Below are 230,686 nucleotides of genomic sequence, written 5' to 3'. Positions count from 1 at the left end.
TGCGACACTGACTCGCCGCGGCTTTTATGGAATAGGTACTTGGCTGCCACTCGGCCTAGCGCATAGGTGGTGCTAAAACTAATGGCCGCTGCCGATGCCGCGCCGATAGTTTGGCCATAGGCTGGGATGAGCTTAGTTAATTGGCGCAAACCAAGGTGAGCGGAATACTGAATGCCAAAGCCAGCGCCTAGTGCGCCAATAAGTTCACCGTATTCACGTTTACCCCACTCAACTCCAAATTGCTGGCCGAGGCTGTGTAACATTTTGGCCTGTATAGAGGGCACCGACACCAGGCCAACCACGGGGAAGATGTCACTGCCACCGGCAACGCCTGCATACCAAAGTACCTCGTTGCGAAGTGTGTGAAAGCTTTGCGACTCTTTATCTTGCAACTGGCTTGAATGCAGGCCAAGGCTAATAAAAGGGAGCTGCTGCGCGAGTAGAGTGAGTAGGGGGTCAATGTTATCGCCATTGAGATTCACCGCCACGTTTTCACAAGTACCGACAACGGCCTCCACTTGCTGTTGATTATGCCGTTGGCAAGCGTGGATCTCCTCTTCAGGTAATAAATCTAGACCGCTGTGCACAACAATAACTGGAAGTTTTCGGCCAGATTGTTGCACCTGCTTTAGGGCCGCCAGCACGCTGCTTTGCTCGGGGTCATCTAGCTTCATCACCACAACAATGGCCGAACTGTCGCTTTGGCAGGCATCAATGTCGGCTTGTGCCTGATAGTCAACCTCGCCAAGGCCTCGGGTATCTAAAAAGCGCATCAGTGGCTTGTTTTGCGGAAACTGGTAGCTCATAGCACTTTGGGTACAGGGCTTAAAGCCTAAGCCAATCTCAGCGGCAGTGTTGCCCGTGACCGCCTGCACCAAGCTAGATTTGCCCGCACCAGTTTTGCCAAGTAGCCAAAGCGTAGGCAGCATGCGTGCATCCACTTGCGCATCATTCGCCTGTAGTAACTCGTTTGCCGGTGGATTGATGATCCGCTTAGCCAGCTGCTTGATCCGATCGCGCGTTTTCACCTACCGTTCCCTACTAATAAACTGTATAGCGCCATAGTAGAGTGCTGCTGGGTAGCGGGCAACCGGCGATCTGCCATGCCAATGCAACGCGTAGGCTATGGTTAAGGAAAAGGAGGTGTTATGAGCAGAATTGAACGTGATAGTTTAGGCGAGGTTGAAGTGCCGCAAGAGGCGCTGTATGGCGCGCAAACGCAGCGGGCGATTAACAACTTTGCGATTGCCAACCGCAGTATGCCAAAAGCATTCATTGAAGCACTCATTCACATCAAAATGGCAGCGGCGGCGGCGAATAAATCGCTGGCAACGCTTGAGGATACAATCGCCGACGCCATCATTGATGCTTGTCAGCATCTACTTGCGGATGACTACATGCAGCATTTTCCCGTTGATGTGTTCCAAACAGGCTCGGGTACGAGCACCAATATGAATGCCAACGAGGTCATTGCAAGGCTTGCATCACAACGCAGTGGTGAAGTGGTCAATGCCAACGACCATGTGAACTATGGGCAAAGTAGCAATGATGTGATCCCGACAGCCATTCATGTTGCGGCAGTGATGCAAACAGAGCAGGCGCTATTGCCAGCCCTAGAGCATGCAAGCACTGTGATATCAGATAAAGCACGCGATCTTGCTGGCGTGGTAAAAACTGGCCGCACGCATTTGATGGACGCCATGCCCGTGCAATTTAGCCAAAGTCTGACAACCTGGCAGCATCAGTTGGATGACAATCGCCAGCAATTGACTCAACAGCTAGCTCGCATACGGCAACTGCCCATGGGCGGCACGGCGGTTGGTACGGGTGTTAATACGCACAAAGAGTTTGCCAAAACGTTTAACCAAAAGCTGAATCAGCAGTTAGGCACTGAGTTTTCACCTAGCCCACACCTTTTTACTTATATTGCCAGTCAGGATGCGGCGGTGGCGTTGTCTGGCAGCTTAAAAACCATCGCGGTAAGTCAGATGAAAATCGCCAATGATTTGCGCTGGATGAATTCTGGCCCCTTGGCCGGATTGGGAGAAATTGAGCTGCAGGCCTTGCAGCCTGGTTCGTCAATAATGCCGGGCAAGGTCAACCCAGTGATTCCTGAAGCGGCAGCTATGGTGTCGGCTCAGGTTATGGGCAATGATGTCACCATCGCTATTGCTGGTCAGTCCGGTAACTTCGAGCTAAATGTCATGCTGCCAGTCATCGCCGATAACCTATTAGCAAGCATAGCGTTACTGGGTAACAGTTTAACCGCCCTCGCAGATGATGCCATCGCTGGCTTTTCGGTTCGCCATGAGATGGTGCAAGCGCCGCTAGCAAAGAATCCAATTTTAGTCACCGCGCTTAACCCTATTATTGGCTATGCCAAGGCAGCTGACATTGCCAAGCAAGCTTATAAAGAGGGGCGACCTGTTATTGACGTCGCACTTGAGCAAACGGACATGAAGAAAGATGAACTTGAGCGCCTGCTTAATCCAGCAACTCTTACTTAAAAAAAGCTGCCAAATTCGTAACATTGATTGCGACGCATCAGCCAAGGATGGTTTAGGTGCACTATTCTAGTATCAGTAAAATTGATAGGGAGATTGGTATGCTTAGATACACCCTCAAACAAATCACAGTTTACGACGCCGTTGCTGAACTGGAAAGCGTAAGCGCCGCTGCACGGCGCTTGTCGATGACGCAATCGGCAGTCAGTATGTCGCTTAGTCAACTTGAGCGCCAGCTTGACCGGCCTCTGTTTATTCGCCAAGGCAATCGGCTAGCACTGAGTCATTGGGGACGATGGCTGCGTCCGAAAGCGAAAGCGCTACTACAGAACGCTCGCCAAATTGATATGGGCTTGCATGATGAGCAGCTGGTGAGTGGCGTGATTAGTGTTAGCGCCAGCCAGACCGCCGCTGAGCACTTGTTACCCGAACTCATCAGTAAAGTTGATGCCGACTTCCCAGAGTTGCGGGTTGAGCTGATGGTTGAGAATACAGAGCATGTCATTGAGTCGGTGCTCAATTACGACATTGATGTGGGCGTTATTGAAAGCCGCAATGATGATAGCAGAATTCATCAAGAAAACTGGATGACTGACCACCTTGTCGTCGTGGCCTCACCACATCACCCGTTCGCACAGTTAGAGCGGGTTAGCCTTGCCCAATTAGAGCAAGCCAAATGGGTGCTAAGAGAGCATGGTGCGGGTACACGAGGAATTTTTGATGGGGCCGTACATGGCTTAATCGACAACCTAGATGTGTGGAAAGAGTATCAGCATGTGCCTGTACTGGTTGAGCTAGTAAAAACGGGGAGTTACTTAAGCGCTATTCCATATTTAGACGTGGAGCACGATGTGCGCAATAAAAAGCTCGTGGTTTTACCAACCCCCCAGCTGGATATGAAGCGCCACATTAGCTTTATTTGGCGAACTGACGCAGGCGAGAACCCATTGCGAGATTGCCTGCTTGCAGAAGGGCGCCGCCTGCTTAGGCGGCGCGAACGAAAGGTGCTGGAACAGACTTAGCTGGCTAATTCTGTTAATTTTGCCTGGCTTCGAAACTGCCTAATTATCTCGTTTGCGGTGATCATTCCAACAAGATTGCCTTGTTGAGTCACGGCTACAGCGCAGTGGGCTGTACAAGCTTGTTTCAGTCGTTCAGAAAAAGGCAGGTAGGCGCCTGTTAAAAAACCACCGTCATTGACGGGGTACAGAGTACTTTGGTTAACAGTAAGGGCCTCAATGGTTGTTAATAGTGGGTCGTCAACAGTGATCGATGGGCATTGTCTGGCCATATCCAAGGCTGTCCAGCTTTGTTCGTCTAGCTCACCAGACCAGTAGAACCTCAGAATATCTTCTTGACTAATGCATCCAATTAGATGTTGATGGCGATCTATTACCAGCATGGCAGGAATAGACTTGTTTACCATTCTGGCCATGCACTGGTTCAGTGGCGTATCTGCTTCGATAAATACCTGATGGGTGCGCATCATATCGCCAGCAGTTTGATGAGTAAGATAGTGTTTCTGCAACGTATCCATAGGTGCCTCCTGGCGAGTAAGTTGGATTGATTTGTTTGGTTGGCATAAGGCCAGTATCAGCGTGCCGCCAACGATATTGCCGATGAGCACAGGTATTAGGTTATGGGTGATAAACGTTGACGGTTGCACGCTGGCTGGGTCGATAACCCAAGCCAGTGGCACAATGAATAAATTGGCGATGCTATGCTCAAAGCCGCTACTGACAAAGAGCGCGACCGGAAGGATGAGCAAGGCTGCTTTGGTGCCAGCATACTTGCTTGCAAATGACATCCAGATCGCCAAACACACCATTAAGTTACATAGCACCCCTAGGGCAAATGCTTCCTGCCAGGTATGCGACAACTTGTGATGGGCAATTGCCAGCACCTGTAAGCCCCACTCACCATGGCTTAGTGCGGCAAGGTTTGCCATGCGAACAAAGGCGACCAGTAAGGCTGCACCCAGAAGATTGCCAAGCAAGGTGATTAACCAGGTTTTTAACATCACGGGTAAGCGCACCTTACCCTGTGCGTAAGCGGCCATCATTAAAATGGAGCTGGTAAAGAGCTCTGCGCCACAAAGCACCACTAAGATTAAGCCGGTGCTGAAGGCAAGTCCTCCCAATAGGTGACTAACCCCCCAAGGCATGCTGCCCGCACCAGTGGTTACCGTGACATAAAAAAGATAAGCCAAGCCAATGAACACGCCAGCGCATGCGGCAAGGCGGAAGGTGGTGATGGTAGCTTGCTCGGACTTTTTCCGACCATAGTTGATCACTTGTTGAGTGAGCGACAAGCTCGGTAATGGATGAACATTATTCAAACCTGCCTCCTTAAGATATACATATAAAGACTCCTAACAATTAAAGGTTGGGCAGCGCTGCTATTTGTTACTGTATGCGCCTATAGCAATTTTGAATAATTGATAGTTTTGTATGGCTGTATCAATTTCGTTGATGTGTTAGCTGAATCAAAAATTACTAATGCTGACTTAGATGCCATGTTTATTTTCAAATTTGCATGTATGCTGGAAGCATTCATCAAGGCATTGGCCAAAAGAAGGAAACACCATGAGCAAACTGACGGAATTAGAGTACGCCATCAATCAAAAGGCTGGGTTGGCAGCGCATGCCGAGGGCGACCTCTTAGTCGTTGAAAGTGCTGACCACGATTTTTCGCTATCGGTAACTGCTAACGATGAAGCGATCATGGTCGTTAGTCATTTATTCAACGAAAGCGAAGTAGATGATACCGCAGCACTGAATGAGCTGTTTTTGAAGCTTTCACCTGTGGTGCCGCTGTCGGCAATCGGCAAAATTGATTCGGACTATATTTTGTATGGCTCTATGGCACCAAACACCATTGTTGAGAACGCTATTTATGAGGTTCAGCAACATTTTGACAATCACGACGATGTACTAGCCAGTGCTAGCGAACTATTAGCGTAATCAAGGAGTAGACATGCGTAGCTTATTTTCAAATTTAGTATCGGCCGTAAAAGGCAAAGTCAATGAAGCCGGTGAAGCCGTGGTAGATCGCAATGCAGTCACCATTGCCGAGCAAGCCATTCGCGAAGATGAAGCCAACATTCACAAAGCGAAAGTTGAGCTTACCAAGCTGAAAGCCGAAGCCATTGCGATGGAGCGCAAGCTCAAAACCGTTGAGCAAGATGAGCAAGACTATCGCAACAAGGCCAAGCAATTATTGTCGGCAGGCAACGAAGACCTTGCCAAGAAGACAGCCCAGCGCGTGGTTGAGCTAGCCAAAGAGAAACAAGAGCTAGCCGAGCAAATTGCCCCGTTGAATCATCAGATCGACAAGATTAATCAGATGATTAGTCAGCGCACCAAGGCAATTGAAGAGAATAAACGCGAGATTCAGAAAGCAAAAACCTATGAGCGGTTACAAGAAACTCAGCATTCTTTAAAAAATTCGGTATCGAGTGCTCATAGTGGCACGCAGCGCGCGCAAGCGGCCATGGACCGAGTTAAAAAGCGCCAACAACAGCGGGAAAACCAAATTGATGCGGAAGATTGGTTAGCTGAGATGGAGCAGGGCGCCAATTTGGACAATGAAATTGACCAAGCGCTAGGCAATGGCAGTAGTGATGTTGACAACCTGCTAGCTGAATTGGCCAGCGAAGATAAGAAGTAACGCTGGTTGATCGAAACACTCAGGCGCCCACATTAGGTTGGCGCCTTTTTGGGTTAAGGACTGCATATGTTTGGCATATTCAAAAAAGGCAAAGCACCACGTGCATTAAACGCACCCAAAGATTTGCGGGTGGGCGATAAGATAACCTTGCGCTTGCGCGACTATATTCCCACCACCATGCAAGGCGAAACTTATACCGTTACTCGCGCTGGCTGCTATCGCTACACGGAAACCCTCTACTTACCAGAGTTTGAGCTAGAAGCCGCCAATGGCGACAAGTATGGCTTGCAAGTGGATGAAAATGGCGATGCAGTTTTGAGTTTGTATGTGCACCCTGAAAAGCTACTGACGTTGTTTGGCGAAGAATCGCTTGGCGATTTGTTAGATGAGACCATGCAAGCGAAATGGTCTTTAACTGGTGAGCTTACCGAGCGTATGCAAGGATGGGTGGATACTGAATACCGAGAAACACTGCTTAATGGCGAAGGTGAATACTACGCTATGCCACCTGAACAAGCCAAAACCGCTGGCGCTGGTGATTATGTACGCGGCAGTGAGATGACCAGCATTAATGATCAGAAGTTCAGTATTGCGGTAGAGGTCTGGCAAGACGGTGAAACTGACTGCTTCTTTTGTTTAAGTGTGCCGAACGAGTTTATCGAAAGCTATTGGCCTGGATCGGAGTGATAGATTTGTCTATCAACAATGAGTTGAGGTAGGTCTGTAAATCATCCGCGCAGCGGATGTTTGCAGACAAGTTTGGCCGGTATAGCTCCGCAACATTATGTCTTCAAAAACGGCTTCGCCGTTATTTAAAGACCTACGGGGTTGTAGCGGATGTTTGCAGATGAGGAAAGCCCGGACATTGCCGGGCAACCGCCTGATACACTAAAATCCCGCGCGCACGTTAAGTAAAATATTTAAGCCATCGAATGACTCTTCAACTCCAACCATGTAGCCAGTTTCCAGGCTAAATGTGGCGTATTCATCAAGCGGGGTGGGTACATCTACTTGCAAGAATAGGTTCGCACCTGTGCCACTTAGGTAAACGATATCGAGGCCGTAATGGAAAGTCTCACTGTTATTTAGTCCGGATGAGACACCAGCAGAGCCATATAATTTGCCACTGCCATAACCGCCGCGAGCACGGTATTTAAGCCCGCCGTTACTAAGTGCTTCAAACTCACCACCGAGTACCCAAATCTGTTGTGCGCCGGTAAGGATGCTTGTATTGAGCTGCCCTAGGGTGACAACGTAAATACCTTCAGCCGATACTTCTTCTACTCTGTCTCCCTCAGAGATCATTGCCTTGGCAAGCGAGAAGTGATTCGACGGGGCAACCTTACCGGTAGAAAAGTCTTCAAATACCTCTGTCACTTGGATGCGGCCGACTTCTTCACGGAAAGATTCTTCTTCATTGATGTCTTTTATGTCTTTATACACGGCAAACTGGGCGCCTTGTGATACGCCAACGTTGCTGCCTAGGTTAATAGCAATCTGCTCGTCGAGTTTAGAAATTACGACGCCATTGTATAGCGAGCGATCGATTTCTTTTAATGTTACCCAGTCGCCTTGGCGAATAGATACCCGGCCAAGTTTTATTTCGGCTATTGAGTACACCGCACTGACATCGGTTACTTCAATGATGCCAGCCTCTTCATCTAGGTAGCCAAACGAAACGCCGCCTTCGCCTTTAATTTCTTTACCTTGTCTAAATACACGATAGGTCTGGCCAACTTCAACACCGGCTGCTTCGCCTAAATCGAAGAACGCGATGTTGCTATCGAGTGAGACAATGCGACCTTGCTGTTTAAAATCTTGCTTCATTTGGTTGGGAAGATCGTATTCTAGTTGTGCCAGTAACCCACGTTCCGACTTTATTCGGTACTCTTTTTCCATTCGGTAAAATGGTGCGCCTGTGCTGACTGAATACATTTCTACAGTGACTAGCACATCTCTGCGACCTGACTCAGCTACGTTAATCGACATTAAACTGTCAGCACCGGCATTGGCTGCGGCAGTAATGGCGGCGTTTACGTCGGTGGCAATAATGGGATCTTCGGCCGCTTGGTAACCACGCAATTGATTGAGGGCTCCTTTGCCTAAAACCTGTAGCTCTGTTGCTAGGCGACCATACGTCTCATCGCCACTAGCCGTGATGCTAGTTAATCTATCTTCTGCACTGGCAGAAATGGCTATTAATGCAATGAATCCGGTAAGAACGCCCTGCAGTAGTCGTCTCACATCCTTCTCCTTAACAAAAGTTATTGTGACGTTTGCAGTATAGTGAGCGCGTGCAGATTGAATGGTGCGATTGGTGTTTGAGCGTAATAATTTGGTGTCTAGATGTTTAGCGTACTAGCGCGCATGTTTTATTCGGTGGCGGCAAAAACTAAAAGGGCGCCAAGCTCTTGGCGCCCCTCTCTATAGGGGTAGGTGTTCCGTTTACACTGGATACCAAACAGCTTTTTTACGCTGTATGGCGATGGCGTAGCCACACAGAATTAAAAATACAAGTGCTGGTACAAAGCTTGGCACCGCATAGGCAATGTGGAAGTACACGGCACCGGCCATGATTGGCGCAAGGCCTGTCGCTGCCCACGCGCTTAACCGAGGAATTAGTAAACCAATGCCACCAGCTACCTCTGCAGCGCCAATAAAATAACCAAACCAGGTTGGTAAACCCATCGCTTCGAAGCTTTGATGCACTGCCTCAACGCCAGCTAGTTTTGCTCCGCCAGCGGCAACCATAGGCAGGGCGAGCAAGACAATCGGTAGCCATTTTAATGCGATCAGTAGTTTTTGTTTCATATTAAACTCCCTCCAAACTGATTCTGAATGTGTACTGATCAGTATCTACTGCTTATTAATTAAGAGATATTGATGAATATTCAATAACTACATAAGATGTATTTATTAAATTGCGAGGCAACTTATGCCATCAATTGATCAATTACGGTGTTTAAGAGCTGTCGTAGAGCACAAGTCACTTGCTAGTGCGGCGGCCAAACTGCACAAAACTCAGCCTGCTCTGAGTCATGCTTTAAAACAGCTAGAGGCAACACTGGGTGTTGCTGTGTTTGATCGCAGCGGTTATCGCCTAGCGCTCACGGGTGAAGGAAATGCACTATATGAGTTAGCGCTTCAGGTGTTGAACAGTCATGATACGCTCGTGCAAACCGCACATCATTACGCCTTGGGCAATGAAGAGCAGATAGTGCTAGCCATTGAAGCGTCGTTCCCAATTGAAAAAATAGCCTCGGCACTGAAGGCAACCCAACAAAGGTTTCCTCACACGAATATTGTTCTTCAGCAAGAGTATTTATCTGGTGCCTTTGAGCAGTTGCAACATCAGCATGCGCACATCGCCATAACTCCTTTGCCAGATGACCTAATAAAGCCAAGCTTGTTTGAAACCGTACGTCTAAACAAAGGTCGACTAATTAATGTTTTGTCATCAGAGATGGCCGCGAAACACGCGCCATTGGTTAGTATTAAGCAATTGATTAACGAGTATCAAATTTTGGTGCGAGACTCTGGTGGTATGACCAAGGGGGTCAAACTAGACGTGCAAACGGCACAGCGCTACTGGTATGTAAACAATTTCTCTACCAAGTTATCGCTAATCAAACAAGGGATGGGGTGGGGTAAGCTGCCGGAATACTTGGTACAAAGCGACCTAAAAACTGGGACCTTGGTGCACGTAAAGTTGGATGACTTCACTAGCGTTACCGAGTTCCATTATAAGTTGGCCAAACGCAAAGGGCAGGTGCTTGGCCCGGTAGGTAATATGTTATGGCACGAAATTTCCCAAATGATAGGCAGAAGTGATGATTAAGTTATTTTATTTTCCACGCAACGCGAGTTGGGCGCCATGCCGGAATTAATGCCCTATTTTTACCCAGAAAAACATACCAATATTGCTAGTAGTGAGAAAGATATCAAACATGTACATGAAGTGCGTGTTGGCGCCATGCTGCAATTATTAGACCAGCACTTAAGCAACCATCCTTACCTCGCTGGTGAGAAAGACGCTTTTTACAGGCCCAAGTGGTCTGCATTGCTATGAGGTTACCAAAAAGAAAGGTTTAGAAAAACTGAACGCAACAGTGAAAAGTGACCATAATTCTGGTTGATATAGCCATGAAGTAAGCAAAAAGTTGCGCTGAGTCGGTTTTTGTTCAGTTTAATTGGTATGGTGTGGTGCTCCGGTTGATCTCTGTCAGTTTTATTTTTTCGCTAACCATTAGCTTAGCTGACAGTAAAATCAAAAATGATCGGAGTACGATATGAAAAACCGTTGGCTTATTGCTGCATCTGCCGTTGGGGTGCACGCATCTATCGGTTCTGTGTATGCGTTCAGCGTATTCAAGAACCCTCTGCAGGAACTACTAGAAGTTGGCAGCAACCAAGTAGCAATGACTTTCTCACTGGCTATTTTCTTTTTGGGTATGTCTGCCGCCATCATGGGTCACTTTGTTGAAAAGCATGGTCCTCGTAAGGCTGGTATGCTAGCCGCTTCATTCTTTGGCGGTGGTTTGTTAATCGCTGGTTTAGGTGCGGCGATCCAAAACCTATACGTGATCTGGTTAGGCTACGGCGTACTAGGCGGTATTGGTTTGGGCATCGGCTACATTACACCCGTATCTACTTTGGTTAAATGGTTCCCAGACCGTCGTGGGTTGGCCACAGGCCTAGCAATTATGGGCTTTGGTTTTGGTGCCATGATTGGTGGCCCAGTATTTAACTATATTATTGAAGCCTTTGGCGTGATGAATGGTGGTATTGCCAACACTTGGTTCATTATGGGTGCCATTTACTTGGTCATTATGTTTGCTTCTGCTTCATACCTAGAGCGCCCACCTGAAGGCTGGATGCCAGAAGGCATGAAAGAAGCAGTGGCATCAGGTAAACAGAAAGTTTCAGCTGATCTAACCCAGCAAACTGCCAACGAAGCGGTTAAAACTGGTCCATTCTGGGGCTTGTGGGTAATGATGTTCATCAACATCTCGTGTGGTATTGGTGTCATTTATTCTGCATCACCACTCGCGCAAGAATCGATTGGCCTAAGTGCTGGTGAAGCGGCTGCCATCGTTGGTTTGATGTCTTTGTTTAATGGGCTTGGTCGCATTGGCTGGGCATCATTCTCAGACGTTCTTGGCCGTGGTAATACCTACCTGACTTTCTTCGTAGTTCAGATTGTTGCCTTCTTACTACTACCAAACATCACGTCTGTTATCCTGTTCCAGGTCGTGCTGTACACCATCCTGACTTGCTACGGTGGTGGTTTCGCAACGTTGCCAGCCTTTATTGGTGACTTGTTCGGCACTAAACAGTTAGGTGCTATCCACGGTTATGTTCTAACTGCTTGGGCAGCAGCTGGTTTGGCGGGTCCACAGATCAACGCGTTCCTACACGATAAAACTGGTTCATATGAAACAACCATGTATATCTTTGCCGGCGCATTTGTTGTTGCACTAGCAGTGAGTATGGTGATGATTGCTTACATCAAAAAAGCACGTGCTAACCTAGAAGCACAAAGCGCATAATCCTCAGCAGCTATAAAAAAACCGGGCCTAGGCCCGGTTTTTTTATATTTTAACACTTATTGATATTCCACTCTAAATTTACTGTGTAGGCCTTCTAAGTCCGATTTTAACTCTTCAGGGTCAATGGAGTTAGGCAAGAAAGCGGTTATCTGGGCGGTATATACCCCATTGGAGACACCAACGACCGGTAAACGCTGGCTTTCAAAGTGCCCGATGTGAACGTCGTAGTCTTTTAGCTTCTCAGTGATTTCAGTCGTTAGGCCATTGCGATCTTCGCCTTCAATATGCATGTGTACTTCAATAGGGTGGTTATCTTCTTTAGGCGAGATTGGCGCTATGTCATAGGTTATGTGCTCAAAGCGTTGCAACACGGCCTCAAACTTGGCAACGGCATCTTCGGCGATCTCTAGTTTAAAAATGGCTGCCATTCGTCCTTCAAAGTGGCAAACCTTGTTGCTGATCCAACGACCGTTAAGTGCGAGCGTTTGTTCGCTGAGCTTATGCAAAAAATTGCGCTGGTCGGGGCCCATTACGGATACTAGATACTGTTTCATCATGACTTCCTCCATGGCTTCCAACAGGTTTGTTGGGGGTTGCTGTAAGCATGGCTTAAAATTGTCACTTTGTGGTGTCTACGAAAGCTTTTATTGACCCGGCTCAGTTGGGGTTGCCGAAGTTATTTTACTTCGGATTGTGCGCCTACTTAGTTTCCAATGTAGAATGCCAACATTCATTTTTTGGGAGCACATATGGCAACTCAATTCGTTAGCATTATTCAGTTTACGCGGGAATCACAAGCCGGTGATGTGGCCTACAAATCGGTAGAGTTGGCGTCGGATGACGTTGTGGAAGAACTACTGGCGCGTTACAAAACGCTGTTTGCTAGCCGTAGTCAAAAAAAGTTCGGTCGCTTTGATCCTGAGGCTGAGTCTAGTTTACCGGCAGCCTTTGAAGGGCTAAAGAGCGGCGACGTGTCACCCAGTGAGCTAGTTAGCAGGGTGTCTCAGCACATGGCACAGCAGCTTGCCAAGTTAGAACAGCCGATAGATGGCATTTGGTTGCTCACACAAGAAACTGGCGAGCAAGACACTTGTTATGGTTTCTGGCTAACAACTGAAGCAAGTATTGCGTTCAATGAGCTCACGCCAGTGAAACAACAGCAGATTAATATGTCACTGTTGCCAGTGGCGATAAAAATTAATTTGAGCGACTGGCAAGGGGAAGGCGAAGCGCGCTATTTTTCGGTGCTTGAAAACCGTGCTCATGCCGAGATTGCCTTGGCGGTGAAAACTGCCCTGGTGTTTATTGAAGGCGTCGACAAAAAGGCGCTGACCGACCAATTCTTGCAGGCTGTGGAAGCGTTCAGCCAAGAGCTGCCAAAAGAAGAAGCGTATGAGTCGAAAACCAAGCTCGTAAACTATTGCATCGAGCAGGACAAGCAAGGTGAACTGATTGAACTGGATGAAGTGGCCGAAGTCAGTTTTGAAAAAGCACCAAGTAAGTTTAAGCAGTTTATTGAGCAAAACCAGCCAGACCTGCCAAAAGCCCTGCCTGCTGACAGAGCTAAGCTACAAAAATATTTGCGTTTTTCTGGCCGTGATAAAGATCTGAGTATTGCTTTTGGGTCTCAGTCGCTGGGGGAGCGCGTGCATTATGACGAAACCACTGACACACTAAAGATCGTAGGGTTACCGAAGTCTCTAAAGCAGCAATTGCTCAAAAAGCTGCAAGATAACTAAGGGGAACCATGTTGGACTTTAGCAAACCCATTTCATTTTCTAAACCTATGCCAAATGCATTTGCTTTGGCACCCATGACCAATCAGCAAAGCCACCCTGATGGTACATTAAGTGACGATGAGCTTAATTGGCTTTCGATGCGTGCCAAAGGCGGCTTTGGCATGGTTATGACCTGCGCTGCGCATGTGTCTGAAAATGGGCAGGGCTGGCCTGGTGCGATGGGGGTGTTTGGTGATCAGCATATCTCAGGTCTCAGCAAGCTAGCCAAGGCAATTACTGATGAGGGGTCGCTGGCGATCGTACAGCTATTTCATGGTGGTATTCGCGCGCCAGAAGCACTGATTGGCCAGCAACCAGTTAGTGCCAGTGATCACGCAGAGACCAACGCGCGTGCGCTGACCACTGAGGAAGTTCAGGGCTTAGTGCAGGACTTTATAGCTGCCGCTGTACGTTGCCAAAAAGCAGGTATGAGTGGGGTTGAGCTGCACGGCGCACATGGCTATTTGATCTGCCAATTTTTAAGCCAAGAGTATAACCAACGTACTGACCAATACGGCGGCAGTTTTGACAACCGCACCCGGTTCTTGCGTGAAATCATTGATGGTATTGATGAAGCATGCAGCGACGACTTTGTTGTAGGCGTTAGGCTATCACCAGAGCGAATGGGCTTAGACTTCAATGAGATGCGAACCTTGGCAACACAGCTGATGGCAAGCGGCAAAATAGACTTTTTAGATGTGTCATTGTGGGACAGCTTAAAATACCCAGAGGATCCGGCTTACCAAAATAAAACTCTGCTTGAATGGTATGCTGAATTACCGCGCCACAATACTAAACTTTGTGTTGCAGGCAATATTCGCACTGGCGAAGATGTAAGCAAAGTAATGGCTGCTGGTGTTGACTTCGTAGCAATTGGTCGTGCAGGAATACTACACCACGACTTTGCCAAACAAGTTACCGAGAACCCAGACTTTACGCCAAGACAAACCCCAGTTTCACGCCGAGTACTAGCTGAAGAAGGCTTAGGTGAAGCATTTATCGACTATATGAGCCGTTGGCCTGGGTTTGTGGAAGGTGCGGAATAAAACTTCGGTTAGTTATCGCAAATAATTCGAAACATACCCTGCCTTCTAAACACAAAAAAGCCCGCAGCTGCGGGCTTTTGATTAATTCTTAACACGTATCACGCTAGTTTTGAGTAGCGCACTAGTACTTGGCGAGCCTCATCACCCTCACCAACGGCAGCAAGTTGCTCGTCAGAAATCTGAGCTTTTAAAGCCTTGATTTCCGCGTTTTGTGAGAGTACGCGTAGCCCCATGGCAATGAGGGCTGGGAAGATAACCATCGCTAAAACAAACTGAATCATCAACATAGTGACCGCCTCCAAATGAGCGTTTGTTGTTGTTACAAGAGGTAGTAAAAAGCAAAACCTTTTGTTTGGCGACACTGTTGTACGTTTTTTTACTATTTGACGTTCCGATGTCAAATATTTGGCTTTGGTACTATTGCGTAATTACCGTGGTACGGAATTGGACTCCGTTGCGCATACTACTAGCTCTTGTTTTTTGGGTCGTTCAACATTTCTTCTACCTTTAAGCCAGTCAGTTTTTTCAGCTGTGAGAACAAGTAAAACATGGTGATGAAGAACAAAATCATGCTCGGCACCATGATAACGGGGTAGCTTAGGGCGGTCATACGGCCAAGCTCGTCGTTGTAGGCTTCGGTACCGGGTTGGCTAACAACAATCATTTTGGCAAGAATGTAATTAAGCAGAGACGATAGGAAAAACGAGCCTGCCAAAATGTTCGAGGCAATAATTTGCACACGTGGCAGTTGCTCTGTGGTGCCGCGTTGGGCCATGGTCTGCTCAATTTTATCAACGTCTAGCACGTCACGATTAAATAGCAGTGTTTTTAGCAATGGATACTTGGTGTATTGGCTAACAATAATCGCAATACCAAGCAAGCCTGGTATGGCGGCTTCTTTTATGGCGATGTATTTCGGGTCTAGCTCCAACAGGCTTATGCCACCTGTGAGTAGTACCGACACAATGCCTAAGCCCGAAACAAAACTAAACTTGCCGGTGCGGCGCATCTCCCACAAACCAAAGCCAACAGGGAAGGCTAGAGCAATCACCACACCAAGGGTTGGGCCAAGGTGTTGCTCGCCGGAAAAGCGAGTAAGAATGATCACAGGGATGATAATGTTGAATAATAGCTGGCTGAAAAAGCCGGGTTGTTTGTTATTTGCCGTTGTCACAGGTGCCTCGGTGCTGTGTTATCGTGGCGAAGAGTGTAAATCAAACGGGCAGTCAGGTCAGTACTGAAAGCTGAACAAACGAAGAGAAAAGGGCGCTTTTGCGCCCTTGGTTCGTTAAGGCAAGGCCAGTAGTACTTTTAAACTGCTGGTTTTCAACAAAGCGATTAACGCAGAGTTACTTTGAACCGGTTCACTCCAGCGTTGGTTGTTATTGCTATGACAACCCCACAATAGAGCGCGGTCTTGCGAGGCGTAGTCGAAGCATTGGCCATTGCTAAACACAAGGCGGCTCTGTGCGTCTTGCTGCCAGCTATGTTGGTTTTGGGCATCTTTACAGTCTGCTAAACCAAGTTGGCCACCACCCAGGTTTTGCACACATTGGCTTGGGTTGCTGGCTAAGCGGATATTACCTTTTATGTCTTGCACCCAGCTGCTGCAATCATTGCTTTGGAAGCTCAAACTGCTGCCACTGGCAACCAAACACTGGTTATAGCGCTCTACTCGTAGTTCACCGCCTGTTACAGTTAGTTCATTAAGGCTCATGCCCAGTGTTGCGAGCTGGTCATTCAACTCTGAAATGCTGCCACCGGCAAGTAAGGTATCACGATTAGTCGCGATCCACGCGTCGAGTGTTTGAATACCTTGGGTGATAGCAATATAGCGGTCTGCCACATTTTTAGCGGCTGGTGAAAGGCCAGAGAGGTCATCCGACCAACTGTCTAAATATAGTTGCCCTTTGGCTGATAAAACTGGCACCTCGGCCGATTGCTGAATTAGTAACTCGGTGTCGAGTTCGGCTAGCTCTTTGGCACGAAGCTGCTGGAAGCGGTGTTCTTTACCAACAATGACTGGCAGTTGCATCGCTGGCAAATCAGTAGGGATGTCCAATTGCGCCATCACATTGCGGCTACCGTTGCTGTAGCAAACAATGCTGGCCCATGTAGGTTTCGCTGCTGCTTCAAGATTTAACTGGAACTGGTTCACCTCGCCACCGCGCAGCTGGTAGTTATGTAAGCGAACAGTTTCAGTGGCACCGCTGGCAAAATCAACTTCAATCGCACAGTCGTTGGCGTCTAAGCTGTGGTTGTAGTCGAACACGTTGCCATAGTTTGAGCGAACCATAGGAAACATCACGGCGGTGTAGTTGCTTGGGTTATAAGCGCCTAACAGAGTGATCACCTCGACGCCTTGTTTAGCTGGTTTTAACCTTGGCTGGCCATAGTGGTCAACCGTTGGTGTGGCTGTTTCAAGTTGTTGCGTGTTGGCATTCCACTTCACATAGCCAGTCGGTGAGCTTAAATCAATCATCGGCATATTGGCGATATATTGCTGAATGATGTTTGCACTGTAGCCCGTGTGATGGGTGACTTCACTTAGATTTGAGGTGTCTGAACCACCGGACATGGCGTCTTTTTGGTAGTCATAGATGTTGTCAAAGCCTTGCGTTAGGTCGACACCATTGGCGGTAACGGTATTGTAGGCCGCGTTCCAGTTTACGTTTGCCCGCATGCGGTTGCGATGGGCGATGTAGCCCCAGCCACTATCGGCATGATGAGCAGCCCAGAAATAATCGCCATTGGAAGCGCCTGGGTAGTGACCAAGAGAATATGAGTGGCCAAGCTCATGGCTCAACTCGTTACCAGTGGAACTCAAAAGCGTAATCATGCCGTTGCCACCAGAAAGCCCATGTTGCTGAATGCCATTGGCATACAACCCTTGGGCGTGGTGAATGGTATTACGCGCATAGGTGTGCGGGTTGCTCTCGCGCATGTCTGAACTTGGGAAGCCAAAGTTGGCCAAATTCACACCCATCGAGAATTGAACTTTGGCGACACTTTGGCGCATATCACCACTGTATACGCCACCTTGATCACGGCTGGCGGTTGTATAAACCGTACCGTCTTTCACCATTACCTGTTCAAGTTGGATGTCCTCGTAAACAGCGCTGACTAGTTTTGCAACTGGTAGGGTTTGGAAGTAGTCGGTGGTCACCTTAATTGGGTCAGTTAATAATCGATGGCCAGCACTTTGTGGCGGAGCGGTTAATAGTCCTAAGCGAGCGGTATGCAGCACCATTTCAGTAGGTGGCATAAATTCAATGCTGTTGGCAGCCAACTCACCGTTATGGTCGGCTTTAAACTCAAGGCTCATGCCTGGTTTTACCAGGTCCCACGGTAAAATCGTATGCCAAGCTTTACGCGAGTATATGAGATCGGGGCGGCCATCGGTGTTGCTGTAGTCACTTTTTAACAACAGGTTGGGGTGCTGCATTGCCAGTTCGGCGACCTGGTTGCCTTGATGTTTCACGATAACTGTTACGTATTGCTGGGTTTGCTGTGGGGTAAACAGCAACATGGCTTCGCGCTCGGCAATTAATGACGGCATGTTTTTGGCATCATTACCGCTTGGGTCGATGGTATGCGTTTGAGCAAATTGTACCTGCCCAGCGAGAGCACCGGTTAGGTCATTACGAATGGCCCGTTCGTTGCCATTTTTGTCTAAATCATAAAACCCTAGCGCGTTTACTTCTATGTCATTGGCTGGGTTTACTGTCGGAGTCGCTGTCGGAGTCGCTGTCGGAGTCGCTGTCGGAGTCGCTGTCGGAGTCGCTGTCGGAGTCGCTGTCGGAGTCGCTGTCGGAGTCGCTGTCGGAGTCGCTGTCGGAGTCGCTGTCGGAGTCGCTGTCGGAGTCGCTGTCGGAGTCGCTGTCGGAGTCGCTGTCGGAGTCGCTGTCGGAGTCGCTGTCGGAGTCGCTGTCGGAGTCATCGTCGGAGTCATCGTCGGAGTCATCGTCGGAGTCATCGTCAGAGTCATCGTCGGAGTCATCGTCGGAGTCATCGTCGGAGTCATCGTCGGAGTCATCGTCGGAGTCGTCGTAGGAGTCGTCGTAGGAGTTAGCCTAGTAGCCGAGTCGTCTATGATGACAAGGTTCGGCGAACAAGCGGTGAGCGTTGCCAGTGAAATTAAACTAAGGGTGAGCTTTTGCATTGTTAATAGTTCTTTTGGTTAGCAGTCTGCCTAGTGTGAGGCGCTATTGCTGATAAATCTAACAGTGGCCGGTTTGTATTAGGTACACCTTAAGTACAAAAGTGAACGGCGTCACAACACGCTCGTTCCAGGGCCTTCTTTTTACTACTCAACCCGCAACTGTTCGGTAATAAAGTCTACAAAGGCTCTGACTTTCGCAGGCTGATGTTCGCGTGACGTGTAATAAATCCGCGCCGGTGCCAGGCTTGTGAACACCTGCGGCAGTACCTGAATTAAATCGCCACGGTCGATGTATCGCTGCGCGCTCCAGGTTGCCACGGGTGCAATGCCCACGCCCAAGCTAGCCAGTTCACACAAGGCTTGCACGGTATTTACGATTACAACCGTGTTATCCGGTTTGACAAATTTTGTCTCTCCGTCTGGTACGTTGACTCGCCATGGCGCTGGGTCGCAGCGGCTATCTCTTTGGTAACCAATACAGGGCACATCCCCAAGCGCTTCTGGCTCATTGAAAGGACCGTATTGTTTAACAAAGCTTGGTGAAGCAACCAGGATGATATTGATGTCAAAGAGCTTGCGGGCAATCAGCAGGCTATCATCGCCGGCTCTATTACCAATGCCTATGTCGTAGCCTTCTTTCACTAGATCAATTGGGCGATCGTCAAAATTGAGTTCAAGCTTGATGTCTGGATAAGCCAGGTTAAACGAAGGCAGCAATGGCAATAGGTAATTGTGCCCAAGCTCAACGGGTGCAGTAACACGCAGTGTGCCTCGCGCAGTGGAGTTCATTGCTTGAATGCTTTCAAAGGTATTGGCCATTGCCTGTGCGATGGGCTTAATTTCCTGGTAAAAGCGTTCGCCTTCCTCGGTGAGTGCTAAAGAATGTGTGCTTCGATGAAATAACCGACAGTTTAGTTGCCCCTCGAGTGCTTTGACCGCTTTGCTCACGGCCGCTGGTGTGACCCCCATGGTGCGAGCGGCCTGCGAAAAACTCAGTGCTTCTGCTGTATGCAAAAAAGAGGGTAGGTACTTTGTGTGGTCGAATTGGATCACTTTTCGCTTTAAACCCTTAGTTGAAACCATTGTTAGTTTTACAATACTACCAGTATCGATTGTGATCAGTAAGCTTGACTGCACTGATATTAAACGAGGAAATTTCATGTTAAAAGCTGAGTACCAAACACGTGGTCCAATCCCGCAAGATGTCATTGATGCTGTGCCGCTCGAACTTGGCGAGCTTGGTGACGATGAAGTGCTGCTGCAGTTAGTTGGGTCGCCAATTAACCCTTCCGACGTACTAACGCTTACCGGTGACTACGGTATTTTGCCTCCATTACCTGCTGTAGGTGGCTCGGAAGGTATTGCTAAAGTGATTGAGAAGGGCGCTAATGCCAGCCTTGAGGTAGGTAGCTATGCACTGGTGCCATTTGGTAGTGGCGCCTGGGCCACACATTTTAAAGCCAAAGTAGATGAGTTAACGCCAATGCCAAATGCTGCTGACCCCCTGCAGTTGGCCATGTTAGGCGTCAACCCGCCAACGGCAAGCTTGCTATTAAGTGAGTTTGTTAATCTGCAAGTAGGTGATTGGGTAATTCAAAACACCGCTAACTCAGGTGTGGGCACCTACTTAATCCAACTAGCGAAGCAACGCGGTTTAAAAACCGTCAACATCGTGCGTCGTGAGTCGTTGATTGAGCCCTTAAAAGCCATGGGCGCCGACGTCGTCTTGGTCGACAGCGACCAGCTAGCGGATGAGGTAGCAAAAGCAACGAATGACGCTGACATCAAACTGGCGGTTGATGCAGTCGCTGGCGGCGCTACGGAGAAATTGGCACAAGTGCTTGCTCATGGTGCCACGTTGGTGACCTACGGTGCGATGAGCGGTGAGTCATCGCAGGTCAGCCCAATGAGCTTAATCTTTAAAGATATTACCGTGCGCGGTTTCTGGCTGGCTCGCTGGCTGCAAGAGGCGCCGGTAGCGCAACAGCAAGCGCTTTATCAAGAACTAGCAGGCCTCATTGCGTCTGGTAAGCTGGCAACGCCAATCGATAAAACCTTTCCAGTGAGCGACATTAAAGCGGCGATCGAATATGCCGTGCAGCCAGGGCGCGACGGTAAAGTACTGATTACAGCAGAATAAATGATGGGCTACTGAACCAAGCGTGACCCATATCTGAACAGCCTCGCAAAAGCGGGGCTTTTTTTGCCCATTGCTGCTTAAGCTAACAGTATGCTTCTGTAAAAAGGATATTGTTTATGGTCGACCCAGCACATTGGCAAATTATTGTTTCAGGGTTCTGCGCATTACTACTGGCAACACTGCTTATCGCACTTATTTGTAACCCTAGCTTTCGCAAAGACCTAGCAGCCAGCGAGGGCAAAGCCAACCTGTTTAAAGTTGTGTCCGTTGAAGGGGCGCTCGTGCTCAGTTTAAGTGCATTGCTCTTCTACGGCATGATTTACCCAGTGCATCACCCGCAATTAAGTTTTGCAAAACAGGCGCAGATGGCGTCAGTTGAGGTATCTAGTGCAAGCCAAGCATTCGCCAAATTACTCGAGCACGCCGACACAATCACCGCGCAGCAAGCGCTGATTAGTGATCAAGCTAAACGTATTGAGAGCCTGGAGTATCAAGCGACACACTTTATCGCCAAGCCAGATATCGCCGACTTCATTGCCAAACTATCGCCCGACGACCCCCTTAGCCAGGCACTATACACCTTGCCATCCAAAGGTTTAGGGCCTTGGAGTCCTTACCAGCAAAGCCAGCTGATAAGTGTGTCGGTTCCCGCTAGGCGAATGGTGGCGGGTAGGGCGGCAACCTGTCAGAGCTTGTTCCAAGGCACCTATGAGCTATTTGGTGCTTTGCAATTGAACGGCTCGCAACTCGTTGGTGAACCGGTCACCGTAACGGCCAGTGAGCTAATCTACCGAGCAGCTGATTGCAGTGAGCGCGTTAGCTACCAAATGCAAATTGCTTGTGAAGATGCGATGAAATTATTTACTAAGCAAGTGTTGCGCTGCAGCACCGAGGGCGAGGCGCTTTGGCAAACCGAGCGCCCGCAAACCCTGCAAGTGAGTATGGTGCGCATTTAGTGCTAGCCACCCCTGAATTTGGTAGGCACCATAAGAATAAGGCCAGCAGGAGTAACTTATGAAAAAAGCCGCACTATTTGTTGATGTGCAGAACATTTATTACACCTGTAGAGATCAGTTTGCTGGCCAATTTAATTACCAAGCGTTATGGCAGCAAGTGAGTGGCGACAACCAGATTGTTTATGCAACCGCCTACGCGATTGACCGAGGGGACAGCAAACAACGCGGCTTTCAAAATGCGCTAGCAAGCATAGGCTTTCACGTAAAGCTCAAACCTTTTATTCAACGCGCCGATGGCTCAGCCAAAGGCGATTGGGATGTCGGCCTTACCATCGATGTACTAGAGCAGGCGCCAAACGTTGACCATATTATTTTGCTCTCCGGCGACGGAGACTTTGCTTTATTAATGAACAAAGTGCGCGAGACGCACGGCTGCCAAACGACTGCCTATGGTGCGCCAGGTTTGACCGCCAAAGCGCTAATTGATAGCGTTGACCACTTTTGTCAGATAGATCAAACACTGCTGATGCCTAAGAAGTAGGCAATTTGAGGAAATAATGTACAGGGACATAAGAATTTGTTTTGTTGGTGACTCCATGGTTGCCGGAATTGGTGATGAGCAAGCACTTGGCTGGCCAGGACGCTTGTGCGCTGCGGCGAACTTAGCAGGGGAAGCCATTAGTTATTACAACCTAGGTGTGCGGCGCAACACTAGTGCTGACATTCTTGCCCGCTGGCAAAGCGAATGCACACCACGCCTACCAAAAGGTAGCGATAATCGTATCGTATTTTGCTGTGGCGTAAACGATGCTACCTTCGAGAACGGTGCCCTTCGAGTGGAGCCTGAGCAATCTGTTGCCAACGTAAAAGCCATGCTCACCGGAGCAGCCGACTACCCCACCTTGTTTGTCGGCCCGCCGCCTATTGCAAATGCCGAGCAAAATGAGCGTATTGCTGCACTCTCACATGCTTATGAGGGTGTTTGTAACGAGCTCGGTGTGCCGTTTATTGAGCTGTTTTCGCCATTGGTGGACGACGCTCTGATTGCCCAACAAGCCAAAGCGTTTGACGGCTCACACCCGCGCCAATACGGGTTTGAGAAAATGGCAAAGGTGATTGCTGAATCCGGCAAGTGGTGGTTTTAACATTAAGATGAAAAACGTGTTGATCACAGCATTCCAAGCTTTTGGTGACCATTCTAATAACCCAACAATGGAAATTGCCAAAATACTAGCAAGCGATTATCACTCAGAGCGTATAAAACTACATACGCAAGTCTTGCCAGTAGAACGCTATGCTTGTTTGACCCTGCTTAATCAAGCGGTCAATCGAGTGAAGCCATCTGTGGTGATCGCATTAGGCTTAGCTGCCAATCGCGACAGAATTACCATTGAGCGGGTGGCCTTAAACCTGGATGACTTTCCAATTGCGGATAATGCCGGACATCAGCCCCGCGACGAACAGATTATTGTCGACGCACCACTGGCGTTAATGAGCACACTGCCTGTTAAGGCCATTCAACAACGCCTGCAAGCTGAGTCGATTGCAAGTGAAATTTCATACTCTGCTGGCACCTATGTATGCAATCATCTGTTTTTTGGCATGCAGCACCAATTGAAAGAGCAGGGCGTGTGCAGCGGATTTATTCATACACCACCAATTACCGATGCACTGGATTTAACCACACAATGCAAGGCTATTGGGCTAGCATTTGAAACATGCTTCAGCGATAACATTGCGACTGATTTGATTGGTGGTAAGATTTCTTAGTTGGTTAAAACGGATTGAGAAACGATATGGAAAAGTATTTATTATTGTTTGCCACAGCAATGCTGCTAATTGGCTGCAACCACTCGACTGTCGAAGCACCTATTACTGATGGTGATAGCCAAAGCATACCGCTTGAACCCATCACCGATACAGGCCTACAAGCCTGCATTAACAACACACCGGGTATCCCGAAACAAGCTAGGTATCAATTCGAGTATGACCACATCACCGCGTTGAGATGTTATCAAACGCCAATCTACAATTTGTCGGGGTTGCAGAACTTTCGCCAGTTAGAAGTGTTAAGCCTAGGCTGGCAATACAAGGGTTCTCAGCTTCCACCAACGCCAATACTAAATAACCTAGTAGAGCTGCGAGTTGCAGGATCCAATATCAGTGATCTAGCGCCGCTGCGCCAAGCACATCGACTGGCTTATTTGGACATTGGCTGGACAAAAACGACACAATTGAACGAATTAGCCGGTCTGACGCACCTAAAACATCTGTTTATCGATGACATTGACCGTGATGGCATCAATCCGTTGCTTGGCCTGAGCCATCTAGAAGTTGTGTTAGGTGACTTCACTGATGCAGAAGAGCAAGCGCTCGCGCGATTGCCAAACATGTACTTACTTTTTAACGGAGACACGCAAGTGTTGCCATAATTAACGCGGCAAGTGAATGACCGTTTTGCGCGCAAGGAACTAAGCCAGTGCAACATTGGGTATCCAGCATATCCAGGCAATAATTGGATAGGCAATCAATGCCATTAACTTAAGAAATGGCATTTCAGTTGCGGTATAATATCACCAGTTTTTTTATTCAATCTTGCTACGGAAAATGGTTGACATGCAAATCCTCCAACTGCAAGAACCAATATCTAAATGACGATCGTTTTCAAGCTTGTGAAAACGTGATGAACTGGTTAGGTAGGTTTATGCAACGCCCAAGTGTGGGAAAAGCATTAACGCTAGCGCCTTAAGGGATTCAAACAATTCAGTACCAAACTGGTTCAGTCGAACTTACAGCATCGACGGAGAAGATTTTATAGGGTGTAACCGCATCCTAGCAAAACCTCTCTTTTACAGGCGATAATTATGATTATCAATGGTTTTACATTAGGATGTTTTTAAGGCAAAATAGCCCTTGTTCTTAGGTTTTATGCGGCTTTTTGCTTTTTCTCATGTTAACTATTGGTCTTCACTGTTTAGTTCACTACCAGTGATAATTATCGCCACTAGTTAAGTTTCGCCGAAGCCTAGTTTTGAGTTTACGCTTTCATCTTTCACGAGCTTGGCCTATATGTCTACTGCTTCTAAAAATGCTTCGCCAATTCCAATTTTCGACGCGCTCGATCATATGGAGAATCCGTTTTACCAACATAGGTTCGATGCAAAACCATTTTTGTTGGAACCTATCGACGGTGCTAATACAGATTTAGAATATGCTGCCAAGTTTATCTATAGCTACAACGGTTCTAAAGCCACGTTCAACTCATATCGGCGTGAAGTTGAACGCTTGCTGCATTGGTCTTGGCGCATTCGTCACTGCAGTATTCTTGAGTTAAAGCGCCAGGATATTGAAGAATTTATACTGTTTTGCCAGAAGCCTGACAAAGATTGGATTGGCACCATACAAGCAACGCGCTTCGTCGTTAATCAAGGCCAGCGTGTGCCGAATGAAAAATGGCGCCCGTTTACGGCAACCATTCCTAAAACGGAAACCCAGCGTGGCAAAAAAGCCAAGGCTTCGGACTACGAGCTGTCGCAAACGGCGCTGAAGGCCATGTTTGCTATCTTGTCGTCGTTCTATAACTTCTTAATTCAAGAGGAAGTCACTGAAGCCAACCCAGTGGCGCTGATTCGGCAAAAAAGCAAATTTATCACCAAAGAAACACGCCGTGAGATTCGCCGTATTAGCAATTTGCAATGGGAATATCTGATTGAGCAAGTGGATGAAATGGCAGCCGATGAGCCAGATTTGCATGAGCGCACCCGCTTTGTGATGCATTGCCTACTCTGCATGTATTTGCGTATTTCCGAGGTGGTTGCCGACGACCGTTCGACGCCCATGATGAGTCACTTTTACCGCGACTCTGACGGCCACTGGTGGTTTGATGTAGTAGGTAAAGGCAATAAAGCGCGCAGTATTGCAGTCAGCGATGCCATGATTGATGCACTAAAACGATTTCGATTATTTTTAGGGTTAAGCCCCCTGCCCGCACCTGGTGAAACCACGCCTTTGCTACCTAAACTGCGCGGTAAAGGGGGTATTCGCTCGACTGCTTGGGTGCGTGCAATCATTCAAAAGTTATTCGATTTAACCCATGAGCGCATGCAAGCGGATGGCCTTGGTAGCGATGCATTAGAGCTTAAAGCCGCCACTGTACACTGGTTGCGCCATACGGGTATTTCAGAGGACGTGAAGTTTCGCCCAATTGAGCATGTTCGCGACGACGCCGGTCACTCAAGTGCGATGACTACTGATAAGTACATCGATGCAGAGCGCCGCGCTCGCCATGCAAGCGCTCGCAATAAACCAGCTGTGCCAGAGTAAAAATGGTGAAAGCAGGTTATGCTTAATAAAAAGAGTGCACTTCATGACCATTGCCCAGATCATCCTATTAATCTTTATATTTCTCGAGCTGTTAAATGTAGTCACGCTATATGTCAATCCGAGTTCCAAACTGGGCAATGGTATTGGTGTCTTCCAGATCTGGTTGATTCAGAAGCAAGACAGCGATCAAAGAAATTCGGCTCTGTCGACTTACCTTGTCAACTGGGTTGCGGGTGTTAAGTTGATCTTCATTTGCTTACTGCTGATGATTGTTGTGACCGGCACGAACTTCCAGCATAAAGCGTCGTTAGCCATCTTAATCATCACCACCGCGAGTTTTTACTGGCGACTTTTTCCAAGCATTAAAGAAATGGATAAGCTGGGCTGGATTGACCCAGAGGGCTATTCAACCACGCTAGGCGTTATGATAGCGATGTTTATTGCGCTATTTCTTGTAGGTTTAATTGTGTAATGGGGAAGCTTTCTGACCGGTAACCGAACCGCAATACCTACAACTAGCAAAGCTGACCGCGTTAGTGCTAGTCTGACTAATCATTAGCTTTGCTGAGATTGCACCGGAGTGTGATAAATGCGAATTGTATTAGCTACTACGCTAGCGTTATTACTTGCGACGCCATACTCAGGTGCGGCCTTTATCGGGCCAACGGAATCTGGGGATTCAGGCACCGTTGCTGAAGTTGCCGAGACTCCTCTAGGTACCTATGTTCGCCTAGTAGGCTCTCTAGAAGCGCATCTTCGAGAGGACTACTACCGCTTTCGAGACCGCACGGGGTCGATCCGTGTTGAAATAGAGCCTGACGTTTGGCAAGGGCGGGACATCACACCGAATACCGTCATCGAAATTACCGCAGAGGTCGATCGCTCTCTGCAGGGGCGCTACCTCTGGGTAAAATCGTTTGTCGTCGTCGACTGAACCGGGTTGTCGAGCGTGCTTGGACCGGAGGAGTCAGTAGGCTCGGGCACCGCGAATCGGATAGTTGTTTTTCGGGTCACGAATCCAACGTAACCCTCGCACCAGCGTATCGATTTCCGGGCGGACAAAGGGGTTGTTCGACAGATCCACAACGTGCAACAGCCCCTGTTCATTCACCACGAACAGACCCGGCTCGGCAAACCGGTGATCGGTTTCCTGTTCAGAACGCGGGTCGGATATGTACAAACCGAGTGTTTTCATCTGCGCTTCCGTCAGCCCGTGGTACAGCGGAAAGCTGACTCTCAGTTGCGTTTCATGGTGAGCACGCTGCTCTGCCGAATCGGCCGAAACGGCAACTATATCGACACCGGCCTGAGAAAAGCCTTCTAGGTGCTCTTCCAATCGGTTCAGGTAGCGGGTACACATAGGGCAATGCGCCCCACGGTACACGAAAATCGCCTGCCAACGGTCTCCCCCAGACGAGGGGCCGAGCGTGACCGACTCACCCGACCGATTTACCACACTCAGCTCTGGAAACGCATCACCCGGATGCAGTTTGATTGTCGTCATCGTTACTTCTCCGTTTTGCTCAGCGCTGAAACACGGTGGCAAGATGCGTATCCAGCCTGACCAGGTCGTTTTCAATATCGGCGTTTTTCATCACATCGAAACAGGCAAACGTTGGCAGCGCTGTCATGTCGAAAAACTTGAAGTTCATGTGTTGCGGAAACAACAGGTCGTCAACACTTTTGCCATTGAAAAACTCATCGTTGCGATTAAAGGCTTCTTCCGGGGTATTGAAGGTGAGGCTCATCATGTAACGGGTACCGGATAGTGTTCCCCCCGTCCCATAATTGGCTTTCGGCGCAGACTCGTCCCGTCCGTCACCGTGACAGAGTGCACCCCCCATGCCCGCGGTGTACACATCGTCCATGTACTTTTTAAACACCCAGGGCACACCCATCCAGTTCACCGGCATCTGCACAATCACGGTATCGGCCCACCGGTGTAGTTCCAGCTGGCGCTCTATGTCATAGTCTTCCTGTGCCGCAACCACGGCCACTTCATCGCCGCGATTGGTAAAAAACGTGGACATTCGTTCAATCAGGGTTTGGGTCAATCGACCTTCAGCGAAAGGATAAGCCTTGTGTCCATCAATAATCAGAATTCGGTTCATGGTCTTCTCATGTTTTGTTGCGAGTTCATCCGTCCGGAGACTGATCCGGTCGGGTTTTCATGAGACACAGTGTACGGAGCTCGACTGACCGCACTTGCTCGATTCTGAGCGATACTTGCTCAATTCTCTCAGAATGCGCAGAATTACTTTCATAAATCGCACGATACTTGCTTTAATTTAGCAATCTCCACAAACGGTGCCGCACACCATGAGTCAGACACCCATTGAACGTCTCGCCCAGGCCATGGGCTTACACAACCTGAATGGGTTCCACCCCACCCATTCACCGAACATTGAACTCTTTGGTGTCTCCCGATACCAGACGAGCTGCCCGCAGCTCTACAGCGCCGGTTTGCTGTTTGTCCGCCAAGTGTCAATGCCAACTGAAAACTGACCCACTTTTCTCTAAATCTACCAATTGAAAACTGACCCACCCCTGATTAATTTTGTTACTTCTGTTCAATGCTTGCAGGCATCACACCAGTCGCTCGCTTGCCTTTTAGTCGATAGCTTTCACCGTTAATTTGTACAATATGCGCATGATGAAGTAATCGATCTAGCAGTGCTGCAGTGAGCGTTGTGTCATCAGCAAATGCACTAGACCACTGAGAGAATGGCAAATTGCTGGTCACGATCACACTGCCTTGCTCATAGCGCTTGGCGATGACATTGAAGAACAAGTTTGCTTCTTCTCGTCCGAATGGCAGATAACCTATTTCATCTATGATGAGTAGCTTCGGTGCGAGAATACTGCGCTTTAAATAAGTTTCTAGCCTGTCTTGCTTCTTGGCTGCAGAGAGTTGCAACATCAAATCCGCGGCAGTGATAAAGCGGGTTTTTAGGCGTCGTTGCACCGCTAACTGACCTAGCGCGACAGCTAGATGGCTCTTTCCGACTCCGCTCGGACCAAGCAATACGATGTTTTCTTTACGTTCAACAAACGCAAGACTAGCTAACTCTTTGATTTGTTGTTTCGGCGCGCCGCTTGCAAACTTAAAGTCATAATCTTCAATGCTTCGCGTCATTGGAAAGCTTGCGAACTTGGCAAGCATTTCTCTGCCTCGTTGGGCTCGTGCTTGCAGTTCGGCATCTAATAGCGCTTCTAAGAAGTCGGCAAATGAACCCTCTTTGCTGACGATGCTTTGCGCAATAGCTGGCCACTCACTGGCTGCAGTCGGTAGCTTTAATTTCGTGCAAGCATCTTCGATCCTGGCAAGTTGAATACTCATAGTCGAACCTCCAATAGTGCGTCATACACAGCAAGCGGATGCTGAAAACTTTCCAAAGGCACAACTTCTTTCGGCATAGGTTTGGACACGGGTTTGGCGACTTCGATAGGCAGCGACATTAAGAACTCTCGCTCTTTATCCATTAACACTTGAGGCTTTTCACCTGTTGTTCCATGGACTCGTTGATGGGCGATGTTTGCAAGCCAAGGCCCTATTCGGGCATTGGCGATCTCCACTGTAAACTCAAGGTTGTGTTGCTTGAGCTCGGCAATCAGTGGCGTGATAAAACTTCCTTTTAGATAAGCATTAAAGCGTTCAACTTTGCCCTTGGTTTTAGCTCTATAGGGGCGACAAGCCCGAGGGGTAAATCCGTATCGCTTTGCAAGTTCGAGCAAAGCGCTATTCCATTTATGGGTGCCTTTTCCATACGCATCACGTTCAATCATGATGGCTTTGGCGTTATCAAACAGGACTTCTTTCGTGACGCCACCAAAGTACTCAAAGGCTTCTTCAACACCTCGTATCCAGTCTTCTTGTTTTTCGCTATGTGAGAACTTTACAAACGCGCCACGTGAAAAACCAAGTGTTGCGACAAAGGCTTTTATCCGTTTGCCACGACAAGAAATGGTGGTGAAATCAACCTGCATTTGCACACCCGGTTCAGTTTCAAACCGGACAAGCGGGTCTGGTGTTGGCTTTGGTTTATGCAGCCTAAGAAAGTCGGTGAGTGTTGAGTAGCCACCTTCGTAACCTCGCTCTTTTATTTCCCGCAGTAATACTGTTGCAGGAATCCAACTTGGGTTAGCTGCATTGATTCGTTCAAGAAGATACGGCTTGAAGGGCTCAAGCACTGAAGGTTGCTCTTGGCGAGCGGTATAACAAGGTACTAAGTTCGGCTGTCGAAGATAGCGCCTGACCGTATTGCGAGATAACCCAGTGTCTTTGGCGATCTTGCGAATGCTTTGGCCTTGTTGATGCCGAACATGAATGTCCACTAGTTGCTCCTGATTGACCATGGCTCGCCAGAATGTTGTGAAACGGACGAGCATTTTGACTTAGGTGGGTCAATTTTGAATTGGCACTAGTGGGTCATTTTTGCATTGGCAGTGACAGTTGTTCCTTTTTAACCATGGCAAAACTAATCAGCCCTAAAGGCAATACCAGCCAAATGATATCGGCGTCGTCTGACTTGAACCATAAATAGCCGCCAATACCCAAGCCTAGTAGCAGCCCTGCACTGGCAATTTTTTTATATCGATGGTGGGCATTCGCTTGTTTGATTGCACCAGTAGCCGCGAAGATAATGGCCCAAAAAACGGCCACATACAGCTCGTACAAAGATGCAGCACCAACTAAATATACCAGTGCAATAATCAATGCTAACCCTGCAACGAGGTAGTAGATGGACGGATGGATGAAATCGTTGGGCCATCGCTTGACTGTTTCCATTGCTTTTCGCTCCTTTCTCTTGCTTAACCTCAGTTTACTGAGACGATCAGTTAAATAAAAGACTCGCGATCACTGTTACCTAGCCCTACCCTAAAGTGATACAGATAAACTGATCTAAATGACAGGGTGTCACGTATTGTTGCGGGAAACTAAATTTTGGGGATTTTTATGTTCTGGAAGATCTTATTAACACTGGTGGTACTATTCGTTGTATTTAATGTTTTGCTGTTGGTTTGGCAAAACAACCGCAAGCCTGCATTGGGTGTACAGGAAAATGGTGAGTTAGCGCCGCTATCGAATAAACCCAATTGTGTGTCTAGCTTTGCCGAGGGCGAGCGAGCTGTGGCGCCATTAAAAATGGCGGCATCGGTGGAACAAACTAAGGCAGCCATCGAAAGTGCATTGAAATCCTTGGGTAATGTCGACATTACGCAAAATGATGGCACCTACATTCGAGCAGTGGCCACCACAAAACTGATGCGCTACAAAGACGATATTGAGCTCTTGATAGATGAAGCCAGTCAGCAAGTTCATTATCGCTCAGCCAGTCGAGCTGGTTATAGCGATATGGGTGTAAACAAAACGCGCTACGAAACCTTTGCAAAGCACTATAACGAGGCTATCAAATGAAGCAGTACGATATTGTAGTAATTGGCTCGGGTGCTGCGGGTTTAACCAGTGGCTTTACTGCTGCGGGGTTTGGTAAAAAAGTTCTGATGGTGGACAAAGCACTCCCCGGCGGTGAATGTACTTGGTCTGGCTGTATTCCGAGTAAGGCGTTAATTAACCAAGCGAAGAATGTGCACGCTGCTAATAAGCTTGGTGCGGCCGTGCATGTCGACGGTGCAAAGGTTTTTGAGCAAGTGCGTGGTGTCAGTGAGCATGTTTACACCCATGAAACACCAGAAGTACTAGCCAAAGCCGGCATTGATTTTATTCAAGGTGCGGCAAAATTTATTGATTCGCATACGATAGAAATTAGTGGTGCGAATGAGCGTGTGAAAGCCAAAAAGTTCATGCTAGCAACGGGCAGTTCACCTCTGGTGCCACCTATCCCTGGGCTTGCCGATGTGCCATTTCTTACCAATGAGTCGCTATTTCAGCTTACTGAATTACCACAAAGCTTAACGATTTTAGGCGGTGGGGTGATTGCCCTAGAGATGGCGCAGGCGTTTAATCGCTTGGGCACTAAAGTGACCGTTGTCGAGATGCAAGCCGAGGTGCTGCCATTAGAAGAACCAGAAATGGCAGCTAAACTCCGTGAGCTGCTAGAAGCAGAAGGCGTTGAGTTTAAGCTATCAAGCAAGGCGATTGGTGTCGCTAATCCTCCTGAGGGCATTGAAGTAACCATCGAGCGCGGTGCAAATACCGAGGTCATTGTTAATGAAAAACTGCTGGTCGCTTTGGGGCGCTCACCGAATACTACCGGCATGGGTCTTGATGACATTGGTGTTGAGGTTGACCGTTTTGTGAAGGTGAATGCCAAGATGCAAACCAGCCTGCCTCATATTTATGCATTTGGTGATGTGGCAGGCCCATACTTGCTGAGCCATATGGCGAATTATCAAGGCAAATTGGCGACAATGAATGCGCTTCTGCCATTCAAGCGCAGCGTCAATTATGAACATGTCACCTGGGCCACATTTACTGACCCAGAGTTTGCTCGAGCTGGATTAACTGAAGCACAAGCTCGGGAAAAATATGGCGATAGTATCCGTGTCTATCGATACAACTTCGACAAGCTCGACCGGGCCCATACGAAACAGGGTGACTTTGGCGAGATTAAGTTGATTATTGGCAAGCGCAACAGAGTTTTGGGCGCCCACATTCTTGCTGAGCGTGCTGGCGAAATGATTAGCCAAGTGCAAACCATGAAAACGCTTGGCATTCCATTTAGCAAGTTGCAGAAAGTGATACACCCCTACCCGACCTATTCTGATGCGCTTCGCCAATTGTCACAAACGGTGTTTTTAGACGGGATTTTCCAGAATCCAGTGGTGAAGCTGTTTAGGAAAGGCTGAAAGTCGTTTTGCCCGAGTGGTACTAGGTATGGCACCTAGACTCCCGCCTTCGCGGGAGTGACTTAAGGCGCTTCACTATTCTACGGCGCTGAGCACGCCATCTTTCGCTACTGTGAACTCGGCGAAGTCTTTTGCCAAAAACAGCCGGCCTGCGTAGTGCTTGCGTGCTTCCTGCTCAATATCGAAAATGGATGGCTTGGCATCTGGGTGTGGCTGATAGCGTGGGCTAAAATGCGTTAAAATTAGGTTTTTTACGCCTACTTGCTCGGCAAAGCTTGCAACCAACTCTGCGTAACTATGGCCGTACTGATCGCCAACCTTCATAGCAATGTCTTTGGTGTAGGTCGACTCATGGACGAGGACGTCGACATTGCTGGCAGCTTGGCTGAGCAATGTAGGATCACCGTTATCGCCAGCAATAACAATTGTGCGTGGTGATGTGTCCGTTATCAGGTAGTCCAAGGCAATCAACGTACGCCCATGCACCTCCACATTTTCACCGCGCTTTATTTTTCCGTATAGCTCGCCTTTTGGAATACCGTCGACTGCAAGCTTGGCAAAATCAAGCTTGCTGGCAATGTTGCGCTCACTGAAACGGTAGCCATAAGACGGTACTGGATGGCTCAGCGCATGAGTGGTCACATTGAACGCATCCACGTCTATTTCAGGTAGGGTGTGCGCGTCAATAAATTTAAGCTCGAACGGCAAATAAAGCTGGGTAAACTCACGGGTTGCGTTAATCCAGCTTTCAATCTCTTTCGGCGCGATGATCGTTAATGGTTCCGTTCGCCCTGTCATAGCAGCGCTGGCCAAAAGGCCCGGCAGTCCATAACAGTGGTCGCCATGGATATGTGTGATGAAAATAGCCTTTAGGGCGACCACAGATAACTTGGTATGCAGGATTTGATGCTGAGTCGCCTCACCGCAGTCGATTAAATACCACCCTTTGCCCTTTTCTTCGCGCAGGGCAATGCCAGTAACATTGCGCTGTTTACTTGGCACACCAGAGGATGTGCCTAAAAAGAGTATTTTCACTGCTCAAACCAACCGTTTGCTACGGCTGTTTCTAGTTCACCTAACATCCACTGATGAAGCTCGGGCGCAATATCGGCAATAAAGGCATGCTTATTGCGCACCATATCTGGGGTGATTTTTTGCTCGCGCCAGGTGCGGCCTTCGGTGGCAATGTTTAAGGTAAATGGCAATAATCGGTCAAAAACGCTTACCCATTGGCTTTCGAGCGTTTGTTGATCTTCATACTCTTGCCAACAGTCCTTCGCTTGGCTGCCAAAGGAGGGAAAACGCGCCATGAAGGCGTTCATGTAGTCGAGTTCTCGCTCGTGCTTACCGGTTTGGTCGTGGTAAAGGCAAACATCACCAGCCCCTACTTCACATAAGTCATGACATAAGGCGATTTGAACACAGCGATTAATATTTACCTCGGGTGGCAGGTAATTAGCGAAGCCCATGATGGTCATCGCTAGGTGCCAGCTATGTTCTGCAGAGTTCTCGTAGCGTTCGCCGCTAGTAATGATACTCTTTCGATAAACTGACTTTAACTTGTCTAACTCTAATGCAAGTTCGATGATCGACTGTTGACTCAACGTCCGTCTCCTTCTGCGGTTAGGTCAAAGGGCTATGCTTTTTTAACAAATTTTGCCGTCACCATCATTTCGCCGCCAGTTGAAAGCTTGCAGTCAAGTTCATGATCTTTGCCCTCAATAATGCGATTAATGGTGGCTTTTGTGCCAACTTTTAACACTTGCGAACTCCCTTTCACCTTTAAATCTTTAATAAAGGTTACCTTGTCACCCGCTTCTAGCTGAGTGCCGTTGGAATCGTTTACAACAAAAACATCGTCGTCTTCTGACGTGTCGTTTGGGTTCCACTCGTAAGCGCATTCTGGGCAAATTAGCATTGCTTGATCTTGATAAACATATTCAGATTCACATTTTGGGCAGTTCGGCAAAGACATAATAACCACTTGGTAAGGTAAGTTTGCCCGAGATAGTACTTTGTTGACACTTTAGTGGCTAGTTTTTTGACCTTTCTAAAGGGGCTTACCGGCGGCCTTTGTTATATTGCGCCAACGATCGAAACTAATTGGATTAAGTGAAATGGGTATTGCGGTTGCGCTGATGGCAGCGTTTTTCTGGGCTTTATCGGCAAGATTTTATGGACATAGCGCGCAACAGTGGTCGGTGATACTCCTCAATTTAACTAAAAACCTAGTAGCGGTTGTGGCACTCGCATTGCTCATGCTGGCCATTCCAGGTTCAGCTAGCGTAGAAGGTTTAACGTTGGTGGTGCTAATCATCAGTGGGTTCATTGGTATCGGTATTGGCGATACGGCTCTATTCGCTGCACTTAAGCGAATGGGCGAGCAAAACACCTTGTTATTGGCTGAGACAATGGCGCCGATTGTAGTGATTGCCTTGGGTTGGCTGTTTTTGAGTGAGACCTTATCTCTACTGCACTATGTAGGGATTGTATTGGTGATTTTGGCGACAGACATCGCCATTGGCTGGCGCAAAAGCCAGTCACTCGATTTAACTGGCGTTGCGTTAACGTTGGTAGCAGCCGCTTGCCAGGCAACGGGCGCACTGATATCGCGATACTACTTAACATCTACCGACCTACCGGTACTAGATTCTGCAATGTGGCGACTACTGGGTGGGTTGATATTTGCTTTGCTTGCGCTGTTGGCAATGACGTTAGCTGGTCGCAAGGTTCGCTGGCAAACACTCAATGTTCAGCAAAGCAGCAAGCTGTTTACAGCCATTCTGTTAGGCACCGTGCTAGGGGTTTTTATGTTGCAGTGGAGCCTAGACCTATTACCTGCAGGCCTTGCTCAGACCTTGCTCGCAACGAGTCCATTATTTGCCATCTTAATTGCCCTAGCCCTGGGTCTAAAACCAACAAAGCGCCAGGTTGTTGCGCTGGCGCTTGGTTTAGTTGGTGTGGCAGTCATTGCTTTCGCTTAACTACTCTTTAATCCACACTTCTACACGGTTGTTGCGATCCGCAGAAATAGGATTATCATTACTAGCAACCGGGTTGAGTGAACCATAGCCTTTAACTGCATCGGCACGAATGCCATACTTTCGCAGCTCTTTTCGAATGGCCAACATGCGTACTTCTGAAAGCAGCCGGGCACGCTCTTCATCGCCTTGGTCTGCGGCGAAGCCAAACAACATGAGTTCACGGTTTTGATTCTCTGGACGCTGCATAAAAGCCACCAAACGAGACATGTCTCGCTCAGCTTTCGAGTCCAACTGGCGACTGTCACCGGTGAAGCGGAAGTTTAACGACAAACGCTCAGCACGGCCTACTAACTGCAGGTATCCAGTCGGCATATCAGCAGTGATAGCTTGTGGCAACTTTTCGATGTTTTGCGAGATGAACCCAACTCGGTCAACGGTGCTTTGCCCCTGTGTGCTGGCTACAAACTCAATAAACTCGCGTACATGTACGTTGGCACTGGTCCCAGTGTACAAGTACAAACGGCGGGTTAAAGGGTAGTCTTCTGACGCAATAAACATTTTTTCCGCTGTTAGTGGTGTGGTTGCACCATCTGTAACCGGTAATGGGCGTGTATTACCTGTATCAGCAACTGAGGTAAATCCAATCGCCATGGTATCAGTTTCAACCGCTTGCGTAATTTGGCCGTTTGAGTTGAAGCGCTGAACGCTGTCAGCTAATCGATAACCACGCTCCAACACCAAATTGTCGAAGGTTTCAAAAGTGCCCGAAGCATCGTCGCGAGCCAGAACAGTGATGCGGCCGCTAAAACCATTTAACTCTGGGTATTTGTCACTAAGTTGTGACCAGTTGCTGATTTCACCAGCGTAAATTTTGCCAATTTCGTCTATCGATAATTGGCTAACTGGGTTGTTTTGGTTGATCACCATGGCTAAGCCATCTAATCCAATAATATGCTCGAACTGAGAAGTTGTTAAGTCAGATGTGGCGTAACGAGCATTCTCATCATCTGTCACACGACGTGATGCGGCGGCAATATCAGTGGTGTCATTAATTAACGCTGAGAAACCTGTGCTTGTGCCTTTGGCTTCCACGAGAACATTAACTGAAGCGCCACTAGGTGTGGTACCACGAATCAATGACGACTGTTCTCGCCCCATGGCGATTCGGTCTATGTTCTGCACTTGTTTAGCCTGTAAATACTGCTCTACTAGGTTAGGTAAGAGCTCCTTACCTAACGTACTTGAGCCGGTAATACGCAGAATATACCCATCTGTTTGGTTGGTGATGGTTTGTTCAATTGGTTGAACCGGTGCTGCCGTGGCGGCAAAGCTTAGCAAACCGGTTGCAAAGCTTAAAAAAAGTTTCTTCATTGTTGCTCCCCTATACTTATGGGGCGGCAATATATGGAGTTTTAAAATAAATTCAATTAACTGACATAATATGTACACAAATGCATGCTAGATAGTTCGAGAATAGTGAACCTTTCGTCACTTTACTGACGTTATGTTTAGTTTTGTATCAAATCAAATGCGATAATAGATTGAATTTCACAAATTTGATTGCGTTCATTTAGCGTGTATCTGTCCGCAAAATGGTACTTTTCGCCACTTTTTGTCAGTAAAAATCCAAACTGTGCGCTATGTCCCATTTCAATAAAGCGGGATTCAACTGTTATTGACTGTAATTCCGGCGACTGCTTAATGCCTGCAAAAACCGCTTCAACGCCAATTAATTGTTGCTGCCCAATGGCATGCCAAACGATGTCATGAGCAAACATCTCCTGTAAAGCAGACAAGTCTTTGCCGGTGAAGGCCCTGTTATAGGCCTCCAGTAGTGTTTCAAACTCAGATTTAGTCACGCGGTGTTCTCATCGTTACAAACTCTTCGGCAGCACTAGGGTGAATGCCAATGGTGGCATCGAACTGTTGTTTTGTTGCACCCATTTGAATGGCAATGGCAATACCCTGCATGATCTCTGCAGCATGTTCTCCTACCATATGGGCACCAAGCACTTGCTGGGTGGCACGATCCACTACTAGCTTCATGTAGCATTGCTCAGGGTTGCCACTGAGCGTGTGCGACATCGGGCGGAACTTGGACTCATACACATCAACATGAACGTGTTGATGACGCGCTTGTGATTCTGTTGCACCACAGGTTGCTACTTCAGGCTGAGAGAATACCGCTGAGGCCACGGCATTGTAGTTAACGCGCCTTGCCGAACTGCCAAATAGCATATTGGCAACAAACATGCCTTCAGCCAGCGCTACTGGCGTTAAAGCAATACGGTCAATGACATCACCAACGGCGAAAATATGGCTGTGTTCCGCCACTTGGTAATGCTCATTGACTTCAATGGCCCCACGGCTTGTTGTTTTAATACCGAGCTTTTCTAGTTCAAGGTTGCCAGTATTTGGTAGTCGGCCGGTAGCACTGAAGATATCATCAACCGTGAGGGTTTCGCCGCTGTTGAGTCTGACCAATAAGCGGTTGTCGGCTTGTTTTTCTACCGATTCGACTGTTCGGCTCATATGCAAGTTAATGCCACGGTTCGCAACCTGATCTTGTACAAATGGGCGAACATCCTCATCAAACCCACGCAGTACGTGATCACCTCGGTGCACTAGGTGGGTTTCAACACCTAAACCATTAAATATGCCAGCAAACTCAAGCGCGATATAGCCACCGCCAATTACCAGTACGGATTTTGGCAGCGACTCAAGGGTAAACATGTCGTCACTTTGCTTGATGTGTTCACCACCTGGGATGGTTGGCATCATTGGCGTACCGCCGGTGGCGATAATGATATTTTTGGCAGTGACCTGCTTGCCTTCTACATCTAATGTATGGGCATCGACAAACTTAGCGTAACCCCAGTGGCGGTCGACGCCAGAATTTTCTAGCAGTCGTTCATAAATCCCGTTCAGTCGACTGATCTCTTTGTCCTTTGCTGCTTTTAACGTGCCCCAGTCGAAGCTGCGCTCATGTAGTTGATGGCCAAACCCACGAGCCTCGGCAAAGCGATGGGCAAAATCTGAGGCATAGACATAAAGTTTCTTCGGAACACAGCCTACATTCACACAGGTACCACCATAGAAGCGACCTTCGGCCACCCCAACTTTTGCACCTAGGTTTGCCGCGGTTCTAGCTGCTCGCACACCGCCAGAACCAGCGCCGATAACAAAGAGATCGTAGTCAAATTTACTCATAATAATTAGTAGGCTTCTGTTTTGAGTTTGATTAATTGGGCTTCAACATTGTCAAGTTGAGCAATTGACTTCACTTTAATTGGCTCAAATTGGTCGAAAAATGTTTGGTTTTGCATGTCGCTCACCAAATAGAGGTGCGACGAGGCTTCGTCTTCAATGCAAAACTGGACAATGCTGTCCATTAGTTGCACCCCTAACCCCTGATGTTGATGGCCCTTTTCTACCGCAAACAAAGTAAGGAGTCTATGCGGGTAGCTTGGTATGTACGCATCAATTTGGTCGATGTATTGTAAAAATTCTGTTGTTGCACCTATCCCAGCTGTGGTTAGCATTTTAAGGCGCCATAACCAGCTACCAGAGACTTCAGATTTAAGTGATTGTGCGGTAATGCAACCACAGGCGGTAATTTCGCCTTGCTCGTCTTGAATGCCGAAGATCGGATCTCCTTCGGCCAAATGGCGGACCAAAAGCTCGCGTATGGTTGCACGCAACCTGCGCTGGAACTCAGGTTTTTCAGCGTGTAGTAACGTTTTAAAGATTGGGTCTTCGCGATAAGCAGAAACAAGTACGGTAAGCACTTGGCTAAAGTGCTCGTCCGTTAATAACCTGACTTGTGGCATGATCACACGCTCCTAACCGAGCGATGAATAACTGCCTAGCGACTAAGGTCGACGTTGGCGTTAACCAGCCCAGGTTCACTGCCTTGATCGATCGATACCTGAGAAATATTGACGCCGGCCGTCAGAGCTAGGCCCCCTAGCATGACCATAATGGCATCCATTTGGCCGTTTTGCACACGAATGCGCACACGATTGTCGTCTAACGACTCCAAGCTCGCTAATTGAATACTAGCCGAGTTTGCCGACTGTGACACAATGGACGATAAACTCTGGTCACGCGTGTTGGCTTGACCTTGCTGATTGCCCTGTTGAATGGCCATGACCCGGCCTGCTCTATCTTGCAGCCACTGATAGTCAGCCAAAGTGTCTGTTTGATCTGAAACCGCTTCTTTGTGCCATTGTTGTATTGGGTAATAAACACCAAAATAGGCGCCCCCTAGCACTAATGCAATGGCAAGTAGGCTGACGGCACGCTGATCGCGAGATGGTAGAGCATCGAATTTACTGCGCAATGCAACAATGGTTGGATGATTACTAATCTTTTTCATCGGCCTGCTGCTCCTGTAATCGTAAAGCTGCCTACTGAACGGCCCTGGCGTTGTTCAATTGTCCGCTCTACAGATAACGACTCTGACTTTAGCGCTTGCTCAAAGGCTTCAATTTGGGCCAAGTTGCTTCCCTCTACAACAAAACTTAACTGATCTCGCGTGTCTGCATAGCGTAAGCGCGATAGGGTTAGCCCTGGCACTTGTGAGTATACTTTGCTCACTGCACGAGAAATGGGAATAAACCCCGAGGCGTCTCCTTCACCTTGTGCCGAGAGTACTTGTTCAATTTGCTGACGCCACCGTTGAGGACGGAAACGAACCTCATCACCCATGGCTTGCGTAAAGGTACTTTCGATGGCTATGTCGTAGGCCGCGGCCTGACGACTAGCCGTAACAGCTTCGATGACCAAATGCGTCGTTGATACAGCGAACAATAAGGCGGCTGCACCAACAAAAGGTTTCCACGGCAAACCTTGCAGTGGGCTCTGACTCTGGCGCGCAAACTCTCCTTGCAGAAAATTACCTACGGTTGAGGGTGCAACGGCAGTGGTTACGGCAAGCTTATGTAAGTCATCAAAACTGTCTGGCGCGCGCTCAATTGGCTGTTCGGCAGCGGCAAACTCACTTTCAACTTCCAGCGCTAGCGTTTCATCGTCGACGACAAGGTGCACGGCTTGGTCGTTGGTAGCCAAAGCTTGTTGAATGGCCAACTCGGGTAACCCTCGAAAGCTCATCTGCGCTAACCAAATGGCATCGTCTTGGGCAAGCAATAATGCTGGGATGTTTGTGTGGCGCTTGTAGGCCTCGCTTAATAGCTCAACACGGCGTAGTGTAATCTTCTGCTCATCTAACTGAGTCAATACCGCCTGCAATCGGCTCTTATCAACGACTGCTACGGGCAGGAGCCCACTGTCGGGTTTACCAGCCAATGGTACTAAATGAACTTGATCGATGTCTTGGGCCAAGTACTCTTCAATAGCAAATGGCAAAATTCGAGCTAAATTACGCTGCTGACCGGGTGGAATGGTTACCTGATGTACCGATGCTTGTTCCATTGGCCATAACACAAGTGTTGGTAGGCCGGCTTTGGGTAATTGCTCTGCAAGCTCGTCGATATGGCACTGGCCTTCGGTGACTCGGTCGCCGATTAGGTACCAACGCACATGCTGTAAATCTGCCTGTAGCTCTATTGAAAGGCGATCAGCCATGGTCTGTCCTATCGTTAAAATAATTCTGCGAACCCTGTCGTTAGGGTATCGTCTCCTATTTGCAATGGCTCATCGAGCCCATTGCGCCGGCGAAGTACCTGCACCGGTTCGTCTTCCGTCCACTTTAACAAGCTGGTACGGGTATAAATTCGTTGAACGGTTCCATCTGTTGTATCGTCGATTGTTCCACTCGGCCCAATCACTGTCACGGCTCGAATGTAGCTACTGTGACTGGTTAGCAGTTCTTGTGGGAACTTTTCGCGGATTTCGTCTTCCTGCCCTTCTAGTATGGTTTCGACTTCAACACCATCTACTGTTCGAATGGTTTCAATCAAACCGAAGTCTACCTCGGGAACCAGTGCGCGCCAAACGGTCTCGTTCACACCGTTAATATTCAGTTTGCTATCTGCAGGTAGCGCAGCAACATAGGGTACAAGCTGATTGTACCGCTCGTTATCCATGCCTTCGACCAGTTTGAGTTCCGACAAATCGGCAAATGCAACGCCTGAGTTGCGATATGGCTCATCTCGACCAGTATAATAGGTCATTGTCGGGCTGTTCTCGTCTACCCAGCCGACGATGTTACTAGCCAAGAGCGAGTCGCTGATATCGGCTTGTCGAACCAATTCTTCCAAAGCAGCACTCGCGCGTTCCCTAAAAGGATGATTGGGCAGCAACCAATTTAGGTTTAATTTGCTCGATTGGTCGAAAAAATAAAGATATAGGTCGCCATCAGGATCCAGATTTTCGTCGAATATTAGCTCAAGGGGCCCAAGAGGCTCTGCCACCAGTGCATGCTCAGCGGTAAGTTTACGGTTTTCTTCTTTCTCTAAGGTTACCACTGCAATGGCTTCGCCAGACTCTAACCATTGTTGGCGTTGCGACCAGCCGCTTTGTGCTTCCATACGACCAATTTGTACTTGTTGCTGATAAACCATGGCTGCGGCAATGGCTGCGACCACCGCGAAGATAACGAGCACCTGAATGAGCACTACCCCGCGCTGTTTCATGATGCTTGCTCCGGTAACGCTTGGAAATCTTGAAAACCTTGGCCCACATAAAATGTGCGCTTGATATTGCCCAGTACACGGTGATTGATTAACACCTCTACGCCTACAATTGGCGGAACAGGGACATCTAACTCAACCGGTGGAAATTCGTTAACACTATTTAGGTTCAGGCCATCACTGGTCAACAAAGTTACTCCCCAGGCTTGCACGTCTTCAACTAGGTATTGAACTTGAATGCCTTCTGAGATGTTTGTGCGCTCACCGTAAGCAGGAACAACAAAGCTATCTAATGCTACGTCATCGGTATCTAACTGAGTGCTAATGGTGCGTACAATACAGCCGTATTGGGGCGCATCTTCATTGACTACCTCTGGTGCAGGCTTATTCGGACAGGGGGTAACCAGTCTATAGTTAACGCGGCGCATACTGGATCTTGGGCGCTCATCATTGGGCAATTGTTGCCAGCCATTTTGTACTAGCGTGAGTTGGTTTTCAAAAAGCTTCACCGCGGGCTCGCGCCCGAACGTGCGCATGACTGGTCGTTGTTGAACGGTTTGGCTAAAGCCTTGTGACAACTGGCGAAAAGTTGCATCGAGTTGCGACACGGTGCGTGTTTGATCTTCAATCTGTTCTTCTAACCCGACTGCGCTGTCTAGCAACACAACCGCTGCAACGCCAATGCTCACAGCGATTACTAGCGCAATTAATAGTTCAATTAAGGTGATGCCTTGCTGTTTCATTTTACTACCAGCCCAACCAAAGAATGCAGGTTGAAGTCGGGGTTGTCTGGCATTTGTACATCCACTCGTACCCGTTTAAGTACATCGGCATAGGTTGCGCTAATCGCATCATAGGATGTCACAACTACCTGAAAGGTATAACCAGCAAAAGGCAGTTCACTGGTTGCAGACTCGGCGGGAATCTGACCTAAGCGAATTTTTGCCATGGTGTCCTCTGCCGCCCAGCGAGCGTAAACACGTTGCTCCAAGCCCATGGCGCTGTTTGTGGCGCCTTCAATGGCAAGTGACATGGTGCCTGCAACCATTGCAAAGACGACAAGCGCAATGAGCACTTCAAAGAGCGTGAAACCGCGCTGTTTAGCATTCATCAAACATCACCTGCGGGGCGTTATATCCATTTCCTACGATGGCAAAGTCAACACCACTGCATCTTGGTGGCGCAGACATGGTTAACTCAAATTCTGGCTGATAAAAGCCATCTGGTGTAATCAGTACCGTTGGGGAATCTAGGGCACTAGTGACTGCGCCACTAATTTGCACGTCTTCTCGCCACTCGAAATCAAATGCGTCTTCCCAAACTGGCTCTGGCAGCGTTACGCTATTGCCTTCAGTCCAGCTTTCAACCACCTTAAACTCAAACCCCGAGCTATTGATGACCAAGCCATATACACGTTGTTCAGCCGACGCGCGGTCTTGAATGATGGCAAACTCATCACTGAACCGTTGCGCTTCTTGGCTAATGGCTTTGCTAGGATTGGGGTTTGGAATCGCTACCACGGCTACCCCCGCCATGGCAGCAATAATGGCAATCACTACCAGCAGCTCAACTAAAGTAAAGCCGCTTTGCTTCATTGTGCGTCGCTAAATAGGTCAGCGTTTTCTTCTTCGCCGCCTACTTCACCGTCTACGCCATATGAAATAATTCGGAAGTTGTTGCCATTTAACTCGTAGTCGTAGGCATTGTTCCAAGGGTCAGTTGGCAGCTGATCCAGATAAGGACCACCCCAGTTGTTGATGCCAGGGTTGTTGACCAAGGCTTCTAACCCTTCATTGGTATTAGGATAACGCTTCACATCGAGGCGGAAACGCTTCAAGCTGCCTTCAATCGTACTAAAATCACTCTGTACAATTTTTTGCGCTGCTTTGTAGTCTTCGCCAGCAAAGTTGGCAACTACCACGCCTGCTAACATTGCCAAAATCACCAGCACCACTAATAGTTCAATTAGGGTAAAGCCTTTTTGCATTCGCATTGGGTTACTTCTCCAAATGTTTTCTTTTATCCAACTTGTGATGCTTGCATGATAGGCATAATGACCGCAGACACAATCAACATCACCATGCCGCCCATAATGACCATCATGGCCGGCTCAAACAAGCTTACTAATACACCAATTAAATCTTTTAGGCTGCGCTCTTGCGAATCGGCCACGCGTGCCAACATTGCATCCACCTCACCACTGCGCTCGCCAGAGGCAACCATATGAACCATCATCGGTGGCATATAACCACTTTCTTTCAAAGCAATGGATAAACTGCCACCCTCACTCACTTTACGTGCAGCTTCATGCATCGCTTTTTGAATCGGTAAATTTTCAATCACTTCTTCGGCAATCCGCATCGCATCAACGAGTGGCACACCACTGGAGGTTAGAATAGCCAGCGTTGATGCGTAGCGTGATGTATTAAATCCTTTTGCCATTTTGCCGATTAATGGCAGCTTAAGTAGCAACCGATGGGTTTTAAACCGGCGACTTTCAGCTCGATTCCAAAGCCAAAATGAGACAACAGCCGCAAAAATCCCAATAAGTAATGCCCACCACCAATTGGTCAAAAACCCCGATACCGCCAATACAAACTGGGTCGCCGCCGGTAACTCACGACCACTGGAAGACAGAGAAGTTGTAAGTTTAGGAATAATGGTGGTAAGCAAAAACACCAATACACCAATGGCGGCGGTAAGCAAAATTGCCGGATAAATCGAGGCATTTTGGATTTTACTGCGGGTTTCGTTTTGGCTTTCTACATAGTCCGCTAGCTGATCCAGCACTAAACCAAGGTTACCAGACTGTTCACCTGCAGAAACAGTTGAGCGATACAGCTTCGGAAAAGCACGAGGGAAATTAGCTAGGCTGTCAGCTAAGGTGTAACCCTCTAATAATTTCGAGCGCACTGCCATAAGCATCGAACGAATACGCGCCGATTCCGCCTGCTCTGCTGCAGCATTTAAGCACTCTTCAAGTGGTAAGCCCGACATCACCAATGTTGATAGCTGGCGAGTAATCAAGGACAACTGTGCCACTTTAAGTGTGGGCGTGAACAAGCTTAAGCCAGAGCTGCTGGACTTTTCTTTGGCTTGCTCAACATCGGTTGGCAGCAATCCCTTTTCGCGCAGCATCTGGCGAACTTGACGTGGGCTATCGGCTTCTAATACGCCCTTTTTGGCTTTGCCTTTGCTATCTACGGCTACATAGTTAAACGCTGCCATGGTTATTGACTCCGCGCTACGCGTAGAACTTCTTCTAGCGTGGTAATACCTGCAAGCACCTTGTTATAACCATCTTGTGAAATAGACGGTGTTTGACGGCGAGCCGACTCATTCATTTTAAGCTCACCGGCATTATCGTGAATAAGCTGGCGCATTTCATCGTCAACTACGACGAGTTCGTACAAGCCCATTCGGCCGCGATAACCGGTATGATTGCAATCTTCGCAACCGGTTGGGTGATAAATCGTAGGTGGGCTGTTCGGGTCAACGGCTAAATGATTACATTCAATGGCCGTTGCAGGCTTGCCTTCTTTACACGATGGGCAAAGGGTTCGCACTAAGCGCTGAGCTAACACGCCAACTAGGCTTGAAGACAGCAAGAAGGGTTCAATGCCCATATCTTGCAGGCGGGTAATCGCACCCACGGCACTGTTCGTGTGAATCGTCGATAGCACCAAGTGACCGGTAAGCGATGCCTGCACGGCAATTTCTACAGTCTCGCGGTCACGAATTTCACCAATCATTACCACGTCTGGGTCTTGGCGCAATATCGCACGCAAGCCTTTCGCAAAGGTCATTTCCACCTTGGTGTTGACCTGTGTTTGGCCAATGCCTGGAATGCTGTACTCAATAGGATCTTCGACGGTCAAAATGTTGCGTGTTTGGTCGTTCAGCTCGCCTAAGGCGCCATACAATGTGGTGGTTTTACCAGAACCCGTTGGGCCGGTAATGAGGATAATCCCGTGTGGGCGTGAAATCATGGTGCGAAGTCGTGCTAGATCGTCCTGAGCTAACCCAAGTTGCGCTAGATCGAGCTTGCTGCTTTGTTTATCCAACAAGCGCATTACCACGCGTTCACCATGGTTTGATGGCAGGGTTGATACCCGCACATCTACTTCCCTACCCGCTACACGCAATGGAATGCGACCATCTTGCGGCACGCGCTTTTCAGCAATATCCAGTTTTGCCATCACCTTAATACGAGAGATCAACAAAGGAGCCAATGCTCGCCTTGGTTGCAATACCTCGCGCAGCACGCCATCAACACGAAAGCGCACTAACAATTGGCGCTCATAGGTTTCAATATGAATATCCGAGGCTTGTTCTTTGATCGCTTCTGATAAAATGGCGTTAATTAATCGAATAATGGGCGCATCATCTTCTTGCTCAAGCAAGTCTTCTGTGTTTGACACCGCATCGGCAATTGAGCCAAGGTCTAAGTCATCGCCAATGCCTTCCACCGCTTGCATGGTTTCCGAACCACGATTGGCATAGCGCTCGTTGAGCAGCTGGTCGAACGCTTCATTCGCTAAGCGATTCACATTTGCTGTCATGCCACTTAAGCGTTGGCATTCTAAAATCGCGTGTATTGGTGTTTGGGCAGTGCAGGCTAGCTGGATTCGACCATCTGTAATACCTTCAACGACCACTTGGTTACGCCTTGCATAGGAAAACGAAAGTTCAAAATGTTGGTTCGATTGCACTGTGGTTTCGGTCATTATTACTACTCGCCGTTTTCCTAGTTTTCATTTTCTTCTAGCGCAGAAAGCAATGCTGAATGCAGCAATCGACGCGACACGGGTTTTGGCACAGTTTTTAATTGCGGGCAGCGCTCACTGAAGTGCTGCTGATGCACAAAACTACAATACGCTAGAAGTTGCCATCCTTCTTGCTCAGATTTTGTGAAGGCTTCCTCATAACGTTGCTGCAATTCCTCGGAATGTTCAGACACAGGGAAGTTTAACAAAACAAAATCGTAACCTCGATTAGGTCGAATTTGCTCGATCGTCTCCAGACAATCAACGTCTAGCTGCCAACTTTGCAACTCATTTCGCAAAGCTTTACTTCCTTTTGGCGGTAAACCCACTAATGCAACTTTGTGGCCATGCAATTGTCGCGATGGTTTGAAGCTTTTATCTTGTTGGCTGCTCAGTTCATATGGCATTACCAATACTAGCTCTAGCAAGTCTTCATCGCGGTTACGAATATCAACATCACCGCCCATCAAGGTCAACAAGCGCAAGCTAACCGTTAAGCTGAGGTTCCGCATGGCAAGCTCTTCATCACCACTATTAGCAGCAATTTGTTGGCGCGCTTGAATGATTTCTTGTTCTAATCCTTCTTCTGGGTCATGCGGTACACGCATGGTAATCCGCAAATGAGGTGAATCTGACCGTTCAAAACTAGAAACTTTTACGCTGAGCTCACCCGGGCGACAAGATTGAATCGCCATCGATAAAAAGTTGGATAAGATGGTGCTCAAGTGAGGGCCATCACCCACTAATCGCTCGGGTACATCAAAGTCGTGCAAATAACTCAGCTCCACCTCCTTATTGTGCGCCTCAGGGCCTGCCGATTCCATAACGCCCTCAATCAAACGACTTAAGTTAAAAGGTGCTCGGTGCATTTTCAGAGATTGGTTGCGCAGCGCCGAATAGGCTTCAATGTCGGATAACAAATCTATTAATGATTGGCCTGATCGACTCGCTAATGCAATCAACTGCGTTTGATCTGAACCATTTGGTGACTTTTCTATCAATGAAATAAACCCTAGCAAACCAGTCAACGGGGTGGAAATCATCCTCACTAGGCCCTTAACGAGCTGGTTAGACAAGTTTTGCCGGTGATCGCGTTGAATGGTTTCATTCTTGAGCAAACCAATTTCAGCTTTCATCTTGAACTTTTCTATCGAGTTGCGCCAAAAGCTATCGGTCATCACCTTATACTCTCGCATAAGATAACCAAACAGTAGTAAGTAAAGCCCCGCTAGCGCGATCCCCTCTTCATTCCACCAGGTTAGCAAGGTAAGTGCTGGCGGTAGCAGTAGTAAGGAAATGTAAATTCGGCCAAATTTAGGGAATGGCGAGTACAGCATGGCCGCACCACCGGCGATCGCAGCTTGGTAAACTAATATCAGTACAACAGAAAGTGTCAGCTCTGTGGTCAGCAGAGTGAGAATGACATATAGATTCCACGTGGCAGCATTAACGAGCGTCAGTAAAAAGAATCGGTCGCGCCAATAGGTCGCCCCTCGCCCATGCAGGCTTTCAAACTGCCAAGTCCAATAGACCCTTGCCGCACCTAATACGAGCAACAATGAGCCGAAGACCAGAATGAGTAAGTTCTCGCGATAACTTTGCTCGTGAAAGAAACCAGAAACCAATAAAATTAATACAAAACTAAACGCACCAGCTTGCGAGCGTGACGACATTTCACTATCGATGCGCTCAATCCACTGCCTTTCACGCATTACCTTGTCATCTTGTGCAAAAAACCAAGCCATTTGGTTGACGCTCCATCTATGATTGTCTGCATGATAGGTGGGCTAGCGCCACTTTTGCTTGAAATGTGACCGTATCATTGCATTTATATTTCTTTTTCGTGAGGCCGAAACATCTTTGTAACAAAGGCCATCTAAACTTCGCGCAAACTGATCTGAGGGGTAGTTATGCGCGCCACCATTTTACGATTTATTACGATAATTTCATTGTTATATAGCACATCCGCCATCGCTGCAATTTCGCCAATTGAGCAAACACTTGCCACGAGCCGTGATGGCACTATTTTAAAGTTGGCCGGCTCTAATACGCTAGGCGCCGACCTGCTACCAAACATGATGGTAGAATATATGAAGGCAAAAGGCATTGAAAACCTGCGCATTCAACCTTCTGGCATCGAAAATGAGGTGTTTGTAACCGGTACGACTCGCAATGGCTCTGTGGTGCGTGCCCATATTGCAGCACATGGTTCAAGCACTGGCTTCGTTGGTTTAGCCAACAACGAGATAGATATTGCTGCAGCGTCGCGACCTATCAAGTCAACGGAAGCGGCTAAGTTTCCTGAGTTTGATATGACTGGTTCGCGGTCAGAGCACGTTGTGGGCATTGATGGACTAGCGATTGTTGTACATCCAAGCTTGCCGATGGATTACATTGATGTTGATGTGCTGGGCAAGTTGTTTTCTGGCGAAATTAACAACTGGCGCGACCTACAAGACAACTTTCCAGAATATCAATTACCAAATTTACCGGTTAGCATTCATGCGCGTGATGGTAACTCTGGTACTTATGACAGCTTTGAAAGCATGGTGTTAGACCGTGGATACGAATTGTCTGAGCAGGCCCAGCGCTATGAGTCTAACGAGGTACTCAGCCAGCAAGTGGCGAGCCTGCCTGGTTCCATTGGGTTCACGGCGGTAGCCACGGTTGGGCAAGCCAAGGCATTGGCTGTAAAAGATATCGGCACAATTGCCATGAGCCCAGAGCGTATCTTGATCGCGGCAGAGGATTACCCACTTTCGCGTCGCCTCTACCTTTATACAACCGAACGTAACAATCCACACGTTTCAGAGTTCCTTGAGTTTGCCGCTTCCCAAGCCGGTCAGGATGTTGTTGAGCGCGTTGGCTTTGTTTCACAAAATATCATCAAGTTACCTCAGCCTGTATTTTCCGATATGCCAGATGGCTATCGCCGCCTAGTCGGTCGTGCTGAACGTTTATCAGTAAACTTTCGCTTTGTTGGCGAAGAGCGCCAACTCGACAACAAAGCCTTGGTAGATTTGCGCCGCGTTGCTGAATTTATGCAAAAACCCGAAAACCAAGACCGAGAGCTTATGCTGTTTGGCTTTTCTGATGCGATTGGTGATGAATCGAGAGCAATTCTGATTAGTGAGGTTCGCACACTAGCGGTGCGCAAAGCCTTGCGTGAATACGGCATTCGAGCCAAAGCAATTACCGGTTATGGTTCCCTAAACCCCGTCGCCCAAGGGCCAGCAAGTGATCGCAATAACCGAGTTGAAGTGTGGATTAAAGAGTAAAAAAAAGGGCCGCATGGCCCTTTTTTTCATTTAGCAGATTATTTTACCTTGTCTGACAGCTCGGGAACGGCTTGAAACAAATCAGCCACGAGTCCAAAGTCAGCTACTTCAAAAATCGGCGCTTCTTCATCTTTATTTATCGCAACAATTGTTTTGGAGCCCTTCATGCCAGCTAGGTGCTGGATGGCACCACTAATACCGACCGCGACATACAGGTCTGGTGCAACGACCTTACCTGTTTGTCCGACTTGCCAGTCATTCGGTACATAACCAGCGTCTACCGCTGCACGCGAGGCACCAACGGCTGCACCAAGCTTGTCAGCTAACCCTTCAATGATGGCGAAGTTCTCAGCAGACCCTACCCCGCGCCCGCCTGAAACCACGATATCGGCTTGCGTAAGCTCTGGACGTGTAGACTCAGGCGCTTGTAAACCGACAAACTGTGCTTTGCCAGTGTCCACTAGAGACAGTGTTTCAACTGATGCCGCATCGCCCGTGTCGTCATAGGCATCAAATGCAGTCGGGCGCACCGTTGCAATGACCTGTCCAGAAACTTTCACGGTAGCAATGGCGTTGCCAGCATATATTGGCCGTTTGAACCGGTCGACGGATAGTATTTCTATCACATCTGATACCATTTCTTTGTCCAACTTCGCGGCGAGTCTTGGCAATACGTTTTTACCAAAGGTGGTTGCTGGGCCGAGAATATGGCAAAAGTCATTACATTTATCTTCAAGTGTCGCAACAATGGCCTCCGCCGTCCGTGCCTCTGGCACTAACCAAATATTCGCCACATTCGCCATGGCTGCTAATGCTTTTACTGCTTCGGACTCTGCTTGTGCATTAATGGCGACTGTCACCTCTCCACCTAGTTTGTAGGCCGCCATGAGCGTTTGTTTAACCGATTTGGCTAGGGCTTCATTTGGGCTATCGGCAATGATTAATACACTCATGAGATCACCTTCGCTTCATTTTTTAACGCATCCACTAACTCATCTACGCTTGCGACCTTGCGACCGCCAGAGCGTTGTGCTGGTGGTTCGATAGACTCAACTATGACAGTATTGCTTGGCTCGATGTTGAGTTCGTCGAAACTCAGCACCGCCAATGGTTTGCGCTTGGCTTTCATAATGTCGGGCAATTTGGCGAACCTTGGTTCGTTTAATCTCAAATCTGTCGTAATAACAGCCGGCAATGTCACAGCTAACGTTTCTAGCCCGCCATCGATCTCGCGTACTACGTTCGCTTTGCCTTCATTAATGCTTACCTCAGATGCAAACGTGGCTTGCGGCCAGTCTAAGCGTGCTGCGAGCATTTGCCCTGTTTGGTTATTGTCGCCATCAATGGCTTGTTTACCCATAATGACCAGCTCAGCTGCTTCTTTTTGTGCTACCGCTGCTAAAGTTTTTGCGATGGTCAGCGGACTTTGCTCACCTTCGCTGTCGACGCGAATGGCGCTATCGGCACCTAAAGCAAGTGCGGTGCGCAACTGTTCTTCCGATTTTTTATCGCCAACGGTGACCACGACAACCTCTGACACGACGCCTTTTTCTTTGAGCCGAATGGCCTCTTCGACGGCGATTTCACAAAACGGATTCATCGACATCTTTAAGTTGTCGAGATCCATCGCGCTGCCATCTGGCTTGATGCGCGGTTTTACGTTGTAATCCAATACTCGCTTGACTGCTACCAGTGCTTTCATAGATCAACCTTCTGCCTACCTTGATTATGTACTTTTTGTTTAGTAGTTCGCGCTGATTTTTGCAAGGATGGAATAGATATGCTGAGCTAAACTCATAAGTGAGGGTAGAAGAACAGGCAAAGGTGACCGTATGGAACGAGAAGAAATGCCATTTGATGTTGTCATTGTTGGTGCCGGCCCAGCTGGTTTAGCCACAGCAATTTATTTGGCGAACAATAGCGAACTGTCGGTATGCGTCGTCGAGAAGTCTGCCGAAATTGGTGGCCATATTTTGTCTGGTGCTGTGGTGGACCTGGCACCTTTAAAGACGCTGTTAACAGCTGAAGAGTATGATGCAGCGCCCCTGGGGGTAGCAGTGACCAGCGATGATTATCTTTGGCTAAATGCGTCGGGCACTACCAAGGTACCGCATGCCTTGGTACCTAAGGCCTCTAAAAATGATGGCTACCACACGCTGAGCTTGGGCAACTTATGCCGCTATCTGGCTGAAGTGGCTGAATCAAAAGGTGTTGAGGTATTCCCCGGCTTTGCTGCTGCTAGTTTGTTTATTGAAAATGAGCAAGTGTGTGGCGTGCTAACGGGTGATATGGGGATTAACAAGAATGGTGAAGCTAAAGCTGATCACACACCTGGTTTGATTATTCGTGCCCAGCATACTGTATTAGCGGAAGGGGCACGCGGGCACTTAGGCAAAGAAGCCATGGCAACCTTTAAGCTTGGCCAAGGCACACAACATTTTGCCATTGGATTTAAAGAGCTTTGGCAGCTAGACCCTAACCAGCATTCACCAGGCAAGGTGCTGCATACACTAGGTTGGCCTCTTACCGAGCATGGTGCTTCGGGTGGTGGTTTTGCTTATCATCAAGAAAACGGGCAACTAGCCATAGGATTAATCGTTGATTTGAATTACGACAATCCAACACTCGACCCGTATATGGAGTTCCAACGCTTTAAAACTCATCCAATGTTTAAGTCACTGCTCGCTGGCGGTGAGCGCATAGCGTATGGTGCTCGGGCAATCAACAAAAGCGGCTGGCATGGGCTAACAAAAATGGATTTCCCAGGCGGCATGCTCATAGGTTGCGATGCCGGCACACTCGACCCACTGAAAATTAAGGGCACTCATGCAGCAATAACCAGCGGCATTTGTGCCGCCGAGGCGATTATTGCCAATAGTGGCGACTGCCATGCAAGATTTGTTGCATCGCCTGCAGGGCAAGCACTAGAAAAAGCGAAGAACACCGGCGCAGCGTTGCATAAATTTGGCACCCTGCTTGGTAGTGGCTATGTATTTTTTGAACAAACGCTACTGTCTGGTAAAGGCCCAGTATTAAGCGATGACCAGGCCGACTATCAGGTGCTGAAAGCGATGAATGAAGTAACACCGATTAAATACGATAAACCAGATGGCATCACTGCTTTTGATCGGCCAAGTTCAGTTTATTTATCGAATACAAACCATGAAGAAGACCAGCCAGTCCACCTACAACTGATTGATGACACTCTAACCGAAACGTTAACGCTGAAAGCTTACGATGAACCGGCGCAACGCTACTGCCCTGCTGGGGTTTACGAAGTCGTGGATGGAAAACTGAAAATCAACGCACAGAATTGCATCCATTGCAAAACGTGTGACATTAAAGAGCCGAGTCAGAATATACGCTGGGTACCGCCTGAAGGGGGTGGTGGTCCTAATTACCCTAATATGTAGCCACACCTATCAGAACATTGTGCCAGAGCAGGCGACCCCCGCCCTGCTCTGTCGCTTGTTCTACCAACCGATAAAACAGTTGTCTTGAAGCTTGCGCTTCGCAGCCACCTGGCAGTGCAACAAACAAGCTATCTTCACCAGTGGGTAAACAAAATGGAACAAGCTGCTGCGGCGCCACCTCAAATTCACGCCCATCAGCTAATTTGGCGGCCATGTGGCCTTGTTGCCAAGTCAAATCGATCAAACGTAAAGGTAGGCCCGTACTGTGAACCATGAACTTCACATTCGGGGTTTTGAGGTAATATGTTTGCAGCTCCTTAACCAGTAAGCGTGAGAATAAGCTTTTTATCCGCTCGTTTCTGATCATGTCGTTGTGTTGCCACCAATCTCCACGAACATCTATCCTCAGGCCAATGTCTTCGATTAACTCTGGCTGCCAATCAGTAACAGGATAGGCTTTCATTTTCGTATCAAGCGATTGATAAATTTGATCGAGTGTCATAGTTGAATGGGCTCAATCTGTAAGGTGACACCATAGCGCTGTAATACCACGTCTTGTACATATCTAGCGTGCGCCAAAACGAGATCTTTTGAGGCTTTTTGTGGGTTAGTAAGCACCAAGGCTTGCGATTGGTGCATGCAAACGCCGCCGTCACCTGCTTTGCCCTTTAGTCCTGCTTGATCAATTAACCAGCCAGCCGCCAACTTATAGCTACCATTTGCAAGCGGATAAGCTACTAAATCGGGAAAAGTTAGTTTTAACTGTTCATACTTGCTAGTGGTTACCACTGGGTTGTGAAAGAAGCTACCTGTATTAGGAATCGTGTTTGGATTAGGCAGTTTAGACCAGCGAAGCTCAGTGATTTGCTTGACGATCTCTGTTGGCGTTGCATTATCTTTGATGTGTGATTTGAGCGGGCCATACTCTAATTTGGCTTTCCCTTTCTTCGACAGTGCTAAGCGTACTTTTGTGATTACCCAAGGATCGGGTGTCTGCTTAAAATAACTATCGCGATAGGCAAACGCACAATCGGCTTTGGCAAACTCAGCGACTTCTAACGTTTTACTATTAACTGCTTGACAACTAACAAACACATCGGCTAACTCGACCCCATAAGCGCCTATGTTTTGAATCGGTGCAGCGCCGACAGTGCCAGGAATAGCGGCTAAGTTTTCTATGCCCCACAACCCTTGCGCTGCGCATTCTTCTACTAATGTAGGCCAGTCTTTGCCAGCTTCTACCTCTAAGATAACGGTATAATCGTCGTTAGCTGTTATGTTAACCTGATCAGCTTGATAAAAACACACCCAAGCCTGCATGGTAGGCGGTAAAATTACGTTGGACGTCACACCTAGTGGAACAAAATCTAAACCCAACGCTTTTGCATTATTTATGTCCGCTAACAGTGCTTCGAACGTTACTGGTTTAGAGACCTTGCTGACATCACTGGTTAAGCCTAAACAGCTTGAAATACTTGTCATTTAGTTATCACTTGCTCAATGAATCCATTGCAGGCGCTTTCACACAAATCTAGTACGGCTTCAAACCCTTCGCTACCACCATAATAAGGGTCTGGCACTTCTTGCACACTGCTATCGGCGTAGCTTAAAAACAATGCCACCTGAGCCCGACTATTCTTCGATTGAATGCGTTGGATGTTCTCTAAGTTCGACTTGTCCATCACAAGGATATAATCAAACTGATCAAAATCTTCAGCACTAACCTGGCGAGCACGCAAAGGCGTTAAATCATAGCCTCGTTGTTTGCCATGTTCTATTGCTCTAGCGTCTGGTTGTTTACCTATATGGTAAGCAGCAGTGCCTGCCGAATCGATCATCAACCGGTTTTCTAGCTGCTTTTGTATAATCATGCTCGCCATCACTGCTTCAGCAGTTGGCGAGCGACAGATGTTGCCTAAGCAAACAAACAATACCGACGTCATTGGTTAAGCCTTTGTTGATAATTGGCCAAGTCTTCTGGGGTATCAATCCCGGCCGCTAACTCACCGTGGAACTCTGTTGCCACAATGGTTTCACCCATTGCCATAAAACGAAGCTGCTCAAGTTTTTCAATGTTCTCCAAAGCGGCGCTGCCATTGTTGGCAAAGGCATGCAGTGCGCCAACTCGATAGGCATATAAACCTAGGTGGCGATAGCAAGCTGTTAGGCAGTCACGTTGGTCACGATTATAAGGTATTGGCGCACGGCTGAAGTATAACACTCGGTCATCGTCTAATCGCACGGCCTTAACAACGTTTGGGTTGTGTAAATCGTCTAAACTTTTTAACGGCGTTACCACCGTGGCTAATGCCGCATTAGGGTGTCTTTGTGCGCAGGTAACTAGTTGCTGTATTAAATCAGCATCTACTTCCGGCTCATCGCCTTGGATATTGACCACGAGCGTCTCATCACCCCAACCTTTTAAGCGTGCAACTTCTGCAAGTCGGTCAGTACCAGACTCATGGGCAGCGCTCGTCATGGTAACCTCAGCGCCAGCAGTTGCTGCTGCTTGGGCAATGTCTTCATGGTCTGTGGCAACGGTAACGGATATACAATCTATGGTGTTCGCTGCCTGCACAACATGGGCAATTAACGGTTTATCGTTAATCAATGCTAGCGGTTTTCCCGGAAAACGAGTCGATGCGTAACGCGCAGGGATCACTATATGGAACGACATAAAGCCTCGATATGGTCGGTAATTTTGTTATTCGACAAGCTTAATCTTGGACGACAAACAATCATTGGTTGGTCAACGAGCGATGTTAGTTTTACCGCGTCTTTTGCCGTGCAAATTAACGTTTTGTTGGTTAAGCCAACTAGGTCTTTGGCACTAAACTGGTGATGGTCTGGGAATACATGACGGCTAAATGTTAGCCCTTGTGCCGTTAAACTTGCAAAAAACGAATCTGGGTTGCCAATACCTGTGATGGCTGCAAGATTATTTTTCGGGGAAGCGTCAGGAGATAACGGTATAAATTCTAGCGCTTCAATTCGCAGTTCCGCATCTGGCGAAAAATTACGAGCAGCAGGACCTTTGGTGACAATAAAATCAGTGTTGACTAAACGCTGTGGCTTTTCGCGCAATGGACCAGCTGGTAGTAATCGTTGATTGCCTAACAGTCGCTGCCCATCGAGCATAATCACTTCTACATCGCGCCATAGCTTGTAATGCTGCAAACCATCATCACTAAGTATCACATCTACTTGCTCGGCGATTAATTCTGCCGCTAACAGGCGTTTCTTAGCCACGGCAATCACCAAATCAGGGTTATTCTGCTTTAGCATTATTGGCTCATCACCAAACTCAGATGCCTCACCTGTGGCTGGAACAATGCGTGCGTGCGACACATTAGCACCATAACCTCGGCTGACCACGCCTACTCGCAGACCTCTGTTTTGAAGGCTGCGAGCCAAGCAGTCAATCATCAAGGATTTACCCGTACCACCGACTAGGATATTACCAATCACGACAACCGGTGGTGCTACCTGCTTAACCTTGGCCATGGTTAGTCGTGCATTAGCTCGGTCAATGGCGTGGTAGAGCCAGGCTAGCGGCGTTAGTATTTTTGAAAGCCTAGTGGCAGGCGTCTGCCACCAATGTTGTTCAAGATTCATGATGCTGCATCGACAACAATTTAGCGTAATAGCCGTTTTGCGCTAATAAGCTTGCATGGTCGCCCTGCTCGACGATTTCGCCATGATCCATCACCAGAATTTGATCGGCATCTTCAATCGTCGATAAACGATGGGCAATGACAATCGTCGTGCAAGCACCAGATAGTTGCGCCATGGTTTCTTGCACATAACGCTCTGATTCGGTATCCAATGCCGAAGTGGCTTCGTCGAGGATCAATATCGGTGCCTGTTTTATGATAGCTCGAGCAATGGCTAAACGCTGGCGCTGGCCGCCAGAGAGCGTAATGCCATTGTCGCCAAGAACAGTATCTAGGCCATGTTCTAGTTTATTAGCGAATTCAATAACATGAGCTTGTTTTGCCGCGGCTTCGACCTCGGCATCACTCGCTTCAATACGACCATAACGAATGTTTTCCCGAATGGTGCCGGAAAACAAAATGGTATTTTGATCAACAAAAGACAGCTGACGACGCAATGCTGAAAGCCCAAGCTCACGCGTATCCACTCCATCTATGCAAATACTGCCTTGATAGTCTTGGTAAAACCTTGGGATTAATTGAGTTAGCGTCGATTTACCAGAACCTGAGCGACCGACTAGTGCTATAGTTTGACCAGGTTTGGCGCTAAACGAGATGCCATTGAGCACCATGGGTTCATCTGGTCCATAGCGAAACTGTAAATTGTTTACCTCAACGCTGCCTTCACTAGTAAAGTTTCTCAGGTCACCAGTTTCTTTCTCATCATCTAAATCTAATTGTTGGTAGATATCACCGGCCGCCGCAATACCATTTTGCAGCACTTGATTCACGGATGTGAGCGTTTTAATTGGCTTAGCAATGATCAACGCGGCGGTAATGTAATCAATAAAATCCGTGGCTGGTACTTGCATCGTCAGGGCAATTGCTGTGATCGCAGCAATGGCTAGCGCAATCAGCAATTGCACTAGTGGTGTGCTGATCGCTTTGGTTAGGCCAATTTTTTGCTGTTGGCGACGATTACGGTCGCTAAACTGAGCGAAACGTTCTGCTTCATATGTTTGGCGGCCAAACAATTTAGTTACCCGAATGCCTGGAACGACCTCATTGGCGACCTGCGCAACACCACCCACCGATTCTTGCAGACGTTTGCTGTAGCGGCGAAAAAAGCGTGACGCTAGGTTAACCACCCACGCAGCTACTGGAGCAATAAGGAAAAATAACAAGGTAAGTTGCCAGTTTGTTGCGAGCAAAATAACGAGTACGACGGCCACTGTTAACCCTTCACGCACAATCGCTAAAGTTGCTTCGCTTACCGCACGGGTGATTTGCTCAACATTATAAGTTAACCGCGAGATGATGCCACCGGTCGACTGTTGATCAAAATATGACACCGGGAGGTTAAGGATTTTACCAAATAGGTCGGTTCGCATCCTATGGGTAATGGTGGCTGTCACCACTTGCAGATAATAAATAGAGAAAAACGACCCTAGCCCACGCAGCCCAAATGCGATCACCATAAAAAGTGGCAACCAAACAACAACAGGCAGCCCAGCAACAGCCGCCACTTCGGTACCATTGGCGTTATCGGTAAACGTAGAAGTGATCATACCAGGCAGTTTGACCAGTACACCACTGGCAATCGCATGAAGTGCCATACCAAAAACGGCCAATGCAATGGCCGCTTTATGGTCCGGTAGCAGCTTTAATAAACGCTTATAAAGCTGCGTGCCCGTTAATTGCATAATTATTCGTCCAATACAGTTGTGTAGCCAATACGGCTTATACCCAATCGACTCAAGGCATCCACTACCAACATATGCGTCTGGTGGTTAGACAAAGCGTCTGCCGAGATCACAACAAACTGATCCTGCTGCCATTGCTGCATAATTAATGCCTGCAAGGACGCAAGATTGTTTTCGGTAATTGGTGTGCCGTTAACCAAGATGTTGTTACCAGAATCGATCGCGATTTCTAGTATATCCTGAGTTTCTTGAGGCACATCTGAACTAGACGTTGGCAGCTCAATCTGAATCTGCATGTCTTTATTAAAGGTCGTCGACACCATAAAAAAGATCAGCAGCAGAAACACCACATCAATTAGTGGTGTTAGATTAAGCTCTACTGGCTGGATAGATGAACGACGTTTCACGATGCTGATTCCTGCCCATTGACTTGTTTGTCAGAAAACATGGCATCAAGCAGCTTAGTACTGTCTTGATCAATCACCAACAGTATTTCATCAACACGACGCGCTAGCGCACGATGAAACACCAATGCCGGAATGGCTACCGACAAACCGGCTGCAGTCGTCACCAACGCTTGTGAAATACCACCCGCTAGCGCCGACGCATCGCCCGTGCCTTGCTGAACAATGACCGAAAAGACTTCAATCATACCAAGAACCGTACCGAGCAAACCTAATAACGGCGCGATCGCGGCAATGGTGCCAAGCGTTGATAGGTACTTTTCTAGCAGGTGCTGAACATGGTTGGTCGCTTCGTCCATCGAGTCTTTCATTACTTCGCGGCCGTGCTTAGCATTGGCAAGCCCTGCGGCCAGCACATAGCCCAACTGGCTATCTTGTTTTAGCGCTTTAATCGCTTTGGTGTCATGTTTGTTTGCTTTCACCATGGCCCACACTTTAGGGAGCAAGTCGCGCGGCGCAATTCTGAGCGGACGCAGTGTCCAAAAACGCTCAATAATAATGGTTAATGCAATGATTGATGCGGCTAGGATGATCCACATTAGGATACCGCCAGATAAGAATATGCTCAGCACGCTCTACTTCCTCCTTTACTGAGGCATCGACTCTAATAAATATCGCTACTTTTCTCAACGACTGACGTGTTCATTCCTTGCAGTTTAATTGATTATTTCGCCATTTGAGCACACCTTGCTCACTTGTGATGGCAAAATCGATCGACCGGTCACGCAATTTGGCGATTACTTGATCACTCGGGTGACCAAAGGGATTGCCATTACCAGCGGTAAACCAAACACACTTAGGTTCAATTGCGTCCAATAAAGCATTGGCAGTGCTGGTACTTGAACCATGATGGCCCGCAATTAATAAGTCGACACTGCGATTAGGAAATTCAGCAAGCCAAGCGTATTCGCCGATACGACTTAAATCGCCGGTGATTAGGATTTGGCTGGTTGCTAAGCTGTATTGCACAACACAACTTGCATCATTGTCTTCAATGGCTTGCGACCATTGCCAGCCATCACATTCAAGACCCAAAAGCCCTGGTACAAACTGTCCGAGTGCTATGTGTGCTTTCGGGTAAGCCCGCAGTAGTGTTACAGAACCACCTTTATGGTCTAGATCGTCGTGACTAATTAACATCTGCACTTGTTTAATGCCTCGGCGACTGGCTATTTGCTGAACGATGGCTTGCCCTGAGCTACCAGTCAGAGATGGATTGCCAGGGCCGGTATCAATGACCCACACCCTTGGTGGATCAACGATTAGCAAAGCAGTACCTTGGCCAACATCTAACGCTAGCACTTCTTGCGTCGCCAATGGCCGTGCAAAGTAGGCAAGCAACAACATGGCCATACTCAGCACGACACGCCCGGGGACATTTAGCAACCATATCCATACCGCAATTAACACCAATGCAGAAAAATGAGCCATAGGCACGGGCAACCAGAACGCCGGTGGCAACCAATCAAGCGCTGTAATGAAAGCAGACAAGGCAGGGTCTAACCAGTGCACCTTGTTAAATAGCAATAAGATATAGGCGCTTGGCAGAAGCACTGTTAACGCTGGTACCCATATCAAATTAGCGAGAGAGCCTACAGGGTTGAGCGCCAACCCCATCATCCAACTAACAGGCATGAGCATTACTAACAGTGCCAGCTGAATGCGCCATAAACCCCAGTGGCTTGGTAACTGCGATAAGACAAACACGGCAGCAAATGACAACCAGGCGCCAGAACTAAACCAAACAGTTGGATTGATCATTACCAGCACAACGCCGGCAATCAACAGTTTATCAAAGGGCTGTTGGGTACGACGCTGCACAATTAGCCAAGTGGCGACAAGTGACATCACACTGGCGCGCCATACCGAGACACCACCGCCTAATAAAAAAGGCAGCCCTGCCGCAACGGCCGCCAAAATAACCAGTCGCAAGATGTAAGGTAACGGTATAAATATGTAGTAGACAAACAGCAATATAATGGTGATATGCAGCCCAGATACCACTAATAAATGATACGCTTGGCTTTCTTGCAACGCTGCCTTTTGTGCATCCGACAAACCACTACGACTACCTAGTAACAGCGCTCGCCAATAGGGATGATGACGAGTATTCTGCAAGCGCAGGTCGAGATTGCTGCGCAGGGTAGCAAGCCAATGATTGCTGTCAACTAGCTGCTCGCCAATGCTCGCTCGCCCAATAATCCCTTGCGATTGGTAGTAGGTTATTGGATTAAAACTGCCTGGCGCCAAACGCGTAGCTGGCGGTCGTACCTCTACCTCCCCTACTAGGCACCAGCCAAGTTTTACAGGTTTATCGCTTTGCACTAACAGCCTATTGGCGCCATTATCAAAAACGGTGCTATAGCCAAATGCAGACGCTTGGCTGAAGTCCACTGAACAATAACTACCGTTCTGGTCACTAGGGGAAGAATGCCACAGCAATACAAACAGCATCAAAACAGGCAAACACCAAACTTTGCTTTGGCGAATGAGCTGCACTGACGAGAAAATAATGACGAGTATCAAGATTGGCGCTAATAACCAGGCCAAACTAAGCAACAAGCTTACGATGAGGGCGAATCGTAACTGGTAATGACACCATACATGCCGGATAATGCGCGCCTGAAACGAAGCCATTGATTATGCTATGCCACGACGCTTTTTTAAGAAACACTTGCCGACGCCTGATGCTTTAAGCGAACACAAGGTTTTACGGAAAATCGGGGTGGGCCTACACGAGCCAGCTATTTGGCATTTAAGCAGAAGAACGGTGGCGCGTGCCTTTGCAATTGGCTTATTGGTTGCCATGCTGCCAATACCCATGCAGATGGCGGTTGCTGCGCTATTTGCCATACAGTTCAGAGCCTCCCTGCCCTTAGCCGTTAGTTTGGTGTGGCTGACCAATCCAATCACCATGCCGCCGATTTTCTACTTCAATTATCGCGTTGGTTGTTGGATGTTCTCCATCACACCGGTTAAGCCTGAAGATGGTTTAAGCCTAGCATGGTTAAAAGCGCTTGCAGTGCAAAGCTGGTTGCCACTCTATGGTGGCAGCCTAATACTTGGTTTTTTGTTAGCAGTTGTTGGCTACTTTTCCATTTCTGGTTATTGGCATTGGCAAGTAAAAAGGCGCTGGCTGACACGCCGTCGCCGGTAGTCACTCGCTAGCCCCATCCTCAACTAGGCAGCCATTACGCATGCTAAGCACTCGATCAAACTTACTTGCTAGATCTTTGCTGTGAGTAACAACAACAAACGAGGCCGACTCCGACTCGTTAAGCTGCATTATCAATTGATGGATCTGGTCCGAGGTTTCTTCATCTAAATTGCCGGTTGGCTCATCCATAAACACCAGCTTAGGGTTGTGAATTAACGCTCTGGCAATGGCAACCCGCTGGCGTTCGCCGCCACTGAGTTCGCTAGGTTTATGTTCGCTGCGCTCTCCTAGCCCTACTCGCGCCAGCAACGCCTGGGCGTTCTGGTAGTCCTCTTTATTCGGTTTACGGGCAATGCGAATAGGCATTAGCACGTTGTCTATCGCTGAAAACTCGGCCAATAAATGGTGGAACTGGAAAACAAACCCTACGTTTTGGTTGCGCAAGTCTGCCAGTTGATTGTCGTTCAGCTCAACTATGTTAGTGCCTGCCAGCTCAACCTTGCCTTCATCGGCAATATCTAAGCCAGCCATAATATTTAATAGTGTTGTTTTGCCCGAGCCAGACGCACCAACAATCGCTACCATTTCCCCTTGCAAGAGCGTTAGGTTCACCCCTCTAAGCGGCGACACCACATTTGCCCCTGAACGGTAGGTTTTCACCACATCTTGGCATACTAAAATATTATTCATAACGCAGCGCCTCACTTGGCAAAATTCTCGACGCACGCCAGGCAGGGTAAATGGTTGCCAACACGCTCACTAACAAACCAAAACCAGCAATTTTCAACACATCTAACCATTGCAAGTCACTAGGGAAATAATCAATAAAATATACGCCTGGTGCCAATACTTGCAGGCCAAACAAGCTTTCAACAAACGACACAATTTGATCAATGGTCAAGGCGCCAATGATGCCAAGGGTCGTACCAATGAAGACCCCGACCACCCCAATTGCACTACCTTGCACAATAAAGATACCCATGATTTGGCGAGCTTTTGCGCCCATGGTTCTTAAAATAGCGATATCACCTTGCTTATCAGTTACCGCCATTACTAATGAGGAAAGTACATTGAACGCAGCGATCAAAATCAAACAACTCAACAGCAGGCCAATCATTCGCTTTTCCATTTGAATGGCTTGAAATAAAGTACCCTGAGTCGCCGTCCAATCCTGAATTAGCCAACTAGTGCCAAGCTGCCCAGGTGCAGCTCTCGCTACTTCGCGGGTGATTTCTCGTGCGGCAAACAAATCGTTTACCTGCATACTGATGCCATCAACCGACCCACGTGGTTTACGTAACAAAATGCCAATGTCATTGTAGTGAGTGAGTGCGAGTGTGCTATCCATCTCGGCACCCAGATTAAAAATACCGACCACAGTAAAAGCTTTGCTGCGCGGTTGAATACCAGCGATAGACATGGTGACCTCGGGTACCATCAGCATGACTTTATCCCCTACACTGGCTCCTAAGCGCGATGCCATACTATTACCTAGCACCACATTAAACTCGCCAGCCGATAAATCACTAATATCACCAGCCAGCATATTTTGCCGGATTAAATCTTCTGAGCCACGAAACTCTGGGTCGATACCGCGAATCAGGGCACCGCTGGTGCGAGAGCGAAACGCGAACATGCCATTGGCATCAATAAAGGGTTCAGCATTGATCACACGATCATTAGCGAGCGCTGTTTCTACCAAAGGCTGCCAATCTTGCACGAAGCCGTCGGAATTAATGATGGTGCCATGCGGCACAACGCCAAGCACTCTTTCGCGCATTTCACGTTGAAAGCCGTTCATTACCGACAATACTATAATAAGGACGGCAACCCCTAGAACTAAACCTATCATTGAAATTGCCGAAATAAATGAAACAAAATGGTTCTGTCGCTTGGCGCGCAAATAACGCAAACCGACTAATACAGACATACCGGACATGGTAACCTCCCTAGGTTGAGGCTAAGCCTACCTAAGCACGCAATGGATCGAAAGAGGCAAAGATGGCGATTAATGACTTTTTTAAGGTAAAAGACCAGGGTTTCGTTCAGCTAGCGGCTTTTGATACCGAGCGCCCAGATCTTGCAGAGTATTTCCCCGAGTTTCGCACAGCGCTTGCCTCGGCAGAAGTCAGTGCCCATTTAACCAAAGCACACGAGCTAATCGACACACTTAAAGAAGGTCCTACTCAAGAGGCGCTAGATCACCTCTACCAAGCAACCTGGATACTAAAACGAGCGTTATTAGGGCAAGCCCTAGAACAAGCCGACGTGCCGTCATCTGTCTTTGTTATCAGCGAAGGTGGCATGCAAATAAAGCTTAATCCTGGTTTTAAAGTTGGCGACTCGGTGGCCATTTTAATCATTCATACCCCAGAGCTTCGTTCGTCACTCATTCAAGGACAGGTCGTAAAAGCCGGCACAGACGCGCTAGAAATAGAATTTGTTCAACTAACGCCGCGCACTAGACAAAACTTAGCGGCCCGTTTGTTAAAAATTCAGGCGGCACAACGTAAACAAGACTAATGTGCTTTTCATCTAGTGATGACTGAGTAAAATTAGCCCTCTTTTGTTGCGAGTATCCTCATGTCTATCACCATGCTCCCTGAATGGCACCCCCAGGATGCCATTCAGTTATCTTGGCCGCATGCCAATAGTGACTGGCAACCATGGCTGGCCGACATTGAAGCCTTGTTTGTTCAGCTTTGCAGACAGATCAGTCAATACCAAGGCGTTGTGGTCGCGGTCGATCCAAGCATTGCGCTCTCTGATGTCGAGCGCAACCTAAAGTTGGCTGGTGCCAAACTGGCCAATATCAAACTATATTCAGTGCCAACCAACGACACCTGGGCGCGTGACCATGGGCCAATTTCGGTATTGCGAGACGGCCAACTGGCACTAATGAACTTCACTTTCAACGCCTGGGGTGGCAAGTTTAGCGCCAATTTAGACAATGAAATTAACCAAACACTTGCTAATCAGAATGCCTACAAGGTGCCATTAATTGCCAACCAGCAAGAATTAGAAGGCGGCGGCATCGAGACAGACGGGCTAGGCACTCTGCTCTGTACAAGTTATTGGCGTGATCAGCGCTTCAAAAACACGGAGCAAGCGGAGGCTTTCTTTAGCCAGGCATTGGGCATGCGCCGGTTTCTCTGGTTAACCAGCAAAAATTTGGCCGGTGACGATACCGATGCCCATATTGATACACTGGCGCGCTTTGTAAACGAGTCGACCATTGCCTATGTGCACTGCCATAATCCAGATGACCCGCATTACGCCATGCTCAGCAACATGGCCGAGCAACTTACCAGGTTCAAAACACCTACGGGCGAACCTTATCAGCTAGTACCACTGCCTATGCCCGAGGTGATTGTGAGCGACGAAGGCGACCCACTACCAGCGACTTATGCCAACTTTTTGATCACTAATGAGGAGATTATCGTGCCACTCTATGGTGATCCAAATGATGACACAGCACTTGCTAGCCTGGCGGCTGTGGCCGGTCATCGGCGTGTCACGGGTATCAATTGTCGCACCGCCATAGAGCAATATGGCAGCCTGCATTGTCTTACCATGCAACTAACAAAAGGAGCATGCTTATGAAAGCAGCCGTTATTCAACAACAAAACCGCGCAACGGTTGCCGATAACCATCAGCACAGCATTGAACAAATCCGCCAAGCAGCGAAGCAAGGTGCCAAGCTCGTAGTGCTGCAAGAGTTACATTCTGGGCCTTATTTTTGCCAAGTGGAAGCGACAGATTTTTTTGATCTAGCGGAACCCTTAGACGGCCTAACTCGCACGACGTTTGAAGCACTCGCACGTGAGTTAGACATCGTACTGGTCTGTTCAATTTTCGAAAAACGAGCAACCGGCGTTTATCACAACACAGCCCTTGTTATGGATGGTGATAATGGCTTTGCCGGTTTTTACCGCAAAATGCATATACCTGACGACCCAGGATTCTATGAAAAGTTCTACTTCACGCCTGGGGATGCCGATCGCATTGGCTTCACGCCAATAGATACCAAAGTTGGGCGCTTAGGGGTTCTGGTCTGCTGGGATCAGTGGTACCCAGAAGCAGCGCGGTTAATGGCCTTGGCTGGGGCTGAGTTGCTGATTTACCCAACGGCTATTGGCTGGGATATGAGTGATGACGACGATGAGCGATCGCGCCAGCTTGGTGCTTGGCAAATCGTACAGCGTGGCCATGCCGTGGCCAATGGTTTGCCAGTTTTAGTGCCCAACCGTGTTGGGGTAGAAGTCGCCAGTGATGGCAATGAGATCAACTTCTGGGGCAATAGTTTTATTGCTGGGCCACAGGGCGAGCTGCTTGCGCAGGCCAATGCAGATGAAGAAACCCTATTATTGGTCGATATCGACATGGCGCGCAGTGAATCTGTTCGCCGAATTTGGCCGTTCTTGCGTGATCGTAGAGTCGACGCCTACCATGAACTAACTAAGAGACTGATAGATTAATGCGATTATATAGCTTCAACATCAATGGGTTGCGGGCCCGACCTCATCAAATTGAGGCACTTGGTGCGCAGGCAGACATCATTGCGTTGCAAGAAATCAAAGTAGACAACGATCAATTTCCGCATCAAGTGATTAATGATTTAGGCTGGCAAGCGGCGAACCATGGGCAAAAAGGTCATTATGGCGTCGCTAATCTAAGCCGCCAGCCAGCGCTTGCCGTGCGTAAAGGATTTGCTTGGCGCGGCGATGATGAACAAGCGCGCCTGATTGAAACCGACCACAGCACTAGCCAGGGCACGTTGACCCTCATTAATGGCTATTTCCCACAGGGCGAAAATCGCAACCATGAAACCAAGTTCCCGCTCAAAGTACAGTTTTATGCCGACTTGCTGGAGCGCGTAAAGTCTATGCCAGACGACGCATTGTTCGCTGTTGTTGGTGATATGAACGTGGCGTTTCAAGACAGTGACATAGGCATTGGAGAGCCTAACCGTAAACGCTGGTTGAGCCAAGGCAAGTGTGCCTTCCTGCCTGAAGAGCGAGAATGGATGCAAGCGTTATTAGACGCTGGTTTAGTCGACACATTCCGCCTGCACCATCCTAGCGAAGACAACCTATTTAGCTGGTTTGATTATCGCTCGCGCGGGTTCCAGGATGACCCCAAACGTGGCCTGCGTATTGATTACGTTTTAGCCTCACCAGCGCTGGCAAAATTATGCCAAGGCGCTGGGATTGACTATCAGGTGCGCGGCATGGAAAAACCTAGTGACCACGCGCCTATTTGGGCTGATTTCGACCTAGATCTTTAAGCCATCAAAACCGTGCGGTTGTTTGTCAGCCGCACAGATCACCACATCTTGACCACTGTTTGTAAGGTATTGGCTTGCAACACGGCGCAAATCCTCGGCCGTACAAGCCAAAATTTCGCGCCTAAAGGCATCCTGCTGCTCGTAGGTGCGGCCAAATCTTGCATTAAAGTAAGCCACCTTAGCCTCGCCAGCCGGAGACAATGGCTTGTCTAATGAACTAATGACCGACAGTATCCCCTCATTGACCTTCTCTTGGCTAATGTCAGCACTAAGCACCCAATCGATGGCGCGGGTAAAATCATCAAACGTGGCTGTTAAGCGCGGGTCACGGTAGCTGTAAAAGCGAAACACGCCATTGCCATTGTCGTAACTTGCACCACCACCATAAGCGCCACCTTTTTCGCGAATGGCCGTGTGCAAGAAACCATTTTTGAGCACTTGTGCCAAAACGGTTAATGGCGCGGCATCAGCACTGGTCATATGGCTGCCCGCAAAAGCTCGGGCACAGAAATTCACCTTGGTATCGGTGAAGTAGGCAATCTTTGAACTGAGCTGTAAGGTTTTACCGTCGCGCCATGGCTGCTCGTTCTTTGCACTGACAAGGCTTGTCTTGCCCTGTTCGTCATCAATCAATAGAAGTTGCTGGGTGCCAGACTGCATATGCTTGTGTAAAGCAATCAGTTGCTCGGTTAACCCTTGTGGCGACGATTTGGACTGCTGCTCAAGTGTCCGCAGGGCAGCCAGCGCATTCACACCAGACCACTCATGAGACTGTGCGGCAACCGGGCTAAAGGCCGCACTCGCTGCAGTCATTGCCAGTACATGACCATTGTTGGTAATCGACTGTTCGCGGCGCAAGCGGGCCTGAGTTAGCATTTCGCCAATACGTTGATGCTCATCAAAGCGCACACCTAGCTGATAGTCAGTTATGAGTGCTTCTAAGCCGCTAGTGTTGCGTGCTAATGCCTTACCGCCAAAGCTAAACAACTGCTGCCATTGCTGGTTATTCTCTGGGTTAGCACGGTACTGAATGCCACCACCCAATGAACCAACGGTGCTCGCTTGTCGAGTTTGCATAGCGATGTAGTCATGCGCACCACAACCCACTTCCGCCAAAATGCCCGCATATAGAGGAACCAAAGCTCGCTGCCCCTCATCCAGATGTGGCACCGACTTAACAGCGTATCGGTAGCTGATACCATTACTGCCTACATGATAGTAGTCACTACCATTTTCCTGCCAAGTTGGCGCCAAACGGTGGGCAACCGGGGTTACATCCTCTGGCGTCATTTTCGGCAAGCAATCAACATCATCCACTTCTGTTTGACGCTCAGCCAATGCTTGTTGGGCCTGCTGAATATCTGCTTTATCTTGTTCGCTCATCTGCGCTAACTGCTGTGCTAGCTGCTGCTGACGTTGCTGATCTGTTCGCTCGCCAAGTTTAAGATCTGGCTTTAGCGTTAGGGTTACCTTGTGGAAATTATTAAGGGTAAAGTCGCGCAACTTGCTAGCAAGCCAGCCTGGTTGTTTGGCATGCTCGCGCAGGGCATTGAGCGCTGGCGCGACATCCAGCATGGCAAAAACATCGCGCCGATGAATGGCCGCCCCCATGGCCTGCATAATCAGTTGCAAGCCAAACGGCATACCATCACCAGAGATTTCGCGCTGCATCAGTTCTAATTGATGAAGTGCCGCGTCCACTTGCTCATCGCTAAAGCCTTGCTCGATGATCTCTTCCATGGCAGTAACTAGGTAATCATGCGCTGCTTGAATATCGCCGTCTTTTACCCCTTCTAAACCATAAACAAACAGTGCATCACGCATACTGTCTTCCACCCCACACATTGGCGAAGGGGCTAACCCATACGGGCTATTTTCTAGTCGCTGGCGCAGCGGCGATGCACTATGATCAAGTAATAAATCACTCAGTAGGTGAGCCAGTAGAAAATCTTCGGCACTGTTTAGTGACGGTAACAGCCAGCCATGTACCACATGCGTACCCGCCTCTTCATCTGATGTAGCGTAATAACTGGTTACATGCGAAGGCGCATTTTGGCGAATCTCGGGTTTAACTTCGATGTGTTTATCGCTGCGCTGAAAATGCTGCAAGGCTTGGCAATGAATTTTATCTTGAATGTCCACTACACTGCGGTCACCAAAGGTAAAAAACACAGCATTACTTGGGTGATAATGCGCCTGATAAAAGTCTTTCACCTGCTGATAACTTAACTGCGCGATCTGGTCGGGCTCGCCACCGCTGTTGAAGTGGTAAGTGCTGGTCGGAAACAGCGCCTGAGATAGTTTTTCCCACAATTGCGTGGCGACTGGCTGCATGGCGCCAAGCATTTCATTGTATACCACACCTTGGTGAGTTAACTGACCTGCTTCATCAAACGCCAGATGATGCCCCTCTTGATGAAAGTCTCTCTCATCAATATTGGCAAAAAAGACCGCATCAAGATAAACATCAAGCAAGTTATCAAAATCTTTTTGATGTTCGCTAGCAAATGGGTAGGCCGTCCAATCACTCGCAGTAAACGCGTTCATAAAAGAGTTTAGCGAGCGGCGCGACATTAAAAAGAAGGGATCACGCACTGGGTACCGCTGCGACCCACATAGCACAGTGTGCTCAAGTACGTGCGCAACACCGGTTGAGTCGGTTGGTACCGTTCGTAACGCAACGAGAAAAACATTTTCCGGAAAGTCCGCCGCAATGTGGTAGTGCTCGGCGCCGGTTACAATGTGCCGGTAGTGAAACACTTCGGCGTTTAACGATTCAATGTTATGTTGCGCAAGACATTCAAAACTACTGTGTGGTGACATAAAGCGGCAATACTCCCAGAATTTACCGCAATCTTATCACACTAGGCCTTTTGTATGCCTACCTCGTTGTCTTCGGCTAGTTCAACAAATCGTGCTAGTTCACGTTTCAAAGTGGCCGGGCGTATTGGCTTAGAAATAAACCCATTCATACCGACTCGCATGGCTGCATCGCGGTCAGCAAAACTACTATTGGCCGAAGCGGCTAAGATCGTTGTTTGATTATTACGTCCACCAGATTGGCGAATGATTCGTGTCGCACTGAAGCCATCGAGTACAGGCATTTGCAAATCCATAAGAATTAAATCAAAAGACTGCTCACTGGCGATATTGACTGCTCGTTCGCCATTTTCAGCGACCGTCACATCCATCTGCATCGCTTCCAATAAGGTTGCCATCAGTTTGGCATTGAGCCGGTTATCTTCCACCACTAATACACGCAAAACACTGGTGGCCGGTAATATTCTCGGCGAGTCTTTGGCATCTTCTCGCGTTTGCGCTGGCAGCGCTAAATCAACACGCAGGCCATGTGGGTGACAAGCAGAGTAGCGAATCTCGCCACTGAGCAGGCGAATAAGCCCTGTAGTAACATATAGGCCTAATCCAAAGCCCTCATGTTTGCGCAGCATCATTTCACCGTTTTTATCACGAGCGATATCAAATGCACGCTCGCGTTGCTCAGCACTCATACCCGGGCCTTGATCGGTGACTGTAAAGGTAATCTGGCCTGGTGTTACGTTCATCGAAACAACAACCTTACCTTGATCACAAAACTTAATCGCATTATCGACAACATTGACGATACAACGTTCCACCTTTTGCTGATCGAAAAATACTTGTAACGATTGCTCAGGGCGCTCAATGATAAGTTCAACGCCTTGTTTGTCTTTTAGCCTGTCGTTGGCATAATCTAAAACTTTGTCAAGCAGAGAGTCGATATCGGCCCATTCTCGCACCCCCTGAGCGTTCTCTTGGTAGGCAGATTCACGGGCAAGTTCGGATGCCGTAACGAGGTTTTCTACTTGGCTATTCAATCGGGCCAGAGCGATATGGCTGTCTTCTCGGAACTCGTCAACATTTTGATAGCGCTGTTCACACATTAGATCAATTGACGATACCAATGCATTTAGTGGCGTGCGCAACTCATGGCCAACCAAGCGGATAAAGTCTTCCTTCATTTTTGAGTTGATTTCTTCTATGTGAAGGGCATGACTCAGTTGTTCATTGGCTTTTTGCAGCTTGACTTTGGCCTGCGCTTCCACTTCTCGGTTGCGCAGTTCGATAGCACGTAAGCGCATCGCTAACGCCCAAGACAACATCAGCGCTTCCACCGAAGCACCAATTCGCATCGACTCTTGAAACCAAAAGCTGGTAGGCAAGTAACCCATCAACAAAAGCTGGTGTATGGTTGTGCCAATTGCCATGGCTGTCCAGCCAAGTTCATAAAAAATGGCGTAGCGGTTGCCTTTTTTAATCGCCCGGGCGCCCATCACTAGGGCAAACACAAAAAACACTGGGGCGGCGATTTGCATCATGTTGACGAACAAGCTTGGTATGCCCAACACCATACCGACAGCGGCAATCATCAACAGCAGAGCAATACCCAATTGCGAGTACTGCACCATGCCCCCTTCTTTATCGAGTTCAAGAAAACTGCGACTAAACGTCAACGAGAACACAACAACACCAAGCGTGGCACCAAAAACGAAAAATCGGTCCATGTAGTCGCTATCAAATAAGCCAATCCATTCACGACCAAAGCCATTAATCTGCAGGTTATAAAGGATCACGAACAGCAAATAAAAGCAGTAATGCTTGGCTGAACGTTGGCGCACCACCAAAGCTAAAACACCGTTATACAACAGCAAGCCAAGCATGACGCCAAAAAACACGTAAAGGAAGGTCAGCTTATTAATCAACCAATCTGAAACTGCTCTAGTACCGCCGAGGATAAGTGGTGCGTAGACGCTGTAATTACCCTCTATACGAAGATAAAGTTGATATTGCTCGCCTGGCTGTAAATGAAAAGTAAATCGAGGACGACCCTTGAAGCTGTTAAATTCGTTCTGCTCAGCCATCGCCCATGACCAAGTATCCATTACTTTGCCATCGCTGACTAAAAAAGCATCCATTCGCTTCAACTGGGCGTGCTCTACTAGTGCCATCCATTCAGCATCTGTGGCTGCGCTGAGGCTTGCGCGATACCAATAGGCTTTGCCATCTTGAAAGCCTACTCGATTGCGGGCACTGCCATTAGTCCACACTACACTGTTGAGCTGCGATAGTTGATCGACATTACGCACCGACTGATCCGTGGCGCTATAACTCAGCTGGCGTTCAAGCATGAGTACTTGGTCTGGATCGCTAAGCTGAATTGGGCTCGCGAAGGCAACGCTCGCCGCTAACAACAATAGCCAGCTGAAATATTTGTACATCCTTACACTTAGTCCTTAGTAGTAGACCTATTTAACTTAGGTTAATCTGCCACTTCTAGCAAACGGCGGCAAGGTCTCAACCAGCGTTCGACCATAGGTTTTTGTTGCCAAACGTGAGTCGAGTATCGTGATGCGCCCATGATCACTCTCACTGCGCATTAATCGGCCACACGCTTGTACGAGTTTTATCGCTGCATCGGGAACCGTTAACTGTACAAAGGGGTTGCCACCTTTGTTACTAATCCACTCCGACAGCGTGGCATCGATCGGATCGTCCGGTGTGCCGAAGGGCAACTTGGCGATGATAACATGCGTCAGGTAGTTACCCGGCAAATCCACCCCTTCGGCTAACGACGCTAGCCCAACTAACGTACTGCCCTGTCCCTTATCAATGGCTTGGCGATGTTCTTCAAGTAGCTGTGCGCGAGATAACTCACCTTGCACTAATAATGACCAATGCTTGTGCTGAGCTCGCCAAGCTTCAACCACTGTTTGCATTTGCCGCCTGGAAGCGAACAAGACTAAATTTGCCTCGTCTGGGTTGACTAACTCTAATGTTTTGTCGGCCAACCACTGTGTGTGAAGATCGGCTCGCCCGCCATCTGGTGCCTGCATCGGCACTTCAATTACCGCACGTTGATAGTCAAATGGGCTGCGCACGATTAACTCGGTGGCACCGTCTGGGATACCTGCTGCCGCATAAAACCGGCTAAACTTACCGGCCACAGCCAGCGTTGCCGAGGTCAATACAACCCCCGCAGCGCGTGACCATAACTGCTGGCGCAATTTGGACGCTGCCGACACTGGGCTTGCCGCCATCAGCCAATCATTATCATGTCGCTCAAGCCATTTTGCGACTGGCGGGTGCTGAGGTTCACTCACTAGGCTCCACATACGTGCCAACATAAATAAGTTGTCGAACATACCCAAGTCTCTCCCTAGCCTTAGGTACCAGTTCTCCATCGTCGCCATTGGCATTAACTCGTCTTTTTCGCCAATCAGCTTACCAATTCGATTGCGCATACCATCGAGCTGGGTGGTCACGGCTTTGAGTTGCTCGGCGAGCCCTTCAGAACTGGCAACCAACTCGTCTTCTAGCACACCCTGAGGCCAGCGGTGAACCTGTTTATCTGCCAACAGCTGGAAGTTATCTTGAAAATATTCAGTCAGCGTTCGCCCGCCTAAGCGAATGTTAGGCAGCTGAATACGAATCGACTCAATCGCACTGACCAAGCCATCATCACCCCGGCTATCGGCAAGTAACTTTTCCAAACGAAAGCCAAAACTTTCAATACCGTCAAGCAACTGAGATACCGGCGCCTGGGCAGCAAAGTGGCTCAACGCTTTATCTGGTACGTGGTGCGCTTCGTCAAATACAAAGTAGCAAGACTCGGGTTCGGGGAGCACGACACCACCACCAAGTGACTGGTCTGCCATAATCAAGTCATGGTTGGCAATAATGACGTCGGCTTTTTCAATATGGTTACGGGCACGATAATAAGGGCACATACTAAAATGCTGACAGCGTCGACCACTGCATTCGTGCTGAGTTGCTGTCAGCGCGATTTTGGTTTGATCATCTAACGGCTGCTTATATTCGTCAAAATCACCTTGCCATTTTCCTTGACTGTAGGATTCCAATAAGCGACTAACCTGTTGACTTGCCTCGGTTGACGTCGCACTAGTGAACATATCGGGGTTGATGGCCGCCCCCTGCATCTCTAGCTCGTGTTCGAGCTTAGTAATGCAAAGGTATCGGCCGCGGCCTTTTGCTAGTGCATAGGTAAACTTGAGCTCACCATACTTGGCTAGCTCTGGTATATCTTTTTTTACTAACTGTTCCTGCAAGGCGACCGTGGCAGTACTCACCACAAGCTGGCGTTTTTTTGCCTTCGCCAAAATAATGCCGGGAATTAAATAGGACAAGGTTTTACCGGTGCCAGTACCCGCCTCTACCGTTGCCACTGCCGTTTCATCTGTGGCAGCAAAGGTTTTCGCCACATGCGCAATCATTTGCTTTTGCCCTAACCGCGGCTTGTGGCCTTTCTCTTTTAAGTAGCGGCTGTATACCTGCTGAATTTCTTGCTTTAATTGATCAGTTAACATGGCAGAGATTAAATTGACTCCGTAGAATACGCGCTACCTAAATAAGGACCTGAGACTATGCAAGACAAAACCGTTGCCATTGCCGATTTAAATGTGTCGAACCAACTTCCATTCACCTTGTTTGGCGGTATGAATGTTTTAGAGTCAGAAGCACTCGCATTAGAGATTGCTGGCACCTATGTTGAAGTGACGCAAAAACTTGGCATTCCGTATGTCTTCAAAGCATCGTTTGACAAAGCTAACCGCTCATCGATGCACTCTTTCCGCGGCCCTGGTTTGGAAAAGGGTTTGCAAATCCTAGAGGCGATCAAGGCAAAATACAACATTCCTGTTATTACCGACGTCCATGAACCTTATCAAGCGGCGGAAGCAGCAAAAGTTGCCGATGTGATTCAGTTGCCAGCGTTTTTGTCGCGCCAAACAGATTTAGTTGTTGCCATGGCAGAAACTGGCGCGGCGATAAATATTAAAAAAGCTCAGTTTTTAGCCCCGCATGAAATGGCACATATTCTGCGCAAATGCGAAGAAGCAGGTAATGACCGCCTCATTCTTTGTGAGCGTGGCACCATGTTTGGCTACAACAACCTAGTGGTAGACATGCTTGGTTTTGGCCAGATGAAACAACTTGGCTACCCGGTTATCTTTGACGTCACGCATGCCTTACAAATTCCAGGCGGGCGTTCGGATAGTGCTGATGGCCGACGCTCACAGGTGACCGACCTTGCCATGGCAGGCATGAGCCAAGGCATCGCAGGCTTGTTTTTAGAATCGCATCCAGATCCCAAAGCAGCAAAATGCGACGGTCCGAGTGCCCTTCCATTAGAAAAACTCGAGCCATTCCTCGCTCGATTAAAAGCGATTGATGAATTAGTCAAAGGCTTTGAGCCAATCGTGACAGAATAAAGTTAAGGGAGCCTGGCTCCCTTTTTTTTAACTCTGTTCAATCAATTCCGCCAAAAACTCCAGATACTTAGCCAGATAATCACACTTACCCGACTCCTCGCCTAACCAAGGGTTCATTAATGTGTGGCGAAATACAAAAAGTGATTCAGTGTAGGTTGTTGGATCTATTCCTAACTGAGTGCAAAGTTTATTGGCCACTTTATCGGTTAAATTTTTGCGCTGTATCGACGTATAAGAAGCAATAAACTCACGACTCGTCGCTAAACGCTCAGGCTTCACTTTCACATGCTCAAACAATTGGCGCGTGTAGCGATTCAGTTCTGCCATATCGCGATTGCCCACAGGGTTAAATGCCACGCAGGTTAAGTTGGTGTCGGTATCCATGGGTAGCACTATGGTGACTTTATTTTGGACCCGTTTGGCAAACTCACGTACTAGCTGATGAAACCGTTCTGCCAACTGTACTGTTTTGGCTGGTAAGCGGCCGAACTCCTCGCTATGCAGTGGCAATACCTGGTGGCTTACATAGGCTGCGGCTGCCATTGCACCTGGCTTTGAACCTTCCATAATAAACTGGCCTAGATTCATTAAGCGCTCATCTAAAGGTGGCTGCACACCCGTATCATCAAAGACATAAGGCGCCTCTTGGCTGATAAACTCAACAACTCGCCGGTTACGAGTAATAATGGCACCACAGCCATAAGGGATGTAGCCCAGTTTATGTGGATCGACGGTAATCGAGTCAACGTCGCCAAGTGCTGCAAAGCCCTTATACACATTGTCACTTGGAAACTGATCAAACTCGCTCGCTACCTCTGTTTGACTTCTTAAGGAGCCATCGGCATTTCTAAATAGCGCCGAAACATACCCACCCCAAGCGGCATCAACATGAATATAATAGTTGAGCTCTGACTGCTCTTGGCGAGCAGCGACTAACTGATCAATTGGGTCAACCGTGCCATATTCAGTTGTGCCTAGCACCCCGACAGTCGCCAGTATAGGCGTTTGGCTAGCAGCGAGCGCCGCTAACTGTGCACGTAGATCAGCTGGGTCTAGCCTCATATGCTCATCAACTTGCACATAACGAAGTTGCTTGCTGCCCATACCCAGTATTTTCATCGCTTTTTGCCAACTATAGTGGGCAGTAATTGGCACCAGCACTACCGGCTGTTTAAGTCCGGGCAGCGCTTGATAAAAATCTACCGGGCCTAAGCTTTCAATACGATGTGCCGCAACGATTGCTAATAAGTATTTTTGTTCTGTTTGCTGATAATCTTTAAGCGTAGCAATGAGTTGATCATTAAAGGCAATCACTTGGTCTATGGATAAATTGAACAACTGCCATGGTGAATACTGAGTAACCGCCTGCCCTTGCCAACAAAAATCCAACTTATCTTCTTGCTGGGCGGCAAGATAAACCGCCAGCGGATAGTATTTGACCGCTCTAAATAGCCATAAACTCTCATAATTAGCGATGGTGCCACCTGAAGTAAGGTGCCCCCAGCCACATACAGCCTGGCTTGGGTCGGTGGCAAAGCCAAACATGGTTGCCAATTGAATACCAACCTGGAGCTCTTGTTTCACAGTAACCGGGGCAACTTCGAGGGCGACGTTATTTGGGTTGTAAAGAGTCGTGATCATTTGCGCTAGCACGCTTGGCATCAACAGCTCTGAACACATGTGCCCCACGTACCTTGGGTTAGAAATCGGCACAGATTGTTTGAGCTCTGCACTTAATTGATGCAATGCTTCTTTGGTGCGTGCAATGGAGGCGAGATACTGAGGTTGATATTGCTCGACCGCTGAAACGGGTGGTACATCTTGCGGGTGGAAGTTGCGACGCCAATAAACATGATCGCGAAAAAACTCCAGCCAAGCCTGTTCAAAGTGCTGATGATTTTCGCCATACGCGCCAAGGAAAAACGGTGCTAGCTTCGCTACGTCAGTCATAATGCTCTACTTAACTAAGTTTACAAACGCACACAATATGAAGCGAGTAAGCGACCATTAGAAGCACTTGGGCAAAGAAATACCAATATGTACTGTAAAGCAAGCAAACAAACAAAAGGCACCGAATGGTGCCTTGATTAACTACTTAATGTTTAGAAGGATCTGGAGAGCCCGCATCAAGCTTTTTGTGATGGTCGTCGCTATAGGCTTCCACCTGCACTTTTAGCTTTTGCCCCGGTCGGAAGGTCACCACCCGACGTGCAGCAATTGGGATTTCTTCCCCAGTTTTAGGATTGCGACCAGGGCGGCGACGCTTGTCGCGCAAGTCAAAGTTGCCAAACCCTGACAGCTTGACTTGCTCGTTTTCTACCAGCGCATCCCGGATGACATCAAAGAATAACTCCACGACTTCTTTCGCCTCACGCTTAGGGAGACCAACATCATCGGTTAATTGTTCTGCAATTTCTGCTTTGGTTAATGCCATCACTCATCCTCCAAACTGGAAGTTAACCGCGTAATACGGCCTGATAGTCAGCTTTCAGCGTCGACAGTACAGACTCTACCGCAGCATTGATTTCATCATCATTTAATGTGCGCTCATCTGACTGCCATGTCAAACCAAATGCGATGCTCTTTTTCCCCTCTTGCACGCCTTTGCCTTGGTATACATCAAACAAGGTTACCTTGGTGGCGAACTCACCTGCCGCCTGCTGAGCACTAGCAAGCATTGGCGCAACCGGCGTGTGCTGGTCTGCGATGATTGCCAAATCACGACTGGTTTCAGGGTACTTCGACAGCGGTTTTGCCTGCGCCAATTGGGCGTGGTCAAACGCATCTAGGCGTAGTTCAAATACAAACACTGGCCCTTTTAAGTCAAGCGCTTGCAGGACACTTGGATGCAAAGCACCTAGGTAACCAGCTGGTTTGCCATCAACTAGTACTTGCGCCGTTTGTCCTGGATGCAAAGCTTTGTGTGAGCCAGCAACAAAACTAACCTCATGACCACGGCTGTGAGCCAATAATGCTTCAACATCTGCTTTTACATCATAAAAGTCAACGTCGTCATTACCGAACCAGCCCTTTGGTAAACGTGTGCCATAGGCTAAGCCAGCAATGCAACGAGGCTGCTCATCACCACGAAACGCTAAACCAGTTTCCATGATACGAACGCGGCCTTGCTGGCGTTTCTGATTGTATTCAAGCGTCTGCACCAAACCAGACCAGAGAGTGGTGCGCATAACCGCCAGCTCATTGGTAATTGGGTTGGCAAGCTTGGTTACCTCTACATCAGGATCCATCACAGCCTGCACCTTCTCCGGCACAAAACTATAAGTAATGACTTCTTGGTAGCCAAGGTTGAGCAACTGATTTTGCAGCGCTGACAAGGCAACTTTGCTTTCATCCTGTGCTTTTGGTGCTAGGCTTGCCACCGGCGCAGTGATTGGCACATTATTGTAGCCATATAAGCGAGCAAGCTCTTCCAATAAATCTTCTTCGATCTCCATATCAAAACGCCATGATGGCGCTTTGAAGATCCAACCCTCGCTTGAGCGCGCGGTCATTTCCAAACCAAGGCCAGTTAGCATGCGTTCGACTTCATCATCTGCTAGTTCAAGATTTAGCAAATCTTTAATACGATGTTTGCGCAGCGTAATGGTTGCCTGCTTAGGCAGGTTGTCTTCCACTTCAGTGATCTCAACCGGGCCTGCTTCACCGCCACAGATATCTAGAAGTAGCGCTGTCGCACGTTCAATCGCCAATTCCGCTAGGGCTGGATCGACTCCACGTTCAAAACGGTGCGAGCTATCCGTGTGTAAGCCAAAGCTGCGCGCACGGCCGGCAATAGCGATTGGATTGAACCAGGCACTTTCGAAAAACACATTCTTGGTGGTTGCCGATACGCCCGTATCTTCGCCACCCATAATGCCTGCCATGGCAAGCGGACGAGCTTCGTCGGCAATTAATAGTACATTGTCCTTTAGGATCACTTCTTGACCGTCTAACAAGGTCAGCTGTTCACCCGCTTTGGCCATGCGAACATTGATACCACCTTTAAGCGTATCAAGGTCAAAACCATGCATAGGCTGGCCAAGCTCTAACATAATGTAGTTAGTAATATCGACCACTGGGTCAATTGAGCGCAAACCACTACGCTCTAGGCGCTCCACCATCCAAGCTGGGCTTGGTTTTGTCACATCAACGTTTTTAATTACCCGACCAACATAACGCGGACAGGCATCTGGTGCCGACAACTCAACATTAAAGGTATCTTCAATGCTTGCTTCAACCGCTTCAATTTCTGGGCCAGTTGGGGCTGGCAGAGCGTTAAATACCGCCACCTCACGCGCGATACCACGAATGCTTAAACAGTCACCGCGGTTTGGCGTTAGGTCAATATCGATAATTTTGTCATCTAGGTTTAGCGCATCACGCAGATCCGTTCCTAACGCTAGATCAGCCGGTAGCTCCATAATGCCTTCATGGTCATCCGAGATACCTAACTCTTTAGCAGAGCACAGCATGCCGAAAGACTCCACACCACGCAGCTTCGCCTTTTTAATTTTGAAACCATCGGCAAACTTGGCGCCCACTTGTGCTAACGCCACCTTGATGCCAGCACGAGCGTTTGGTGCACCACAAACAATTTGCACCGTATCCGTACCGTCATTAACCGAGCAAACTTGCAATTTGTCGGCTTCTGGGTGCTTTTCTGCCGATAGGATCTCAGCAACAACGACCTTGCTGAAATCGTCCGCTGCCGACTCAACACCATCTACTTCAAGGCCTGCCATGGTTAGCTGAGCAACCATTTCATCTGTGCTGATATCTGGGTTTACCCAGCTGCGCAGCCAAGATTCAACTACATTCATTCTTTTTCTCCTGCTGGGTGGTTAGGCGAATTGTTTAAGGAAACGTAGATCGTTCTCAAAGAACGCGCGCAAATCATCAACGCCATAACGAATCATCGCCAAGCGCTCTACCCCTAAACCAAAAGCAAAACCATCGTACTTGCTGCTATCGACACCAGCAGCTTCTAGAACTTTTGGATGCACCATGCCGCAACCACCAAGTTCTAGCCACTTAGATTCTTTGCCATTTTTAGTCCAACGTACATCAAACTCAGCCGATGGCTCAGTAAACGGAAAATATGAAGGACGGAATCTAACTTCTAACTCATCCGTTTCAAAAAAGGCCTTCAGAAACGCAATAATAGTGCCTTTTAAGTCTGACAGGCTGACCTTTTCATCGACCAATAGTCCTTCCACTTGATGGAACATTGGTGAGTGGGTTTGGTCGTAGTCGCAACGGTATACACGCCCAGGCGCAATCACTCGAAACGGTGCCTGACCATTTTCCATGGCACGAATTTGTACTGGCGAGGTATGAGTACGCAATACTCGCTCGTCGAGCAAATAAAACGTATCGTGCATCGCTCGCGCCGGGTGGTGGCTTGGAATATTGAGTGCTTCGAAGTTGTGGAAATCATCCTCAATTTCGGGGCCTTGCGCCACTTCAAACCCGATGCGGGTAAAAAACTCGGAAATTCGATCAATGGTCTGGTTTACAGGGTGGCGACCAGCGACTGACTGGCCACGGCCCGGTAGCGTCACATCAATGGTTTCAGCAGCCAGTTTGGCATTTAACGCATCACTTGCCATTTGCTCTTTGCGTGCAGTGAGTTCAACGAGCACTTTTTGTTTGGCATCATTGATCTGCTGCCCCGCCGCAGGGCGCTCTTCTGCTGATAGTTTACCGAGTGTTTTCATAAACGCGGTTAAAGCGCCTTTTTTACCAAGGTAATCTACTCGAACTTGCTCTAGCGCTTTTTCATCTTCAGCTGCGGCAACCGCAGCTAGCGCTTCCTGTGTTACTTGTTGTAAGTCGCTCATTTCGCATGCGTCCAATTTAGCGTCGCTATCAATCGTTAAGCACCCTGTATTTGCTTAACTGATGTATAGCGCATTACCACGACCAAAATATGTCAGTGGTGAATAAACAAAAAAAAGGGGAGCCCAAGGCTCCCCTTTCTATACCTAAGTACTTGATGTACTGAAATCGAGTATCCTCGATTAGGCAGCCAGGGCTTCCTTGGCAGTAGTAGCCAGGGCAGCAAAGGCAGCTTTGTCAAATACAGCGATGTCAGCCAGTACTTTACGGTCGATTTCAACGTTAGCCTTTTTCAGGCCTGAGATGAATCGGCTGTAAGACAAACCGTTTACGCGAGATGCTGCATTGATACGGGCAATCCACAGAGCGCGGAACTGACGCTTACGCTGACGACGGTCACGGTAAGCATACTGACCTGCTTTGATTACTGCCTGTTTTGCTACGCGGAATACACGTGAACGTGCACCATAGTAGCCTTTTGCTTGCTTCAATACTTTCTTGTGACGACGACGAGCGATCACACCACGTTTTACACGAGCCATTCTATTCTCCTAACTAAACGATTCTATTACTTAATACCCAGCATACGCTCAACCAGCGCCACATCAGCTTTGTCGATGTGTTCTGGACGGCGCAACTGACGCTTACGCTTAGTGCTCTTTTTAGTCAGGATGTGGCTGCGGTGCGCTTGTTTACGCTTGAAGCCATTCGCTGTTTTCTTGAAGCGCTTTGCAGCACCACTATGTACCTTAATTTTTGGCATTTTTCTGGATCTCCAGTTATTAACTCAATCAAACCGCTTCACTGTCCTACTACGCCGGCTGGGCCGGTCAAGACGCTGACGGTTGCCAAATGTGTAATCGCGAGCGATTACTTCTTCTTAGAAGGGGCCATGACCATCACCATCTGACGGCCTTCCATTTTGGCGCGCTGTTCAACAGTCGCCAATTCCTTCAAGTCTTCTTCGATTCGCTCAAGTAAGCGGCGACCGATGTCTTGGTGCGCCATCTCACGACCGCGATATCGCAATGTTACTTTAACCTTGTCACCATGCTCAAGAAAATCTGTCATTTTCTTCAGCTTGATGTTGTAGTCACCGATGTCCGTGTTAGGGCGGAACTTAATCTCTTTAACGGTGGTTTGCACCTGCTTCTTCTTCGCAGCTGCTTTGGCTTTCTTTTCTTCGTACTGCTTCTTGCCGTAATCCATCACCTTACAGACAATCGGGTCTGAATCGGCGATTTGTACTAGATCAAGACCAACCTCTTCCGCCGCCTCAAGCGCGTCGCGCAATTGCACGATACCTGCCTGTTCCCCATTCGGTAAAATTAGGCGAACTTCTTTGGCACGAATTTCACCATTGATTGGTGTTTTGTTTGCCGGAGCCGCGCGGCGATTATTATTGCGTCTGATAGCTAGTCTCCTCAGCTAATTATTGGGCACGTTTGGCAGCAATATCTTCTTGTAGTCGTGCTTTGAACGCTTCAATGGTCATAACCCCTAGGTCTTCCCCTGAGCGAGTACGCACGGCAACACTGCCAGACTCTTTCTCTTTCCCACCTGCAACCAACAAGTAAGGAATCTTCTGTAATGTATGCTCACGGATTTTAAATCCGATTTTCTCATTCCTCAAGTCGGCTTTTACTCTTAAACCGGCAGAATTGAGTTCTGAGACAACATTTTGCACATATTCGGCTTGATCATCGGTGATATTCATCACCATTGCTTGCACTGGTGACAACCAATACGGTAACGCACCGGCGTAGTTCTCGATCAAAATACCAATGAAGCGCTCAAGTGACCCAAGAATAGCACGGTGAATCATCACTGGCGTCTTACGTTCGCCGTCTTCAGCGACATATTGTGCGCCCAAACGTCCAGGCAGTGCAAAATCGAGCTGTACTGTACCACATTGCCACGCACGATCTAAGCAGTCATATAGCGTGAACTCAATTTTAGGGCCATAAAACGCCCCTTCACCTTCGAGCACTTCAAATTCAATGCCATTTGACTTCAACGCTTCCGCTAACGCAGCTTCTGCTTTATCCCACATAGCATCGTCGCCAATGCGTTTTTCTGGACGAGTCGATAGTTTCACTTCAACACGCTCAAAGCCAAAGCTTTCATAGCATTTGTAAACCATCTTAATGCAGCCCGATACTTCATCCTGAACCTGCTCATCGGTACAGAAAATGTGAGCATCGTCCTGGGTAAAGCCACGCACGCGCATCAAACCATGCAACGCACCTGACGGTTCATTACGGTGACAACAACCAAACTCTGCCATGCGCAGCGGCAAGTCACGATATGACTTCAACCCTTGATTAAAGATTTGAACATGACCTGGACAGTTCATCGGTTTGACCGCGTATTCACGTTTTTCCGACTCAGTGGTAAACATGTTCTCGGCGTACTTATCCCAGTGTCCTGAGCGCTCCCAAAGCTGGCGATCCATCATCAATGGACCCTTCACTTCTTCGTAGTCGAACTCTGACAGCATTTCCCGTACGTATTTCTCAAGCTCTAGGTACATTTTCCAGCCTTTATCGTGCCAGAAAACCATGCCTGGGGCTTCTTCTTGCCAGTGGAACATATCCAGCTGCTTACCAAGCTTACGGTGATCGCGTTTTTCTGCTTCTTCTAAGCGCTTCAAGTACGATTTAAGCTGCTTTTTGTCGGCCCAAGCTGTGCCATAAACTCGCTGTAACATTTTATTGTTCGAGTCACCACGCCAGTATGCACCTGCTACCTTCATTAACTTAAGGTGCTGACAGTGCTTCATCATAGGCACGTGCGGGCCACGACACATATCGATATATTCTTCGTGATGATACAAAGCCGGTTGTGCATCTTTAGGGATATCACGTTCCAAGATTTCCATCTTGTACGTTTCACCACGCGCTTTAAAAGTGTCGTACGCTTCTTGCCAGCTAACTTTCTTTTTAACAACTTGGTAGTTAGTTTTTGCCAGCTCAAGCATGCGTTTTTCTAACTTGGCAAGGTCTTCATCTGTCAGCTTATGCTCCATATCGATATCGTAGTAAAAGCCGTTATCGATCACCGGGCCGATCGCCATTTTGGCGTCGGGGAACATTTGCTTTAACGCGTGACCTAGCAAGTGCGCACAACTGTGACGTAAAACATGCACGCCTAACTCATCTTTAGCCGTTGCAATCGAAAGCTCTGCGTCTTCGGTGATTAGTTCACAAGCGTCAACTTCTTCGCCATTCACAACGCCAGCAATCGTTGATTTTGCCAAGCCAGGGCCAATATCGGCAGCAACATCTAAAACAGAAACAGGTTGATCAAACTCGCGTTTAGATCCATCGGGGAGAGTAATAATAGGCATGATGTGCTCCTACACAGTGGTGACCCATACGAGAGGCCACATAATGTAAAGATTCACTGCTGAACAGTGATATGAATTTTAAATGCAGAAAAGGCACCTATGTAGGTGCCTTTTCTTAAATCTTGGTAGGTACGATTGGATTCGAACCAACGACCCCCACCATGTCAAGGTGGTGCTCTAACCAACTGAGCTACGTACCTAGATTCACCAGCACTGCTGGCAACGGAAAGGTATGTTAATCATTCTTAGCCGGTGGTCAACTATTTTTTGCTAACTTTTTGATTTTATTGAGAAATAAGGTTTGCAATGCCGTCGTAAATAAACTGAATCGCTAGGGCAGCTAGCACAACACCCAAAAATCGCCGTAAAATTTCATCTCCAGTTACGCCAATGATGCGCTTAAGCTGGCTTGCTAAAAGCATCAACGGCAAGGTTAGCAAGATAATCGCGCAAGACAATCGCGGCAATTGCGCTGTATTTGCTTTACATCAAAATCATGCAATGCATAAACCCCTAGCATGCGCTCAGGTTCAAGGAGTGCAGAATGAATATTTTATGCAATGGCGAGCAGCTAACTGTTCTGCCACCCCACACAGTCGCCAGCGTGATAGATCAGCTAAACCTAAACAACCAGCCCATTGCCGTAGCTGTTAATCAGGAAGTGATTGCAAGAAGTAACTGGTTAAGCCATCAGCTCTATGCAGGCGACACGCTAGATATTTTCCAAGCCACACTAGGGGGATAAAATGCTAACTATTGCAGAGCAATCGTTTACTAGCCGACTGTTCGTTGGCACTGGCAAATTTTCTAGCCAGCAGCAAATGCAATCAGCTATAACAGCATCCGGCAGCAACATGGCAACGCTCGCGTTGCGGCGCATCGATCTAAATCATCGCGAAGGTGACGTGCTTGCGCCACTGCAACAATTGAACATTCAATTGCTGCCCAATACTTCAGGCGCCAGAACGGCTAAAGAAGCCATATCTGCCGCATTAATTGCCCGTGAACTGCTCGCAACAAACTGGGTAAAACTTGAAATCCACCCAAACAGTCATCATTTGCTACCCGATCCCATGGCAACCGTTAGCGCAGCAGAAGCGCTAGTTAAACTTGGCTTTATTGTTTTACCTTATTGCTTCCCCGACCCACTACTATGCCAAACACTTGCCGAAGTTGGCTGTGCGGCGGTTATGCCACTGGCAGCACCCATTGGCAGTAACAAGGGTGTCACCATGCCAGACATGCTTGCTTATATTATCGAGGACAGCCCGGTTCCCGTGGTGATTGATGCTGGCCTTGGCAAGCCTTCTGATGCCGCCATTGCGATGGAGATGGGCGCCGATGCGGTACTGGTAAACACGGCTATCGCCACTGCTCCCAACCCCGCTGCCATGGCCGCCTGCTTTGCGCAGGCTGTTAAAACGGGTCGCAAGACTTACGAAATTGGCTACGCTAGCCAGTCAGGCGCAAGCGCTAGCAGCCCACTGACGGCGTTTTTTAATCATGCCTAGCCAATCACTGGATGAATTATTAGCCAACATTGATGACAGCAAGCTACTCAAACTTGCCGAACAAGCACGTCGGCTAACTCGCCAACGTTTTGGTGCCAACATTGAGCTCTACACTCCTATCTATTTATCTAATTATTGTGCTAACCGATGCAGCTACTGCAGTTTTAGCGCCGACAATCTAGTTGCTCGCACCAAACTATCCGATGAGCAACTGGCGCGCGAAATTGCTCTCATCAAAGCACGGGGCATCGACCACGTGCTCATTGTGACCGGCGAGCACCCCAAGCAGGCAAATATATCCCATTTTTTGCGCTGGCTAGGCCAGCTTAAACAACACTTTAATAGCGTCTCAATTGAGTGCCAGCAACTATCACTAGCGCAATACCAGCAGTTAACCCAAGCCGGGCTCGATGGGGTATATCTGTATCAAGAAACCTACAATGAGCAAACGTATCGGCGTGTCCATCTAAGTGGCTTTAAAAAAGACTATCATCGCCGCCTGCAAGCACCGTTTGATATGGCCAATGCAGGCGTGCGCCGAATTGGCCTGGGTATTTTGCTTGGTTTACATGATAACTGGCGCAGTGAAGCAAAGCATTTACTAACCACTGCGCGCCAGCTGCGCCAGCGCTATCCCAACAGTGACATAAGCATTAGCTTGCCAAGGCTCAGAGACAGCCATTTATTTGCCACGGATCACGCTGCTGCCAAAGCACTATTGCAAATCATTGTGGCGGCAAGACTCTATGAGCCAAGCATTAGCATCGCTCTATCTACTCGAGAACCAGCCTGGGTTCGAGACTTATTAATGCCATACGGTGTTACGAGTGCATCTGTGGCTTCAAAAACGGCCCCAGGGGGCCATCAAAACGAGCTGACACTCGCCCAGTTTGCCATTAGCGATGAGCGCTCTGTTGACGAATTTTGCCAGGCGCTAAGAGCTCTGTATCTGATGCCAGTTCAGAAGAACTGGCATCATGGTATTAATTAATCGGAAACGCTGACCAGCCTGTATACCAGGCTTCATCAGCGCCTGGTTTTACCGCCCCAACATAACGCGCGCCTTGCTCGAAAAACTCGCCTGGCGGTGGATTAACACCATACAAGTTCACCGGTGAGCGGAACGATGGGTGGTAGGTCGGTGACTCTTGATCTGTTGAGTTACCTAACAAGTATGGATTTTCGCCAAAAACAACATCGTCTGATAACGATGTGAAATAGCTACGCTCACTAAATCCACCATCGTCATCATTTTCACCCGTTTCCAGCTCAAAGTACTGATTGCGATTTGGCCCGATATCATAGGCAACTAGACCATCAAAACTTAATTGCCCGGAAGCAAGCAAACGCGTTGTTGCTTGAGTCGTTAAATCGATCGATTCACCCGAGAAACCAAGCATAAGAATATTGCGGTAGTCACCGCCAGCACCAGAGTCGATGGAGACCGCGCGGTTAGCTTTACCCTCACTGCGATCACTGATGAGCGTAACATTTGACACCCTAGGTAGCGTGCGAGGCGCTAAGGTTGGCTCCTCATTATTGCTATCGATTTCAAAGCCATGATCGCCTAGGTTGTGATACTGCTGACCGATCAAGAACTGCGCATTGCCCTGCCATCCTTTGTCCCAGTCGAACATATCATCGCCAGCCCCTGTCACTAGGATGTATGAAACTGAGGTCGTACCACCAAATATTTCTAAGCCATCATCTAACCCTCGGTGGATTTGCACATGGCTAATCAGCGTTTGATCACCACAACCACCCAGCGTTAAGCCATTTAGTTCATTGCCCATACCAATTTCAAAGCCGGCGAACTCGATACGAGCATATTGCAACACACCACAATTATGTGACGAATCTGAGCCACCATACAGTGAAAGCCCATCCTGGTCATTGAGCCCTTCAATTAGGTCCTCGCCACCATTAACCGGCGCATCACCTAACATCACTAGCCCACCCCAATCACCGGCTGCTCGGCTACCTGGCGTTTGGCTGCTAGTAAACACAATCGGCGATTCAATACTACCCGTGGCCTGCAAACGCGCACCATTTGCCACGACTAGCGCCGACCCCGATTCGCCTTTGATTGTTGTGCCTGCTTCAATGGTAAGGGTGCTGCCAGGCGTGACATAGATTATATCTTTTAGTGTATAAACTTTAGACGACTGCCAAACTTTATCACCCGAAATATTGCCGCTTACCGATACACTTTGGTCAAAAAAACCAACCGATAAGGCCGCTGCAGCAATGACACTCACCGACCCGAGGCCAACATGCCATGGCTTAATTAACATGGACTTTTTAGTCGCACTGCGCTCAACCTCAGGTGTTTTAAACGCAACGCTGGCTGCTTCACTAGCCGAGGCAGTTAGAACCCCCTCAAAGCCAACTTGCAGAAGTTGCTCAGCGATTGCTCGCAAAGCAGGCGAATCACTTTGACTCGCCTGCTCAATCACTTCCGTGCGATAGGTTTCATCTTTAAGCATACGATTAAAGTGAATAAAGCGAATCCCTTGCTGCCGTGTTTGCTCAAAAGCGTGTTTAAGCTGCCAAAGCATGTCGATGTACTGCGCTCTGGTAATTCGTTGCTGGGCCATACACTCACCTATTGCTAAATCTGGCGAAGAGCATAACCCTAGTGGTTTACAGTCTAATGAATATAAAAAAACACCATCATCACTGATGGTGTTTTTATCTATAACTAAACGGATTGGTGTTTACAGCACGGCTGCAACAGCGTCGATCAAGTGCTCAATATTGTGTGGGGTAATGCCCGCAACACTAATGCGACCCGAGCCAACGATGTATATGGCAAACTCGTCTTTAAGTTTTGCCACCTGCTCTGGGGTTAAACCGGAGAACGAGAACATGCCGTTCTGCTCACTGATAAAACCAAAGTCTTGCTGCACGCCTTTAGCGGCTAAGCCTGCGACGAACGCATCACGCATTTCTTTAATGCGCACACGCATGCCAGCAACTTCTGCTTGCCACTGCTTGGTCAGTGCTTCGTCCTCAAGAATAGTCGCAACCACCAAAGCACCATGTGATGGAGGGTTTGAATAAATGCCGCGAATAATGCTTTTTACTTGGCTAAATGCCTGACTAGCCGTAGCAGCATCGTTCGCCACTAGGGTCACAGCACCTGCACGCTCGTTGTACAAGCCAAAGTTTTTTGAGAATGAATTGGCAACCAGTAACTCGTCAAACTGGTCAGCAAACAAACGCACAGAAGCGGCGTCTTCATCAATACCCGTAGCAAAACCTTGATAGGCAAAGTCAAACAGCGGTAACGCTTTTGACGCTTTGACAAGGTTGGCAATGGCTTGCCACTGCTCGAGCGTTGGGTCAATACCAGTTGGGTTATGGCAGCAGCCATGCAGCAACACGGCGTCCCCTTCAGCTAGGTTTGCTAAGTCTTTCTGCAAGCCATCGAAGTCTAAGCCTTTCGTGTCAGCGTCGTACCAAGCGTACTGAACAACCTCAAGGCCAGCCGAAGTAAAAATATTGCCATGGTTTGCCCAGGTTGGATTACTAACCCAAATGCGCTTAATGCCAAGCTGGCGAACCATAAACTCCGCCGCAATTCTCAGTGCACCTGTACCACCTGGTGCTTGTGCAGTACGTGCACGATCATTGGCAATAATAGGGCTATCCGCACCGAACAGCAGTTTTTGAACGGCTTGGTTATAAGCCGGCGTGCCTTCAATAGACAAATAGGTTTTACTGATTTCTTTTTCGACCAGCAAGGCTTCAGCTTTTTTCACTGTTGCTAAAATTGGCGTTGCACCGTCGCTGTCTTTGTAAACACCCACGCCGAGGTTAACTTTATTGGCACGTGTGTCTGATTTATAGGCATCGGTTAACCCTAAAATAGGGTCAGCAGGGGCTGCTTGAACTTTTTCGAACATGGAAGTCTCGCATGTGACATTTAATGTATGCGATTGCTGATTATATATGACCAGCTCGTTATCTTCACCCGTTTTTAACTAATCTAGGTCATAAAAAACGCCGACAAGTGCCGGCGTTTCATAGTTCATGGTTAAAGATTGCTACGAAAGCAACTATTCAACACTCGCATCCTGTTTCCAGCCATCAATGGCTTGCGAACATTCTTTAACCAACTCTGGCCCACGGTAAATAAAACCGGAATAAACTTGCACCAATGACGCACCATGCTTCATTTTTTCTATTGCATCCGAGCCACTCAACACTCCACCCACACCAATCAGCGGAATACGGCCATCAACCGCTTCAGCAATCACACCAAGCTTTTCGGTTGAAAGTTCAAATACTGGCGCGCCAGACAATCCACCGGTCTCGGTTGAGTGCTCAAGCCCATCAATCATGCTGCGCTCAATAGTGGTATTCGTGCCAATGATGGCATCAATGCCGTGCTCAATGAGTACTTCGACGATGTTTTGTAAATCTTCATCAGCAGTATCCGGCGCTAACTTAACAGCAATGGGTACATTTCTGCCCGTCGATTCGTGCAACGCCTCGCGCTTATCTTTGATACCCTGCATCAGCGCAACCAGAGGCTCACCAAACTGTAAGTCACGCAACCCTGGCGTATTAGGTGAAGACAAATTGATCGCAATATAGCTGGCAACTGACCAAGCCTTCTCCATGCAATAGGCATAGTCAGCTAGGGCGTCCTCGGCCGGCGTGTCTTTATTTTTGCCAATATTAATACCAATAATGCCTTGATAATTGGCACGTTTCACATTCTCAACTAGGTGGTCTACCCCTTTGTTATTAAAGCCCATGCGATTAATAATGCCTTGCGCAGACTTAACTCGAAACAAACGCGGCTGCTCATTGCCAGGCTGCGGGCGAGGGGTCACTGTGCCTAGTTCAATATGGCCAAAGCCCAATGCGCCAAAGGCATCAATACATTCGCCATCTTTGTCTAAACCTGCCGCCAACCCAACAGAGTTAGCGAAGGTTAAACCCATTACCTTGACCGGTTGCGCATCAAACTTAGGTGCCACCATGCCAACCATTTTAAACCGTTGTGCCATCGACAAGAGATCGATTGTCACATTGTGGGCTGTTTCAGGGGTAAGCTTAAAAAGAATTGATCGGGCGAGATCGTACATGCGCAGTTCCTAGTGTTAATTGCCGACATTACGGCGCTACTATAGCAAAAAACTCAGAGTTTTAGCGTTGGCGATTACAGTGAAACATTGACCCACTACAAGCAACTCAATACTTTCAGGCCAACTTTACAATGGTTTGAAAGCGACCCTGGCGATCAAAATAAATCCGGAAGCGGCCATGTATGCCGCTATGGGTGACAAAAGGCGTGAGCAACTTGGTAGGAAATTGCACACTTTTACCATCATCCGTATAGGCGAATACCTTGTTGACTTGGCCACGATACGTGGCCAACCATCGGTCTTCGTCTATATGAATGGTTAAATCAACGTGATTGACCGCCATGTAAGGTACTTTGCGTTAAGTCCACTAACTCTCTTAACGCAACAGTATACATGGTAAATTCTGGTTCACTAGCCGTTGCCACCTCTCTCACCACTTTAAACCAACGATCCACTAGCGCTTTATTATTGTGCACCCAGGCGGCAATGAGCGTTTCGGCATCAATCTTTCTACCTTCTGCTAAGCCAAGTACGTTAACCGTAATCTGCCGCTGCTGAGCCTCTAAATCGTCGCGTAACGACTCTCGTGCTAGTGCCTGCCAATGCGACGAAATGGTTAAATTGGCAATTTGGCTGTAAAACTGATCCAAGCCAAGTCGCTCACCCAAAGTAAAATAGACCTTCGCCACTTGAATCAAAGGCAAATCAGCCGTTTTGGCGACCGCTATGACCGACAGACCACTATAAGACAACTCCGTCGCTGCTACTTCTTTTGCTAGCGCATCGGGCACCGATTCAGCCACCCAGTCTTTTTGTCGCTGTAACCATTTATCTTGCAAGTCACCCACCACAATATTACTGAGCTCTTGGCGTAAATCGGCCAACGGCTTACAGTATGCTTCTAACAGCGCTGGCATGTCGAAATCTTGGCGATGATTGCGGATGAGCCAACGAGAGGCATGGCGAACCATGCGCGAGAGGCGCAGCATCATCGCCGATTGCACATCACTACTAACTTGATAATCCAACGCTTCAACTTGCTGCCAAACCCGACTTAAATCAAACAGCTGGCGGGCTAATAAGTAGGCTTTTGCGACATCTACAGCGTTACAGCCAGTCGACTCAAGTAGCCGTTGGGCAAATGCCAAACTCATGTGGTTATATATATCGTTGGCTAGTTGCGTTGAGGCCATTTCAACCCTGAGCTGGTGTTGGCCAGCGGCTTTGGGGAAGCGTTCCAACAAAGCTTTCGGGAAGGTTTTATCCCCCTCAAGCAACAGTTGCTCATTATTGTCTAACTGCAGTTCAATGAGCTGCTCTTTCATCTCATTTTTGCCATAGGCAATCAGAACCGCTAATTCTGGCCTGGTTAAGCCCAAGCCTCGAGATTTACGTTCTAATAACTCGTCATCAGCTGGCAGGAACTCCAGTTCTCGATCCAATCGGCCAGATTCTTCGAAGTACTGAATTAAGCGCCTATGCTCATCTACTCGCACTGTCGCTTCAGCATAAGCGTTTGAAAGCGCTTGCGTTTGGCGATAGTTACTAATCAATACTAGGTCGGCAACATCGTCAGTAAGTGCCTCTAATAACTCATTGCGTTGTTTTACCGTTAGATCACCATGACTCACCTGCTCATTGAGCAGGATTTTCATATTGACCTCATGGTCTGAGCAGTCAACCCCGCCAGCATTGTCGATAAAATCACTAAAGCAGCTACCCCCTTTTTGGCTAAATTCAATACGCGCTAGCTGGGTTAGGCCAAGGTTGCCACCCTCACCAATTACCTTGCAGCGCAATTCATTGGCATTGACCCTTAGTGCATCATTGGCTTTATCACCCACTTGCGCATGACTTTCTGATGAGGCTTTTATGTAAGTGCCGATACCGCCATTCCATATTAAGTCAATCGGAGCTTTTAACGCCGCCGAAATCACATCATTTGGCGGCAAGGTGACGGGCTTATCACCTAGGCCTAGCGCCTTGGCTGCTTCACTCGATAGTTTGATCGATTTAGCCGAGCGGCTATACACCCCACCCCCTTTAGAAATAATCTTTTCATTGTAGTCCTGCCACGTAGAGCGCGGTAAATCAAACAGTCGCTGGCGCTCTTTGAACGACAACTCAGGATTCGGGTCTGGATCAATAAAAATATGCATATGGTTAAAGGCGGCCACTAACTTGATCGATTTGGACCTAAGCAAACCATTGCCGAACACATCGCCACCCATATCGCCGATGCCAACGACGGTCACAGGGTCTTGTTGAACGTTTACGCCAAGCTCGCGAAAATGCCTTTGCACCGACACCCATGCGCCGCGGGCGGTAATACCCATTTTCTTATGGTCATAACCATTTGAACCACCTGAGGCAAAGGCGTCCCCCAACCAGAACTGATATTGATCGGCAACTGAGTTGGCAATATCGGAGAAGGTTGCCGTGCCTTTATCAGCCGCCACCACAAGATATGGGTCTTGTTCATCTAAGCGCACAACATTTTCTGGCGTGACAACCTCACCATCAATAATGTTATCGGTAATATCCAGCAACCCGCGGATAAAACTTTGATAGCAGGCAATCCCTTCTTCCATAAACGCCTCTCGCCCGCCGTTCGTTGGCAGCTGCTTGGCAATAAATCCACCTTTGGCACCGACTGGCACAATCACAGAGTTTTTCACCTGCTGTGCTTTAACAAGCCCTAAGACTTCAGTGCGGAAGTCTTCCTCGCGGTCAGACCACCGCAAGCCGCCACGCGCCACCTTGCCAAAGCGCAGATGAACGCCTTCAATTCTTGGTGAATAAACAAATATTTCAAATAGTGGATGTGGTTTCGGCACATCCGAAATCATGCCAGGCTTGAGCTTGTAGCTCACATTGCTGTACACCCCATGATTAGCAGGTAGATAGAAGTTAGTGCGCTGGCAAGCATTGATGATTTCTATATATTTGCGAAAGATGCGATCTTCGTTGATATTCTCAACGGCTTCTAGAGCTTCATTGAGTGTTGCCAATGCGGCGTCACTTCTGCCGTAGCGCTGCGGATGAAAGCGTGCTTCAAATAAAGCCACCAGTTTATCGGTGATATCACTATGAGATAACAAGGTATGGGCGATATATTGCTCGGACAAACCAAACTGAATCTGCTTCATATATTTGGCGAACGAGCGCAGCATCACCACATTGCGCCACGACACCTGGGCGCTCAACACTAGGCGGTTAAAGGCATCACTATCTGTGATACCCTGCCATGCAGCGATAAATGCCTCGGCAAATTGGTCACGAAGTTGGTCGACATCAATGTTTGGGTTGACCTCATAAGACACTGACAGATCATAAATCCAAACCTTCCGCTCCTCACCAATAGGGTAAGGAAACTCATCAATTACCCGTAAACCAAGGTTCTCAAGCACTGGGATTAGATCGGACAGTACCAGCTCACCTAGGTGATAAATTTTAATTTTCAGGCCGCTGTCACTGCCATAGTTTCGGTAGAAGTTAATCAACAGTGGGTTGCTATCGTTTAGGTTTTCAATTCGAAGAATGTCTGCCACAGCAACTCGGGCGGCAAACTTTTCTTGATAAGCCAAACTGAAGTCGTTGGCGTAGCGCTGAAACAGCGCCATGCCCTGCTCTTCACCTTGGCTATCAATCAAACTGGTTAATAAATCATCACTCCACTGACGAGCAATTTCTTTTACCCGCATGCGCAGCGAAGGCAAGTCTACGTCTGCCTCGGCTACCGGATGCGCTAAGCGAATCACAAAACGAATACGCGCCAGAACCGACTCAGCAAACCAGGTATTAAAATCTATATCCGTCGCAGGTAGGTGCTCCGCTAAGGCCTGCTGAATTTGCAAGCGCATGCGCGTGTTGTAAATATCTCTTGGGGCGTAAACCAGCACGGTTGCGAACTTGCCATACGGGTCAATATGGGTGAATAACTTGAGTTGTTTACGCTCCTGTACGTTCACCACAGCATTGGCCGTGTACTCAATTTCATTCACCGTGTTGAGGAACAAATCATCAATAGGAAAAGTATTCAGTGTTTGCCAAAGCTCTTTGTAATAATGACTGCCTTGTGAGTACTTCGAACGGCGCAAAATCAGTTCAAGCTTCTTGCGTACAATCGGAATGGTAAAAGGTGAGCCATAATAAACCGCTGAGGTGAACAGCCCCAGAAAACGCCAACCTCCAATCACATTACCGGCTGCGTCTAGGTGTTTAATCACCACATAATCTGACCACGCAGGGCGATGCACACTGGATTTAACGCCAGATTTAGCAAAGTTGATCAGATTATTATTTTTAATGCTTTTAACGTGATCTTTGCTTAAGCCAGCGAACTCAAGCACCCGTTTTTCACGGCCAGCAAATAGACCCAGGCTCGACTGCGGATCTGACACCATGCCTGCATCGGTAACTTGGTAATAATCACAGGCTAAAAACGTAAAGTGGTTGTTGCGCAACCACTGCACAAAAGCTAATGCTTCTTTCTTCTCAGTCGCTTTAATCGCACTGTCATTAATTGCACTTTCTGCTGTTGTCAGCGTATCGAGAATGGCAGAAAAATCGTTCACCACAGTTTGCACTTGTTGCAACACATCGGTGACATGCTTGGTAATGTCGTCTAACTGACCGGACTGTGAACACTTGTCGATTTCCATGTAAACCAACAGCTCATTAGCGTCGCCTTCAACCGCTTGTAACGCGCCTGCTTTGCTTCGCTTTAAACCAAGTTCCGCATGGAAAATTCGATGAATATTATTGCCCGACTCATTGATCGCGATTCGCAGGGAGTCAATTACGAAGGGCACATTGCGCACATTAACGATAATAATCGAATGCTTGCTCTGCCATTCATGCTGCTCAACATCTGGGTTAAACACTAATAAATTAAAGGGTTCAGTGCGCTTTGCACACAGCTGCCACAACGTTCGAGACAACCCGAGTAGATCCTGCTGATCAAACTCGGCTAGCTCATCGCGGGCAACGTAGTCAAAAACACTAGCTACGAAGTTTTGCACCGCAGCTTGTTGTTTGGCTGGGTACATAGGTGCTAAACGCTCTGCTAGCGCGGCGATCATTTGCGGTTTGCTGACTGAACCCATTTACACTTCCCCTCTATTTCGCTTAATTAGCAGTCTAGATGAAAGCAACAACTTTGCAGCCTTTGCCGTAACATTCTTTTACATGATGATTTTCAGTAGTTGTTACGCCTAGGTTTTTATGCGCTAAACACATCTACATAGAGTAAAAACACAAGTAGCACAGCAACACCCACTAAAAACCATATATCGCCGAATAGCCACAGAATCAGCGGCATCGACAGATAAATGCATCGCATACCGAACGTGTAGTGGCGCGCACCGGAGGCGAGAATGCGACACAACATGCGTGAGATTTTTTCGTCACTGTGCTCTGCGGTTGCGGACACTTCTGACAAATAACCTGAGTGGTTAAACGCTCGCAAACACAAAGAAAAATTTAAAAAAGCAATCACAAATGTGAATGCCACAATAAACAATTTGTATGAAGCGCTGTCTAACTCTGTTATGTGAATAGCGCCATCTAGATGATTATTAAAGGTTACGCTTAATAATCCACTAGCGATCAATAACGAGGCCGACGCTAAAAAGGTTGCCGACATATTCCAGTTGCGCAAAGTTTGCACAGCAAGAATGCTGTTTTTGCTACGAATCTGTCCAATCCAAAGCATGCGCATCTGAGCAAGTTTAGTTTGAGTTGTTTCTATCCAGCGCAACTTTGCAAAGCTAAACAACAAAAAATGGTAGATGAACATGAGTGCTAAATAACCGGCAAACCATTGGATTAGCATCAAAAATGTCTCCTGTAAAAGCGGCGAATGATTTTGTGATACCACTCGCTATTAAGCCGATATATCCAATTACCCCACTTCACTTTACCACTGGCAATAACAATATCATCACGGCCTTTCTCGATTGCATGTAGAGCTAGTTTAGCCACTTTCTCTGGCGAGTTGCCAGAGGCCAACTCATCATCTATTTTGCCGTAGGCTTCGCCAGAGCCGGTCAGTGCTGACCGGGCAAGCTCAGTGGCGATAAAATCTGGGCTAATTACGCTCACCCGCACCCCTCTAGCGTGGACTTCGCTGCGCAAACAGTCCATCCAACCGCCAATGGCATGTTTAGAAGCAGCGTACGACGCGCGCCCTGGCGACCCAAGTTTGCCAGCCATGCTAGAAACCGTGATGACATGGCCACCATGGCTCATCATATGAGGTAACGCACAGCAGGTAAGTAGGCGTGGCGAAAAATAATTGATATCAAATAGTCGTTGGTCAGTCGCGCGGCTAGTATCGGCAATAAACGCTCGCTGTGACATGCCAGCATTATTAATCAACACCTGTGGTTGGCCATACCTAGCGCTGATCTCGGCGTATTGGCTTTCAATTTCGTCAATATTGGCCAGATCCACGACAGCATAGCCTAAGCAATTCGTTAGCGAACTAGCTGCCGCCCGAAGCTTGGCCTCGTTGCGTGCTAACAACACTATTTTTGCGCCTTGTTGATCAAGCAAAGTGGCAAGCGCTAACCCCAGACCAGACGAGCCACCAGTCACCCACACAATTTTGTTGCGCCACATAAATTACCTCTTTACCTAAAATGCTAGTTTACCATAGGCTTGGCAATCTAACGCAATCAGCGCCGTTGCTGCGCAATCCAATATGCGCTTGAATGCTGCATATTTTTCACCCGCTCGAGCAATTTGGTTTTATGGCTGGCAGCTGACGTCACATTCGCTTAATATATGCCGCCTTGTTAACTGACGTAACCGGCGACCTTTTACTGAATGAAAGCACATAAGATTGAGCAAGCACCGATCCCAATGCGCAAAGTTGGGCCGGTAAAAATCATCGGGCCAGAGGTCAACGATGAGTTGTGGATGCCACTGGCAACCTATGAAAGCCCTTTATGGCCTTCGGTAGGCCGTGGTGCGCGCGTAACCAAACTCGCCGGCGGTATTCATTGCACCGTTGTTGACGAACGAATGAGTCGCTCCATTGTTGTGCAAGCCGATAACGCTTCCGTATTGGCCAATGTATGGCAGCAAGTGAGTCAACAAATCGATCGAATTAACGAAGAAGTGGTGAGCAAAACCTCACGCTTCGCTCGGCTGATTGATATCCATCCGCAGTTTGTTGGCAACCTGCTATATCTGCGCTTGGAATACTTAACCGGTGACGCATCCGGTCATAACATGGTGACACTTGCCTCTGAGCATGTACAAACCTGGTTATTAACAGAGCACCCAAGCCTTAAGTATGTTTCCATTTCTGCCAATTACTGCACGGATAAAAAAGTATCAGCAGTAAATGGTATCTTGGGGCGCGGCAAAAATGTTGTTGCCGAAGTCACCATACCGCGAGAGTTGGTTGAGCGCCGATTAAAGTCGACGCCGGAAAAAATTGTTGATTTACACATCAAGAAAAACCTCATTGGCACCAACCTAGCTGGTGGCTTGCGCTCGGCTAATGCACATGCGGCAAATATGTTGTTGGCGTTTTATCTGGCCACCGGCCAAGATGCCGCCAACATTGTAGAAGGCTCGCAATGCATTGTTCATTGTGAGGTGGTCGCCGGCGACCTGTATTTTTCTGTAAGCATGCCAAACTTAATCGTCGGTTCGGTTGGCAATGGCAAAGGCATAGACTTTGTTGAACGCAACCTAGCTGAGTTAGGCTGCAAAGAAAACCGCGAGCCAGGCGCCAATGCGCGCAGATTGGCCGTTATTTGTGCTTGCAGCGTACTGTGTGGAGAGTTGTCATTAATGGCAGCCCAAACGAACCCTGGGGAGCTCATGCAGTCGCACGTAAATATGGAGCGTGGATGATTAACGAGCGTAAAGTTGAACATATACGCCTAATTGAACAAGACGCACAGATAGAGCGCCAAGGTGGAGGCTTTGAACGCGTGCGCCTAAATCATCGCGCGTTGCCAGAGTTAGATTTTGATGCCATTGATTTATCCAGTGAACTACTCGGCTATTCGTTGAGCGCACCATTACTTATTTCCTCGATGACCGGCGGCGATCATGCATTAATCGGCAAGATTAACCGCAACCTTGCCGAGGCGGCAAACGAATGTGGCATCGCCATGGCGGTTGGCTCACAACGCGTGATGATCAAGCATGAAGGCGCGGCAGAGAGCTTTCGCTTGCGCCAATATGCACCCGATGTACCGTTAATCGCCAATGTTGGCGCAGTGCAGTTAAACTATGGGTTTGGCCTAGAAGAAGTACGTCGCTGTGTGGATACGCTGCAGGCAGATGCCCTGTACCTTCATTTAAATCCACTACAGGAGGCGATTCAGCCCGAAGGTGATCGCAATTTTAGTGGCCTAATCGACAAAATTGCTAACTTAGTTGCCCAGCTTGACATCCCAGTATTTGCCAAAGAAGTTGGCTGTGGACTCAACCCGCAAGACATCGAATCCTTGACATCAATCGGCGTTAAGCATATTGATGTTGCCGGTCAAGGCGGCACGTCGTGGTCGCGTATTGAACACCACCGCGCACAAAGTGCTGGTAGTAATAATGATTTAGGCATAGTGTTTCAAGATTGGGGCCATGACACGGTAGACTCCCTGTTGTATGCCCAAGCTTTTGCTGACCGGGCACACATTATTGCCAGTGGCGGCATACGCAGCCCTATCGATGTGTGTAAAGCTCTCGTACTAGGGGCGCAAACGGTTGGCATGGCGGCACCATTTTTAAAGCCAGCCATGGTATCGACAGATGCTGTGGTGACAGAAATAAAAAGGTATAAACAAGGCCTGCAAACTGCCATGTTTTTACTAGGATGCCCGTCAGTGCAATCACTGATTGGCAATAACAAGTATTTGACGCAAACAAGATTACAGTGAATAAGATGGTTCGCGTAGGCATTGATCGTATCGCATTTTATACAAGTAACCAGTTCGTTGCACTCAAGGACGTAGCTGAGCACAACCAAATTGACCCAGACAAATTTGCTTTGGGAATTTGGCAAGAGAACATGGCTGTCGCGAGTGTCGACGAAGATGCCGTGACGCTGGCAGCCAATGCAGCGGAAACCATCTTCGCAGACGGAAGCATTGCTCGCCAAGTCGACCAGTTATTGTTCGCCACCGAAAGTGGCGTAGACCAGTCTAAAGCGGGCGGTGTTTATATCCGCCGCTTACTAGGGTTGAACCAAAACTGTCGTGTCGTTGAGCTTAAACAAGCGTGTTACAGCGCAACGGCTGGCTTGCAAATGGCCCTGGCGCAAATTCGTGCCAATCCGTCACTACGAATATTGCTCATCGCCAGCGACATTGCTCGCTACGGCCTTGGTACGCCTGGCGAAGCAACCCAGGGCTGTGGTGCTGTGGCTATGTTGCTGACGGCCAACCCAAGCATTCTGGCTATTGACGAAGTCGCAGGCTTACATTCCGATGATGTGATGGACTTCTGGCGGCCTAATTACTCCGACACAGCATTAGTGGATGGCAAGTATTCAACCAAGGTGTACTTAAACACTTTAAAAGCCTGCATTGCTGACTACCAAGCGCGTGGCGGCGAGTTAGAGTTCCAACATCTGTGTTATCACCTTCCGTTTAGCCGCATGGCTGAAAAAGCGCACAAAACTTTTTGCCGCGAAAGTGGCAACCGATACCAGGTTGAAGCGTTCGAGCAAAATATTGCAGCGGGCTTGATATACAACCGCACAATTGGCAACTCTTATACTGCGTCGCTTTATATTGCCCTAGCCTCGCTGCTCGACAATCAAGAAGTCGAAGCGAATGCTCGCATTGGGTTATTTAGCTTTGGCTCGGGGTGCATGGGCGAGTTAATGAGTGCAACTGTGGTAGCAGGCTACCGTGATGCCCTGTATAGCAAAGCACATCATCAAATGCTTAGCGAACGCACGCAAATGACTTATGCAGACTATGAAGCGGCATTTACTTATGGGTATGTAGTGGACGGTTCGGAACAAGTTCTACCCAAGCAAACTACCGGTGCCTATCGTTTAGCCAAGATCGATCAACACCAGCGTCATTATGAGCCGACTAACTGCTAGGTGCCCCGGTAAACTCATTATTACCGGAGAGCATTCAGTTGTTTACCAACAGCCAGCCATCGCGCTGGCTGTTTGCCGTTACAGCTATGCATCATGGCAACCCAGTACGTCCAACGCGCTAGATGTTTGTTTAACTGATTTAGACCAGCAAGCGCATTTTGCCAACCCAGCTAACCTCAATGCTCAGCTTGCGGCGAGACATCAGGCGTTTCTAGCCGACCAACACCCACTGCCACTATGCAGTGCGACTGAATTAGTTGGCGCTACCAGTACTACCGGCGGCACCCTAGCAGTACGCAGCGAGCTACCAACCGGCAGTGGCATGGGGTCATCTGCGTCGGTGATCGGTGCCTGCTTGAAGGCACAAAATGCTGATCAAAAAAACGTCGACTTACTTGCGAAAGCGACTGAATTAGAAAATTACCAGCACGGGCGGAGCAGCGGCTTAGATGTACGAACCTGTATATTAGGTGGCGTGCAAACCCTTAACCTGAACACGCGCACACAGTGCGATATTCCGCCTGCTCTGGTGATTCATACTGGCCCTCCTAAAGCCAGTACCGGTGAAGTGGTATCCTTTGTACGCCACCAACCAGCAAGCGTATGGGACGATTTTGGCGCCGTTAGTCAGGCCATCGCCAATGCAATAACTAACCAGTTTAACCAAGTCGACTTTTTTAAAGCAGTCAAAGCAAATCACCGCTTATTATGTGCCATAGGTGTGGTGCCACCAGCCGTACAAGCAATCATCAAACATATCGAATCCCTTGGCGGCGTGGCTAAAATCGCCGGTGCGGGCTGCCACCAAGGCGATCAGGCAGGCATCATCATTGCCTGGGGTATAAATAAGTTAGATAGCAAGCTACCACAGTTTATTGCGCAACCTGACTGGCAGGGAGCAACCCTTTTATGATTATCACCTCGGCACCTGGTAGCACCATGCTGCTTGGTGAACATGCTGTTTTATACGGTCATCGAGCACTTGTGCTCGCAGTTGACCAGCGCCTCACCGTTACTTTAGTGCCCAGAGCCGATGAGCAAATCATTATCTCCTCGGCGCTCGGTCGCGTTTCGGGCTCTGTGCGGCAACTTCCAGCCAGTCAGGCACTTGGTTTTGTATGCCAAGCCATTGCCCACTGCAAGCCAGCTCAGGGCTTTGAGATTGCGATCGACTCACAAATTTCTCACACGGTAGGTCTTTCTTCATCCGCTGCTGTTACCGCAGCAACCTTGGCCGCCCTGTACGCTTACCAGGGTAGCCAAATATCTCAGGCGCAACTTCTCACCCATACCGTTGCCGTAATTCGTGCTGTGCAAGGGCGAGGTTCGGGTGCTGATGCAGCTGCCTGTGTATACGGCGGTGCCGTGGCTTACAATGCCGAGAAAATTGTCGCAGAAAAGGCAGAATTTAGTGCACCCTTTGCTCTCTACTACCTTGGCTATAAAACACCAACACCAGACGTACTCAAGCGCGTAGCGCTTTGGCAAAACTCAGCCCCAACAAGCTACCAACATATTTACCAAGGCATGGGAATGCTGGTTGAAGAAGGACTAGCTCAATGTGCCAAGCAAGACATAACAGGGCTTGCCAGAGTGATGCGCCAGTACCAGGGTTATATGCATGCCCTTGGCGTTACAGATAGTGAAACACTTAAACTGTTAGCTGAGCTTGCTAGCGATGAACGTTGCCTAGCGGCAAAAATTTCCGGCTCTGGTTTGGGTGACTGCGTGCTGGCACTGGGCGACAACCTTCCGAAACTTACCTATCAGCATCTAGCAGTAGCAAGCACAGATATTGGAGTGACCGTTGAACAAAGCTGACTTCTTAAGCGCCACGCTCGCAGGGCGGCGCATTCAACCCATGCAAGCATCTGGCAGCCAATTCGCGCCGGTAAATATCGCGTTGGGTAAATACTGGGGCAAACGCAATATCCCCGGCAACTTACCGACCAATGACAGCTTGTCTATCACTTTGCCAAACCATGGCTCTACGACCACTATTACTGCCAGCGAAACCGACCTGGTCATTCTTAATGGCAAACAGGTTAATCCAGAGCATGCGTTCTATCGCCGCCTTTTCGAGTTTCTCGACGCACTAGATGGCAATCGCCCTCGCCTGCGTGTAGAAACCAATAATAATATTGCCACAGCAGCAGGCTTGGCTTCTTCGGCGTCGGGCTTTGCGGCACTCATTGGTGCGCTAAACGACCTGTGCCAATGGCAACTAACCGATACTGAATGGTCAATATTGGCGCGCATTGGCAGTGGTTCAGCGTGTCGCTCCATCGCCAATGGCTTTGTACGCTGGCATCGCGGCGAGCGAGATAATGGCAAAGATAGTTTTGCCCAACCAATCGACCAACCAATGCCAAACCTTGCCATTGGTCTACTAACACTAACCGATGCTGAAAAGCCGATTGGCTCTACTGCGGGCATGAAGCAAACCCTAGCAACCTGTCCACTCTTTAACTCATGGCCGCAGTTCGCCAATGCTTCGGTTGAGCGTATTGCTCAGTATATTGAAACGGGTGATTTGATCGCCCTGCTCAATGAAGCTGAGCACAACGCCATGACAATGCATGCCACCATGATTGCGACAAACCCAAGCATTTTGTACTGGCAACCAGAGTCGGTTGCAACCATGCACAAGGTACGCGCCTTGCGCAGCGATGGCTTAGATGTGTATTTAACCATGGATGCAGGGCCGAATGTTAAGCTGTTATTCGATCGGCGCCAGCAAGCGGATGTTCTCGCGGCCTTTCCTAACGCGGAACTGATTTTGCCGTTTGAGCACGCTTAGTTGTTAGCATAAAGCCAAACGTTCTTATAATCGCGCTGTGATTTTAATTACAAAACGTTATGATGGCAGCCAAATTTGTGAGGAATAAGTTATGAGTCAGTCACTTGCCGAAATCAACAAAACGTTTGCTAATGCCACCCCGCAAGAGATCATTGAATGGGCGGTTAAGCAGGACGGTAAGATTATTGTAACGACCAACTTCCGCCCGCAGGAAGCCGTTATCCTGCATATGGCAGTGCAAGCTAAGCCAGACATTGAAGTACTCTGGGTGGATTCTGGGTACAACCTAGCAAACACTTATCGTTTCGCCGACAAAGTCATCGAGCAACTGGGTCTAAATATTTCGGTTTACGCACCCAAGGTGACCGCAGCTCGTCGTGATGCTGTGATGGATGGCATTCCAATGGTTGACGACCCCGCCCACGAGCTATTTACCGAACAATTTAAGCTCGAGCCGTTTCGTCGCGCCATGAATGAAATCAAACCAGACCTATGGCTGACCGCAGTACGGCGCGAGCAAACTGAGTTCCGCCAAAACATGGAGTATGTGAGCGAAACGGCCTCTGGCGCACTTAAAGTCGCACCACTGCTAGATTGGACGGATGCTCAAATGCAAGCCTATTTGGCCGAACACAATTTGCCGGATGAGCAGAAATACTTCGACCCAACCAAGGCAGAAGCCAATCGCGAATGTGGCTTGCACACTCAGCTGTAGTGGCCTTGCCGTGGGCTCCGGGGTATCGCCGCAGGTAAACGATTCAGCAGTCGTTTGCCGCCAAAGGCGTAATTATCGAAAAATGATTTGCAAAAAAAATGCGCCTCGCAAGGCGCATTTTTTATTGTTTTCACCAGCGAGTCTATTTCGCCCGTTTCTCTTGCTCTTCAGCAAAAGCTTTAAGTCGATCAATGGTAATTTTTGCCAGCTCATCGGCTTTAAATTTGGACAAGAAAGCGTTGCAGCCCACCTTCTCTGCCATGGCATCATTAAAGCTGCCGCTCATCGACGTATGTAGAATCACATAAAGGTCTTTCAGGCGGCTGTCTTGGCGGATTTCAGTGGTAAATCGGTAGCCATCCATCACCGGCATTTCAGCATCAGTAATGACCATTAGTAGCTGGTCATGCAACTTTCCTTCTTGTTCGGTAGCCCACTTTTGCAACAGATTAAGCCCCTCTTCGCCGTTATTGCACGTATGCACAACTAAACCAAGCGATCTCAACGTCGCTCTAGCTTGCGAAATAGCGGTTGGCGAATCGTCGACCATGAGTACGGTTTTCCCTTTCGCCAGCTCTGGTGTGTAATCTTCAGTAATTTCAGCAGACACATCGCTTCGGCTAGGTTGCACCTCGGCGAGCACTTTTTCAACGTCGATAATCTCAACAATTTCATCATCCACATGGGTAACAGCCGTTAAATAATGCTCTCGACCAGCACCACTTGGCGGTGGGCGCACACTGTCCCAGTTCAAATTGACGATGCGATCAACACCACCGACCAAAAACGCCTGCACTGTGCTGTTGTATTCCGAAACAATCACCGTTGAATCTTCGGTGATCGGCACGGGTTTTAAGTGAATCGCGCGAGCCAGGTCATATACAGGTATGGCACGGCCACGCAAATGAATCACCCCTACAACATTTGGGTGCGCGCCGGGCATCACCGTCATTTTTGGCAGCGTTAGCACTTCCTGTACTTTAAATACATTGATCGCAAATCGTTGGCGGCCGCTTAGGCGAAACATCAAAATCTCAAATCGGTTTTGACCCACCAGTTGAGTACGGCTATCGACTGATTTTAAAAGCTCGGACATCGTCACATTCCTACGGCTGATCGGGTGAGCGCATAACTCATAACATGAGTCTAGACCCTTATGCACAATGCACTAAATATTCTGCAAAAAAACTGGCTGAAACAGTCGCTTCAGCAACTTATTAGAGGGGTTATCGGCAGGTTGGCGAAAACATTAAAAAAGCGACCAAATGGTCGCTTTATAGACTCTGCTTGCTCAGGCTAGTTAAACTCAGACGTGCCAGTACAGCGGCCCCATTCACAGGTCCACAACCAACGGGAGTCATTGCAGCTGCTCACATACCACTCAACACTTTGGTCAATCACTACTGTTTCAACCTTGGCATTGCTGCATTGCGCATCTTTCGCTGCGCGCTCTACCGTGATAAACGATTTGCCGTACAAACGCCCTTCTTCATCGATATAAGCACCACGTTGGGCTTTAATATCGTTTGGCAGGGTAAGTTGCAGCGTGGATAGCGTATCAAAGTCTTTACCAGCAATATCACGTGAGCCCGTAGCAAACGAATTCAACTCACGGGCACAAGAGCGCGGCCCTGCTGCGACGACCGAGTCTACTTTTTGTTTGGCTTGCGCCGAGCGGTGCTCATAAAGCGCCATGGCTGCCAAGGCGCCTTGGTCATGATCACGAACCGTTCGATTGTTGCGCAGCATATCAACTAGGCTCATCTCGGCTGCACGCACAAGGCCTTCATTGCGGTTAATCCAAGTGGTTAGGGCGCGATTGGCTAGCCCTTCAAGCTGTGGATCAAGGTCGCAGCGTTGGGACAACTCAACCACATAAGCATGCTCGGATAACACAGTTTCAATTGAGGCACTATTTGGGTGGCTTGGTAGCGTACTGCAACCAACCATTAAAACAGGGGCTGCCGCTAAAACCAGACGCTTTAACATCCTGACTCCTTAATTGGGATGACTCACTAAAAATGTTTGCAGACCATTATAGTCGAAAGGCCACCCCAATTCCGCATTGTTATCGCAGACCACAGGAATTCGGATACCATATTTTTCGACTAGTTCATCATCTAAGGCAATATCAACATGTTCGTAGCCTGAAATTAAGCCGGCATTGACCGCTTGATCAAGTAGCGCTTGCGCCAACTCACAAAGGTGACAGCCGTCTGTGTGCATCAGTTTAACCATGAACTACCTCGCAAAAGCGAGTATGCTACCCCTTGCTCATATTAGTTAGCAAATCTCTTACATCATTTAGCAACTGACCTCGGGTGTCATTCATCTCTGGTCGCATTTCTAGTAAGTCTACTGGTAGCAGTTTATCGAAGCCTGCTTGCTCGCTGTCTTTTGCCGCACCCATCACTTGCTCAACAAATTGAGCCAATGGCGACAACCCTTGTGGTAAACGTTTCGCACCAGATGCTTCACCATAAGCCGATGCCATTGTTGTGGTTTCGCGCAAGTTAAGCGACAAACTAGCCAATTCGGTACCACCAATATCCAGCTCTTTTGCCAATTCAAAGGCACTATCTAACTCGCCATTAAAAAAGCGATTCGCGATCGAGCCAACTTGATTAATGATGTCATTTAAGGCCGACTTTTCCTGCTCGGATAAGTTGCCCGAGACCGAAAATTGTAATGCACCCGCTTGCTCTAGCTGCCAACGCCCTAGCAATTGTTGGTTGTCGCCACGTAATTGTGAAATTGCTTCACGATCCTGCAACAAACTGATTTGCACTTGATCGCCATCGCGCGTGCGCACCATTAGGTTTAGTGACTGATTATTTCTAAAATAACCTTGGCTAACAAAACCACCTTCTTGCTCAGCTTTTGCGAGCTTTTGTTTATCGGTCAGGCTGCTGTAGTCATCTTCTTGGATGGCGGACTTGATATCATCGAGCGTATCACCAATTTTCTGTGTCAGCTTAGGTGACAGCTGATTCATTTCATCTAGGTCTTTCAACGCCTGACCAAAGCCTTGTTCAACTCCTTTTAGCGCTTGCTGCTTGAGTGATTGAATCTCTGATTCATCCACGCCTCGCTGGCGCGCTTCGGCTAGGGCTTTTGAAACATGGCTAAGCACAGCTTCTTTGACCTTAGCGCCATCGAACTTCTCTGCCGCGTCGGTTTTATTAAGGTTTACCTTCACATCATCAGACGCTTTTGGCGTTTGTTGAGCGGTGCTGGTTTCGGAACTCAGCTTTTTATTTTGACCCATATTTGCCTGCTCGGGGGTAACCGGCGGCTTGCCAATGGGAACATTTGGGCCGTCTACTTTCATGACTGCCTCCTACTTTTATGGTCTGCAACGACTCTATCGGCCAACTTAAATATAACTTTAGCGATGAATTTAAGATTTTTTTTCATTAAACTAGCACTAATTAGTGATAACTGGGATAGATAATGGCAAAGCTTGATCCACTGATCGTGTTTACCACAGTTGTAAAGGCAAACAACTTTACCAATGCTGCACACCAACTAGGGCTGACACCCTCGGCGGTGAGCAAGCAAATTAGCTTTCTCGAAGATCGCCTAGGCGTGAGGCTGCTAAACCGCACCACCCGCTCGGTTAGCCCCACAGAAGCTGGGCAACTGTTCTATAACCGCTGCTCTAAAATTCTAGAAGACCTAGAAGAAGCAGAGCACATGGTACGTGATTTGGAAACATCGCCACGCGGCACCATTAAAATCACCGCCACGCCAACCTTTGGCCGCTCAATGTTAATGAAGATTTTCGCTGAGTTTGTCAAAGACTACCCAGACGTAAGTTTTGATTTGCAACTTGCCGACCGCTCACTCGACCTAGTTCGTGAAGGCATTGACTTAGCTGTCCACCTTGGTTCTTTGCAAGACAGCCGCCTGGTGGCCCGCCCAGTAGCCAAGCAAAAAGTAATCATGACGGCTTCTAAAGACTATCTGACTCGTCGTGGGACACCCAAAGAACTCGCCGATTTAAAAAACCATGACATCTTAATGGTAAGTGGCATTGACTACGCCGAGCCTCGCTGGATTAAGCGTTTTCTAAAAGAAGCTGGCCTGCAAGACAAAGACAAGCGTTTTACCGTTAACGACCTAGATACCATGGCGGAAGCCTGCATGAATGGCATGGGCATCACGGTATTGCCGATTTATATGATTAAAGAAGACCTCGCAAGCGGCAAACTAGTGCATCTAATGCCTGAAGTCGTTTTCCCAGCGCGAACCATACATATCGTCTACCCTGAAAACCGCTACTTATCAGCTAAAAGTCGTGCGTTTATTGACTTTATGGTTGAGTACTTTGAAAACTACGAATTAAATTAACCCGTGCGCGCATCTAGCAAGATGAGCCTTGTTTTGCGAAAATGCGCCGCTCTACTCACCCGATAGGAATCTGCATGACGGCCCAAATCATCGATGGAAAAGCCATTGCACAATCGGTACGCAATCGCGTTAAAGACGAAGTTAAAAAGCTGCAAGCTGCCGGTCACCGAGTACCAGGGCTTGCCGTAGTGCTTGTTGGCTCAGACCCAGCAAGCCAAGTTTATGTAGGTAGCAAGCGCAAAGCCTGTGAAGAAGTTGGCTTTAGCTCGGTTGCTTACGACCTGCCAGCGCACACCAAACAAGATGAACTCAATGCTCTGATAGACCGGTTAAATAACGATGACACCATCGACGGCATCCTAGTTCAGTTCCCACTACCGGAGCAGCTTAACGAAGATGAAGTGCTGGAACGTATACGCCCAGATAAAGACGTTGATGGCTTCCACGCCTTTAATCTAGGCAAACTTGCTCAACGCCAGCCAGTTTTGGCGCCCTGCACGCCCAAGGGTGTTATGACCATGCTCAAAGAGTCTGGCATAGATGCGAAAGGCAAAGAGGCAGTCGTTATTGGTGCCTCTAACCACGTTGGCCGCCCTATGGGCTTAGAATTGCTATTAGCCGGTGCAACAGTCACCATCACCCACAAGTTCACCAAAGATTTACAAGCCCACGTTGAGCGCGCCGACATTGTTGTGGCGGCCGCTGGCATTGCAGGGTTAGTGAAGGGCGAATGGATTAAACCAGGCGCCGTCGTCATTGATGTAGGCATCCACCGTATGGCGGATGGCAAATTGTGCGGCGACGTAGAGTTTGACGTTGCGAAAGAACGAGCGTCAGCGATTTCGCCGGTGCCAGGTGGCGTAGGCCCTATGACAGTTGCCACACTTATTGAGAACACACTGCAAGCTTGCCGTGAACTACACCTAAAACTGGAGACAAAATAATGCCAGTCGTACAACTGCAAACCAATTTTGGCACCGTTAAAATTGAGCTATTTGAAGACAAAGCGCCAAAAACCGTAGCCAACTTCGTGAACTACGTAAAAGATGGCTTTTATGATGGCCTAATCTTCCACCGTGTTATTGACGGCTTTATGATTCAAGGTGGTGGTTTCACAGCAGATATGCAGCAAAAAACCACGGCCGAGCCAGTAGAGAACGAAGCTGACAATGGCGTATCGAACGAAGCAGGCACGATTGCTATGGCTCGCACCATGGACCCGCATTCAGCAACGGCCCAGTTCTTTATCAATGTCGCCGATAATGCGTTTCTAAACCACCGTGGTAAAACGATGGACGGTTGGGGTTACTGCGCATTTGGTAAAGTGACTGAAGGCATGGAAGTCGTTAACCAAATCAAAGGCGTTAAAACAGGCTTCCACGGCGGTCATCAAGACGTGCCAGTTGAATCAGTGATCATCGAAAAGGCCGAGCTAGTTTAATAGTGGCGTCTTACCTCATTGCAGATTTGCATCTTTCTGCCCAGCGCCCGGACCTAGTTCGGGCGTTTTGCCAATTCTGCCAGCAAATCTCGCTAGACGCGCAAGCGCTGTACATTCTGGGTGACCTCTTCGAGGCATGGATTGGCGACGACTATCAAGACGCAGCGATCGTGGAGATCAATCAATCACTGCTCAAACTTAAAAATGCCGGCTGCCAGCTCTACTTCATCCATGGCAATCGTGACTTCCTTGTAGGCGAGCAATACGCAAACCAAGTTGGCATCACAATCCTTAACTCCGACCAGGTTTACCCCATCGAGGACATCCAAGCAATCCTCGCCCACGGTGACGAATACTGCTGGGACGACACCAGCTACCAAAGGTTTCGCAAAGTTGTTCGCAACCCAGCCGTTCAATGGCTATACAACGCCCTACCCCTAGCCACGCGTCAGGCCATAGCCAACAAAGCCCGCCGCCAATCAAAAGCCGGACAAGCCAACAAAAGCATGCAAATAATGGACGTCACACCAGCCGCCATCACCGATGCTTTTGCAAGGCATAACCACTCTAGCAAAGCTGGACACCCAATAAATCTAATGATTCACGGACACACGCACCGACCTAATGTTCATACTGCAGAAAATACTCGAATAGTATTGGGCGATTGGGGCAAATCATTGTGGTATGTGTGTGTAACAGGGAGCAACTGGGAGCTCGTTGAGCAGCCGATCAAATGAGTTGCTTGGGTGTCCAAGTTTGAACCTCACCGAGCAACTCCAATCTATTTAAGCAGGAATACCGCTGTGGAAGCGGAACTGACGGTCGCTAGATAAAATCAACTCGGCTTCTTTTTCACGGAAGAAGGCCACACGATCATCGACGCTACCGCCTTGGGCTATTTCTGCGAGCTCTAGGTAATCCTCGAAATGACGGGCTTCTGAACGCAGTAGCGAATGGTAAAACTTACCGAGTTGATCGTCCAATACAGGCACCAACTTATTAAAGCGTTCACAAGAGCGCGCTTCAACAAAAGCGCCAATGATTAGTTTATCTACCAATCGTTCGGTCGTTGTGTTGCGAACATGCTTCATCAGTGCGGCAGCATAGCGACTAGCCGTCTGATGGCCATATTCAACCCCCCGTTCGCGCATGATTTTGATCACTTGCTCGAAGTGCAAAATCTCTTCACGTACAAGCTGCGACATTTTGTCGAGCAGCTCAGGAAATTCCGCATGACGATACATTAAGCTCATCGCACTGGCAGCCGCTTTGTGCTCGCACTGGGCATGGTCGATCAGCAACGTGGGCAATTCAGTAAGGGCCTTATCAACCCAAGCATCTGGCGTTTCACAGGCTAAAAAATCTTTAACGGGTTGCAGATCAACTTCGCGCATGGCTTACCTCATAATAGTCGACGCCAATTTTAACGATATCGCCTGCAAATTAAAGGGGAATAGGGCCAATTAACACGAGTTCTATAAACTACACGAACAAGCTAGGCAAAAAGCTGCGTAACTAACGAGTTACAATATTTCTTTTTCATCCCCCTCGACTGTTGAAACTTCGCTATCCTCGCTGCGCTACCAAGGGCTGTGTGCCCAACCTTTCCTAAACGAGTACACACAGTCTGCCATTGGTCGACACCAAACTTTAGCTGCGCCAACAATGGTGGTTGCCAACGATCAACGACGCCAGGTTTACCCAGGTGAATTTGTCGACTCGACCAATCTAATAGCTCCAAGTATTGATCATATGTGCAGGGTACTACGCATGAGTTAGCGTCTTTCGCGTTTCCTTCAAACGCAACCAAGGTAGATGGCATTGTCTCGCGATACTGGCTAGACACCTGCCCATGAATTCTTTCATAGATACCAGTAAACTCACAGTCTAAAACTCGGCTTGCAGTCTTTGCACGTATCGGGTTTAAATCAACATACACCATGGCCGCAAGCAACGCCCTTTCGTCTAGCAGTGGCTGAGATTTAAACCTTCCCTCCCAAAACCGGCCAGAGCAGTTGTCTTCAGCGTTGGCCTTGCGAGCAATATGCTCGTTTAAACACCGCATAAACCAAGATAAATCCTGCAAACGGGCCCGCCATAACTCAATGGTTGCCCGCGCAAGTTCAGCAACACTTTGGTCGCCCGCTAAGTAGCGCTCAACCAACTTATTACTTGCAAACACCACACACCACCGATCAACTATTTCTTGATCGCTCAAGCCTGCCGCCACTTTTAAGTTTACATGAAGGATCAAATGATAGTGATTGGACATAATCGCGTAACCGGCGACATCAATCGTGAACACGCTGCTAAGTAACCTAGCGCGCTCTATCACCCACTCTCTACGGTGCTCATACGATTGCTGAGTGCTATGATCGAAACCACAAAGAAATGCTTTTCGAACACACCTAGCAACTATGTGATACCAACATGTTTCGAACAACCTCACCTGCTCAGCTCTTGCTATCGTCATAATACCTACTCAACCTCAACTGATTACTGCGTGAGAATAGTATTCATATATACACTGATCAAATAAACAGCTGTGAAGAATTGTTAGAAAATGTGTTGGTGGGTAGCTTATAACAGTGTTCCATAGTCGGCGCACTATTGAAGCGCGCTTGCTATTGCCATTCGTTTCAACAGGTAAAAGCTGTCATTAAAGTACTTAAGTGCTTAAGTGTTTAACTTTTCAACTTTATAATCTTGGGTGTCCTACTTAAAACTCAGCTTTTCGTAAAACCCCAAAACTCCAAAGTTGGACCGAACTTGCCAAAGAAGTTGAAGAACGTTTGGGTGTCCAGCTTATCGTTTAAAAAGTTGAAGAACGTTTGGGTGTCCTGCTTATCGAAAAAAGTTGAAGAACGTTTGGGTGTCCAGCTTATCGCAGCTTATCGAGCTTATCGGGCGGAAAAACCTCAACAACTCAATCCCCCTGTACACCCCCACTAAAATCATTAAACTGCGCTGCTCAACTAAACCGAGGTGAACCATGGCACTTTTTCACGCTGAGCCAGAGCGCTACGATGAGCAGCTGACTGAAAAAATCGCAGAATTTGAGCAAACCTTTGCAGGGTTGCTGCCGAAAGGGCCTGAAGTGTTTACCTCGTCGCCAACGCACTACCGCATGCGTGCTGAATTCCGTATTTGGCAGGATGGTGATCGTTGTTATTACGCCATGTTTAATCCAGGGGATCCAAAAACGCCGGTAGAAATCACAACCTTCGACGTGGCGAACGAGAAGATTAACCAAGTTATGGTTGATTTACTTGCCGAGGTTCATGCTCATCCAGAAATTCTACGTTTTAAACTATTCCAGGTTGAGTTTTTAACCAGCACCACCGGCGATGTGCTGGTGTCGATGATTTACCATCGCAAACTGGACGACAGCTGGACCGAGGTAGCCAAAGAAGTTGAAAAACGTTTGGGTGTCCAGCTTATCGGGCGCTCGCGTAAGCAGCGCATTGTGGTTAGCCGTGACTATGTGAATGAAACACTGCATACCGATGCCGGTGCGTTTCATTACAAACAATACGAAAACAGTTTCACTCAGCCAAATGCCGAAGTTTGCCAAAAGATGATCAACTGGTCGCTTAAGCAGGCAAACAATCTAAGTGGCGATCTGCTCGAGCTATATTGCGGCATTGGTAACTTTACCTTACCGTTCGCCAAAGGCTTTGATCGAGTGGTTGCGAGTGAGATTTCTAAGAAGTCGGTTGCGGCAGCGAAAGAGAATCTAGCTGCGAACAACCTAGAAAACGTTCACGTTGCCCGCATGGCCAGTGAAGATTTTTCAGAGTGTTTCAACACCGGCAAACCACACAAACAACTACCTGACTTTGCTGACTATCAGTTCGATACGTTGTTTGTTGACCCGCCACGCGCTGGCCTAGACGACGAAACGGTGGCTTTGGCTCGTAAGTTTGAGCAAATCATCTACATTTCGTGTAATCCAACCACTGCGGCAGAAAACTGCAAAGCATTGGCGGACACCCATGAGATTGTTGAAGTGGCGGTATTTGACCAGTTCCCTTACACCCACCACTTAGAGTGCGGTTTGTTGTTGAAGAAGCGAAGCTAGAGCGCAAGGTTTAACTACTGATCAGCGTTGCAGCAATAGTGCGAGTACCACCATGGTTTCGGTGCTCGCCTAAACAAACACCTTGCCAAGTACCCATGACTAAATTGCCATTATTTACTTGCAAGGTTAGCTGCGACCCCAGTAGTGCACTCTTGATGTGCGCAGGCATATCATCAGCCCCCTCAAGAGTATGTAATAGACCTTGCTGATGCTCTGGCACCATACGGTTTAATATGGTTTCAAAATCTACCAGCACGTCTGGGTCAGCATTTTCAGTGATAAACAGGCTGGCTGAAGTGTGCAATACTTGCAGCTGCAGCAGCCCCTGTTGCACCGATGATAATTCTGGCAGGGCTGAGCGCACCTGTTTATCAATCAAATGATAGCCGCGTTTTTTAGCGGGAATACTAATTTGGCGTTGAATCCACATGCAAAATACCCTAGTTGACAGCCCATTCGGCACTTTTGAAATTAAGCGCCGCCCTGCTCGCCACCACCCCTCGCTACAGGCGTGGGACGCTGCCGACCGGCGAATGCTAGCAGAGGTTGAGCATGCAGGGGAAGTACCTAGCCAGTTGCTAGTAAATGACGCCTTTGGCGCCTTGTCTGTGCCGCTCGCGGGGAAAAATATCATCAACTGGGGGGACAGCGCCGTTAGTGCCCTGGCCATTGCCGAAAACCTAGCGCGTAACCAACTGCCACAAGCACCCTTTGCGACCAGCTTAGATGATGTACCCGTCGCGCAACGGGTACTATTTAAAATACCAGAATCGGCTAGGTTGTTTGCTTGGCAACTGGCGCAACTTAATAAAGCACTGCCTGTTGGCACACCCATCATTCTTGCTGGCATGCAAAAATATATCGCCAACGCGCATGAAGCCACCATGGCCGACTATCTAGCAGATCTAACGCCACAGCTCACTAAGCAGCGTGCTCGCTTGTGGCTCGCTCGCAGTGGCACTGAAACTAGCATTAAAAACAGCAAACCCTATTTAATGCCTGTTAGCAACCAACAAGACATTAGCGTTCACCAACACCCTGGCGTCTTCGCCGAAGCAAAACTGGATATCGGCACGCGCGTAATGTTGCAGTACTTGCCCACTATCGAGCCTGGCGAACAGGTATGTGACCTGTGCTGTGGTGCGGGCAACTTGGCGGCAGCTTGGCTAGCGATGCACCCAGAAGCACAGGTTACGTTAACCGATGCTTCGGCCATTGCCATGCACTGTAGCGTTAACACCATGGAAGCTAACTTCCCGGATGCCAATGTTACGTTGCATCACACAGACGGCTTGGCCAATATTGAGCAGAAGTTTGATTTAATTCTGTGCAACCCACCGTTCCATCAGCATGGTGCCGTAACAACTGACCTAGCTTGGCACCTATTTAAACAAGCCGCCAAACAGCTTAATCGAGGCGGGCGATTTGTTGTGGTTGCCAATCGCCACCTAAATTACCACCAAATCTTAAAGCGCTTATTTAAGCGAGTAAAAACCATCTCTAAAGACCCTAAGTTCGTGGTGATGGTTTGCCAGAATTAAGTTGTGCTTCATAAAGTGCCAGCACTTTTGTGGTCTCTATCCCGTGTTGCTGGCAGTACTGTAGTGGCGTTTGCCCCGGTTCGCGGGTGCCGTATTGACGCTCAAGCTGGCGCATGAGTTTTACCATAGGGTCGCGGCGGTAAATACGCCAAAGCAGCCAAACCAAATAAGCAAACAAAGAGGTAGCCATAAGGGGAACAAAGACCCACAGCATGGCCCAGATGTCTGAGCGGCCAAACCATTTTTGCAGTAGGCCTTCTCGATCATTATCGTCATAGTTCACCACTGCCCGTTGCCATAAATACGATAGCTCATCGAGGCGCCAACCGATGCGCGTCAGCAAACCAATGCCATTGGTAGAAAACAGCCGCTGCTGAACAAGGCTACCCGCCTCGTTTAGAAAATCCGCTGGTGAACTCAATACTCGATCAGGCGCCACCCAAGAAGTAGGGTCTAGTTGCACCCAACGCTCGCCATCGTGATACTCCACCCAGGCGTGGGCATCTAGTTGGCTAACGGTATAATATTCGCCATTTTGACTCCAACGGCCACCAAGATAGCCCCCCACAATGCGAGCAGGAATGCCAGACTCACGCAGCATCATGGTAGTCGCAGAAGCATAGTGACTACAAAATCCAATACGTTGATCAAAAACAAATTCGTCGATGGCTAGGCCACTAGCGCTGTAGCGTGGTGGGTCGAGTGTGTAAAAATACTCGCGGCTAACAAAATACTCGCGTATCCGCTGCACACGCGCCGCCACAGAATCATCAGGCCAACTGGCTACCAGCTCTGTTAACCTTGGGTGTCCACCAGTGCGGGTTAAGAAGCGTTCTGCGCCAGCAGATAGCTCACTGGCAGGTACTGTTGAACTGGCTGCAATATCATAGGCCAAGTTGCTGGTAACCGGGCGTTCGCGCTCTAGTGTGCCATCTACTTTTAATTCGCTTCGCTCTGGTAGCGGGCGCACTGGCGTGCCAAGCGTGAACAGCATTTGCTGACCAGTCGGCTCGAGCAGCACTTGGTAGCGGTAGTCTATCGGTAAACTCGCTGGCTCGGCTTGTGGCCAGTTAACACCTCGCACCGTCGACTGCCAGGTGCCTTCTTCGTTAAAGTAACTCAGTGTTAACCCACGCCAATAATAAGGCGGTGGTGGTGGCGTATCATCGAAGGTGACGCGAAATGCTAGCTGATCTTGGCGAGCTAGATTGGCTAGCTCTCCGAGTGCGATTTCAGTCGACAAGCCAGAAAAGTTTTGCTGCGCTAACGGCACACTCCAAAGCGGCGCGATTCTTGGAAAAAACACAAATAACGCAATGGCGAATGGTGTCGCGACTAACATGCTCAGCCAAGTATGGCGGCGCATATACTTGTGTTTACCTCGTCGTTGCGACTCGGAAAGCACCAATAAGTTGAGCCCCAGCAGCAGCACAGTAAATGCCATGGTAAGCATGCCTTGATCTAGCAATAGCCGCGATGCAGCAGCATAAATACCTGTCAGCACCAGCACCTGAACACCTTTGCGGTCGTAGGCTTCGGTAAACTTAAGCAAATACATAGCCAATAAAAGGGTGGCAGCAGACTCTAAGCTAAACCCCTGAAAGGTAAACGATACCCCAGCTAGAATACTAACCACCATCAACAACTTTAATGCGGTGCGCGGCGGTGGCATATATTGGCGATAAACCAACCAGCGAATAAGCAGTGCAAACCCAGCCACTACCAACAGCCACAACGGCAGGTCAGTCAACCATGGCAGCAAGGTAGCGATGGCAACAACTAACAGCCACTGCCTAGCCGTGGCAGGGATTTGCGCATTAAAATCAATGGCCATATCGCGCAAGTGCCTCTCTAACGTTGCTTAGGTGCTGCGCCCCAGCATTGATATCAATGGTTTGGTTACCAAGCGACAGCCCAAAAGCAATCTCATGTTCATGGTAGTGGTTCGCTCGCTCTGCCATAGCAGACAGTGCAGCTTCCAAACCAAGGTGACTATATTGGTCTAAAGCAATCATCTGCGATTGTGCCCCAGCAGGTTCAGCAAAGTGCAGCAACCTGGCTTCACCAGTCAACAAGTAATGCTGCCAACGTAAATGCTTGGTTTCCTGACCAGCCTGCCACTCGGTTAGACCATCCACATCTCCACGGTTACTTGGCCGTTCATGCTCGCTCGCACTGGCATCGGTTGGGATTGCATTGACCATGGCGGACTTAGCCACCGGATAAGCTAATAACTCACAACTGAGTCTAAGCTGTGACCACACGACGGCAAGGTCAAATGGCTGGCGCGTCTCTAAACGCAAAGCAGGCAGGCGAAAAACACCCCGATGGGGTAAGTCTACCAGCACTCGCACACTGCCTTGGCTGTCGCTCGACACATCGGTATAGCGCCACTCGCCAGTGGTACAGCGCACAGCGATATCATACCTGGTACGTTTGCTGCTAAATGCAATATCCACTTCTGCTTGCTCACCAGCTTCGGCGTGGCGAATGGCACTGATGTGGTACTGCAAGCCATGCAGATTGCGATAACATAACCACATGGCCGCTAGCCAAATACTCCCCATTAAATAGGCAATGATTAGCACCAAACCATTTTGATAGTTAATACCTGTAAGCCAGATAACCAGCGCCAGCACCAGCCAGAGCACACCATTTAGCGAGGGCAATACAAACAATTGTCGCTGCCCTACTTTGCCCTGAACAACTTCGGGGAAGCGTTCGGTAATCGCTGCTTCGAATCGGTTATTTAGCCAAGCCTTCATTGCACTCATGCCAACGGCTTATTGCACAACGTCGACATACTGCAAGATTTGCCATGCCGTTTCTTGGCCTGAATGCGAGCCAGATGGTTGAATTCGATGGCCGGCCACGGCAACAAACACTGCTTGCACATCATCTGGCAAAATAAAGTCCCGCCCTTCTAGCAATGCATAGGCTTTGGCACTGCGCACCAGAGCTTGGCCAGCACGAGGAGACAAGCCTATGCGCGCCATTTCGGGCTGGCGGCTAGCGGCCAACAATCGCTGAATATAGTCAACAACCGAGTCTGGCATGCGCACCCTGCTCACTTGTTGCTGCAGGGCTGCAAGATCGTCTTCGGTTGCCAAGCTGGCCATTTTTTCATCACGACGGCCATAACCAAGCAAGATTTCACGCTCTGCCTGCGCCGATGGATAACCAAGCGCCAAGCGCATAATAAAACGATCCAACTGGCTTTCAGGTAGGGCATAGGTGCCCGCTGTATCCAAAGGGTTTTGTGTTGCAATCACAAAAAACGGTTTTGGCAGTGCCAGAGTTTCACCATTCAACGACACTTGCCGTTCTTCCATCGCTTCCAGCAATGCACTCTGGGTTTTTGGTGATGCGCGGTTTAACTCATCGGCGAGCAGGACTTGAGAGAACACAGGCCCTTTTTGCAATACTACTTTGCGCCCTTCTGGATCAAGCGTTGGGCCGCCTAGCACATCATAAGGCAGCAAATCCGAGGTAAACTGGACCCGCTTAAATTGCAGCGAGAAGGCACGTGCTAAGGCGTGCGCGAGTGTTGTTTTACCGGTGCCAGGCAAGTCTTCAATCAATAAGTGCCCATCGGCAAGCAGTGCTGCACTCGCCAACTTCACCTGTTCGGGTTTGCCAACGATCACATTGTTTAGTGCCTCTACTACTGCCTGAACTACAGCGGCTGACTTCATAAAGCAGCAAATCCTCGGGTCAAATCAGCAATTAAGTCTTCTACGTCTTCTAAACCAACAGCAATGCGAATTAAGCCATCTTCGATGCCTGCTTGAGTTCGCATCTCGTCCGTCCAACGCCCATGTGATGTGCTCGCTGGATGGGTAATGGTCGTTTTCGCATCACCCAAGTTAGCGGTAATCGACATTAAACAGGTGGCGTTAATAAACTTCCACGCACTCTGTTTGCCGCCTGGCACAACAAAACTTACCACCCCACCAAAGGCAGATTGCTGGCGTTTTGCTAGCTCGTGGCCTGAGTGGTCTACTAATCCAGCATAGTGCACTTTTTCTACGTTTTGGCTGCCAAGCCACTCAGCAATCGTTTGGGCGCTGGCACAGTGTGCATTCATACGCACTTTTAACGTTTCTAGACCCTTGAGCAGTAACCAGGCGTTAAACGGGCTAAGCGTTGGGCCAGCGCTGCGCATCACACCAATCACCTCATTGATGTCTGCCTGATTGCCAACAACGGCGCCCCCTAAACAGCGCCCCTGTCCATCGATATATTTCGTAGCAGAATGACAAACGAGATGAGCACCTAATGCCAGTGGGTTTTGCAGTACCGGCGTGCAGAAGCAATTGTCGACGACTAAACGCGCCGATGCTTGATTGGCAATCTCGGCCAATGCCGCGATATCGGCTACCTCTGCGGTTGGGTTCGATGGGCTTTCGCAGAACAACATCTTGGTATTTGGCTTAACGGCTTTTTGCCAAGCGGTTAAATCAGTCAATTTGACATAACTAAATTCAACGCCAAATTTGGCGAAGTATTTATCGAACATGACCGTGGTAGAGCCAAACACACTTTGCGAGCAAATTACATGATCGCCTGCTTGCAAAAACGCCATGGCTACCGCCATGATTGCTGCCATACCAGAAGCGGCTGAACAGGCGGCTTCACCCCCCTCCATTGCCGCAAGGCGTTGCTCAAACTGGCGCACAGTAGGATTGGTATATCGGCTATATACATTACCAGGCTCTTCGCCAGAAAAACGCGCAGCAGCATCCTCAGCTGAGTCAAACACATAGCTTGAGGTCATAAATATTGGCTCAGCATGCTCCATCTCATGGCTTCGATCTGCACCAGTTCGAATGGCCTTGGTCGCCGCTCCAGCTTGAGCGAGTGCTTGTGCGAGCTGAGTTTTTTTATCCATCATAACCTCAATAACTTAAACCACGAGCGAACCTACACAGGTTCCAACTTTCTGTTAATTAACACAGAATACCAAAATATGTGGCACTCTAGGCAATTAAAACAAACACGGGCGCTGATCTGGCATGTGCGGCACTTCGTTTAGTAGTCTGTGGCAGAATAAAAACATTCGAGGATGAACTATGACGTGGGATTTATCGGTACGTATTTACCATTGGCTGCAAATGGTATGCATTGTGGTATTGATTGTATCAGGCAATGCTGGGCAAATGACTGTGCATCTATTCGCTGGCTTAACCCTAGTGGCACTGCTGCTTTACCGGCTGCTCTGGGCATTCGTTGGGCCTGAACCCGCTAGAATCAGTAGTTTTATTTCTCGCCCAACCACCGCCCTTGCCGATTTAAAACAAACACTTGCCAAGCGCCACTCAGATCATGACAGCCACTCACCGGCAGGTGGCTATATGGTGCTGGCATTTTGGCTGGTGCTCACAGTGCAACTATTAACAGGCTTGGTAAGCAGTGACGACTTCCTGTTTATTGGCCCCCTTGCTGGCTATGTGCCAGAGTCCGTGGCGACTGAGGCAGTTCAGTTGCACCACCAACTAATTAACGTGCTGATCGCGCTAATGGTTTTGCATGTCCTAGCCGTATTTTGGGTGCAACATGGTGCCAAGCAGCCACTCATTCAAAGTATGATACATGGGCGCAAGCCGAACCGTCCCGATAGCCTAACAATCAACCGAGTTCTGCAAGGCTTAGCCATGGTCATCGCGCTTGCTACGGCAAGTTTGCTTTACTACCTTTGGCAGCAAAACAACTTCTTTTAGCCTAGGGGGTAGGGTCGACGTTCAACTTACTTTTCAGTAACCTGCGCGACCCGTTTCTTAGCAGGCTCATATATGACGCAGTTAAAGCATTGGCTTACCTTTATCGTACCTTCGCTTATTGGTATCGCTCTATTTATGACCCCAGTTCCCTTTCAGGACGGGAACACCGAAGGGGTGACCGTTGCCGTAAAAATAATCGCCGATGCCCTATTGGGTAAATTAGGCGAGTCGATCGGCCTCATTTTGGTCAGTGTGATTATCTTGTCTGCCCTGCTCAGCTTAATGGCGAAACTGTCAGCTAGTGTTGCAAAGCACATTCCAAACTTTTTTGGTGACCTATTTACCCCAAGCTGGTTTTGGCTGGTTGTACGATTAGTGGGCGCACTGTTTGCTGGGTTAATTTACTGGCAAGTAGGCAGTGAACTGGTGATCTCAGAATATACCGGTGGCTTATTGCTTAACGAGCTAATGCCGTCACTGTTCGCCGTGTTCCTCTTCGCTGGCTTGTTGCTCCCTTTGCTGCTGAACTTTGGCCTCTTGGAATTTATTGGCTCGCTAATGACGCCAATCATGCGCCCTATTTTTAAACTACCGGGTCGCTCAGCCGTCGACTGCACCACTTCCTGGCTCGGTGATGGCACGGTTGGCGTATTACTGACCACCAAACAGTACGAGCAAGGCCACTATAGCCAAAAAGAAGCCGCCATTATTGCTACATCATTCTCGCTGGTTTCTATCTCGTTTACCCTAGTGATCATTAACCAGGTTGGCCTAAGTCACATGACCTTCAGCATGTATGGTGCGATTGCTTTGGCTAATTTGGTGGCAGCCGTAATAATGCCTCGTATTCCACCACTGTCTCGCAAGCTAAACCGCTGCGTAGATGGCAGCCCAGTACCAACTGAGGGCAATGCTCAAATTTCTGCCATCACTGCTGGTAAACAAGCCGCTTTGGCTCGCGCCGCACAGGTTCGCAACCCGCTCATGGAGCTAGTAGACGGGCTTAAAAACTCAGCTGAGATGATCTTTGGCCTGCTGCCTGTTGTGCTGGCATTTGGCACGATCGCGCTAGTGATTGCCGAAAACACACCAGTGTTTACCTGGCTAGGCGCGCCCTTTGTGCCGTTACTAGAGCTTCTACAAATACCTCACGCGCAAGAAATTGGCGCGACAGTGGTGATTGGTTTCACCGACATGTTTTTACCAGCCATTTTAGTTGCTGAGCTGGACAGCGAATTGACACGGTTTGTGATTGGCGCCTTGTCGGTGACTCAGCTGATTTATATGTCTGAAGTTGGCGCCCTATTACTGGGGTCGAAACTGCCGCTTAAATTTATCGACATTGTTTTAATCTTCATTTTGCGCACCCTAATCACATTGCCAGTGATTGCCCTAGTTGCCCATATGGTTTTTTAAGCGGAAAGTTTGACAGCTTATCAAGAGCGTGGGAGATTCGAGATATCGACAGTTGTGCAGTAGGTCGATGTCTCTCTCAGAAAAAGGAATCTTTACTATGTTTTGGGTTCAAGTCACCATGGCCACCATAGGCGCGCTGGGTTTTATCCTAGTGTGCGCAGGGGCCGGTATCAATATGGGCAGTGCAACCAATAACCTCTCGGACACCGACATGCAAGGCGAGCGTTATGAACGGGTAAGCAAGTCTACCGTTGCTGAAGTGCTTTACAAAACCGGCGGTGTATTCTTAGTTGTCTCATTTGTGATGGCTGTTTACATACAGCAAGTTACCTAGGCGAATCGACTTTCGCCGATAAAAGCGCCAGCATGGCGCTTTTTTTGTGCTCACAATATTAACAGCGGCAAGGTAGCTGACTTTGGTCAATGTGTCTTTGCGACTTGGTAGTAAAATTACATCACATAGGTATTAGAAACATAACACCAAGGTCCATAGCATGATGACTGCCCATGCCGCAGTGGCACTTAAACCGGCGCAAACGCTACACGAGCTGGTACACCAGCTAGCGCAAACTAAGCCAAAGCCTGGCATCATTCAGCAGCTGTCGATTGAGTTGGCGCCTGTTAATGCATTGGCGATTATGGCCGCCAACCTGCAAGCCGAACAATGCTACTGGCGTGACCGCAATGGCGATATCGAGATGGCGGGTTTTGGTAGTGCGATCGACATAGCCGGTCATAACCAGCAAGCACTGAGCGACACCTTGAGCATCATCGAATCACTAAATGATAAAAGTGACGCTGACCTGCTGTGGTTTGGCGGTTTCGCCTTCGATGAAAGCCAGCAACATAAAATGCCCTACAGCTATTTTCGCTTGCCACAGATTGCCGTCGTACAGCAACAAGGCAAATGCCGCTTGCTTGTGCACTTGTATAGTGAAGACATCGCCCCAACTAACGAGCTATTAAAGGCTGCTATTGAAGCAATTAGCTGGCAGGAAGCTCCCCTTACTCAGAATAAGTACTTATATAGCCTTGACCACAACTGCGACATTCACCTCTGGCGCCAAAAAGTCGCGCAAGCACTCGAAAGTTTCGCCAATAACCAAATGACTAAGGTCGTGCTAACAAGGACGACTTCAATTCGAACAGCACGGAACATACCCGTTCATAGCTTATTGCATAAATGGCAGCAAGCGCGTCAAAACGCCTACAGTTTTATGCTGCAACTGGGTACTCAACACTTTATTGGCCATTCACCGGAGCGACTGTTTCGACGCCAAAACAACTACCTCACCACAGACGCGCTAGCCGGCACTGTTAAGCTGGACACCCAAGGGGCACTCGCTCAGTTGCAAACTGATCCCAAGCTCGTTCATGAACATGCTGTGGTCGCCGATTACATCCAGCAGCAGTTGCATAATGTGAGCAAAACAGTGATCAGAGGCCAAACAAAGGTTATGTCGCTGCGCAATATTGCCCACCGTCATTGCACCTTGAACGCCCAACTTTGGCCAACCACATCCACTACGGATGTCATTAAGCAACTTCACCCTACGCCAGCGGTAGGCGGCTTCCCGCGACAAAACGCATTAGCGTATTTATCAGTTAACGAATGTAACCGTGACTGGTATGCTGGCGGCGTTGGCATTATTGGTCGCTGGCAGAAGAGCCACTACAGCGACTTTAGCGTTGCCATTCGTTCCGCCTTGGTCACGGGTAACAAGATGACTTTATTTACCGGCGTTGGCATTGTTAATGGCTCAGATGCAGATGAAGAATGGCTAGAGCTAGATGGCAAGTTAGCCAGTGTGTTGGGAGCACTGAATGACGGTTAGGGACCTTAACCAAACCTACTGTGAAAGCATAATAAATCAATGTTTGGCCTGCGGCATTCACACCTTCTGTGTTGCGCCAGGCTCACGCAGTGCGCCACTGGCGCTTGCAGCAAAACGATTGGCGCGAGTTTATACCCATATTGATGAACGTGGCCTTGGATTTTTTGCCCTAGGCATTGCCAAAACGCAAGGGCTTGTGGCTGTTATTTGCACATCCGGTTCTGCAGTGGCCAATCTAATTCCAAGCGCGATCGAAGCCTATCAAAGCCATATTGATCTGTGTTATTTGACCGCCGACCGCCCTAGTGAACTCATTGCTGTGGGCGCCAATCAGGCCATCCAACAACCTGGTATCATGCAACCTAACATTGCAGGCGAGTGTCACTTGCCCGCTCCTACAACTAAAACTGATATCGAACAGGCGCTTGAAACCATTAGTCAAACGCTAGCCATTCGAGGGCCCGTTCACATCAATATCGCGCTGCGCGAGCCGCTATATGGCGATGGCCCAATTTTTTCACAGGTGATTCAAGCACCTAGCATCACAGCGAAACCTAGGCTCAGCGCCGCAGAACTGCCGCCCTTGGCTAGTAAAACAATGCTCGTTGCTGGTGAATTAACGGTGAGTGAAGCCCAGGCAGTTCTAACCTTAGCCGAGCACTTCCAATTACCAGTGATTGCCGACATTAATAGTCAACTTGGCAATCACCCTTTGGTATTAACGGCTGCCCATCACATTGAACTACCGCGCGTTGAGCGAATCCTGCAGTTTGGTGGGCGAATTGTCAGTAAACGGGTGAATCAGTGGCTAGCTAATGCTTGGGTGTCCAGCGTCGAGGAGAAGTACAATGGCCAGCGTTATGACTTGGTGCGCAGCAATGTTCACCGGCTTGACCCAAGTGGCCAAGCAATAGAATGGCACGCGAGCATTGAAGCAACCTGCCAGCACCTAGCCGATCAACAACCCGAGCCAGCACTGAATCATCCTGCCATCAACCAGAGCAATGCCTTTGATCAGTACGTGGACAGCCAAGCATTTGGCGAGCTGAAAGCCTGCAAACTCATTGCCACACATCTACCCTCAGATTGGCAACTAATGCTCGGCAATAGCCTAACCATTCGACTATTTGATCAACTAACGACCCGCCGCCATCGCATAATTAGTAACCGGGGTGCTAGTGGCATAGATGGTTTAATTGCTACGGCCTGTGGCGCCGCTCAATTTGCACCAACCCTGCTAGTGGTTGGCGATATGTCGGCGTTGTACGATATCAACTCACTATTTCTGCTTGCTCGCCAGTCCAATGCTGGACTGTCTAATTCTGAGCTCTCTAATTCTGGGCCTTCCAATGCTGGACACCCAATCATCGTTGTTGTGCTCAACAACCAGGGTGGCAATATATTCGACATGCTACCCGCTAGTGGTCTTAGCGAGCAAAGTGAGCTGTTTACCATGGCTCAGCCAGTCAGTTTTGAAAACCTAGCGCGAGGGTTTGGTGTTAACTACCGGCGCTGCGAGGATGAGCGCGCTTTGCTATCGGTGCTGCTTTCTGCGAAAAGCAACCAACAAAGCATGCTAGTTGAAGTGGTTGCTACCCCGTTTGAGGCCACTTCACAGCTAAAGGCGTTTCGCTATGGCTAGGTTGCTTTTTTTACATGGCTTGCTAGGGCAAGCGAGCGACTGGGATCAGGTGATAACAGCCCTAGACGGCGATGCCACGGCCATCACTCTACCAAGGCTTGCGGTAGACAATATCAGTCAATATGCCGAACAATTATGGCAACAGCTTGATATCAATGAACCCGTGCATCTTGTTGGCTACTCCATGGGCGCACGCATCGCCATGCACTGGCTTAAACAACCCTGGGTGCAAAGCGCCGTGTTCGAAGCTGGACACCCAGGCAATGGCGCAGATGCCAAGCGCCTAGCACACGACTACGACTGGGCTGACAAGCTTCGCAAGTGGCCAATCCACACTTGGCTAGAAGCATGGTACCAGCAAGGCGTGTTTAATGGGCAAACGATTGATATTGACGCATTAGCCAGCTCGATCGACCCCACGCTGCAAGCATATTTTTTGCGCACCTTGTCAGTCGCCAAACAAGCTGACTTGACTAATTTATTAGCAATGAAGCCGGTTACCTATGTGACCGGTGAGTGCGACCAAAAATACACCCGGCTAGCGGCTAAGCTGCCGGTTAGCCGCCACCGCATCGTCGCGGGCGCAGGCCACAATATTCATGCTAGCCAGCCGATGGCGCTAGCAGCCGAAATATCACAACATTTAAGTGAGTTAACATGAACACCTCTTCGACTAACAACACGAACAATCCAGCCCACAGTAGCATTATTCCAGCTGCCAACTGGCAAGATGCAGGCCTAGGCTTTAGCGATATCAAGTACGAAAAAGCTGATGGCATGGCCAAAATCACCATTAATCGGCCAGAAGTAAGAAATGCTTTTCGCCCACTCACCGTTAAAGAAATGATTCAAGCGGTCACCGATGCACGCTATGACGAGTCGATTGGCGTCATCATCCTAACCGGCCAAGGCGATCTGGCGTTCTGCTCAGGTGGTGATCAAAGGGTACGCGGCGACGCCGGATACGCCGATGATTCTGGCGTCCATCACTTAAATGTCTTGGATTTGCAAAAATTAATCCGCAGCTTGCCAAAACCAGTGGTAGCAATGGTTGCTGGCTATGCCATTGGTGGTGGCCATGTTCTGCACTTAATTTGTGATTTAAGCATCGCCGCCGAGAACGCTAAGTTTGGCCAAACTGGGCCAAAAGTAGGTTCTTTTGATGGTGGCTTTGGCGCTAGTTATATGGCGAGTGTCGTCGGCCAGAAAAAAGCCCGTGAAATATGGCTGCTTTGTGAACAATATAGCGCCCAGGAAGCTTTGGATATGGGCCTGGTCAACACAGTGGTACCTATTGCGCAGCTCGAAGAAAAAACGGTTGCTTGGTGTCAGAAAATTTTGCGCCACTCGCCAATTGCACTGCGCACGCTGAAGAGCGCGTTTAACGCTGGTATTGATGGCCAAGCTGGTATCCAAGAGTTGGCAGGCAATGCAACCATGCTGTTTTATATGACCGAAGAAGGTCAAGAAGGTCGTAACGCCTATCTAGAAAAACGGGCGCCAGATTTTGCCAAGTTTACTCGCCAACCCTAATGAAAGCTGGGCTTTACCGCTATCGTATCCCCTTGGTTCAGCCTCTTACGCTACACCAAGGGCAGCAAAGTCACACACTGACTGCACGCACTGGGCTTATTATTTGCCAACATGGGGCGCTAGCTGAATGCGCCCCTTTGCCACTGTTCTCGCATGAGTCATTGGCTGACTGTGAGGCCACGTTAATCGATTATCTAGCAGGCAAACCCGTCGACCTAAATTTGCCAAGTGCCAAGTTTGCCACTGAAATGCTCACTCAAGCGCTACCTGAGCAAAAACAGCCGGCGCCTATTTGTGGGCTTGAATCCGGGCCTGAGCAAACGATTAAAATAAAGTGCGGCGGGCGCAACTTTGCTGACGATATGAACAAGCTCAAACACCTCGCCGCCCTTGGCAAAACGCTAAGAGTAGACTGCAACCAACGCTGGAGTTTGGCCCAGCTAGAGGCCTGTCATCAAGCCATTGGCAAGCACATTGCCTATTATGAAGAGCCATTGGCTGACAAAACCCAATACGAAACCCTTACCCTGCCTTTTGCGCTCGATGAACAACTGCGCCAACACACCTTGCCAAAGTGGGCAATGCGCGCCAAAGCTTGGGTGGTTAAACCAATGCTGACCGGCTTGTCACGCACACTTGCGCTTGCTGAATTAGCCAAGCTACATGATATAACCTTTGTGCTGAGTAGCAGCCACGAGAGCAATGTTGCCATTGAGTACTATCACCAACTGGCAAATCACTTAAAATTAACAGCACCGCAAGGCTTAGCAACCTTGCCACTGCAGCGTGAGCAGATAACGCCATCTTGGCTGCAAAGTCGGCCACTGGCCAAATTAGAGGTTGTTTATGAGTGTGCTCGCTGAACTGTTACCTACCAACGCACAAGGTCGCATTAGCGATGGTCAACAAAGCATTACCTGGCAAACGCTATTTGCCCAAGCAAAGTCGTTAAAAAACCCAGTTACCATATGGCCAGCGGACAACTCTATCGAGAGCTTAATTAACCTCGTAGCCGTCATATCCGCAGACAAGCTCGCCGTACCATATAATCCAAGGTTTAGCGCCAGCCAGCTTAGCGCCATTCAGCAAACGAACAACTTTGGCGAAACCTTTCCCAAGGACCTCGTCACAGGCATTTTTACTAGCGGTTCTACTGGTACCCCCAAGCTTGTTGGTCACTCCCTAAACAACCACATTGCCAACGCCAAACGCGCCCATCAAATTAACCCAACACTGGCCAGTAGCCGCTGGCATATGAGCTTGCCAATATTTCATATTGGTGGGTTGGCAGTATTTTTTCGAAGCCTACTTGCTGGCTGTGATTTATGGCTTCATGGCCGGGTGGATAACGCGAGTTTTCTGCGCGGCGAAAGCATTACCCATGCTTCTTGTGTTGCGACTCAGCTACAACGCTTGGCACAACAGCCACTCAACGACCTAGCATTGCAAACCCTGCTGGTTGGTGGCGGACCAGTACCATCCAACTTACTTACCTTACCACTGCCAATTCGTTATACCTATGGCATGAGTGAGCTAAGCTCACAGGCCTGCACTCAAGGTAGTGATGGCAAAATGCACTGGCTCTGCGATTATCAATTTGATGAACAAGACCAGTTGCTAATGCGCGGCGATACACTGTTTGCTGGGTATATCGAGGGCAACCAACTTCAGCATCCTAAACCCTGGTTTACCAGCACATGTTCGACGAACAAATGGTTTGCTAGCCATGATACTGGCTTCTTTGACGATGCTTGGCTAACCATCACGGGCCGTATCGACAATCAGTTTATTAGTGGTGGCGAAAACATACAGCCAGAGGCAATTGAGCGCTTGTTAGTCAATCACCAGCACATTCAACAAGCGGTGGTCGTACCCGTTGCAGATGCAGAGTACGGGCAACGTCCGTTTGCATTTGTGCAAACGAGGCTAAGTTCAGACGACATTGCCGCCTATTGCCAGCAACACTTGCCAAGTTTTATGCGACCAGTGGCTTTTGCCCCACTACACTATGAGCAACTAAAACCAAATCGCAAACAACTAACCCAAGAAGCCGAGGCACTTATACATGGATAAGTTTGTCCAATTAATGACGACAGATGCGATTAATCAGATGAGCGACGGCACGCTAGTATCAACACTTGGCATAAAGATAACCGAGGTAGGTGAAAACACGCTTACAGCGACCATGCCGGTTGATGCGCGTACCAAACAACCATTTGGTTTGCTGCATGGTGGAGCAAATGTAGTTCTGGCTGAAACACTTGCCAGTATTGGCGCACAGATGATGTTGCCACGCGATAAAATGGCGGTAGGGTTAGAGATTAACGCCAATCATTTGCGCAGCGTTCGACAAGGCATGGTTACGGGCAAGGCTTTCCCGATTAAAGTTGGCCAAACAGTACAGGTTTGGCAAATAGATATTTTTGATGATCAAGGCCGCCAAACTTGTACCTGTAGAATGACAGCCTCGGTCGTAAATAACCCTAGCCGTTAAGTTGTCTCATTAATTGAGGCTGCCCATCTGATGGATGGGCAGTTGTAACGCAATTAACGCAGTAATCACTAGTGTGATGGCCAGCAGTAAGCTCACGACTGATATGCCGCTGAGCCGGCGAACCCAGGCATCCTGTTTGTTAATCAAACTGGTGGCGATTAGCACCAAGAAGATACCGGCTAGTATGTAAAAAACGTAGGCATGGCCTAAATATAAAGCTGTTAGCCAAGGTAGATCGGCGCCAAAGGAGTTAAACATTTGTTGAAACTCAGGCACTACCATGGGTACCGGTATACAAGCCAGTGTTGCGAGTGCGAAACAAGCGACCTGCACAATACGCTGCTTGGTTCGATTGCTATGCCAATCAATACTCATCCCTTCTCCCTATACTAATTAACCTCAGTCCCCTTGGGCAATCGCCGCTCCTTTTGGCAACTGCTCGAAGGTTGTTCACCTTTGTTGATTTGGCGATATTATATACAGGTTTTTTAATAACGCCATTTATATTTCCAACTACTACCTTTTTGTATTATTTAACTCGTATTTTTGTCATTTTTTATACTTTATATAAAGGGCAGAAATAATGAGCGATTAGCAGTTGTAGCCAACCTAGGCTAAAATCGCGCGAATCCGAGTTTGCAAGGGTAAGTTATGAGCGCCAAAATATATTTTCGTACCGGCCCAACACAACGACTGCAACGCGCCTTGATCGCGCTTGGCAGCTTCCTCCATGGTCGCATTGCGCCGCAACATGCCTTGGCTACCGCAGAACGCATTTTATTAACCCCAACTCGCTTACCGGCCAAGAACTCAGAACCAGCTGCGATCAAAAAGCAGTTTGTCGACGGGCCTGAGGGAAAGATCGCGACCTATTGCTTGGGCAGCGGCCCGGTTTGGCTGCTCACGCATGGTTGGTCTGGTGCGAGTCATCAGTTTTTTCCATTAATGGAACATATTGCAAGTCGTGGCTATACAGCGCTAGCCTTCGACCACCTTGGGCATGGCGCAAGCGCAGGCAAGTATGCCCATTTGCCAGCTTTTATGCAGGCCATAGAAACAGTCGCTAAAGGACATAATATTGCCGGCTACATCGCCCACAGCATGGGCGGTGCCGCACTGCTGCAAAGTGGTATAGCCGACGCAGACGATAAGCCTGTGCTATTAATTGCACCCGTGCTGAACTATGTCGAGAATATGTACCAAACCATTGAACGCTCCGGCTATTCCTTGCGTTTATTTGAACAAGTCACTGCCAAAATCAGCCAACAGTATCAGTTTGAACTGGCAAGTATCGACCCCATTGCAAAGCTGCAAGCCCGTCAAGGCAGTACAATTATTGTCCATGATCCCGGTGATCGATTAGCCCGTTTTGAGGTCAGTGAAGCCGCTAGCCGCAATGCTAGCCATGTCACCTTGATTAAAGCTGATAAACAAGGCCATGGGCGGGTAATGAAATGCCGGGCAAGCAAGCAGGCATTTGACCAATTAGTAGACTATGCGCCTGCGCAACAAGGAGTGGTGTAGTTGGATTATCAAATTTTCTTTGACGAAGATGGTGAGCTCAATATTGAAATCGCCGACGAGCAACAAGGGTTTAAGCGTTGGCTACTAGAAGACATGCGCCAGCACGATAATATTATTCGTAGCGTGATTACTGCAATAGAAAACCAAACTGACTACCAGTACCAAAGCCGCCAATTCAAGTTTCGCTTGCAGCAGCAAGAGGCCACTTTGGCACCAGTTAGCGACGCCATGTTAAATGAAGAAGCTGAGCACCTAGGTTATCAAGCAACGAGCGATGAGTTCGGCTGTGGCGGCGAAGACTTGTTGCCATTGCTTGAAGATTGGCTCACCCATAAATGAGTGCGTTTGCCAAATTAAGCAGGCGTTTACAGACCATTTACGATATGGTGCCTGAGAACCTAGACCATATATGGGACACCTGCTGCGATCACGGTTATCTTGGTTATAAGCTATTACAGCACAATAAAGCCAGCATCCACTTTGTTGATATCTCGCCAACCATTATGCAGGCGCTTGAACAAAACCTCATTGAACATGCCCACGGCAAACCTTGGCACTGCCACACGCTAAACCTTAACGTTCTGCCTCTAGCGCAATTTAATGGCAAGCAAATGGTGATTATCGCCGGTGTTGGCGGTGAGCTCATTGCCGAGAGTATTGAATACTTATCTCGGTTTGCCATTGAGCTGATTGTTTGCCCCGTTCATCATAGCTACCTTGTTCGCCAACGCCTGAACGACTTCAACTTTGGCCTGATAAACGAAGCATTGGTTCAAGAAAACAAGCGCTTTTATGAGGTTATACATGTCTCTAACCAATCAGGCGACGCCAATCCGATAAGCCCAACGGGAGACAAGATTTGGCAACATCCTGATGCAGCGGCGTATCTTGGTAAACTATTGAACCATTATCGTCACAAACCTGAACAGACAGTGACCTACCAGGATTATCAGCTAGTGCAGTTACCACAGCATCACAAGTAAACTATCCACTTCTAGCTATTTACTACCAATCGCACCCGCAAGTGTTAAAGTTTATTAAAGCAGTAAGGATTAGTCTTAGGTTATGTGGCAACGCTGTGCTTTTATCATTCTATTAAGTGTATCGGCGTTTGCTTGGGCGAGCGAGGTCCCCAATATTCGTCGCGATCAGGTAGTAATCGACAGCGATGATAGCCAGCTACAAAACCAAGTTTTCGACGATTTAAAGCGTTACCGCAAAGCGCTACAGGCAACAGGTATCGCGCCTGATTTAAATCGTCTGGCCAGCGGTGAGCGGGAGCGAGTGATCCAGCTACTCGCCGCGCAAGGCTATTATCGCCCTAGTGTTAGTTATCGTATTGTTGAGCCGGGAAACGACGAAGCATTTATTGAATACGATATTCGCCCGGGCGCGCGATATGTTATTAATGAAATTACAGTGCAAGGACAGCAACCGCGCACAAATGACTGGCAACGAGTCAAAACGAATACTGCTCTTATCACCGAAGAAGTGCTCAGTGAGCAAACAAGATTAAATAACCAAATTGCCAGTGAGAACTGTTTTTTTACGGTCAATGTTCGCCATGAGGTGCGCTTGAATCACAACAAGCAAACGGCGACGGCTACCTATATTGTGAACGCGCAAGATCCGTCCCGCATAGGCAGGATAACCTTTGCCGATGGCGCCGGTGTGAGCAATGAATATCTGCTGCAGCAAACAGGTCTGCGCCAAGGAGCCTGCTTCCAACGCAGCGATATCGAACAGTCCGTGCTTAACCTCTATCAAACCAACCTGTTCGCCTCGATTCAACGTAAGTTGACTCGCCAAGGCGACGGTAGTGTCGATGTACACTACCAGTTTATTAAACGCTCACCACGCACCCTTAACGCATCAACTGGTTGGGACAGCACTGAATCATTTAACCTTAAGCTGGGTTGGGAGCATAGAAACTTGTTCGGCTACGCTCAGTGGTTGACACTAGAAAACGAGCTGCAGTTTTCTATGTTTGAGGGCTTTAATCTGCGTAAGTCCGTTTCCGATATTACCCTAACGTTACCAGGCTTTCAGGCAGCGCCGAATACACTGATTTTGGCAACAACCTATACCTTTGAACAGTTAGAGCAAGCACAAGACCTAGACCAAATTCATATTGTAGAAACCAGTGCAACCCTAAACCGCCAAGCATCAAGGCGTGAAACCTATCGCTACAGTATTGCCCTGCGCCGAACGGACGAGCGGATTGCAGAGGCACAGCGCACCGTCTATCAAACACTGAGGTTTCCCGCGTCGTATGTGATCGACGATAACCCGAATAATTTTAACCCTAGCAGCGGCAATCGAATCCGCTTGCAGGTGGAGCCTGTGGTCAGTATTCGCGAAGATGGCTATTCGTTCTTTCGCACTCAGTTTGGCTGGTCAAACTATCAAAGCCTAGGGCGCAGCATTGTATTTGCCACCGATAGTCGCTGGCGCAGTATTTGGACAGACGCCCAAGACAGCACAAGAATCCCAGAGTCGGATCGCTTTCGCCTTGGTGGTGGCGGCAGTATTCGGGGCTATCAGTACCAGTCAATTGGCAGTGACCAACAAGCCACTCCAGGTTTGCAATCGTTTAGGGCCACAACTGAATTGAGAGGCCGGTTCAACGATAACTGGGGCATGACCCTTTTTGCTGATGCCGGCAACATTGCCGATGCACCCAGCTTATTGTTCGACAATACTTGGTCGTATGGTGCCGGCATTGGCCTGCGTTATTTTACTGCCTTTGCGCCCATTCGAGTGGATGTTGCCGTGCCCATATCTAGTGATGAAACACTGGATCCGTATCAACTGTATATCAGCTTAGGACAAGCGTTTTAATGATTGTTCGTTGGCTAGTGATCAAATGTTTGCAACTGCTGTTGCTGTTGGTTCTGATTATAACCGCCACCTTGGGCTGGCTGAATCACAGCGAACGCGCGCGTATTCAGCTCGTGGAGCACTCAGTAGCATTAATCAATAGATTTACCGGGCAAACCATTCGCTTTAGCCATGGGCACTCTTCTCACCTAGGTCATTGGTCGTTATCTCAAATAAGTGTCACCAACGCCCAGCAGCATATTAGCATCGACCAGCTTGAGATTGATTGGCACTGGTTTGAGTTGCTCAATCAAGGGCTTGTACTCGATCAACTGCGCATCGAGCAAGTAACGATCACATCCAACGCGCCGAGCAGTGATAGCCAGTTACCTAGTTTGGTTGACATCTGGGCAAGTTTACCACGCATGCAGATTAATCAGTTTGCGGTTCAACTTAACAACTCAGGCAACCAAATAAGCCTGACTGGCTCAATTGCTACCCATCAGCCAAGTTTTGCCGGGCGCGGTAGCATCGGCGCAAGTGTCAACGAGCAGAACATTAACCTCAGTTTTCACACCCTTGATGGCGATGAGTTTTGGTTAAATATCGAGCACGAGCAGGCCAGTTTGAGTGGACATTTGCGCCCGCGCGGGGATTGGCGCCTAGCAATTGAGCAGCTAGAGGGTAGCTGGGAAAATAACCAAGGGCAGTTTTCCGGCGTACTTAGTTTGGCCGTTGGGTTGGACCAGCTGCAAATAGATGCCGGCACCCTACTGCTAAATGGCCAGCCTGCCAGCCTAAATGGCTTTATTGGCGCAGAAGACAGCGAGCTTAGAGTCGTCGCAGAGGCACTAGATTTAGCGCCGATACAGCGCTGGCTTCCCGAGCTTAGCGGCCAACTGAGCGTTAATGGTTATTTGGTCAATGGTTGGCAACAGCTAGCCTTTGACGGCTATTTGGATATTTTTGGCGAGCTCTACGAACAACCACTGGACTTTTATAGCCAAACCACCGCCAATACCAATGTAATTAGCGTCGAAACCGCACAAGCGCGCTGGGGTGAAAGCCTGGTATCGTTAAGCGGCGATTATCGAATAGCTGAGCAAACACTGAGCGCGTCGCTAGATTGGCAAAACGTATCCGACCAACAATGGCATTACTGGGTAAAAACCTGGCCTGGCGACCTAACCCTAACAACGCAAGGCGCACTAACCTGGCAAGGTAAAATTAACGACTTGACCGCCAGTGGCGGCGCCAGCGCGTTCGGCCGTTATCAGAACAGCCCAATTAAAATCAGCATTAGCGACGCCCTGCTCGACTTTAACCAGATCACGTTAAACGCTGCTACCCTGCAGTCAGATAACAACCAACTTGACTTAACTGGCAAGCTAAACTGGCGTGATGACTATGTAGAGTTTGCTGCCAATGACCTGTTGCTGGCTGACACACTGGTACGACAGTTTGTTGCCCTACCTAACGAGTTAACCTTTGCTATTGCAGGTGAGTTATCCGGCAGTGGCCCGATTACTCAGCCAGCCGTTACAGCAAAATTATCCGCCAATTCATCTGTAATGGGAGAACCGATTGCTGCAGAGCTATCTTTGTATAGCCAGGATTTACAGGCCTTTAAGCTCAACAATCTCAGTGTGCAGAACGGCAATGCCCAAGCCAGCGGGGTGTTTGAGCTCTCTCCCTTATCAGCAGAGCTGGATGTCCAGCTAAACAACTTTGGCATCAACCCCAACTTAGTCCCCAATATCGAGCAACTAAACGTTAGCCTATCCGATATATTTGCATCGGGTGACATCACGACACGTTGGCAAAACAACGAGCTAGATGCGGCCGGCTCAATTCAGCTCAGCGCACAAGTCGCCGAGCAACCGCTGCGACTCAATTGGCAAGGTTCGGGCAGCTGGCCAAGTTCAAGCCAGCATCGCATCGAGCTAAATTATTCTGGCGCGCAAGCACAGCTAGCTGCCAGCATAGACAATCGGCAACTAACCGGTGAGTTAGCCTGGCAATCGCTCAGTGCCGATCTACTGCGTGGTTTGGCAATAAACTTGCCCAAGGATATCCAAGGTGCTAGCCAGGGCACTCTGACAATTGCTGGCCCAATAGATAATCCACAACTGAGCATTGATGCAACAGCCGAGGGCATGTTGGTGAGTTTTGATACTCCATGGCTTGCCGAGCTTGAGGCCGATGCCAGTGCCAATGATTGGCAGCTTACGCAACTTTCGCTCGCCTTTGGCGAGCAAGGCGCGCTCTCGGCAACAGGAACCTACAATCACAACACGCTTGCTATCGAAAGTGAATTTCGTATTCCCGAGCTAGCCTATTGGCTGGGTGAGGAAAGCCAGCTGCAAGGCAGCCTACTTGGCGGCCTGAGTGTGCAAGGCTCACCCGCTCAACCAGAGATCAATAGTTGGTTAAACTGGCGTTCTAGCCGCTTTGATAGTCGCCTTAATAGCGCCGTGGTCACCACACAAAATCAATACCAGCTTGTTGGCGAACTACTCGATTCCAAAGGTCAGCGCATCCAATTAACCATTGCCACACCGGTACAACCATTAGCCCTCTGGGCCGATAATTGGCAACAGCACCCGTTTGAGGCAAGCCTATTTGTGCGCAGCGACTCTTCAGTGCTAGCCCCCATTTTCCGTGATCGGCCTGAACAGGATTTTCAGGGTTTGCTTGCTGCCGATCTAAATATCAACGGCACACTTGCATCACCTAGTTGGCAAGGTAGTGCGAGCATCCAAGATGGCTATTATGCCAATGCTACCTATGGCAGTGTTGTACGTGACCTTGATCTTGACTTATCTGCGCAAGGGTTAGCGGTAGAGGTTAGAGCAAATGCACGCGACGATAATGGCGGCAACCTTAGATTGAACGGTCGCATTAATTGGCCTGATCAACGGCCAGATTGGTGGCAGCCGTTTATCGATGTCCGCATGAATGCAGACGAAGCGCGCCTTGTTCGGCGCACTGATATCGACGCAACCGCGGACGGTCGCCTGCGAGTGTCTGGGTTTTGGCAAGACCTCACGATTGATGGCGACATTGATGTTGCACCACTAACCATTCGAATAGTTGAAAGCAATAACGCTGTAGCGCAGTTAAACATTGTCGAAGAAACGCAAGCGAATCAATCCGAGACGACAACAGAAGGAGACTTCGCGCCAAACGGCCAATGGCAGGTAACCGCTCGCACAGAGCAACGAGCTCAGCTTTATATGATTGGCCTAGTCGCCGAGCTTCGTGGTGAAGTTCAGGTAACTGATAGCTTGCGCACACCAGTGGTGGGCGGACAATTCTCGATTGTTCGCGGAAGCTATACAGCGTTTGGCAAAGTCTTCACAATCAACAGCGGAACGGTGCAAGTACAAGGTAATCAAATCAATCTCGACATTACAGCGCGTTACACCGGCCCAAATATCAACGTTGACCTTCGCATCACGGGTAATCAGGACCGCATCGAACTGGCGCTGTCTAGTGATGATGGCCAGCGCAGCAGCGACGAAATCCTCACTGAACTGTTATTTGGTAAACGTATTGAGGCGCTCACTCCGATTGAGGCCATAGAACTGGCAGCGGCGGTTAATAGCCTAAGATCAACTTCGCAAAATCTTGGCCTGCTTGGGGAGCTAGACTTCTTCGGTCTAGATGCCTTGCGCGTCAACCCAACATTTGGCGATGACAACCTATCAGGGTTCTCACTGCAGGCTGGCAAGTATTTAAGCAACCAAATCTATTTACAGGTTGAATCTAACACCAACTTTGGTGAAGAGTCTTCGACGACAGGATCGTTGCAGTGGCAAATCACGCCGAACTCGAACATCGAGCTGTATACTGGTGAAACATCTGGCAGTGGTGGACTTCAGTTCCAATGGCAACGAGAGTACTAGGCTAGCTGTTGTTACAACCAACCAGTCCAGTTGCCCTATATCAGCATTCCTCAGCGGGTTGTTGCTATAGTGACTAAACACCCAAAGGAGAATCGCAACAATGAGTTTTAATCAACATGCCATTGATGAGATGAATGTACTGCTGCAGTTTCCAACAGACTCGCGTATGTCGGGCATTAAAATTCACAGCGATGCACCGCCAGCAACGCGTGATGCTGCCGAGCGCTTGTTTAAACGAGGCTATATAGATGCCATTGATGGCGGTTATCTAACCGATGCCGGCTTAGAGTTTGCCGAACACGTACAAAAACTTCATTTTGCCCTAACCACTGACCTCTAAAACCTTTTGCCCGTGAGTTTGGGTCAGTCGCTGCATAATCCAGTGGCTGACTTGAAAGTTCAATCGCTGCTCATCGAGTCCAAGCTGATTAGACCAAGCCGTCAGTTTATCCCGCCAAGGTTGGTCAAAGCCTTCCATAAAACAGGCTAACGCTTGCGGTACTCGTTGCGACTCGCCCATCATTAAACCGTACAATCGTAATGGCTCTGGCGCTAACCAGGTTTCGCTCAACTCATCGAGTAGGATTTCAGGGCTTTGGCAATGAATGGTTGGCTGGGTTTGCTCGCCTAACCACAGTGAAATGGCATGTACAACAAGCGCCGATTTATCGGGAAAGTGCTTATATACCGTGGGCTTGGAAACACCACTGGCTTTAACAACTTTATCAATTGATGTGCCCTTTACTCCAAGTTCGAGCAATAAAGGCAAGGCAGCCTTGGCAATTACATCTTTTTTTGCTGGTTGCGGCATAATTTCACTTGATTCTAAAAACGATCTTGTTCAAACTTTACTAAACCGTTTAGTTAATGTCACGCCAAAAATAAAGAGGAATAAACCATGATCCGCAGCGATAAAGGTTACTTTGGCGAATTTGGTGGCCGTTATGTGCCAGAAATTCTGCTACCAGCCCTTACCGAGCTGGAAGAAATGTTTGAACAACTGCGCGACGATCCAAGCTTTTGGCAAGAATATGTGGGCCTTTGCCAAGAATTTAGCGGCCGCCCGACCCCTCTAACCCCTCTGCGCCGGTTATCGAAAGAACTAGGTGGTGCGCAAATTTGGCTCAAGCGTGAAGATCTCAACCACTCTGGCGCACACAAGGTAAACAACGTGCTTGGCCAAGGTTTATTGGTTCAACGCATGGGTAAAAAGCGCGTTATTGCCGAAACCGGTGCTGGTCAGCACGGTCTTGCAACCGCCATTATGGCAGCCCGTTTGGGCCTTCAGGCAACCATCTACATGGGTGCTGATGACATTGAGCGCCAATATTCCAATGTATTCTGGATGCGCCAGCTAGGTTCTGAAGTAGTAGGGGTTGAAACCGGCAACCGTACCTTAAAAGAAGCGTTAGACGAAGCGTTACGCGACTGGGCGGCGTCGGTGGAAGACACCCACTATGTACTGGGTACGGCCTGTGGTCCTGCGCCTTTCCCGGAACTAGTAAGCTACTTCCAAAGTGTGATTTCCATTGAAATGAAAGAACAAGCGCTGGCACAAATCGGCCGTTTACCGGACGAGGTCGTTGCCTGTGTGGGTGGTGGTTCTAATGCAATGGGCGCCTTTGGTGCATTCTTAGAAGATGAAGAAGTGAAACTAGTCGGCGTGGAAGCCGGTGGTTTAAGCCTGAAAGACGGCGAGCACTCAGTGCGCATGATGGCGAATACTGGTGAGCCAGGTATTGCGCAAGGCTATAAAACCTTGTTCTTACAAAACGACGATGGCCAGCTTGGCGATACGCACTCTATTGCAGCAGGTTTGGACTATGTTGGTGTGTCACCGATTCTGGCGCACTTATCGCAAACCGGGCGAGTAGTACCTGAAGCCGCTTCCGATAAAGAAGTCACCGAAGCATTTAGTCTGTTGATGAAAACCGAAGGTATCATCCCTGCACTCGAGAGCTCACATGGTTTAGCTGGTGGTTTTAAGCGAGCAAAAACCATGCGTCCAGACCAACACGTGATCATTAATCTAAGTGGCCGTGGTGATAAAGATATCTTCAATATTGCCAAAGCATTCCCACAGCCAGAGTGGACTGAGTTCTTGCAACGTGAAGCAGATCGCGCTCGCGAACTCGATGCGGCAAAAAAAGGAGAATAAGCAATGTTTCCCAAGCAAAATGACAAACTACAAGTAATGTCGCATGCCATTGTTGGTTTCCCGAGCCTAGATGCCAATGAGCACGCCATCGACGGTTTAGTCGCATCTGGTGTTAAAATGATTGAACTGCAAGTGCCGTTCAGTGATCCGGTAGCAGATGGCCACACCATTGCCAATGCCTGTCACGAAGCGCTTAAAACCGGGGGCTCAGTACGCGAAACCTTAAAGCTTTGTAAAACAGTCAGCAGCAAGCATCCTGACGCGACCTTTATTTTGATGAGCTACCTAAACCCATTGTATCGCTATGGATTAGAGCAGCTTTTCCGTGATGCAGCAGCCGCTGGTTTTAAAGGTATGATCATCCCGGATATGCCAGTGGAAGAGTATGAGCAATACATGCCGCTTCTTGACGAGCTAGGTTTAGCACCAATTCTCTTGGTCACACCCAATACATCGGATGAACGTGTGGCACGTATAGCCAAGAGCGCACGAGGTATGGTGTATGTGGTATCTCGTATGGGGGTGACCGGCAAACAAACTCAATGGGGTGATGACTTTAAAGCTTATGTAAAGCGCATTCGTCAACACACCGACCTGCCTCTCTCAATTGGCTTTGGTGTTCGCAGTGCCGATGACTTAAAGGACCTGACTGGGGTTGCTGAAGTTGCAGCATTTTGCTCGCGCTACATTGAATGGCAGCGCGACCTTGGCAGTGATACCGCTGCAGCAAATATGAAGCAGCTGTTGGTTGATTCTGAGCTTGCCTAACGTTCAGCTTAACTAGCAACCTGATTCGCCCATCACACCGTATCGTTAACGGTAAACTTGATGATCTGTGTGATGGGATATGAAACATTTGCTTATGCTACTTCTCCTTTCTGCGCACACTAGTGCTTGGCAAATTGTTAACGACACCGTGATGGGCGGGCGCTCGAGCAGTGGCATTGAAGCGATTGATGACTACATTCGCTTTTCTGGCTATTTATCTTTGGAAAACAATGGCGGCTTTGCCTCAGCGAGGAAGATGATACGGGTGAACGCCAATGATCCAATTAACGGTTTAGAACTTGAAGTCCGTGGCGATGGCCGACAATATCAGCTGCGTGTGCAAACCGATCAAAACATCGGGCGCGCCAGCTACGCAGCTGACTTCCCTACCACAGCAAACGAATGGACAAGCGTGACCTTACGCCCAGAGGATTTTTATCTCACCTTTCGCGGCTTAACCTTCAGCGACTACCCAACGATTGACTTTAACCGCACACAAGTGATCAGTATTTTTATTACCGACAAACAAACAGGACCGTTTCAGCTCGATTTAAAGCAAATATCAGCGCTTAATTAGACCGTCACAATGTTATCGCATGCTTCACCTCTATTGTGGAGGTGAAGCATGTTAGTCTGGTCAAACATTGAAAATAGAGTCTTTACTATAGCAATCGCAGCCATTGTGTTGGGGCAACTACTGCGTATTGATTGGATCAACACTTGGCTTTTCTACCTAATTAATACACCCGCGAGTCTGCTGCCAAGTGCATTGTTAGATGTACTAACCCTGTTAGGTGATAGTGCGACCCATGTATTATTTATCGCTTGGATTGGTGTATACAAGCCAAAAATCCTACTGCCCGCGCTTATTTTTGCCATCGTTTCGTTATTACTTACCGACCTGCTCAAAAGTTGGTTCGATGTGGCACGACCTGCCTTTGCTCTTGGATCAAATAACATCTTTATTAATGGGCCTACTTTGCTTGCGGGGGCGTTTCCTTCGGGTCACTCAATTTCTACTGCTGGCATGGCTGTGTTTTTGCTTCGCTATGTGCAAGCATCACGAGCGCTATTAGCAGTAGCTGGCGTGGTGATTGTATCGCGAGTAATGGTTGGTGCACACTGGCCAGCCGATGTCGTGGTAGGTGCAGGCATTGGCGCATTGGTCGCCTTGCTGGCCATTCGCCTAGGCGAGCAAATAAAGCTTACTAAGCAAGTGAGTTATTGGCTACCGCTTGCGATTCACTGGTTATTTATTGGCTGTAGTTTCTTAATACTCGGTGTAAGCCATGCAGAGGTAGACACTTGGTTAGCCACGAACCTTTTGATACTGATGTTAATATCGTGGGGATTGCGAAGTTTTGGTATAGATTGGCGGCTAACTATGTCAGCCGCCAAGCGATCATCATAAGTCTAAATCTACATCCGTTAACGCACCTTCGGCAGCAGAAGTTACGTTGGCAGCAAACTTAGCCAAAACGCCACGGCGGTATCTCGGTTCAGGTTTTTGCCATTGGCTTAAGCGTTGAGCTAATTCTTCATCACTAATGTGCAACTTAATTTCCATCGACTGCGCATCAATGCTGATGGTATCGCCATTTTCCACGACAGCGATAGGCCCGCCATCCATCGCTTCTGGCGTTACGTGACCAACCACAAAACCATGGCTACCACCAGAGAATCGGCCATCGGTAATCAAGGCAACGTCATTGCCTAGCCCTTTACCCATCACGGCAGAGGTAGGGCTCAGCATTTCCCGCATACCAGGGCCACCTTTTGGTCCTTCGTAGCGAATAACGATTACATCCCCTTTCACTACAGTGCCATCCAAGATGGCTGCCAGTGCTTCCTCCTCGGAATGAAATACCCGCGCACTGCCGGTAAACGCCAGCCCTTCTTTGCCCGAAATCTTTGCTACGGCACCTGTTGGAGACAAGTTACCTTTTAGCACCACGAGGTGACTGGTAGCTTTAACTGGGTTGTCAAAATCGCGAATAATTTGCTGATCGGCTGGGTAGTCTTCTACCTCTGCAAGGTTTTCGGCCAAGGTTTTCCCAGTTACCGTTAGGCAATCGCCATGCAGAAGACCTTTATTTAACAAGCGCTTCATTAGCGGCTGAATGCCACCAATTTCAATCAACTCCGACATCAAGTACTTGCCACTTGGGCGCAGGTCGGACAACACGGGCACACGCTGGCCAATCTCGGTAAAATCATCGAGCGATAGTGGCACATTGACGATGTTTGCCAAGGCTAGCATATGCAGCACGGCGTTAGTTGAACCACCTAGCGCAATGATTACCGTGATAGCATTTTCGAATGCTTTGCGGGTAAGGATATGGCTTGGGCGAATGTCTTGTTCGAGCAACATTTTCACCGCAGCACTAGCACGACGGCAATCTTCTAACTTCTCAGGCGACTCAGCTTCCATCGCCGAGCTACCAGGTAAGCTTAAGCCAAGTGCTTCAATCGCCGACGCCATGGTGTTAGCAGTGTACATGCCACCACAAGAGCCTGGACCAGGAATCGCTGTTTCTTCGATTTGCTCAACATCGATCAGGTCGTACTCGCCTTTGGCATGCTTGCCCACCGCTTCAAACACTGAAACGATATCAGTGCGGTTTTTACCTGGGCGAATGGTGCCGCCATAAACAAATACCGACGGGCGATCTAGGCGAGCCATGGCCATCACACAGCCAGGCATATTTTTATCGCAGCCGCCAATGGTGACTAGGCCATCAAACCCCTGACAACCAACAACTGTTTCAATCGAATCAGCAATCACCTCGCGTGAAACCAGCGAGTACTTCATACCAATGGTGCCATTGGCGATGCCATCAGAAATGGTAATGGTATTAAACAAAACACCTTTGGCACCTGCATTGTCGGCGCCAATCACTGCCTGATCAGCCAGGGTATTAATGTGCATGTTGCACGGCGTGACCATACTCCACAATGATGCCACGCCAATTTGGGGCTTGCTGAAGTCAGCCTTGTCAAACCCAGTCGCGCGTAGCATTGCCCTAGCAGGTGCTTGTTCAATGCCATCTACCACTTTCGACGAGAACTTGCGTTCATTTGCCATGATTCACTGCCCTTCTTTGATAAGTTGCCCAAAGCTACCTGAGTTTGACTAAAAATGACTTTGCCAATTAGTAATGGCTAGCGGTTCAGGTCACCAACAAGCTTGGCTAAGTTGGCAATCCCCTTAGACACTTCTTCCAAACCGCTTGCCACCTCAGCCACTTTATCCTGGCCTTGACTCGCCACGGACGACGCGCCCGATAGTTGCGATTCAATTTGTTCGATCAGGGCACTATTGCGCTCTACCACACCAGAAATTTCTTTCGTCGCTTCCGCTGTATTACCGGCAAGATTGCGCACCTCGTCGGCTACCACAGCAAACCCCCTACCACTCTCGCCAGCCCTTGCCGCTTCGATGGCAGCATTTAGAGCGAGCAAGTTGGTTTGTTCAGCAATGCTCTGGATTGTGCTAACAATCTTACTAATGCTTTGCGCTTGCTCGCCGAGCTGACTGCCCAGCTCGGTTGCTTGCAATACCCGCTGATTAATATCTTGCGCAGTGCGCATAGCATCTTGCAGTACGGTGGCCGCATTGTCAGTAATCTGGCGCGTTTCAACGGATGATTCGGTGGCCATCGCCGCAGCTTGTGCAGCCAACTCAATGCGTGGCGTAATATTGCTGGCAAACTTTATGATCTTGTATACCTCGCCTTGAGCGTCGTAAAGCGGATTGTAAGTCGCTTCAATCCACACTTCCTCGCCCGAGGAATTAATGCGTTTAAACTTTCCACCTGAAATATCACCACTGGCGAGCTGTTGCCAAAACCTTGGATTTTCTTGATAAAACTCTGGTGTACAAAACATCCGGTGATGTTTTCCTTGGATCTCCTGCAGACGATAGCCAACCGTCTGTAAAAAGTTTTCGTTGGCGCGAATGATCGTTCCGTCCGGCTCAAATTCAATCACTGCCATCGAGCGGTTAAGGGCTTCATATATTGCTTTTGCTTCAGTGCCATCTGGGTCTGGCAGTTGATCGACCACATTGGCTAAATAGAAGGTTTGATCCGCCAGAGATAATTGACTGACAATGACTTCCCTTGCCGCACCCAGCGAAAGTCTATCGCTAGTACCCAGTGAGGATTTTATTTTCTCAATGTCTGAAGATGCCAGCACTGATGTACCTGTGTGCAAGGTCTGCCCAGCATGGTCGAATACATAAATGGGTTGATGGCGCACTAGCCCTTTAAAAAAATCTGGTATACTTGGCGCTGCTTCAATGTTGTCTACTACCTTGCGACGAAATAGGTTAACCATGGCATATCCTCATACAAGTCTTGAGCAAGTTTAGACAGCAGTCTGATTTAAAGCCAAACCATATATAATCATTAACTAAGGGTAATCATTAACATTCCCATGACGTCTCACTGCCCTGTTTGCCGCAGCACTAACACCCATTTGTTTCAACGCATATCAAATAAGGATTACTTGCGCTGCCAGAACTGTATGGCCACTTTCCTGGCGCCAGAGAGCCTGCCGACGAGCGACGAAGAGTTAAGTGAGTATCAGCAACATAACAACGATACTCAGTCTGCTGGCTACCGCAAATTTCTTGCTAAGCTTGCTGAGCCACTGCATAGCACGCTTAGGCCTCACTCAAGCGGCCTCGATTATGGCTGTGGCCCGGGCCCATTGCTGGCAAAAATGATGTCTGAGCTTGGCCATCAAGTCGCGCTATACGACCCGTTTTTTCATCCCGATGCCAGCGTGCTTAATGAGCGCTATGACTTTATTACTTGCACTGAAGTAGCTGAGCACTTCCACCAGCCCGCACAAGAATTTGCCAAATTAGATCAACTGCTAAAGCCCGGTGCTTGGCTCGCCATTATGACCTGCTGGCAAACAGATGATGCTAAGTTTGCTAACTGGCACTATCGGCGCGACCCCACCCATGTAGTGTTCTATAAGCAGGAAACCTTGCAGTTTTTAGCTAAAAGATATGGTTGGTTCATGCACACACCAGCGAAAGATGTTGCTTTGATGCAAAAGCGCTAGCCCCTCAACTGCTGTCAAAATGAATTTTTATAGAAATATTGATCTAGACAAGTTAGCTCAATAATCAAACACTCTGCTCTGTGTTGCTTGCTTGCTGCCTTAGACCAAGTTCAAGGGCGCAAAGCCCGTCATAATTCTGTGTAAAACTCGTCATCTGTTCGACACACCAAGTTGTCACCTTTACCGCAAATCCAGACGAATTGGGTAAGGCTCATGACAACCGTGGTATCCCTTGAAAATGTTAGCAAGCAGTTTGGCAATAAGTTTGCCTTGCGTGGTATCGACCTAACCGTTGAACACGGCCAGCTCACCGCACTGCTTGGCCCTTCGGGCTCAGGAAAATCAACATTATTACGCCATTTATCAGGGCTAACTTGCGCCAGCAAAGCACACCCTAACCGCATTGAGGTAATGGGCAAGCTAGTGCAGCAAAACGGCAAACTCAGCCGCGAGATTCGCCAAGTGCGCGCCCACACTGGTTATATTTTTCAGCAGTTCAATCTCGTAAACCGCTTAGACGTACTCACCAATGTGTTAATCGGTGCCCTGCATCACACACCAAAGTGGCGCACCCTAACCGGCAACTTCACCCTAGTGCAAAAACAAGAGGCACTGGCTGCCTTAGCACGTGTGGGCATGGCTGACTTTGCTCGCCAACGGGTAGGTACGCTATCTGGCGGACAGCAGCAACGCGTCGCCATCGCCCGCTCACTGATGCAAAAGGCCAAGATTATCTTAGCCGATGAGCCGATTGCATCACTCGACCCCGAGTCGTCTAAAACCGTGATGACGCTGCTTAGCGAAATCAGCGAAGAATTTCAGATTCCTGTGATCGTGACCCTACACCAAGTGGACTACGCCAAACAGTATTGCCAAGAAATTGTTGGCTTGCGCCAAGGTGAAGTCTTCTATCAGGGCAGCTCACAGGGCCTCACCGAACAAGTGCTTTCACGCTTATACAGCGCCGAGAACACACCAGAAAAAACAAGTTTCATTCCCGACCCTCGCCTTCAGGCATCTTTTTCCTAATAAACGGAGTCCACTATGATTGGCACACTAAAAAAAATAGGCCTTGGCCTTTCGTTATCTTTTGCAACAGCATCTGTTGTGGCAATGGATGAGTTGAACTTTGGCATTATTTCAACTGAGTCTCAGCAAAATCTAAGCACCATCTGGCAGCCTTTCTTGGATGAAATGAGCGATCAGCTAGGCATGGAAATCAATGCTTATTTTGCCCCTGACTACGCTGGCATCATCCAAGGCATGCGCTTTGATAAGGTAGACGTCGCTTGGTTTGGCAACAAATCAGCCATGGAAGCGGTCGACCGTGCAGGTGGTGAAATTTTTGCCCAAACCGTAGACCTAAACGGCAACCCTGGTTACTGGTCAGTTTTGGTTACTCACAAAGACAGCGACCTCTATGATCTGCAAGATGTCATCGACAATCGCCAAGAGCTGGCATTCGGTAATGGTGATCCAAACTCAACTTCGGGCTTCTTGGTGCCGTCGTACTATGTTTTCGCCCAGAACGACATCAAAGCCACTGATTTTAAACGCGCCGTCAACGCAAGCCACGAAGTGAACTTGTTTGCCGTGGTCAACAAACAAGTGGATGTAGCCACGAATAACACCGAAAGTCTGCGCCGCTTCCAAGAAAGCAACCCGGAGCGTTACGAAAATCTACGCGAAATCTGGCGCTCACCGCTGATCCCTTCTGATCCAATTGTTTGGCGCAAAAACCTGCCTGAATCGGTTAAGAGCGAGCTATATAACTTCTTTATGCAGTTCGGCCAATCAGGTGATCCGAAAGAGCTAGAAGTGTTGGCCAATCTAGATTGGGCACCGTTTAAGCCTTCTAGCGATCTTCAGCTTCTTCCTATCCGCCAACTTGAGCTATTCAAGCAACGCACTGTGTTGATGAACAAAGAGTCACTGAGCAATAGCGACCGTGAAGAGCTGGCATCCATCAATAACCAGCTTGCCGAGCTGAACCGCTTAATGGCGGCTCTAGAGCAATAATTCTAAATCATGAGGGCAGCCAAGCTGCCCTCGTTTGGAGAATGTTATGAACCACTCTATTGAGTTAACCCCAACGCGCTGGCAAATGGCCGCTAAATGGCTAGGCCTATTTGTGCTAGCGCTTGTACTGGCCTGGGCTTGGCAAGGGGCGGAAATGAACCCTTGGATGCTGGTTAAAGACGCTGAAAACATGGCGGTACTGGCCGGTGACTTCTTCCCACCGGATTTTGGCAACTTGCAGCTCTACTTAAAAGAAACCGTCATTACCATTCAAATTGCCATCTGGGGCACCTTGTTGGCCGTTGTATTGTCTGTGCCATTAGGCTTCTTGTGCTCGGACAATTTGGTACCAGTATGGGTGTACCAACCGCTGCGCCGCCTAATGGATGCCGCCCGCGCCATCAATGAAATGGTGTTTGCCATGTTGTTTGTTGTCGCAGTAGGACTTGGCCCATTTGCCGGTGTACTGGCTTTATTTGTTCACACCACAGGTGTGTTGGCCAAACTTTTCTCGGAAGCGGTTGAGGCGATTGAACAAGGCCCAATTGATGGCGTTCGCGCAACCGGTGCATCACGATTGGAAGAGATTATTTATGGCGTTTTGCCGCAGGTTATGCCGCTTTGGGTGAGCTTTGCGCTGTATCGTTTCGAGTCTAATGTTCGCTCGGCAACCGTGGTTGGCATGGTGGGCGCAGGGGGGATTGGCGTATTGCTATGGGAAGCCATTCGCAGTTTCCAGTTCCAACAGACGGCCGCCATCATGCTGGTGATCATTGTTACCGTTAGCCTGATTGACTATGCCTCGCAGCATATTCGCAAGCGTTTCATCTAATTTTTTTGCCATCACTTGTCTAGACAGGTCAACTATGCGCAAGTACTTAGACATTGCCAACGCGCTTGAGCACGACATTCGCCAACACCACTCGCCAGGCGATTTACTTGCTAGTGAAGCCAGTATGGCCGCGCGTTTCGGCGTTAATCGACACACGATTCGCCGAGCGCTCGATGAGTTGGCATTTTCTGGCTTAATTGATCGCCAGCAAGGGCGTGGTACGCGTGTGCGCAGTACACCCTATGTTTACCCGCTGCATCGAAAAGCCAAGTTCACCGATAACCTTCTTGAGCAAGGCAGCTTGCCAAGTGCCAAGGTCATTAGTCGACGAATGATTCCTGCAACCAAAAAGTTAGCGGAAATATTGGCGATCGATGAAGAAAGCCAAGTCATGCATATGGTGACATTGCGCAAGGTAAATGGCACGCCACTTACCCTAATTGACCACTATTTGCCAGTTAGCCAATGGTGGCCAGCGCTTAAACACTTCGCTCATGGCTCACTGCATAAGTTCATCGCCGAGCAATACCAAGTGGTCTTGCAACGCCAAGAAACGAAGGTAAGCGCCAAGCTACCCAAGCGCCAATGCTGCGAGCAACTCGGCGTTTGTTCGCGCACCCCACTACTCGTTTTAAAAACCATCAATGTCATACCAAGCACGGGGCAAGTCGCTGAATATTCAAGAGCCCACACCAGATCAGACTTGGTTGAGATTCAATTGGAGCATTAATGAATACAGAAGATCGACAAGCATGGCTGTCCACGCTAGCGCACAGCCAGCCGCAGCAACTTGCTCAGTACTGGCAACAGCTCAATCTAACGACTGAGTACGAAGTACTGCGCCAGCCAGAAAGTGGCCTTGCACAAGTTCGTGGGCGCATGGGCGGCTCTGGCAACGCCTTTAATATCGGTGATGCCACAATGACTCGCGCTGTCATCCGCTTGCCAAGCGGCGAAATGGGTGTCGGTTACGTTTTAGGGCGCGACCACGACCATTGTTTACGCATTGCCTTACTTGATGCGCTGCTGCAAACCCAGCACCACGACAACATCCAGCAAGCGGTGATTAAGCCGTTAGCCAGTGCGCGCCAAACAAATCTAGCTCAGGCACGTGCACGCACACAGGCCACTAAGGTTGATTTCTTTACGCTGGTACGAGGAGAAAGTGAATGAACCACATCACCGCAAGTTTCAGTGACCCAGTCCATAGCGCTCAGCAGAGTTTTCGCACGCTTTTAACCGCTATCGCAGAACCAGGCACTATCCATGGTTTAGATCAAGGTATGCAGTTCGCGCCCCTTGGCGCAAGTTTGACGGCAGCCACCCTAACACTTTGTGATAACACAACCTCTGTGTATCTAAGCCATGCACTCAACCAAGAATCTGTGCGCGCGAATCTCGTGTTCCATTGTGGCTGCACCCTTGTCGCTGAGCCTTACCTAGCCGATTTTGCCCTGCTGACATTGGCAGAGTTCACCAACATGCGAGAGTTCAAAATTGGTGACGAAGCTCAACCTCAGCTTAATTGCACATTCTTTGTTCAGGTAGACACCTTTGGCCAAGGTACTCACTTGCACCTGCAAGGGCCTGGCATTCAAACCACCAGGCAGCTGGCAATCGCTAAGTTAACGGATGCGCAAGTTGCCATGCTGCAAGTCAATCACCAGCAGTTTCCGCTTGGCTATGACACGTTTTTCTTCAGCAAAACCCAAGTGTGCGCCCTAGCGCGCTCTACCCAAGTTGATAAGGAGGCGGTATGTACGTCGCAGTAAAAGGGGGTGAAAAGGCCATCGATGCCGCACACGCACTGCAGGCACATAAACGGCGCGGCGATACCAACGAACCAGAGCTGGCCGTGGGGCAAATTGCCAAGCAGCTTTCTGGCGCCGTAGATCGAGTCATGTGCGAGGGGGGGGTTTACGATAAAACCCTAGCGGCACTGGCCATCAAGCAAGCCAGCGGTGATTTGGTTGAGGCAATTTTTCTCCTACGTGCTTATCGCACTACTCTACCGCGTTTAGCTAGCCTTGAACCAATCGACACCAACTCAGTAGAAATTGAACGGCGCATTTCAGCCGTGTTTAAAGATATCCCTGGCGGACAAGTCTTAGGCCCAACCTATGATTACAGCCACCGCTTGTTAGACTTCTCACTGCTTAGTCCAAGTGAACAAACCGAGCTTAAAGAAGTGCTCAGCGACGACAAACCAGAGTTCGCCAGTGTCTGTCAGATCCTAGAAAAGCTTGGTTTGTTAGTGCTTGAAGAAGACGACCAAACCCCACCTGGTGACATCACCAGTGAGCCACCAACCTTCCCAGCAAGTCGCAGTGAGCGCCTGCAACAACTTGCCCGCGGCGATGAAGGTTATTTATTAGCCCTGGGTTATTCCACCCAACGTGGTTATGGGCGCAATCACCCATTTGCCGGTGAAATTCGCCAAGGCCAAGTGACCGTCTCGGTAGTGCCAGAAGAGCTTGGCTTTGCCATTGAGATAGGCAGCATTGAAGTGACTGAGTGCCAAATGATTACTGGCTTTACCGGTGATAAAAAAAGCAAACCTAAATTTACCCGCGGTTATGGCCTGGCATTTGGCTTTAGCGAACGCAAAGCCATGGCCATGTCATTGCTCGATCGTGCCCTTATGACGCGCGTCTACAACGAGCCGGTCAGCAGCCCAGCGCAAGACGAAGAGTTTGTTCTCGCCCATAGCGACAATGTTGAAGCAGCGGGTTTTGTTTCCCACCTTAAATTACCGCACTACGTCGATTTTCAAAGTGAACTGGCGTTAATTCGCCAGCTGCAAGCTGAATTTCAGGAGGCCTGTCATGACTGATCAAGCCTATAACTATGCTTATTTAGATGAACAAACCAAACGCATGCTGCGCCGCAGTATTCTCAAGGCCGTTGCCATTCCTGGCTTTCAAATTCCATTTGCCAGCCGCGAGATGCCAATGCCATATGGCTGGGGAACCGGAGGCATGCAAGTCACGTGCGCTGTCATTGGCAAGCAAGACACCCTAAAAGTCATCGACCAAGGGGCCGACGATACCACTAACGCGGTATCCATTCGCAAGTTCTTTCAAACCCTAGCACAAGCCAAGACCACCGAAGTCACGAGTGAAGCCAGTATTATTCAAACCCGCCACCGCATCCCCGAGTCACCACTGCAGGCTGGGCAGATACTGGTGTATCAAGTACCCATTCCAGAACCGTTGCGCTTTATTGAGCCACGTGAAACCGAAACAAGACTAATGCATGCGCTGCAAGAATACGGTGTGATGCATGTGAAGCTCTATGAAGATATTGCCCGCTATGGCCATATTGCCACGGCCTACGCCTACCCAGTGAAGGTCAATGCGCACTACATCATGGACCCCTCACCAATTCCAAAATTCGACAACCCTAAAATGCATCAAAGCCCAGCTTTGCAGTTGTTTGGTGCCGGTCGAGAAAAGCGTATCTATGCGATTCCACCCTATACCCAGGTAAGCAGCTTAGATTTCGAAGATCACCCATTTGAAGTGCAATCCTGGGATGAGCCGTGCGCCATTTGTGGTGCACAAGATAGTTTCTTAGATGAAGTCGTGCTCGATGATCGAGGCACACGCCAATTCATCTGTTCAGATACCGATTACTGCCGCCAGCAACAGGAGGCGAACCGTGACTGATCAAGCCTTATTGCAAGTTAAGCAAATCAGCAAGTTGTATCAGCCAAACAAAGGCTGCCAAAACATTAGCTTCGACCTATACCCAGGTGAAGTTTTAGGCATCGTGGGTGAGTCTGGTTCGGGCAAATCAACCCTATTGCGCGTGATATCTGGTCGTGAGCAACCCGACGTAGGAGAGGTGCTCTACCGTGATCGCAACCAGCAAGTGCACTCTTTATTTCAAGTGAGTGAGTCTAAACGCCGCCATTTGCTGCGCAGCGAACTTGGGGTAGTGCACCAGCATCCATTGGATGGCTTGCGCCCTCGCGTTAGTGCAGGCGGCAACATTGGTGAGCGCCTTATGGCAGTCGGCAGCCGCCACTATGGTGATATTAGAGCTCGGGCAAGCCAATGGCTAGCAGACGTTGAAATTGATATCGACCGCATTGATGACACGCCGCTCACCTACTCAGGGGGCATGCAGCAACGCTTGCAAATTGCCCGCAACCTCGTCACCGAACCGAGCTTAATTTTTATGGACGAGCCAACCGGTGGTTTGGATGTATCTGTACAAGCTAAGTTGCTCGATTTGATGCGCCGCTTAGTGCAAGAGCTTAACCTTGCGGTCATTATCGTCACGCATGATCTAGGTGTAGCTCGCCTACTGGCAGACCGCTTAGTCGTGATGAAAAACAGTGAGATTGTCGAAACGGGCTTAACCGACCAAGTGCTCGACGACCCTCAACATGCCTACACACAGCTTCTTGTGTCGTCGGTTCTGCAACAGTGAACAGGAGACGGAAATGATTCGAGTTAATCAAGTCAGCAAACAGTTCACCTTGCACAACCAAGGTGGTGTTGAACTATCGGTGTTACAACAAGCAAGTTTTTCAGTGGCGGCAGGCGAGTGCGTGGTGTTACACGGGCCATCTGGCTCAGGTAAATCTACGTTACTGCGAAGCCTATATGGCAACTATTTAATCGAGCAAGGTTCAGTACAAGTTAGGCATCAAGGTCAATGGCTTGAGCTTGCTGGCATTGAACCACGCACCATGATTGCCCTGCGCCGCCAAACACTCGGTTGGGTCAGTCAGTTTTTACGCGTTATTCCACGCACCACAGCGCTAGAAATTGTGATGCAACCCGCCATAGAAGCTGGACTGAGCCGAGCGCAGGCAAAACAGCGTAGCGAAGAAATGCTCGCTAGGCTCAACGTGCCAGAATCACTTTGGCACCTCGCACCCGCCACGTTTTCTGGCGGCGAGCAGCAGCGGGTCAATATTGCTAGTGGTTTTGTTGTTGATCACCCGATTTTACTACTCGATGAGCCAACCGCGTCACTAGATGAGCAAAACCGCGAAGTCGTCATTGAGCTGATTGAGCAAGCCAAACAGCGCGGTGCTGCAATCGTTGGCATTTTTCATGATGCCTATGTGCGCAACCGCGTCGCCGACCGTCTGTATCATCTTGCCGCGCAGGGAGCGAACTCATGATCATCAGTAATGTTAAATTAGTGCTAGCCAATGAGGTAATGGATGGCAGCATTGAGGTCAAAAATGGCTTAATCCACCGTATCGACACAGGCAAATGCCACCTTGCAAACACCGTTGATGGCGAAGGTGCCTGGCTAATGCCAGGCTTAATTGAGCTTCATACAGATAACTTAGAGAAGTATTTCACCCCAAGGCCAAAAGTCAGCTGGCCGCCCTTCTCTGCTATGTCTGCCCACGATAAGCAGCTTATTGGCAGTGGCATCACCACGGTACTCGATGCTGTGGCCATTGGCGATGTACGCGATGGGGGTACGCGCCAAAACATTGTGGCAGATATGGTCAAAACGGTTACCGAAAGTGAGAACCGCGGCGTTAATCGCGCTGAGCATTTGCTGCACGTGCGCTGTGAATTACCCAACGAGGATACCGCCGAACAAGCGCAGGCTTTCGTTGGCATGGCAAACCTGAAAATGATCTCAGTGATGGATCATTCACCTGGTCAACGCCAATTTGTAAATCTTGACAAGTACCGCACCTACTACCAAGGCAAATACGGTTACAGCGACATTGAAATGCAAGCATTTGAAGCTGAGCAGCGCGCCCGCTCAGCGAAGTACTCGCAACGCAATCGCTTAGCGATTGCTAACCTCTGTAAAGCGCATGGTATCGCGCTTGCCAGCCATGATGACGCCACCGATGAACATGCTGATGAGTCAGCAAGCTTGGGGGCCAAGATGGCAGAATTCCCAACGACGTTGGCGGCCGCCACACGCTCACATCAGCATGGCATGAAGGTGTTAATGGGCGCGCCTAATATCGTTCGCGGCGGCTCACATTCGGGCAACATTGCTGCCAAATCACTGGCACAAGCTGGCGTTTTGGATTTATTGTCGTCGGATTATTTCCCTCATAGCCTGCTGGATGCGATTTTCCAGCTTGCCGATGATCAAGACACGCCCCATACCTTGGCGGATGCGACCCGACTTGCCACATTGAATGCAGCGAACACACTTGGGCTAGAAGACCGAGGTGAACTGGCTATTGGCAAGCAGGCTGACCTAATACTTGTTAAACGTCACGCTAGCCAGCCTTATGTTGAACACGCCTACAGGCGCGGTAAGCGAGTGTTCTAATGGCCAAGATTTATTACTTTATGGGCGCCTCTGGCAGTGGTAAAGACAGCCTAATTCATGCGGTTCGCAAGCAGTTTGAAGGTGAGCTGTTGGTCGCACCGCGTTACATTACCCGCGCTAGCGATGCTGGCAGCGAAAATCATATCGAGTTGTCAGTGAGCGAGTTTCAATTGCGCTTACGCCTTGGCTTATTTGCCATGCATTGGCAGGCCAACGGCCTGTACTATGGCATTGGCTGCGAAATTGACCAATGGCAAAGTGTACCCGTTTTAGTCAACGGCTCTCGGGCGTATTATGAGCAAGCCAAACAAGACTATGGCAGCCGTTTGCAGGGTGTTTGGGTAGATGTAGCCACTGACGTATTGGCCCAGCGGCTGCACCAACGCGGGCGCGAATCGACCAGCGAAATACAAGCACGCCTTGAGCGCCATGCGCAATTTACTCTGCCACACAATGACGTTATTAGAATTAACAACAACGGCAGCATTACCGAAAGTCTCGATCAATTCATTCAGCAAAGTGACATCTGGCAAGGAGCCACAAGCCTATGAAATTAACTCAGCTTGGCACCGCCAACACTGCTGGGGTGCCAGTTTATGGTTGTCACTGTACGGTGTGCACGAAAGCGCGTGTTTATAGTCACCTACAACGGCAAAAAACCTCAGCAATGGTAGAGCACAATGGCAAACGCTTGCTAGTCGATGTAAACCATCCAGAGCTGGCGAGCCGTTACGCCCCTACCGATATCGAGCGAGTGCTGCTAACGCACTATCACATGGATCATGTCATGCAGATGTTTGATATGCGCTGGGGGGTTGGACGCATTCCAGTATACGGCCCAAACGATGAGGTTGGCTGTGATGACCTATTTAAACACCCAGGCCTCTTTCACTTTGCCCCAGCCCTCAAAGCGTTTCAAACCTTTGATTGGTTTGGGGTCAACATCACCCCCCTCCCTCTTAATCATAGTCGACCAACGTTTGGCTACGCCTTTGAGTATCAAGGGCAAATCATTGCTTATTTAACTGATACCTATGGTCTGCCAGAAGACACCCGCCAGTGGTTACTCGCGCGCAATCTCTATTTAGTGCTTATCGATAGCAGTCATCCACCGGGCGAAAGCCAAGGGGGCCACAACGATATATTGATGAGCAAAGCCCTGTTCGAACAGCTACAGCCTATCTATATGGGGCTTATTCACCTTTCACACGAGGCGCTAGAGTGGACTGAACAGCATCCAGAGTTTTTCAGCGACCGCTTTTTCATTGTAAACGACCAGCAGGAATTTGAATTATGAATCAGCCAGCAAGCCAGGTACTACCCGAGCGTGGACGCGTAAGTGATAGCGCACAGCTGCATGCTTGCACACTTGGGGTGTTCACCGAAGTCGGCGAACGCTGCAAGCTTAATAATATTACCCTAGGCGATTATTCCTACGTTGAGTCTGACAGCAACCTAATGTATTGCGACGTGGGTAAGTTCTGCTCTATTGCTGCCGCCGTAAGGATCAACCCAAGTAATCACCCTTGGTGGCGCGCTTCCCAGCATCATTTTACATATCGTGCTGGTAAATATGGCATGGCAGATGACCTAGACGACAGCGTATTTAACTGGCGCCAGCAAGACAGTGTTCGCATTGGCCACGATGTATGGATTGGCCATGGTGCAATATTGCTGCCAGGCGTTAATGTTGGCAATGGTGCCATCATCGGCGCAGGCAGCGTGGTAACCAAAGATGTGCCCGCTTGGCATATTGTTGTGGGTAACCCCGCCAAGGTACTCAGACCAAGGTTTTCTGATCCAGCGATTTCTAAGCGTTTAGAGGCCATCGCGTGGTGGGATTGGCCACTAGAAAAAATTGAACAATACCTGCCCCTGTTTCGACAAGATGCGGAGCAGTTTGTTCAAGCCGTTAGTTAAGTATTTTCCTCAGCGCGACGGCTTTTTTGGCTCGCCACGATGGCGATGCCCAGCAAAATAACACAACCGGCCGCAACACTAACTAGGCTAAGTTGCTCGCCCATCAATGCCCAGCCAAGGATGGCAGCCATAACCGGGGCAAATAACTGCACTGTCGCAGCAAAGCCCCCACTAATTTGGCGTACAACCCAATACCATAAAACATAACCAAGCGCCGAAGTGATCACACCAGAACCCACAGCATACAAAACGCCTGCTAGGGTGATAGACAGCTGCGAGATTAAGACTATTTGCAGGGGTAGAATCATGGCAGAGGCGACAATAAAGTTAGCCGCCGTACTCACAACGGGACTCGCTTGCTGTTTGGCACCACTGTATGCGCCCCAAGCAACACCCGCTACAATTGCTGCGGCGATATATGCAACATTATCAATACTCGCTTTCGGCAACAAAAACGCCCCTAAGCCAACCAGGGCCAATAGTGCTCCCATATATCCTATTGCGCTTAACTTCTCGCCGCGCCGTTGAGATAGCAACAACATAGTCAATTGCACCATGGCAAAGAGCACCAGTGCCCCAGTTGCTGTTGGCAACTTAATAAACGCCACAGTATTGGCAATCGCATAAAGCCACAACAAACCACCATGACGCCAAGAGATCGCTGCAAGAATTTGCCGCCAAGAAACCAAACAAAGCAAAATAACTGCTGCACTTACAAGCCTGATGGTCGTGAAACTAATGGCGTCGATATGGGAGTCCATCATCGCGATGCGCGCCAGCAACGAGTTGCCAGCGAACGCTAGCAGGACAAACACAATTGCGCCAAACAACTTCATCTTTTCTCCTAGCGAGCACCACGGCCTACATAGTCTAAACGTTATTAATTCTCTACCGCCTTATTATTGGCTACATTTATGCAGACCAATTATAAAAACCAACAAGGCAAGAGTAGTAATCATGTGTGGAATCATTGGCGCCGTTGCAGAGCGCCCAGTTAATAAAATTTTGCTAAGTGGCTTGAAACTTTTAGAGTACCGAGGTTATGACTCGGCCGGTTTAAGCAACATATCAGAGACAGGCAGTTTGCAGACAGTCAAGGCGGTTGGCAAGGTAAACCTATTAGAAGCAGAGGTTAGTAAGTCGCCTAGCCAATCCACCATTGGCATTGCCCATACTCGCTGGGCAACCCATGGCAGTGTGACGCAGGTCAATGCCCATCCTCATACCAGCCGACAACGCATTGCCGCTGTGCATAATGGCATTATCGAAAATCACCAAGTACTTAGGCAAAACCTTGAAGAATCTGGCTATGAGTTTGTTTCTACGACTGACTCAGAGGTCATCGCGCATTTAATGCATCAAACAATGCATCGAACCGGCAACGCTCTAAAAGCCATGCAAGCGATGACTAAACAATTGCAAGGCGCCTATGGCACGGTTGTCATGGATGCACTGAATCCAAACGAACTGATTGCGGCCCGCTCTGGCAGTCCTTTAGTTATAGGTATTGGCTTGGGTGAGCACTATGTTGCCTCGGATCCAATGGCCCTATTGCCGGTTACTCGGCTGTTTATCTATTTAGAAGAAGGTGATGTGGCACGCATTACTAAAGACCAGATCGACATTTACTGCGCCAATGGTTTACCTGTGCAACGTCCAGTGGTTGAGGTAAACAGCTCAGCGTGTGACAACAATAAAGGTGACTTTCGGCATTACATGTTGAAGGAGATTTTTGAACAGCCAACCGCAATTCGCCAAACCCTAGCACCACTGCTTAGCGATAACACACTGCAAATGCAGGGATTGCAATCCAATACCCTTAACCAAATTAATCATGTGCAGATCATTGCTTGTGGCACATCTTATCACGCTGGGTTAGTTGCTAAATATTGGTTAGAGCAATATGCCGGCATTAGTTGCTCGGTAGAAATTGCTTCCGAATATCGCTATCGCCACCCTGTTATTCCAGACCGTGCATTATTGGTTGCTATCTCACAGTCGGGGGAAACGGCCGATACATTGGCAGCACTCAGGCAAGCAAAAAAACAAGATTATCTCTCCACATTGGCAGTCACCAATACTGCTGCTTCATCCTTGGCACGCGAGGCCGATGGGGTATTGCTTACTCACGCTGGCTTAGAGGTTGGTGTTGCCTCAACCAAGGCCTTCACGACACAGTTGACCTGTTTGCTGGCGCTTACAGCGGCGCTAGCGAAAGACATACGAAACACGGAAAAAATCATTGAGACCTTAGCAACGTTGCCATCAAAAATTGAAGAGTCCTTGTTATTAGACGAACCAATTCAGCAACTTGCGTGCGATTTTAACGACAAGGCGCACAGTATTTTCCTAGGTCGTGGCAGTTTGTACCCAATAGCAATGGAAGGCGCGCTAAAGCTTAAAGAGATTTCCTATATGCATGCCCATGCCTATGCTGCCGGTGAGTTAAAGCATGGACCGTTAGCACTCATAGATGACAGCGTTCCTGTCGTGGTGGTGGCACCTAATGACGAGCTACTAAGTAAGCTCGCTTCAAATATCGCCGAAGTTAGGGCCCGTGGTGGCTTGCTGTATGTGTTTGCCGACGACGCGTGCCAGTTCAACAGTGATGAGACGATGCAAGTAAGAACCTTGGGAAAAGTAGAGCCAATGCTAGCCCCTATTATCTACACCATTCCATTGCAACTACTGGCCTATCATGTTGCCGTAATTAAGGGGACTGATGTTGACCAACCGAGGAACCTAGCTAAGTCTGTCACCGTAGAATGACGCTAGGTTCTTCCTGCATAGCGCTCGATAAGGATGTTGGGTGCTAGCGGCTTATCAAACAAGTAACCTTGTAAGTAGTCACACTGCATCATGACTAAGAGCTCACACTGCCCCTCGGTCTCAACGCCCTCTGCCGTTACAGTTTTGCCAAGTGTGTGGGCCATGGTAATGATATTAGCGACAATACTTTGATTGACTGTGCTCTCTTCAAGGTGGGCAATAAACGATCGATCAATCTTAATATTATCTATCGGCAGCTTGCCAATGGCGCTGTAAGAAGAGTAACCCGTCCCAAAATCATCCAACGACCACTTTAGTGCTGGGTAATCAACCGACTCTATGATTGCACTTAACCCGGCATAATCAGTAAACTCAAAAGACTCAGTCACTTCTAATGAAACAACCTGTGCCGGGGCAAATTGGCTGGTTAACTGTTGATTCAGAAATGCACTAAAGCCATCATCAAAAAACTGAGCACGCGACACATTGATACTCAATGGCACCATACCAAGATTACTCTTCGCAAAATTACGGCTATCGCTCGCGACGAGCTGAATTATTTCCCGACCTAGCGAAAAAATTAACCCGTTCTGTTCTGCGCGCGCAATAAATATGTCGGGACGGATATCGCCCTCTACCGGATGGGTCCAGCGAACCAGTGCTTCGGCACTCACAAGTTTCCTTGTTTTGGCCTCAACGATCGGCTGATAAACCATGGTCAATTGTTGCTGGGCAATGGCAGTGCGCAAACTTCGATCTAGTTCATCTAACGCCTGCAAGGCATGCAGTTGTTCAGGATTGAACCATAAAAAAGCGGGCTGATGGTTTTTTTGTTTGCATGAGTGCAGGGCAATTTCTGCATTTCGCATCACCTCTACTACTTCCACGCCATCTTGAGGCAGCTTTGCTAGTCCCACCTGAACTTCCACGACGCGTTTTGCGTCAGTTACCTGTACACTATTGATAAAGCACTGCTGTATCAGGTCGATCAGCTCGCCGTGGAGTTTATTGTCATCAAGGACTAACAAGAACACATCACCGGCAAAACGCCCTAGCACAACCGCATCGGGAAACGCGGATTGTAATCGGCCGGTTACCGCTACCAGCAGTTCGTCGCCAACTTTCTGCCCTAAACCATCGTTGACAGCTTTAAAATGACGGATATCGATTAAGGCAATAATCAATGACGATGGTGAACTAGCGTTATAATAGTTTTGTACCAACTCGCAGGCATATTGTTTGTTTGGTAGGCCAGTCAGCTGATCGAAGTGAGATTGCTGCCAAATTAGCTCAAGCTGCATTTGCGATTCGCTAATGTCTTGAATGGTACCAACCAGTTGGCCATTATCGTTATGCATTACCTCACGCATGACCCGCTCACCGGCACTGGTATTCACCTTGTATTCAATCGTGTTATTTTGGCTGCTTTGCAAAAAGCTATAGTAAGCTTCTCTAAACTGCGGTAGTACCTGGCTTTGATAGCCTGCAATGTTTTGCTTGTTGTCGTTAATCGATAATACGCGCATTGCTTGTGGTGACAACCTTCTTACTAGGTCGCCTTGATTCATATACCAGCTACCAACTTTCGCTACATGCTGGGCTTGATTTAGCTCCACTTCTCGCTGGCGTAGATCTCGTGTGCGGGCATCTATAATTGAGTTGAGCAACCCTCTATGGCTGACTAGCTGAACTGTGGTGCCAGCTTGGGCTGCCACCAGTGCAACGAACAAGGCTGCGATCAATACTTCTAAAGGCCTAATCTCACCAATCCACGAGTTTTTTTCGCTGTGTATAGACAACACCCAGTGTAAGTTAGCCAGGCGAAGTGTCGTGCTGCTGATTGGGTTTGTATCAAGATTGCCATTTAATACAGGGAAAGGGCTGCTATCTGGGCGCTCAACAACAATAGCCAACTGATAGCCCGCCCTAGATAGTTCAGAGAAATCCATATTATCGAGCAAATCGTTGAGTCTGAAAACGGCTGTTGCAAACCCCCAAAACGATTGTTCGATAAATATTGGTTGGCGCGCCACAATACCTAAGCCACCTTGTTGAAGCGAGCGCGGACCATCTACCACTATTTGCTTTGTAGATATGGCAAGTTCAGCGGATGCTTGAGTAACTGGGTTACGAAGCAAATTATTGCCCAACACACCCGAATCAGGGGAAGCTGGATAGAGATAAGTTACCACGCCACCTGGGGCAAGTTGTAACGATAAAACGCCATCAAGCTGCTGATATAGGCTAGCAGATATTCTTTCGAAGTATTCAGGTGTATTTGGCCCGTTAGGTGCCAAGCCAGATAACACCTCAACGCTAATCAGTGCACGGCTAAACTCGCTTGACAAGCGTTGTTGGTAACCATCCAGCAACTGCTCGACTTCCGCTTTTCGAAGATTGAATCGCTCACTATTCAACTGCCACAAAACAGCAAACGCAATCAAACCAGCAATCAACGCTGCCGAAATACGGGTAAGATGTACTCTGATATTGGTAGCCATGCTACAACACTAGTTCAAGTATCCGAGTGCTGCGAGTACAAGTAGACAAACGGCAGATTTTAGGCCTTAGCGACCCATACACGGTGGATTAACAGCACGATGGCCAAACCAGCGCCTAATAGGCCTGTTAATGCCGTCATCAATACCAAGGTAAAAAACCAAGGCATTTGCAGCAGAATTTGGTTTAAGTAACAAGTTGCCAGCGCAACACAACCAGCAAGCATCAGCAAGATATAACTAAGGTGAACAATCGTGTAGATCATACCCGACTGTGGCGCGGCCCATTGATTCCATTCGCTAGCTAACTCAGGTGTCTGTATTAATTGCACAATCAACATCGCCAACGCGTATATGAGCAACAGGCTACCCATTAATAGTGAATACGAAAGCCTCATTAGTATTCCAGTTTGTTTAATGTTAGTGACAGTGAAAAAGTATTACGCGATTGACAAAAAAAATGCGCACCCAAAGGTGCGCACTTATGCCTAAGCTTCGCTTACATAATGCGAACAGGATCAGCTTTCACGTCTACCGTTAACACCTCTGACGGTGGACGGAAGTCAGTAAGCTTGATACCACGTACTGCATTTTTGTATTCATCGATTGTTGGTGTGCGACCAAGAATAGCCGAAAGCACGACTAGTGGCGTTGAGCCTAATAGAGACTCACCCTTCTTCTCGCTGCTGTCGGCAACAACACGGCCTTGGAACAAGCGTGTTGATGTCGCCAGTACAGTATCACCCGGCTCGGCTTTCTCTTGGTTACCCATGCAAAGGTTACAGCCTGGACGCTCTAAGTACATGATGTTCTCGTACTTGGTACGCGCTTCAGCTTTCGGATTGCTGTCGTCGAACTCAAAACCCGAGTACTTCTGCAGAATTTCCCAATCGCCTTCAGCTTTTAGCTCATCGACAATATTGTACGTTGGTGGTGCTACTACCAATGGTGCTTTGAACTCAACCGTGCCCTTGTCAGCTTCGATGTTTTTCAACATCTGAGCGATGATTTGCATGTCACCTTTGTGCACCATGCACGAACCAACAAACGCTAGATCAACGGTTTTCTCACCGTTGTAGTACGATACCGGACGAATGGTATCGTGCGTGTAACGCTTCGATGGGTCATCGTTGTTGACGTCTGGGTCAGCAATCATAGGTTCGCTGATCTGGTCTAGGTCAACCACTACTTCGGCGTAGTACTTGGCATTGTTATCTGGCTTCAATGCTGGCTTGCTACCAGATTTGATTTCGTCAATTCGCTTATTTGCTAGGTTAATTAATCCTTGTAGCGTTTGCGCTTCGTTATCCATGCCTTTATCGATCATGATCTGGATACGGCTCTTCGCCAGCTCCAATGAACCGATTAACGTTTCATCGTTTGAAATACAGATCGACGCCTTAGCCTTCATTTCTGCAGTCCAGTCGGTGAAGGTAAAGGCTTGGTCGGCAAGCAGAGTACCAATATGCACTTCGATCACACGACCTTGGAAAACGTTTTCGCCGCCAAACTGCTTAAGCATCTGCGCTTGTGTAGCGTGCACCACATCACGGAAGTCCATGTGATCCGCCATTTCACCTTTAAAGGTGACTTTCACTGACTCTGGAATTGGCATCGCTGATTCACCGGTCGCCAAAGCTAGGGCAACTGTGCCTGAGTCGGCACCAAAGGCAACGCCTTTCGACATACGTGTGTGCGAGTCACCGCCGATAATGATCGACCAGTCATCAACGGTAATATCGTTCAATACCTTGTGAATAACGTCGGTCATTGGCGCATATTGATCTTTAGGATCGCGTGCAGTAATCAGACCAAACTTGTTCATAAACGACATCAAGCGTGGAATGTTAGCCTGTGCTTTTTTGTCCCAAACAGATGCTGTGTGACAGCCTGACTGGTAGGCGCCATCAAGGCTTGGAGAAATAACAGTCGCCGCCATCGATTCAAGCTCTTGCGATGTCATCAAACCTGTGGTGTCTTGCGAACCTACAATGTTCACTTTAACGCGCACGTCAGAGCCCGCATGCAAAGGTGTTGCAGAGTTAACGCCAACGGCATTTTGGTTGAAGATTTTTTCAACTGCCGTTAGGCCTTGACCTTCATGCGAGACTTCTTTTGATGGTGCGTAAACCAGTGGTGTTTCAATGCCAAGCGTTTTCGCCGCAAAGCTTTGCAACTGCTTGCCAAATACCACAGCGTAAGAGCCACCAGCGCGCATAAATTCCATTTTTTGTGGGGTAAACGCGTCTGCTACGTCAGCAACCACTTCGCCGTCTTTGTACAGCTTTTTCTCTTTGGTGTTGATCGTAAGCACTGTGCCGGTGTCTACCGAGTAGACCTGCTCTAGTACTGGGTCACCATTTTCATCTACCACAACGTTGCCGTTGGCATCTACTTTCTTAACCCAGTTTTTCAGGTCAAGGCCAATACCACCCGTTACGCCTACCGTGGTTAGGAAGATTGGTGAAATACCGTTAGTGCCGGCCACAACTGGCTTCATGTTTACAAACGGGATATAAGGGCTTGCTGGCTCACCGGCCCACAAAGCAACGTTGTTCACGCCCGACATGCGTGAAGAACCCACACCCATGGTGCCTTTCTCAGCAATCAGCATGACTTTTTTGCCCGGGTGCTCAGCTTGCAATGCTTTGATCTTCGCTTGTGCTTCTGGCGAGATCATACACTGACCATGTAGTTCACGGTCTGAGCGTGAGTGCGCTTGGTTGCCCGGCGATAGTAAGTCGGTTGAAATATCACCTACTGCGGCAACATAGGTCACCACTTCTACAGTTTCTTCAACTTCTGGTAACTTGGTGAAGAACTCAGCTTGCGCGTAGCTATGAAGAATTTCTTCAGCGATTGGGTTGCCTTCTTTAAATGCTGCTTCTAAACGGCTGGTGTCTGCTTCGTACAAGAACACCTGAGTTTTAAGCACCTCTGCCGCAGGTTTTGCCACCTCAGCATTATCGCTTAGGGCAAGGTCTAGCAATACTTCTACAGATGGGCCACCTTTCATATGTGACAGAAGTTCGAAGGCAAACTCTGGAGTGATCTCAGCGACCTTCTCTTCACCCAATGCAATTTGCTTGAGGAATTTTGCTTTCACGCCCGCTGCTGGCGTGGTGCCTGGTAAGGTGTTGTAGATGAAGAACTTAAGCGAATCTTCACGATGCTCATTGTTCGTATCTTTAATCTGCTCAATGATTTCTGCTAACAGCTCAGCGCCGTCAATTGGTTTTGGGTGTAAACCGAGATCCTTTTTACGGGTTTCGATTTCAGCCAAATATTCTGCATATAAACTCATATAAACCTCTCCTGGCCCAACTCATTAGAACATGCTCTGCTCAACTGGAGCGCATTATAGCTGGTTTTGCCGCATTAGCTGAACACTGAATTGCGCCAAGGTGCGCCACTGAACCATGCACAAGTACCGCAAACCTTGCGCTAGCGGCCTTTATTCACAGGCATTATGCTCACCATACATTTAAGATATACCTATTAATTAACACCATTCAATGCGGTGCTAGGCGTAGCCAGCAACAAAAAAAGCCAGTACGCTAAGCCCTGCCACTAAGGATATGTGTAGCAATTAAAAGGAAGCAACATGTCGAACTCGACCCACCCAGGATTTTCATTTCAGCCGTTATTTAAGCAGGTAGAGGACTTAAAACGCGGCGATTTAGCCCTTATTGCGCCAGGCGGGCGCGGCCCACTTCCACCCCATCAGCATAACAGTGCGCACTTATTTGTTGTGCTCACTGGTACGATTGATGTCTGGATTGAGCAAGCCAAACATAGCGTCAATCAGCATGAAACAATTTATGTGCCAGCAAACCGTCAGCACACAATGCACAACCCCACCCAACATACCGCCAGAGTACTTGGCATTGAGCTAGCAGGAGGTGGGCAATGAGTCATTGGGGGCTGCGCGACATACTGGCACCTGTAACAACCCGCTTAACGCTATTTGGTACCAATCCAGTTGATATTGAAGCGGCGCTGCAACACATTGAGGCGGCTAAAATCTTGCGGGCAACTGACCTAGAAACACATTGGCAAGATTTTTGGCAAGCCAAAGCACAACGGTATTTAACCCTGGCAAAACAAAGCCCTTCTAAACTTGGTTCAAGTCGCTTCCATGCATTGGTTACTCATTGCATGCATGCAATGTTCCTAATCAATTACCACAACCAAGCGACGAAACGCCAGCACTACCAGGCCTTTGCTGAGCACTATCAAGCTAGCTTGCTGCATCACGTTGAACACATATCGCTGCCATTAAATGATCAGCAACAGATCAGTGCCCTACTGCACTTGCCAAAACATAGCAGCCCTTATGCGTGCACCATATTATTTGCAGGGCTTGGCAGCTGCAAAGAGGAGATGCAGATGCTGGTAGAGCCTATGTTAGCAAGAGGGATTGCAGTGCTAGTGCCCGACCTGCCAGGTTGCGGCACATCGATTTATCAGTCACAGATACCCTGCACACGTGAACAGGTGGATACCGCCGTAAAAGCGGCAGTCGACTATGTCGCCAATCGCAGCGACATTGAGGCGAATAAAATTGGTACGGCAGGCCTTTGCATGGGTGGTGGCATTGCTTTTATGGCCGCCACAGCGGATAGCCGTATTACTTACTGTGCAACCTTATTTCCATTGCTGATTAGCGAAGTTGATCAAGCCAACATCCCACAGTGGATGACCAGCGGCCACTGGTTCGAACTTGTTAGTGGTGGGCAAGACAAGCATGCCTTCATCGAATCTATGGGTCTACCAGATAACGCCACTACCGATGCCAATTTTTTAATGATTCATAGTCAGCATGACAATTGGATGACCGAAGAAATGGCCTTGGAGGCGTTTTATCAAAAAGCCAAAGGGCAGCGCCAACAGATAACGGTTACCGATGCGCCAGTAATTTCAGCCTTGGACGGTGCAACTCATGCTATGCCAGTAGGCGAGCAAATGCATTGGTGTAAAGAAGTGATGGCTGATTGGATTATTGAGCAGGTAAGCTAGCATGCAACACTATTTTCAAGCGCTTTGTTGCCAACCCAACACCACGATGTTGCGGGTAAACGACGAATCCAGCGACCGTGCAAGCATATGCCAGGCTGCGACTGAACTGGCCATTGGCCTTCAGAAACAGGGGATTACTTGTGGAGATGTAGTGGCGCTTGTACTACCCAACAGCATTTTTTGGTATCAAGCCTATTTGGCCATCAACGCGATTGGTGCCTTACCCATGCCCATTGACCCTCAAGCCGGAAAATGGGAAGTAGCCAATTATTTACGCCAAACCAATGCCAAACTGTGCATTATATGCAATCAATATCGCTCTGCGGTGCACGACGCCAGCCTTGCGGCGATGACTATACCAGTGTTTACCGTCGACACGCCGCGCTATGATTCAATTCAATCAATCGAAGCATTGCGACAACCAGGCCAATTAACCCCAGTTGCGAATAGTTGTTTAATGCTAGCCTGCACGTCGGGTACTACCGGCAATGCAAAAATTATCAGCGTGCCACAAGCTGGGTTTCTAAAGTCCCAACAAGATATGGCCAAGTTTCTCTCGCTTACACCCGATGATTGCATGCTGCTGGGCATGCCACTCTATCATCAAGGTGGTTTTGGTATGGGCATGCAAGCCATCCTGGCTGGCGCATCGGTTATTTATCAAGCAGAGCTCGACCCAGAAGCGTTTTTAAGCACCATCAGTGAGCAAAAGGTCAGCATAGTTCAGCTTACCCCTACTGTTGCTCGGCTATTGCTGTCGCTGCCCAACTTTGCAGAATATGATATCTCAAGCCTGAGACTGGCCTACTTTGCCGGTGAAGTACTTGATCAAACATTAGCAGAGACCTTTAGCCAATCACTGAATATTCCAGTAGTAAACATCATCGGCTCTAGCGAAACCGGCACCATGGTAGCTTGGGATTCGCGAACCACAAAGTTTGCCAACCCAAGCATTTTTGAACCGTTGCCATTCAGTGGGGTGGCTGTACTCGATGATCAGCAACAAGACTGCCAAGAGGGCGAGCTTTGGGTCCACACAGATGCCGTGCTACTCGAGTATCATGGCAATCCAGAGCTTAGCGCACAGAACATTCGAATAGATGAGCTTGGCCAGCGTTGGTTTGCCACCGGCGATCTAGTAAAACGAATCGACGACCAAGCAATCCAGTTTATTGGCCGGCAAAAGCGCGCCATCAAACGCGGAGCCAACCTCATTCACCCAGAAGAAGTTGAGGCCTTTTTGGTGCAACATGCTGGCATTCAAGACGCCTGTGTTGTCAGCCAAGCCCACGAAGTATTTGGCGAACAGGTCATCGCTTACCTAGTGGTAACACCAGGCAGATTGTTAACGCGTGGCAATATTTTACAGTACTGTTTAGGCAGAATTGCCGCCTACAAAGTGCCCGACAAAATAATATTCGTCGACCAACTGCCCGAGCAAAAAGGCAAACGACACCTACAACAAGTAAAAGGATTAGAAACCGATGAAGTTTAAGGACTTATACGACTTCAACAGTATTTACCAAGATTCACTGTTTCCTGATGACCTCTCCCGCGCAGCCTTTATTTATCAAGGCAACACAGTCACATACGCAGAGTGTAAGCAGCGCGTTGATTTATTGTGTGTCCAGCTTGCGGCATGGGGCATCAAACCAGGTGACAGGTTAGGCTATAGCTTGCCAAGCTCGCCTGAAGCCTTTTTTCTTTACATGGCGCTGCAACGCCTTGGCGCCTGTGCCATACCACTGCACGAGCAAATTCCACCCCCTGCCAAACTAGGTATTTGGCAGGCTTGTAAAGCCGACTTTGTAATTGCTGGAGACCATCTGCTGCCAGCCATCAAACAAGCCCTACTCAATGGTGGGATTAACACGCCGGTTGCAAGCCTTAGCTCATTGCCAAGCGCTGACATAGAAGACTCAGCTGTGACGTTTACTGCCCAGCCAGATGCAATTGCATTAATGGCAATGAGCTCAGGTACAACCGGGCGGCCAAAAATTGTTGCCCCCACTCAACGCAACGCCGCCACCGTGCTAAAAGCAGCGCATCATCTTATGCAACCAAGTGCTGAAGGCTACCAATTGGTGATTGGCTTCCCTTTATCGACCTCGGGCATCCTGACCTGCATGGGCATGTTTGCCGCTGGTGTCACCCTGGTGATTCCTGAAGACATGTCACCGAATAGTTTTTTGACATTGGCTGAGTCTGCCCAAGCCATTGCTGCCCCACCAGCCTACTTAGAAGGCTTAACGGCAGCGGCGAATGGCCGAACTTACGCATCGGTGGAGCGGGTATACACCGGCATGGATTTTTTCCGCAATGCCTTGCTAGAAAAAATGCGCGCCCCCTTCCCTAATCTCAACCGTGCTGGCAATGGTTATGGTTTAGTGGAAACGTCCACCGTATTAATGACTTGGCATGCGCACTCTGCTGATGAATTCAGCTTGCCGACCAACAGAATGCAACCCGTTGCGGGTATTGGCAACGAGTTTGCAGTGAAAGACTCAGAAGGCAAAGAAGTAGCGCCCGGCCAGCAGGGTGAGTTGCATGTCCGTGGTAATAGTGTGGTAAGTGGTTATTTAAATCAGCCCGATTCACAAGCCTTTAACGATGGCTGGTTTGCCACTGGCGATATCGCCATTGCCCACGAAGATGGCAGCATTAGTCTACTAGGGCGCAGCAAGGACATTATTAAACGCGGTGGGCGCAGTATCTCGCCAATTGAAGTGACTGACTTTGTTAACCAGCTCGCTAACGTGGAAGCCAGTGCCGCGGTAGGTGTGCCACATGAGCTGTATGGTGAAATGCTTTGGTTATTTATTGTTGGTGATGCCAAACACCGCGACATTATGCGCGCCTGCCGCCAACACTTAGCACCCTACTTAGTCCCCGACCAAATCCGCAGCATTGCTGAGTTACCGAAAAACCCAGGTGTGGGCAAGCTAGATTACAACGCGCTAAAAATACTCGCTTTAGCAGAATTAACCGAAGGAGCTGACAATGAATGCGAAATGGGATGAATTTCAACAGCTGGTTTGCGACCACCTTGGCATGGAACAAGACGAAGTGGGCCCACAGACCAATTTGTATACCGACCTTGGCATCGACTCGCTGGGTGTTGTAAGCCTAGGGCTAGTGACTCAAAAGCACTTCCAAGTGCAGCTACCACTAGCAAGCCTTACTGGCATCAGCACGCTCGGTGGCTTATGCGAGCTACTTGTAGAGCATCTAGTAGATCATCAGTTGCAAAAACAACCATAGGTTCTATTGGCGTTCAGCCAAACTGCTTACACTCGCATTATTTGGTGGAACGTCATGAAATCTTTTTTATCCATATTTCTTGCTAGCGCCCTAGGTATAATGGCGACAACAGTGAACGCTCATCCGGCGTTCACTGCCCTATACACCTTGGATGAACATAACAATCATTGGAACCCGTTTTGTGGTGCGGCCCATATCGGCCAACAGTGGTTGCTTACCGCCGCCCATTGTTTTGATGATTGGCAACCAGGTGATGTGCTAGGCGTTTCTTTTGGCGATCATAGTCAATGGCTGCAATACGAGTACTGTGACAAGGGCGGCGATTGTGTGGCTGCCAAACTTTATCAACCAAGCCTTAAGCACTTTCAGTTTAGCGAGCACCTAGTGCACGCCAAGCCAGAATTGTTGTTTAACGTAATACCGCTATTAGACGACAATCTTTTTATTCACCCAGACTACTCAAAATATCAAGAAGACGACATTGCACTGATCCATTTGCCCAATGCACCAGTTTTGCCGGAAAAACTAGCATTGCCCAAATCAGCGTCCACATGGCGATCGTTAGTCACCAACAAGCATACCGTACAAGTGTATGGCCATGGCAATATTGTTAACTATCGCGCCGATTCAGATGAAGGCCTATTCATACCAAGCAAACGCTTGCGCCGCTTAACAGTTCAGGCCCTTGACGACCAGCCCTGCACTCGCCAACTTGATGGCTATCAAGCCAACAAAATGCTCTGTGCAGGCTCACCTAACCCAGACAACCCGCAACTTGGAGTAGATTCATGTCAAGGCGATAGTGGTGGTCCACTATTGCACAACAATGTGCTATTCGGTGTGGTGAGCTGGGGCGAAGGCTGTGGTGAAAAACCCGGTGCCTATGCCAACGTGCACTACTATCTGCCGTGGCTAGACACCATAATAAATGGAAACTTTAATTAATATTTTACAATTTTTTAATATTTTTTATTTCCATTTAGAATTTTTGATTACGAAATACTTCCACGTCACTAAGACTGACCACGCCAGGCTTTTCAGAGAAAAACTCCTCTACCAAGCTCATGGCAATCTGTTCAGCTAGCGTTGCATCAGACATAATGGTTTCGATTTTCACAATGCGAAACCCATCAATCATAGGCGAAATATTATCGTGATGATGATGGAAAGAGCCGCTGCCACCACCTTCAAAGATGGTATACCCCTTCACCCCAGCTTTTTCTAACAGCCGAATAATTTCAACTTCGAAAACTTTTTCAGTAACAATCGAAACAAGTTTGGCTGAATGCTTCATTGCAAGGCTCCCTAGTGTTTAAAACACAGCGATGGCTAGTTGAGTGAACAATGGTATCGCGATTGCAATACAAATTGGTGTACCAATACTGGTTGAGGCACCAATAAAGGCCGATGGATTAGCCGAAGGAATGCCTGCACGCAACGTTGGCGGGCCAGAGATATCCGAGCTAGAAGCTGCCAGAATTGATAATAACACCACACCACCAGGGCTAAAGCCCGTTACCTGATGAGCCACATAGCCAAAACCAAAGGCAATTAAACCATGCACAATAGGTGCTAGCACTGCATATATAGCATACCAATGAGCAACGCGGCGCAACTCAGCTAATCGCTGCCAGGCCTCAATCCCCATAATCAGCATCATAATCGATAGCAACCCACGGAACATTGGCTCATAAAAACTATCGTAGACCGATTCCGGCCGAGTCAGCAAACCCAAAACCAAACCAAGTAATAACGCTGACAAAGCAGAACCTTGCAAGCTGTCCTTGATCACATAGCCAACCGTTACCGATTTTTGATTACGCTTGGATGGATCTTTTTTATTGGCCATGCGCGCCAATACAATCGCCAGAATCAACGCTGGAATATCCATAAACGGATACAGCGCCGATACCCAGGCTTCATACTCCATACCAACGTCGTCTAGGTGTAACATGGCCGCTGCAAAGGTTGATGCCGACACCGCACCAAACAACCCTGCTGTCGCCAGCGCATCAGCTGGCTTTATGCCTGGCAAGCGGGTGAGCACTAGTTGGCCAAGTAAGACAATAATCACCCCAATCAGTACAGCGAATACAGCAGGCAATAGTAGGTCGGCGAGGTTGGCGTTACGGATTTCCATGCCACCACTCAAACCGACTTTCATCAACAGTACAAATACTATGAACTTATACACTTGATCTGGAATGGTTAATCGGCTGCCCAAGGCAGCGATCAACATACCACCCAACAAAAAGCCCAGCGTCGGCTTTTGTAAGCCCGTAATAATCAAGTCGAATACACTTGCGAGTAAGTCCACGGTAGGTACCTCTTTCGATACTTATGACAGGCTTTACGCCGATTTTTTGCCTTAACTTTAGGCAAACGCGCGCAACTCTACATGTAAACTAGACCGTACAACATGAACATACAGATAGGATTTTATTTGAACAAGCGCTTAACCAGCACGGTGTATTCGGTTACGACCTTTCGCTTTGGCCGCATACAGTGCTTTGTCTGCCAACTCAATGAGCGCCTCTGGTGAATGCTTTGATGCTGGCGTGCAGCTTGCTACGCCAAAACTCGCGGTGACAACATCGGCAACAGATGATTTAGAATGGGGAATGGCAGCTTGTTCTATCTGCAGGCGCACATGCTCGGCAAACTCCTCGGCATCCGTGGACTGAGTGCGCGTTAAAAGCGCGATAAACTCCTCTCCGCCGAAGCGATAAACACGGTCACCACTGCGCTTAACAGCAGACATAAGTATGCTCGCCACTGTCTTCAAACATTGATCACCTTCCAGGTGTCCATAGCTGTCATTGAAGGCCTTAAAATGGTCGACATCCATAATGATTAGCGCGAACGCTTCGCCAGAGTTTTTAGCTTGCATGATATCACTCATTAGGTTTAAGCGATTATTCACCCCGGTTAGCGGGTCGGTATGCGCAAGCTGAGCTAGTTTCTCTGTTTGCTGCTGATTTCGATGCTGTGCCTTTTCATAAGCCTTGGCAAAAGTGATGAGTTGTAGCGCCATAAACGTTAGCATAATGGAGACATGCGTTACCCAATCAAAGAATTGCTGCTCCACACTCAAACGAGTAAAGGAATTAGGGATAATAAAAGTCGCTGCGATCAGCAACGCAGTAACGACCGTTAGCGCGCCATTGAAAAACCATCTCAACCAACCCGTAAGGGTGAAGTTAATCAACAGCATTACCGCAACCGAATAAATAACACTTGGCGACTGCAAGCCTGCACTACTAAACCACGCTCCGGGAATCACCACAAAGGTCATTGCAGTAACGGTTACTAAATGCACCCGTTTTGTATGCACTCCCCGATACGCCAAACTGCCAGCAATGGCGCATAGTAGCGCAATGGCAATCCACTTGTAATTGAGATGAAACGGGAGCTGATAGAGCAAATTAATTGGAACCGTGACCAACGAAATGATGGCAAAAAATGCCATATAGTTAAGGAATATCCGCTCACTAACGCTGATTCGCTTTACCTGATTATTGCGCACGACTACATCTCAAGAGTAAACAAAGTTCATAATAGCATTGTGAACGCTAGGGTTCTTTCGATGGCAAGAAAAACGGCCCACAACACTGTAAGCTAAGACTCATTCGTTCGGTAGTTGGTTCGGCTGGCATAGCAGAGAAAGACAACCGAAAAAGCACACCAGCTAGCGCAAGAAATCACTCAATATTTCAGCCAGCATTGGTACGACGCCAAGCGCACTGATGAAGAAATGAACATTTCTAAACCGTAAGTCAGATGAATTGATTGTAACTTTATTTAAATCTGTTCAATTTTCTAGAGTCAAAACTGCCGTAATAGGTATTGTTAAAACAATAAAAAGAGGCAGACTCTATGAAGTTCTCAACAATGAAGTCGATCAGTGCTGGGGTATTCCTTGCCACTGCATCGGCAGTCAGCTACGCAGCGCCGGCTTGGCAAGAAGGCACTGCGTACAGCGGTGGCGACCAAGTCACCAGCGCCGGTAGCATATATGAGTGCAAACCCTTTCCTTATGAAGGCTGGTGTGGCTTAAGTGCCTACGAGCCAGGCCTCGGCTTTGCTTGGACTGACGCTTGGGTTGCCGTAAACGGCACGACGCCAACGGCGACACCGACTGCCACGCCAGTCGTCACGCCGGTTGTCACGGCAACACCAGTGGTTACTGCCCAACCAACAAGCACGCCAACTCAACCGCCTAGCGACGTACCGGTATTTATTCCGGGTGAAACTAGGGCAACAAATGGTTCGGTTTACCAGTTTGGTGGTGCTTGCTGGGAAGCGAAAAACAGCCCTGGCCCATGGGAAACACCACGTGAAGGCTGGTTCTGGACACAAGTAGATTGTGGTCCTGTAACGCCAACACAAACGCCAACGGCGACACCAACTCAGGCGCCAACCCAAGCACCGACGGCGACACCGACGGCGACACCGACACAGGCACCAACGCAAGCGCCGACCGCCACACCGACACAAGCACCTACGGCAACACCAACTGCGACGCCTACAGCTGTGCCAGTGACGCCGACACCAACAGCGCCACCAACGCTGCCACCGGGTGAGCTGTGCGTGGACTACCCAGAATGGACACCAGGCACTACCGCCAACAAAGGCGACATCTACGTGACTGGCAACAGCGCCTACAAAGCCAAGTTCTTTACCACCAAGCCAGCAGGTGATCCAGCTGATTGGGAGTGGTTCCTAAACTGTGATGGCACACCACAGGGTGCGCCAGCGCGTCTATCTATGCCAAACCCACCAGACCCAGTGCCATTAAAAGTAGCAGGCTGGCCTAACTACATTGTGGCGGCTACGCCAAACGACACCACGCCAGCAACAACGGTAGTCAATATCAGCAACCAAGCTGATCTTACAAGCATTGCTGGCCTGCAAGCTGGATTCGAAGAAGCCATTATTGCCGCTGCCAATGCTGGCTCGGCGACGGTACTGTTGCGTAGCAATGTGCTCGACAGCATCATGTTAGATAAAGGTGCATCACTAGGTACGATCTCAGTGAAAGAAGCTCTGAATGCCGCAGCCGGAGCGACCGGTGTAACGCTTTCAGGTGTGGATGCACTAGAAAACAACGCCCGTGGTTGGGCGCAGGCGCACAACCTCATCATGACGCAATTAGCGCCAAATGCTGTATTCGGTTGGGAAATCGAAATCGGTGAGTTCTCGCAAAACTACCACACGGGTTATCGCTCAGTATGGAACGCAGCGTCTAAGTTCGCTGCCGATCTGCTGGATAACTTTGGCCTATATGCCGGCGCCAACGCAGCAGACATCGTTGCCTTCACGAAGCCAGCGAACACGCCAGCGCTAGATGCCGACAAGTGGGACAACGCGCTTCGCTTTGTTAAGCAAGTGTCTGACTTCGTTGAAGTACCAGCCATGTTGTCGTCGGTACCAGCCAATCAAGCCGGCACCTATTTCCTAGGCGCCACATCCGCTGAGCGCAAGCTTCGCCATGCCGCCCACCACAACGTGTTTGCGGTACTGTTCGATGCCGACAATGCGAGCTTGGATAGCAAGATCAACGATTACATGACATCAACGATCCCGCTATATCAAGAGGGCAATAACAGCGCGATTGATACGGGCCTAGCATTAACGTCAATTGAGTCGCTTAACGCAGACCTACTTGGCGTAGAGCAAGTGATGAACAACGAAGCCTTCCTGTATGAAGTAGCACAAGGCCGTTTTGAGCCGTCTACGGTGTACAAGTGGAAAGACTTCTTGCAAGCACTGAGCTCAATGCACAATGTGGGCATTGCTGGTGAACAGCTATGGCTATACGACGAAGGCAAAGACGATGCAACAAACTCGACTTATGCCAAAGTTGCCATTGCCGCATTCCTCGCCCAGTCAATGAAAGAGACCATTCGCTACAATGCTTGTGACGAAAACAACTGGTCTATCAACACTGGCGATCCAGTAAACTACCCACTGAGCTCGTCGTGTGGTCAGCTACAACAAGACTACGCAAGCTATGGCCAAAACCCAGTAACTGGTGTTGATCACCCATACTCGTGCCCACGCGCACCGAAGATGGAAGTGACAGCCACCACACACGCTGGCTGGTATGGTGCACCGGCACCACTATTCGCAGCGCCAGATGCGGTACTAGAAGAAGCTGGCATCCTAGTCGATGGTTCAGTGGGCTACTGGAACTTCGGTGGCGGCTGGTGTAGCGAGATCCCAACGCAAATCGACACCTCTAAGCAAGCTTGGGAGCGTGACGAGTGTAAAGTATACGTTGGTCAGAAAGCTGGTCAGTTCGTTCACGACGGTTCAGCTGGTAAATCAGTTGAAGGTTGTGGCTGGTGGGGCCGTGGTGTCATTCAAACCACTGGTCGCCAGAACTTTGGTACATTGAACCACTTCCTAGGTCGCTCACACGTTGACCCTGCGACAGTTGGTGAAACCATCGAAGGTGTGACTGTGCGCCCAGCGCCAGAGCAGCCGCTATATGCCAACCTAGACTTCTGCTCTAACCCGCAGTTGATCTGTACATCTGAAGAGCATCCAGAACTGAAATGGATTGCTGGCTTGTTCTACTGGATGAACGACGTACAAGGCTACGTGGGTACAGGTGCCTACGCTGATTGGGATTACCTAACTGAGCTGCGTGCATACGTAGACAATGGCTTGAACGGCACTGGCTTTATCGATGACATTTCAGGCATCGTAAACCGTGGCTGTCCAGACTCTACCTGCCCTATTAGCGGCAAGGTAGACGGCATTAAAGACCGTCAAGACAACTTCTTCCTAGTACTTGATAAACTAGGTGTGTCCTATACCCGTTAAGGGCACAATGCACCCGCTAGGGGCGCAATGTACCCGCTAGGGGTATAATGAAGCATAAAAAACCCGGCACTCCGCCGGGTTTTTTATCCAGCTGAGCTTAAGGTGCACTACTTTAGGGTAAAGCTATTTAGCAGGGAGGCCTTGCCATGTACAAACTAGTACCACTTTTATTGCTTTGCGGTCAGTTATTCGCCACACCATTTCAGTTCGAACATGCCGGCAATCAACTGGTGGGCGAGTATCTGGCGCCAAAAACAGATGAAGTAAACGGATTGATAGTATTTGTGCACGGTGATGGGGCAGCCAACTACGACAGTAATGGCTACTACCCACTTTATTGGCAGGCACTTCGCGAGCAAGGCTATTACGTTGCTAGCTGGAGCAAACCAGGCGTTGGCGACTCATCTGGCAACTGGTTGCGCCAAACCATGTCCGACCGACAAGCTGAAATATTAGCGGGCACTCAGTACTTGCAGTCACTGCTTAGCATACAACCAAACAACTCAGGCCTACTCGCTTTCAGCCAAGGTGGTTGGGTAGCCCCGGCGTTAGCAGATTCATCCGAACACATCGGCTTTTTAATTGGCGTGGGCTTTGCGCGCAATTGGATTGATCAAGGGCGCTACTATAATCGACTTGCTGGTGACGAGGCAGCCTATCTCGCTGATGTGGCACTACTAGAGCAACAGCTTGCGTCCAATGCGATACCAAGCAATGAACGCCGCTGGTTTGTCCTCAACAACTTTAAAGCCGATGCCACCAGCGACTATCAGAACATCAATATCCCTTCACTGCTAATCTGGGGCGACAAAGATGCCAACGTCGACACGCAAGCCCAGCTGAGTTATTGGCAAAGCCAGCCAAATCCAAATGTGACCGTTAAAGTAATCGAAAATGGTACACACCAACTGCTCGATGCCAACAAGTTCCCTAACCGCCAACTAGGATTCTGGGACTGGTTAAAGTTTCAATGGCAAGGCGAGCAAGCCTTAGCGCCCGACGCCCTGTCCACCATTGAGGCGTTTTTGGATGGCCGCTAACCTTTTGGCTGACTCGATTGCAGCAGCGCTTTAATTTCGGCTAGCTCAGTTTCTAGTTTTTCAATTTGGGCACGGCTAGCCGGTTCGCCACCTTCTTTGCTCTCGCCGTGCGCTTCGGCGCGGAAGTTTTCATGCTCTTCGCCCATGACTTCCAAGATGGTACCCACCATCATATTTAAGAAGATAAATGCCGTTAAAAAGATAAACGACAAGTAATAAATCCAGCTCAGCCGGTGCGGGACATGGCTTCGTACATCACGCAATTATTATGTAAGTCTAATTTCGTTTTCTTTTTTTGACTGCATCTGAAATCTACGCTCCGCGCGCAATCTAGCATATACATCCACTCCTATGTATAACAAAACTTGAAAACCATCTCAAAATCACGCCTCTCAAAAAAATATTAGGAATACACATTGCCTAGCCTCCTAATAGCAATTAAATAATATAACATTAAATTTAAACCAAATCCAAGTCACCCTTAATAGATAATACACACCAATAAAAAATTTATACAAAGCATAGAAACTACCAACCCACTATTAATTCAGACCTCAAATTAAAACCAAAAAAAATATAATCTTCGACAACTCACTAATATCCTGCAACCCTAAGCGTAAACGCAAGCTTTGCAAGTTTTTGTCTATCGTCGGAACTAAATTTCAAGTCAACATACCCAAGGGGGCTTCGTACACGAAACACAGCACCTTCAATATTCGAAAGTAACTCCAGTGTATCAATTAAATCTTCATCCACACTGATCGGAAATAAACCATCTTGATCATCACCTAAAAGATCGTCGACAGTATCATCAATATCAACTTTTCCATGTATGCGAACATCACCATACGCAACCGTGGTTTCAATAGGAAGATCTTTGATTTTTGTTCCCATAACATAAGGAAACACTCCTATTCGATTCTCAGAGATAAACACAATCGCATTGAAGCTAAATTCGTTATTTCCCACAGTAAAATCACTATATTCTAAAACACTATCTATTTCATCATACTCCATATCTAAACTGAAATATTCTTCAGCAACAAGATGATTGTTACCTAAATATTTTGCTGCTAACCTTGCGTTTTCTATATTGCGCTCCGGGTATGGCCTTCCATTAATAAAATATACTTCACTATCTCGTGATCGCCTTACAACTATAACCTCACTACCTTCAAACAAAAGCTCACTCTTTGGGTATTCTGATTCCTTATTCAACGCGGAACTTGAGCCAACTACCACTTTCTCTACAATAGCCTCATTTAAAAATTGCGCCTCAACGGAACTTAATACTTGATTACTATAAGCCTCTCTCTCTATCTTATAGAGGTATTCCTCACCAGTCTCAAGAATTACAGGAACGTACAAATATATACCATCGACATCCACTATCTCTTTTAATCGATCTAGCTTGCCACCAATACTCTGATAGCGACGCCACTCTAGTGCGTTGCATTCGACCTTCACGGCACTAGCGCGATCACAAAAACGCGTAAAGCCTGTCTCTTTAATACTATCCTGCTTAGCAATAATACGGAATTCAGCATTGAAACGGCCGCTGTCTATCGATGCACATCCAATGAAAATAAAAGTCAGAATTACCATTAGGTTATATTTAACAAAACTAGTCACTTTGCTTTTCATCAACGACACTCCGCTAATATTTAGAATTTATTATTTAGAATAACTATCGAGAAAATCCTGCTGGAGGAGTCTTAACCTTTTTGTATTCTGAAACTTCGCGAGTAAAGGCATAAGGATCAATATCAGCCATATTAACTGAAATTTGTCCAGATCCGTGAACATGAGAAATCACTTTTTCATAATGTTCTTTATATGGAGCCTGTATCGTAGAGCCCCCATACTCACCAATATTACAGATTACAACATGTTGGTACATGTGCCATTGTAAAGCAGCGGCCATATTGTCAAACGTTTTCACATCTGGGTTATGTGCTGCAATAACGAACAGGTCTGTTTTATCACGTAAATCTGCTGAAAGCTTTATGTCAGTAGCGTCATAGCAAATAGCTCCCGACATTGTAAAAGGTTTCTCACCATATCCATGAATTTCAAGTAAATGTTGACAAGGCCGATGTGATTGAACACCCATTTTCTTTTCAGGCTTTGTCATATGTTGCTTACCTTGATCTCGGATAATCCATTGTCGCTTTTGATCTGAATAGGAAGGAATAAGCCACCTTGCATAGTTAACTAACTTTCCTTCCTTATTTTCAAATACGAAGCCTGCAAAAATCATGGCGTTAGTTTTGTCTGCTAGACGGCGAATAATGTCTTCATCATCCGGATGCACAGATACTTCCGGAAAAACGATCAAATCACAGTACGGTTTACTCGTATTCCCATCAGCCTCAGATTTAGCAACTAGTGTATTTAATGTCAGTTTACAAATAGTAGACAGGTGATCACGGTGAATGGCACGAGCAGCGCTTTGGCTTAGCTCTGGTCCATACTTTTTAAACAAAGCAGAAGTAGGTTGCAATTGTTGCACTGTAGCAATGCGGAATAGCTCTCGATTGCTTTCCGGTCGGTAAATAGCAGTAGGTATCGTCGGCAAGTTTGAAGTTCTGCAAACTAGTGAGGCCATATAACCTTTGCGCTCCTGAAGGCACATTTTTAGGTCATCAAGCGTTTCAATATTCAAAATCTTTGAGTTGCGTAAGTAAGTTGACTCGAATCCAGGCCATTGTAGACAAAACATGAGTAACTCAGAGGTCCATTGACTTACAGTTGCGTAATTACCAGTCAACGCTTCCGGAGAGTGCAACATTCCCATTCTACGCTTATACCAGGAGCTCTTTACACCATAATATGTAATAGTTTCAGACTCGCTCCATAGCATTCCTGTAAAGTCCGAATTACCTAGTATCAACGCCCTAAGAATTGTACCAATCCAATAGATTTTTTGCTGCTCACTAAGTACATCTTTATCTTCTTCATGCACAATCCACTTAGGAATTTCAAATCTTGGATCACGACCTCTTGTCGTAGTGACTTTTAATGTCTTTATTTTGGCTTGCCAAAATTCCGCCCAATCAGAACTACCATCAATTGTCACATCAATTGCCGAAGGCGGAACCCGCGAAAGAGAAAGTTCTGGATCTTTAATTATGCACTTAACTAGTTCTAACCCGAGCTCAATAACACTATGCTCTAGCAGATTGCTTTCGTTTAGAGAAGATATAACTCTAGACAGCCTTTGCTTACTACTTACAAGCTTTGCCGGCTTTACTGGCTCAGCCCATTTAATCTTTTTGATCAGTCCAACTTGGTTACTTAACTTCAACAACCTCCATATTTGATGCCAACATTTCCCACCCGATATAGCAAACTCTGACAGCACCTCATATTTTCGCTCGACGGAAAACCCCTTAATACTTTCCATTAGATTAGCCATTGATGTTCTATAGTCACCAGTTATTTGGCAAGCAATCTCATACAACGCTATATAATCTTCATCAAATTCGACATTGTCGTTGGCTAAAATCTTGTGCAATCCGCTATGCAGCTTAAAGCTATTACTGCCTTGGTCTGATAGAAATGGTCTATTGACAACGGCCAATAGCATCAAAGCCTGCCTAAATAGAAATCCTTTAGAGCTATCAGAAACAGCATAATAACTCACCACTCTTTGAGCATAGCTTACTAGCAGCTGCAAAAGCTCATCAGGTTTTATTGAACCTGAATATTCGATTCTCTGGAAATACCCGTTAAAGTCTGATGCTGCCCTAAATATATCTGCCATAAGGTAGTCCATCATAGCAGAGGTCACGTTATCGGAACGCTTGCTATTCAAGCTACTTCTTTCAAAAATGGAATTTAACACTGATTCAAAAATATCCGCGTCAGGGTAAATCTCCATAGCCTTTCGAAGCACTATCCCTAATGACGGGTCTTTCATCCAAGCGAAAATCAGTTTCTTCGCAAGTAATTCATCTTCTGCATCAGCTCTAATCGTGCTGACGTGCTCACAATCTAACAAACGCCTTTTACTTCTAGCCATTAATTCAAAACGGTTTGCAGCAAAACGCTTTAACGTATCTGGTCGGACATCATGATCAAAGCTCGCTAGCCTTATCAGTTCACTATCTTTGCCTGTTACCGCTGGTAATGGGTCATCTGTAACTAATAACGTCTCTAAAGCTGAGGAAACAGATTTTATGGAGTCTCTATCGACTGGGCCACTTAACTCCGATTGGATTGCTGCAACCCGATTTGACATACTCCCTTCGTTATCTAGGTCTGACAATAGTGTAACTTTAGTTTTACTATCATTTACAGAAAGATTTTCACCACCGTAATCAAGAAGCATTTTATTAACAAACTTAACTAATTCTTCTTTTATTTCTTCAACGGCTGCATTTTCTGCTGAAACTACCAACCGCAGATCATCAACATAACGGCAATAATCATGTAATATAATTCGACGAGACTCGCTAAAAGCATTTTCGCTAAATAATTTTTTCCCAATATGAGAGTCAAACTCACACAGGTATGCATTTGCGAAGAAGCCTGATGCTACCAAGCCTTGAGGTAGGCCTAAGTTGAGTGAATCTTCATTCATTCCAGATATAGCTGCCAAAGCCTTGCTATCTTCGGACCATTCCCAGTCAGTAATTTCTCTCAATTTATCCCAAAATAATGGATCTTGCTCCTGGTCGACTGCTTTTACTATATCCTCTAAGCGCTTAATTAGAGTTTTATTATCAATTGAATTAAAGAATTGAGAGATATCTAAATTAACAACAAATACCTCGTCCGAACTCCCTAAAGTGTCAGCGAGCTGCCTACCTAGCACTAATGGTCTATTTAAAAAGTTCTGGTAGTCGACAAAGAATTTTCGGTAAGTTTCACTGTTCCCCCAGCGAAACCAAGCATTGTTGGTTCCTTTCCAATCACACAGAAGGCGATTTCCGTAACTGTAAACTCCCTTAGATCGTGCTTCCACAAAATCTAAATCACACTTCCCCTGCCGACTCTCAACTGCATCAGCAAGACAGAGCATTGCGGTAGTTGCGAGCGTCTGATCCCTAATAGTTAAATGAGCAAGTGGCCGTAGAGGTATTTTTCCACCAGCCCTTTCATCCACAGGTTGCCATACTCCATCGTTACTGAAGCCCCACTGTTCACTTTTCGCAGCAGGTACTAACTCCATAGGAGTAAGCGCAAACCCAGAATCCAACTGCTCTGCCCACTTCGAACAGTTCTTTTGAACCCTCATTGCTGATGAGTCGAGCTCTAGGGTATCGGCATACCAATTGAATGACCTAATATATGAATGTGTTTTCTTCCAGGCTTGAGCGATAACTACTTCATCACACAAATGGTTTAATGTTGGTCTAATAAGCCTGTATTTACCGTCAATTAGTTTCACAAACATTCCTTAAAAATCAAAATTTGGCGATACCGATATACAATCAGCCCTACTTCCTACTCAACAACTCAAAAATCACCCTTGCAAAGCGCTCGCCTCTATTGGGGTCGCTAAGCAATTGCATCATTTGCTCTTGGTGGGCGTCGCCGCTGGCCATGATTGCGTCGTCTAGGGCGCGTGGGAAGTCGCCTAGCATGGCTTGTTCGCGGGTGTTGTTTTGGAGTTGGTGCATAACATCGTTGTTTTCGCGTACCTTGTCGGTGATGGTGTAGGCGTAGTTCACCATGTCGCTATCGGTGAGGTTTTCGGTTATGAACACCTCGTTGAGCTTGGCGATAATTTGCGACAAGAACTCTTCTTTTTTGTCTTTTGGCTTAGCAGTGCCACTCTCGTTGCCAGGCTGTAGTTTGTAGTCGTCGGCATCCTCTTGCAGCTTAATATCTTGCTGGCGAACTTTAGATAAGCGGTAATGACTAAGTTCAACATTGCCAAGGTCGACTTCATCTTCTTCTACCACGCGCTCGCGCAACATTACTCGCAGGTGACGTGCGAACAGGCTGAGTTTTTCTAGCTCTTTGTCGTCGTAATCAACAATCTGGCTCATAAACTCGTAGAAACGGACAAAACTGCCTAAATCTTTTTTAAAGATTTCTAGCGCATCTTTTTCTTTTTTGTGTTCTTTAAGGCTGTTCTCGGCATTGGCAATTAGTACCGCGTCGCCAGTTTTTTTGGTGCGTTCAAACATCTCTTTTGCTGTTTTGTACGATTCAATGGCACTGGCATAGCGCTTCTCCCAGCGATCCTTTGCGGGTCTACATATGTTTGAAACAGCTGCGTTTGATTTGTTATTTCCGTAAAACGCGGTAACAAGCTGATCAACCTCGCGTTGAAGGTATATGCCACTCGCATTGAGCTTTTCTTGCATATCAAAAATGTGATCTGGATTGCTCACATCTTCTAGTTGCGCGGTTTGATAATACGGCTGGAACGCGTCGAGTATGTCTTGCGGCTCATTGAAGAAGTCGAGTACGAAGGTGCCGCATTCTTTCTTGCCAGGGTAGGTACGGTTTAAACGCGATAACGTCTGTACGCACTCAACACCAGCAAGCTTCTTGTCGACATACATGGCAACCAACTTGGGTTGGTCGAAGCCGGTTTGGAACTTATTAGCGACCAACATGACTTGGTAGTCATCGCTATCAAAGGCCTTGCGCATATCTCGACCTTTCAGCTCTGGGTTCATATTGATTTCGGTAAACTTGTCACCAATGTATGCTTCGCAGTCTGGATCGTTGCGGTTGAACTCTACCTCACCCGAAAACGCCACCATGGCATTAACGCCTTTTACGCCGTTCTCTGCTACATAACGGTCGAAAGCCTGTTTGTAGCGCACGGCTTCTTTACGCGAGCTAGTCACCACCATGGCCTTGGCTTGCCCCGCCAACAGGCCTTTTACGTTTTTGCTGAAGTGCTCAACAATCACCTTCACTTTTTGGCTAATGTTGTGGTCGTGCAAGCGCACCCAGTTATTCAGTTTTACCTTGGCGCGGCCGGCATCCACTTCCTGGTCTGCGGCTTCCATTTTTTGTTTTAGCTGATACACCACGTTGTAGTTGGTGTAGTTTTGCAGCACATCCAAAATAAAGCCTTCTTCAATCGCTTGGCGCATTGAATAAACATGATAGGCCTCTGGCTTATTCTGTTTTGGCGGCGGTAATTCTGGGTTTGGCAAGCGACCAAATAGCTGCAGGGTTTTGTCTTTTGGTGTGGCGGTAAAGGCATAATAACTAAGGTTGGCATTACCTCGGCGCGCGGCAATCGAAGCATCCAAAATATCTTCTGACGACAACTCTACATCATCATCTGCCTGCTCGCTCATCAACACTTCTTTTAGCTGTCGTGCGGTAGAACCACTTTGCGATGAGTGCGCTTCGTCGGCAATCACGGCATAGCGGCGCTCTTTAAGCGTCACCGAGTTTTCAATTGCCTTTAGTACAAACGGAAAGGTTTGAATGGTCACAATAATAATTGGCTGGGCGCTTTCGAGCGCATGCGCTAGCTTTTCAGACTTAGAGCCATCGCCTTCTTTATTGTTGATGCGGCCAACTACTCCATCGGCATGTTCAAACTGGTAAATGGTGTCTTGTAGCTGATCATCCAACACGGTGCGGTCGGTAACCACAATCACCGAGTCGAACTGCTTGTTACCGGCATCGTCATGTAAGGTTGATAGCTGGTGTGCCGTCCAGGCAATCGAATTCGATTTACCCGAGCCAGCACTGTGTTGAATCAGGTACTTTTGACCCGTACCCTCTTCAATCGCCGCGCCAACTAGTTTGGTAACAACATCCCATTGGTGATAACGAGGGAAGATAAGCGTCTCTTTTTTGTATTTGCGCCCTTCAGGTGTTTCTTTGTCTTCAATCTGCAGGTGTATAAAGCGACCAATGATGTTCAACAAATTATCTGGCGTTAGCACCTCATTCCACAGATAGTCGGTGGCATACTGCTCTGGGTTATCTGGTACTTCGTTACCTGCCCCACCACCATTCGTGCCTTTGTTGAATGGTAAGAAAAAGGTATCGCTACCTTCTAGTTTGGTCGCCATATACACTTCGTATTGGCTAACGGCAAAATGTACCAAAGCACCACGCTTAAAGGTTAATAGTGGTTCTGGCTTTTTGGTGATTGGATCTTTGGCAAAGCGAGTGGTTTTGTACTGGTGCAGGGCCTTCTCGACCGACTGCTTCATTTCTGACTTTAATTCTAGCGTCGAAACCGGCAAGCCATTAACGAATAGCACTAAGTCTATTCGCCAGTTCTTCGCCTTTTTACCAGTTTCGGCTAAGTGCTCTGCGGTGGCATAAGGGCTATAAGTCACCTCAGGCACCACTCGGCAAATGTTCTGCCGGTACATTGCCAAGGTATCTGGGTTTAAGCCATGCTCAGGCTTAAACTGACACAACTTAAAGCGGGCATTACGAATCTTCAGCCCATGTCGCAATACACCCAAGGTGCCATAAGTACGCGAGGCAACATCAGTGGCGTTTTCATCAGCTTTGGCTAACTGCTTAACCAGCGCATCTAAAAAATGCTGCTCGGTATCGTGTGGGAACACCTTGGCAAGCTTTTCCCACTCTTTCGGTTGGGTAGATTGCACGAATGCCAAGGCATCCGCCTGCATTAATGCGCGCTCGCGGTTGTAGTCAGCAGCACTACCACGCTGCCAGCCGTTGGCGATCATTTGGTCAATGATGTCGTCTTGGAAAACCTGTTCTTTGCTGGTGTCGTTTGCCATAACCTTGCTTCACTTATTTAATTCTTGTGAAGGCTGGCGCGCCAGCCTTGAATGCCTTTTTAGTTAACTGCGATCGTTGTAGTAATCGTCCTGCATGATTTCAAGCGACTCAACTTTATCAAACAGTTTCTGGAAGTGCTGATTTGCTTCGGTGGCGTTTAACCGAAGTCTGTCTTCCAAAATCTGAGTGTTGTACTCCAGTAACTTTTGGATAAATACATCGAAGAAACCAAGTGGGAAGAGCAATAAGATCAGTACAGCTACGAGCAAAATTTCAGCCAACCAATCTTTAAAGAAGAAGTAAGACACGACAATGGCTGCAGCGAGAATGAAGCGGAAATTTTTCATCCATTTACAGAATTTCAAAGCAACTTCAATATCACTTTCAAGCAGCTTCTGATCAAATTTTCCCATTACTAGTCCTCAGTAATATAGGTATTGGTTTCAGCCTTCAGTCTTTTCTGAGCTGGCTTTGGGCTTTTTCATTTTTTTAGCTCTAATTTTGCTACCAAAAAAACCTTCAACACTGGCTACAGCATTGCTTAGCTTTTGGCTGAACTCGTCGTCATCACCCATGTAGTAGATAACCTTGTCATTCTCTGCAACCCGTTGAGGGTTGTTGTCGACGGTGACTGCAGGCCCAGCATAAGCGCCTTTCATCCAAAAATGTAGCCATATACTCGCGTTCAGTTTGCCGATGCATTCTTGTAGCTCATTAAAGCTGTCGGCTGCCGAGCCGCCCCAAATGACTTTGGCCTCTAGCCGAACAGTTTGCAGCTCGGCCCATTTTTCGCGAACTTTTGCCATTCTGTCGTCGTACACTTGTTGCTCTGCTTGCACATGATTGCCAGATTCCACCTCATCCGTTTTCAAATACAGCATTGGGTTTCTGACCGCTTGGATTGCATTCTGTAGCTCGTAGGCTTTTAGTACTGCCTTTTTCGCCAGCTCATATTCACTTGTGCCTTGCAACTGCCGTCGCCAAGTGAATAAACCAAATGAGCCAATCGTCAGAGCGCCAAGCGCCCCGACGATTGAGACAACATCTTTAGTTGCCGTTAACCAATTAATGGACTGTGTAATAGGCTCTGTCACCAAGCACCTCCGTTTTTTAGTGCTTTGAAGGCTGCCAATCGCGAACGTCAATTTTTCCGGTGACAGCTGCTGAGATTAGTGCTGTGCGGCGTTCTTTAAGCAACTCGATTTGCTTAAATGAGGTACTGAGCATATTTGAGTATAAGACTTCGGTCTCTCTAAGTCGGTTGACTAAATCCAACTGTTCAGGCTTTGGTGGCAAAGCTACTTTTGTGCTTAGAAAAGCACCATGGTTCAAATCAGGGATTGTTGTTGTCCCTGCTAGCATTAATAGATGGTCTGTAAGCTCCTTTACGCCAAGCAAACTTAGCAAGAACTCGTATTCCACTTGATCAGAATATTCAACCTTGAAGAAGTTGTTATGGAATGCACCTTGAACACCAGTCACTACTTGGCCCGTTGCGCCTGTTCGAGCTAAAAGTATATCCTCTGGTTTACAGCAAACCCGAGCACTTGGCTTATAAATATATTCCTTTTCATTTGAAGGAGAATTAATTGACTTAACAGTTATGTATTCAACACAATCATCAGCAAGTTCAGTTCTCCTCATGCTCTGGGGTATCTGTAGGCCTTGTGCCAGCGAGGATATCCTTCGAAGCTGTACTACTTCCCAATGAGCCGGCACCTGCCCTAGCCATTCGACGCCGGAGTCTTTCATTGGGGCGTTTGGGTCGAGGCCTTTGGTGACGGCGTGGCTGATGATGGCTTGGCGCTTTTCTTTTAGCAGCTCAATCAACCGCTGCTGCTTTTCAATCAACGCATCAATCTTGGCGGTTTCATGGTCGAGGAAGTTGGCGATTTGCTCTCTTTCATCGATGGGCGGGAGCCAAGTAGAAATACCACGCAATATCGCTTGCGTAACACTAAAGACTTTAACACCTTTAACCGCATGCTGAACTTGCGTACGAATCTCTAAACTATCAAGTAGATAAGCATAATAACGCCATGCTTGCCGGCAATATGGTCGTGCAATGATCGTGTGGTAACCTGCACACAACTCTTCATCTGTACTTGCCTGAGAAAAGTTTCCAGACCCTTCTAAGTCTTCTGATGTGTCTGCAAAAACAACGTCGCCTTTTGATAGAAAAGCAAATTGCGAATGATCACGATATTCAAACGGAACACACTTGAGCTCGTGAACTGTGGGATTAACCTCAAATCCATACTTTGAGTGAACCTCTCCGTAGTTAATAACCGGAACACCCTCTTCCACTAGGTTTTCTTTAGTTATTGTTAGCCCTTTACCAAAAGTAAATAAATACCGAAGCTTACTCGTTTTCCAATGGCTAGGAATTACATCTAACCAATCAATTCTTGATTCTTTATACTTCGGATAAGCTGCATACCTCCCCATCACGAATGCACCTCTTGTAGTAGCTGCATAATCTCACCGCTTACCGAATCTAAATCAGCATCAATCTCTTCTAGCGGGCGTGGTGGTTGATATTGATAGAAGTGGCGGTTAAATGGGATTTCGTAGCCAACAATACCGATTTCACCGTCTTTATCATCGCGCTTGCTGTCGTTGATCCAAGCATCGGGTACGTGCGGTTGTACTTCGCGTTTAAAATAGGTTTCGATGAGTTCGGCATTGGTCACGCTAGGGTCTAGTTGCACGTTTTCGTTGTCGCGCAGGTCGCCGTCTTGTTCGTATTCAACAACTTTCCCTTGGTATTCGAATAGACCATAAAGCGGATTTGGCTCGGCCTTGTGCACTTTCTTCACGATCGGCTCAGCGTTTTGATCTTTGGTTGTGATGGCAGCGATGAGTTGTTTTTTCTCTTTGGCATCGAGTTTAATGCCGGTCTGCTTCAGAGCGCCTTTTAGCTGTAGGTCAAAGTCGTTGAAGTCTAGGCTCACTGCTTTGCCAATCTCGCCTTGCAGCTGCTTGGCTTTGTTAAATAACTGCAACTGGCTAAACCAAAGTTTGCTGGCAAGCACGTCTTTGATTTGTTTTTCTTTTAGCTCTGGGAAGTCGGCTTTGATCATGGCGCGCACTTCGGCTTCGAGCGTGCCGTCTTCATTGCTGAGCACAGCGTAGTGGTCGGTCGCATCGCCACTAGCGTCGAGCCAGGTTTGGCCAAACTTGTCGAACACCGCCTGCATTACCGTGCTGAATGGTTTGGGTGCGAAGCGCAACGTGGCGATTGCCTCGTCGCTCATTTCTGTTCGCAAGCGCAGCGGACGCTCAATGGTTAAACGGCGATAGCCAAACTCGTATGAGTTAAAAATCTTGGCGGCAAATGCTTTGTCGGCATCTTTGCTTTCAACCACTTCGAAGTCACCAAAGTTGCGGGTAATGGTGCGAATTTCTTCGTCGGTTAGGTAGTTGCGTTTTGAGCCCAGTGACTTGCGCATTTTACTGCTGAGGCCAGCACCGTTTATGAGCTGTACTTTGCCTTTGCGCTCTGGGTCTTTTTTATTGCTCAGTACCCATACATAGGTGGCAATGCCAGTGTTGTAGAACATATCGGTTGGCAGCGCGACAATGGCTTCGAGCAAGTCGGCTTCAAGAATATAACGGCGAATTTCGCTCTCGCCAGAACCTGCGCCACCGGTAAACAATGGTGAGCCATTAAGAATAATGCCAATGCGGCCGCCGGATGAGTTTTCGCTGCTTTGCCTTAGTTTGCTAATAAGGTGCATTAAGAACAGCAATGAGCCGTCGGATACGCGTGGTAAGCCGGCACCAAAGCGACCATCGAAGCCTTTAAGGGTGTGTTCGTCTTTAATGCTGCCTTCAATCTTTTTCCAATCTACACCAAATGGTGGGTTAGACAGCATGTAGTCGAACTGCTCGCTCGGTAGCTGGTCGTTAGACAGCGTATTACCTAGTTTAATGCGACTAACGTCTTGGCCTTTAATGAGCATGTCGGCTTTACAGATGGCGTATGACTCGGGGTTGAGCTCTTGGCCGAAGGCTCGCATTACCGCATTAGGGTTTAACTCGTGCACGTATTCCATGCCAGACGATAAAAAGCCACCGGTACCGGCCGTTGGATCGTAAATGGTGCGAATGATGCCTGGCTTGGTTAGGGCATCGTCATCTTCCATAAACACCAACGATGTAGTCAGGCGCACGATGTCGCGCGGGGTAAAGTTAATGGAATTTTGGGACAATCCTAAAACTGTTACACCTACATCCAATAAGGCCTCAGATGGTGTAACAGTTTTAAGTCAATTATCGTTTGATACACGCTTAAAACGGGATGAGCGCCGTGGTTTTTGTTACTTATATGGTAGCGGTGGAAGTATTTTCGCTTTTAGCTCTTCCACGGAATACGGTGGTGATTTACGGTGGAGCATCGCATGGCAGTTGGGGCAAACAGGCACTAAGTCCTTAATTGGGTCTACTTGGTATTCTTCGTCAATTTCAGAGAGCGGAACGATATGATGTACGTGAATAAAATCACGCCCCATATCGCCATAAACTTCCACAAAGTTGAGATTACAGACGCGGCAAGCAGCTTTGTAGTGTTCAATGCACGCCTTTCTTGCTTTGGTATCTCTCTCGAATTTATTAACCGTAACTTGCTTTGATGAGCCTTCAAAGTGACGTTCTATCTCGTCAGGATAAACTAAAATATCCACGTGCTTTGAGTAAGCCAAAAACTGTAGGTAAGCATTCATCGCAGACTTACAATTCCTTCTAGAACCATCTGGCATATCTGTATCTAGTAATTGACTATCAATATTGCGAACATCGGTCTCTGTTGCGACTGTCTTTGAGTTTATATCAACGCCAATGTGATTGGTGATATTGTTCAAGTAGTCGATATAGCTCGTCGCTGTACCTGTTGTCAGCTTGCGTTCTTTTTCGTGAACAAGGAAATGCTTAAATTCTCTTTCTTGCTCAATCATATGGCGACTCCTTGTCACTATTATATTTCAAGTTAACCCACAAACTTCAAACGCTCAGCAAAGTCATTTCGCTCAGCAAGCACTTGGTCATACATCGAATAAACCTGCTGGATGTGCTCCCAAAGCTGCTCGTTTTGCTTTTGGTACGAGCACGCCATACGCTGAGCTTCATTTTGCTTTTGCTTTGCCTTATCGAGCTTAGACTTCAGCCTCTCAACCTCAGTAGTGGCTTCAATCTGTTCCTTTCGGCTTTGCTGTGTCTCTTTGGCAGCCTGAATACGCACCTTTAATTCAGGATAACGATTATAAATCAGAGCATTAGAAACACCTGCCTTTGCTGCTACTCGGCTCACATTTATCTTTTCGCCTGTTGCAATCATCTCGGTCACAATGGCTTCAAGTTGCTCTCTTGTTTCAGTTTCCATTAGGCTTCCTTAACGTTGATTTGCAGTTGTTCAATGATTCGATTAGCCGCATGTAAGTTATCGGTTAGTGCGCCCTTAAACGACGCAAACCTTGGTTGCATTTCTTCGGGGAATCGCTCAAACGCCGTTAATTGTTGTTCACAGCGTTGCTTTATCACTAACCAATGAGGTAAATGTTTCGGTGTTGCGATATAAGAGTCACAGTTGATGCAATGGCTTGGATCAGCCGCGTTACGAACTTTGCAGCCAGTGCCTTTGGTACAGTATCCATGAGAAAGCCCTCTGAAATTGGACGAGTGCTTGGCGGTATAGGCTAGTAGTTCTTGCATATTGGCGAAATGCGGTGAAGAGCCACTTTCAAAGTCATCACCAAGCGCCTGCTTTAGTCTCTCGACAAACATCTGTCCGCCTCGGCCAGCCAAATGACCTTGCTCGGCTGCACTAACCATATCAGTCATAGCTTGCTCGGTTAAATAGGCTTCAAAGCTTTCGGTGAGGCGTACCAGCTCCGCCATAGAGTCGTAACCGCGATGACTATAAACCAGCGTCATACTGCTTTCTAAGTGCTTATATTGGTACTTGATGTCATCAAGATCACCCAAACGATTAGCCACAATAAACCAAGCGAACGTATGTCGAAATTGGTGAGAGGTAAAATTAAACGGGATGCCGACTTGGTAAGGTAAGCGGAAGTTTTTACTCGTTGCAGAGACAGATCGAACATTACACCCCAACGTTTCCAACTGCTTAATATCCGCTTGAGTCACAGGGATGCTGAACAAGGTATTCACGTTATTGAAACCGTTCTTCGTTGCCTTGGATTGATTACTAAACCATGCCGACTGCTTAGTGTGCTTCACTCGAAATAGTTTGTTGTCTTTGGCTCCAAATTTAAGGTCAAGCACTCGCTTTTCAGGCAGTGAATTCGAATAGTATTGAATAAGTTGCTTGGCTCGTTCACGATAAATCGCGTTCATCTTGCCAAGTAAGTCAACCCCTCGATATGCTTGTTCACTGACTACCCATTCTAACGCTTGGCTGCCATCTGTTGTTTTTGACAATTCTGAACGTAAGTAATAAATACCATCACGGCTAAATGCTGCATCATCGTCCAGCGCCATGGCTTCACTGTGCCTCATCCCTGAATAGGCCATGACAAGCACAAAAACAAAGCGCCTGATACGTTCAAAATACGTATGTAAATGATTTAGATCTTCTGCTTCAGTTTCACTTAAGGCATCAATAAAGGTGTCACGATTAAAGTGGCCAGGACTAAGCCCTGCAATACGGTTATTCAAGCCCAGTTGGATGACTCGCCATTGGTCAAAGTGCCTCTCCGCAAGCTCAAGTTGCTCTTCGCACTCCTTCAACATCAATTTCATTATTCGAGTTGGGATCACCGCATGCTTCTGCCGTAAAGAGGATTTGAGCGCAATCAGTGGACTGAGCAATTCAGTAAACAAGTCCACATGTTTGGCTGACTTAATAATGCCGTATTGTTGCCACCAGTACAGTGCACTCGATATTTCCTGCGCGATGTGAACATGCTTTGATGCGTTATTATCCGTCAAAAACTTACCTATAAGATGCCTTAACCTCAACAACGGCAATACATCTAACTGGTGTAAAGACCGAATGTTTTGCGCCTGCAACCAAAGACCAAAACGTTTACTGCAACGAATAATTCGTTTGGTTGTTCCCCATTTGGCAGGCTGCATACCTTCACCCGCACCATGTGTAAGCATACCTAACGTCATCGCTCTCAGTTCATACCCCAATTCTTCATCTGCTTGGTGGAAGGTGATGGATGACTTTTCGCCCCCTCGTAGCCAAGAATCATCACTGAAACGGCTTATCATCACTCCCGTATTTCGATGAGCTTGCCACAATACCGTGGAGGCTAAATCTTGGTATGTTTCTTCCGAATAAGGCTGTAATCGAATAGCACCATCGACATTTAAAACTGCTTCTAATACACCATGAACCATACGCCATCACCTATACCGTGACTGTTGAAATAGCAAATGACCAGAATGGATGCATACCCTGATTTTGCTGCATCTCTTCTGCTTGCTTCACTGCTTGAGGGCTTCGGGAGCTTAATTGAGCCAAAATGTCATCCACTCGACTTTTCAGAACCTCTATCGCTTCCATTTGTTGCTCGTTGCCCTCTAGATTGGACACACTCGCCCTCATATCCGCCAAGACATAGTCCCGATAACTCAGAAGCTGCCACACATGCTCTGGGTCTGCGACAGTTCGAAAATACTTGCACCAAATACAGGCTAGATAGTCACTGCACCATGTCGCCTCACGGCCATTGTCTTTATGTAACAGTCGATGCTCTTTGTGGTATTGCAGCGCTTCTGTGTCATTGCCTTTAGAGGCACATAACCCCGTTGGCGTCTGCTGTAGATCGGTATCATCTTTGTCGATAATAATGATGTCAGAGCTGATCTCACGCCCCGTAAAGTAGCTCTGCATGGTTTGCACTGCATCGCCGAGATTGGTTTGAGTATCGGCTTCTTCCACTTGCTTGTAGTGCTGAATAAATGTCGAATAGGAATGGCGCATCCGCTGCTTGTATTTGCGCAAATCTTTCGCCACTTCACGGTAGATGTGGTTTGCACCTGATTTACGAATACGCTGAGAGTTGTATCGCACGCGGCAACCTTGCTGTTCCAGTAGGTTGTTTATATATGATGTGGCATTAGTGCCTTTAACGCAGCCGATCTCTCCGTACTCTTCATAAACAAACAGAAGTGATTGAAATGGCGAGAGAGCCTCTCGGTACTGTTTAGTGAGCACTTTAACTTGCAACAAGTCCTGCATCACGCTTTTCACCGTGCGACCATCAAGCTGATAAGTATCAATGTCGTAGCCTTTACGCGCTTTTTGCAGCATGATCGCCATCGTCTTTTTGGACGTGGGTAATTCAATCTCTTTGATATCAGAGAGTTCAATTGCACACATTGGCGCAGTGTTCCAACAAGTTTTAAGTTGGATTTTGGCAAAGTACAGAGCGATTAACGGCTTGCTTTCTTTCGCTTGTTCAATGGCTTTCTCTACGTGGAAAACCAACTCTGTTAACTCTTCATCACTGTAGGTCTTTTCTAGTGATTCTCGCTTGGCATGAGTTTGGTAGCGTTGCATCGATATTCGATAGGCATCGACAACCTCTTGTCCTGTCACTTCCATTAACCAGCGTATGACTTCAAAGTAACTTGTACCCGTTCGGAGCGAGATACTCTTTTGCTGAACATCACTTTGAATAGCTTGAAACAGTGATTTTTGGATGCGATTGTTATCGACACTTAACGCTTGTAAGCCATACTCCTCCAATTCATCTTTAAACTGTGGGGCTAAGCGCTCTAGTAACAATCGCTTGGTTTTTGAAAAGCGAGTATGGAGCGTTTCCATACTGTAGCTTTTTTGCGACAACAGCTCAGTCTCGCAGCTTAGCAAGGACGTCATCTCAGCATGGATCTTTGGCATAGCCGCTTTTAGATCTGCGCTATCAATGTGTCGCCAAGCATCTTGTTCTTTAAAGTAAAATGCCCACAAATCGAAAAGATAATGATGCTTTAGCAGCGGTCTTCCCATGAAAATACCAATGGCAAACACCAATTCATTACGCAACTCTTTCCTCATACTGCTGCGGTAGATTGATTTCAAAAACGCATAGCGATCCCTAACTAAGCCACTAAAACCTTGTTTAAGTAATTCTGCATCGGCGTCATTAGCAATAATAAATCGGCAAGCTGTTAATACCACACGAAATCGCGCAGACATTGAGCGTAGATTATGGCCTTTCTCTCCTTGATATCGTTCACTGGCCAAGATTTGCTTCAAGTCCTCCACTAAAGCAGGTGAAAATTCGAATAAGTCCGTGATGTTGGTATTACCAACAGGCAGTTCAAGCGTAACCTTACTCATGCTCGCCACCTTGCTGTATTGCTAGTAAATCACTGTGTAGGCAAGGTAAATGTTCACCAAACAGCTTATCGACCCAACTCGACATCTGCTTATCAAAGGTTTCTGAACGCGCAAAGTTGATGTACTTTTGCGTGGTTGCAAAATCACTGTGCCCTAGCAATTGCATTAGCTTGTATTGAATAAAGCCAATCGGCAGGTTTTGCTTAAGCATGAACTTGGCAAGGTTCGTGGCAAAGGTAGAGCGTAAATCGTGAAAGTCTCGCTCTAGTGACCTATCTGTTAACACTGCTCGGACTTTAGAAATCACATTGCTGACTGATTTGGAGACGATTGGCTTGCCTGAGCGGTTAATAAAAAGCGGTGCCGCTTCACTGTCACCATGCTCTAGTTGCCATTTACCTAATCGACGCTGCCGCTCAGTCGAGTTTACATAGCCCCATAAACTCGCCATAAGCGCACTCGAAACCATGACCTTTCTGGTCTTACTCAGCTTGCCTGTGATTTCAACGTAAAAGATTTTGTCAGTGATAAACGCAGGGTCTTTGACTGCCGAAGCTGGAAATGTCGCTACCTCATCGGCTCTTAACCCGCATTGGAGCGCCAATTCTACCCACAACCTTGATGCTGGTTTGGTTAGTTCCTTGCTTGCGTAAAGCAGTTCCAATTCCTTACGGCTATAGGGCGCTAATTCATTCTGGTTAAAAGTCTTCTGTTTGTACTTCTTAGGTATGAGCAAGTCGGTGGTTGTTACCGTGATACCACGCTCTTGAGCAAACTGACCACTAAATAGGAAATCAACATCCCCATCTTTGCGCCTCTTTTTAATAACTTGAGTTTTGTATTGGAAAGGAGTTTTATCGATGCGGCGCTGCTTGAGCGCCCACTCGTAAAATTGGCGAATATGGTTCATATAAAGATTGGCAGTGTCACGATCGATCTCTTTGGCGGCCACTCGATCAATTAAGTGTTTGCGAAAACGGTACACAGGGAGCCAATATTTGGCTTTTTCTGAAGGGGCAATAGCAATCACTTCTTGCCACGCTACATTGTTTTCTTCAAGCCATGACAGGAAGATACTTAATGAATAGGCCGTTGAGCTAAGAGTCAACACACTTACCCCGCCAAGGTTGTTTGTTTGATTGGCACGCTTAGGAGGCATAAACAGCCCTTTATATCTGTGCTCTAAGAATAAATTGATTTCGAGAGCGTCCTGAATTCGAACCAGCGATAACACTCTAGGGAAGCGCTCAACAATGTGATCTTCATGAAATGCGACAGTGCGTAGGCCTTCCTCATCAACGTTCGATACGTAAGGCAGACTGCCTAAATTTGCAGTTTGTTTTACAACTTTGGGATAATTGCCACTCAAAACAAATGCTCCATTACAATACTGCACAATATAGGACTAGTTGTTTCACATGTCAACAACATACTGCAGTATTTGATTACTGCAAATTAAATTGACCTAGCCAGCAATGTCAGCCACAATAATCTTCATTGAATTGATTCCGATTTTGTAACGCCCGTTGGCCACACCCCATCGGCGTTTATTTACTTTCTAGAGAAATCGGGTTGCTGAACACAACCAGGGTTTAACGTTCATGAACGCAAAAATGCGCCAAGCGACTGAAGAGCTGCGTCTGAGTGATATTGCCGATATCCGCTTAGGCCACCCTTTTCGTGGCACGGTGAAGCAATACGACAATGGTGATGTAAATGTTGTTCAGGTGAGGGATACCGAGCCAACGGGTGAAATCAACCAATACACTATGGTTGAAACTGTATTAAAGACGAAAAAGCAACCCGACTGGTTACAAAATGGCGATGTGTTATTTGTCGCTAAAGGGGCAAAACATTACAGCGTATTAGTAGAACAGGTTTTAGAGCGCACAGTCTGCTCACCACACTTTTTTTTGGTGCGTTTAAAGCCTGAGTTTAAAGATGTGATCGTGCCCGATTTCTTGTGCTGGCAACTCAACCAACAACCTGCACAGCGTTATTTCAAAGCGACTGCTGAGGGTTCAATGTACCTAAGTATTCGCAGGCAAGTGCTGGAGAATGTACCCATTAAGGTACTTAATTTTGAGAAGCAAAAACAACTCGCTGCAATGCACCGCTGTGCAGTTAGAGAGCAAAAAGTATTACAAAAGCTTATTGAAAATAGACAGCAACAAATAGAAGCCATTGCTATTCATGCACTTGCAAGCATTGGCTATAACGAAACAGATTAAGAATTAATAATAAGGACTTAAAAAATATGACCACAACCAACCAAGTCAATCAGGATGATATCAATAAGGCGGTATGGGCCGCTTGTGACACCTTCCGTGGTGTGATCAGTGCCGATACCTATAAAGACTTCATCCTGACCATGCTGTTCTTAAAGTACATCTCTGATGTCTATAAAGATGAATACAACAAACTAGTTACTCAGTATGGTGATAACCCAGAGCTTATACACGCCATGATGTCTAAGCAGCGTTTTGTATTACCAGAAGGTGCTAGCTTTTGGGACTTATATGAAAAGCGCTATGAAGCAGGTAATGGTGAGCGCATCGATAAAGCCCTTCACGCTATTGAAGAAGCCAACGGCAGCAAGCTTAAAAACGTATTCCAAGACATCAGCTTTAACACAGATCGCCTAGGTCAAGAAAAGCAAAAGAACGACTTACTTCGTCACTTGTTAGAAGACTTTGGCAAAGATATTTTAGATTTAAGCTCAGAGCGTGTGGGCAGTTTAGATATCATCGGTAATGCCTATGAATATCTTATTAAACACTTTGCGGCAGGCAGTGGTGCTACCGCTGGCGAATACTATACCCCGCCAGAAGTTTCGACCCTTTTAGCAACGCTTTTAGAGCCTGTTGAAGGCGACCAAATCTGTGATCCATGTACAGGGAGTGGCTCATTGCTTCTTAAATGTGGCGCTATGGTTCGTAAAAACTCTGGCTCTAAAAAATACGCCTTATTTGGGCAAGAAGCGATAGGTTCAACATGGGCACTCGCCAAAATGAACATGTTCCTTCATGGTGAAGATAACCATCGTATTGAATGGGGCGACACCATTCGTAATCCACTACTAAAAGAGAAAGACGGTAACGGCTTACTGCACTTTGATGTAGTAACGGCAAATCCGCCATTTTCATTAGATAAGTGGGGCCATGATGATGCCAGTAACGACCCTTATGGGCGCTTTAGAAGAGGTATTCCACCAAAAACCAAAGGCGACTATGCGTTTATCAGCCACATGATTGAAACGTTAAAACCTGAAACAGGCAGAATGGGAGTGGTTGTGCCACATGGTGTGTTATTTAGGGCATCGAGTGAAGGCAAAATCCGCCAACAACTGATTGAAGAAAACTTGCTAGATACCGTAATTGGCCTGCCAGAAAAGTTATTTTTTGGTACAGGTATTCCAGCCGCCATTTTGATATTTAAAAAGCACAAAACAGACAACAGTGTATTGTTTATTGATGCCAGCCGTGAGTTCAAATCAGGCAAAAACCAAAATCAGCTAACTGACGAAAATATTCAAAAAATCATCGACACCTACAAGGCTCGTGAAAGCGTTGATAAATACGCCTACCTAGCCAGTTTTGATGAAATTAAAGAAAACGACTTTAACCTAAACATTCCTCGTTACGTTGATACTTTTGAAGAAGAGGCAGAGATTGATTTAGTAGCAGTACGCACTGAACGTGTTCAACTTAAAAATGAACTGCAAACCCTTGAAACGGAAATGGAAGGCTACTTAAAGGAGTTGGGTTATGGTGCCTAATGGATGGAATGAAACAAAGCTTGGTGATGTGATTAAGCATCAAAAAGGTTATGCATTTAAATCAGAATCATACAAAAAAGATGGCATTAGAATAATCCGTATTTCTGACACTTCCAGAAATAGTATTCATGATAAGTCCCCTGTTTATCTAGCTGAAGATGCATCTGAATCTTTGGCTAATTATAAATTAAGAGAAGACGACATTATCCTATCGACTGTAGGATCGAGACCACACCTATTAGACTCTATGGTAGGGAAAGCTGTTAAATTGCGAAAGCAAGACAATGGAGCGTTACTAAATCAGAATTTAGTCAAAGTTAGTCCAAAGCCAAATGTCATAACAAATGACTATCTGTTTTCAATGTTAACAAAGAGCCGATTTATTTATTTTATTTCGACTCTTGTAAGAGGAAACGCTAACCAAGTTTCGATTACTTTGGCTGAACTCTTTTCTTATAAGTTTCTTCTTCCTCCGTATGATGAACAACGAAAAATCGCCAAAATCTTATCCACTTGGGATAAAGCGATTAGCAGCACCGAGCGCCTAATCAACAACAGCAAACAGCAGAAAAAAGCCTTAATGCAACAACTGCTCACTGGGAAAAAGCGCCTACTTGATGAATCAGGTAAACCGTTTGAGGGTGAATTTGACCGAGTAAATCTAAGTGAGCTTGCCACAATCGATAAAAGCTCGCTGGGTAAAAAGACACCTGAAGACTTTGAATTTAGTTACATATCGCTATCAGACGTTGAAACAGGAAAGATCGCTGGTAATTTAGAAAAACACTTTTTTGCTTCATCACCTTCACGAGCAAGAAGAAAAGTGAACTGTGGAGATATCTTATTAGCTACGGTAAGACCGAACTTAAAAGGCTTTGCAAAAGTAAAGGCTGAACATGATGGAATGATTGCTTCCACTGGCTTTTCAGTTCTAACTCCAAAGAAAGACGTTTCTGGTGATTATCTATATCACTATCTATTTAGTTGCCATATAACAGGTCAAATAAATGCTCTAGTAGTTGGCTCAAATTATCCAGCAATCAACTCTTCTGATGTATCAGGTCTTAAAGTTTATATACCTTGTTATGATGAACAGAAAAAAATTGCGAAAGTTCTGAACAATGCTGATGAATCTTTAGCCCAACTAGAGCAACAATTAGCAGATCTCAAACAAGAGAAAAAAGCACTAATGCAGCAGTTGTTAACAGGCAAACGTAGGGTAAAAATCAACAGTAAGGAGTGTGTTGCATAATGGAAATTAGTAGTCCTTTAGTACAGTTAGCACTATTAGAGTCTTTAAAAGCAAATGAAATTTCAGATGAAATAGATTTATTTTTGCCATTTATTGCGGTCACTTTGTCTGATCTGGGTAAATTGGAGATTACTCCTGAAATTCTTCAAGATGAGCTGGCAAAATCCTTTGGTTTTAAACCTCCAATCTCAGCGATAAAAGTTTTTATAACGCGAGCTAAAAAAAGAGGACTACTTCATCGAGAAAATCATGTCTTTATTCCAAATATTGAGAAGGTTAACCAGTGGAAGAATGGTTATCACGAAAAGAAAGAAGATATAGCGGTATCGTTGGAATTATTGCGAAAAGATTTTATCGAATTCGCAAAAAACAAATTCGATAAGGAATTATCGCCAAACGAGTGCGATATTTTAATTGAACAGTTCATTTATAAAAACATAGCTAGTGTTTCAGATGCGAAAGCTTTCGAAAAAAATGAACTTAAAGAAAAGTTAAAGAACACGGATCATGTTACCGCATCTTTCATAAGTCATATTCATAAAAACAAAACGTCTTCATTAGATCATTTTTCACGAATCGTGAAAGGCATGTTACTGGCAAACTACTTATGTTTTGCAGACAAGATAGGGACTAAAAGTAATTATCAAAGTTTAACAGTATACCTTGATACTCCAATTGTCGTGGGTCTTTTAGGCTTTAGCGGATTGCAAAAGCAAAACTCTTTAAAAGAATTTGTTACTCTGCTTAAAAATGTTGGTATTAACCTTTGTGTATTTGATAAAACTTTAGATGAAACGGAGCAGTTGCTTTCAGCTTGGAAAGATGATCTTGCTCGAAAAAACTATAAGCGATTCAATATCAAAACATTAGAGCTTCTGCGCCACTTGGGGTATGACTCAGCTAGATTAGACACAGAAATAAAGCTACTCAAATCTTCGTTAGAACATATGGAGATAGCTATAAGGTACGGTTTTAAACCTAAGCGACAATTTCAGTGTGACGAGATTGCACTTGAAAAAGCTATATCAACAAATTTCAAAGAATCGAAAAATTTAGAGCATGATACAGTGTGTATTTCACGCATCTACAATATACGTGAGGGGAAACTGATTTCTGATTTGGATCAGTCATTCTCAGTGTTTGTAACTCCAAATACAGGGCTAGTAACAACAGCTAATAAATTTTTTGAAGAAGAAATACCCAAAAAAGCCATTCCTTTAATTGTTTCTGAACAATGGATGACAGCAATGTTCTGGCTGAAGAAGCCTGAGCTATTTGGCAACCTTCCAATGGAACAAATCATCTCATCTGCTTACGGTTTGCTTTATACCAATGATAAATTCTGGAAAAGTTTTATAGCCAAACTTGAGCAATTAGAGAAAAGTAAAAAAATTACCGAGGCAGACCTAATTCAAGTGAGATGGGATTCAGATCTACTTGGTATGGTTCACGATGTCTCTGTCGATGTGGGCGAGAATTTTTCAGATGAAGATGTTTTTGACATTGTTGAGGCTATAAAGAAGAAACACATTGAAGAAAAAGAGCTAGAAATATCTAAGCTTCAAAGCGACATTGACGGGAAAGATTCTAAACTTGAAGCAACGAAGTTGAGACATGGAAAAATAGCAAATGTAGTTTCATTTATACCTTCAATACTATTATCCCTCTCTCTTGCAGGGGTGGTACTTTGGGTAGCGTTATTAGCTTTGCCAAAGGAGTTATTACCCCAATACATTTCTCCTGAGTATCAAAAATTAAGCATAACTACATCAGCGATACTGATCGTATTTGTACTCAATATGTTGGGTAGTTTCTTTGGGATTAATTTACTGACAATTTACCGTTCTTGTAAAAGCTTTATACATCAAAAAACTTTTAAATTGTTACAGGGAGAGTAATGTGAATAACCACTTAAACTTCCAAGAAGAATTCAGCGCTAAATTGCCAGCTCTTACGCTGTTAACGAATCTAGGTTACACCTTTATTCCACCAAGTGAATGCGAAGCGCTGCGTGGAAACTCTCTAGTTAGCGAAAAGAAAAGCACACATAAGGTTATTTTACTCCCTGTAATGCGTGCTTTTTTAGCAAAGCAAACGTTCTCGTTTGCGGGTAAGCAACATACATTATCAGAGGCCGCAATTGATAAGGTAATGCATGAGCTAAACCCTGCCATGAACTTAGGGTTAAAAGCGGCTAATGAGAAAATCTACAATGCGCTTATGTATGGTGTTAGCGTTACCGAATTTATAGACGGAAAAAAAGCCTCCCCCACCATTAAACTCATTGATTGGCACAATATTGATAATAACCAATTCCATTTTACCGAAGAATTAGTGGTTCAAAATGCCGAAGGCACTGGCAATCGAATTCCAGATATTGTGTGTTTTGTGAATGGCTTGCCATTAGTAGTGATTGAGGCGAAACGCCCAGATTCAAACAAAGAAGGTAAATCGACCAACGCTGAGGCGATTTCTCAGCATATTCGGAATCAAGGACAGGCTGAAATCCCTCACTTGTATGCCTATAGCCAATTACTATTAGCAGTAAATGGGCATGAAGGTTTATATGCGACATGCGGCACCCCTGAAAAGTTCTGGGCGAAGTGGAAGGAAGAACAAATCCCTGAAGCTGAATTTGTCAGGCTAAAAAATCATAAACTGAGCGATGAACAATTAAATGGGCTGTTTAATCATCGTCCTGCCAAAGCGAAAAATGACTACCTTTCATTGGTCGCAGCAGGAGACTTAACTGTTACCGACCAAGATAGGCTTATAGTCAGCTTGCTTCGCCCTGAGCGCCTATTGGATATGAGTCGCCTGTTTACCTTGTTTGATAAAAAAGCAGGTAAGATTGTCGCTCGATACCAACAGGTATTTGGCATAAAAGCTCTTATTGAGCGAATTAACACGTTTGATGATTCAGGTGCTCGTGAAGGTGGTGTTATTTGGCACACCACAGGCAGTGGTAAGTCATTTACGATGGTGTTTTTGTCAAAAGCGCTTATATGGCTTGAAGAGCTTGCGCAATGCCGAGTGATCATAGTGACAGACCGAGTGGACTTAGAAGATCAACTAAGCAGAACCTTTGCATCAGGCGGTGTATTAACTGACCGAGATAAAAAAGATGCAATGGCGACTACAGGTAAGCGTTTAGCTGAACAAATCGGTAAAGGGAATGAACGAGTTATCTTCTCGATCATCAACAAATTTGGCTCAGCGATTAAGTACAAAGAATGCTACAACGATAGCCCAAACATTATTGTACTTGTGGATGAAGGCCACCGTAGTCAAAACGGTGAAAATAATATCCGTATGCAGCAGACGCTGCCTAAAGCGGCCTATATTGCCTTTACGGGTACGCCACTGTTAAAAGACGATAAGACTGAAAACAAATTCGGTAAGATCATCCACTCTTACACCATGCAGCAGGCTGTCGAAGATAAAACCGTAACACCTCTTTTGTATGAAGAGCGTATTCCAGAGCTGAACGTTAATGACAAAGCCATTGATGCATGGTTTGAACGCAGCACCAGCAAACTAACCGATAAGCAAAAAACCGATCTGAAGAAGAAGTTTTCTCAGAAAGGTCAGATCTACCAAACTGAAGGTCGAATTGAATTAATCGCATATGATATTGCTGACCACTTCCAAAACTTTAAACAGCAAGGCTTAAAAGGCCAATTGGCTTGCGATTCTAAAGCCTCTGCAATTCGTTATAAGAAGGCATTGGATAAAATAGGCACGGTGACATCGGTTGTGGCGATGTCGGCTCCAGATACTCGTGAGGGTCACGAAGCGGTTGATCAAGAAAGTAAGGACATTGTGCAAAACTGGTGGAAGGCTAACGTTAATAAAATGGACGAAAAAGCCTACACCAAAGCCATTATTGAAGACTTTGGTAGAGATGATGGCCCAGACATCATGATCGTTGTTGATAAGCTTCTGACAGGCTTTGACGAACCAAAGAACACAGTGCTTTACATCGATAAGCCCCTTAAAGAGCACAACCTTATCCAAGCAATTGCCCGTGTTAACCGATTGCATAGCAAAAAGCAGTTTGGTTACTTAATCGATTACCGAGGCATTTTAAAAGAGCTTGATACCACCATTGAGAAGTACCAAGACCTTGCTGAGCGTACCCAAGGCGGCTTTGATATTGACGATCTGAAAGGTTTGTATAACCGCATGGATACGGAATACAAAAAGCTTCCGGGGCTGCATAGCGATTTATGGGCGATATTTGATGGGGTTAAAAACAAGCAAGATGGCCCAGCACTTCGTCAAGCGTTAGCGCCAAAGGTGCAAGATGTCGATGGTAAGCTTGTTGATACAAATCTTAAAAAGCGTGATGACTTTTATTCGGTACTGACCGTATTTTCAAACTGTATGAAAGTAGCGCTGCAATCGGCAACTTACTTTGAAGATAAATCTTTTGATAATAAGCGTGACTTGTACAAACGTGACCTAAAAGCCTTTGTCGATTTGCGTAAACAAGTTCGTGAAGATGCTGACGAAACCATTAATTATGATGAATACGCAGAAGATATTCGTAGCCTCCTAGACAAGCATATTGCTGGTATTGAAGTTAAAGAGCCTGACGGTGCCTATTTGGTCGGTAATTTAGGAAAAGACGTTAAGCCACAGGATATGAGCGATGACGAAGCTCGTAACCAGACCGATAAAATTACAGGTCGAATAACTAAGATGATTGAGCAAGACTTAGCTGATGATCCTTATGCTCAAGAGTATTTTTCTAAAATGCTTAAAAAGGCGATTGAAGATGCCAAAGCGATGTTCGATGCGCCAGTTAAGCAATACATCCTTTTTGCTGATTTTGAACAGGAAGTAAAAGAGCGCAAAGTCGCTGATGTTCCCAATGACTTTGTAGATGACTCCGGCAAGTTAAATAAACATGCACAAGCCTACTTTGGTTTGTTTAAGCACTTATTTGACGCTGAATTCTTGCATGACAAAGCCTTAGATAACGATAAACTCGTAGCGTTGGCGTTTAGCATTGATGATGTAGTGAATACCGCTGTTGCTGAGTATTCAATCAATCCTGCGGAGATTGAAAACGCCATACACATGAAGCTGTTGCCGCTGTTATTTGCTGATCTTGGCCTTGAAAACGCTCAAAAGCTGATTGAAGAAGTGCTTAAGATTACTCGCTTAGGCTTAGCAAGGGGCTAAAGAGAGTGAGTAAAAAAGCCGTTGCTGCTGCAATTTCCCCAAAAGAAAGCCGAACAACACCCAATGAGCGTGGTGTTTTTACTTATGGTAACGACACCATTCACTATGATGTGATTCGTAAAACCAAGCCTGCTGAAAATGCTAAAAAAACAGCACGCAAGGTAATTATTAAGGTTCACCCTGATCAGCGTGTTGTGGCTACAGTGCCACATGATGCAAGTAATGATGCTATTCAAGATGCCATGCATAAGCGTGCCAGATGGATTTGGCAAAGCATTGATGAATTTGCTAAACAAAAAGATACGGTATTACCCAAATGCTACGAGAGCGGTGAAACTCAGTTTTATCTAGGCAAGCGCTATGTACTTAAGATAATTGTTGATGCCGAGCAAGTACCTAACGCAAAGCTAAGCCGTGGCAAATTGAACGTAACAATCAAGCATGAAGTCAGTAAAGAAATTGATGATCGGTTGGTGAAAATTAAACCGTTAATCGACAAATGGTATCAACATAAAGCAAAAGCAATTTTTCACGAGCGACTAGCCGAACTACTTCCGAAAGCCACGTGGGTAACAGGCATTCCCTCTTTTCGTGTGATGGCAATGAAAAAGCAATGGGGAAGCTGCTCAACTAAAGGCAACTTGATGCTCAACCCTCACCTCGTTAAAGCCCCGAAAGAATGCATTGATTACGTGATACTACACGAGCTTTGCCATATTGCAGAACACAACCACAGCGATCGTTTCTGGCGCTTATTAACCCAAGTAATGCCTAGCTGGAAAGAAGTAAAAGCCAAATTAGATGACATGGCGGAGATGTATTTGAATGAGTGATTTTAAACACCCTATTGAAGAGCTTATTCATTCTACCGTAAGGATAGAATGCGTTTTAGCTAACGGAGCAACTTCTACAGGAAGTGGTTATTTTTACGTTTTCTTCGAATCTGAAGATAAACAAGTCCCTTGCATTGTTACAAATAAACACGTTGTTAATGGCGCAATAAAAGGATCAATATCACTTACTCTGGCTAAAGATAACAAGCCTCTTTTGGGCCAAATGAAAACATTTGAAATTAACGATTTCGAAAACCAATGTATTCCACATCCTGAACACAACGTTGATTTGGCAATATTTCCAATTGCTCCGTTATTGAGTCAAATAGAAAACACAAATCACCAGTTTCATATTGTTCCTTTAGCTAAGCCTGTCATTGCATCCCCACAGTTACTGAGCAAACTTTCAACAATGGAAGAGATCATCATGATTGGATACCCAAACGGGATTTGGGATTCTCAACATAACTTGCCAATCATTAGAAGAGGTATAACTGCTACTCATCCTAAGTTACCTTACAATGGGAAAAAAGAGTTTGTGATTGATGCAGCTTGTTTTCCGGGATCAAGTGGTTCTCCTGTTTTTTTAGCCAACATAGGCTCGTTTCTAGATGAAAAGGGAGCATTATGCGCTGGCAATAGAGTTGCACTGCTTGGAACTTTGTATGCGGGGCCAATTAGAAAAGCTACAGGTGAAATTGAGGTTATTGAAGCACCCACAGATACAAAAGCAATTTCTACAACGGATATTATGATTAACCTTGGCTATGTGATCCAAGCATCTAAACTTGATGATTTTGAACCATTATTAAAAAACATATTGGAACAGCCTAAAGCTATTTCTAGAAATTCAATTTGTCCATGTGGAAGTGGTGAAAAGTATAAATACTGCTGTGGGAAACTAAAATAATTAGGGTAACAGTTTAAGCTACGTTATGAAGATGGCATTCGTTAGTAAAAAATAAAGATGACATTATAAAGTGCTCACCGGCAGTTTCGTTCGAGCTTTCGGCAAAACGGCGAATGAGTTCTTCGAACACTAGACCCATGTCGTGGTTAGAAATGGCCTGAGGGCTTAGGTCGGTGGTGGCAAACTTTTTGACCACCTTATAAAGCAAGTTGGCGTCGGCCAGCTGGCCTACAAATTCGTCGAACTTAAAGTGCTCAAAAATCTCTCGTGCGTCTTTTGAAAACGCCTGCACATAAGCCTCTAGGTTAGCCTTAATATCACTTTGGCCCATTTTGCCAAGGTTCATTGGCGAGGTATTAAAGAACGCTAGATTTTTGCTGGTGTCGTCTGCTTCAAAAGTGGCACGTAGCAAGAACTTTTCTGCTGCCTCTTCTGGCAATTTCATTAGGCTGACCTTGTCGTTCTCGGCCAGCACTTTGTCTTTACTGGCTTCTAACACACACTCAAGGCGGCGCAGCAGCGTAAACGGCAAAATTACACGGCCATACTGCGACTGTTTAAAATCACCACGAAGCAAGTCGGCAACCGACCAGATAAAGGCGGCGGTAGATGAGAAGTTATTGTTGGTCATTGGTGGAAACGTCCTTCCAAGCAGATGGTTCGCAATAGTAGGCTTTTCTATTGCGATTCCATGAAAATATTACAGTGTGTAACACTTTACCAAGAAGGACGGAAAATGCCATTTAAAGTGGACTGGTTCACATTAAATTGCTGGCATATATAAGGTGACATCTATGGCTCAGCGGCGCACTACTACATTCGGGTCATCAATAAGGTGTTGAATACCAGAATAGTCGGTAACAGGGTTATCCCAGATTTGTAGAACTTTTAGCTCAGGCAAGCTTGGAAAATCCTCAAAGCTTGTGATTTGATTGAGCTGAAGATCAAGCCATTCAAGACTTGGTAAACTAGGAAGGCTGGATACATCTGTTAACTTGTTATTTCTCAAATCTAACCAAGTTAGGTTTGGTGCGCCGCCAATACCCTCTAGGCTGGTTATTTCATTATCTGACAAATCAAGGTTGGTCACATTAGGGAAGCTTGACAAGCCATTTACATCAGTGAATCGATTCATCCATAGTTCGAGCGTTTTCACGGAAGGATAAGTCGGTACACCGGCCAAGCTGTCTAAGCCGTTTAATGATAGGCTTAATGTTTCAAGCTTTGGCAGGTTTGGCAATTGGCTTAAGTCTTTGCCATGCAACCAAGTGTAGTCGAGAGAACTTAATGCAGGCATACTCTCTAGTGCAGCAAGGTCGCTCATGTTTTCGACTTGAATCCACAAGTCAGCTAGCTTTGCATAGCTTGCCCAGTTCGCCATCGATTCTAATTGGCTGCTTCTCAGGCCAACTTCAACTAGATTCGGCAGGCCTGCTAGCGGTGAGTAATCTGATATTCTATCGTTGCCGATTAGGTAGATTGTTTTTAAGTTGGTAAGGCCTGCAACAGAGCTCAGACTTTCGACATCATTGAGATACAAGTTAAGCTTTTCGAGCTTTGGTAACCGTTCGATTCCCGAAATATCAGTAATCGCATTCCAACGCGCATCAAGCTCAACCAAGTTAGCCAGATGCGGTATGGTACCAAGTTCGGTAATACCAGTTTCTATTAGCCCAAGATATCTGAGATTGTCTAGATTTTTTAAGCCTGCCAAGTCGATGATTGGGTTATTATTTAACTCAAGCGACTCCAGTGCGCGAAGCTCTGGCAGTTCTGCTACTGAAGCAAGTTGATTGGATGATAGATTTAGTGAAACCAACTTGGGCAGGCTAGGAAAACCAGCAATAGTTGATATAGCGCTATTTGAAAGATCAAGTTCTTGCAGCTCTGGGTGTACTGGAAATGCATCTAAAGTACTGCTATTGACGTACAGTTCACGCAAGTTAGGTATCGGCCGCCAACTTGAAAAGTCACTGATTTCATTGTCTTGAACATAAAGGTTAGTTAGTGTCGAAATATCGGCCAATGGAGAGTAGTCTTTTACCGTCGGCACACCAGAGAGGAAGAGATGTGTCATGCTAGGCAGCTGACTTAAAGGACTAATGTCCGTAACCCCTGAGTATGATAAGCTTAGGTATTCAACAGCACCCAGCATACCAATACCACTAAGATCTGTTAAATTCACATCCCAACAGCTGAGAAATCTAATCGAATATAACTGTTCATAGGTCGGCAGTGCTGTTTCGGCCAGACCTAATTCATTGTTAATGCATTTAGCCAAGGCTTCGTCGGGAATAGGCTCAGGTGTACCGGTGGGGATAACTAGAGGTGTTGGCGTTGCTAGGGGTGGCTCTGGAACAACGGGTGTAATTGAAATCTGAGCTGTCGGTGTAAGATTACTCGCAGGCCCTTTTGACTGACTAGTGTCTTGATCATTATCAACTTGATTACAAGCACTCAAAACCAATACCGCTGCTACTATAGCTGGGCACTTCATACAATTTCCTTTTGCTGTTTTAAACACTGCGTCAATATTCAACGAATTAAACGATACAGTCAATTCCTTGATCCTAACAGCCAACTTGGATTCTGGGACTGGCTAAAGTTTCGATGGCAAGGCGAGCAAGCCTTAGCGCCTGACGCCCTGCCCACCATTGAGGCGTTTTTGGATGGCCGCTAACCCTTTGGCTGACTCGATTGCAGCAGCGCTTTAATTTCGGCTAACTCAGTCTCAAGTTTTTCAATTTGGGCACGGCTAGCCGGTTCGCCACCTTCTTTGCTCTCGCCGTGCGCTTCGGCGCGGAAGTTTTCATGCTCTTCGCCCATGACTTCCAAGATGGTACCCACCATCATGTTTAAGAAAATAAATGCCGTTAAAAAGATAAACGACAAGTAGTAAATCCAGCTCAGTGGGTGATGGGCCATGGTTTCGTACATCACATCCGTCCAGTCTTCAAATGTGGCCACCCGAAACAGCGTAAGCATAGAGATCGACACATTGCCCCAGAGCGTTTCATTGATGTCATGGAATAAAATACTGCCCACCGCCGCATAGATATAGAAGATGACGAACATCAGCAAGGCAATATAGCCCATGCGAGGGATAGCTTTGAGTAGCGCGTTGATGAGCAAGCGCAGCTCGGGCACCATGGATACTAAGCGCAGCACTCGAAACACACGCAACAACCTAGCAAGCAATACTTCGTCACCACCGGCTGGAATCATGCTGCCAATCACAATGATGGTATCAAATACGTTCCAGCCACTTTTGAAAAACGCTTTTTTATTTTCGGTGGCTAAAAAACGAATAATGATTTCAACTAAAAAGAAAACCGTAATCGCCCCATCTAAAAACGACAGTGCTGTCACCAAGGCTGGTGGCAAGTCATGTGTTTTGGCACCAATGGTAAGGGCGGAAATAATAATCACCGCAATCACAAACCATTGGAAAACGGCGCTCGAATTGATTTTGAATAGTGCTTTCTGCACATTCATTAGAGTGTTGTTCATTGGCTGCAGGCTCAAATTGAATGTTTCAAATGCGGCGTATAATAACGGCAAGTGTGGCGCCTGACACCTTGTCACTTTTTAATAGTCACCAGCACTCGCTCTATCCGTACAACGAGAGCTCCAAAAAAAACGCCCCGACTGGGGCGCTTTGGTTATACAAAGTAGCTAGCAAGCGGTGGGAAGCCGTTAAACTCCACCGATGAATAACTAGTGGTGTAAGCACCCGTAGATAGCCAGTATAAGCGGTCACCACTGGCTAGGTTTAGCGGCAGGCCATACTTGTAGTTTTCGTACATAATATCAACGCTATCGCAGGTTGGACCAGCAATCACCGCCTCTTCTAGCTCGCCTTGCTTCTCCACATAAATAGGATATTTAATGGCTTCATCCATGGTCTCGGCTAAGCCCGAGAACTTACCCACATCGGTATAAATCCAGCGGTTTAAGCTGGTGCGTGACTTCTTCGAAATCAACACCACTTCACTCACTAGTATGCCGGCGTTACCCACCAACGAGCGACCGGGCTCCAATACAATTTCAGGAATCTCATCACCAAAATCTTCTTCAAGAAAGCGCTGAATTTCTTTGGCGTAGGTCGCCAAATCATGCGTTTTCTTAAGGTAACTGGCTGGGAAGCCACCACCCATGTTAATCATTTTTAAATCAATGCCATCTTCGTCTTTTAAACGCTCGAAGATCATCTTTGCTTTACCAATGGCAGCATCCCACGCACCAATATCATGCTGTTGAGACCCTACATGGAAAGAAATACCATAGGGTACCAAGCCAAGGTCACGTGCCAGAATTAGTAGGTCGAGCGCCATATCAAGTTGGCAACCAAACTTGCGAGATAGTGGCCAGTCTGCCGTTTGTGAACCTTCGGTTAAAATACGCACATAAATTCGGCTACCTGGGGCAGCAACAGCAATATTGCGCAAATCCGGCTCTGAATCCGTGGCAAATAAACGCACACCCTTGTCATAAAAGTAGCGAATGTCTTTGCTCTTTTTAATGGTGTTACCAAAGCTAATGCGCTCAGCCGGTGTGCCTAAGGCCATTACTTTGTCCAACTCATAGATAGAGGCGATGTCAAAGTGCGAGCCTTTTTGGTTTAGCAGGTCAATAATTTCATTTGCAGGGTTTGCTTTCACTGCATAGTAAATTTTGGCCTTAGGAAAATTGTCGACCAACTCATCATACGAGTCGCTAATGGTTTGTTTGTCGATCACCACAAAAGGCGTTTCTTTGCTATCAGCCAGTTGTTTGATTCGGGTAAACACATCGGCGCTGTAGTAATCAGCCACATCAATTTTCTGTTGCATTGAGATCATTCTCCTTAATAGAGAAAAAAGGATAAAAAATAACAATGAGGTGTTTCGGACGGTTTTTTGGTTAGCGTTGATTACTGAGGGGCACAGCAAAAGCTTTCAGGAGGTGGCGCTTAAGATTCGTACGTTCGATTCATACTCGCGCTGTATTGTAGGTAAAACTGTGTAATCGCCTAGTATTTTTTACTGCGTTTTTAGATTTATTTTTGCCTTTTGTTAATGGTCCTTATGCTTCTTTCGCGAAACTGTAAGCGGCATGATGTCGGCATGACCAAAGGATCGCTCAAACGCGGCTATTTTACAGGGCGAGCACAAGAACACCGTCCCCCGGTTACTCTCGCTGTATCGCCATATGGGGTTAGCATGGCGTTTACAATCTGAACAATGATGCCCCACACCAGTGAGTTTGCCACGGCGAACCGCTAGCACGATTGCTTCTTTTGCGAGGCTGCGCTGTGATAATTCAGTGCGGTCAACGCTAGCTCGTCGGCGCTTTTTCCCTGCGTCGAGTAAATCGAGCAACCTAGCGACCCGACTCTGTTTTTTCACCGAGCGACGAACCAAAGCAGCTTTGTCTGAAGCATTGACCGCCAGCGGCGCATCTTGCGAAAGGCGCCCACTCTCAACAGTCATCACTTTGCTTCGTTTTTTTCGTTTTAATAATTCAGTCATCTGCCCAACAGTTACGGGTGCTTTTACCTTTGATTCATTATTACGTTAACATTCGTTAGTTAGAACTCTAATCAGATAATTTCCACCGCCTTGATTTTGGTATCGAATCTGGCAGCCAAAACTAACGCTTCTTCTCGCCGCGTCGCTTGAGAAAAAAATGAATATTTGATTCGCGCTGCTCGATTTGTCGGAAAATAGTGGCGCGGCATTTGGGTTGCTGAACGCCGTATCTCGATCCACAATATCTAGATCCATCCAAGCCAGTACTTGGCGATTGATCTCAACAAAGCTAACCGATCCGTCGACAGACGGGTAGCCGTCTAGCAGGTCAATGTTGGTGCCGTTTACGTTAATTGTGCCATTTCCAACTGCCTGCCCTCGCACCAATGCTTGTGCTTTGATCAACAAAAGCGAGCTGTGCATTGTGCCGGCGATCGATTCTAGTTGTGATGATTTCGCAGCACTGGTGAGGTTGACAAATCTTGGCACTGCAACGGCCGCTAGTATGCCCAGCAATACTATCACTATCACTAACTCAATAATCGTAAAACCGCTTTGCTTTTGCATCAGTTCAACTTCTCGGGCTTTTTAAGAAGCATAGCAACTACGGCAAACATCGGTAGATTCCAAATTCGCGTTAAAAAAACAATAAGTTGCCAACTTGGGCACAAAAACTGTTCATATTCTGGTCAATAATCAATATGGTATCGTTCCCATACAACAAAAAGACCCAAGGACACTTTATGAGAACAACACGCTTAACGCCTATCGTCGCAGCACTGGCAGCCAGTGGTTTGCTTACCGCTTGCAATATTTTGATCACTCCAATCACCGACCAAACACCACAGCCAGCAACAGAGTTTTATGGGGCGATGCCATCGGGAGATGTCGTAAGCCTTCAACAAGAAGCCTTGTCACTTTCTAACGCTTGGCTAGATCGATTCCTCAAACCTGTGCAACAAGCAGACAACTCGCAGCTATTTGTGGATTATGCCGAGCTAGAGCGCAGCGAAAGCTGGATGACCGACAAGCAAGCCATTTCTGTCTCTGAAGGCCACGGTTACGGTATGCTCATTTTGGTGGCAGTGGCCGCGCAAGATGCTCGCACTACCGCGAAAGCCGAGTTTGATGCCATGGTAAACTACTGGCAGGCGCACAAGAGCTATGCCGGCACCAACCTAATGGCATGGCAGCAATGGGATACTGGCCTCAACGCCGAAACTGGCGCTGGTGTGGCAGGTGCGGGTACCATCATCGACCGTCCAGGTGGCGAAGCAAACTCGGCGACCGATGGCGATTTAGATATGGCCTACGCGCTTATCATTGCTAATAAGCTTTGGCCAGAGCAAGGGTACGACACACTCGCGCAATCTTTGTTAGACGACATTCGTGCCACCATAGTTATGCCAGACGGATCCCTTCGTTTAGGCGATTGGGCTGCCACCGCGCCGGTCTATCAGAATACGACTCGCCCTTCAGATTTCTTGATTCAACACCTGACGACCTTTGCCGCCTTTGATCAGCAAAATGCCAGCACTTGGCAGAGTGCTGCCGATCGCATGGTGAATCATGTTGAACTCAACACGGTTGCCAGCCTGCCCTTATTGCCCGACTTCGGCATTATTGACCAAGCTGGCAACTTTACCGTGGCGCCGGCGAACCATTTAGAAAGTGACTTTGATAGCCACTATTATTACAACTCGGCTCGCCAGCCGTGGCGCATTTCCATGCCGGGTGTGTACAACGAAGTCAGTTCACTAGACGACAACATCGAGTGGATGAATGACTTCTTTATCGCTAAATCTAATGGCGACCCCGCACAAGTTTACCCTGGCGTATGGCTTAGTGGCCCGCAGCAAGGCGAGTGGATTGAAACGGCTTGGACAGACCTAACGTTCACCGCACCATTGCTAGTGGCAGCTGTCGCCGATGATCGCCCAGAGATTGCCAGTTGGCGCGACGCCCTTTGGCGCAAACTCACCACCGAACATCCAATGGAATCCGAATTTTATTTTGGTAGCTCAATTCGGGTGTTAAGTGTACTAACGGCTGTCGATCTCTGGCCAACGCTGTAAGGTCTTGTTTGTCATCCCCGAGTGGTTTTATCGGGGATCTAGTCTTCAAGGTTTAAGGGCTTATAACTAGACACCCGCCTGCGCGGGTGTGACCGTATTCGTCATCCCCGAGTGGGTTTATCGGGGATCTAGTCTTCATGGTCCAAGGGCTTGTAACTAGACACCCGCCTGCGCGGGTGTGACGCATTAGTCATCCCCGAGTGCGTTGATCGGGGATCCAGTCTACGTGGTTTAATGTTATAACTAGCGTCCTGCTTGCGGGTGTCAACTTATTTGGTTGCCCCCGCGTACTGGTATGCAAACTGGTAAAAAGGACGACTATGACCCGCACAACCAAGACGCTTCATGAGCTGATCGTCAACAACGAGGACGCTCGCGCCTGTAACGAGATTCCAGACGCCTCATGCCGAGAAGTACCCGGTAACTTTTTCAAAATGCTGAGCGCACAGTCGCTTACACAACTTGGTGATGCGCTGCTTAACCCAAAGGTGATTCTGCCTTGGTTGCTGCAAGCACTCGGGGCGCCATTATTTTTGATTGGTTTTCTCGTCCCTATCCGTGAAAGTGGCTCTATGCTGCCTCAGCTGGTCATTGCAAGCTATGTACGTTCATTTGAGCGGCGCAAGTACGCCTGGATTTTGGGCAGTATTTTGCAAGGCCTATTCGTATTTTGCATGGCGCTTAGCGCCGCTTTTAGTAGTGGGCTATTGGCCGGTGGTCTGATTATACTCTGGCTTATCGGCTTCTCACTTGCGCGTGGACTGTGCTCCATTGCCACGAAAGATGTAACAGGTAAGGTGATTCCTAAACCACAACGTGGCAGATTAAACGGCATAGCCAGCTCGGTGTCGGGATTGGTAACACTAGTATCCGCTGGTTTATTATTCTTATTTGGGCAAGTTAACAGCCTGGATAGCGTGATCGTACTGCTTGGCGTGGCTGGGCTCTCTTGGTTCATTGCCAGCGCCATCTTCTGGCAAGTAGAAGAATACGCCGGTGAAGTTTCAGGCGGTAAGAATGGCTGGCAAGCAGCAATGGCGAACCTATCCATTATTGCGCGCGACGCAGCATTTCGCCGCTTCGTGTTAGCACGCTCATTCTTACTCTGCTCAGCCTTGGCTGCCCCCTACCTGGTACTATTGGCGAACCAAGACGAGGTAGATATTAGCCAGTTAGTGTTTTTTATGGCGGCGAGTGGTGCGGCAGGCTTTTTGTCTGGGCCTTTTTGGGGCCGATTTGCCGACCTATCCAGCCGGCAAACCATGGTATGGGCAGGTGCTGGGGCATCTGCCATCTGCTTATTGGTGATTGCCCTTGCAGTAGCGCTGCCAAGCGCCCTAGCCTTCCCCGCCACCTTGCCATTGTTATACGTGTTGTTGACCATCAGCCATCAAGGCGTTCGAGTTGGGCGCAAAACCTACCTAACCAACATGGCCGAAGGTGATCAGCGCACAACTTATGTTTCTGTGTGCAACACCCTTATTGGCATAGTACTGCTAGGTGTGGGTGGCCTGACAGCCTTATTAAGCTCACTGGGTGCTGTGGTGGTGCTCTTCACCCTGATGTGCTTGGGCATGTTAGGCGTTGTGATGTCGCTGGCCCTACCAGAGGTTGAGTAGTCCGAGGTTGAATAGTCCGAGGTTGAGTAGCCAGAAGTTGAATAAAAACGACTTCTGTTTTTCACCCTGTCATAATATGGGCTTGTTCATTACCCAAGCATTATTATGTTCGACGGCCCATATATACGTAAACACCCGAGCCTAGCCAACCAATGGCAATCGTTTATGCCCGATAAGTCGGGCGTTCTCACCAGCACATTGCCGGATTCGCAGCCAACGTTCTGTTCGCCGGCGACCCTGCACACTCATCACACACCCGTTATTTCAGTCGAGTTTGATCAAGTTGAAAAGTTTGCTGCGCTGAGCGATGTACACGGCCAGTATCAAACTGTTATTGAACTGCTCACTCGTCATCAAATAATCGACGCACAACAGAACTGGTGTTATGGCAAAGGGCACCTAGTGATGCTGGGCGATATATTCGACCGTGGCGATGGAGTCATTCGCATATTCTGGTTGCTTTATAAATTACAGGCACAAGCGCAGCTTGCAGGGGGTAAGGTACACTGCTTACTGGGTAATCACGAGTTCATGATCATGCGGAAATCTTGGCGCTACCTTGCCCAGCATTATCAAGATTTCGCCAGCGAGCTGGGGCTTGAGTACCATGACTTGTTTAATAAAGACTGGGTGCTGGGTAGCTGGATGCGACAGTGGCCAACCATGATTCGGTTAAACAAGTCACTATTTGTTCACGGCGGTCTATCACCTAGCTTTTTAGCGCATCAGTTAACAATGCAAGAAGTGAACGATCGCGCCCGCCAGGCATTTGGTATTGAGCGTGAAGCCGTTTTTGCCCACCCATTGTATGGCTGCATTCATGACCTAGACGGCCCGTTTTGGTATCGCGGATACTTTAAACCCAACTCAGGGCTAACAGAGCAAGATGTGCAAGCGGGGCTCACCCAATATGGCGCCGAACGCGTCATCGTCGGTCACACTCCACAGCAGCATATTCGTAGCCGCTTTAACGGCAAAGTGATTGGCGTTGACAGCGGCATACAGTTGGCCGGGCGCGGGGAAATTCTTCTCTACCAGCAAGGGCAATTCAGCACAGGTAACCTAGCTGGCGAGCAATCTCCTTTACAAGCAGTCGACCAACCCAATGACCTCGACACGGATTAGCGCCAACAGCTTTCCCTACAAAGCTAGTTTTAGCTGTGCTTCGTACGAAATTGGGTAAATTCAGCAAACGTAGCAGGGATTATGAGTTATACCCACGACACAATTTATTACCTTAAACAATCAAGCCCAGCGCAGTGCGAGTTCTATCAAGCCGTTGAAGAAGTGCTCGAATCATTAGAGCCACTTCTTGAGCATGATGATCAGTATCGCAAGCACGCCATCATTGAGCGAATGGTTGAGCCTGAGCGGCAAATTATGTTTCGTGTTCCTTGGGTAGATGACAACGGCAATGTGCAAGTAAACAAAGGCTACCGTATTGAGTTCAACTCAGCCCTAGGCCCCTACAAGGGTGGCTTGCGCTTTCACCCTAGTGTGAATGCAAGCATTATGAAGTTTTTAGGCTTTGAACAAATCTTTAAGAATGCGCTAACTGGCCTTCCCATTGGTGGTGGCAAAGGCGGGGCAAATTTCGACCCTAAAGGTCGCTCAGACAATGAAATCATGCGCTTTTGCCAGTCGTATATGACCGAGCTATATCGCCATATTGGTGCCACCACAGATGTGCCGGCGGGTGACATTGGTGTTGGCGCGCGTGAAATTGGCTATATGTTTGGCCAATACAAACGCTTAACCGGCCGTTTTGAAGGTGTATTAACAGGCAAAAGCACCCTATGGGGTGGATCGTTGGCGAGAAAGGAAGCAACAGGTTATGGCGTGGTTTACTTCGCCGAACATATGATGGCCTATCAAAATGACAGCCTTAAGGGCAAAAAATGCTTGGTATCGGGCGCTGGCAATGTCGCCATTTATGCCATTGAAAAGCTTATTGAGCTAGATGCCATTCCCCTAACCTGTAGCGACTCCCGCGGTACGATTTACCATGAACAAGGCATCGACTTAGCGCTACTGAAAGAGATTAAGCAAGTTCGCGGTGACAGTTTAGAAACCTACCTAAAAACTCATAAAGACGCGCAATACACCCCGGTAAATGATTATCCAGAAAACGGCCACGCCGTATGGCACTACGAAGGTGATGCGGCATTTCCTTGTGCAACACAAAACGAACTGACCCAAAAGGATGCCAAGGCGTTATTGAAAAACAACGTTAAACTGGTCACTGAAGGGGCCAATATGCCATGCGATCAAGCAGCGATCGACACCTTCATCGACGCGAAAGTAGCCTTTGGGCCAGGTAAAGCAGCAAATGCCGGTGGTGTGGCAACCAGCCAACTAGAAATGTCGCAAAATGCGAGCATGCAAAGCTGGTCTTTTGAGCAGGTCGATAAACGTTTAAAGATCATTATGGAAAATATTTTTAATTCGGCGAACGGCACTGCCAAAGAATATGGGCACGAAGGCAACTTGATACTAGGCGCCAATATTGCCGGGTTCAAACGCGTTGCCCAAGCAATGATTGAACAAGGTGTTGTGTAAAGAAATAAAAAGCGCCGGCCTCTCCCATAGGGGCCCGCGCTGCGCGGTTAATCTTCTAACGACGCCATCAATTCATCGATGTCTTCATTCAACTCTTCGTCGTCTAACTCTGCAGCAATTGCTTTTGCCGTCGCAAGACGCTTGTGAGCCGCACCCATGTCATCTAACTCAACTAGGATACTGGCCATCGAATAAGCAATCGACGCTTGATGCGCAAGTGATTTATGCTCATGGGCAAGCGTTAACGCATGCTCATAAATGGTAAGCGCACGCGGTAAATCTTCAGTAAAGTCCGCTAAGGTTTCCCACTGCTCTGGGTGATCCTTGTCTGTCTTTTCATTGTCGTGGCAAATGGTCTCTAACTCTGCATAGAGCAAATTAAAAGCTTGCTCATCTTCAGTTGCTAACATTAATTTTTCAGACAGTTCCTGAAGTGCTTTATATATTTTCGTATTTATCATATAAATCCCGATATTCAGACATAAAAAAAGCAAGCTCTCGCTTGCTTTACTTTCACTTTAATTTAGAAATTAAAGTGCAACGATATTCTCTGCTTGTGGGCCTTTCTGACCCTGCGTCACTTTAAATTCTACACGTTGGCCTTCGGCAAGCGTTTTAAAGCCGTCGCTTACGATGGCGCTAAAGTGAGCAAAAACGTCTGGACCGTTTTCTTGGTGAAGGAAGCCAAAGCCTTTCGCTTCGTTAAAAAACTTTACGGTACCGGTTACTGTATTAGACATGATAATTATCCTGTATATAAAAAGCCTGACATTAGGCGGTGATAGCGAAAAAATAGCCTAAATTAGATACAACAGGACGAAGAAAAAGAAACGACGAAATGAAGGATAAAAGTTGGGATTACTCTCTTGCTACAACCAAAGTATAGACAACCCTTGCCTAAGTCAAACAATTTAATATTTATTATTCTAAATCAGCCAAAACAAGCCCAAATTATTTTAATTTATACATACATAAAGGAATAATATTCTAGTATTTACTTACATTAATAAGCCAATCAAAACTGTACATTTTTCATTCAAAACTATTCTCATCGTTAGGATTTCCCGCTAACATTACGCGCTGCTAATCTAAGGTCAGAGCAATGAACTCAATCAAATATTGGCCGATGGCAGCGGTCATCCTGCTTTCAGCGTGTTCAAAAACGACGGATGTACTAGGGGAACCTTATACTGCTAAGCGCGTTACTGCTGGCTATGAGTTCACGTGCGCCTTGCTGCACGATGACCAAATTAAATGCTGGGGGGATAACTCCCACTCACAACATGGATATGGTGACCTCAACGACCGCGGTGACGAACCCAGTGAAATGGGTGACAACTTGCCAGTGGTCGACCTCGGTACAGGCATTACTGTTAGCGAAATTTTTGCATACTACAATCGCAACTGTGCAATTTTAACCGACGGTAACGCTAGGTGCAGGGGTACAAATTCAAGAAACGGGCGACAATTTGCAATTCTTGAACCTGTTTAAAGAGTAATCATGAGCGCCGAGTGTATGCTCGGCGCTCATTGCTTGTTAATCGATAAACAGCTCATAAATTAGTGCTAAAACGAGCAACACCGCAGCAATTTTTGACGCACGCGATTTGTGTGTTTTTAACCACTGATAGCCACTTTTCCCCCAGCGGTCCATCACGTAGGCCATGGCAAAATAGCGAAACGAGCGCGTGGTCAGCATAGCAAGGAAAAACAGGACTAATGGATAGCCAGTACTGCCCGCGGCTAGCATAGCTATTTGCGATGGCACCGGTGTAGCCCCCACTGCTATAAGGTACCAGAACCCATTTTGCTGCATTTCACCAAGTGCCGCTTGGTAGTATTCCTGACTCTGCTGGGTTTGCAGCAGCCAAGGTGAAATCTGTTCAAACAAGTACACCGCACCGAAATACCCTACTCCAGCCCCTGCTAGAAACCCCAATAGAGCCGTAGCAGCCAACGCCCAAATCCGCTTGCTATCACTTTTAAGCATTAGCGGCACTAATACAAACTCCAGCGGAATGGGCACAATAATCGACTCTAGGAATGAAAATACAAACAAGGCGGGAAACACCCAGGGTTTGTGCACTATGGCGACAAAATTATCGGCTAAACGTTTTTTCATAATGGCTTCATGCCTGATTCAGGGCTGGCAAATAATGTAAACTGGCGACATCCTATCAAAATGCAGATGAACTTGAGCGAGCCAAATGGTAACGGAAAACAGATTAGCGAGTGTGTCGAGTGCCAAGCAACAAGCGCAAAGCTACCTAGCCACACTTATTAGTACTAGCCAAACCGCTACCACTTTTGATTTGCTGGCCAAAAATATCGAGCAATGGCAACGCCAAGCCCCACGAATGGGTAGCAGAAAAAGCTTGAGCTTTTTTAATAGCCCTGAGTTTGTACAAAACTTGGTGAAAGCGAAAAAGCAAAAGCAATACCTACGTGACTCACTGACTTACTTGTTTATCCGCGACCTTGACTTAGATATTCGCCAGCCTGAGGTCATGGAAAAAATCGAAGGACTGGCTAAGGAGTTAAGCGAGCGCCTAGACCATGCCCCAGTTTCGGGTTTTATGGCGCAAGGTTACCAATGGGCTAAGCGCCACAACTGCGAACAGGCATTTACCTGGCTATCCGCCAAAGTATATCGACTCAAGCAAGCGCTACCGCAGGCCTTAAGCGCTCACCAAGGGGTGCGCAAACTACTTAAAGTGATTGCCGGTGTATTGCTCAATGAATGGCAACAAAAAGGCGCCAACGCTAATTTTGATCGAGCCATTCGCTTGGGCTATTACTACGGCCTAACCTATCCACTAATTGATGATCTGCTGGATTCGCAGGCGCTTAGCGAAGCTGATAAACAATTACTCGACCAGACGCTTGAAAAGTCACTTCAACAGGGCTTTGTTGAAGCAATTAATACCAATAACGCCTGGCTTAATTATGCTTTTGACGAGCTAGCTGAAGCATTTGACTACATCAAGCGGCAGCAAGGTGACAGGTTTGATGCGTTTCTTAACCAAGCCTATGTATTTTACCAAGCCCAAAAGCCAACGGTTGATGAAAGTGATGTGTGGCTGAACCTAATCAACAAATCGAGCCGCTCGCGCATACTGGCCGATGCCATGGTGTCAAACGAGATTAAGCTTGGAAATTATCAGTACTTTGGCTTGTTTAACCAGTTACATGACGACCTAAAAGACATAGACCTTGACTACCAAGAGGGGAACATGACGCCCTTTGTTGCTTTGGTCTATCAAAACAGGCTTTACGATGGCATCCACCCCTACCGTTTGTATTGGGCGCTTTTGCATCACTTAATTTATCACTGCTTTGAAAACCAGCCGCAAGTAAAAGAGCTGCTGATAAAACGCTGCATAAACAGCCATAGATCACTGCAAGAACAGCTAGGGGAGCAGGCATTTGCAGAGCGCATAACGTGCCTAACTAGCGGACAACCAGCGCTTGCCAAAGTTATGCTACAGCTCGAAACGGCACTGAAACAGCCGCTGGAGATGGCTTGGTTAGATAAATATCTTAGTAACCAATTGCAGGCTCAAATCAATGATGGCAGTAACGCGCTTAAAGAACGTGTTGAACAGATTCAAGCACGCATTGAAACCGAGCTCCCGCTAGCAGGTGCCAATGGGCTCGAGACAGCCGCAAACTATTCACTCGCCAGCGGCAGTAAGTATTTCCGCGGCGTACTCTGTGTGGTATATGCACAGGACTGCCTAGGCTTGCCATTTGAACAAATCTCTAGCGTGGTGCGTTTTATAGAATACATGCACACGGCATCACTGATTGTTGACGACAAACCTAGCCAAGATAACTCATCAATGCGCCGCGGCCGCCCTACCCTTCATAAGCAGTTAAATAGCGAAGCACTGGCTGAAATGACAGCACTTAACCTAATCTTTAAAGCCGTTGAAGTGCACGCCAGCATGCAAGGCTTTCAGCCAGCAAGCGTATTATCCTCTCTCGAGTACGCCAGTCAGTTGAGTCAAAAAATCTGTCATGGGCAATGGCTAGATCTCAATGCAGTAGGTAAACAGCAAACACGAGGCGAGTTAGAAGCGATTAGTCAGCACAAAACCGCTTACGCTATTGAGAGTGCCCTCGTACTACCTGCCTTACTTACCTGCCAAAGCGATGAGCACATTCAAACGCTGAAACAATTTGCCTACCACTTGGGCATCGCTTTTCAAATCAAAGACGACCTGCTAGACATTGAAGCAAGCAGTGAACAATTGGGTAAACCTAAACAACTGGACCAACGCAATCAAAGCGCCACGTTTGTAAGTTGTTTAGGCGAACAAGGTGCGACAGAAGCCATGTATCGACACTATTATCAAGCAGTTACAGCAATAGATGCCATTCCAGATAGTGCAGCGCTTAGCCAACTGGCGGCATGGGCCATTGAACGATCAGCCTAAAGTGGGTGTGCTTTTCAGCACACCTATTTTCAGAACACCTGGTCGAAGCCTAGCGCTTATCTAATGATGTAAAAATAAACGAGCTGTTGTCTTCCGTAGCCGTTATTTCGCTTATTGTTTCAAAGCCATCATCAGAGCTAATCACTTGACCACCCCAGAATGCCACAGTGCTGCCATTTACAGACGCCCCAAAAATACCTTTTGGTTTATTTGAGCTCTCAGCTAGGTTTAAACCTGCAGTGGTTTCGCAGTCATCACTAATCGTCAAGCTATTCACCACGTGCTTGCTGTCATTATAGTCTGCTTCATTCGTTTGCTGATGTAACACAAAAAGCGTATTGCTACTTTCGTCCCAAGCATGGGCTTTAATGACAACGTCTCCACTTAGGTTATGGAGCGATGAAGCCTGTACACTCGATGTGCAAATACCACTACTGGTTAGCACGGCAAGGTCGTATTTCTGCAGCGTTTCGTCTGCAATCGTTGGGTCTAATAGCAGTAATTTATTATCGCCCGCAAAAACATAGTTTCGGTTGTTCAATTGGTCGGCAACAAAATCTGCTTCGGCATCGATATCAATATCTAGCTGCTGAGAGTTATTGGCTGTTTGCTTATACAAAACTTTATCTTGCGACTGGTAGACCCACAATACATCTTGGCTGTAGCTTTCAATTAAGCTGACAGGTTTGCCAGAGAGTGTTCCGGACATTGCTTGGGTAAGGGTACCGTCACTACCTAAAACAAAAGTTTCGGTCATTTCGCTATTCGAAACACTCAGCCAAAACTGCTGATCTAATTGTGAAAAGTTTGCAAAGTCGACTAGTGTCTCGTCATTGTAGGTTAGCGACCATTCGGTTAGGTCACCACTCGTGCCCAATTCAAACAATCGCGTGTCGTCTTCTGCGACCACAAACACCTGAGAATCGTTCGCTCTTACATCACTAAAATAAGCGTATTCATCTACCGGGTTTGGTATTTCAATTGGTGTATTGGACTTCTGCCAGCGCGTAATGGCACTGCCGCAAAAAATAGTTGCGGTGCTGTCGTCACCGTCCATCGCTAACCAATCACAGTTTTCTAGAATGATTTGGCTACCTGAGTTGTCGGCTGAATCACCTGCCGTGCCGCCCGCTGCAGCACCATCGGTGGTCCCTGAATTACTTGCAGGCCCGCATGCGGCTAGGGCGAAACAAGAGATTAGGCTAAGTTTTTTCATTTTTCTTCCCTAAAATTTTGAGAACGTTCCCAACTCAATATACACGATAAACGCGCGCTGAAAATTATTTTTTGATGAATAAATCTAACCATTTGGATAGCAATCTCGGCAATGCTCTGTATCTGGCGCTTGAGTTTTGAAAAAAGCGTACCCATGTTTTCTCTAGCACCCAGGTAAAACACAACTGCACATGAAGGAACAACATGAAGTTAGGGATTATCATCGCGGCCGCGCTAGCGGCATTTGCTGCATTTTGGTGGCAGTTGGCACCCGTTTCAATCAATCAACTGGCGCAACCTGTTGCGCAACAGGTTCAAGTAGAACCATCTAATCATGTAGCGATATCTCAAGCGCCGGGTACCGAGCAATGTGAAGACCCAGAGCTAATTAACGCCTTTCATGCCTATTATCGAGACACTCATGCAATATTAGGCGGTACCGAGGCCGCTACCGTGTTAACACAGTTCGCGCAATCAGAATACAGTGCCCGTAGAACCCAGCTGCTCGATTTAATAGAGGGCAATGGTTCAACCATTACAGACTTGATGAGTGACCCCGTAGCTGGTGGACAGTTGGAGCGGCTTAGACTCTTTCATCAAGCCGACCTACAAGCAGAAACCAGTTGGATACGGCCGCTGTTGCCACCGGATACCAAAATGGTCATGTGTGATTGGGCCGCCTGTTTAGTAACAGCAGTAAACGGTGTATGTAACAATGAAGCGATATTAAACAGCGCTGCTTTCTGCAGTGTTAGTGAATATAGTTTTAACACAGCAGTGGTGGTTAATAGCCCGCCCGTTTCCCTCGAAACGTCATTTATGCATGACACCATAGATCAGGCATGCGAGGACACTGCTGAAGCGCTTAGACAGTTGCATTCAGAGCTCACCATCATGCTACAGGGATTGCCATTTGCACACGTTGCGCCAGCTGTTCGTGTACCTGACAACAATGAGTTTGTGCTACTAGTCAGAGACTTATTGCTGCCCCACTGGCCTAATGCAGAACAAATTTTAACCGAGCTTGCCGTCAGTGAACTGGGCCAAAGTACCATCCCTGAAGCAATACAACAGGACATTCTTGGTGGGCGTGGCGACTTTTCCAGCGTCTATACCGACCCTGAACTACGCGACTATCTACTTACCAGTTTGCAAATAGACGTAGGCCAACCCATTTTGTGCGGTCAACACTCGTGCTTGCTTACCAGTAGAATTGGCTATGAGTATGATCTTGAAGGCATGTTAGTTAAAAACCTAGACACCGGCGAGCGCTATCGGCAACCTGCGCATGTGCTGGATCAAGCCAATCCAGGCGTACTTGCCGCCAGTGCATTTTGCCAGCCAATTACCCATAACCAAGCTATTGATAGCACGCTAGAAACGCTGTATCTGTGTCGCTAGGGCAGCGTTACCGTCGCAGAAATTTCGTCGCCATTATTTAACCAAGTGGCGTGGTTGTTGCTGTTTAATGTAACTCGTATTTGGGCGCCAGCTTCTGGCAACTGGGCAATATGATAGAAACGACTATATAAACGAGCCACTTTTTCGCCGTTGATATACAGGTGCGCATGACCAATATTCGCTTGATCATTCTGATTTACCTGCTGTGGCGTAAACGTAAAGTTGGTCAATTGCAGTGTTAGGTTCCACCCTTGCTTTGCATCTGGCAATAGTGAAATGGCCACGTCTGGCATCCGCGTAGCTGGGTGTTCGATCCCCATGTGCTGATGCACATGGGCCTCTGGCTTTGATGGTGAACTTGTCAGCCAAGGCGCTACAAGCAAAGCCAATAAAAACGCGAACACGGCCGCATAGAGCACCACATAGAAGGGAACGTTTCTCGCAGTAAATTTTCTCATACTGCGACCGCTCGCTTTCTAGGTTGTATAACACGACGCTTTCGTTTGAACACAGACGTAAGCTTAAGCTTTTGCCCACTGCCAAAAAACACACAGATCACCGCCGTGGCAATAATGGGCAGGTGTCCAACAAGTTCCATAAGGGCTGCTTCAGGGTTGTCTTGAAATACAAAAGTGACATTGGTAGTAATCATAAAAATGGCCACCACAAGAATGTTGAGCCGGGTAACGGTGCCCAAAATTAAGATTAAACCAAAAACAACTTCCATAACACCAGCAGACAAAATAAACAGCCTATCTGTAAAGAACTCAAACCCTAGCAACTGCATAAAGTTCCAATCGTATTTGCTGATAAACGCCGCCCCCAAATGCGAGCCAATTAGCTTCTCAGAGAGCCCGAGCGTAACCAGGGCAATGCCGGTAAAAATACGCAGCGCCAGCACACTATAGGATAAATTGCGCACACGATTGCCGCGATTATCGGCATAAATCAACATCAGGAAGAACGCGATACCAGCGACATTCGGTATCTGTCAACATAGTTTGCACGCTTAAATTTTAATCAATTGCCACTTTTCGATCAGGATTCAAGTGAACTTCTTTGTCTGGGATGACGACTGCCGCATTACCTGACCACCTTTCAGGTCGTTTTGCCTTTGCTGCTTCTTTGATCGCAAGGCGTTTGGTTAGGATTAGTCCCGCTTCACCTTGGCGGCGATCCATTGGCGTCACGTAACCTAAAGCGCTGTGCTTGTGCTCATGGTTGTACCAGTGCA

213 protein-coding genes, 1 tRNA gene and 3 pseudogenes (1 of these 217 cut by a window edge) are annotated in these 230,686 nt (G+C 47.7%); 104 read left to right on the top strand and 113 right to left on the bottom strand.

Translation table 11 applies throughout. The features are described from left to right. On the bottom strand, positions 1 to 1,028 hold the 5' portion of the coding sequence (locus DUW71_RS07625) for a YcjF family protein (RefSeq protein ID WP_199671174.1). 76 nt of this gene lie to the left of the window's left edge; only the first 1,028 of its 1,104 coding nucleotides appear in the window; its start codon is at positions 1,026 to 1,028; the stop codon falls past the left edge of the window. A 120-nt stretch (positions 1,029 to 1,148) separates the two neighbouring features. Here DUW71_RS07625 and DUW71_RS07620 point away from each other — a divergent pair, with 120 nt between their 5' ends. Together DUW71_RS07620 and DUW71_RS07615 are read left to right on the top strand one after the other, a co-directional pair. Next, positions 1,149 to 2,507 (top strand): class II fumarate hydratase, encoded by a 1,359-nt coding sequence (locus DUW71_RS07620; protein WP_119394652.1) that lies wholly within the window; start codon positions 1,149 to 1,151, stop codon positions 2,505 to 2,507. Positions 2,508 to 2,605: 98 nt separating this feature from the next. Next, positions 2,606 to 3,526 (top strand): LysR substrate-binding domain-containing protein, encoded by a 921-nt coding sequence (locus tag DUW71_RS07615; protein ID WP_119394651.1) that lies wholly within the window; start codon positions 2,606 to 2,608, stop codon positions 3,524 to 3,526. Here DUW71_RS07615 and DUW71_RS07610 read toward each other — a convergent pair. Next, complete coding sequence (locus tag DUW71_RS07610) at positions 3,523 to 4,842, bottom strand: formate/nitrite family transporter (RefSeq protein WP_119394650.1); 1,320 nt, start codon at positions 4,840 to 4,842, stop codon at positions 3,523 to 3,525. The genes DUW71_RS07615 and DUW71_RS07610 overlap by 4 nt on opposite strands. Before the next feature lie 247 nt (positions 4,843 to 5,089). Here DUW71_RS07610 and DUW71_RS07605 point away from each other — a divergent pair, with 247 nt between their 5' ends. From DUW71_RS07605 to DUW71_RS07595, 3 genes are all read left to right on the top strand, one after another. Further along, complete coding sequence (locus tag DUW71_RS07605) at positions 5,090 to 5,467, top strand: DUF2170 family protein (protein ID WP_158583921.1); 378 nt, start codon at positions 5,090 to 5,092, stop codon at positions 5,465 to 5,467. A gap of 13 nt (positions 5,468 to 5,480) precedes the next feature. Continuing rightward, the gene (locus DUW71_RS07600; protein WP_119394648.1) at positions 5,481 to 6,173 is read left to right on the top strand and encodes a PspA/IM30 family protein; all 693 of its coding nucleotides are present in this window, start codon (positions 5,481 to 5,483) and stop codon (positions 6,171 to 6,173) included. 66 nt (positions 6,174 to 6,239) lie between these two features. Then, the gene (locus tag DUW71_RS07595; protein WP_119394647.1) at positions 6,240 to 6,860 is read left to right on the top strand and encodes a hypothetical protein; all 621 of its coding nucleotides are present in this window, start codon (positions 6,240 to 6,242) and stop codon (positions 6,858 to 6,860) included. 201 nt (positions 6,861 to 7,061) lie between these two features. On the opposite strand, the gene DUW71_RS07590 is transcribed toward DUW71_RS07595, so the two are convergent. Both DUW71_RS07590 and DUW71_RS07585 read right to left on the bottom strand, forming a co-directional pair. Beyond that, positions 7,062 to 8,417: a hypothetical protein gene (locus DUW71_RS07590; RefSeq protein WP_119394646.1), complete on the bottom strand. Its 1,356-nt coding sequence runs from the start codon at positions 8,415 to 8,417 to the stop codon at positions 7,062 to 7,064. Between the two features lie 201 nt (positions 8,418 to 8,618). Continuing rightward, entirely contained in the window at positions 8,619 to 8,984 is a 366-nt protein-coding gene (locus tag DUW71_RS07585; protein WP_119394645.1) for a DoxX family protein, read from the bottom strand. 124 nt (positions 8,985 to 9,108) lie between these two features. Here DUW71_RS07585 and DUW71_RS07580 point away from each other — a divergent pair, with 124 nt between their 5' ends. From DUW71_RS07580 to DUW71_RS07570, 3 genes are all read left to right on the top strand, one after another. Beyond that, positions 9,109 to 10,011, top strand: a complete 903-nt coding sequence (locus tag DUW71_RS07580; protein WP_119394644.1) for a LysR family transcriptional regulator — start codon at positions 9,109 to 9,111, stop codon at positions 10,009 to 10,011. 36 nt (positions 10,012 to 10,047) lie between these two features. After that, the gene (locus DUW71_RS07575) at positions 10,048 to 10,242 is read left to right on the top strand and encodes a glutathione S-transferase family protein (RefSeq protein WP_158583920.1); all 195 of its coding nucleotides are present in this window, start codon (positions 10,048 to 10,050) and stop codon (positions 10,240 to 10,242) included. A gap of 220 nt (positions 10,243 to 10,462) precedes the next feature. Beyond that, the gene (locus DUW71_RS07570) at positions 10,463 to 11,722 is read left to right on the top strand and encodes an L-lactate MFS transporter (RefSeq protein WP_119394642.1); all 1,260 of its coding nucleotides are present in this window, start codon (positions 10,463 to 10,465) and stop codon (positions 11,720 to 11,722) included. Positions 11,723 to 11,778: 56 nt separating this feature from the next. Here the strand turns inward: DUW71_RS07570 and DUW71_RS07565 are convergent, their stop codons facing one another. Further along, complete coding sequence (locus DUW71_RS07565; RefSeq protein ID WP_158583919.1) at positions 11,779 to 12,279, bottom strand: glycine cleavage system protein R; 501 nt, start codon at positions 12,277 to 12,279, stop codon at positions 11,779 to 11,781. Positions 12,280 to 12,471: 192 nt separating this feature from the next. On the opposite strand from DUW71_RS07565, the gene DUW71_RS07560 reads away from it, so the two are divergent. Both DUW71_RS07560 and DUW71_RS07555 read left to right on the top strand, forming a co-directional pair. Further along, complete coding sequence (locus tag DUW71_RS07560; RefSeq protein ID WP_119394640.1) at positions 12,472 to 13,461, top strand: nucleoid-associated protein; 990 nt, start codon at positions 12,472 to 12,474, stop codon at positions 13,459 to 13,461. A gap of 8 nt (positions 13,462 to 13,469) precedes the next feature. Next, entirely contained in the window at positions 13,470 to 14,546 is a 1,077-nt protein-coding gene (locus tag DUW71_RS07555; RefSeq protein WP_119394639.1) for an NADH:flavin oxidoreductase, read from the top strand. A 98-nt stretch (positions 14,547 to 14,644) separates the two neighbouring features. On the opposite strand, the gene DUW71_RS07550 is transcribed toward DUW71_RS07555, so the two are convergent. From DUW71_RS07550 to DUW71_RS07530, 4 genes are all read right to left on the bottom strand, one after another. Beyond that, positions 14,645 to 14,833 (bottom strand): hypothetical protein, encoded by a 189-nt coding sequence (locus DUW71_RS07550; RefSeq protein ID WP_119394638.1) that lies wholly within the window; start codon positions 14,831 to 14,833, stop codon positions 14,645 to 14,647. Between the two features lie 179 nt (positions 14,834 to 15,012). Then, on the bottom strand, positions 15,013 to 15,720 hold the full coding sequence (locus DUW71_RS07545; RefSeq protein WP_119394637.1) for a VC0807 family protein: 708 nt from the start codon (positions 15,718 to 15,720) through the stop codon (positions 15,013 to 15,015). A gap of 114 nt (positions 15,721 to 15,834) precedes the next feature. Continuing rightward, positions 15,835 to 18,708, bottom strand: coding sequence for a M66 family metalloprotease (locus tag DUW71_RS07540; protein ID WP_158583918.1), 2,874 nt, complete (start codon positions 18,706 to 18,708; stop codon positions 15,835 to 15,837). 144 nt (positions 18,709 to 18,852) lie between these two features. Further along, the gene (locus DUW71_RS07530) at positions 18,853 to 19,761 is read right to left on the bottom strand and encodes a LysR family transcriptional regulator (protein WP_158583917.1); all 909 of its coding nucleotides are present in this window, start codon (positions 19,759 to 19,761) and stop codon (positions 18,853 to 18,855) included. A 106-nt stretch (positions 19,762 to 19,867) separates the two neighbouring features. Here DUW71_RS07530 and DUW71_RS07525 point away from each other — a divergent pair, with 106 nt between their 5' ends. From DUW71_RS07525 to DUW71_RS07485, 9 genes are all read left to right on the top strand, one after another. After that, positions 19,868 to 20,848, top strand: coding sequence for a zinc-dependent alcohol dehydrogenase family protein (locus DUW71_RS07525; RefSeq protein ID WP_119394681.1), 981 nt, complete (start codon positions 19,868 to 19,870; stop codon positions 20,846 to 20,848). 116 nt (positions 20,849 to 20,964) lie between these two features. After that, a complete protein-coding gene (locus tag DUW71_RS07520; protein WP_119394635.1) occupies positions 20,965 to 21,804 on the top strand; it encodes a hypothetical protein in 840 nt (279 codons plus the stop codon). 58 nt (positions 21,805 to 21,862) lie between these two features. After that, the gene (locus DUW71_RS07515; protein ID WP_119394634.1) at positions 21,863 to 22,345 is read left to right on the top strand and encodes a LabA-like NYN domain-containing protein; all 483 of its coding nucleotides are present in this window, start codon (positions 21,863 to 21,865) and stop codon (positions 22,343 to 22,345) included. 16 nt (positions 22,346 to 22,361) lie between these two features. Continuing rightward, a complete protein-coding gene (locus DUW71_RS07510; protein WP_267896655.1) occupies positions 22,362 to 22,949 on the top strand; it encodes a GDSL-type esterase/lipase family protein in 588 nt (195 codons plus the stop codon). A gap of 16 nt (positions 22,950 to 22,965) precedes the next feature. Next, positions 22,966 to 23,574: a pyroglutamyl-peptidase I family protein gene (locus DUW71_RS07505; RefSeq protein ID WP_158583916.1), complete on the top strand. Its 609-nt coding sequence runs from the start codon at positions 22,966 to 22,968 to the stop codon at positions 23,572 to 23,574. A gap of 26 nt (positions 23,575 to 23,600) precedes the next feature. Then, on the top strand, positions 23,601 to 24,236 hold the full coding sequence (locus DUW71_RS07500; RefSeq protein ID WP_119394632.1) for a leucine-rich repeat domain-containing protein: 636 nt from the start codon (positions 23,601 to 23,603) through the stop codon (positions 24,234 to 24,236). Between the two features lie 637 nt (positions 24,237 to 24,873). Beyond that, positions 24,874 to 26,127 (top strand): tyrosine-type recombinase/integrase, encoded by a 1,254-nt coding sequence (locus DUW71_RS07495; protein WP_119394631.1) that lies wholly within the window; start codon positions 24,874 to 24,876, stop codon positions 26,125 to 26,127. Between the two features lie 43 nt (positions 26,128 to 26,170). After that, positions 26,171 to 26,599 (top strand): hypothetical protein, encoded by a 429-nt coding sequence (locus tag DUW71_RS07490; protein ID WP_119394630.1) that lies wholly within the window; start codon positions 26,171 to 26,173, stop codon positions 26,597 to 26,599. A gap of 117 nt (positions 26,600 to 26,716) precedes the next feature. Beyond that, positions 26,717 to 27,061, top strand: a complete 345-nt coding sequence (locus DUW71_RS07485) for a YgiW/YdeI family stress tolerance OB fold protein (protein ID WP_119394629.1) — start codon at positions 26,717 to 26,719, stop codon at positions 27,059 to 27,061. A 33-nt stretch (positions 27,062 to 27,094) separates the two neighbouring features. On the opposite strand, the gene DUW71_RS07480 is transcribed toward DUW71_RS07485, so the two are convergent. From DUW71_RS07480 to DUW71_RS07460, 5 genes are all read right to left on the bottom strand, one after another. Then, a complete protein-coding gene (locus DUW71_RS07480; RefSeq protein WP_119394628.1) occupies positions 27,095 to 27,631 on the bottom strand; it encodes a peroxiredoxin-like family protein in 537 nt (178 codons plus the stop codon). Between the two features lie 19 nt (positions 27,632 to 27,650). Continuing rightward, positions 27,651 to 28,238 (bottom strand): NAD(P)H-dependent oxidoreductase, encoded by a 588-nt coding sequence (locus DUW71_RS07475; RefSeq protein WP_119394627.1) that lies wholly within the window; start codon positions 28,236 to 28,238, stop codon positions 27,651 to 27,653. Between the two features lie 449 nt (positions 28,239 to 28,687). Next, entirely contained in the window at positions 28,688 to 29,467 is a 780-nt protein-coding gene (gene istB, locus DUW71_RS07470; RefSeq protein WP_119394626.1) for an IS21-like element helper ATPase IstB, read from the bottom strand. Next, positions 29,464 to 30,483: an IS21 family transposase gene (gene istA, locus DUW71_RS07465; RefSeq protein WP_119394625.1), complete on the bottom strand. Its 1,020-nt coding sequence runs from the start codon at positions 30,481 to 30,483 to the stop codon at positions 29,464 to 29,466. The genes istB and istA overlap by 4 nt, the downstream gene beginning before the upstream one ends. 73 nt (positions 30,484 to 30,556) lie before the next feature. Next, positions 30,557 to 30,916 carry a hypothetical protein gene (locus DUW71_RS07460; RefSeq protein ID WP_119394624.1) on the bottom strand — a complete coding sequence of 120 codons (360 nt, stop codon included), beginning with the start codon at positions 30,914 to 30,916 and terminating at the stop codon, positions 30,557 to 30,559. 168 nt (positions 30,917 to 31,084) lie between these two features. Between DUW71_RS07460 and DUW71_RS07455 the strand changes: the two genes are divergently transcribed. Together DUW71_RS07455 and DUW71_RS07450 are read left to right on the top strand one after the other, a co-directional pair. Continuing rightward, positions 31,085 to 31,546 (top strand): DUF1499 domain-containing protein, encoded by a 462-nt coding sequence (locus DUW71_RS07455; RefSeq protein ID WP_119394623.1) that lies wholly within the window; start codon positions 31,085 to 31,087, stop codon positions 31,544 to 31,546. Further along, a complete protein-coding gene (locus DUW71_RS07450) occupies positions 31,543 to 32,937 on the top strand; it encodes a dihydrolipoyl dehydrogenase family protein (protein WP_119394622.1) in 1,395 nt (464 codons plus the stop codon). Before DUW71_RS07455 ends, DUW71_RS07450 begins: the two co-directional genes overlap by 4 nt. Positions 32,938 to 33,012: 75 nt before the next feature. Here DUW71_RS07450 and DUW71_RS07445 read toward each other — a convergent pair whose 3' ends face one another. The 3 genes from DUW71_RS07445 to DUW71_RS07435 are packed head-to-tail and all read right to left on the bottom strand — an operon-like array spanning position 33,013 to position 34,912. Beyond that, positions 33,013 to 33,972 carry a ribonuclease Z gene (locus DUW71_RS07445; RefSeq protein WP_119394621.1) on the bottom strand — a complete coding sequence of 320 codons (960 nt, stop codon included), beginning with the start codon at positions 33,970 to 33,972 and terminating at the stop codon, positions 33,013 to 33,015. Next, positions 33,969 to 34,541 carry an HD domain-containing protein gene (locus tag DUW71_RS07440; RefSeq protein WP_119394620.1) on the bottom strand — a complete coding sequence of 191 codons (573 nt, stop codon included), beginning with the start codon at positions 34,539 to 34,541 and terminating at the stop codon, positions 33,969 to 33,971. The genes DUW71_RS07445 and DUW71_RS07440 overlap by 4 nt, the downstream gene beginning before the upstream one ends. Positions 34,542 to 34,573: 32 nt before the next feature. Continuing rightward, positions 34,574 to 34,912 (bottom strand): zinc ribbon domain-containing protein YjdM, encoded by a 339-nt coding sequence (locus DUW71_RS07435; RefSeq protein WP_119394619.1) that lies wholly within the window; start codon positions 34,910 to 34,912, stop codon positions 34,574 to 34,576. 142 nt (positions 34,913 to 35,054) lie between these two features. Here DUW71_RS07435 and DUW71_RS07430 point away from each other — a divergent pair, with 142 nt between their 5' ends. Beyond that, positions 35,055 to 35,921, top strand: a complete 867-nt coding sequence (locus tag DUW71_RS07430; RefSeq protein ID WP_119394618.1) for a DMT family transporter — start codon at positions 35,055 to 35,057, stop codon at positions 35,919 to 35,921. Here the strand turns inward: DUW71_RS07430 and DUW71_RS07425 are convergent, their stop codons facing one another. From DUW71_RS07425 to DUW71_RS07360, 14 genes are all read right to left on the bottom strand, one after another. Then, positions 35,922 to 37,292, bottom strand: a complete 1,371-nt coding sequence (locus tag DUW71_RS07425) for a substrate-binding domain-containing protein (RefSeq protein WP_119394617.1) — start codon at positions 37,290 to 37,292, stop codon at positions 35,922 to 35,924. It abuts the gene before it with no gap. Positions 37,293 to 37,429: 137 nt separating this feature from the next. Then, complete coding sequence (locus tag DUW71_RS07420; protein WP_119394616.1) at positions 37,430 to 37,780, bottom strand: nuclear transport factor 2 family protein; 351 nt, start codon at positions 37,778 to 37,780, stop codon at positions 37,430 to 37,432. Continuing rightward, positions 37,773 to 39,131 (bottom strand): glutathione-disulfide reductase, encoded by a 1,359-nt coding sequence (gene gorA, locus DUW71_RS07415; protein WP_119394615.1) that lies wholly within the window; start codon positions 39,129 to 39,131, stop codon positions 37,773 to 37,775. Before gorA ends, DUW71_RS07420 begins: the two co-directional genes overlap by 8 nt. A gap of 5 nt (positions 39,132 to 39,136) precedes the next feature. Beyond that, positions 39,137 to 39,751 (bottom strand): GNAT family N-acetyltransferase, encoded by a 615-nt coding sequence (locus DUW71_RS07410; RefSeq protein WP_119394614.1) that lies wholly within the window; start codon positions 39,749 to 39,751, stop codon positions 39,137 to 39,139. Positions 39,752 to 39,786: 35 nt separating this feature from the next. Next, complete coding sequence (gene gspM / locus DUW71_RS07405) at positions 39,787 to 40,299, bottom strand: type II secretion system protein GspM (RefSeq protein ID WP_119394613.1); 513 nt, start codon at positions 40,297 to 40,299, stop codon at positions 39,787 to 39,789. After that, positions 40,296 to 41,507, bottom strand: coding sequence for a type II secretion system protein GspL (gene gspL / locus DUW71_RS07400; RefSeq protein ID WP_119394612.1), 1,212 nt, complete (start codon positions 41,505 to 41,507; stop codon positions 40,296 to 40,298). The genes gspM and gspL overlap by 4 nt, the downstream gene beginning before the upstream one ends. Before the next feature lie 14 nt (positions 41,508 to 41,521). After that, positions 41,522 to 42,517 carry a type II secretion system minor pseudopilin GspK gene (gene gspK, locus DUW71_RS07395; RefSeq protein WP_119394611.1) on the bottom strand — a complete coding sequence of 332 codons (996 nt, stop codon included), beginning with the start codon at positions 42,515 to 42,517 and terminating at the stop codon, positions 41,522 to 41,524. Further along, on the bottom strand, positions 42,514 to 43,257 hold the full coding sequence (locus DUW71_RS07390) for a PulJ/GspJ family protein (RefSeq protein WP_119394679.1): 744 nt from the start codon (positions 43,255 to 43,257) through the stop codon (positions 42,514 to 42,516). The genes gspK and DUW71_RS07390 overlap by 4 nt, the downstream gene beginning before the upstream one ends. Further along, positions 43,254 to 43,625, bottom strand: coding sequence for a type II secretion system minor pseudopilin GspI (gspI, locus tag DUW71_RS07385; protein WP_119394610.1), 372 nt, complete (start codon positions 43,623 to 43,625; stop codon positions 43,254 to 43,256). The genes DUW71_RS07390 and gspI overlap by 4 nt, the downstream gene beginning before the upstream one ends. Continuing rightward, a complete protein-coding gene (locus tag DUW71_RS07380) occupies positions 43,615 to 44,109 on the bottom strand; it encodes a prepilin-type N-terminal cleavage/methylation domain-containing protein (RefSeq protein ID WP_119394609.1) in 495 nt (164 codons plus the stop codon). The genes gspI and DUW71_RS07380 overlap by 11 nt, the downstream gene beginning before the upstream one ends. Beyond that, entirely contained in the window at positions 44,106 to 44,507 is a 402-nt protein-coding gene (gene gspG / locus DUW71_RS07375; protein WP_119394608.1) for a type II secretion system major pseudopilin GspG, read from the bottom strand. Before gspG ends, DUW71_RS07380 begins: the two co-directional genes overlap by 4 nt. A 26-nt stretch (positions 44,508 to 44,533) precedes the next feature. Continuing rightward, on the bottom strand, positions 44,534 to 45,742 hold the full coding sequence (gene gspF / locus DUW71_RS07370; protein ID WP_119394607.1) for a type II secretion system inner membrane protein GspF: 1,209 nt from the start codon (positions 45,740 to 45,742) through the stop codon (positions 44,534 to 44,536). A gap of 2 nt (positions 45,743 to 45,744) precedes the next feature. Beyond that, positions 45,745 to 47,241, bottom strand: a complete 1,497-nt coding sequence (gspE, locus tag DUW71_RS07365; protein WP_119394606.1) for a type II secretion system ATPase GspE — start codon at positions 47,239 to 47,241, stop codon at positions 45,745 to 45,747. A 20-nt stretch (positions 47,242 to 47,261) separates the two neighbouring features. Next, positions 47,262 to 49,025 (bottom strand): sensor histidine kinase, encoded by a 1,764-nt coding sequence (locus DUW71_RS07360; protein WP_119394605.1) that lies wholly within the window; start codon positions 49,023 to 49,025, stop codon positions 47,262 to 47,264. A 165-nt stretch (positions 49,026 to 49,190) separates the two neighbouring features. On the opposite strand from DUW71_RS07360, the gene DUW71_RS07355 reads away from it, so the two are divergent. Beyond that, positions 49,191 to 50,558, top strand: a complete 1,368-nt coding sequence (locus tag DUW71_RS07355) for a substrate-binding domain-containing protein (protein ID WP_119394604.1) — start codon at positions 49,191 to 49,193, stop codon at positions 50,556 to 50,558. Positions 50,559 to 50,596: 38 nt separating this feature from the next. Here the strand turns inward: DUW71_RS07355 and DUW71_RS07350 are convergent, their stop codons facing one another. Continuing rightward, on the bottom strand, positions 50,597 to 51,511 hold the full coding sequence (locus tag DUW71_RS07350; RefSeq protein ID WP_119394603.1) for an electron transfer flavoprotein subunit alpha/FixB family protein: 915 nt from the start codon (positions 51,509 to 51,511) through the stop codon (positions 50,597 to 50,599). Beyond that, the gene (locus DUW71_RS07345; protein WP_119394602.1) at positions 51,508 to 52,260 is read right to left on the bottom strand and encodes an electron transfer flavoprotein subunit beta/FixA family protein; all 753 of its coding nucleotides are present in this window, start codon (positions 52,258 to 52,260) and stop codon (positions 51,508 to 51,510) included. Before DUW71_RS07345 ends, DUW71_RS07350 begins: the two co-directional genes overlap by 4 nt. A gap of 130 nt (positions 52,261 to 52,390) precedes the next feature. Between DUW71_RS07345 and DUW71_RS07340 the strand changes: the two genes are divergently transcribed. Beyond that, on the top strand, positions 52,391 to 53,971 hold the full coding sequence (locus tag DUW71_RS07340) for an electron transfer flavoprotein-ubiquinone oxidoreductase (protein ID WP_119394601.1): 1,581 nt from the start codon (positions 52,391 to 52,393) through the stop codon (positions 53,969 to 53,971). Here DUW71_RS07340 and DUW71_RS07335 read toward each other — a convergent pair. From DUW71_RS07335 to DUW71_RS07295, 9 genes are all read right to left on the bottom strand, one after another. After that, positions 53,961 to 54,473 carry a DUF1285 domain-containing protein gene (locus tag DUW71_RS07335; RefSeq protein WP_119394600.1) on the bottom strand — a complete coding sequence of 171 codons (513 nt, stop codon included), beginning with the start codon at positions 54,471 to 54,473 and terminating at the stop codon, positions 53,961 to 53,963. The two genes, DUW71_RS07340 and DUW71_RS07335, sit on opposite strands and share 11 nt — an antisense overlap. Continuing rightward, positions 54,470 to 55,453: a UDP-N-acetylmuramate dehydrogenase gene (murB, locus tag DUW71_RS07330; protein ID WP_119394599.1), complete on the bottom strand. Its 984-nt coding sequence runs from the start codon at positions 55,451 to 55,453 to the stop codon at positions 54,470 to 54,472. Before murB ends, DUW71_RS07335 begins: the two co-directional genes overlap by 4 nt. Beyond that, entirely contained in the window at positions 55,450 to 55,914 is a 465-nt protein-coding gene (locus DUW71_RS07325) for a low molecular weight protein-tyrosine-phosphatase (RefSeq protein WP_119394598.1), read from the bottom strand. The genes murB and DUW71_RS07325 overlap by 4 nt, the downstream gene beginning before the upstream one ends. Further along, the gene (gene kdsB / locus DUW71_RS07320; protein ID WP_119394597.1) at positions 55,911 to 56,648 is read right to left on the bottom strand and encodes a 3-deoxy-manno-octulosonate cytidylyltransferase; all 738 of its coding nucleotides are present in this window, start codon (positions 56,646 to 56,648) and stop codon (positions 55,911 to 55,913) included. Before kdsB ends, DUW71_RS07325 begins: the two co-directional genes overlap by 4 nt. After that, on the bottom strand, positions 56,633 to 57,586 hold the full coding sequence (lpxK, locus tag DUW71_RS07315; RefSeq protein ID WP_119394596.1) for a tetraacyldisaccharide 4'-kinase: 954 nt from the start codon (positions 57,584 to 57,586) through the stop codon (positions 56,633 to 56,635). The genes kdsB and lpxK overlap by 16 nt, the downstream gene beginning before the upstream one ends. Further along, complete coding sequence (gene msbA / locus DUW71_RS07310; protein ID WP_119394595.1) at positions 57,576 to 59,327, bottom strand: lipid A export permease/ATP-binding protein MsbA; 1,752 nt, start codon at positions 59,325 to 59,327, stop codon at positions 57,576 to 57,578. The genes lpxK and msbA overlap by 11 nt, the downstream gene beginning before the upstream one ends. Before the next feature lie 2 nt (positions 59,328 to 59,329). Further along, a complete protein-coding gene (locus DUW71_RS07305; protein WP_158583915.1) occupies positions 59,330 to 59,734 on the bottom strand; it encodes an ExbD/TolR family protein in 405 nt (134 codons plus the stop codon). Then, complete coding sequence (locus tag DUW71_RS07300) at positions 59,731 to 60,363, bottom strand: MotA/TolQ/ExbB proton channel family protein (RefSeq protein WP_119394593.1); 633 nt, start codon at positions 60,361 to 60,363, stop codon at positions 59,731 to 59,733. Before DUW71_RS07300 ends, DUW71_RS07305 begins: the two co-directional genes overlap by 4 nt. Positions 60,364 to 60,433: 70 nt before the next feature. Then, positions 60,434 to 62,428 (bottom strand): ComEC/Rec2 family competence protein, encoded by a 1,995-nt coding sequence (locus tag DUW71_RS07295; protein ID WP_119394592.1) that lies wholly within the window; start codon positions 62,426 to 62,428, stop codon positions 60,434 to 60,436. Between the two features lie 10 nt (positions 62,429 to 62,438). Between DUW71_RS07295 and DUW71_RS07290 the strand changes: the two genes are divergently transcribed. Then, positions 62,439 to 62,948: a DUF2062 domain-containing protein gene (locus tag DUW71_RS07290; RefSeq protein WP_119394591.1), complete on the top strand. Its 510-nt coding sequence runs from the start codon at positions 62,439 to 62,441 to the stop codon at positions 62,946 to 62,948. Here DUW71_RS07290 and DUW71_RS07285 read toward each other — a convergent pair whose 3' ends face one another. Continuing rightward, positions 62,949 to 63,638 (bottom strand): ABC transporter ATP-binding protein, encoded by a 690-nt coding sequence (locus DUW71_RS07285; RefSeq protein ID WP_119394590.1) that lies wholly within the window; start codon positions 63,636 to 63,638, stop codon positions 62,949 to 62,951. Continuing rightward, the gene (locus DUW71_RS07280) at positions 63,631 to 64,887 is read right to left on the bottom strand and encodes a lipoprotein-releasing ABC transporter permease subunit (protein ID WP_119394589.1); all 1,257 of its coding nucleotides are present in this window, start codon (positions 64,885 to 64,887) and stop codon (positions 63,631 to 63,633) included. Before DUW71_RS07280 ends, DUW71_RS07285 begins: the two co-directional genes overlap by 8 nt. Positions 64,888 to 64,949: 62 nt before the next feature. Here DUW71_RS07280 and DUW71_RS07275 point away from each other — a divergent pair, with 62 nt between their 5' ends. From DUW71_RS07275 to xthA, 4 genes are read left to right on the top strand one after another with little or no spacing between them, the layout of a single operon-like run. Next, positions 64,950 to 65,471 carry a PilZ domain-containing protein gene (locus DUW71_RS07275; protein WP_119394588.1) on the top strand — a complete coding sequence of 174 codons (522 nt, stop codon included), beginning with the start codon at positions 64,950 to 64,952 and terminating at the stop codon, positions 65,469 to 65,471. A gap of 60 nt (positions 65,472 to 65,531) precedes the next feature. Next, positions 65,532 to 66,551, top strand: a complete 1,020-nt coding sequence (locus DUW71_RS07270; RefSeq protein ID WP_119394587.1) for an agmatine deiminase family protein — start codon at positions 65,532 to 65,534, stop codon at positions 66,549 to 66,551. After that, positions 66,548 to 67,426, top strand: a complete 879-nt coding sequence (locus DUW71_RS07265; RefSeq protein ID WP_199671172.1) for a carbon-nitrogen hydrolase — start codon at positions 66,548 to 66,550, stop codon at positions 67,424 to 67,426. The genes DUW71_RS07270 and DUW71_RS07265 overlap by 4 nt, the downstream gene beginning before the upstream one ends. Then, positions 67,426 to 68,235 (top strand): exodeoxyribonuclease III, encoded by an 810-nt coding sequence (gene xthA, locus DUW71_RS07260; RefSeq protein WP_119394585.1) that lies wholly within the window; start codon positions 67,426 to 67,428, stop codon positions 68,233 to 68,235. The genes DUW71_RS07265 and xthA overlap by 1 nt, the downstream gene beginning before the upstream one ends. On the opposite strand, the gene DUW71_RS07255 is transcribed toward xthA, so the two are convergent. The 3 genes from DUW71_RS07255 to dinG are packed head-to-tail and all read right to left on the bottom strand — an operon-like array spanning position 68,224 to position 75,596. Beyond that, the gene (locus DUW71_RS07255; protein WP_119394584.1) at positions 68,224 to 71,058 is read right to left on the bottom strand and encodes an insulinase family protein; all 2,835 of its coding nucleotides are present in this window, start codon (positions 71,056 to 71,058) and stop codon (positions 68,224 to 68,226) included. The two genes, xthA and DUW71_RS07255, sit on opposite strands and share 12 nt — an antisense overlap. A 41-nt stretch (positions 71,059 to 71,099) precedes the next feature. Beyond that, positions 71,100 to 73,490 carry a hybrid sensor histidine kinase/response regulator gene (locus DUW71_RS07250; RefSeq protein ID WP_119394583.1) on the bottom strand — a complete coding sequence of 797 codons (2,391 nt, stop codon included), beginning with the start codon at positions 73,488 to 73,490 and terminating at the stop codon, positions 71,100 to 71,102. Between the two features lie 36 nt (positions 73,491 to 73,526). Beyond that, the gene (dinG, locus tag DUW71_RS07245; protein WP_119394582.1) at positions 73,527 to 75,596 is read right to left on the bottom strand and encodes an ATP-dependent DNA helicase DinG; all 2,070 of its coding nucleotides are present in this window, start codon (positions 75,594 to 75,596) and stop codon (positions 73,527 to 73,529) included. 57 nt (positions 75,597 to 75,653) lie between these two features. Between dinG and kdsA the strand changes: the two genes are divergently transcribed. Further along, the gene (gene kdsA / locus DUW71_RS07240; protein ID WP_119394581.1) at positions 75,654 to 76,499 is read left to right on the top strand and encodes a 3-deoxy-8-phosphooctulonate synthase; all 846 of its coding nucleotides are present in this window, start codon (positions 75,654 to 75,656) and stop codon (positions 76,497 to 76,499) included. Between the two features lie 27 nt (positions 76,500 to 76,526). Here kdsA and DUW71_RS07235 read toward each other — a convergent pair whose 3' ends face one another. The 10 genes from DUW71_RS07235 to DUW71_RS18070 all read right to left on the bottom strand — a co-directional run bounded on the left by DUW71_RS07235 (position 76,527) and on the right by DUW71_RS18070 (position 86,126). Beyond that, on the bottom strand, positions 76,527 to 78,449 hold the full coding sequence (locus DUW71_RS07235) for a pyridoxal phosphate-dependent decarboxylase family protein (RefSeq protein ID WP_119394580.1): 1,923 nt from the start codon (positions 78,447 to 78,449) through the stop codon (positions 76,527 to 76,529). 145 nt (positions 78,450 to 78,594) lie between these two features. Then, a complete protein-coding gene (ihfA, locus tag DUW71_RS07230; RefSeq protein ID WP_407690494.1) occupies positions 78,595 to 78,933 on the bottom strand; it encodes an integration host factor subunit alpha in 339 nt (112 codons plus the stop codon). Positions 78,934 to 78,955: 22 nt separating this feature from the next. Beyond that, complete coding sequence (pheT, locus tag DUW71_RS07225; RefSeq protein ID WP_119394578.1) at positions 78,956 to 81,319, bottom strand: phenylalanine--tRNA ligase subunit beta; 2,364 nt, start codon at positions 81,317 to 81,319, stop codon at positions 78,956 to 78,958. Between the two features lie 21 nt (positions 81,320 to 81,340). Further along, positions 81,341 to 82,339 (bottom strand): phenylalanine--tRNA ligase subunit alpha, encoded by a 999-nt coding sequence (gene pheS / locus DUW71_RS07220; protein WP_119394577.1) that lies wholly within the window; start codon positions 82,337 to 82,339, stop codon positions 81,341 to 81,343. A gap of 180 nt (positions 82,340 to 82,519) precedes the next feature. Next, complete coding sequence (gene rplT / locus DUW71_RS07215; protein WP_119394576.1) at positions 82,520 to 82,879, bottom strand: 50S ribosomal protein L20; 360 nt, start codon at positions 82,877 to 82,879, stop codon at positions 82,520 to 82,522. Positions 82,880 to 82,905: 26 nt separating this feature from the next. Continuing rightward, entirely contained in the window at positions 82,906 to 83,100 is a 195-nt protein-coding gene (rpmI, locus tag DUW71_RS07210) for a 50S ribosomal protein L35 (RefSeq protein ID WP_119394575.1), read from the bottom strand. Between the two features lie 107 nt (positions 83,101 to 83,207). Beyond that, the gene (infC, locus tag DUW71_RS07205; RefSeq protein WP_233546069.1) at positions 83,208 to 83,702 is read right to left on the bottom strand and encodes a translation initiation factor IF-3; all 495 of its coding nucleotides are present in this window, start codon (positions 83,700 to 83,702) and stop codon (positions 83,208 to 83,210) included. Between the two features lie 67 nt (positions 83,703 to 83,769). Continuing rightward, positions 83,770 to 85,686: a threonine--tRNA ligase gene (gene thrS, locus DUW71_RS07200; protein ID WP_119394573.1), complete on the bottom strand. Its 1,917-nt coding sequence runs from the start codon at positions 85,684 to 85,686 to the stop codon at positions 83,770 to 83,772. Between the two features lie 123 nt (positions 85,687 to 85,809). Continuing rightward, positions 85,810 to 85,886, bottom strand: a tRNA-Val gene (locus DUW71_RS07195). Positions 85,887 to 85,970: 84 nt separating this feature from the next. Next, positions 85,971 to 86,126: a MarC family protein gene (locus DUW71_RS18070; RefSeq protein WP_407690493.1), complete on the bottom strand. Its 156-nt coding sequence runs from the start codon at positions 86,124 to 86,126 to the stop codon at positions 85,971 to 85,973. 104 nt (positions 86,127 to 86,230) lie between these two features. Here DUW71_RS18070 and thiS point away from each other — a divergent pair, with 104 nt between their 5' ends. The 3 genes from thiS to DUW71_RS07175 are packed head-to-tail and all read left to right on the top strand — an operon-like array spanning position 86,231 to position 88,188. After that, on the top strand, positions 86,231 to 86,431 hold the full coding sequence (gene thiS / locus DUW71_RS07185) for a sulfur carrier protein ThiS (protein WP_119394572.1): 201 nt from the start codon (positions 86,231 to 86,233) through the stop codon (positions 86,429 to 86,431). 1 nt (position 86,432) lies between these two features. Then, positions 86,433 to 87,197: a thiazole synthase gene (locus DUW71_RS07180; protein WP_119394571.1), complete on the top strand. Its 765-nt coding sequence runs from the start codon at positions 86,433 to 86,435 to the stop codon at positions 87,195 to 87,197. Beyond that, entirely contained in the window at positions 87,190 to 88,188 is a 999-nt protein-coding gene (locus tag DUW71_RS07175; RefSeq protein ID WP_119394570.1) for a radical SAM protein, read from the top strand. Before DUW71_RS07180 ends, DUW71_RS07175 begins: the two co-directional genes overlap by 8 nt. Here the strand turns inward: DUW71_RS07175 and DUW71_RS07170 are convergent. The 7 genes from DUW71_RS07170 to DUW71_RS07140 all read right to left on the bottom strand — a co-directional run bounded on the left by DUW71_RS07170 (position 88,181) and on the right by DUW71_RS07140 (position 98,920). Then, a complete protein-coding gene (locus DUW71_RS07170) occupies positions 88,181 to 89,794 on the bottom strand; it encodes a hypothetical protein (protein ID WP_119394569.1) in 1,614 nt (537 codons plus the stop codon). The genes DUW71_RS07175 and DUW71_RS07170 overlap by 8 nt on opposite strands. 120 nt (positions 89,795 to 89,914) lie before the next feature. Continuing rightward, complete coding sequence (locus DUW71_RS07165; RefSeq protein ID WP_119394568.1) at positions 89,915 to 91,105, bottom strand: amino acid aminotransferase; 1,191 nt, start codon at positions 91,103 to 91,105, stop codon at positions 89,915 to 89,917. 153 nt (positions 91,106 to 91,258) lie between these two features. After that, a complete protein-coding gene (locus DUW71_RS07160) occupies positions 91,259 to 92,296 on the bottom strand; it encodes a quinone-dependent dihydroorotate dehydrogenase (RefSeq protein ID WP_119394567.1) in 1,038 nt (345 codons plus the stop codon). Between the two features lie 115 nt (positions 92,297 to 92,411). Further along, the gene (locus tag DUW71_RS07155) at positions 92,412 to 92,639 is read right to left on the bottom strand and encodes a DUF2835 family protein (RefSeq protein ID WP_119394566.1); all 228 of its coding nucleotides are present in this window, start codon (positions 92,637 to 92,639) and stop codon (positions 92,412 to 92,414) included. Next, on the bottom strand, positions 92,620 to 97,404 hold the full coding sequence (locus DUW71_RS07150; RefSeq protein ID WP_119394565.1) for an NAD-glutamate dehydrogenase: 4,785 nt from the start codon (positions 97,402 to 97,404) through the stop codon (positions 92,620 to 92,622). Before DUW71_RS07150 ends, DUW71_RS07155 begins: the two co-directional genes overlap by 20 nt. A 116-nt stretch (positions 97,405 to 97,520) precedes the next feature. Next, complete coding sequence (locus DUW71_RS07145; RefSeq protein WP_119394564.1) at positions 97,521 to 98,132, bottom strand: DUF599 domain-containing protein; 612 nt, start codon at positions 98,130 to 98,132, stop codon at positions 97,521 to 97,523. Then, on the bottom strand, positions 98,132 to 98,920 hold the full coding sequence (locus DUW71_RS07140; protein ID WP_119394563.1) for an SDR family NAD(P)-dependent oxidoreductase: 789 nt from the start codon (positions 98,918 to 98,920) through the stop codon (positions 98,132 to 98,134). Before DUW71_RS07140 ends, DUW71_RS07145 begins: the two co-directional genes overlap by 1 nt. Positions 98,921 to 99,127: 207 nt before the next feature. Between DUW71_RS07140 and DUW71_RS07135 the strand changes: the two genes are divergently transcribed. The 7 genes from DUW71_RS07135 (at position 99,128) to DUW71_RS07105 (ending at position 105,889) form a co-directional block, all read left to right on the top strand. Further along, complete coding sequence (locus tag DUW71_RS07135) at positions 99,128 to 100,168, top strand: hydroxymethylglutaryl-CoA reductase (protein WP_119394562.1); 1,041 nt, start codon at positions 99,128 to 99,130, stop codon at positions 100,166 to 100,168. Next, a complete protein-coding gene (fni, locus tag DUW71_RS07130) occupies positions 100,165 to 101,199 on the top strand; it encodes a type 2 isopentenyl-diphosphate Delta-isomerase (protein ID WP_119394561.1) in 1,035 nt (344 codons plus the stop codon). Before DUW71_RS07135 ends, fni begins: the two co-directional genes overlap by 4 nt. Before the next feature lie 5 nt (positions 101,200 to 101,204). Beyond that, positions 101,205 to 102,374, top strand: coding sequence for a hydroxymethylglutaryl-CoA synthase (locus tag DUW71_RS07125; RefSeq protein WP_119394560.1), 1,170 nt, complete (start codon positions 101,205 to 101,207; stop codon positions 102,372 to 102,374). Continuing rightward, positions 102,355 to 103,287 (top strand): mevalonate kinase family protein, encoded by a 933-nt coding sequence (locus DUW71_RS07120; protein ID WP_119394559.1) that lies wholly within the window; start codon positions 102,355 to 102,357, stop codon positions 103,285 to 103,287. The genes DUW71_RS07125 and DUW71_RS07120 overlap by 20 nt, the downstream gene beginning before the upstream one ends. Next, positions 103,284 to 104,195: a mevalonate kinase gene (mvk, locus tag DUW71_RS07115; protein ID WP_119394558.1), complete on the top strand. Its 912-nt coding sequence runs from the start codon at positions 103,284 to 103,286 to the stop codon at positions 104,193 to 104,195. The genes DUW71_RS07120 and mvk overlap by 4 nt, the downstream gene beginning before the upstream one ends. Then, positions 104,182 to 105,174 carry a diphosphomevalonate decarboxylase gene (gene mvaD, locus DUW71_RS07110; RefSeq protein ID WP_199671171.1) on the top strand — a complete coding sequence of 331 codons (993 nt, stop codon included), beginning with the start codon at positions 104,182 to 104,184 and terminating at the stop codon, positions 105,172 to 105,174. Before mvk ends, mvaD begins: the two co-directional genes overlap by 14 nt. A 91-nt stretch (positions 105,175 to 105,265) precedes the next feature. Further along, positions 105,266 to 105,889: a phosphoadenosine phosphosulfate reductase domain-containing protein gene (locus DUW71_RS07105; protein ID WP_119394557.1), complete on the top strand. Its 624-nt coding sequence runs from the start codon at positions 105,266 to 105,268 to the stop codon at positions 105,887 to 105,889. A gap of 142 nt (positions 105,890 to 106,031) precedes the next feature. Here DUW71_RS07105 and DUW71_RS07100 read toward each other — a convergent pair whose 3' ends face one another. The 4 genes from DUW71_RS07100 to DUW71_RS07085 all read right to left on the bottom strand — a co-directional run bounded on the left by DUW71_RS07100 (position 106,032) and on the right by DUW71_RS07085 (position 109,220). Then, entirely contained in the window at positions 106,032 to 106,985 is a 954-nt protein-coding gene (locus DUW71_RS07100; protein WP_119394556.1) for a chemotaxis protein CheV, read from the bottom strand. A 200-nt stretch (positions 106,986 to 107,185) separates the two neighbouring features. Next, complete coding sequence (locus tag DUW71_RS07095) at positions 107,186 to 107,878, bottom strand: hypothetical protein (protein WP_119394555.1); 693 nt, start codon at positions 107,876 to 107,878, stop codon at positions 107,186 to 107,188. A 9-nt stretch (positions 107,879 to 107,887) separates the two neighbouring features. Further along, positions 107,888 to 108,127 (bottom strand): glutaredoxin family protein, encoded by a 240-nt coding sequence (locus tag DUW71_RS07090; RefSeq protein ID WP_119394554.1) that lies wholly within the window; start codon positions 108,125 to 108,127, stop codon positions 107,888 to 107,890. A gap of 25 nt (positions 108,128 to 108,152) precedes the next feature. Then, positions 108,153 to 109,220 (bottom strand): DUF5610 domain-containing protein, encoded by a 1,068-nt coding sequence (locus tag DUW71_RS07085; RefSeq protein WP_119394553.1) that lies wholly within the window; start codon positions 109,218 to 109,220, stop codon positions 108,153 to 108,155. Positions 109,221 to 109,342: 122 nt separating this feature from the next. Here DUW71_RS07085 and DUW71_RS07080 point away from each other — a divergent pair, with 122 nt between their 5' ends. From DUW71_RS07080 to DUW71_RS07065, 4 genes are all read left to right on the top strand, one after another. After that, a complete protein-coding gene (locus tag DUW71_RS07080; protein WP_119394552.1) occupies positions 109,343 to 110,242 on the top strand; it encodes a LysR family transcriptional regulator in 900 nt (299 codons plus the stop codon). Between the two features lie 74 nt (positions 110,243 to 110,316). Next, complete coding sequence (folD, locus tag DUW71_RS07075) at positions 110,317 to 111,186, top strand: bifunctional methylenetetrahydrofolate dehydrogenase/methenyltetrahydrofolate cyclohydrolase FolD (RefSeq protein ID WP_119394551.1); 870 nt, start codon at positions 110,317 to 110,319, stop codon at positions 111,184 to 111,186. Next, complete coding sequence (locus tag DUW71_RS07070; RefSeq protein ID WP_119394550.1) at positions 111,186 to 111,683, top strand: peptidylprolyl isomerase; 498 nt, start codon at positions 111,186 to 111,188, stop codon at positions 111,681 to 111,683. Before folD ends, DUW71_RS07070 begins: the two co-directional genes overlap by 1 nt. 2 nt (positions 111,684 to 111,685) lie before the next feature. Further along, on the top strand, positions 111,686 to 112,420 hold the full coding sequence (locus DUW71_RS07065; RefSeq protein ID WP_158583913.1) for a UDP-2,3-diacylglucosamine diphosphatase: 735 nt from the start codon (positions 111,686 to 111,688) through the stop codon (positions 112,418 to 112,420). Between the two features lie 48 nt (positions 112,421 to 112,468). Here DUW71_RS07065 and miaE read toward each other — a convergent pair whose 3' ends face one another. Next, complete coding sequence (gene miaE / locus DUW71_RS07060) at positions 112,469 to 113,077, bottom strand: tRNA-(ms[2]io[6]A)-hydroxylase (protein ID WP_119394548.1); 609 nt, start codon at positions 113,075 to 113,077, stop codon at positions 112,469 to 112,471. A 101-nt stretch (positions 113,078 to 113,178) separates the two neighbouring features. Next, positions 113,179 to 113,901, bottom strand: a complete 723-nt coding sequence (locus DUW71_RS07055; protein WP_158583912.1) for a transposase — start codon at positions 113,899 to 113,901, stop codon at positions 113,179 to 113,181. Positions 113,902 to 114,675: 774 nt separating this feature from the next. Here DUW71_RS07055 and trmA point away from each other — a divergent pair. Continuing rightward, positions 114,676 to 115,764: a tRNA (uridine(54)-C5)-methyltransferase TrmA gene (gene trmA / locus DUW71_RS07050; RefSeq protein ID WP_119394546.1), complete on the top strand. Its 1,089-nt coding sequence runs from the start codon at positions 114,676 to 114,678 to the stop codon at positions 115,762 to 115,764. Positions 115,765 to 115,774: 10 nt separating this feature from the next. On the opposite strand, the gene DUW71_RS07045 is transcribed toward trmA, so the two are convergent. Continuing rightward, a complete protein-coding gene (locus tag DUW71_RS07045) occupies positions 115,775 to 116,194 on the bottom strand; it encodes a secondary thiamine-phosphate synthase enzyme YjbQ (protein WP_119394545.1) in 420 nt (139 codons plus the stop codon). Here DUW71_RS07045 and DUW71_RS07040 point away from each other — a divergent pair. Then, positions 116,193 to 117,305: a class I SAM-dependent methyltransferase gene (locus DUW71_RS07040; protein ID WP_119394544.1), complete on the top strand. Its 1,113-nt coding sequence runs from the start codon at positions 116,193 to 116,195 to the stop codon at positions 117,303 to 117,305. The two genes, DUW71_RS07045 and DUW71_RS07040, sit on opposite strands and share 2 nt — an antisense overlap. Here the strand turns inward: DUW71_RS07040 and DUW71_RS07035 are convergent. Genes DUW71_RS07035 through DUW71_RS07020 form a run of 4 tightly spaced genes read right to left on the bottom strand, consistent with a single transcriptional unit; the run spans position 117,274 to position 122,196 of the window. Next, positions 117,274 to 119,139, bottom strand: coding sequence for a transglutaminase family protein (locus DUW71_RS07035; RefSeq protein WP_119394543.1), 1,866 nt, complete (start codon positions 119,137 to 119,139; stop codon positions 117,274 to 117,276). The two genes, DUW71_RS07040 and DUW71_RS07035, sit on opposite strands and share 32 nt — an antisense overlap. Then, positions 119,129 to 120,079: a DUF58 domain-containing protein gene (locus DUW71_RS07030; protein ID WP_119394542.1), complete on the bottom strand. Its 951-nt coding sequence runs from the start codon at positions 120,077 to 120,079 to the stop codon at positions 119,129 to 119,131. The genes DUW71_RS07035 and DUW71_RS07030 overlap by 11 nt, the downstream gene beginning before the upstream one ends. Positions 120,080 to 120,088: 9 nt before the next feature. After that, a complete protein-coding gene (locus tag DUW71_RS07025; RefSeq protein ID WP_119394541.1) occupies positions 120,089 to 121,000 on the bottom strand; it encodes an AAA family ATPase in 912 nt (303 codons plus the stop codon). Then, positions 120,997 to 122,196 (bottom strand): O-succinylhomoserine sulfhydrylase, encoded by a 1,200-nt coding sequence (locus DUW71_RS07020; protein ID WP_199671170.1) that lies wholly within the window; start codon positions 122,194 to 122,196, stop codon positions 120,997 to 120,999. The genes DUW71_RS07025 and DUW71_RS07020 overlap by 4 nt, the downstream gene beginning before the upstream one ends. A 181-nt stretch (positions 122,197 to 122,377) precedes the next feature. On the opposite strand from DUW71_RS07020, the gene DUW71_RS07015 reads away from it, so the two are divergent. The 10 genes from DUW71_RS07015 to DUW71_RS06970 all read left to right on the top strand — a co-directional run bounded on the left by DUW71_RS07015 (position 122,378) and on the right by DUW71_RS06970 (position 131,945). Continuing rightward, positions 122,378 to 123,025 (top strand): cytochrome b/b6 domain-containing protein, encoded by a 648-nt coding sequence (locus DUW71_RS07015; RefSeq protein WP_119394539.1) that lies wholly within the window; start codon positions 122,378 to 122,380, stop codon positions 123,023 to 123,025. Between the two features lie 72 nt (positions 123,026 to 123,097). Continuing rightward, on the top strand, positions 123,098 to 124,441 hold the full coding sequence (locus DUW71_RS07010) for a YjiH family protein (protein WP_119394538.1): 1,344 nt from the start codon (positions 123,098 to 123,100) through the stop codon (positions 124,439 to 124,441). Positions 124,442 to 124,538: 97 nt separating this feature from the next. Then, positions 124,539 to 124,775, top strand: coding sequence for a hypothetical protein (locus DUW71_RS07005; RefSeq protein WP_119394537.1), 237 nt, complete (start codon positions 124,539 to 124,541; stop codon positions 124,773 to 124,775). A gap of 160 nt (positions 124,776 to 124,935) precedes the next feature. After that, complete coding sequence (locus DUW71_RS07000; RefSeq protein WP_119394536.1) at positions 124,936 to 126,276, top strand: isochorismate synthase; 1,341 nt, start codon at positions 124,936 to 124,938, stop codon at positions 126,274 to 126,276. Continuing rightward, the gene (menD, locus tag DUW71_RS06995; RefSeq protein WP_119394535.1) at positions 126,266 to 127,918 is read left to right on the top strand and encodes a 2-succinyl-5-enolpyruvyl-6-hydroxy-3-cyclohexene-1-carboxylic-acid synthase; all 1,653 of its coding nucleotides are present in this window, start codon (positions 126,266 to 126,268) and stop codon (positions 127,916 to 127,918) included. The genes DUW71_RS07000 and menD overlap by 11 nt, the downstream gene beginning before the upstream one ends. Beyond that, entirely contained in the window at positions 127,911 to 128,579 is a 669-nt protein-coding gene (locus DUW71_RS06990; protein ID WP_119394534.1) for an alpha/beta fold hydrolase, read from the top strand. The genes menD and DUW71_RS06990 overlap by 8 nt, the downstream gene beginning before the upstream one ends. Continuing rightward, positions 128,576 to 129,451 carry a 1,4-dihydroxy-2-naphthoyl-CoA synthase gene (menB, locus tag DUW71_RS06985; protein ID WP_119394533.1) on the top strand — a complete coding sequence of 292 codons (876 nt, stop codon included), beginning with the start codon at positions 128,576 to 128,578 and terminating at the stop codon, positions 129,449 to 129,451. Before DUW71_RS06990 ends, menB begins: the two co-directional genes overlap by 4 nt. Further along, positions 129,451 to 130,314 (top strand): enolase C-terminal domain-like protein, encoded by an 864-nt coding sequence (locus tag DUW71_RS06980; protein ID WP_119394532.1) that lies wholly within the window; start codon positions 129,451 to 129,453, stop codon positions 130,312 to 130,314. Before menB ends, DUW71_RS06980 begins: the two co-directional genes overlap by 1 nt. Continuing rightward, on the top strand, positions 130,298 to 131,524 hold the full coding sequence (locus DUW71_RS06975; protein WP_119394531.1) for an AMP-binding protein: 1,227 nt from the start codon (positions 130,298 to 130,300) through the stop codon (positions 131,522 to 131,524). Before DUW71_RS06980 ends, DUW71_RS06975 begins: the two co-directional genes overlap by 17 nt. Next, positions 131,517 to 131,945, top strand: coding sequence for a hotdog fold thioesterase (locus DUW71_RS06970; protein ID WP_119394530.1), 429 nt, complete (start codon positions 131,517 to 131,519; stop codon positions 131,943 to 131,945). Before DUW71_RS06975 ends, DUW71_RS06970 begins: the two co-directional genes overlap by 8 nt. 9 nt (positions 131,946 to 131,954) lie before the next feature. Here DUW71_RS06970 and DUW71_RS06965 read toward each other — a convergent pair whose 3' ends face one another. Further along, positions 131,955 to 132,320 (bottom strand): hypothetical protein, encoded by a 366-nt coding sequence (locus DUW71_RS06965; RefSeq protein ID WP_119394529.1) that lies wholly within the window; start codon positions 132,318 to 132,320, stop codon positions 131,955 to 131,957. Between the two features lie 276 nt (positions 132,321 to 132,596). Between DUW71_RS06965 and DUW71_RS06960 the strand changes: the two genes are divergently transcribed. The 6 genes from DUW71_RS06960 (at position 132,597) to DUW71_RS06935 (ending at position 140,537) form a co-directional block, all read left to right on the top strand. After that, positions 132,597 to 133,469, top strand: a complete 873-nt coding sequence (locus tag DUW71_RS06960; RefSeq protein ID WP_119394528.1) for an alpha/beta hydrolase — start codon at positions 132,597 to 132,599, stop codon at positions 133,467 to 133,469. Continuing rightward, positions 133,470 to 133,808: a YacL family protein gene (locus DUW71_RS06955; protein ID WP_119394527.1), complete on the top strand. Its 339-nt coding sequence runs from the start codon at positions 133,470 to 133,472 to the stop codon at positions 133,806 to 133,808. It begins immediately after the preceding gene. Then, complete coding sequence (locus DUW71_RS06950) at positions 133,805 to 134,452, top strand: tRNA (adenine(22)-N(1))-methyltransferase (RefSeq protein ID WP_119394526.1); 648 nt, start codon at positions 133,805 to 133,807, stop codon at positions 134,450 to 134,452. The genes DUW71_RS06955 and DUW71_RS06950 overlap by 4 nt, the downstream gene beginning before the upstream one ends. A gap of 82 nt (positions 134,453 to 134,534) precedes the next feature. Beyond that, positions 134,535 to 136,310, top strand: a complete 1,776-nt coding sequence (locus tag DUW71_RS06945; RefSeq protein WP_119394525.1) for an autotransporter assembly complex protein TamA — start codon at positions 134,535 to 134,537, stop codon at positions 136,308 to 136,310. Further along, positions 136,310 to 140,197, top strand: a complete 3,888-nt coding sequence (locus DUW71_RS06940) for a translocation/assembly module TamB domain-containing protein (RefSeq protein ID WP_119394524.1) — start codon at positions 136,310 to 136,312, stop codon at positions 140,195 to 140,197. Before DUW71_RS06945 ends, DUW71_RS06940 begins: the two co-directional genes overlap by 1 nt. A 100-nt stretch (positions 140,198 to 140,297) precedes the next feature. Next, a complete protein-coding gene (locus DUW71_RS06935; protein ID WP_119394523.1) occupies positions 140,298 to 140,537 on the top strand; it encodes a TIGR02647 family protein in 240 nt (79 codons plus the stop codon). Here the strand turns inward: DUW71_RS06935 and DUW71_RS06930 are convergent. Continuing rightward, positions 140,520 to 141,008 carry a TetR/AcrR family transcriptional regulator gene (locus DUW71_RS06930; protein ID WP_119394522.1) on the bottom strand — a complete coding sequence of 163 codons (489 nt, stop codon included), beginning with the start codon at positions 141,006 to 141,008 and terminating at the stop codon, positions 140,520 to 140,522. The two genes, DUW71_RS06935 and DUW71_RS06930, sit on opposite strands and share 18 nt — an antisense overlap. An 87-nt stretch (positions 141,009 to 141,095) precedes the next feature. On the opposite strand from DUW71_RS06930, the gene trpB reads away from it, so the two are divergent. The 4 genes from trpB (at position 141,096) to DUW71_RS06910 (ending at position 144,534) form a co-directional block, all read left to right on the top strand. Beyond that, the gene (gene trpB / locus DUW71_RS06925) at positions 141,096 to 142,355 is read left to right on the top strand and encodes a tryptophan synthase subunit beta (protein WP_119394521.1); all 1,260 of its coding nucleotides are present in this window, start codon (positions 141,096 to 141,098) and stop codon (positions 142,353 to 142,355) included. Between the two features lie 3 nt (positions 142,356 to 142,358). Then, positions 142,359 to 143,123 (top strand): tryptophan synthase subunit alpha, encoded by a 765-nt coding sequence (gene trpA, locus DUW71_RS06920; RefSeq protein WP_119394520.1) that lies wholly within the window; start codon positions 142,359 to 142,361, stop codon positions 143,121 to 143,123. Between the two features lie 79 nt (positions 143,124 to 143,202). Beyond that, positions 143,203 to 143,700 (top strand): CIA30 family protein, encoded by a 498-nt coding sequence (locus DUW71_RS06915; RefSeq protein ID WP_119394519.1) that lies wholly within the window; start codon positions 143,203 to 143,205, stop codon positions 143,698 to 143,700. Positions 143,701 to 143,748: 48 nt separating this feature from the next. Continuing rightward, positions 143,749 to 144,534 carry a phosphatase PAP2 family protein gene (locus DUW71_RS06910; RefSeq protein ID WP_119394518.1) on the top strand — a complete coding sequence of 262 codons (786 nt, stop codon included), beginning with the start codon at positions 143,749 to 143,751 and terminating at the stop codon, positions 144,532 to 144,534. Here the strand turns inward: DUW71_RS06910 and ilvD are convergent. The 3 genes and pseudogenes from ilvD to DUW71_RS18060 form a co-directional block, all read right to left on the bottom strand. Beyond that, entirely contained in the window at positions 144,529 to 146,208 is a 1,680-nt protein-coding gene (gene ilvD, locus DUW71_RS06905) for a dihydroxy-acid dehydratase (RefSeq protein WP_119394517.1), read from the bottom strand. The genes DUW71_RS06910 and ilvD overlap by 6 nt on opposite strands. Before the next feature lie 77 nt (positions 146,209 to 146,285). After that, positions 146,286 to 146,666 (bottom strand): annotated as a pseudogene (locus DUW71_RS18065) (methyl-accepting chemotaxis protein); the annotation flags it as partial. Positions 146,667 to 146,810: 144 nt separating this feature from the next. Continuing rightward, a pseudogene (locus DUW71_RS18060) lies at positions 146,811 to 147,461 on the bottom strand (PAS domain-containing protein); the annotation flags it as partial. 189 nt (positions 147,462 to 147,650) lie between these two features. Here DUW71_RS18060 and DUW71_RS06895 point away from each other — a divergent pair. From DUW71_RS06895 to DUW71_RS06825, 15 genes are all read left to right on the top strand, one after another. Next, positions 147,651 to 148,199, top strand: a complete 549-nt coding sequence (locus DUW71_RS06895) for a class I SAM-dependent methyltransferase (protein WP_233546066.1) — start codon at positions 147,651 to 147,653, stop codon at positions 148,197 to 148,199. 213 nt (positions 148,200 to 148,412) lie between these two features. Further along, positions 148,413 to 149,228: a phosphonate ABC transporter ATP-binding protein gene (gene phnC / locus DUW71_RS06890; protein ID WP_119394514.1), complete on the top strand. Its 816-nt coding sequence runs from the start codon at positions 148,413 to 148,415 to the stop codon at positions 149,226 to 149,228. Between the two features lie 15 nt (positions 149,229 to 149,243). Beyond that, positions 149,244 to 150,218, top strand: coding sequence for a phosphonate ABC transporter substrate-binding protein (phnD, locus tag DUW71_RS06885; RefSeq protein WP_119394513.1), 975 nt, complete (start codon positions 149,244 to 149,246; stop codon positions 150,216 to 150,218). A 46-nt stretch (positions 150,219 to 150,264) separates the two neighbouring features. Continuing rightward, a complete protein-coding gene (phnE, locus tag DUW71_RS06880; RefSeq protein ID WP_119394512.1) occupies positions 150,265 to 151,050 on the top strand; it encodes a phosphonate ABC transporter, permease protein PhnE in 786 nt (261 codons plus the stop codon). A gap of 34 nt (positions 151,051 to 151,084) precedes the next feature. Continuing rightward, positions 151,085 to 151,780, top strand: a complete 696-nt coding sequence (gene phnF / locus DUW71_RS06875; RefSeq protein WP_119394511.1) for a phosphonate metabolism transcriptional regulator PhnF — start codon at positions 151,085 to 151,087, stop codon at positions 151,778 to 151,780. Then, positions 151,780 to 152,223 (top strand): phosphonate C-P lyase system protein PhnG, encoded by a 444-nt coding sequence (phnG, locus tag DUW71_RS06870; RefSeq protein WP_119394510.1) that lies wholly within the window; start codon positions 151,780 to 151,782, stop codon positions 152,221 to 152,223. The genes phnF and phnG overlap by 1 nt, the downstream gene beginning before the upstream one ends. After that, positions 152,220 to 152,822 carry a phosphonate C-P lyase system protein PhnH gene (gene phnH / locus DUW71_RS06865; RefSeq protein ID WP_119394509.1) on the top strand — a complete coding sequence of 201 codons (603 nt, stop codon included), beginning with the start codon at positions 152,220 to 152,222 and terminating at the stop codon, positions 152,820 to 152,822. The genes phnG and phnH overlap by 4 nt, the downstream gene beginning before the upstream one ends. Further along, on the top strand, positions 152,807 to 153,883 hold the full coding sequence (locus DUW71_RS06860) for a carbon-phosphorus lyase complex subunit PhnI (RefSeq protein ID WP_119394508.1): 1,077 nt from the start codon (positions 152,807 to 152,809) through the stop codon (positions 153,881 to 153,883). The genes phnH and DUW71_RS06860 overlap by 16 nt, the downstream gene beginning before the upstream one ends. Next, complete coding sequence (locus DUW71_RS06855) at positions 153,876 to 154,718, top strand: alpha-D-ribose 1-methylphosphonate 5-phosphate C-P-lyase PhnJ (protein ID WP_119394507.1); 843 nt, start codon at positions 153,876 to 153,878, stop codon at positions 154,716 to 154,718. Before DUW71_RS06860 ends, DUW71_RS06855 begins: the two co-directional genes overlap by 8 nt. Next, positions 154,711 to 155,487, top strand: coding sequence for a phosphonate C-P lyase system protein PhnK (phnK, locus tag DUW71_RS06850; protein ID WP_233546064.1), 777 nt, complete (start codon positions 154,711 to 154,713; stop codon positions 155,485 to 155,487). The genes DUW71_RS06855 and phnK overlap by 8 nt, the downstream gene beginning before the upstream one ends. A gap of 13 nt (positions 155,488 to 155,500) precedes the next feature. Further along, positions 155,501 to 156,190 (top strand): phosphonate C-P lyase system protein PhnL, encoded by a 690-nt coding sequence (phnL, locus tag DUW71_RS06845; protein ID WP_119394505.1) that lies wholly within the window; start codon positions 155,501 to 155,503, stop codon positions 156,188 to 156,190. Then, complete coding sequence (phnM, locus tag DUW71_RS06840) at positions 156,187 to 157,323, top strand: alpha-D-ribose 1-methylphosphonate 5-triphosphate diphosphatase (protein WP_119394504.1); 1,137 nt, start codon at positions 156,187 to 156,189, stop codon at positions 157,321 to 157,323. The genes phnL and phnM overlap by 4 nt, the downstream gene beginning before the upstream one ends. After that, the gene (gene phnN / locus DUW71_RS06835; RefSeq protein ID WP_119394503.1) at positions 157,323 to 157,874 is read left to right on the top strand and encodes a ribose 1,5-bisphosphokinase; all 552 of its coding nucleotides are present in this window, start codon (positions 157,323 to 157,325) and stop codon (positions 157,872 to 157,874) included. Before phnM ends, phnN begins: the two co-directional genes overlap by 1 nt. Continuing rightward, positions 157,871 to 158,620: a phosphonate metabolism protein PhnP gene (gene phnP / locus DUW71_RS06830; RefSeq protein WP_119394502.1), complete on the top strand. Its 750-nt coding sequence runs from the start codon at positions 157,871 to 157,873 to the stop codon at positions 158,618 to 158,620. Before phnN ends, phnP begins: the two co-directional genes overlap by 4 nt. After that, positions 158,617 to 159,243, top strand: a complete 627-nt coding sequence (locus tag DUW71_RS06825; RefSeq protein ID WP_119394501.1) for a DapH/DapD/GlmU-related protein — start codon at positions 158,617 to 158,619, stop codon at positions 159,241 to 159,243. The genes phnP and DUW71_RS06825 overlap by 4 nt, the downstream gene beginning before the upstream one ends. Here DUW71_RS06825 and DUW71_RS06820 read toward each other — a convergent pair. Further along, a complete protein-coding gene (locus DUW71_RS06820; protein ID WP_119394500.1) occupies positions 159,240 to 160,079 on the bottom strand; it encodes a DMT family transporter in 840 nt (279 codons plus the stop codon). The genes DUW71_RS06825 and DUW71_RS06820 overlap by 4 nt on opposite strands. On the opposite strand from DUW71_RS06820, the gene glmS reads away from it, so the two are divergent. Further along, positions 159,967 to 162,012 (top strand): glutamine--fructose-6-phosphate transaminase (isomerizing), encoded by a 2,046-nt coding sequence (gene glmS / locus DUW71_RS06815; RefSeq protein WP_407690492.1) that lies wholly within the window; start codon positions 159,967 to 159,969, stop codon positions 162,010 to 162,012. The two genes, DUW71_RS06820 and glmS, sit on opposite strands and share 113 nt — an antisense overlap. Before the next feature lie 2 nt (positions 162,013 to 162,014). On the opposite strand, the gene DUW71_RS06810 is transcribed toward glmS, so the two are convergent. From DUW71_RS06810 to DUW71_RS06800, 3 genes are all read right to left on the bottom strand, one after another. Continuing rightward, positions 162,015 to 164,513 (bottom strand): bifunctional diguanylate cyclase/phosphodiesterase, encoded by a 2,499-nt coding sequence (locus DUW71_RS06810; protein WP_119394498.1) that lies wholly within the window; start codon positions 164,511 to 164,513, stop codon positions 162,015 to 162,017. Positions 164,514 to 164,572: 59 nt separating this feature from the next. Next, positions 164,573 to 164,908 (bottom strand): hypothetical protein, encoded by a 336-nt coding sequence (locus DUW71_RS06805; protein ID WP_158583911.1) that lies wholly within the window; start codon positions 164,906 to 164,908, stop codon positions 164,573 to 164,575. A 101-nt stretch (positions 164,909 to 165,009) separates the two neighbouring features. Next, complete coding sequence (locus DUW71_RS06800) at positions 165,010 to 167,814, bottom strand: bifunctional aconitate hydratase 2/2-methylisocitrate dehydratase (RefSeq protein ID WP_119394496.1); 2,805 nt, start codon at positions 167,812 to 167,814, stop codon at positions 165,010 to 165,012. Positions 167,815 to 168,114: 300 nt separating this feature from the next. Here DUW71_RS06800 and DUW71_RS06795 point away from each other — a divergent pair, with 300 nt between their 5' ends. From DUW71_RS06795 to DUW71_RS06770, 6 genes are read left to right on the top strand one after another with little or no spacing between them, the layout of a single operon-like run. Continuing rightward, complete coding sequence (locus DUW71_RS06795; protein WP_119394495.1) at positions 168,115 to 168,423, top strand: cupin domain-containing protein; 309 nt, start codon at positions 168,115 to 168,117, stop codon at positions 168,421 to 168,423. Then, positions 168,420 to 169,529 carry an alpha/beta hydrolase gene (locus tag DUW71_RS06790; protein WP_119394494.1) on the top strand — a complete coding sequence of 370 codons (1,110 nt, stop codon included), beginning with the start codon at positions 168,420 to 168,422 and terminating at the stop codon, positions 169,527 to 169,529. Before DUW71_RS06795 ends, DUW71_RS06790 begins: the two co-directional genes overlap by 4 nt. Before the next feature lies 1 nt (position 169,530). After that, positions 169,531 to 171,024, top strand: coding sequence for a class I adenylate-forming enzyme family protein (locus DUW71_RS06785; RefSeq protein ID WP_119394493.1), 1,494 nt, complete (start codon positions 169,531 to 169,533; stop codon positions 171,022 to 171,024). Then, positions 171,014 to 172,549, top strand: a complete 1,536-nt coding sequence (locus tag DUW71_RS06780) for a class I adenylate-forming enzyme family protein (RefSeq protein ID WP_119394492.1) — start codon at positions 171,014 to 171,016, stop codon at positions 172,547 to 172,549. Before DUW71_RS06785 ends, DUW71_RS06780 begins: the two co-directional genes overlap by 11 nt. Then, positions 172,530 to 172,790: an acyl carrier protein gene (locus DUW71_RS06775; protein WP_119394491.1), complete on the top strand. Its 261-nt coding sequence runs from the start codon at positions 172,530 to 172,532 to the stop codon at positions 172,788 to 172,790. Before DUW71_RS06780 ends, DUW71_RS06775 begins: the two co-directional genes overlap by 20 nt. Before the next feature lie 54 nt (positions 172,791 to 172,844). After that, positions 172,845 to 173,735: a S1 family peptidase gene (locus DUW71_RS06770; protein ID WP_119394490.1), complete on the top strand. Its 891-nt coding sequence runs from the start codon at positions 172,845 to 172,847 to the stop codon at positions 173,733 to 173,735. A 34-nt stretch (positions 173,736 to 173,769) separates the two neighbouring features. Here the strand turns inward: DUW71_RS06770 and DUW71_RS06765 are convergent, their stop codons facing one another. The 3 genes from DUW71_RS06765 to DUW71_RS06755 form a co-directional block, all read right to left on the bottom strand. Next, the gene (locus DUW71_RS06765) at positions 173,770 to 174,084 is read right to left on the bottom strand and encodes a P-II family nitrogen regulator (protein ID WP_119394489.1); all 315 of its coding nucleotides are present in this window, start codon (positions 174,082 to 174,084) and stop codon (positions 173,770 to 173,772) included. An 18-nt stretch (positions 174,085 to 174,102) separates the two neighbouring features. Next, a complete protein-coding gene (locus tag DUW71_RS06760; RefSeq protein ID WP_199671169.1) occupies positions 174,103 to 175,107 on the bottom strand; it encodes a sodium-dependent bicarbonate transport family permease in 1,005 nt (334 codons plus the stop codon). Positions 175,108 to 175,245: 138 nt separating this feature from the next. Then, positions 175,246 to 176,316 carry a GGDEF domain-containing protein gene (locus DUW71_RS06755; RefSeq protein WP_158583910.1) on the bottom strand — a complete coding sequence of 357 codons (1,071 nt, stop codon included), beginning with the start codon at positions 176,314 to 176,316 and terminating at the stop codon, positions 175,246 to 175,248. A 350-nt stretch (positions 176,317 to 176,666) separates the two neighbouring features. Between DUW71_RS06755 and DUW71_RS06750 the strand changes: the two genes are divergently transcribed. Together DUW71_RS06750 and DUW71_RS06745 are read left to right on the top strand one after the other, a co-directional pair. After that, positions 176,667 to 179,621 carry a chitodextrinase gene (locus DUW71_RS06750; protein WP_119394487.1) on the top strand — a complete coding sequence of 985 codons (2,955 nt, stop codon included), beginning with the start codon at positions 176,667 to 176,669 and terminating at the stop codon, positions 179,619 to 179,621. A gap of 146 nt (positions 179,622 to 179,767) precedes the next feature. Continuing rightward, the gene (locus DUW71_RS06745; protein WP_119394486.1) at positions 179,768 to 180,661 is read left to right on the top strand and encodes an alpha/beta hydrolase family protein; all 894 of its coding nucleotides are present in this window, start codon (positions 179,768 to 179,770) and stop codon (positions 180,659 to 180,661) included. Here DUW71_RS06745 and DUW71_RS17795 read toward each other — a convergent pair. The 13 genes from DUW71_RS17795 to DUW71_RS06680 form a co-directional block, all read right to left on the bottom strand. Further along, positions 180,658 to 180,873, bottom strand: a complete 216-nt coding sequence (locus DUW71_RS17795) for a hypothetical protein (protein ID WP_233546062.1) — start codon at positions 180,871 to 180,873, stop codon at positions 180,658 to 180,660. The genes DUW71_RS06745 and DUW71_RS17795 overlap by 4 nt on opposite strands. A gap of 382 nt (positions 180,874 to 181,255) precedes the next feature. Then, complete coding sequence (locus DUW71_RS06735; protein ID WP_119394485.1) at positions 181,256 to 182,305, bottom strand: hypothetical protein; 1,050 nt, start codon at positions 182,303 to 182,305, stop codon at positions 181,256 to 181,258. Positions 182,306 to 182,348: 43 nt separating this feature from the next. Beyond that, positions 182,349 to 186,056, bottom strand: a complete 3,708-nt coding sequence (locus DUW71_RS06730; RefSeq protein ID WP_119394484.1) for a reverse transcriptase domain-containing protein — start codon at positions 186,054 to 186,056, stop codon at positions 182,349 to 182,351. 49 nt (positions 186,057 to 186,105) lie between these two features. Then, entirely contained in the window at positions 186,106 to 189,354 is a 3,249-nt protein-coding gene (locus DUW71_RS06725) for a type I restriction endonuclease subunit R (protein WP_119394483.1), read from the bottom strand. A 63-nt stretch (positions 189,355 to 189,417) separates the two neighbouring features. Then, positions 189,418 to 189,768, bottom strand: coding sequence for a hypothetical protein (locus DUW71_RS06720; protein WP_119394482.1), 351 nt, complete (start codon positions 189,766 to 189,768; stop codon positions 189,418 to 189,420). Between the two features lie 30 nt (positions 189,769 to 189,798). Further along, entirely contained in the window at positions 189,799 to 190,449 is a 651-nt protein-coding gene (locus DUW71_RS06715; RefSeq protein ID WP_119394481.1) for a hypothetical protein, read from the bottom strand. Positions 190,450 to 190,465: 16 nt separating this feature from the next. Beyond that, positions 190,466 to 191,803: a restriction endonuclease subunit S gene (locus tag DUW71_RS06710; protein WP_119394480.1), complete on the bottom strand. Its 1,338-nt coding sequence runs from the start codon at positions 191,801 to 191,803 to the stop codon at positions 190,466 to 190,468. After that, positions 191,803 to 193,569, bottom strand: coding sequence for an HsdM family class I SAM-dependent methyltransferase (locus tag DUW71_RS06705; protein ID WP_267896654.1), 1,767 nt, complete (start codon positions 193,567 to 193,569; stop codon positions 191,803 to 191,805). The genes DUW71_RS06710 and DUW71_RS06705 overlap by 1 nt, the downstream gene beginning before the upstream one ends. A 108-nt stretch (positions 193,570 to 193,677) precedes the next feature. Next, entirely contained in the window at positions 193,678 to 194,310 is a 633-nt protein-coding gene (locus tag DUW71_RS17790; protein ID WP_119394478.1) for an HNH endonuclease, read from the bottom strand. Between the two features lie 32 nt (positions 194,311 to 194,342). Next, positions 194,343 to 194,735: a hypothetical protein gene (locus DUW71_RS06695; protein WP_119394477.1), complete on the bottom strand. Its 393-nt coding sequence runs from the start codon at positions 194,733 to 194,735 to the stop codon at positions 194,343 to 194,345. Then, positions 194,735 to 196,723, bottom strand: coding sequence for a site-specific integrase (locus DUW71_RS06690; protein WP_119394476.1), 1,989 nt, complete (start codon positions 196,721 to 196,723; stop codon positions 194,735 to 194,737). Before DUW71_RS06690 ends, DUW71_RS06695 begins: the two co-directional genes overlap by 1 nt. Positions 196,724 to 196,733: 10 nt before the next feature. Further along, positions 196,734 to 198,671: a hypothetical protein gene (locus tag DUW71_RS06685; protein WP_119394475.1), complete on the bottom strand. Its 1,938-nt coding sequence runs from the start codon at positions 198,669 to 198,671 to the stop codon at positions 196,734 to 196,736. Continuing rightward, positions 198,664 to 200,040, bottom strand: coding sequence for a tyrosine-type recombinase/integrase (locus DUW71_RS06680; protein ID WP_119394474.1), 1,377 nt, complete (start codon positions 200,038 to 200,040; stop codon positions 198,664 to 198,666). The genes DUW71_RS06685 and DUW71_RS06680 overlap by 8 nt, the downstream gene beginning before the upstream one ends. Before the next feature lie 232 nt (positions 200,041 to 200,272). Between DUW71_RS06680 and DUW71_RS06675 the strand changes: the two genes are divergently transcribed. The 7 genes from DUW71_RS06675 to DUW71_RS06645 are packed head-to-tail and all read left to right on the top strand — an operon-like array spanning position 200,273 to position 210,634. Further along, positions 200,273 to 200,902 (top strand): restriction endonuclease subunit S, encoded by a 630-nt coding sequence (locus DUW71_RS06675; RefSeq protein WP_119394473.1) that lies wholly within the window; start codon positions 200,273 to 200,275, stop codon positions 200,900 to 200,902. Between the two features lie 26 nt (positions 200,903 to 200,928). Further along, positions 200,929 to 202,449: a type I restriction-modification system subunit M gene (locus tag DUW71_RS06670; protein WP_119394472.1), complete on the top strand. Its 1,521-nt coding sequence runs from the start codon at positions 200,929 to 200,931 to the stop codon at positions 202,447 to 202,449. Beyond that, positions 202,439 to 203,701: a restriction endonuclease subunit S gene (locus DUW71_RS06665; protein WP_119394471.1), complete on the top strand. Its 1,263-nt coding sequence runs from the start codon at positions 202,439 to 202,441 to the stop codon at positions 203,699 to 203,701. Before DUW71_RS06670 ends, DUW71_RS06665 begins: the two co-directional genes overlap by 11 nt. Beyond that, entirely contained in the window at positions 203,701 to 205,599 is a 1,899-nt protein-coding gene (locus tag DUW71_RS06660) for a hypothetical protein (protein WP_119394470.1), read from the top strand. Before DUW71_RS06665 ends, DUW71_RS06660 begins: the two co-directional genes overlap by 1 nt. A 1-nt stretch (position 205,600) precedes the next feature. Further along, positions 205,601 to 208,891, top strand: a complete 3,291-nt coding sequence (locus DUW71_RS06655) for a type I restriction endonuclease subunit R (protein WP_119394469.1) — start codon at positions 205,601 to 205,603, stop codon at positions 208,889 to 208,891. Between the two features lie 5 nt (positions 208,892 to 208,896). Further along, positions 208,897 to 209,724 carry a M48 family metallopeptidase gene (locus tag DUW71_RS06650; RefSeq protein ID WP_119394468.1) on the top strand — a complete coding sequence of 276 codons (828 nt, stop codon included), beginning with the start codon at positions 208,897 to 208,899 and terminating at the stop codon, positions 209,722 to 209,724. Further along, a complete protein-coding gene (locus DUW71_RS06645) occupies positions 209,717 to 210,634 on the top strand; it encodes a S1 family peptidase (protein ID WP_119394467.1) in 918 nt (305 codons plus the stop codon). The genes DUW71_RS06650 and DUW71_RS06645 overlap by 8 nt, the downstream gene beginning before the upstream one ends. A 13-nt stretch (positions 210,635 to 210,647) precedes the next feature. On the opposite strand, the gene DUW71_RS06640 is transcribed toward DUW71_RS06645, so the two are convergent. The 6 genes from DUW71_RS06640 to DUW71_RS06615 form a co-directional block, all read right to left on the bottom strand. Then, on the bottom strand, positions 210,648 to 211,265 hold the full coding sequence (locus tag DUW71_RS06640) for a type I restriction-modification system subunit M N-terminal domain-containing protein (RefSeq protein ID WP_199671168.1): 618 nt from the start codon (positions 211,263 to 211,265) through the stop codon (positions 210,648 to 210,650). 168 nt (positions 211,266 to 211,433) lie between these two features. Continuing rightward, on the bottom strand, positions 211,434 to 213,131 hold the full coding sequence (locus DUW71_RS06635; RefSeq protein ID WP_119394466.1) for a leucine-rich repeat domain-containing protein: 1,698 nt from the start codon (positions 213,129 to 213,131) through the stop codon (positions 211,434 to 211,436). Positions 213,132 to 213,310: 179 nt separating this feature from the next. Continuing rightward, entirely contained in the window at positions 213,311 to 214,144 is an 834-nt protein-coding gene (locus DUW71_RS06630; RefSeq protein ID WP_119394675.1) for an ion transporter, read from the bottom strand. Positions 214,145 to 214,296: 152 nt separating this feature from the next. Further along, the gene (locus DUW71_RS06625) at positions 214,297 to 215,466 is read right to left on the bottom strand and encodes a type III PLP-dependent enzyme (RefSeq protein WP_199671167.1); all 1,170 of its coding nucleotides are present in this window, start codon (positions 215,464 to 215,466) and stop codon (positions 214,297 to 214,299) included. 222 nt (positions 215,467 to 215,688) lie between these two features. Beyond that, positions 215,689 to 216,144, bottom strand: coding sequence for a hypothetical protein (locus DUW71_RS06620; protein ID WP_119394464.1), 456 nt, complete (start codon positions 216,142 to 216,144; stop codon positions 215,689 to 215,691). 45 nt (positions 216,145 to 216,189) lie between these two features. Beyond that, a complete protein-coding gene (locus DUW71_RS06615; RefSeq protein WP_119394463.1) occupies positions 216,190 to 216,711 on the bottom strand; it encodes a pilus assembly FimT family protein in 522 nt (173 codons plus the stop codon). A 176-nt stretch (positions 216,712 to 216,887) separates the two neighbouring features. On the opposite strand from DUW71_RS06615, the gene DUW71_RS06610 reads away from it, so the two are divergent. The 4 genes from DUW71_RS06610 to gdhA all read left to right on the top strand — a co-directional run bounded on the left by DUW71_RS06610 (position 216,888) and on the right by gdhA (position 222,397). Continuing rightward, positions 216,888 to 218,219 (top strand): glycosyl hydrolase family 8, encoded by a 1,332-nt coding sequence (locus DUW71_RS06610; protein ID WP_158583909.1) that lies wholly within the window; start codon positions 216,888 to 216,890, stop codon positions 218,217 to 218,219. Positions 218,220 to 218,539: 320 nt separating this feature from the next. After that, on the top strand, positions 218,540 to 219,838 hold the full coding sequence (locus DUW71_RS06605) for an MFS transporter (RefSeq protein ID WP_119394461.1): 1,299 nt from the start codon (positions 218,540 to 218,542) through the stop codon (positions 219,836 to 219,838). A gap of 105 nt (positions 219,839 to 219,943) precedes the next feature. Then, positions 219,944 to 220,963 carry a metallophosphoesterase gene (locus DUW71_RS06600; protein WP_119394460.1) on the top strand — a complete coding sequence of 340 codons (1,020 nt, stop codon included), beginning with the start codon at positions 219,944 to 219,946 and terminating at the stop codon, positions 220,961 to 220,963. An 81-nt stretch (positions 220,964 to 221,044) separates the two neighbouring features. Then, a complete protein-coding gene (gene gdhA / locus DUW71_RS06595; RefSeq protein WP_119394459.1) occupies positions 221,045 to 222,397 on the top strand; it encodes an NADP-specific glutamate dehydrogenase in 1,353 nt (450 codons plus the stop codon). 47 nt (positions 222,398 to 222,444) lie between these two features. On the opposite strand, the gene DUW71_RS06590 is transcribed toward gdhA, so the two are convergent. Both DUW71_RS06590 and DUW71_RS06585 read right to left on the bottom strand, forming a co-directional pair. Continuing rightward, entirely contained in the window at positions 222,445 to 222,807 is a 363-nt protein-coding gene (locus DUW71_RS06590; protein ID WP_233546059.1) for a tetratricopeptide repeat protein, read from the bottom strand. A gap of 120 nt (positions 222,808 to 222,927) precedes the next feature. Further along, on the bottom strand, positions 222,928 to 223,137 hold the full coding sequence (locus tag DUW71_RS06585) for a cold-shock protein (RefSeq protein ID WP_119394457.1): 210 nt from the start codon (positions 223,135 to 223,137) through the stop codon (positions 222,928 to 222,930). A 362-nt stretch (positions 223,138 to 223,499) separates the two neighbouring features. Here DUW71_RS06585 and DUW71_RS06580 point away from each other — a divergent pair, with 362 nt between their 5' ends. Next, positions 223,500 to 223,889 carry an RCC1 domain-containing protein gene (locus DUW71_RS06580; protein WP_119394456.1) on the top strand — a complete coding sequence of 130 codons (390 nt, stop codon included), beginning with the start codon at positions 223,500 to 223,502 and terminating at the stop codon, positions 223,887 to 223,889. Positions 223,890 to 223,934: 45 nt separating this feature from the next. Here the strand turns inward: DUW71_RS06580 and DUW71_RS06575 are convergent, their stop codons facing one another. Next, positions 223,935 to 224,519, bottom strand: coding sequence for a YqaA family protein (locus tag DUW71_RS06575; protein ID WP_119394455.1), 585 nt, complete (start codon positions 224,517 to 224,519; stop codon positions 223,935 to 223,937). Between the two features lie 85 nt (positions 224,520 to 224,604). Between DUW71_RS06575 and DUW71_RS06570 the strand changes: the two genes are divergently transcribed. Then, positions 224,605 to 226,836 (top strand): polyprenyl synthetase family protein, encoded by a 2,232-nt coding sequence (locus tag DUW71_RS06570; RefSeq protein ID WP_119394454.1) that lies wholly within the window; start codon positions 224,605 to 224,607, stop codon positions 226,834 to 226,836. Positions 226,837 to 226,885: 49 nt separating this feature from the next. Here DUW71_RS06570 and DUW71_RS06565 read toward each other — a convergent pair whose 3' ends face one another. Beyond that, positions 226,886 to 228,052, bottom strand: coding sequence for a hypothetical protein (locus DUW71_RS06565; RefSeq protein ID WP_119394453.1), 1,167 nt, complete (start codon positions 228,050 to 228,052; stop codon positions 226,886 to 226,888). Between the two features lie 203 nt (positions 228,053 to 228,255). Here DUW71_RS06565 and DUW71_RS06560 point away from each other — a divergent pair, with 203 nt between their 5' ends. Continuing rightward, positions 228,256 to 229,452 carry a hypothetical protein gene (locus tag DUW71_RS06560; protein WP_119394452.1) on the top strand — a complete coding sequence of 399 codons (1,197 nt, stop codon included), beginning with the start codon at positions 228,256 to 228,258 and terminating at the stop codon, positions 229,450 to 229,452. On the opposite strand, the gene DUW71_RS06555 is transcribed toward DUW71_RS06560, so the two are convergent. The 3 genes and pseudogenes from DUW71_RS06555 to DUW71_RS06545 all read right to left on the bottom strand — a co-directional run. Then, positions 229,449 to 229,910 carry a hypothetical protein gene (locus DUW71_RS06555; RefSeq protein WP_119394451.1) on the bottom strand — a complete coding sequence of 154 codons (462 nt, stop codon included), beginning with the start codon at positions 229,908 to 229,910 and terminating at the stop codon, positions 229,449 to 229,451. The genes DUW71_RS06560 and DUW71_RS06555 overlap by 4 nt on opposite strands. After that, complete coding sequence (locus DUW71_RS06550; RefSeq protein ID WP_119394450.1) at positions 229,907 to 230,407, bottom strand: DoxX family protein; 501 nt, start codon at positions 230,405 to 230,407, stop codon at positions 229,907 to 229,909. The genes DUW71_RS06555 and DUW71_RS06550 overlap by 4 nt, the downstream gene beginning before the upstream one ends. A 61-nt stretch (positions 230,408 to 230,468) precedes the next feature. Further along, positions 230,469 to 230,686 (bottom strand): annotated as a pseudogene (locus DUW71_RS06545) (IS3 family transposase); the annotation flags it as partial.

It is taken from the genome of Salinibius halmophilus, assembly GCF_003577475.1.
In the GTDB taxonomy this organism is placed as follows: Bacteria; Pseudomonadota; Gammaproteobacteria; order Pseudomonadales; family Natronospirillaceae; genus Salinibius; species Salinibius halmophilus.
Note: the sequence above shows the minus strand (reverse complement) of the source record. Positions and strands in the feature narration are given on the sequence as shown.

Excerpts from the sequence above, each read along its gene's own strand:
- gspE (WP_119394606.1), bottom strand. The coding sequence starts at position 47,241 with ATGACCGAAACCACAGTGCAATCGAACCAACATTTTGAACTTTCGTTT.
- glmS (WP_407690492.1), top strand. The coding sequence starts at position 159,967 with ATGGTCGTGAAACTAATGGCGTCGATATGGGAGTCCATCATCGCGATG.
- gorA (WP_119394615.1), bottom strand. The coding sequence starts at position 39,131 with ATGAGTAAATTTGACTACGATCTCTTTGTTATCGGCGCTGGTTCTGGC.
- DUW71_RS07390 (WP_119394679.1), bottom strand. The coding sequence starts at position 43,257 with ATGAAACAGCAAGGCATCACCTTAATTGAACTATTAATTGCGCTAGTA.
- DUW71_RS06810 (WP_119394498.1), bottom strand. The coding sequence starts at position 164,513 with ATGGCTACCAATATCAGAGTACATCTTACCCGTATTTCGGCAGCGTTG.
- folD (WP_119394551.1), top strand. The coding sequence starts at position 110,317 with ATGACGGCCCAAATCATCGATGGAAAAGCCATTGCACAATCGGTACGC.
- DUW71_RS07080 (WP_119394552.1), top strand. The coding sequence starts at position 109,343 with ATGGCAAAGCTTGATCCACTGATCGTGTTTACCACAGTTGTAAAGGCA.
- DUW71_RS06860 (WP_119394508.1), top strand. The coding sequence starts at position 152,807 with ATGTACGTCGCAGTAAAAGGGGGTGAAAAGGCCATCGATGCCGCACAC.
- DUW71_RS07585 (WP_119394645.1), bottom strand. The coding sequence starts at position 8,984 with ATGAAACAAAAACTACTGATCGCATTAAAATGGCTACCGATTGTCTTG.
- DUW71_RS07350 (WP_119394603.1), bottom strand. The coding sequence starts at position 51,511 with ATGAGTGTATTAATCATTGCCGATAGCCCAAATGAAGCCCTAGCCAAA.
- istA (WP_119394625.1), bottom strand. The coding sequence starts at position 30,483 with ATGGTCAATCAGGAGCAACTAGTGGACATTCATGTTCGGCATCAACAA.
- DUW71_RS07495 (WP_119394631.1), top strand. The coding sequence starts at position 24,874 with ATGTCTACTGCTTCTAAAAATGCTTCGCCAATTCCAATTTTCGACGCG.
- phnE (WP_119394512.1), top strand. The coding sequence starts at position 150,265 with ATGAACCACTCTATTGAGTTAACCCCAACGCGCTGGCAAATGGCCGCT.
- DUW71_RS07525 (WP_119394681.1), top strand. The coding sequence starts at position 19,868 with ATGTTAAAAGCTGAGTACCAAACACGTGGTCCAATCCCGCAAGATGTC.
- DUW71_RS06580 (WP_119394456.1), top strand. The coding sequence starts at position 223,500 with ATGAACTCAATCAAATATTGGCCGATGGCAGCGGTCATCCTGCTTTCA.
- DUW71_RS07140 (WP_119394563.1), bottom strand. The coding sequence starts at position 98,920 with ATGTGGCGCAACAAAATTGTGTGGGTGACTGGTGGCTCGTCTGGTCTG.
- DUW71_RS06915 (WP_119394519.1), top strand. The coding sequence starts at position 143,203 with ATGAAACATTTGCTTATGCTACTTCTCCTTTCTGCGCACACTAGTGCT.
- DUW71_RS07270 (WP_119394587.1), top strand. The coding sequence starts at position 65,532 with ATGTCTATCACCATGCTCCCTGAATGGCACCCCCAGGATGCCATTCAG.
- ihfA (WP_407690494.1), bottom strand. The coding sequence starts at position 78,933 with ATGGCATTAACCAAAGCAGAAATTGCAGAACAATTAACCGATGATGTT.
- DUW71_RS06750 (WP_119394487.1), top strand. The coding sequence starts at position 176,667 with ATGAAGTTCTCAACAATGAAGTCGATCAGTGCTGGGGTATTCCTTGCC.
- DUW71_RS07155 (WP_119394566.1), bottom strand. The coding sequence starts at position 92,639 with ATGGCGGTCAATCACGTTGATTTAACCATTCATATAGACGAAGACCGA.
- dinG (WP_119394582.1), bottom strand. The coding sequence starts at position 75,596 with ATGTTAACTGATCAATTAAAGCAAGAAATTCAGCAGGTATACAGCCGC.
- DUW71_RS06770 (WP_119394490.1), top strand. The coding sequence starts at position 172,845 with ATGAAATCTTTTTTATCCATATTTCTTGCTAGCGCCCTAGGTATAATG.
- DUW71_RS07290 (WP_119394591.1), top strand. The coding sequence starts at position 62,439 with ATGCCACGACGCTTTTTTAAGAAACACTTGCCGACGCCTGATGCTTTA.
- DUW71_RS07250 (WP_119394583.1), bottom strand. The coding sequence starts at position 73,490 with ATGTACAAATATTTCAGCTGGCTATTGTTGTTAGCGGCGAGCGTTGCC.
- DUW71_RS07550 (WP_119394638.1), bottom strand. The coding sequence starts at position 14,833 with ATGTTGATGATTCAGTTTGTTTTAGCGATGGTTATCTTCCCAGCCCTC.
- DUW71_RS07510 (WP_267896655.1), top strand. The coding sequence starts at position 22,362 with ATGTACAGGGACATAAGAATTTGTTTTGTTGGTGACTCCATGGTTGCC.
- gspF (WP_119394607.1), bottom strand. The coding sequence starts at position 45,742 with ATGGCAGCGTTTAACTATGTAGCCGTAGATAGCAAAGGCAAAGCCAAA.
- DUW71_RS06950 (WP_119394526.1), top strand. The coding sequence starts at position 133,805 with ATGAGTGCGTTTGCCAAATTAAGCAGGCGTTTACAGACCATTTACGAT.
- DUW71_RS06910 (WP_119394518.1), top strand. The coding sequence starts at position 143,749 with ATGTTAGTCTGGTCAAACATTGAAAATAGAGTCTTTACTATAGCAATC.
- rplT (WP_119394576.1), bottom strand. The coding sequence starts at position 82,879 with ATGGCTCGTGTAAAACGTGGTGTGATCGCTCGTCGTCGTCACAAGAAA.
- DUW71_RS06605 (WP_119394461.1), top strand. The coding sequence starts at position 218,540 with ATGACCCGCACAACCAAGACGCTTCATGAGCTGATCGTCAACAACGAG.
- DUW71_RS07560 (WP_119394640.1), top strand. The coding sequence starts at position 12,472 with ATGGCAACTCAATTCGTTAGCATTATTCAGTTTACGCGGGAATCACAA.
- DUW71_RS06765 (WP_119394489.1), bottom strand. The coding sequence starts at position 174,084 with ATGAAGCATTCAGCCAAACTTGTTTCGATTGTTACTGAAAAAGTTTTC.
- DUW71_RS07170 (WP_119394569.1), bottom strand. The coding sequence starts at position 89,794 with ATGGCCCAGCAACGAATTACCAGAGCGCAGTACATCGACATGCTTTGG.
- DUW71_RS06945 (WP_119394525.1), top strand. The coding sequence starts at position 134,535 with ATGTGGCAACGCTGTGCTTTTATCATTCTATTAAGTGTATCGGCGTTT.
- DUW71_RS06895 (WP_233546066.1), top strand. The coding sequence starts at position 147,651 with ATGGCCACTTTCCTGGCGCCAGAGAGCCTGCCGACGAGCGACGAAGAG.
- DUW71_RS06930 (WP_119394522.1), bottom strand. The coding sequence starts at position 141,008 with ATGCCGCAACCAGCAAAAAAAGATGTAATTGCCAAGGCTGCCTTGCCT.
- DUW71_RS07575 (WP_158583920.1), top strand. The coding sequence starts at position 10,048 with ATGCCGGAATTAATGCCCTATTTTTACCCAGAAAAACATACCAATATT.
- DUW71_RS07435 (WP_119394619.1), bottom strand. The coding sequence starts at position 34,912 with ATGTCTTTGCCGAACTGCCCAAAATGTGAATCTGAATATGTTTATCAA.
- DUW71_RS07150 (WP_119394565.1), bottom strand. The coding sequence starts at position 97,404 with ATGGGTTCAGTCAGCAAACCGCAAATGATCGCCGCGCTAGCAGAGCGT.
- gspG (WP_119394608.1), bottom strand. The coding sequence starts at position 44,507 with ATGCGAATGCAAAAAGGCTTTACCCTAATTGAACTATTAGTGGTGCTG.
- DUW71_RS07095 (WP_119394555.1), bottom strand. The coding sequence starts at position 107,878 with ATGTTAAAGCGTCTGGTTTTAGCGGCAGCCCCTGTTTTAATGGTTGGT.
- DUW71_RS07460 (WP_119394624.1), bottom strand. The coding sequence starts at position 30,916 with ATGGAAACAGTCAAGCGATGGCCCAACGATTTCATCCATCCGTCCATC.
- DUW71_RS06965 (WP_119394529.1), bottom strand. The coding sequence starts at position 132,320 with ATGAGTATTGATTGGCATAGCAATCGAACCAAGCAGCGTATTGTGCAG.
- DUW71_RS07120 (WP_119394559.1), top strand. The coding sequence starts at position 102,355 with ATGAGCCGACTAACTGCTAGGTGCCCCGGTAAACTCATTATTACCGGA.
- DUW71_RS06975 (WP_119394531.1), top strand. The coding sequence starts at position 130,298 with ATGAGTGTGCTCGCTGAACTGTTACCTACCAACGCACAAGGTCGCATT.
- DUW71_RS07580 (WP_119394644.1), top strand. The coding sequence starts at position 9,109 with ATGCCATCAATTGATCAATTACGGTGTTTAAGAGCTGTCGTAGAGCAC.
- DUW71_RS07030 (WP_119394542.1), bottom strand. The coding sequence starts at position 120,079 with ATGAGTGCAATGAAGGCTTGGCTAAATAACCGATTCGAAGCAGCGATT.
- DUW71_RS06570 (WP_119394454.1), top strand. The coding sequence starts at position 224,605 with ATGGTAACGGAAAACAGATTAGCGAGTGTGTCGAGTGCCAAGCAACAA.
- DUW71_RS06825 (WP_119394501.1), top strand. The coding sequence starts at position 158,617 with ATGAATCAGCCAGCAAGCCAGGTACTACCCGAGCGTGGACGCGTAAGT.
- DUW71_RS06745 (WP_119394486.1), top strand. The coding sequence starts at position 179,768 with ATGTACAAACTAGTACCACTTTTATTGCTTTGCGGTCAGTTATTCGCC.
- phnL (WP_119394505.1), top strand. The coding sequence starts at position 155,501 with ATGATTCGAGTTAATCAAGTCAGCAAACAGTTCACCTTGCACAACCAA.
- murB (WP_119394599.1), bottom strand. The coding sequence starts at position 55,453 with ATGACAAGTATTTCAAGCTGTTTAGGCTTAACCAGTGATGTCAGCAAG.
- DUW71_RS06690 (WP_119394476.1), bottom strand. The coding sequence starts at position 196,723 with ATGGTTCATGGTGTATTAGAAGCAGTTTTAAATGTCGATGGTGCTATT.
- DUW71_RS06785 (WP_119394493.1), top strand. The coding sequence starts at position 169,531 with ATGCAACACTATTTTCAAGCGCTTTGTTGCCAACCCAACACCACGATG.
- DUW71_RS06800 (WP_119394496.1), bottom strand. The coding sequence starts at position 167,814 with ATGAGTTTATATGCAGAATATTTGGCTGAAATCGAAACCCGTAAAAAG.
- DUW71_RS06670 (WP_119394472.1), top strand. The coding sequence starts at position 200,929 with ATGACCACAACCAACCAAGTCAATCAGGATGATATCAATAAGGCGGTA.
- DUW71_RS07085 (WP_119394553.1), bottom strand. The coding sequence starts at position 109,220 with ATGAAAGTAGACGGCCCAAATGTTCCCATTGGCAAGCCGCCGGTTACC.
- DUW71_RS06795 (WP_119394495.1), top strand. The coding sequence starts at position 168,115 with ATGTCGAACTCGACCCACCCAGGATTTTCATTTCAGCCGTTATTTAAG.
- DUW71_RS06600 (WP_119394460.1), top strand. The coding sequence starts at position 219,944 with ATGTTCGACGGCCCATATATACGTAAACACCCGAGCCTAGCCAACCAA.
- DUW71_RS07570 (WP_119394642.1), top strand. The coding sequence starts at position 10,463 with ATGAAAAACCGTTGGCTTATTGCTGCATCTGCCGTTGGGGTGCACGCA.
- DUW71_RS07430 (WP_119394618.1), top strand. The coding sequence starts at position 35,055 with ATGGGTATTGCGGTTGCGCTGATGGCAGCGTTTTTCTGGGCTTTATCG.
- DUW71_RS07355 (WP_119394604.1), top strand. The coding sequence starts at position 49,191 with ATGCGCGCCACCATTTTACGATTTATTACGATAATTTCATTGTTATAT.
- DUW71_RS06725 (WP_119394483.1), bottom strand. The coding sequence starts at position 189,354 with ATGGCAAACGACACCAGCAAAGAACAGGTTTTCCAAGACGACATCATT.
- DUW71_RS07425 (WP_119394617.1), bottom strand. The coding sequence starts at position 37,292 with ATGAAGAAACTTTTTTTAAGCTTTGCAACCGGTTTGCTAAGCTTTGCC.
- DUW71_RS06940 (WP_119394524.1), top strand. The coding sequence starts at position 136,310 with ATGATTGTTCGTTGGCTAGTGATCAAATGTTTGCAACTGCTGTTGCTG.
- DUW71_RS07135 (WP_119394562.1), top strand. The coding sequence starts at position 99,128 with ATGAAAGCACATAAGATTGAGCAAGCACCGATCCCAATGCGCAAAGTT.
- istB (WP_119394626.1), bottom strand. The coding sequence starts at position 29,467 with ATGAGTATTCAACTTGCCAGGATCGAAGATGCTTGCACGAAATTAAAG.
- DUW71_RS06720 (WP_119394482.1), bottom strand. The coding sequence starts at position 189,768 with ATGGGAAAATTTGATCAGAAGCTGCTTGAAAGTGATATTGAAGTTGCT.
- DUW71_RS07025 (WP_119394541.1), bottom strand. The coding sequence starts at position 121,000 with ATGAAGTCAGCCGCTGTAGTTCAGGCAGTAGTAGAGGCACTAAACAAT.
- DUW71_RS07100 (WP_119394556.1), bottom strand. The coding sequence starts at position 106,985 with ATGTCCGAGCTTTTAAAATCAGTCGATAGCCGTACTCAACTGGTGGGT.
- DUW71_RS06970 (WP_119394530.1), top strand. The coding sequence starts at position 131,517 with ATGGATAAGTTTGTCCAATTAATGACGACAGATGCGATTAATCAGATG.
- DUW71_RS07255 (WP_119394584.1), bottom strand. The coding sequence starts at position 71,058 with ATGTCACCACACAGTAGTTTTGAATGTCTTGCGCAACATAACATTGAA.
- DUW71_RS07595 (WP_119394647.1), top strand. The coding sequence starts at position 6,240 with ATGTTTGGCATATTCAAAAAAGGCAAAGCACCACGTGCATTAAACGCA.
- DUW71_RS07340 (WP_119394601.1), top strand. The coding sequence starts at position 52,391 with ATGGAACGAGAAGAAATGCCATTTGATGTTGTCATTGTTGGTGCCGGC.
- DUW71_RS06780 (WP_119394492.1), top strand. The coding sequence starts at position 171,014 with ATGAAGTTTAAGGACTTATACGACTTCAACAGTATTTACCAAGATTCA.
- DUW71_RS06660 (WP_119394470.1), top strand. The coding sequence starts at position 203,701 with ATGGAAATTAGTAGTCCTTTAGTACAGTTAGCACTATTAGAGTCTTTA.
- DUW71_RS06685 (WP_119394475.1), bottom strand. The coding sequence starts at position 198,671 with ATGAGTAAGGTTACGCTTGAACTGCCTGTTGGTAATACCAACATCACG.
- DUW71_RS07475 (WP_119394627.1), bottom strand. The coding sequence starts at position 28,238 with ATGAACCGAATTCTGATTATTGATGGACACAAGGCTTATCCTTTCGCT.
- DUW71_RS06980 (WP_119394532.1), top strand. The coding sequence starts at position 129,451 with ATGAAAGCTGGGCTTTACCGCTATCGTATCCCCTTGGTTCAGCCTCTT.
- gspM (WP_119394613.1), bottom strand. The coding sequence starts at position 40,299 with ATGAAAAAGATTAGTAATCATCCAACCATTGTTGCATTGCGCAGTAAA.
- DUW71_RS06640 (WP_199671168.1), bottom strand. The coding sequence starts at position 211,265 with ATGACCAACAATAACTTCTCATCTACCGCCGCCTTTATCTGGTCGGTT.
- DUW71_RS07555 (WP_119394639.1), top strand. The coding sequence starts at position 13,470 with ATGTTGGACTTTAGCAAACCCATTTCATTTTCTAAACCTATGCCAAAT.
- DUW71_RS07280 (WP_119394589.1), bottom strand. The coding sequence starts at position 64,887 with ATGTCCGGTATGTCTGTATTAGTCGGTTTGCGTTATTTGCGCGCCAAG.
- DUW71_RS07565 (WP_158583919.1), bottom strand. The coding sequence starts at position 12,279 with ATGATGAAACAGTATCTAGTATCCGTAATGGGCCCCGACCAGCGCAAT.
- DUW71_RS07605 (WP_158583921.1), top strand. The coding sequence starts at position 5,090 with ATGAGCAAACTGACGGAATTAGAGTACGCCATCAATCAAAAGGCTGGG.
- DUW71_RS07265 (WP_199671172.1), top strand. The coding sequence starts at position 66,548 with ATGAAAGCAGCCGTTATTCAACAACAAAACCGCGCAACGGTTGCCGAT.
- DUW71_RS06935 (WP_119394523.1), top strand. The coding sequence starts at position 140,298 with ATGAGTTTTAATCAACATGCCATTGATGAGATGAATGTACTGCTGCAG.
- DUW71_RS06550 (WP_119394450.1), bottom strand. The coding sequence starts at position 230,407 with ATGTTGATTTATGCCGATAATCGCGGCAATCGTGTGCGCAATTTATCC.
- lpxK (WP_119394596.1), bottom strand. The coding sequence starts at position 57,586 with ATGAATCTTGAACAACATTGGTGGCAGACGCCTGCCACTAGGCTTTCA.
- kdsA (WP_119394581.1), top strand. The coding sequence starts at position 75,654 with ATGCAAGACAAAACCGTTGCCATTGCCGATTTAAATGTGTCGAACCAA.
- DUW71_RS07070 (WP_119394550.1), top strand. The coding sequence starts at position 111,186 with ATGCCAGTCGTACAACTGCAAACCAATTTTGGCACCGTTAAAATTGAG.
- gspL (WP_119394612.1), bottom strand. The coding sequence starts at position 41,507 with ATGGCTGATCGCCTTTCAATAGAGCTACAGGCAGATTTACAGCATGTG.
- DUW71_RS06960 (WP_119394528.1), top strand. The coding sequence starts at position 132,597 with ATGAGCGCCAAAATATATTTTCGTACCGGCCCAACACAACGACTGCAA.
- msbA (WP_119394595.1), bottom strand. The coding sequence starts at position 59,327 with ATGCAATTAACGGGCACGCAGCTTTATAAGCGTTTATTAAAGCTGCTA.
- phnC (WP_119394514.1), top strand. The coding sequence starts at position 148,413 with ATGACAACCGTGGTATCCCTTGAAAATGTTAGCAAGCAGTTTGGCAAT.
- pheT (WP_119394578.1), bottom strand. The coding sequence starts at position 81,319 with ATGAATGTAGTTGAATCTTGGCTGCGCAGCTGGGTAAACCCAGATATC.
- DUW71_RS07295 (WP_119394592.1), bottom strand. The coding sequence starts at position 62,428 with ATGGCTTCGTTTCAGGCGCGCATTATCCGGCATGTATGGTGTCATTAC.
- DUW71_RS07455 (WP_119394623.1), top strand. The coding sequence starts at position 31,085 with ATGTTCTGGAAGATCTTATTAACACTGGTGGTACTATTCGTTGTATTT.
- DUW71_RS07045 (WP_119394545.1), bottom strand. The coding sequence starts at position 116,194 with ATGTGGATTCAACGCCAAATTAGTATTCCCGCTAAAAAACGCGGCTAT.
- DUW71_RS07145 (WP_119394564.1), bottom strand. The coding sequence starts at position 98,132 with ATGCTAATCCAATGGTTTGCCGGTTATTTAGCACTCATGTTCATCTAC.
- phnN (WP_119394503.1), top strand. The coding sequence starts at position 157,323 with ATGGCCAAGATTTATTACTTTATGGGCGCCTCTGGCAGTGGTAAAGAC.
- menB (WP_119394533.1), top strand. The coding sequence starts at position 128,576 with ATGAACACCTCTTCGACTAACAACACGAACAATCCAGCCCACAGTAGC.
- DUW71_RS07485 (WP_119394629.1), top strand. The coding sequence starts at position 26,717 with ATGCGAATTGTATTAGCTACTACGCTAGCGTTATTACTTGCGACGCCA.
- DUW71_RS07235 (WP_119394580.1), bottom strand. The coding sequence starts at position 78,449 with ATGACTGACGTAGCGAAGCTAGCACCGTTTTTCCTTGGCGCGTATGGC.
- DUW71_RS07015 (WP_119394539.1), top strand. The coding sequence starts at position 122,378 with ATGACGTGGGATTTATCGGTACGTATTTACCATTGGCTGCAAATGGTA.
- DUW71_RS07380 (WP_119394609.1), bottom strand. The coding sequence starts at position 44,109 with ATGAAGCAAAGCGGCTTTACTTTAGTTGAGCTGCTGGTAGTGATTGCC.
- thrS (WP_119394573.1), bottom strand. The coding sequence starts at position 85,686 with ATGCCTATTATTACTCTCCCCGATGGATCTAAACGCGAGTTTGATCAA.
- phnP (WP_119394502.1), top strand. The coding sequence starts at position 157,871 with ATGAAATTAACTCAGCTTGGCACCGCCAACACTGCTGGGGTGCCAGTT.
- DUW71_RS07000 (WP_119394536.1), top strand. The coding sequence starts at position 124,936 with ATGATGACTGCCCATGCCGCAGTGGCACTTAAACCGGCGCAAACGCTA.
- DUW71_RS06735 (WP_119394485.1), bottom strand. The coding sequence starts at position 182,305 with ATGAAAAGCAAAGTGACTAGTTTTGTTAAATATAACCTAATGGTAATT.
- DUW71_RS06635 (WP_119394466.1), bottom strand. The coding sequence starts at position 213,131 with ATGAAGTGCCCAGCTATAGTAGCAGCGGTATTGGTTTTGAGTGCTTGT.
- DUW71_RS07040 (WP_119394544.1), top strand. The coding sequence starts at position 116,193 with ATGCAAAATACCCTAGTTGACAGCCCATTCGGCACTTTTGAAATTAAG.
- DUW71_RS06565 (WP_119394453.1), bottom strand. The coding sequence starts at position 228,052 with ATGAAAAAACTTAGCCTAATCTCTTGTTTCGCCCTAGCCGCATGCGGG.
- DUW71_RS06710 (WP_119394480.1), bottom strand. The coding sequence starts at position 191,803 with ATGGGGAGGTATGCAGCTTATCCGAAGTATAAAGAATCAAGAATTGAT.
- DUW71_RS07450 (WP_119394622.1), top strand. The coding sequence starts at position 31,543 with ATGAAGCAGTACGATATTGTAGTAATTGGCTCGGGTGCTGCGGGTTTA.
- phnD (WP_119394513.1), top strand. The coding sequence starts at position 149,244 with ATGATTGGCACACTAAAAAAAATAGGCCTTGGCCTTTCGTTATCTTTT.
- rpmI (WP_119394575.1), bottom strand. The coding sequence starts at position 83,100 with ATGCCAAAAATTAAGGTACATAGTGGTGCTGCAAAGCGCTTCAAGAAA.
- phnG (WP_119394510.1), top strand. The coding sequence starts at position 151,780 with ATGAATACAGAAGATCGACAAGCATGGCTGTCCACGCTAGCGCACAGC.
- mvk (WP_119394558.1), top strand. The coding sequence starts at position 103,284 with ATGATTATCACCTCGGCACCTGGTAGCACCATGCTGCTTGGTGAACAT.
- DUW71_RS07345 (WP_119394602.1), bottom strand. The coding sequence starts at position 52,260 with ATGAAAGCACTGGTAGCAGTCAAGCGAGTATTGGATTACAACGTAAAA.
- DUW71_RS07275 (WP_119394588.1), top strand. The coding sequence starts at position 64,950 with ATGGCGATTAATGACTTTTTTAAGGTAAAAGACCAGGGTTTCGTTCAG.
- DUW71_RS07500 (WP_119394632.1), top strand. The coding sequence starts at position 23,601 with ATGGAAAAGTATTTATTATTGTTTGCCACAGCAATGCTGCTAATTGGC.
- phnH (WP_119394509.1), top strand. The coding sequence starts at position 152,220 with ATGAACCACATCACCGCAAGTTTCAGTGACCCAGTCCATAGCGCTCAG.
- DUW71_RS06675 (WP_119394473.1), top strand. The coding sequence starts at position 200,273 with ATGAACGCAAAAATGCGCCAAGCGACTGAAGAGCTGCGTCTGAGTGAT.
- DUW71_RS07335 (WP_119394600.1), bottom strand. The coding sequence starts at position 54,473 with ATGACACTCGATCAAATTTATCAATCGCTTGATACGAAAATGAAAGCC.
- trpB (WP_119394521.1), top strand. The coding sequence starts at position 141,096 with ATGATCCGCAGCGATAAAGGTTACTTTGGCGAATTTGGTGGCCGTTAT.
- DUW71_RS07620 (WP_119394652.1), top strand. The coding sequence starts at position 1,149 with ATGAGCAGAATTGAACGTGATAGTTTAGGCGAGGTTGAAGTGCCGCAA.
- phnM (WP_119394504.1), top strand. The coding sequence starts at position 156,187 with ATGATCATCAGTAATGTTAAATTAGTGCTAGCCAATGAGGTAATGGAT.
- DUW71_RS06625 (WP_199671167.1), bottom strand. The coding sequence starts at position 215,466 with ATGCAACAGAAAATTGATGTGGCTGATTACTACAGCGCCGATGTGTTT.
- DUW71_RS06645 (WP_119394467.1), top strand. The coding sequence starts at position 209,717 with ATGAGTGATTTTAAACACCCTATTGAAGAGCTTATTCATTCTACCGTA.
- DUW71_RS07490 (WP_119394630.1), top strand. The coding sequence starts at position 26,171 with ATGACCATTGCCCAGATCATCCTATTAATCTTTATATTTCTCGAGCTG.
- DUW71_RS06590 (WP_233546059.1), bottom strand. The coding sequence starts at position 222,807 with ATGTTAGCAACTGAAGATGAGCAAGCTTTTAATTTGCTCTATGCAGAG.
- DUW71_RS06855 (WP_119394507.1), top strand. The coding sequence starts at position 153,876 with ATGACTGATCAAGCCTATAACTATGCTTATTTAGATGAACAAACCAAA.
- DUW71_RS07010 (WP_119394538.1), top strand. The coding sequence starts at position 123,098 with ATGACGCAGTTAAAGCATTGGCTTACCTTTATCGTACCTTCGCTTATT.
- DUW71_RS06805 (WP_158583911.1), bottom strand. The coding sequence starts at position 164,908 with ATGAGGCTTTCGTATTCACTATTAATGGGTAGCCTGTTGCTCATATAC.
- DUW71_RS07325 (WP_119394598.1), bottom strand. The coding sequence starts at position 55,914 with ATGACGTCGGTATTGTTTGTTTGCTTAGGCAACATCTGTCGCTCGCCA.
- DUW71_RS17790 (WP_119394478.1), bottom strand. The coding sequence starts at position 194,310 with ATGATTGAGCAAGAAAGAGAATTTAAGCATTTCCTTGTTCACGAAAAA.
- DUW71_RS06695 (WP_119394477.1), bottom strand. The coding sequence starts at position 194,735 with ATGGAAACTGAAACAAGAGAGCAACTTGAAGCCATTGTGACCGAGATG.
- DUW71_RS06585 (WP_119394457.1), bottom strand. The coding sequence starts at position 223,137 with ATGTCTAATACAGTAACCGGTACCGTAAAGTTTTTTAACGAAGCGAAA.
- DUW71_RS07035 (WP_119394543.1), bottom strand. The coding sequence starts at position 119,139 with ATGGCCATTGATTTTAATGCGCAAATCCCTGCCACGGCTAGGCAGTGG.
- menD (WP_119394535.1), top strand. The coding sequence starts at position 126,266 with ATGACGGTTAGGGACCTTAACCAAACCTACTGTGAAAGCATAATAAAT.
- DUW71_RS07005 (WP_119394537.1), top strand. The coding sequence starts at position 124,539 with ATGTTTTGGGTTCAAGTCACCATGGCCACCATAGGCGCGCTGGGTTTT.
- trpA (WP_119394520.1), top strand. The coding sequence starts at position 142,359 with ATGTTTCCCAAGCAAAATGACAAACTACAAGTAATGTCGCATGCCATT.
- DUW71_RS07480 (WP_119394628.1), bottom strand. The coding sequence starts at position 27,631 with ATGACGACAATCAAACTGCATCCGGGTGATGCGTTTCCAGAGCTGAGT.
- DUW71_RS07160 (WP_119394567.1), bottom strand. The coding sequence starts at position 92,296 with ATGTACGATCTCGCCCGATCAATTCTTTTTAAGCTTACCCCTGAAACA.
- DUW71_RS07180 (WP_119394571.1), top strand. The coding sequence starts at position 86,433 with ATGCTAACTATTGCAGAGCAATCGTTTACTAGCCGACTGTTCGTTGGC.
- DUW71_RS06665 (WP_119394471.1), top strand. The coding sequence starts at position 202,439 with ATGGTGCCTAATGGATGGAATGAAACAAAGCTTGGTGATGTGATTAAG.
- DUW71_RS06990 (WP_119394534.1), top strand. The coding sequence starts at position 127,911 with ATGGCTAGGTTGCTTTTTTTACATGGCTTGCTAGGGCAAGCGAGCGAC.
- DUW71_RS07285 (WP_119394590.1), bottom strand. The coding sequence starts at position 63,638 with ATGAATAATATTTTAGTATGCCAAGATGTGGTGAAAACCTACCGTTCA.
- gspK (WP_119394611.1), bottom strand. The coding sequence starts at position 42,517 with ATGAAACAGCGCGGGGTAGTGCTCATTCAGGTGCTCGTTATCTTCGCG.
- ilvD (WP_119394517.1), bottom strand. The coding sequence starts at position 146,208 with ATGGCAAATGAACGCAAGTTCTCGTCGAAAGTGGTAGATGGCATTGAA.
- xthA (WP_119394585.1), top strand. The coding sequence starts at position 67,426 with ATGCGATTATATAGCTTCAACATCAATGGGTTGCGGGCCCGACCTCAT.
- DUW71_RS07600 (WP_119394648.1), top strand. The coding sequence starts at position 5,481 with ATGCGTAGCTTATTTTCAAATTTAGTATCGGCCGTAAAAGGCAAAGTC.
- DUW71_RS06775 (WP_119394491.1), top strand. The coding sequence starts at position 172,530 with ATGAATGCGAAATGGGATGAATTTCAACAGCTGGTTTGCGACCACCTT.
- DUW71_RS07615 (WP_119394651.1), top strand. The coding sequence starts at position 2,606 with ATGCTTAGATACACCCTCAAACAAATCACAGTTTACGACGCCGTTGCT.
- DUW71_RS07020 (WP_199671170.1), bottom strand. The coding sequence starts at position 122,196 with ATGGATAAAAAAACTCAGCTCGCACAAGCACTCGCTCAAGCTGGAGCG.
- miaE (WP_119394548.1), bottom strand. The coding sequence starts at position 113,077 with ATGCGCGAAGTTGATCTGCAACCCGTTAAAGATTTTTTAGCCTGTGAA.
- DUW71_RS06790 (WP_119394494.1), top strand. The coding sequence starts at position 168,420 with ATGAGTCATTGGGGGCTGCGCGACATACTGGCACCTGTAACAACCCGC.
- DUW71_RS06560 (WP_119394452.1), top strand. The coding sequence starts at position 228,256 with ATGAAGTTAGGGATTATCATCGCGGCCGCGCTAGCGGCATTTGCTGCA.
- DUW71_RS06610 (WP_158583909.1), top strand. The coding sequence starts at position 216,888 with ATGAGAACAACACGCTTAACGCCTATCGTCGCAGCACTGGCAGCCAGT.
- gdhA (WP_119394459.1), top strand. The coding sequence starts at position 221,045 with ATGAGTTATACCCACGACACAATTTATTACCTTAAACAATCAAGCCCA.
- DUW71_RS07540 (WP_158583918.1), bottom strand. The coding sequence starts at position 18,708 with ATGCAAAAGCTCACCCTTAGTTTAATTTCACTGGCAACGCTCACCGCT.
- DUW71_RS07360 (WP_119394605.1), bottom strand. The coding sequence starts at position 49,025 with ATGGCTTGGTTTTTTGCACAAGATGACAAGGTAATGCGTGAAAGGCAG.
- trmA (WP_119394546.1), top strand. The coding sequence starts at position 114,676 with ATGGCACTTTTTCACGCTGAGCCAGAGCGCTACGATGAGCAGCTGACT.
- pheS (WP_119394577.1), bottom strand. The coding sequence starts at position 82,339 with ATGAGCGACTTACAACAAGTAACACAGGAAGCGCTAGCTGCGGTTGCC.
- DUW71_RS06575 (WP_119394455.1), bottom strand. The coding sequence starts at position 224,519 with ATGAAAAAACGTTTAGCCGATAATTTTGTCGCCATAGTGCACAAACCC.
- gspI (WP_119394610.1), bottom strand. The coding sequence starts at position 43,625 with ATGAATGCTAAACAGCGCGGTTTCACGCTCTTTGAAGTGCTCATTGCG.
- thiS (WP_119394572.1), top strand. The coding sequence starts at position 86,231 with ATGAATATTTTATGCAATGGCGAGCAGCTAACTGTTCTGCCACCCCAC.
- DUW71_RS07125 (WP_119394560.1), top strand. The coding sequence starts at position 101,205 with ATGGTTCGCGTAGGCATTGATCGTATCGCATTTTATACAAGTAACCAG.
- DUW71_RS07515 (WP_119394634.1), top strand. The coding sequence starts at position 21,863 with ATGAAAAAAGCCGCACTATTTGTTGATGTGCAGAACATTTATTACACC.
- DUW71_RS06820 (WP_119394500.1), bottom strand. The coding sequence starts at position 160,079 with ATGAAGTTGTTTGGCGCAATTGTGTTTGTCCTGCTAGCGTTCGCTGGC.
- DUW71_RS07520 (WP_119394635.1), top strand. The coding sequence starts at position 20,965 with ATGGTCGACCCAGCACATTGGCAAATTATTGTTTCAGGGTTCTGCGCA.
- DUW71_RS07175 (WP_119394570.1), top strand. The coding sequence starts at position 87,190 with ATGCCTAGCCAATCACTGGATGAATTATTAGCCAACATTGATGACAGC.
- DUW71_RS07105 (WP_119394557.1), top strand. The coding sequence starts at position 105,266 with ATGAGTCAGTCACTTGCCGAAATCAACAAAACGTTTGCTAATGCCACC.
- DUW71_RS07165 (WP_119394568.1), bottom strand. The coding sequence starts at position 91,105 with ATGTTCGAAAAAGTTCAAGCAGCCCCTGCTGACCCTATTTTAGGGTTA.
- DUW71_RS07410 (WP_119394614.1), bottom strand. The coding sequence starts at position 39,751 with ATGCCACAAGTCAGGTTATTAACGGACGAGCACTTTAGCCAAGTGCTT.
- DUW71_RS07090 (WP_119394554.1), bottom strand. The coding sequence starts at position 108,127 with ATGGTTAAACTGATGCACACAGACGGCTGTCACCTTTGTGAGTTGGCG.
- DUW71_RS06615 (WP_119394463.1), bottom strand. The coding sequence starts at position 216,711 with ATGCAAAAGCAAAGCGGTTTTACGATTATTGAGTTAGTGATAGTGATA.
- DUW71_RS06555 (WP_119394451.1), bottom strand. The coding sequence starts at position 229,910 with ATGAGAAAATTTACTGCGAGAAACGTTCCCTTCTATGTGGTGCTCTAT.
- fni (WP_119394561.1), top strand. The coding sequence starts at position 100,165 with ATGATTAACGAGCGTAAAGTTGAACATATACGCCTAATTGAACAAGAC.
- DUW71_RS06620 (WP_119394464.1), bottom strand. The coding sequence starts at position 216,144 with ATGACTGAATTATTAAAACGAAAAAAACGAAGCAAAGTGATGACTGTT.
- DUW71_RS06630 (WP_119394675.1), bottom strand. The coding sequence starts at position 214,144 with ATGAACAACACTCTAATGAATGTGCAGAAAGCACTATTCAAAATCAAT.
- phnF (WP_119394511.1), top strand. The coding sequence starts at position 151,085 with ATGCGCAAGTACTTAGACATTGCCAACGCGCTTGAGCACGACATTCGC.
- kdsB (WP_119394597.1), bottom strand. The coding sequence starts at position 56,648 with ATGTCGTTCCATATAGTGATCCCTGCGCGTTACGCATCGACTCGTTTT.